Annotated in this window: 199 protein-coding genes, 2 tRNA genes and 1 pseudogene (1 of these 202 cut by a window edge); 106 read left to right on the top strand and 96 right to left on the bottom strand. The window is 69.4% G+C overall.

Going from position 1 to position 211,024, the window contains the following annotated elements:
• Positions 1 to 909, top strand: a 909-nt coding sequence (locus tag ACIA03_RS15390; protein ID WP_396983866.1) for a DUF222 domain-containing protein, incomplete at its 5' end; no start/stop codon positions are given.
• A 312-nt stretch (positions 910 to 1,221) separates the two neighbouring features.
• Here the strand turns inward: ACIA03_RS15390 and ACIA03_RS15385 are convergent.
• On the bottom strand, positions 1,222 to 4,632 hold the full coding sequence (locus tag ACIA03_RS15385) for a M36 family metallopeptidase (protein ID WP_396983864.1): 3,411 nt from the start codon (positions 4,630 to 4,632) through the stop codon (positions 1,222 to 1,224).
• Positions 4,633 to 4,744: 112 nt separating this feature from the next.
• Here ACIA03_RS15385 and ACIA03_RS15380 point away from each other — a divergent pair, with 112 nt between their 5' ends.
• The 6 genes from ACIA03_RS15380 (at position 4,745) to ACIA03_RS15355 (ending at position 10,199) form a co-directional block, all read left to right on the top strand.
• Entirely contained in the window at positions 4,745 to 5,536 is a 792-nt protein-coding gene (locus ACIA03_RS15380; protein ID WP_396983862.1) for an enoyl-CoA hydratase/isomerase family protein, read from the top strand.
• A gap of 5 nt (positions 5,537 to 5,541) precedes the next feature.
• Positions 5,542 to 5,877 carry a hypothetical protein gene (locus ACIA03_RS15375; RefSeq protein ID WP_045548927.1) on the top strand — a complete coding sequence of 112 codons (336 nt, stop codon included), beginning with the start codon at positions 5,542 to 5,544 and terminating at the stop codon, positions 5,875 to 5,877.
• Between the two features lie 111 nt (positions 5,878 to 5,988).
• Positions 5,989 to 6,789, top strand: coding sequence for an electron transfer flavoprotein subunit beta/FixA family protein (locus ACIA03_RS15370; RefSeq protein ID WP_396983860.1), 801 nt, complete (start codon positions 5,989 to 5,991; stop codon positions 6,787 to 6,789).
• Between the two features lie 21 nt (positions 6,790 to 6,810).
• A complete protein-coding gene (locus tag ACIA03_RS15365; protein ID WP_396983857.1) occupies positions 6,811 to 7,764 on the top strand; it encodes an electron transfer flavoprotein subunit alpha/FixB family protein in 954 nt (317 codons plus the stop codon).
• Between the two features lie 138 nt (positions 7,765 to 7,902).
• Entirely contained in the window at positions 7,903 to 9,189 is a 1,287-nt protein-coding gene (locus ACIA03_RS15360) for a phospholipase D-like domain-containing protein (protein ID WP_396983855.1), read from the top strand.
• Positions 9,190 to 9,296: 107 nt separating this feature from the next.
• Positions 9,297 to 10,199 (top strand): phosphotransferase family protein, encoded by a 903-nt coding sequence (locus ACIA03_RS15355; protein ID WP_396983853.1) that lies wholly within the window; start codon positions 9,297 to 9,299, stop codon positions 10,197 to 10,199.
• 202 nt (positions 10,200 to 10,401) lie between these two features.
• Here the strand turns inward: ACIA03_RS15355 and ACIA03_RS15350 are convergent, their stop codons facing one another.
• Positions 10,402 to 10,704 (bottom strand): hypothetical protein, encoded by a 303-nt coding sequence (locus tag ACIA03_RS15350; protein ID WP_396983851.1) that lies wholly within the window; start codon positions 10,702 to 10,704, stop codon positions 10,402 to 10,404.
• Positions 10,705 to 10,752: 48 nt separating this feature from the next.
• Between ACIA03_RS15350 and ACIA03_RS15345 the strand changes: the two genes are divergently transcribed.
• From ACIA03_RS15345 to ACIA03_RS15320, 6 genes are all read left to right on the top strand, one after another.
• Positions 10,753 to 12,003, top strand: a complete 1,251-nt coding sequence (locus ACIA03_RS15345) for a glutamate-5-semialdehyde dehydrogenase (protein ID WP_396983849.1) — start codon at positions 10,753 to 10,755, stop codon at positions 12,001 to 12,003.
• Positions 12,004 to 12,033: 30 nt separating this feature from the next.
• A complete protein-coding gene (locus ACIA03_RS15340) occupies positions 12,034 to 12,195 on the top strand; it encodes a hypothetical protein (protein ID WP_160146671.1) in 162 nt (53 codons plus the stop codon).
• Between the two features lie 11 nt (positions 12,196 to 12,206).
• Positions 12,207 to 12,881 carry a nicotinate-nucleotide adenylyltransferase gene (gene nadD, locus ACIA03_RS15335; protein ID WP_396983846.1) on the top strand — a complete coding sequence of 225 codons (675 nt, stop codon included), beginning with the start codon at positions 12,207 to 12,209 and terminating at the stop codon, positions 12,879 to 12,881.
• On the top strand, positions 12,878 to 13,252 hold the full coding sequence (gene rsfS / locus ACIA03_RS15330; RefSeq protein ID WP_396983844.1) for a ribosome silencing factor: 375 nt from the start codon (positions 12,878 to 12,880) through the stop codon (positions 13,250 to 13,252). Before nadD ends, rsfS begins: the two co-directional genes overlap by 4 nt.
• Before the next feature lie 8 nt (positions 13,253 to 13,260).
• Positions 13,261 to 13,881, top strand: coding sequence for a histidine phosphatase family protein (locus tag ACIA03_RS15325; protein WP_396983841.1), 621 nt, complete (start codon positions 13,261 to 13,263; stop codon positions 13,879 to 13,881).
• 63 nt (positions 13,882 to 13,944) lie between these two features.
• A tRNA-Ala gene (locus ACIA03_RS15320) sits at positions 13,945 to 14,017 on the top strand.
• Between the two features lie 155 nt (positions 14,018 to 14,172).
• Here the strand turns inward: ACIA03_RS15320 and ACIA03_RS15315 are convergent.
• Complete coding sequence (locus ACIA03_RS15315) at positions 14,173 to 14,400, bottom strand: helix-turn-helix domain-containing protein (RefSeq protein WP_396983839.1); 228 nt, start codon at positions 14,398 to 14,400, stop codon at positions 14,173 to 14,175.
• A 210-nt stretch (positions 14,401 to 14,610) separates the two neighbouring features.
• On the opposite strand from ACIA03_RS15315, the gene ACIA03_RS15310 reads away from it, so the two are divergent.
• The gene (locus ACIA03_RS15310; RefSeq protein ID WP_396983837.1) at positions 14,611 to 14,805 is read left to right on the top strand and encodes a hypothetical protein; all 195 of its coding nucleotides are present in this window, start codon (positions 14,611 to 14,613) and stop codon (positions 14,803 to 14,805) included.
• A 121-nt stretch (positions 14,806 to 14,926) separates the two neighbouring features.
• Here ACIA03_RS15310 and ACIA03_RS15305 read toward each other — a convergent pair whose 3' ends face one another.
• Both ACIA03_RS15305 and ACIA03_RS15300 read right to left on the bottom strand, forming a co-directional pair.
• Positions 14,927 to 15,271 carry an indolepyruvate ferredoxin oxidoreductase subunit alpha gene (locus ACIA03_RS15305; RefSeq protein WP_396983835.1) on the bottom strand — a complete coding sequence of 115 codons (345 nt, stop codon included), beginning with the start codon at positions 15,269 to 15,271 and terminating at the stop codon, positions 14,927 to 14,929.
• A 24-nt stretch (positions 15,272 to 15,295) separates the two neighbouring features.
• Positions 15,296 to 16,294: an NAD(P)/FAD-dependent oxidoreductase gene (locus ACIA03_RS15300; RefSeq protein ID WP_396983833.1), complete on the bottom strand. Its 999-nt coding sequence runs from the start codon at positions 16,292 to 16,294 to the stop codon at positions 15,296 to 15,298.
• Between the two features lie 299 nt (positions 16,295 to 16,593).
• Here ACIA03_RS15300 and ACIA03_RS15295 point away from each other — a divergent pair, with 299 nt between their 5' ends.
• Genes ACIA03_RS15295 through ACIA03_RS15255 form a run of 9 tightly spaced genes read left to right on the top strand, consistent with a single transcriptional unit; the run spans position 16,594 to position 24,793 of the window.
• Positions 16,594 to 17,895: a Rieske 2Fe-2S domain-containing protein gene (locus tag ACIA03_RS15295; protein WP_396983831.1), complete on the top strand. Its 1,302-nt coding sequence runs from the start codon at positions 16,594 to 16,596 to the stop codon at positions 17,893 to 17,895.
• Between the two features lie 13 nt (positions 17,896 to 17,908).
• Positions 17,909 to 18,871, top strand: a complete 963-nt coding sequence (locus ACIA03_RS15290) for a hypothetical protein (RefSeq protein WP_396983829.1) — start codon at positions 17,909 to 17,911, stop codon at positions 18,869 to 18,871.
• Complete coding sequence (locus tag ACIA03_RS15285; protein WP_396983827.1) at positions 18,868 to 19,761, top strand: alpha/beta fold hydrolase; 894 nt, start codon at positions 18,868 to 18,870, stop codon at positions 19,759 to 19,761. The genes ACIA03_RS15290 and ACIA03_RS15285 overlap by 4 nt, the downstream gene beginning before the upstream one ends.
• Before the next feature lie 36 nt (positions 19,762 to 19,797).
• A complete protein-coding gene (locus ACIA03_RS15280; protein WP_396983825.1) occupies positions 19,798 to 19,944 on the top strand; it encodes a hypothetical protein in 147 nt (48 codons plus the stop codon).
• A 38-nt stretch (positions 19,945 to 19,982) separates the two neighbouring features.
• The gene (locus ACIA03_RS15275) at positions 19,983 to 20,855 is read left to right on the top strand and encodes an alpha/beta fold hydrolase (RefSeq protein WP_396983823.1); all 873 of its coding nucleotides are present in this window, start codon (positions 19,983 to 19,985) and stop codon (positions 20,853 to 20,855) included.
• Positions 20,852 to 21,853 (top strand): zinc-binding alcohol dehydrogenase family protein, encoded by a 1,002-nt coding sequence (locus ACIA03_RS15270; protein ID WP_396983821.1) that lies wholly within the window; start codon positions 20,852 to 20,854, stop codon positions 21,851 to 21,853. The genes ACIA03_RS15275 and ACIA03_RS15270 overlap by 4 nt, the downstream gene beginning before the upstream one ends.
• Complete coding sequence (locus ACIA03_RS15265; protein WP_396983819.1) at positions 21,850 to 22,692, top strand: 2-keto-4-pentenoate hydratase; 843 nt, start codon at positions 21,850 to 21,852, stop codon at positions 22,690 to 22,692. Before ACIA03_RS15270 ends, ACIA03_RS15265 begins: the two co-directional genes overlap by 4 nt.
• Positions 22,689 to 24,014, top strand: a complete 1,326-nt coding sequence (locus tag ACIA03_RS15260) for a hypothetical protein (protein ID WP_396983817.1) — start codon at positions 22,689 to 22,691, stop codon at positions 24,012 to 24,014. Before ACIA03_RS15265 ends, ACIA03_RS15260 begins: the two co-directional genes overlap by 4 nt.
• Positions 24,015 to 24,016: 2 nt before the next feature.
• Entirely contained in the window at positions 24,017 to 24,793 is a 777-nt protein-coding gene (locus ACIA03_RS15255) for an IclR family transcriptional regulator (protein WP_396983815.1), read from the top strand.
• 18 nt (positions 24,794 to 24,811) lie between these two features.
• Here ACIA03_RS15255 and ACIA03_RS15250 read toward each other — a convergent pair whose 3' ends face one another.
• From ACIA03_RS15250 to ACIA03_RS15235, 4 genes are all read right to left on the bottom strand, one after another.
• Positions 24,812 to 25,621, bottom strand: a complete 810-nt coding sequence (locus ACIA03_RS15250) for an enoyl-CoA hydratase/isomerase family protein (protein WP_396983813.1) — start codon at positions 25,619 to 25,621, stop codon at positions 24,812 to 24,814.
• Positions 25,618 to 27,903 (bottom strand): CoA transferase, encoded by a 2,286-nt coding sequence (locus ACIA03_RS15245; protein WP_396983811.1) that lies wholly within the window; start codon positions 27,901 to 27,903, stop codon positions 25,618 to 25,620. Before ACIA03_RS15245 ends, ACIA03_RS15250 begins: the two co-directional genes overlap by 4 nt.
• Positions 27,900 to 29,450, bottom strand: a complete 1,551-nt coding sequence (locus ACIA03_RS15240; protein ID WP_396983809.1) for an AMP-binding protein — start codon at positions 29,448 to 29,450, stop codon at positions 27,900 to 27,902. The genes ACIA03_RS15245 and ACIA03_RS15240 overlap by 4 nt, the downstream gene beginning before the upstream one ends.
• Before the next feature lie 226 nt (positions 29,451 to 29,676).
• Positions 29,677 to 30,909: a M20 family metallopeptidase gene (locus ACIA03_RS15235; protein WP_396983807.1), complete on the bottom strand. Its 1,233-nt coding sequence runs from the start codon at positions 30,907 to 30,909 to the stop codon at positions 29,677 to 29,679.
• A 256-nt stretch (positions 30,910 to 31,165) separates the two neighbouring features.
• Here ACIA03_RS15235 and ACIA03_RS15230 point away from each other — a divergent pair, with 256 nt between their 5' ends.
• The 6 genes from ACIA03_RS15230 to ACIA03_RS15205 all read left to right on the top strand — a co-directional run bounded on the left by ACIA03_RS15230 (position 31,166) and on the right by ACIA03_RS15205 (position 38,706).
• Positions 31,166 to 32,122, top strand: coding sequence for an ABC transporter permease (locus ACIA03_RS15230; RefSeq protein WP_396983805.1), 957 nt, complete (start codon positions 31,166 to 31,168; stop codon positions 32,120 to 32,122).
• On the top strand, positions 32,119 to 32,988 hold the full coding sequence (locus tag ACIA03_RS15225) for an ABC transporter permease (RefSeq protein WP_396983803.1): 870 nt from the start codon (positions 32,119 to 32,121) through the stop codon (positions 32,986 to 32,988). Before ACIA03_RS15230 ends, ACIA03_RS15225 begins: the two co-directional genes overlap by 4 nt.
• A 65-nt stretch (positions 32,989 to 33,053) precedes the next feature.
• Positions 33,054 to 34,610, top strand: a complete 1,557-nt coding sequence (locus tag ACIA03_RS15220) for an ABC transporter substrate-binding protein (protein WP_396983801.1) — start codon at positions 33,054 to 33,056, stop codon at positions 34,608 to 34,610.
• Between the two features lie 83 nt (positions 34,611 to 34,693).
• Positions 34,694 to 36,475 (top strand): dipeptide ABC transporter ATP-binding protein, encoded by a 1,782-nt coding sequence (locus ACIA03_RS15215; protein WP_396983799.1) that lies wholly within the window; start codon positions 34,694 to 34,696, stop codon positions 36,473 to 36,475.
• Positions 36,472 to 37,896: an amidase gene (locus ACIA03_RS15210; protein ID WP_396983797.1), complete on the top strand. Its 1,425-nt coding sequence runs from the start codon at positions 36,472 to 36,474 to the stop codon at positions 37,894 to 37,896. The genes ACIA03_RS15215 and ACIA03_RS15210 overlap by 4 nt, the downstream gene beginning before the upstream one ends.
• A 21-nt stretch (positions 37,897 to 37,917) precedes the next feature.
• A complete protein-coding gene (locus tag ACIA03_RS15205; protein WP_396983795.1) occupies positions 37,918 to 38,706 on the top strand; it encodes an alpha/beta fold hydrolase in 789 nt (262 codons plus the stop codon).
• Positions 38,707 to 38,748: 42 nt separating this feature from the next.
• Here the strand turns inward: ACIA03_RS15205 and ACIA03_RS15200 are convergent, their stop codons facing one another.
• Positions 38,749 to 39,786, bottom strand: coding sequence for an LLM class flavin-dependent oxidoreductase (locus ACIA03_RS15200; protein WP_396983793.1), 1,038 nt, complete (start codon positions 39,784 to 39,786; stop codon positions 38,749 to 38,751).
• A gap of 201 nt (positions 39,787 to 39,987) precedes the next feature.
• On the opposite strand from ACIA03_RS15200, the gene ACIA03_RS15195 reads away from it, so the two are divergent.
• Positions 39,988 to 40,764, top strand: coding sequence for an IclR family transcriptional regulator (locus ACIA03_RS15195; protein WP_396983791.1), 777 nt, complete (start codon positions 39,988 to 39,990; stop codon positions 40,762 to 40,764).
• A gap of 14 nt (positions 40,765 to 40,778) precedes the next feature.
• Here ACIA03_RS15195 and mftR read toward each other — a convergent pair whose 3' ends face one another.
• A complete protein-coding gene (gene mftR, locus ACIA03_RS15190) occupies positions 40,779 to 41,390 on the bottom strand; it encodes a mycofactocin system transcriptional regulator (protein WP_396983789.1) in 612 nt (203 codons plus the stop codon).
• A gap of 125 nt (positions 41,391 to 41,515) precedes the next feature.
• Between mftR and mftA the strand changes: the two genes are divergently transcribed.
• From mftA to ACIA03_RS15130, 12 genes are all read left to right on the top strand, one after another.
• A complete protein-coding gene (gene mftA / locus ACIA03_RS15185) occupies positions 41,516 to 41,614 on the top strand; it encodes a mycofactocin precursor MftA (RefSeq protein ID WP_396983787.1) in 99 nt (32 codons plus the stop codon).
• 8 nt (positions 41,615 to 41,622) lie between these two features.
• Entirely contained in the window at positions 41,623 to 41,895 is a 273-nt protein-coding gene (gene mftB / locus ACIA03_RS15180) for a mycofactocin biosynthesis chaperone MftB (protein ID WP_396983785.1), read from the top strand.
• A gap of 12 nt (positions 41,896 to 41,907) precedes the next feature.
• Positions 41,908 to 43,119: a mycofactocin radical SAM maturase gene (gene mftC, locus ACIA03_RS15175; protein ID WP_396983783.1), complete on the top strand. Its 1,212-nt coding sequence runs from the start codon at positions 41,908 to 41,910 to the stop codon at positions 43,117 to 43,119.
• A gap of 28 nt (positions 43,120 to 43,147) precedes the next feature.
• Positions 43,148 to 44,398, top strand: a complete 1,251-nt coding sequence (mftD, locus tag ACIA03_RS15170) for a pre-mycofactocin synthase MftD (RefSeq protein ID WP_396983781.1) — start codon at positions 43,148 to 43,150, stop codon at positions 44,396 to 44,398.
• Positions 44,395 to 45,066, top strand: a complete 672-nt coding sequence (mftE, locus tag ACIA03_RS15165; protein WP_396983778.1) for a mycofactocin biosynthesis peptidyl-dipeptidase MftE — start codon at positions 44,395 to 44,397, stop codon at positions 45,064 to 45,066. The genes mftD and mftE overlap by 4 nt, the downstream gene beginning before the upstream one ends.
• Positions 45,063 to 45,857 (top strand): mycofactocin-coupled SDR family oxidoreductase, encoded by a 795-nt coding sequence (locus ACIA03_RS15160; RefSeq protein WP_396983776.1) that lies wholly within the window; start codon positions 45,063 to 45,065, stop codon positions 45,855 to 45,857. The genes mftE and ACIA03_RS15160 overlap by 4 nt, the downstream gene beginning before the upstream one ends.
• The gene (gene mftF, locus ACIA03_RS15155; RefSeq protein ID WP_396983774.1) at positions 45,854 to 47,263 is read left to right on the top strand and encodes a mycofactocin biosynthesis glycosyltransferase MftF; all 1,410 of its coding nucleotides are present in this window, start codon (positions 45,854 to 45,856) and stop codon (positions 47,261 to 47,263) included. The genes ACIA03_RS15160 and mftF overlap by 4 nt, the downstream gene beginning before the upstream one ends.
• 106 nt (positions 47,264 to 47,369) lie before the next feature.
• Positions 47,370 to 48,272 (top strand): formyltetrahydrofolate deformylase, encoded by a 903-nt coding sequence (purU, locus tag ACIA03_RS15150; protein ID WP_396983772.1) that lies wholly within the window; start codon positions 47,370 to 47,372, stop codon positions 48,270 to 48,272.
• 40 nt (positions 48,273 to 48,312) lie between these two features.
• Positions 48,313 to 50,802, top strand: a complete 2,490-nt coding sequence (locus ACIA03_RS15145; RefSeq protein WP_396983770.1) for an FAD-dependent oxidoreductase — start codon at positions 48,313 to 48,315, stop codon at positions 50,800 to 50,802.
• A gap of 165 nt (positions 50,803 to 50,967) precedes the next feature.
• Positions 50,968 to 51,639 (top strand): type IV toxin-antitoxin system AbiEi family antitoxin domain-containing protein, encoded by a 672-nt coding sequence (locus tag ACIA03_RS15140; RefSeq protein ID WP_396983768.1) that lies wholly within the window; start codon positions 50,968 to 50,970, stop codon positions 51,637 to 51,639.
• Positions 51,636 to 52,748, top strand: a complete 1,113-nt coding sequence (locus ACIA03_RS15135; RefSeq protein ID WP_396983766.1) for a nucleotidyl transferase AbiEii/AbiGii toxin family protein — start codon at positions 51,636 to 51,638, stop codon at positions 52,746 to 52,748. The genes ACIA03_RS15140 and ACIA03_RS15135 overlap by 4 nt, the downstream gene beginning before the upstream one ends.
• Positions 52,749 to 53,003: 255 nt before the next feature.
• A complete protein-coding gene (locus tag ACIA03_RS15130; RefSeq protein WP_396983764.1) occupies positions 53,004 to 53,615 on the top strand; it encodes a hypothetical protein in 612 nt (203 codons plus the stop codon).
• A 329-nt stretch (positions 53,616 to 53,944) separates the two neighbouring features.
• Here the strand turns inward: ACIA03_RS15130 and ACIA03_RS15125 are convergent, their stop codons facing one another.
• Positions 53,945 to 54,622 carry a GntR family transcriptional regulator gene (locus tag ACIA03_RS15125; protein WP_396983762.1) on the bottom strand — a complete coding sequence of 226 codons (678 nt, stop codon included), beginning with the start codon at positions 54,620 to 54,622 and terminating at the stop codon, positions 53,945 to 53,947.
• A 111-nt stretch (positions 54,623 to 54,733) separates the two neighbouring features.
• On the opposite strand from ACIA03_RS15125, the gene glyA reads away from it, so the two are divergent.
• Genes glyA through ACIA03_RS15075 form a run of 10 tightly spaced genes read left to right on the top strand, consistent with a single transcriptional unit; the run spans position 54,734 to position 66,396 of the window.
• The gene (glyA, locus tag ACIA03_RS15120; RefSeq protein WP_396983760.1) at positions 54,734 to 56,029 is read left to right on the top strand and encodes a serine hydroxymethyltransferase; all 1,296 of its coding nucleotides are present in this window, start codon (positions 54,734 to 54,736) and stop codon (positions 56,027 to 56,029) included.
• Positions 56,029 to 57,246 carry a sarcosine oxidase subunit beta family protein gene (locus ACIA03_RS15115; RefSeq protein WP_141795560.1) on the top strand — a complete coding sequence of 406 codons (1,218 nt, stop codon included), beginning with the start codon at positions 56,029 to 56,031 and terminating at the stop codon, positions 57,244 to 57,246. The genes glyA and ACIA03_RS15115 overlap by 1 nt, the downstream gene beginning before the upstream one ends.
• Before the next feature lie 12 nt (positions 57,247 to 57,258).
• Positions 57,259 to 57,549, top strand: a complete 291-nt coding sequence (locus ACIA03_RS15110) for a sarcosine oxidase subunit delta (protein WP_396983757.1) — start codon at positions 57,259 to 57,261, stop codon at positions 57,547 to 57,549.
• Positions 57,546 to 60,455 carry a sarcosine oxidase subunit alpha family protein gene (locus ACIA03_RS15105; protein ID WP_396983755.1) on the top strand — a complete coding sequence of 970 codons (2,910 nt, stop codon included), beginning with the start codon at positions 57,546 to 57,548 and terminating at the stop codon, positions 60,453 to 60,455. The genes ACIA03_RS15110 and ACIA03_RS15105 overlap by 4 nt, the downstream gene beginning before the upstream one ends.
• Entirely contained in the window at positions 60,448 to 61,080 is a 633-nt protein-coding gene (locus ACIA03_RS15100; protein ID WP_396983753.1) for a sarcosine oxidase subunit gamma, read from the top strand. Before ACIA03_RS15105 ends, ACIA03_RS15100 begins: the two co-directional genes overlap by 8 nt.
• Positions 61,080 to 62,453 (top strand): L-serine ammonia-lyase, encoded by a 1,374-nt coding sequence (locus ACIA03_RS15095; RefSeq protein WP_396983751.1) that lies wholly within the window; start codon positions 61,080 to 61,082, stop codon positions 62,451 to 62,453. Before ACIA03_RS15100 ends, ACIA03_RS15095 begins: the two co-directional genes overlap by 1 nt.
• Before the next feature lie 25 nt (positions 62,454 to 62,478).
• On the top strand, positions 62,479 to 63,366 hold the full coding sequence (locus tag ACIA03_RS15090; RefSeq protein ID WP_396983749.1) for a bifunctional methylenetetrahydrofolate dehydrogenase/methenyltetrahydrofolate cyclohydrolase: 888 nt from the start codon (positions 62,479 to 62,481) through the stop codon (positions 63,364 to 63,366).
• A complete protein-coding gene (gene folP / locus ACIA03_RS15085) occupies positions 63,363 to 64,223 on the top strand; it encodes a dihydropteroate synthase (protein ID WP_396983746.1) in 861 nt (286 codons plus the stop codon). The genes ACIA03_RS15090 and folP overlap by 4 nt, the downstream gene beginning before the upstream one ends.
• On the top strand, positions 64,220 to 65,074 hold the full coding sequence (locus ACIA03_RS15080) for a methylenetetrahydrofolate reductase (RefSeq protein ID WP_396983744.1): 855 nt from the start codon (positions 64,220 to 64,222) through the stop codon (positions 65,072 to 65,074). The genes folP and ACIA03_RS15080 overlap by 4 nt, the downstream gene beginning before the upstream one ends.
• Positions 65,071 to 66,396 carry a bifunctional folylpolyglutamate synthase/dihydrofolate synthase gene (locus ACIA03_RS15075; protein ID WP_396983742.1) on the top strand — a complete coding sequence of 442 codons (1,326 nt, stop codon included), beginning with the start codon at positions 65,071 to 65,073 and terminating at the stop codon, positions 66,394 to 66,396. Before ACIA03_RS15080 ends, ACIA03_RS15075 begins: the two co-directional genes overlap by 4 nt.
• Positions 66,397 to 66,485: 89 nt before the next feature.
• On the opposite strand, the gene fdhA is transcribed toward ACIA03_RS15075, so the two are convergent.
• Positions 66,486 to 67,697: a formaldehyde dehydrogenase, glutathione-independent gene (gene fdhA / locus ACIA03_RS15070; RefSeq protein ID WP_396983740.1), complete on the bottom strand. Its 1,212-nt coding sequence runs from the start codon at positions 67,695 to 67,697 to the stop codon at positions 66,486 to 66,488.
• Positions 67,698 to 67,936: 239 nt separating this feature from the next.
• Here fdhA and ACIA03_RS15065 point away from each other — a divergent pair, with 239 nt between their 5' ends.
• The 3 genes from ACIA03_RS15065 to ACIA03_RS15055 all read left to right on the top strand — a co-directional run bounded on the left by ACIA03_RS15065 (position 67,937) and on the right by ACIA03_RS15055 (position 71,417).
• Positions 67,937 to 68,719, top strand: a complete 783-nt coding sequence (locus ACIA03_RS15065) for an IclR family transcriptional regulator (protein ID WP_396983738.1) — start codon at positions 67,937 to 67,939, stop codon at positions 68,717 to 68,719.
• A gap of 264 nt (positions 68,720 to 68,983) precedes the next feature.
• Positions 68,984 to 70,231, top strand: a complete 1,248-nt coding sequence (locus ACIA03_RS15060) for an SRPBCC family protein (protein WP_396983736.1) — start codon at positions 68,984 to 68,986, stop codon at positions 70,229 to 70,231.
• 19 nt (positions 70,232 to 70,250) lie between these two features.
• Positions 70,251 to 71,417, top strand: coding sequence for an FAD-binding oxidoreductase (locus ACIA03_RS15055; RefSeq protein ID WP_396983734.1), 1,167 nt, complete (start codon positions 70,251 to 70,253; stop codon positions 71,415 to 71,417).
• 60 nt (positions 71,418 to 71,477) lie between these two features.
• Here the strand turns inward: ACIA03_RS15055 and ACIA03_RS15050 are convergent, their stop codons facing one another.
• The 3 genes from ACIA03_RS15050 to ACIA03_RS15040 all read right to left on the bottom strand — a co-directional run bounded on the left by ACIA03_RS15050 (position 71,478) and on the right by ACIA03_RS15040 (position 74,051).
• Positions 71,478 to 72,152 carry a GntR family transcriptional regulator gene (locus ACIA03_RS15050; RefSeq protein ID WP_396983731.1) on the bottom strand — a complete coding sequence of 225 codons (675 nt, stop codon included), beginning with the start codon at positions 72,150 to 72,152 and terminating at the stop codon, positions 71,478 to 71,480.
• 61 nt (positions 72,153 to 72,213) lie between these two features.
• Positions 72,214 to 73,461 carry an anthranilate synthase component I family protein gene (locus tag ACIA03_RS15045; protein WP_396983729.1) on the bottom strand — a complete coding sequence of 416 codons (1,248 nt, stop codon included), beginning with the start codon at positions 73,459 to 73,461 and terminating at the stop codon, positions 72,214 to 72,216.
• Positions 73,458 to 74,051, bottom strand: coding sequence for an anthranilate synthase component II (locus ACIA03_RS15040; protein ID WP_396983727.1), 594 nt, complete (start codon positions 74,049 to 74,051; stop codon positions 73,458 to 73,460). The genes ACIA03_RS15045 and ACIA03_RS15040 overlap by 4 nt, the downstream gene beginning before the upstream one ends.
• A gap of 58 nt (positions 74,052 to 74,109) precedes the next feature.
• On the opposite strand from ACIA03_RS15040, the gene ACIA03_RS15035 reads away from it, so the two are divergent.
• The 4 genes from ACIA03_RS15035 (at position 74,110) to ACIA03_RS15020 (ending at position 80,297) form a co-directional block, all read left to right on the top strand.
• A complete protein-coding gene (locus tag ACIA03_RS15035) occupies positions 74,110 to 74,637 on the top strand; it encodes a RidA family protein (protein ID WP_396983725.1) in 528 nt (175 codons plus the stop codon).
• A 146-nt stretch (positions 74,638 to 74,783) separates the two neighbouring features.
• Positions 74,784 to 76,562 carry a BCCT family transporter gene (locus ACIA03_RS15030; protein WP_396983723.1) on the top strand — a complete coding sequence of 593 codons (1,779 nt, stop codon included), beginning with the start codon at positions 74,784 to 74,786 and terminating at the stop codon, positions 76,560 to 76,562.
• A 43-nt stretch (positions 76,563 to 76,605) separates the two neighbouring features.
• Positions 76,606 to 78,915: an FdhF/YdeP family oxidoreductase gene (locus ACIA03_RS15025; protein WP_396983721.1), complete on the top strand. Its 2,310-nt coding sequence runs from the start codon at positions 76,606 to 76,608 to the stop codon at positions 78,913 to 78,915.
• A gap of 89 nt (positions 78,916 to 79,004) precedes the next feature.
• The gene (locus ACIA03_RS15020; protein ID WP_396983719.1) at positions 79,005 to 80,297 is read left to right on the top strand and encodes a hemolysin family protein; all 1,293 of its coding nucleotides are present in this window, start codon (positions 79,005 to 79,007) and stop codon (positions 80,295 to 80,297) included.
• Here the strand turns inward: ACIA03_RS15020 and ACIA03_RS15015 are convergent.
• Together ACIA03_RS15015 and kdgD are read right to left on the bottom strand one after the other, a co-directional pair.
• Complete coding sequence (locus ACIA03_RS15015; protein WP_396983717.1) at positions 80,248 to 81,222, bottom strand: 2-hydroxyacid dehydrogenase; 975 nt, start codon at positions 81,220 to 81,222, stop codon at positions 80,248 to 80,250. The two genes, ACIA03_RS15020 and ACIA03_RS15015, sit on opposite strands and share 50 nt — an antisense overlap.
• A gap of 26 nt (positions 81,223 to 81,248) precedes the next feature.
• A complete protein-coding gene (kdgD, locus tag ACIA03_RS15010) occupies positions 81,249 to 82,163 on the bottom strand; it encodes a 5-dehydro-4-deoxyglucarate dehydratase (RefSeq protein WP_396983715.1) in 915 nt (304 codons plus the stop codon).
• Between the two features lie 211 nt (positions 82,164 to 82,374).
• Between kdgD and ACIA03_RS15005 the strand changes: the two genes are divergently transcribed.
• From ACIA03_RS15005 to ACIA03_RS14980, 6 genes are read left to right on the top strand one after another with little or no spacing between them, the layout of a single operon-like run.
• Positions 82,375 to 83,928, top strand: a complete 1,554-nt coding sequence (locus ACIA03_RS15005; RefSeq protein WP_396983713.1) for an ABC transporter substrate-binding protein — start codon at positions 82,375 to 82,377, stop codon at positions 83,926 to 83,928.
• Positions 83,929 to 83,959: 31 nt separating this feature from the next.
• Positions 83,960 to 84,889, top strand: coding sequence for an ABC transporter permease (locus ACIA03_RS15000; protein WP_396983711.1), 930 nt, complete (start codon positions 83,960 to 83,962; stop codon positions 84,887 to 84,889).
• Between the two features lie 13 nt (positions 84,890 to 84,902).
• Positions 84,903 to 85,856, top strand: coding sequence for an ABC transporter permease (locus ACIA03_RS14995; RefSeq protein WP_396983709.1), 954 nt, complete (start codon positions 84,903 to 84,905; stop codon positions 85,854 to 85,856).
• Between the two features lie 44 nt (positions 85,857 to 85,900).
• Positions 85,901 to 86,866 (top strand): ABC transporter ATP-binding protein, encoded by a 966-nt coding sequence (locus tag ACIA03_RS14990; protein WP_396983882.1) that lies wholly within the window; start codon positions 85,901 to 85,903, stop codon positions 86,864 to 86,866.
• Entirely contained in the window at positions 86,863 to 87,876 is a 1,014-nt protein-coding gene (locus ACIA03_RS14985; RefSeq protein ID WP_396983706.1) for an ABC transporter ATP-binding protein, read from the top strand. The genes ACIA03_RS14990 and ACIA03_RS14985 overlap by 4 nt, the downstream gene beginning before the upstream one ends.
• Entirely contained in the window at positions 87,876 to 88,601 is a 726-nt protein-coding gene (locus ACIA03_RS14980) for a sulfite exporter TauE/SafE family protein (protein WP_396983704.1), read from the top strand. The genes ACIA03_RS14985 and ACIA03_RS14980 overlap by 1 nt, the downstream gene beginning before the upstream one ends.
• On the opposite strand, the gene ACIA03_RS14975 is transcribed toward ACIA03_RS14980, so the two are convergent.
• The 4 genes from ACIA03_RS14975 to ACIA03_RS14960 all read right to left on the bottom strand — a co-directional run bounded on the left by ACIA03_RS14975 (position 88,598) and on the right by ACIA03_RS14960 (position 93,366).
• On the bottom strand, positions 88,598 to 89,635 hold the full coding sequence (locus ACIA03_RS14975; RefSeq protein ID WP_396983702.1) for a 2-hydroxyacid dehydrogenase: 1,038 nt from the start codon (positions 89,633 to 89,635) through the stop codon (positions 88,598 to 88,600). The genes ACIA03_RS14980 and ACIA03_RS14975 overlap by 4 nt on opposite strands.
• A gap of 53 nt (positions 89,636 to 89,688) precedes the next feature.
• Positions 89,689 to 90,525 carry an IclR family transcriptional regulator gene (locus ACIA03_RS14970; protein ID WP_396983700.1) on the bottom strand — a complete coding sequence of 279 codons (837 nt, stop codon included), beginning with the start codon at positions 90,523 to 90,525 and terminating at the stop codon, positions 89,689 to 89,691.
• Between the two features lie 64 nt (positions 90,526 to 90,589).
• Entirely contained in the window at positions 90,590 to 91,534 is a 945-nt protein-coding gene (locus ACIA03_RS14965) for an alpha/beta fold hydrolase (RefSeq protein ID WP_396983698.1), read from the bottom strand.
• 113 nt (positions 91,535 to 91,647) lie between these two features.
• Complete coding sequence (locus tag ACIA03_RS14960; protein WP_396983696.1) at positions 91,648 to 93,366, bottom strand: collagen binding domain-containing protein; 1,719 nt, start codon at positions 93,364 to 93,366, stop codon at positions 91,648 to 91,650.
• A 385-nt stretch (positions 93,367 to 93,751) separates the two neighbouring features.
• Between ACIA03_RS14960 and ACIA03_RS14955 the strand changes: the two genes are divergently transcribed.
• From ACIA03_RS14955 to ACIA03_RS14945, 3 genes are all read left to right on the top strand, one after another.
• Entirely contained in the window at positions 93,752 to 94,162 is a 411-nt protein-coding gene (locus ACIA03_RS14955; protein WP_396983694.1) for a hypothetical protein, read from the top strand.
• A 138-nt stretch (positions 94,163 to 94,300) separates the two neighbouring features.
• Entirely contained in the window at positions 94,301 to 95,449 is a 1,149-nt protein-coding gene (locus ACIA03_RS14950) for an acyl-CoA dehydrogenase family protein (RefSeq protein WP_396983692.1), read from the top strand.
• Complete coding sequence (locus tag ACIA03_RS14945; protein ID WP_396983690.1) at positions 95,446 to 96,762, top strand: TIGR01777 family oxidoreductase; 1,317 nt, start codon at positions 95,446 to 95,448, stop codon at positions 96,760 to 96,762. Before ACIA03_RS14950 ends, ACIA03_RS14945 begins: the two co-directional genes overlap by 4 nt.
• 297 nt (positions 96,763 to 97,059) lie before the next feature.
• Here ACIA03_RS14945 and ACIA03_RS14940 read toward each other — a convergent pair whose 3' ends face one another.
• Together ACIA03_RS14940 and ACIA03_RS14935 are read right to left on the bottom strand one after the other, a co-directional pair.
• Positions 97,060 to 98,037 carry an alpha/beta fold hydrolase gene (locus ACIA03_RS14940; RefSeq protein ID WP_396983688.1) on the bottom strand — a complete coding sequence of 326 codons (978 nt, stop codon included), beginning with the start codon at positions 98,035 to 98,037 and terminating at the stop codon, positions 97,060 to 97,062.
• A gap of 256 nt (positions 98,038 to 98,293) precedes the next feature.
• Positions 98,294 to 99,169 (bottom strand): alpha/beta fold hydrolase, encoded by an 876-nt coding sequence (locus tag ACIA03_RS14935; protein ID WP_396983686.1) that lies wholly within the window; start codon positions 99,167 to 99,169, stop codon positions 98,294 to 98,296.
• Positions 99,170 to 99,748: 579 nt separating this feature from the next.
• Here ACIA03_RS14935 and ACIA03_RS14930 point away from each other — a divergent pair.
• The 3 genes from ACIA03_RS14930 to ACIA03_RS14920 are packed head-to-tail and all read left to right on the top strand — an operon-like array spanning position 99,749 to position 102,443.
• A complete protein-coding gene (locus tag ACIA03_RS14930) occupies positions 99,749 to 101,047 on the top strand; it encodes an SNG1 family protein (protein ID WP_396983684.1) in 1,299 nt (432 codons plus the stop codon).
• Between the two features lie 51 nt (positions 101,048 to 101,098).
• The gene (locus ACIA03_RS14925; RefSeq protein WP_396983682.1) at positions 101,099 to 101,383 is read left to right on the top strand and encodes a hypothetical protein; all 285 of its coding nucleotides are present in this window, start codon (positions 101,099 to 101,101) and stop codon (positions 101,381 to 101,383) included.
• A gap of 43 nt (positions 101,384 to 101,426) precedes the next feature.
• Entirely contained in the window at positions 101,427 to 102,443 is a 1,017-nt protein-coding gene (locus ACIA03_RS14920; RefSeq protein ID WP_396983680.1) for a LacI family DNA-binding transcriptional regulator, read from the top strand.
• A gap of 254 nt (positions 102,444 to 102,697) precedes the next feature.
• On the opposite strand, the gene rarD is transcribed toward ACIA03_RS14920, so the two are convergent.
• From rarD to ACIA03_RS14810, 22 genes are all read right to left on the bottom strand, one after another.
• Positions 102,698 to 103,615, bottom strand: a complete 918-nt coding sequence (gene rarD, locus ACIA03_RS14915) for an EamA family transporter RarD (RefSeq protein ID WP_396983678.1) — start codon at positions 103,613 to 103,615, stop codon at positions 102,698 to 102,700.
• Positions 103,616 to 103,788: 173 nt separating this feature from the next.
• The gene (locus tag ACIA03_RS14910; protein ID WP_396983676.1) at positions 103,789 to 104,802 is read right to left on the bottom strand and encodes a polyprenyl synthetase family protein; all 1,014 of its coding nucleotides are present in this window, start codon (positions 104,800 to 104,802) and stop codon (positions 103,789 to 103,791) included.
• The gene (gene nuoN / locus ACIA03_RS14905; protein WP_396983674.1) at positions 104,799 to 106,343 is read right to left on the bottom strand and encodes an NADH-quinone oxidoreductase subunit NuoN; all 1,545 of its coding nucleotides are present in this window, start codon (positions 106,341 to 106,343) and stop codon (positions 104,799 to 104,801) included. Before nuoN ends, ACIA03_RS14910 begins: the two co-directional genes overlap by 4 nt.
• A 4-nt stretch (positions 106,344 to 106,347) precedes the next feature.
• The gene (locus ACIA03_RS14900) at positions 106,348 to 107,772 is read right to left on the bottom strand and encodes a NuoM family protein (protein ID WP_396983671.1); all 1,425 of its coding nucleotides are present in this window, start codon (positions 107,770 to 107,772) and stop codon (positions 106,348 to 106,350) included.
• On the bottom strand, positions 107,772 to 109,637 hold the full coding sequence (gene nuoL / locus ACIA03_RS14895) for an NADH-quinone oxidoreductase subunit L (RefSeq protein ID WP_396983669.1): 1,866 nt from the start codon (positions 109,635 to 109,637) through the stop codon (positions 107,772 to 107,774). The genes ACIA03_RS14900 and nuoL overlap by 1 nt, the downstream gene beginning before the upstream one ends.
• Entirely contained in the window at positions 109,631 to 109,936 is a 306-nt protein-coding gene (nuoK, locus tag ACIA03_RS14890) for an NADH-quinone oxidoreductase subunit NuoK (protein ID WP_008356449.1), read from the bottom strand. The genes nuoL and nuoK overlap by 7 nt, the downstream gene beginning before the upstream one ends.
• A 79-nt stretch (positions 109,937 to 110,015) precedes the next feature.
• Positions 110,016 to 110,732: an NADH-quinone oxidoreductase subunit J gene (locus ACIA03_RS14885; protein ID WP_396983667.1), complete on the bottom strand. Its 717-nt coding sequence runs from the start codon at positions 110,730 to 110,732 to the stop codon at positions 110,016 to 110,018.
• Positions 110,729 to 111,268, bottom strand: coding sequence for an NADH-quinone oxidoreductase subunit NuoI (nuoI, locus tag ACIA03_RS14880; RefSeq protein ID WP_141791471.1), 540 nt, complete (start codon positions 111,266 to 111,268; stop codon positions 110,729 to 110,731). The genes ACIA03_RS14885 and nuoI overlap by 4 nt, the downstream gene beginning before the upstream one ends.
• On the bottom strand, positions 111,265 to 112,551 hold the full coding sequence (gene nuoH / locus ACIA03_RS14875) for an NADH-quinone oxidoreductase subunit NuoH (RefSeq protein WP_396983665.1): 1,287 nt from the start codon (positions 112,549 to 112,551) through the stop codon (positions 111,265 to 111,267). The genes nuoI and nuoH overlap by 4 nt, the downstream gene beginning before the upstream one ends.
• A complete protein-coding gene (locus ACIA03_RS14870; RefSeq protein ID WP_396983663.1) occupies positions 112,548 to 114,794 on the bottom strand; it encodes an NADH-quinone oxidoreductase subunit G in 2,247 nt (748 codons plus the stop codon). The genes nuoH and ACIA03_RS14870 overlap by 4 nt, the downstream gene beginning before the upstream one ends.
• 124 nt (positions 114,795 to 114,918) lie before the next feature.
• Positions 114,919 to 116,232: an NADH-quinone oxidoreductase subunit NuoF gene (nuoF, locus tag ACIA03_RS14865; protein WP_396983661.1), complete on the bottom strand. Its 1,314-nt coding sequence runs from the start codon at positions 116,230 to 116,232 to the stop codon at positions 114,919 to 114,921.
• Positions 116,229 to 116,870 carry an NADH-quinone oxidoreductase subunit NuoE gene (gene nuoE, locus ACIA03_RS14860; protein WP_396983659.1) on the bottom strand — a complete coding sequence of 214 codons (642 nt, stop codon included), beginning with the start codon at positions 116,868 to 116,870 and terminating at the stop codon, positions 116,229 to 116,231. The genes nuoF and nuoE overlap by 4 nt, the downstream gene beginning before the upstream one ends.
• Positions 116,867 to 118,180, bottom strand: coding sequence for an NADH-quinone oxidoreductase subunit D (locus ACIA03_RS14855; RefSeq protein ID WP_396983657.1), 1,314 nt, complete (start codon positions 118,178 to 118,180; stop codon positions 116,867 to 116,869). The genes nuoE and ACIA03_RS14855 overlap by 4 nt, the downstream gene beginning before the upstream one ends.
• On the bottom strand, positions 118,177 to 118,782 hold the full coding sequence (locus ACIA03_RS14850) for an NADH-quinone oxidoreductase subunit C (protein WP_396983880.1): 606 nt from the start codon (positions 118,780 to 118,782) through the stop codon (positions 118,177 to 118,179). Before ACIA03_RS14850 ends, ACIA03_RS14855 begins: the two co-directional genes overlap by 4 nt.
• Before the next feature lie 20 nt (positions 118,783 to 118,802).
• Positions 118,803 to 119,357: an NADH-quinone oxidoreductase subunit B family protein gene (locus tag ACIA03_RS14845; RefSeq protein WP_141791464.1), complete on the bottom strand. Its 555-nt coding sequence runs from the start codon at positions 119,355 to 119,357 to the stop codon at positions 118,803 to 118,805.
• A 1-nt stretch (position 119,358) separates the two neighbouring features.
• Positions 119,359 to 119,715 (bottom strand): NADH-quinone oxidoreductase subunit A, encoded by a 357-nt coding sequence (locus ACIA03_RS14840; protein WP_396983655.1) that lies wholly within the window; start codon positions 119,713 to 119,715, stop codon positions 119,359 to 119,361.
• 210 nt (positions 119,716 to 119,925) lie between these two features.
• Positions 119,926 to 120,999, bottom strand: a complete 1,074-nt coding sequence (locus ACIA03_RS14835; protein WP_396983653.1) for a hypothetical protein — start codon at positions 120,997 to 120,999, stop codon at positions 119,926 to 119,928.
• Between the two features lie 105 nt (positions 121,000 to 121,104).
• Positions 121,105 to 121,755 carry an HD family hydrolase gene (locus ACIA03_RS14830; RefSeq protein ID WP_396983651.1) on the bottom strand — a complete coding sequence of 217 codons (651 nt, stop codon included), beginning with the start codon at positions 121,753 to 121,755 and terminating at the stop codon, positions 121,105 to 121,107.
• A gap of 52 nt (positions 121,756 to 121,807) precedes the next feature.
• On the bottom strand, positions 121,808 to 122,809 hold the full coding sequence (locus ACIA03_RS14825; RefSeq protein ID WP_396983649.1) for a hypothetical protein: 1,002 nt from the start codon (positions 122,807 to 122,809) through the stop codon (positions 121,808 to 121,810).
• Positions 122,810 to 122,998: 189 nt separating this feature from the next.
• Complete coding sequence (locus ACIA03_RS14820; RefSeq protein WP_141791460.1) at positions 122,999 to 123,670, bottom strand: ankyrin repeat domain-containing protein; 672 nt, start codon at positions 123,668 to 123,670, stop codon at positions 122,999 to 123,001.
• Positions 123,671 to 123,689: 19 nt separating this feature from the next.
• Positions 123,690 to 124,379, bottom strand: a complete 690-nt coding sequence (locus tag ACIA03_RS14815; protein ID WP_396983646.1) for a demethylmenaquinone methyltransferase — start codon at positions 124,377 to 124,379, stop codon at positions 123,690 to 123,692.
• A gap of 37 nt (positions 124,380 to 124,416) precedes the next feature.
• On the bottom strand, positions 124,417 to 124,998 hold the full coding sequence (locus tag ACIA03_RS14810) for a hypothetical protein (protein ID WP_396983644.1): 582 nt from the start codon (positions 124,996 to 124,998) through the stop codon (positions 124,417 to 124,419).
• Between the two features lie 188 nt (positions 124,999 to 125,186).
• On the opposite strand from ACIA03_RS14810, the gene ACIA03_RS14805 reads away from it, so the two are divergent.
• From ACIA03_RS14805 to ACIA03_RS14795, 3 genes are read left to right on the top strand one after another with little or no spacing between them, the layout of a single operon-like run.
• Positions 125,187 to 126,410, top strand: coding sequence for an isochorismate synthase MenF (locus tag ACIA03_RS14805; protein ID WP_396983642.1), 1,224 nt, complete (start codon positions 125,187 to 125,189; stop codon positions 126,408 to 126,410).
• 44 nt (positions 126,411 to 126,454) lie between these two features.
• Positions 126,455 to 127,087, top strand: coding sequence for an MBL fold metallo-hydrolase (locus ACIA03_RS14800; protein ID WP_396983640.1), 633 nt, complete (start codon positions 126,455 to 126,457; stop codon positions 127,085 to 127,087).
• The gene (locus ACIA03_RS14795; protein ID WP_396983638.1) at positions 127,087 to 127,365 is read left to right on the top strand and encodes a YciI family protein; all 279 of its coding nucleotides are present in this window, start codon (positions 127,087 to 127,089) and stop codon (positions 127,363 to 127,365) included. The genes ACIA03_RS14800 and ACIA03_RS14795 overlap by 1 nt, the downstream gene beginning before the upstream one ends.
• 124 nt (positions 127,366 to 127,489) lie before the next feature.
• Here the strand turns inward: ACIA03_RS14795 and ACIA03_RS14790 are convergent, their stop codons facing one another.
• The gene (locus ACIA03_RS14790; protein ID WP_396983636.1) at positions 127,490 to 128,326 is read right to left on the bottom strand and encodes a GH25 family lysozyme; all 837 of its coding nucleotides are present in this window, start codon (positions 128,324 to 128,326) and stop codon (positions 127,490 to 127,492) included.
• A gap of 204 nt (positions 128,327 to 128,530) precedes the next feature.
• Here ACIA03_RS14790 and ACIA03_RS14785 point away from each other — a divergent pair, with 204 nt between their 5' ends.
• From ACIA03_RS14785 to ACIA03_RS14775, 3 genes are read left to right on the top strand one after another with little or no spacing between them, the layout of a single operon-like run.
• A complete protein-coding gene (locus tag ACIA03_RS14785; protein WP_396983634.1) occupies positions 128,531 to 128,890 on the top strand; it encodes an ArsR/SmtB family transcription factor in 360 nt (119 codons plus the stop codon).
• On the top strand, positions 128,887 to 129,375 hold the full coding sequence (locus ACIA03_RS14780) for an SRPBCC family protein (protein ID WP_396983632.1): 489 nt from the start codon (positions 128,887 to 128,889) through the stop codon (positions 129,373 to 129,375). The genes ACIA03_RS14785 and ACIA03_RS14780 overlap by 4 nt, the downstream gene beginning before the upstream one ends.
• Entirely contained in the window at positions 129,372 to 129,926 is a 555-nt protein-coding gene (locus ACIA03_RS14775) for a TIGR03086 family metal-binding protein (RefSeq protein ID WP_396983630.1), read from the top strand. The genes ACIA03_RS14780 and ACIA03_RS14775 overlap by 4 nt, the downstream gene beginning before the upstream one ends.
• Before the next feature lies 1 nt (position 129,927).
• Here the strand turns inward: ACIA03_RS14775 and ACIA03_RS14770 are convergent, their stop codons facing one another.
• The 10 genes from ACIA03_RS14770 to ACIA03_RS14725 form a co-directional block, all read right to left on the bottom strand.
• Positions 129,928 to 130,284, bottom strand: coding sequence for a hypothetical protein (locus tag ACIA03_RS14770; RefSeq protein ID WP_396983628.1), 357 nt, complete (start codon positions 130,282 to 130,284; stop codon positions 129,928 to 129,930).
• 35 nt (positions 130,285 to 130,319) lie between these two features.
• The gene (gene menD, locus ACIA03_RS14765; RefSeq protein ID WP_396983626.1) at positions 130,320 to 131,924 is read right to left on the bottom strand and encodes a 2-succinyl-5-enolpyruvyl-6-hydroxy-3-cyclohexene-1-carboxylic-acid synthase; all 1,605 of its coding nucleotides are present in this window, start codon (positions 131,922 to 131,924) and stop codon (positions 130,320 to 130,322) included.
• Positions 131,908 to 132,897 carry an o-succinylbenzoate synthase gene (locus tag ACIA03_RS14760; RefSeq protein ID WP_396983624.1) on the bottom strand — a complete coding sequence of 330 codons (990 nt, stop codon included), beginning with the start codon at positions 132,895 to 132,897 and terminating at the stop codon, positions 131,908 to 131,910. Before ACIA03_RS14760 ends, menD begins: the two co-directional genes overlap by 17 nt.
• On the bottom strand, positions 132,894 to 133,937 hold the full coding sequence (locus ACIA03_RS14755; RefSeq protein ID WP_396983622.1) for an AMP-binding protein: 1,044 nt from the start codon (positions 133,935 to 133,937) through the stop codon (positions 132,894 to 132,896). Before ACIA03_RS14755 ends, ACIA03_RS14760 begins: the two co-directional genes overlap by 4 nt.
• A gap of 248 nt (positions 133,938 to 134,185) precedes the next feature.
• Entirely contained in the window at positions 134,186 to 136,129 is a 1,944-nt protein-coding gene (locus ACIA03_RS14750) for a peptidoglycan DD-metalloendopeptidase family protein (RefSeq protein ID WP_396983620.1), read from the bottom strand.
• A 3-nt stretch (positions 136,130 to 136,132) separates the two neighbouring features.
• Positions 136,133 to 136,600 (bottom strand): hypothetical protein, encoded by a 468-nt coding sequence (locus ACIA03_RS14745; RefSeq protein WP_396983618.1) that lies wholly within the window; start codon positions 136,598 to 136,600, stop codon positions 136,133 to 136,135.
• A gap of 62 nt (positions 136,601 to 136,662) precedes the next feature.
• Positions 136,663 to 138,771: a hypothetical protein gene (locus ACIA03_RS14740; RefSeq protein ID WP_396983616.1), complete on the bottom strand. Its 2,109-nt coding sequence runs from the start codon at positions 138,769 to 138,771 to the stop codon at positions 136,663 to 136,665.
• Entirely contained in the window at positions 138,771 to 141,494 is a 2,724-nt protein-coding gene (locus ACIA03_RS14735) for an ATP-binding protein (RefSeq protein ID WP_396983614.1), read from the bottom strand. The genes ACIA03_RS14740 and ACIA03_RS14735 overlap by 1 nt, the downstream gene beginning before the upstream one ends.
• Complete coding sequence (locus ACIA03_RS14730) at positions 141,491 to 142,681, bottom strand: hypothetical protein (protein WP_396983612.1); 1,191 nt, start codon at positions 142,679 to 142,681, stop codon at positions 141,491 to 141,493. The genes ACIA03_RS14735 and ACIA03_RS14730 overlap by 4 nt, the downstream gene beginning before the upstream one ends.
• A 39-nt stretch (positions 142,682 to 142,720) precedes the next feature.
• On the bottom strand, positions 142,721 to 142,987 hold the full coding sequence (locus tag ACIA03_RS14725; protein ID WP_091043078.1) for a hypothetical protein: 267 nt from the start codon (positions 142,985 to 142,987) through the stop codon (positions 142,721 to 142,723).
• Between the two features lie 470 nt (positions 142,988 to 143,457).
• Between ACIA03_RS14725 and ACIA03_RS14720 the strand changes: the two genes are divergently transcribed.
• From ACIA03_RS14720 to ACIA03_RS14710, 3 genes are all read left to right on the top strand, one after another.
• Complete coding sequence (locus ACIA03_RS14720) at positions 143,458 to 143,631, top strand: hypothetical protein (protein WP_160146497.1); 174 nt, start codon at positions 143,458 to 143,460, stop codon at positions 143,629 to 143,631.
• A gap of 161 nt (positions 143,632 to 143,792) precedes the next feature.
• Complete coding sequence (locus ACIA03_RS14715; RefSeq protein WP_396983608.1) at positions 143,793 to 145,058, top strand: MFS transporter; 1,266 nt, start codon at positions 143,793 to 143,795, stop codon at positions 145,056 to 145,058.
• Between the two features lie 228 nt (positions 145,059 to 145,286).
• Entirely contained in the window at positions 145,287 to 146,297 is a 1,011-nt protein-coding gene (locus ACIA03_RS14710; RefSeq protein WP_396983606.1) for a type IV toxin-antitoxin system AbiEi family antitoxin domain-containing protein, read from the top strand.
• 103 nt (positions 146,298 to 146,400) lie between these two features.
• Here ACIA03_RS14710 and ACIA03_RS14705 read toward each other — a convergent pair whose 3' ends face one another.
• The 12 genes from ACIA03_RS14705 to hemL all read right to left on the bottom strand — a co-directional run bounded on the left by ACIA03_RS14705 (position 146,401) and on the right by hemL (position 158,620).
• Positions 146,401 to 147,276 carry a 1,4-dihydroxy-2-naphthoate polyprenyltransferase gene (locus tag ACIA03_RS14705; RefSeq protein WP_396983604.1) on the bottom strand — a complete coding sequence of 292 codons (876 nt, stop codon included), beginning with the start codon at positions 147,274 to 147,276 and terminating at the stop codon, positions 146,401 to 146,403.
• Positions 147,277 to 147,461: 185 nt separating this feature from the next.
• Complete coding sequence (gene mmsB, locus ACIA03_RS14700) at positions 147,462 to 148,748, bottom strand: multiple monosaccharide ABC transporter permease (RefSeq protein WP_396983602.1); 1,287 nt, start codon at positions 148,746 to 148,748, stop codon at positions 147,462 to 147,464.
• 6 nt (positions 148,749 to 148,754) lie between these two features.
• Positions 148,755 to 150,287: a multiple monosaccharide ABC transporter ATP-binding protein gene (gene mmsA / locus ACIA03_RS14695; RefSeq protein ID WP_396983600.1), complete on the bottom strand. Its 1,533-nt coding sequence runs from the start codon at positions 150,285 to 150,287 to the stop codon at positions 148,755 to 148,757.
• A gap of 76 nt (positions 150,288 to 150,363) precedes the next feature.
• Positions 150,364 to 151,431, bottom strand: a complete 1,068-nt coding sequence (gene chvE / locus ACIA03_RS14690; RefSeq protein ID WP_396983598.1) for a multiple monosaccharide ABC transporter substrate-binding protein — start codon at positions 151,429 to 151,431, stop codon at positions 150,364 to 150,366.
• A 287-nt stretch (positions 151,432 to 151,718) separates the two neighbouring features.
• Positions 151,719 to 152,339, bottom strand: a complete 621-nt coding sequence (locus ACIA03_RS14685; RefSeq protein ID WP_396983596.1) for a hypothetical protein — start codon at positions 152,337 to 152,339, stop codon at positions 151,719 to 151,721.
• Between the two features lie 17 nt (positions 152,340 to 152,356).
• A complete protein-coding gene (locus tag ACIA03_RS14680) occupies positions 152,357 to 152,665 on the bottom strand; it encodes a DUF4229 domain-containing protein (RefSeq protein WP_396983594.1) in 309 nt (102 codons plus the stop codon).
• A gap of 9 nt (positions 152,666 to 152,674) precedes the next feature.
• Positions 152,675 to 153,673, bottom strand: coding sequence for a c-type cytochrome biogenesis protein CcsB (ccsB, locus tag ACIA03_RS14675; RefSeq protein WP_396983592.1), 999 nt, complete (start codon positions 153,671 to 153,673; stop codon positions 152,675 to 152,677).
• On the bottom strand, positions 153,666 to 155,255 hold the full coding sequence (locus ACIA03_RS14670; RefSeq protein WP_396983590.1) for a cytochrome c biogenesis protein ResB: 1,590 nt from the start codon (positions 155,253 to 155,255) through the stop codon (positions 153,666 to 153,668). Before ACIA03_RS14670 ends, ccsB begins: the two co-directional genes overlap by 8 nt.
• A complete protein-coding gene (locus ACIA03_RS14665; RefSeq protein ID WP_396983588.1) occupies positions 155,252 to 156,010 on the bottom strand; it encodes a cytochrome c biogenesis CcdA family protein in 759 nt (252 codons plus the stop codon). The genes ACIA03_RS14670 and ACIA03_RS14665 overlap by 4 nt, the downstream gene beginning before the upstream one ends.
• A complete protein-coding gene (locus ACIA03_RS14660; protein ID WP_396983586.1) occupies positions 156,007 to 156,573 on the bottom strand; it encodes a TlpA family protein disulfide reductase in 567 nt (188 codons plus the stop codon). The genes ACIA03_RS14665 and ACIA03_RS14660 overlap by 4 nt, the downstream gene beginning before the upstream one ends.
• Positions 156,574 to 156,608: 35 nt before the next feature.
• On the bottom strand, positions 156,609 to 157,268 hold the full coding sequence (locus ACIA03_RS14655) for a histidine phosphatase family protein (RefSeq protein WP_396983584.1): 660 nt from the start codon (positions 157,266 to 157,268) through the stop codon (positions 156,609 to 156,611).
• On the bottom strand, positions 157,265 to 158,620 hold the full coding sequence (hemL, locus tag ACIA03_RS14650; RefSeq protein ID WP_396983582.1) for a glutamate-1-semialdehyde 2,1-aminomutase: 1,356 nt from the start codon (positions 158,618 to 158,620) through the stop codon (positions 157,265 to 157,267). The genes ACIA03_RS14655 and hemL overlap by 4 nt, the downstream gene beginning before the upstream one ends.
• A gap of 258 nt (positions 158,621 to 158,878) precedes the next feature.
• Here hemL and ACIA03_RS14645 point away from each other — a divergent pair, with 258 nt between their 5' ends.
• A complete protein-coding gene (locus ACIA03_RS14645) occupies positions 158,879 to 160,153 on the top strand; it encodes a lytic transglycosylase domain-containing protein (protein WP_396983580.1) in 1,275 nt (424 codons plus the stop codon).
• Between the two features lie 188 nt (positions 160,154 to 160,341).
• On the opposite strand, the gene ACIA03_RS14640 is transcribed toward ACIA03_RS14645, so the two are convergent.
• The 7 genes from ACIA03_RS14640 to ACIA03_RS14610 all read right to left on the bottom strand — a co-directional run bounded on the left by ACIA03_RS14640 (position 160,342) and on the right by ACIA03_RS14610 (position 167,332).
• Positions 160,342 to 161,061, bottom strand: a complete 720-nt coding sequence (locus ACIA03_RS14640; protein WP_396983578.1) for a TetR/AcrR family transcriptional regulator — start codon at positions 161,059 to 161,061, stop codon at positions 160,342 to 160,344.
• Between the two features lie 66 nt (positions 161,062 to 161,127).
• Positions 161,128 to 162,111 (bottom strand): porphobilinogen synthase, encoded by a 984-nt coding sequence (gene hemB / locus ACIA03_RS14635; protein ID WP_396983576.1) that lies wholly within the window; start codon positions 162,109 to 162,111, stop codon positions 161,128 to 161,130.
• A gap of 96 nt (positions 162,112 to 162,207) precedes the next feature.
• Positions 162,208 to 163,893 (bottom strand): uroporphyrinogen-III synthase, encoded by a 1,686-nt coding sequence (locus tag ACIA03_RS14630; RefSeq protein ID WP_396983574.1) that lies wholly within the window; start codon positions 163,891 to 163,893, stop codon positions 162,208 to 162,210.
• Positions 163,890 to 164,900 (bottom strand): hydroxymethylbilane synthase, encoded by a 1,011-nt coding sequence (gene hemC, locus ACIA03_RS14625; RefSeq protein WP_396983572.1) that lies wholly within the window; start codon positions 164,898 to 164,900, stop codon positions 163,890 to 163,892. Before hemC ends, ACIA03_RS14630 begins: the two co-directional genes overlap by 4 nt.
• Positions 164,897 to 166,192, bottom strand: a complete 1,296-nt coding sequence (locus ACIA03_RS14620) for a glutamyl-tRNA reductase (RefSeq protein WP_396983570.1) — start codon at positions 166,190 to 166,192, stop codon at positions 164,897 to 164,899. Before ACIA03_RS14620 ends, hemC begins: the two co-directional genes overlap by 4 nt.
• Positions 166,189 to 166,914, bottom strand: coding sequence for a redox-sensing transcriptional repressor Rex (locus tag ACIA03_RS14615; protein ID WP_396983568.1), 726 nt, complete (start codon positions 166,912 to 166,914; stop codon positions 166,189 to 166,191). Before ACIA03_RS14615 ends, ACIA03_RS14620 begins: the two co-directional genes overlap by 4 nt.
• Before the next feature lie 178 nt (positions 166,915 to 167,092).
• Complete coding sequence (locus ACIA03_RS14610) at positions 167,093 to 167,332, bottom strand: glutaredoxin family protein (protein WP_396983565.1); 240 nt, start codon at positions 167,330 to 167,332, stop codon at positions 167,093 to 167,095.
• Between the two features lie 81 nt (positions 167,333 to 167,413).
• On the opposite strand from ACIA03_RS14610, the gene ACIA03_RS14605 reads away from it, so the two are divergent.
• The 3 genes from ACIA03_RS14605 (at position 167,414) to ACIA03_RS14595 (ending at position 170,590) form a co-directional block, all read left to right on the top strand.
• Entirely contained in the window at positions 167,414 to 168,313 is a 900-nt protein-coding gene (locus ACIA03_RS14605; RefSeq protein WP_396983563.1) for an HAD family hydrolase, read from the top strand.
• A 158-nt stretch (positions 168,314 to 168,471) separates the two neighbouring features.
• Entirely contained in the window at positions 168,472 to 169,257 is a 786-nt protein-coding gene (locus ACIA03_RS14600) for a sigma-70 family RNA polymerase sigma factor (RefSeq protein WP_396983561.1), read from the top strand.
• Positions 169,258 to 169,399: 142 nt separating this feature from the next.
• Positions 169,400 to 170,590, top strand: coding sequence for a DUF5667 domain-containing protein (locus tag ACIA03_RS14595; RefSeq protein WP_396983559.1), 1,191 nt, complete (start codon positions 169,400 to 169,402; stop codon positions 170,588 to 170,590).
• Between the two features lie 108 nt (positions 170,591 to 170,698).
• Here ACIA03_RS14595 and ACIA03_RS14590 read toward each other — a convergent pair whose 3' ends face one another.
• The 5 genes from ACIA03_RS14590 to ACIA03_RS14570 form a co-directional block, all read right to left on the bottom strand.
• Entirely contained in the window at positions 170,699 to 171,655 is a 957-nt protein-coding gene (locus ACIA03_RS14590; RefSeq protein ID WP_396983557.1) for a lysophospholipid acyltransferase family protein, read from the bottom strand.
• Complete coding sequence (locus tag ACIA03_RS14585; protein WP_396983555.1) at positions 171,648 to 172,697, bottom strand: NAD-dependent epimerase/dehydratase family protein; 1,050 nt, start codon at positions 172,695 to 172,697, stop codon at positions 171,648 to 171,650. The genes ACIA03_RS14590 and ACIA03_RS14585 overlap by 8 nt, the downstream gene beginning before the upstream one ends.
• A gap of 14 nt (positions 172,698 to 172,711) precedes the next feature.
• Positions 172,712 to 172,813 carry a 30S ribosomal protein bS22 gene (locus ACIA03_RS14580; protein ID WP_008356322.1) on the bottom strand — a complete coding sequence of 34 codons (102 nt, stop codon included), beginning with the start codon at positions 172,811 to 172,813 and terminating at the stop codon, positions 172,712 to 172,714.
• 186 nt (positions 172,814 to 172,999) lie between these two features.
• Positions 173,000 to 173,203 (bottom strand): helix-turn-helix domain-containing protein, encoded by a 204-nt coding sequence (locus ACIA03_RS14575; RefSeq protein WP_008356311.1) that lies wholly within the window; start codon positions 173,201 to 173,203, stop codon positions 173,000 to 173,002.
• A gap of 210 nt (positions 173,204 to 173,413) precedes the next feature.
• The gene (locus ACIA03_RS14570; RefSeq protein WP_396983552.1) at positions 173,414 to 174,613 is read right to left on the bottom strand and encodes an acetoin utilization protein AcuC; all 1,200 of its coding nucleotides are present in this window, start codon (positions 174,611 to 174,613) and stop codon (positions 173,414 to 173,416) included.
• A gap of 182 nt (positions 174,614 to 174,795) precedes the next feature.
• Between ACIA03_RS14570 and trpS the strand changes: the two genes are divergently transcribed.
• Positions 174,796 to 175,773 (top strand): tryptophan--tRNA ligase, encoded by a 978-nt coding sequence (gene trpS / locus ACIA03_RS14565; protein WP_396983550.1) that lies wholly within the window; start codon positions 174,796 to 174,798, stop codon positions 175,771 to 175,773.
• Between the two features lie 127 nt (positions 175,774 to 175,900).
• On the opposite strand, the gene ACIA03_RS14560 is transcribed toward trpS, so the two are convergent.
• From ACIA03_RS14560 to ACIA03_RS14550, 3 genes are all read right to left on the bottom strand, one after another.
• A complete protein-coding gene (locus ACIA03_RS14560; protein ID WP_396983548.1) occupies positions 175,901 to 177,352 on the bottom strand; it encodes an MFS transporter in 1,452 nt (483 codons plus the stop codon).
• 154 nt (positions 177,353 to 177,506) lie between these two features.
• Positions 177,507 to 178,964, bottom strand: a complete 1,458-nt coding sequence (locus ACIA03_RS14555) for an alkaline phosphatase PhoX (protein ID WP_396983546.1) — start codon at positions 178,962 to 178,964, stop codon at positions 177,507 to 177,509.
• 427 nt (positions 178,965 to 179,391) lie between these two features.
• Positions 179,392 to 180,342 carry a 5'-nucleotidase gene (locus ACIA03_RS14550; protein ID WP_396983544.1) on the bottom strand — a complete coding sequence of 317 codons (951 nt, stop codon included), beginning with the start codon at positions 180,340 to 180,342 and terminating at the stop codon, positions 179,392 to 179,394.
• A gap of 81 nt (positions 180,343 to 180,423) precedes the next feature.
• Here ACIA03_RS14550 and ACIA03_RS14545 point away from each other — a divergent pair, with 81 nt between their 5' ends.
• The gene (locus tag ACIA03_RS14545) at positions 180,424 to 180,879 is read left to right on the top strand and encodes a low affinity iron permease family protein (protein ID WP_396983542.1); all 456 of its coding nucleotides are present in this window, start codon (positions 180,424 to 180,426) and stop codon (positions 180,877 to 180,879) included.
• A gap of 194 nt (positions 180,880 to 181,073) precedes the next feature.
• A tRNA-Pro gene (locus tag ACIA03_RS14540) sits at positions 181,074 to 181,146 on the top strand.
• Between the two features lie 3 nt (positions 181,147 to 181,149).
• Here ACIA03_RS14540 and ACIA03_RS14535 read toward each other — a convergent pair.
• Complete coding sequence (locus ACIA03_RS14535) at positions 181,150 to 181,623, bottom strand: hypothetical protein (RefSeq protein WP_396983540.1); 474 nt, start codon at positions 181,621 to 181,623, stop codon at positions 181,150 to 181,152.
• A gap of 104 nt (positions 181,624 to 181,727) precedes the next feature.
• On the opposite strand from ACIA03_RS14535, the gene ACIA03_RS14530 reads away from it, so the two are divergent.
• The 9 genes from ACIA03_RS14530 to acs all read left to right on the top strand — a co-directional run bounded on the left by ACIA03_RS14530 (position 181,728) and on the right by acs (position 192,583).
• A complete protein-coding gene (locus ACIA03_RS14530) occupies positions 181,728 to 182,843 on the top strand; it encodes a sensor histidine kinase (protein ID WP_396983538.1) in 1,116 nt (371 codons plus the stop codon).
• Positions 182,840 to 183,613: a LytR/AlgR family response regulator transcription factor gene (locus ACIA03_RS14525; RefSeq protein WP_396983536.1), complete on the top strand. Its 774-nt coding sequence runs from the start codon at positions 182,840 to 182,842 to the stop codon at positions 183,611 to 183,613. Before ACIA03_RS14530 ends, ACIA03_RS14525 begins: the two co-directional genes overlap by 4 nt.
• A 10-nt stretch (positions 183,614 to 183,623) precedes the next feature.
• Positions 183,624 to 184,007 carry a hypothetical protein gene (locus tag ACIA03_RS14520; RefSeq protein ID WP_396983534.1) on the top strand — a complete coding sequence of 128 codons (384 nt, stop codon included), beginning with the start codon at positions 183,624 to 183,626 and terminating at the stop codon, positions 184,005 to 184,007.
• Positions 184,004 to 185,593, top strand: coding sequence for a cation acetate symporter (locus ACIA03_RS14515; protein ID WP_396983532.1), 1,590 nt, complete (start codon positions 184,004 to 184,006; stop codon positions 185,591 to 185,593). The genes ACIA03_RS14520 and ACIA03_RS14515 overlap by 4 nt, the downstream gene beginning before the upstream one ends.
• A gap of 4 nt (positions 185,594 to 185,597) precedes the next feature.
• Positions 185,598 to 186,440 carry a class I SAM-dependent methyltransferase gene (locus tag ACIA03_RS14510; RefSeq protein ID WP_396983530.1) on the top strand — a complete coding sequence of 281 codons (843 nt, stop codon included), beginning with the start codon at positions 185,598 to 185,600 and terminating at the stop codon, positions 186,438 to 186,440.
• A 117-nt stretch (positions 186,441 to 186,557) separates the two neighbouring features.
• Positions 186,558 to 188,345, top strand: coding sequence for a hypothetical protein (locus ACIA03_RS14505; RefSeq protein ID WP_396983528.1), 1,788 nt, complete (start codon positions 186,558 to 186,560; stop codon positions 188,343 to 188,345).
• 173 nt (positions 188,346 to 188,518) lie between these two features.
• On the top strand, positions 188,519 to 188,869 hold the full coding sequence (locus ACIA03_RS14500; protein WP_396983526.1) for a DUF485 domain-containing protein: 351 nt from the start codon (positions 188,519 to 188,521) through the stop codon (positions 188,867 to 188,869).
• Position 188,870: 1 nt separating this feature from the next.
• The gene (locus tag ACIA03_RS14495) at positions 188,871 to 190,502 is read left to right on the top strand and encodes a cation acetate symporter (RefSeq protein WP_396983524.1); all 1,632 of its coding nucleotides are present in this window, start codon (positions 188,871 to 188,873) and stop codon (positions 190,500 to 190,502) included.
• A 113-nt stretch (positions 190,503 to 190,615) separates the two neighbouring features.
• A complete protein-coding gene (gene acs, locus ACIA03_RS14490) occupies positions 190,616 to 192,583 on the top strand; it encodes an acetate--CoA ligase (protein WP_396983523.1) in 1,968 nt (655 codons plus the stop codon).
• 170 nt (positions 192,584 to 192,753) lie between these two features.
• Here the strand turns inward: acs and ACIA03_RS14485 are convergent, their stop codons facing one another.
• Complete coding sequence (locus ACIA03_RS14485; RefSeq protein WP_396983522.1) at positions 192,754 to 193,332, bottom strand: C40 family peptidase; 579 nt, start codon at positions 193,330 to 193,332, stop codon at positions 192,754 to 192,756.
• Positions 193,333 to 193,806: 474 nt separating this feature from the next.
• On the opposite strand from ACIA03_RS14485, the gene nhaA reads away from it, so the two are divergent.
• The 3 genes from nhaA to ACIA03_RS14470 all read left to right on the top strand — a co-directional run bounded on the left by nhaA (position 193,807) and on the right by ACIA03_RS14470 (position 196,656).
• The gene (nhaA, locus tag ACIA03_RS14480) at positions 193,807 to 195,105 is read left to right on the top strand and encodes a Na+/H+ antiporter NhaA (protein WP_396983520.1); all 1,299 of its coding nucleotides are present in this window, start codon (positions 193,807 to 193,809) and stop codon (positions 195,103 to 195,105) included.
• 42 nt (positions 195,106 to 195,147) lie between these two features.
• Positions 195,148 to 195,555, top strand: a complete 408-nt coding sequence (locus tag ACIA03_RS14475) for a phage holin family protein (RefSeq protein ID WP_396983518.1) — start codon at positions 195,148 to 195,150, stop codon at positions 195,553 to 195,555.
• 168 nt (positions 195,556 to 195,723) lie between these two features.
• Positions 195,724 to 196,656, top strand: coding sequence for a DUF559 domain-containing protein (locus tag ACIA03_RS14470; RefSeq protein WP_396983516.1), 933 nt, complete (start codon positions 195,724 to 195,726; stop codon positions 196,654 to 196,656).
• A gap of 161 nt (positions 196,657 to 196,817) precedes the next feature.
• Here the strand turns inward: ACIA03_RS14470 and ACIA03_RS14465 are convergent, their stop codons facing one another.
• From ACIA03_RS14465 to nth, 4 genes are read right to left on the bottom strand one after another with little or no spacing between them, the layout of a single operon-like run.
• Positions 196,818 to 197,996: a MarP family serine protease gene (locus tag ACIA03_RS14465; protein ID WP_396983514.1), complete on the bottom strand. Its 1,179-nt coding sequence runs from the start codon at positions 197,994 to 197,996 to the stop codon at positions 196,818 to 196,820.
• A complete protein-coding gene (locus tag ACIA03_RS14460; protein ID WP_396983512.1) occupies positions 197,993 to 198,676 on the bottom strand; it encodes an NUDIX hydrolase in 684 nt (227 codons plus the stop codon). The genes ACIA03_RS14465 and ACIA03_RS14460 overlap by 4 nt, the downstream gene beginning before the upstream one ends.
• Positions 198,673 to 199,281, bottom strand: a complete 609-nt coding sequence (locus tag ACIA03_RS14455) for a TlpA family protein disulfide reductase (protein ID WP_396983510.1) — start codon at positions 199,279 to 199,281, stop codon at positions 198,673 to 198,675. The genes ACIA03_RS14460 and ACIA03_RS14455 overlap by 4 nt, the downstream gene beginning before the upstream one ends.
• 38 nt (positions 199,282 to 199,319) lie before the next feature.
• Positions 199,320 to 200,036, bottom strand: a complete 717-nt coding sequence (nth, locus tag ACIA03_RS14450; protein WP_350831292.1) for an endonuclease III — start codon at positions 200,034 to 200,036, stop codon at positions 199,320 to 199,322.
• Positions 200,037 to 200,234: 198 nt separating this feature from the next.
• On the opposite strand from nth, the gene ACIA03_RS14445 reads away from it, so the two are divergent.
• From ACIA03_RS14445 to ACIA03_RS14435, 3 genes and pseudogenes are all read left to right on the top strand, one after another.
• Positions 200,235 to 200,912, top strand: coding sequence for a Crp/Fnr family transcriptional regulator (locus tag ACIA03_RS14445; protein ID WP_008356269.1), 678 nt, complete (start codon positions 200,235 to 200,237; stop codon positions 200,910 to 200,912).
• Positions 200,913 to 200,980: 68 nt separating this feature from the next.
• A pseudogene (locus tag ACIA03_RS14440) lies at positions 200,981 to 201,370 on the top strand (sigma factor); the annotation flags it as partial.
• Positions 201,371 to 201,500: 130 nt separating this feature from the next.
• On the top strand, positions 201,501 to 201,749 hold the full coding sequence (locus ACIA03_RS14435; RefSeq protein ID WP_396983886.1) for a hypothetical protein: 249 nt from the start codon (positions 201,501 to 201,503) through the stop codon (positions 201,747 to 201,749).
• Positions 201,750 to 201,923: 174 nt separating this feature from the next.
• Here the strand turns inward: ACIA03_RS14435 and ACIA03_RS14430 are convergent, their stop codons facing one another.
• The 5 genes from ACIA03_RS14430 to ACIA03_RS14410 form a co-directional block, all read right to left on the bottom strand.
• On the bottom strand, positions 201,924 to 202,520 hold the full coding sequence (locus ACIA03_RS14430) for a YdeI family protein (RefSeq protein WP_396983507.1): 597 nt from the start codon (positions 202,518 to 202,520) through the stop codon (positions 201,924 to 201,926).
• A 17-nt stretch (positions 202,521 to 202,537) separates the two neighbouring features.
• Positions 202,538 to 203,332 carry an MBL fold metallo-hydrolase gene (locus ACIA03_RS14425; protein ID WP_396983505.1) on the bottom strand — a complete coding sequence of 265 codons (795 nt, stop codon included), beginning with the start codon at positions 203,330 to 203,332 and terminating at the stop codon, positions 202,538 to 202,540.
• Complete coding sequence (locus ACIA03_RS14420) at positions 203,329 to 204,204, bottom strand: NUDIX hydrolase (protein WP_396983503.1); 876 nt, start codon at positions 204,202 to 204,204, stop codon at positions 203,329 to 203,331. The genes ACIA03_RS14425 and ACIA03_RS14420 overlap by 4 nt, the downstream gene beginning before the upstream one ends.
• 72 nt (positions 204,205 to 204,276) lie before the next feature.
• A complete protein-coding gene (locus ACIA03_RS14415; protein WP_396983501.1) occupies positions 204,277 to 204,735 on the bottom strand; it encodes a RidA family protein in 459 nt (152 codons plus the stop codon).
• Positions 204,736 to 204,814: 79 nt separating this feature from the next.
• Positions 204,815 to 204,970: a DUF4177 domain-containing protein gene (locus ACIA03_RS14410; protein ID WP_141791386.1), complete on the bottom strand. Its 156-nt coding sequence runs from the start codon at positions 204,968 to 204,970 to the stop codon at positions 204,815 to 204,817.
• 93 nt (positions 204,971 to 205,063) lie between these two features.
• Between ACIA03_RS14410 and ACIA03_RS14405 the strand changes: the two genes are divergently transcribed.
• Genes ACIA03_RS14405 through ACIA03_RS14395 form a run of 3 tightly spaced genes read left to right on the top strand, consistent with a single transcriptional unit; the run spans position 205,064 to position 208,086 of the window.
• Positions 205,064 to 205,879, top strand: coding sequence for a maleylpyruvate isomerase family mycothiol-dependent enzyme (locus ACIA03_RS14405; RefSeq protein ID WP_396983498.1), 816 nt, complete (start codon positions 205,064 to 205,066; stop codon positions 205,877 to 205,879).
• Between the two features lie 27 nt (positions 205,880 to 205,906).
• Positions 205,907 to 206,923: an ArsA-related P-loop ATPase gene (locus tag ACIA03_RS14400; protein WP_396983497.1), complete on the top strand. Its 1,017-nt coding sequence runs from the start codon at positions 205,907 to 205,909 to the stop codon at positions 206,921 to 206,923.
• A complete protein-coding gene (locus ACIA03_RS14395) occupies positions 206,920 to 208,086 on the top strand; it encodes an ArsA family ATPase (RefSeq protein WP_396983495.1) in 1,167 nt (388 codons plus the stop codon). The genes ACIA03_RS14400 and ACIA03_RS14395 overlap by 4 nt, the downstream gene beginning before the upstream one ends.
• A 93-nt stretch (positions 208,087 to 208,179) precedes the next feature.
• On the opposite strand, the gene ACIA03_RS14390 is transcribed toward ACIA03_RS14395, so the two are convergent.
• Positions 208,180 to 208,455, bottom strand: a complete 276-nt coding sequence (locus ACIA03_RS14390; protein ID WP_045548985.1) for a WhiB family transcriptional regulator — start codon at positions 208,453 to 208,455, stop codon at positions 208,180 to 208,182.
• Positions 208,456 to 208,681: 226 nt separating this feature from the next.
• Between ACIA03_RS14390 and ACIA03_RS14385 the strand changes: the two genes are divergently transcribed.
• Positions 208,682 to 211,024, top strand: the 5' portion of a protein-coding gene (locus ACIA03_RS14385; protein ID WP_396983491.1) for a transglycosylase domain-containing protein. 33 nt of this gene lie beyond the right edge of the window; the window shows 2,343 of its 2,376 coding nt (coding positions 1-2,343); it begins with the start codon at positions 208,682 to 208,684; its stop codon lies off the right edge, out of view.

Genomic DNA, 211,024 nt, shown 5'->3' with positions numbered 1-211,024 from the left:
GTGTCGCAGGACAAGGCCCGGGTGATCACCCAGGCCCTCGACGCGATCGAGACCGACCCCGCCGCCAGCGGCGAAGACCTGGTCCTGGCCGAGAAGCTGCTGGTCGAGTACGCGACCCGGTTGACCGCGAACGAGCTGAAGATCATCGGCAAACGGATCCTGGCCGAGATCGACCCCGACCGATTCGAGCAGGCTGAGGCCAAGGCGCTGCAGCGTGAGGAAGAACGGGCGCAGCGGCGCACCTTCTTCTCCTCCCGCGACAACGGCGACGGCACCATCGACATCCACGCCCGGGTCTCTCGCGCGGTCGGGGTCCGGTTGCGGACGCTCTTGGACTCCCTGGCCCAACCCAGGAAATGGTCGGCCGAGGACAAGGGCGTCAAAGCACCCTTTGACCGGCTGCTGGGCCAGGCGTTCGCCCGGGTGATCGAGACCTATGACGTTGACCAGTTGCCCCGGCATGGTGGGCACGGGACCACGGTGTTCATCACGATGAGTGTGGAGGACCTCCGCAAGGACCTCGGCACCGCAGCCCTGGGTTTCGACGGAGAGAAGATCACCGCCGCCGAAGCCCGCCGGATGGCCTGCAACGCCGACCTGATCCCGGTCGTGCTCGGCACCGATTCCGAGATCCTCGACTTCGGCCGCACCGCCCGGCTGGCGTATCCGATCCAACACCGAGCACTCCGGCTGAGAGACAAGTGTTGTCAGGCCGAAGACTGCGACGCCCCAGCAGCGTGGACCGAGGCCCACCACCTGAAACCCTGGTCCCAAGGCGGCCGAACCGATCTGGCCAACATGGTCTTGCTGTGTCCTGGCGATCATCGCCGCATCCACGACCCCAACCACACCTACGAGCGGCTCCCGGACGGACGGATCCGGTTCACCAGGGCTGCCCGAACGGGCTGACTCAGAGCGGTCCGCTGCTCCGGTCACTAGTCGATCAGGCGACGTACGTCGGCCGAGGCGTCACCCGCGTCGGCCGAGACGTCAGGTACGTCGGCCGAGTTGGCAATCAAGTGCCCACTCGGCCGACGCGAGTGACGTCTCGGCAGGCCCGAGATCCCAAGCACGTGCGCGACCCAAGGATTCCGGGCCAGACCGAGAACACCCTGCGTAACGGGTCGGCGGCCACCAGCCCAAGAGTCAAGAGCAGACCGAACCGAATCAAGAACGAGGGCGTCTCGGTGTCCTGCCCGGCAGGACACCGAGACGCCAGGGTCACTGACCGAAGATCTGCAGCTCGGCGGCGTGGACGATCGTCCCGCGGTCCGAGCCGGTCTTGCAGTCGGTGGTGGTGAGCGGGTCGCCGTCCTGCTCACCGGCGTAGCCGTCGTAGCCCGTGCACTGGTTCTCCAGCGCCACCAGACGTACCGCCGCGGCGGAGGTGTCGGGGACGTCGAAGGTGCGCATGTTGAGGTTGGGCGCGACCGGCCTCGGGCGCTTTCCGGGGAAGGCGTCGTCGGCCGAGGTGTAGAAGCGCTTCCAGGTCGCCCCGGCGGTGTCGCACGCGGAGACGCACGCCTCCAGCGCGAACTTCCGCAGTGCGGTGAAACGCGACCCGGAGTCGGCGTCGGTGTCGGTCGCCGGCGACAGGTAGGCGCTGACGTTGACCGTCTTCACCGTGCGGGTCCCACCGGCCAGGTCGACGGCGATCGAGGGCGTAGTGGCGTCCACGTTGCCCTCGGTCACCCCGCCCCAGTTGGTGCTCTCGGTGCCGTCGATCAGCGCGGCCGGGTTGCGGGAGCCCGCGGTCGAGGTGATCACCTCGGCCCCGTTCGCCGCAGCCGCGAGGTTCGTGGCGGAGGCGAAGGAGATCGTCTTGGTGATCTCCGTCGGTGAGATCGTGACGGTCTTGCGCTGGGCGCCGCCGGTCTTGGAGACGAAGACCAGCTCGTACGTCCCGGGGACGAAATGCGCGACCGACCCGAGCGCGGTGGCGGTGTCCGTGTCGGCGATCGGGGTCGCCCGCGCCTCGAAACGACCGACGTAGACCTTCCCCGACGCGGGCGCACTGAAGGTGACCTTGACGTTGCGCGAGGCCGGTGAGGCGAAGCTCGGGGTCGGCTCGTCACCGTCGGCGGTGGTGGTGGCGTACTGACCCATGCCGCGCCGTGCGAACGCGTCCGCGATCACCTGGCGGTTGGCACCGCCGAAGCGCATCTGGTCGGCGGCCAGGAACGCATCGCGGGCGTCCAGCATCGAGGTCGCTCCCTGCTGGAGCAGGAACGAGTCGAAGACCAGCTGGATCCAGCGGCGGTTGCCGGGGCACTTGTCGGCGGGCAACGGCGAAGCCGTCGTGGTCCCGTCCGAGCAGCGCAACTGCAGGGCCTTGTCGGCGTAGGGGTAGGTCGCGTCGTACTTGTCGACCAGCGCCTTCCGCACCGACCACATCGTGCCGTTCCAGATCTCACCGTCGGCGTGAACCTCCGGGCCGGTGCTGTCGAAACCGTAGTCGGAGAAGTTGAGCGGGTTCCTGTCGATCGCGAAGTCGCGGATCGCGACGTCGGTGTTGCCGGTGGCGTAGGAGCCGACGGCCCACGGGCTGCCGCCGTTGTAGAGGTCGTGGGCGAACATGTGCTCGGCCGCGGCCAGGTCGCTCCAGGACTCGCCCATCGCGCCCCCCTGCTCCGAGGTCAGCCCGTCGTCGGGGCCGCCGACCATCCGGTTGGAGATGGCGTGGGTGTACTCATGGCCCACGATCCCGAAGTCCAGCGACCCGTCGGTGCAGGGCGCGTAGAAGGCGCCGGGGACCGGCTGGAACAGGTATTGGTTCGTGACGCCCGGCACGCCGTCCATCAGGGTGAGCTGGTTGGCGTTGTTACGACCGGTCAGCAGGCCGCTCTGCTCGATGACCTGCGAGTCGAGCGCCGCAGCCTGCGCGTTGCCGACCTCGGCGTCGAGCCCGCGACCGCCACGACCGAGGTTGTCGGTCTGCAGGTTGTAGTTCTCCTCGGTGAAGCCGAGGAAGTAGGACCAGTCGTGCATCCGGTTGTGGCTGGCGAACAGGTTGCCGACCACGTAGTTGACGTCGTTGCCACCCGGCACGAGGGTCGTGGGGTCGCACTTGGAGTTGTTCCAGGTGTCGGTGAACGTGCCGGAGTAGTCGCGCAGCGGCGAGATCGGCGCCTGCTCGAGCCCACCGGCGGCCAGCGGCGAGAGCCAGCCCTCGTGGGTGTTGGCGTTGTTGCCGATCGTGGTCAGGCTCGGCACCCCGACGGTCGTGCTGAGCAGCGTGTCCCACGGGCCGGCGTTGGCCAGGCTCTTCAGCTGCGGCCCGGTGCAGTCGGCCACCTTGGTCCAGCAGGCGATCACGTCGTTGGCGGGAACCGCCTCACCGCCGGTCGAGGCGGCGTCGGGCGTGCCCGGGAAGTAGGACCAGCGCGGGTTGCTGCCCGGCAGGTCACCGGACTCCGCCCCGGCATCGGAGGAGGCGACGGTGACCGTGTAGCTGCCGACGAGGAGCGAGTCGTCGAAGGGACAGACCTGGACCGCGTACGTCCCCGGGTCGATCTTGTCGGCGGTGTAGGTCGCCGTCTCAGGGCTGGTGAGCAGGTCACCTTCCACGAGCAGTTTTCCGTCGGGGGCGAAGAGCTTCACGGTGAAGTCGTCGGTGGGCAGCCCGACCGCGACGGCGGCCAGCGTGCGGGTCTTGTCGTCGGAGATCTCGAAGGTGTGCTTCGGACCGCAGGCACCGAGCGCGGTGCCGGTGAACGGCCCCTCGACCTCGTTCTCGTGGTCGACGTTGTCGTGGCGCCACAGCACCTCACCGGTGACCGCGTCGACCAGCACCGTCTGCCCCAGCAGGGTGGCGGCGGCGGAGTCGACGACGGTGGCCTGGAAGACGGGGCGTACGCCCTCGCCGGGCACCGGGAACGCCCGTAGCCGCACCAGCTGGTCGGTCGCCAGGCCGGGCACGGTCAGCTTCGTCCAGTCGGTCAGCTTCGCCGCCGCGTCGGTGACGATCTCGCCGACCTTCGAGCCGGAGATCGGGCGGCCGGCCGAGGCGGCGGCCTTCAGCCACGCCTCGGTCGGGCTCAACGTCGGCTCGGCGACGTCGCCGCTCACCTTGGACAACGAGGAGGAGACGTAGGCGATGTCGCCGTCGGCCACGCCCACGGTGACCAGCCCCTCGGTGGCTGCGGACAGACCGTCGTAGGTCTGCCGGAAGAGCACCGCATGGCCGCCCCCGCCGGCCAGCTTCTGGTCACTGACCAGCTCGAGGTCGTCCATCTGGGCCGCGGTGAGCCCGAAGACCGCGGCGTTGTCGTCGAGGAAGTTCCGGGCGGCGACGACCGGGTCCGAGGAGCCGGCCGCGGCCAGTACGCCGTCGGCCGTGATCAGCGAGGTCGGCGTCCCGTGGGCGTTCCAGCGGATGTCGACGGCGTCCAGCGCCTGGGCCGCGGACTCCTGGGTCGAGGTGGGCAGCACGCGGTCGCGTACGTCCAGGCCGGTATCGGCCTCGTGACCGAGAAGCCCGCCGGAGCGGGCGGCCTCGGCCTTGTCGGTGGTGTTGTCAGTGGTGGAGAGCGCGGCACCCGAGACCGGCGTCGCCAGCACGAACGCGCCGAGGGCGAGGCTCAGCAGGGCACCCAGACTCACCCTGGCGCGACTGGAACGAATATCGGTCATGTTATTGAAACGTCCCTTTACCCGGTGGGGTTACGCGCCACTAACCTCGTCGCGTAACGATCCAATAGGCGTTTCAGCGAGATGGCGTGCCGACCCACTAAGGTGCCGTGACATGAGTGACATCTCCTCCGAGTTCGTCAAGCTGACCGTCGAGGACGGCATCGGCACGATCCGGCTCGACCGGCCCAAGATGAACGCGATCAGCTTCCAGGTGCAGGCCGAGCTGCTCGCGGTCGCGACCGAGGCGGCGGCCAACGACGACGTACGCGCGGTGGTCGTCTATGGCGGCGAGAAGCTGTTCGCCGCCGGCAACGACGTCAAGGAGATGGCCGGCCTCTCCTACTCCGAGATGGCGAAGCGGGTCGCGGGCGTGCAGGCCGCGGTCACCGCGGTCGCGGAGATCCCGAAGCCGGTGGTGGCCGCGGTGACCGGCTATGCGCTGGGCGGCGGCTGCGAGCTGGCGCTCGCGGCCGACTACCGGATCGCCGCCGACGACGCGACCTTCGGACAGCCGGAGGTGCTGCTCGGCATCATCCCCGGCGCTGGTGGGACCCAGCGGCTGGCACGACTGGTCGGGCCGTCCACGGCCAAGGACCTGATCTTCTCGGGCCGCTTCGTCAAGGCAGACGAGGCGCTTGCAATCGGCTTGGTCGACCGGCTCGTGCCGGCGGCCTCGGTCTATGAGGAGGCGATCGCGTGGGCGAGCCAGTTCAAGAAGGCGGCCCCGTACGCGCTGGCGGCGGCGAAGACGGCGATCGACAAGGGCCTGGGAGTGGACCTCGCCACCGGGCTAGCCATCGAGCAGCAGCAGTTCGCCGGCGTGTTCGCGACGCAGGATTCCCAGACCGGGATGACATCGTTCCTGGAGAACGGCCCCGGCAAAGCCAACTTCGAAGGGAAGTGAGTCTCGTGTCCGACACCAAGACGGCGGACGGTCCGGGCGTGGTCAAGACCGTCCGGTCCTACGCCTCCCGAGTGGTCTGGGTGATCGCACTGATCGCCGCGCTGGCGCTGGCGATCGGAGCTCTGCTGATCGCGCTCAAGGCCAACCAGGGCAACTCCCTGGTCGACTTCGTGCTCAACGCCGCAGACACCGCCGACCTCGGTCTGTTCTCGCGTGAGAACGGCATCAAACAGTTCGGCGGCGAGGACGCGGAGATCAAGAACGCGCTCTTCAACTGGGGCCTCGGCGCCCTTGCGTGGCTGATCGTCGGCCGGATCGTGGCTGGTTTCATCAGACCCTGAGGCCATGTGACATTCTCAACGCGTAGGCACCTGTCATCCCTATGTGACTGACGGGTAACATCGCTGGCGAACTACGACCATTCCAGGAGGGGCCGGCAAGGCCGCACCACCATGAACATTGTTGTGCTTGTGAAGTACGTGCCGGACGCGACCGCGGACCGGCAGTTCGAGGACGACTTCACCGTCGACCGCGTGAACGTCGACGGTCTGCTCTCCGAGCTCGATGAGTACGCGGTTGAGCAGTCGTTGCAGATCAAGGAGAAGCGTGACGGCGAGGAGATCACCGTCACCGCGCTGACCGTTGGTCCCGAGGCGGCCGAGGCTGCGGTGCGCAAGGCGCTGCAGATGGGCGCCGACAAGGCCGTCCACGTCGTCGACGACGCGATCGCCGGCTCCGACGCCATCGCCACCTCGCTGGTGCTCGCCAAGGCGATCGAGAAGATCGGCGCCGAGACCAAGGTCGACCTCGTGGTCGGCGGTCTGGCCTCGACCGACGCCGGCATGAGCGTCGTACCGGCGATGCTGGCCGAGCGTCTCGGCCTGCCGCAGGTCACCCTCGCCTCGGTCGTGGAGACCCAGGGCGACCAGGTCCGTATCAAGCGTGACGGCGACGTCGCGACCGAGGTCATCGGCGGCACGCTGCCGCTGGTCCTCTCGGTCACCGACCAGTCGGGCGAGGCCCGCTACCCGTCCTTCAAGGGCATCATGGCGGCCAAGAAGAAGCCGCTGGACACGTGGTCGCTGGCCGACCTCGGTGTCGACGCCTCCCAGGTCGGTCTGGCCGCTGCGTACACCGCGGTCGAGGAGACGGCGGCCCGTCCTCCGCGTACCGCCGGTGAGATCGTCACCGACGAGGACGGCTCGGGCGCCAAGGCGCTGGCCGAGTTCCTCGCGTCCAAGAAGTTCATCTGAGGCCGGGAAGGATTCTGAATCATGGCTGAAGTTCTCGTTCTCATCGACCACGTGGCTGGTCAGGTCAAGAAGCCGACCTACGAGCTGCTCACCCTGGCCGCCAAGCTCGGCGAGCCCTCCGCGGTCTACATCGGTGGCGCCGACGGCGCCGCGGGTGCCGCGGAGGCCGTCAAGGGCTACGGCGCCGAGAAGGTCTACGTCATCGACGACGCCCAGATCAAGGGCTACCTGGTGGCCCCGAAGGCCGAGGCGCTCGCGCAGCTGGCCGGCACCGCCTCCCCGGCCGCGATCCTGCTGCCCTCCTCCGCGGAGAACAAGGAGGTCGCCGCCCGCCTGGCGATCAAGCTCGACTCCGGTCTGATCACCGACGCCGTCGACCTCGACGAGTCCGGTGTGGCGACCCAGTCCGTCTTCGCCGGCAACTTCACGGTCAAGGGCAAGGTCACCAAGGGCACCCCGATCATCACGGTCAAGCCCAACTCGGCCGCTCCGGTCGAGAAGGCCGGCGCCGCCGCGGTCACCCCGTTCGAGGTGACCATCTCGGATGCCGCCAAGACCGCCCAGATCGTGGCCTCCCAGCCGCGTAAGGCCTCGGGTCGCCCCGAGCTCACCGAGGCCGCCATCGTGGTCTCCGGTGGTCGTGGCACCGGCGGTGACTTCTCCGCCGTCGAGGGTCTCGCCGACGCGCTCGGTGCCGCCGTCGGTGCCTCGCGTGCCGCGGTCGACTCCGGCTGGATGCCGCACACCTTCCAGGTCGGCCAGACCGGTAAGACCGTCTCCCCGCAGCTCTACGTGGCCAACGGGATCTCCGGTGCGATCCAGCACCGTGCCGGTATGCAGACCTCGAAGACCATCGTCGCGGTCAACAAGGACGAGGAGGCGCCGATCTTCGAGCTCGTCGACTTCGGCGTCGTGGGCGACCTGCACACCGTCCTGCCCGCCGTCACCGAGGCCGTGAAGGCCGCCAAGGGCTGACGATCGAGTAGATTCCCGGGCCGTACGTCCCGAAAACCCGCCTCCGAGCACAGCTCGGAGGCGGGTTTCTTTCTGTTTGGCATCGGGTTCTCGGAATTGTCGTTGCGGCACATACGTCGCTGGGTATAGTCCGGCCGCATGTGGGGGAATGTGCTGAGGTCGGGGACGACCCGGAAGATCTCGATTGCGTCGGCTGTGGCCGGCTGCGTGGCGGCACTCGTCGTGGCGACGATGTCCGTGGTCTCGACACCGGCGAGCGCGGCGACCTGGTCCCCGCCGGCGGGGCCGTTCTTCAACAACCCGACCGGTGACGCGACCCAGCGCAACTTCATCGTCCACCGGATCAACAACAGCGTCATCAACGCGCCCGCGGGCTCCTACATCCGGTTCGTCACCTACAACCTGGACCGCGCCGACACCGTCAAGCATCTGATCGCCGCGCACAAGCGTGGTGTGCACGTGCAGATCCTGGTCAACCGGAAGATGTGGAGCAGCGGGGAGCGGAACCTCGCCGGAGAACTTGGCACGAGGCGCTCCCGGGCGAGCTTCATCTATGGCTGCGCCGGCGCCTGCCGTGGATACGACACGGGCAACCTGCACATCAAGATCCACTCGTTCACCCAGATCGGCTCCAAGCGCAACGTCATCATCAACAGCTCCGGCAACCTCGGTGGCGGTGCGGCCGGTTCGCAGTGGAACGACGCCCAGACGATCTATGCCAGCGACAGCCTGTGGAAGACCTGGCTGCGGATGTTCAACGAGCTCAAGGCCGACCAGAAGGCCTCGCCGCGCTACGTGACCTGGACCGGTGGCGGCACGTCCGTCGGCTTCCAGCGTCAGCGCACGGGCACGACCAGTGACGAGGTATACGCCCGCAGCAGCGGCGACCGGGTGATCGACCGGTTGCGTCTGATCGGCTGCAGCGCGCCCAGCGGCTACGGCACCAGGGGCAAGACGATCCTGCGGATCCACATGTATGCCTGGTACGGCCGCCGTGGTGAGCGCATCGCCGACGAGGTCGTCCGGCTGAAGAAGCGCGGCTGCGTGGTCCGGGTGATCGGGTCGGTCACCGACGACGCGGTCTACCGCAAGCTGCGGGCCGTCGGCATCCCGGCGCGCGACGCCGCCTGGGACTGGGGCCAGAAGAAGTCGACCAGCGGCGACAACATCGTCTACGGCTCGCGCTGCTACTCCCACTACAAGTGGATGAGCGTCAACGGCCGCTTCAACGACAGGGGCACCCTCAGCGTCTGGACCGGTTCGGAGAACTGGTCGCCGCCGTCCTTCAGCAACGACGAGGTCACCTTCCGGTTCACCTCGAAGACCTACTACCAGGCCTACACCGCCCGGTTCAACAAGATGTGGGACAGCTCGCGGGCGACCCACCGGATCTACCTGCAGCCGAAGACCCGTCCCTGCGCCTGACCGTCGGGCCGCTAACCTCGCCGGGTGAGCGAGCGTCAGCGAGTGAACCATCCAAACGGCACGCGACCACGTTCGTATCCTGGCGCTTGCGCTACGGACGTGGTCGCGTGAGCTTCGGTGAACTCGGTGGGGGCCTCCAGCCGCTCGACGGCTGGTCGGGTGAGACGTTCCTGGCAGAGGCCGGTGGGGAGAGGTCGGTCGTGCGGGTCTTCGCCGACCCCCGCCACCATCCGCAGGCCGCGGAGATCCAGGAGGCCCTGCACCGCCTGGTGCGCGGCCTCGTCCCGGTTCCCGACGTCTTGGAGGTACGCCGCGCCGACCCGGCCACCGGCATGCCCGCGCTGCTGGTGACCGAGTTCGTCGAGGGCGTACGCGGCGACCTGCTGCTCCCGGACCTGGACGAGGCACAACGGCGCAGGCTCGGGCGTGGCCTCGGAGAGGTCGCGGCCACCTTGGCCGGGATGCCGTTCCTGACAGCCGGGACCTTCGCCGACAGGGATCTGCGCGTCGACGCGTTCGCCGTGGACCTGACCGAGTGGGTCGGGTCGCACGCGGAGCGTCTGGCCTGGTCACCGGCCGACATGGCGGGGCTGCGGGAGGTGGCCGCCGACGCCCAGTACCTGCTCGACCCGGTCGTCCGGGTGAGCCTGGTGCACAGCGACCTCAACCCCAAGAACATCGTCATCGACCCGGAGACGCTGAGTGTGCGTGCAGTGCTCGACTGGGAGTTCGCCCACGCCGGCTCGCCGTTCACCGATCTCGGCAACCTGCTGCGGTTCGACCGCGACGCGGCGTACGTCTCGGGGGTGCTGGAGGGCTACGTCGCGGTGCGTGGTGGCAGCGCCACGGATGCCCTCGATCTTGCCCGCTCCGCGGACCTGGTCGCGCTGGTCGAGCTGGGGGCGCGGCGTACGGACAATCCGGTGGCCGCCCAGGCGCACGACCTCCTGCTCGAGATCGCCCGATCCGGGGACGTCCACTCCGCCCCGGAGGGCTCCGTTCGCCGCTAGGATTCGGGACGTGCCGGATGGGTGCCGGCGCAACATGGGGGATGGTTGTGGGAGTGAGCGATCTCGACGGGGCTCGGGGCCCTGCCGGAGCTTGGTGGCGTGGCTGGACGCCCTGGATCACGGCGCTTGTGCTGGCCGCACTCTTCGCGGGTGCGACCTCCGGGATCACGTTCGTGAGGCGGTCCTACGAGCCGCCGGTGGACTATCCGGCGATGAACGAGTCGGAGTTGGAGGAGAGCGCCGTGCGCTCGTCGCCCGCGAAGCCGGCCCGGAAGAAGGACCGGCTCGAGTCGTCGCCGTCGACGCGAGCGACGGGGGCGCCGAAGCCGACGAAGGAACCGCGGAAGGCCAGGCCCTCGGGCTCGGCAAGTGCGGAGCCGCAGGAGTCGGAGGAGCCGTCCGAGAGCGTCGGCCCGTTCGGCGGCCTGGGCGCGCTGCTCGGCCTGGGCGGCGGGCGCTGACCGTCGCCGATCGGTCCGCACGGCGGTCGCACGGCGGTCCGCACGGCGAAAGGGTGCTGGCTGCGCACGCCTGACGGCATAGGCTTCTGGTCATGAGTGCAGAGGCAGTGATCCGTGAGGTGGCGGCGAAGGCGCGCGAGGCGAGCTACGAGCTCGCGGTCGCGCCGCGCGGCGTGAAGGACGCGGCGCTGCACGCGATGGCCGACGCGCTCCTCGAGCGGGCCGACGAGGTGCTGGAGGCCAACGCGACCGACGTCGCCCGTGCCGAGGCCTCGGGCAGCCCGGCCAACATCATCGACCGCCTCACCCTGACCCCGGAGCGCCTCGACGGCATCGCCGCCGCGCTCCGCGAGCTGGCCGCCCTCCCGGACCCCGTCGGAGACGTCGTACGCGGCAGCACCCTCGCCAACGGCCTCGAGCTGCGTCAGGTGCGGGTGCCTTTCGGTGTCGTCGGGATGATCTACGAGGCGCGCCCCAACGTGACGGTGGACGCCGCCGGGATCTGCCTGAAGTCCGGCAACGCGGCACTGCTGCGAGGCTCCTCCAACATCGCCTCCAGCAACGTCGCGATCGCCGCGGTGCTCCGTGACGCCGTCGCCTCCGTCGGCCTGCCCGCCGACGTGATCCAGGTCGTCCCGGGCGAGGGCCACGACTCGGTCAAGGCGCTGATGCGTGCCCGTGGGCTGGTCGACGTGCTCATCCCGCGCGGTGGCGCCGGCCTGATCCGCAGCGTCGTCGAGGAGTCGACGGTGCCGGTCATCGAGACGGGGGTGGGCAACGTACACGTCTATGTCGACAAGGCCGCCGACCTCGACAAGGCGGTCTCGATCGTCATCAACTCCAAGACCCAGCGCACCAGCGTGTGCAACTCCGCCGAGTCGCTGCTCGTGCACGCCGACATCGCCAAGGAGTTCCTGCCCAAGATCGTCCCCGCGCTGCAGGAGCGTGGCGTGCAGATCCTCGGCGACGAGGCCTTCCAGGGCTTCGACCTGGTCGAGCCGGTCACCGACGAGGACTACGCGGCCGAGTTCCTGGCCCTGAAGATCAGCGCCGCCGTCGTCCCGTCTCTGGAGGCCGCCGTCGCCCACATCCGGCGCTGGTCGAGCGGTCACACCGAGGCGATCGTGACCGAGGACCTGGGCGCGGCCCGGCGGTTCACCGCCGCCGTCGACTCCGCGGCCGTCATGGTCAACGCCTCGACGCGGTTCACCGACGGCGGCGAGTTCGGCTTCGGCGCGGAGATCGGGATCTCGACCCAGAAGCTGCACGCCCGTGGTCCGATGGGCCTGCCCGAGATGACCTCGACGAAGTACGTGGTCACCGGGGACGGGCACGTGCGCTGACCTGGCGACGGGCAAGGTAATCTGTGCGCCATGTCGAACTCTGTTGTGTCGAGCATCATCACCTCCGCTGAGCACGGGGCCGAGCACGGCACCTCGGGCATCGAGTGGGTCATCGGTGGCAGTGCCCTGACGATCCTCGTCTTCGCCCTCCTGGTCCTGGTCTGGTTCGCCGGCGGCCGTGAGCACTCCTGAGCGCTGATCGGATGGGCATCGGGGGAACGCCCGAGCCAGGTCTGGAGGGCCTGACCGGCAAGCGCCGTGTCGGGGTGATGGGTGGCACCTTCGACCCCATCCACCACGGCCACCTGGTGGCCGCCTCCGAGGTGCAGTCGTTCTTCGACCTCGACGAGGTCGTCTTCGTGCCCACCGGAGACCCGTGGCAGAAGGCCGACCGAGACGTCTCGCCGGCCGAGCACCGCTACCTGATGACGGTCATCGCGACCGCCGCCAACCCGCGCTTCACGGTCAGCAGGGTCGACATCGACCGTGCCGGCCGGACCTACACTCGCGACACGCTTCGCGATCTCGCCAAGGCGCTGCCGGACGCCGAACTCTACTTCATCACCGGGGCCGACGCGCTCGCCGAGATCTTCACCTGGCGCGACACCGACGAGCTCTTCGAGCTCGCCCAGTTCGTCGGGTGCACGCGTCCGGGATACTCCATGGACCCCGAGGTCATCGCGAAGATTCCCTCCGACCGCATCACCATGCTCGAGATCCCGGCCCTGGCGATCTCGTCCTCCGACTGCCGCGAGCGGCGTCACCGTGGTGAGCCGGTCTGGTATCTCGTCCCCGACGGCGTGGTGCAGTACATCGGCAAGCACGACCTCTACCGGGCCAAGGAATCCACGGCCCCCCGATCCAAGGACAGCGAATGACCGCGACCGAGCACGCCATCGAGCTCACCATCACCGCCGCGCGTGCGGCCTCGGAGAAGAAGGCCGGGCACATCATGGCCTTCGACGTCAGCGACCAGCTGGCGATCACCGACGCCTTCGTGCTGGCCTCGGCCCCCAACGAGCGGCAGGTGCAGTCGATCGTCGACGAGGTCGAGCTGAAGCTGCGTGACCTCGGCTCCAAGCCGCTGCGCCGTGAGGGCCACAAGGAGGGGCGCTGGGTGCTCCTCGACTACGGCGAGATCGTCGTGCACGTCCAGCACGAGGAGGAGCGCCAGTTCTACGCCCTCGAGCGGCTCTGGCGTGACTGCCCCTCGATCTCGCTGCCCGCCGACGTCGTCTCCGAGAGCTGATCGCTGTCGTGACTCGTCGCATCGTCCTGCTCCGCCATGGCGTCACGCCCTGGAACGCCGACGGCCGCTACCAGGGGCAGACCGACATCGAGCTGGCCGAGACCGGCCACCAGCAGGCCAAGGCCGCCGCTCGTGCGCTCGGGACGACCTACGCCGTCACCCGCCTCGTCTCCTCGGACCTGGCGCGGGCACGGCAGACCGCTGCCCACGTCGCCGAGGAGACCGGCCGGGAGGCTGCGTACGACCCTCGGCTGCGGGAGGTCTGCGCCGGGGAGGCCGAGGGGATGAACCGCGCGCAGATCCTCGAGCGCTTCGGTGAGATGCCGGCCAGCTGGGAGCCCTACGGCGGCGAGTCCTGGCACACCGTCGCGGCGCGCTTCGCGGCTGCGCTGAACGACGTCGCCGAGACCGTTGCCTCCGGCGAGACCGTCGTGGTCGTCGCTCACGGCGGCGCCATCCGCCAGGGTCTGGCCGCCTTCCTCGGCTGGGACCCGTCCGTCGTGACCACCCTCGCCCCGCTCTCGAACTGCGCCTGGATCGAGCTCGTCGCCCGCGAGTCCGCCCCCGGACTCATCCCGTCGGCGCCCTGGCGGCTCGCGACGTACGGAATGGGGGCCCCGATTTCGTGATCGTGCGAGCATTCCGCTACTGTTCTTCTCGTTGCCCGGGGTGATCAACCGGGACAACGCCACGGGGGTGTGGCGCAGCTGGTAGCGCATCTGCATGGCATGCAGAGGGTCAGGGGTTCGAGTCCCCTCACCTCCACGGTGTGTTGAGTCGCGACATAGGTGACACCTGAGTCGCGACTCATGCGACAGGAAGCCCGGGCCGTCGGCCCGGGCTTCTTTGCGTGTTTCGCCAGTAGCTCGTGGCGGGGTTGATGTGGTGGGTGCCCGGGCCGGCGTCGAGGCCGTCTTTGGTCAGGCGTAGGTGTAGGTCGATGATCTCTTCCCGCACCGTGGTGCTGGTGGCGCGGGGTTGGAGCGTGGCCGCCGGGACTGCGGGTCGACGGCGTCGAGGCCACTGTCGCGGTAGCGGGCCAGGAGTCGGTGCAGGTGTTGACGGGAGTAGCCGTACTGGGCAGCAGCTCCGGTGACGGTGAGTTCGTTGGTGATCACGTTCAAGACGGCGACACGGGCCTTGGACATGGCCGCACGCTCGTATCGCTCAGCGGCCGGATGCGGGAGGTCTGAGGGTGTCGCTGATGTCTCGACTCAGGTGTCACCTATCACCTGTCGCCTATGTCGTGAACCTAGACATCCTCACCTCCACCGAAACACCTGATCAGAACAAGGCTCTATCTCATTTGTGTCTCACGTCCGAGGCCGACCTCGGTCACAGGTGCGCAACGCTGGTGCATGAGCGCCACACAAGACGCCTCCTCGACGACTGCTGACCACGACGACAACGTCATCCACGGCGCCTTCGAGACGTCCTACTCGGTCAGGGACCTGGCCGACGAGTTGCACGTGAGCGTGCAGGCGAACCATGACCTGCGTACCCAAGGCGCGGCCCGGTGGGGTTGCGGGTCGGTCGAGACCGTACGCACCTAGCCCGTCGACCGCCTCTTCCACGAGCCGGAAGAGGACGCCAGCGTCGTTGATCGGCACCGAGGCCAGGGCAGGAACACCTTCGCCGTGGACGGCGTCGAGGTTGGGTGAGCCTGAGCTTCGCTCACGGTGCGACGTAGCTGGCGACGAACGTCGTGTCGACCCCGAGGTCACCGAGAGGGGTGGCCCCACCGGGTCCCCCCAGGGGCTCGTTCCTCCCAGGAAGCGTGGCCCCGAAGAAGTCGACCGAGTCCTGCATGAACTCGGCGAGGAGCGGGTTCTTCTTCGCGACACGGTCGACGACGATCGCCGACACGGGGCACTCGACCTCGCAGGCACCGCAGTCGATGCACTCTGCGGAGTTGATGTAGCTCTTGCGGTCGCCGACGTAGATGCAGTCGACGGGACACACCTCGATGCACGAGCGGTCCAGCTCGTCGATGCAGTCGGGGCCGATGATGTAGGTCATCTCTGTTTCCTCCTGTTCGTAGGGTCAGGCTTCGTCGGTCGAGTGACCGGGGAAAAGGGTGAGGTCGGGATCCAGCTCCACAGCGACGTGGTTCATCGCGAGCGCAACCTCGCCGAAGCCGACCGACATGAGCTTGACCTTGCCGTCGTAGTCGGCCACGTCACCAGCGGCGTAGACGCGCGGGAGGTTGGTACGCATCGCGCGGTCGACCGCGATCGAACGGCCACGCAGCTCCAGGCCCCAGCTGCGCAGCGGCCCGATCTCGGAGATGAAACCGAGCGCAGCGATCACGTGGTCTGCGGCCACGACCTGCTCGGTGCCGTCGTTGTGCTTGAGCATGACCTTTTCCAGGCGACCGGCGGCGAGGTCACCGTCGCACGCCAGAACCTCGCTGTCGGTGACGATCGTGGTGTTGGGGCTCGCCTGCACCCGGGCCAGCGTCGCGGCGTGGCCGCGGAAGGCCGTACGACGGTGCACCAACGTGATGGACCGGGCGATCGGGGCCAGGGCGTCGGCCCAGTCCAGCGCGGAGTCGCCGCCGCCGACCACGACGACGTCCTGGTCCCGATGGGCCTCGGGGTCACTCACGAAGTACGACAGCGCCGTTCCGATCCATTCCGAGCCGGCCGCCAGCGGCCGCGGCTTGGGGGTGCCGATGCCGGCGGTCACCACCACCGCGCGGGCTCGCACAGCGGTGTTGTCGTCGAGCGTGACGACGACACCGTCCCCAGCGCGTTCGAGCGAGATCGCCTGGCGGCCCAGCAGGTAGGTGGGGTCGAACGCGGCCGCCTGCGCGGCGAGTCCTGCGACGAAGTCCCGGCCGCGGATGCTGGGCAGCGCCGCGACGTCGCGGATCTGCTTCTCGGGGTAGAGGGCCATGACCTGCCCGCCGACCTGCGGCAGCACGTCGATGACCACGGTGTCGAGGCCTCGGAAACCTGCGTAGTACGCGCCGTACAGGCCCGTGGGGCCGGCGCCGACGACGAGGACATCGGTCTCGATGATCGAGGGAACGGTGGTCACCTGGACCTCCTAGGAAGAGCGGATCGGTCACCCGGCAGACTTGCCGCGCGCAATGTTCCGGCGACTGTAAGGACGGCGCCGGCTGCCGGCGTCACGTCGTGGATCGCTCACCGAACCGTTGCCGCATCTCGTGCCTTCACGTGGCTCGGAAGGTGCCGATGTGGCGAGGATTCCGGTGGGCGAACCACAGTCCTTGGTGGTGCATGGGTCCCGGTGGTGTGCTCCCGGCGACCGGATGACCTACCGTGCCGGGCCCCGCGGAACCCGCGGCAGCCGCGATCCTGACCATCGGAGCCACCATGACGCACACCGCGAACTCATTGCCGACGCCCGAAGCATCCTCTGGCCTCGCCGTCCCGACGAAGAAGCCTGTCGGCAAGGCCGCGAACAAGCGTGGGACCAAGCACCGCGCCGGTCACCTGCCCGGTCGCCAGGACTGGCGGAGCTGGCCGCACTACAACGCAGCCGATGCCGGGTTCCGCGGCTACTGGTATCCCGTGTGTTTCGCGAACCAGGTGACCAGCAAGCCGAAGCAGGTCGCGCTGCTGGGCGAGAAGATAGTGATCCTCCGCGACCAGGGCAAGGTCTTCGCCCTCAACGACCGGTGCCCCCACCGTGGCGTGCCGCTCAGCCATGGCAATCAGCAGTTCAAGGGCACGTTGTCGTGCGTCTACCACGGCTGGACCTTCGACCTGGAGTCCGGCGAGCTCGTCGCGGCGATCACCGACGGTCCTCAGTCCCCGATCTGCGGCAAGGTGGTTCAGCGGACGTACGACGTCGAGGAGCGCCTCGGCATGGTGTGGATCTTCGTGGGCGACGGGGAGAAGCCGCACCCGATCGACGAGCAGCTGCCCGAGGAGCTGGTGTCGAACCCTGCCGTCATCGGCGCCCGGATCCAACCCCGCGAAGGAAACTGGCGCTTCGCCTGCGAGAACGGGTACGACGAGGGGCACGCCAAGTATCTCCACCGCACGGCGCTGTGGCGGCTGTTCAAGCCGATGCCGGTGTGGAACATCACCAAGATCGTGCAGCGGGGCCGCTGGATCTACCGCCAGCAGACCGAGCAGCACTACGACGCGGAGTACCCGGGCCTCGGCGCCTGGTCGAGCCGTGCCTGGTATAAGTCCAAGCCGCCCACGGACCCCAAGCAGGTGTCGAACATCGGCAACACCGGTCCGGGCAAGGCGCCGCACCCGGTGATCGCTGCCCAGGAGTTCCCCGGCTTCGCCTCGGTGAGCATGCCCGGCGTCCTCCGGATCGCGTACCCGACGTTCATCCACTATGAGTTCTACGTCCCCGTGGACGAAAAGGACCATCTGTACGTCGGCGTGCTCGCCGAGTTCCACCAGGGCTGGAAGGTGCTGCCGTTCTATGCCAAGTACCTCGGCTGGGTGCGGTGGCTGTTCCACGGACAGTTCTCCGGCCAGGACAAGTGGATGGTCGAGGTCACCGATGCCCCGCCGGAGAAGCTCTACCGTCCCGACGAGTCGCTGCTGAAGTGGCGCAAGCTCGCTGAGGACGTCACGGAGGAGCGGCTCGAGAGCCTCGCTGCCCAGGCCCTCGAACCCGTCAGTCCTCGCCCCATCGATCCCCAGGCCTGAGGAGTACCGCGACGTGAGCTCTATCGTGCTCGGGGTGGGTGCCTCCCACTCCACGCTGATGAACACCCACTGGGACAGTGTCGTGCACACGGATCGTGCCGCGGCGTTCCGCGACTCGCTCGGTGCCGTACGGCAGCGCCTCGTCGACGCGCAGGTCGACGTCGCCGTGATCATCGGGTCCAACCACTTCCGCGGGTTCTTCCTCGACATGATCCCGGCCTTCACGATGGGCGTCGGCGAGGTGATCGCCGCCGGCGAGGCAGGGACGCCCAAGGGCCCGCAGAAGACCGACCCGGTCTTCGCGCAGCAGCTCGCGACAGGCCTGGTCGAGGCAGGTGTCGAGGTCGCGATCTCCGCGCGCCTGCAGATCGACCACGGTCAGTCGCACGCCATCCAGTACCTGCTCGACGGTGTCGATGTGCCCGTCGTACCGCTCGTGATCAACGTCTTCGCCCAGCCGCTGCCGACCCTGGTGCGGTGCGCCGAGCTCGGTCGGTGCCTCGCTGAGGCCATCAGAGCCGTGGGCGATGAACGTCGGGTCGCGGTCATCGCCTCCGGGGGGCTGTCCCACCAGCTTCCCTGGCCGAGCGACTGGGCGGCCCCGAAGAACGAGGACGAGGAGTTCCTCGTCGATGCGTGGTTGAACGGGCGCGGTGAGTGGGAGCGCTACGACAAGCGGCGACGCGAGATCATCGTCGCCGCCCAACCCTGTCTTTTCGAGGACTTCGACCACGAATTCCTCGCCGATCTCGAGGCCGGTGGCCTCGAGAAGTACGTCGAGCTCACCACCGCCGACATCGAGAAGGTCGCCGGCAACGGAGGCCAGGAGCTTCGGACCTGGCTCACGATGGCCGCCGCGCTCGGGTTCGCGCCCGGCGAGGCCCTCTGCTACTCGCCGATGCCTGAATGGCTGACCGGCATGGGTACGGCCGTCGTCGACCCTGCCCGCCCCCGTACGACAGGAGTATCTACATGAGCACCGTGAAGGCCGAGCGCCTCACCTCCCCGCCCGCCGGGCCGGCCCCAGAGAGCCGCTATGTGGACGCCGACGGCGTGACCTACCACTACCACGACCTCGGCGAGGGCCCCGCGACGATCTTCCTGCACGGCGGAGGTCCCGGTTGCACCGGTTGGAGCGACTTCGGCCCGGTGGCGCCGCTCTTCGCGCAGGACCGCCGCTGTCTCCTGGTCGACATCCTTCAGTACGGCAAGTCGGAGAAGTGCCAGATCTCCGGGCCGATGTGGGACTTCCACGCCGCCAAGACGGTCGCCTTCATGGACGCCCTGGGCATCGACCGCGCCGACTTCATCTGCAACTCCTGGGGTGGCACCATCGCCCTCGCCGTAGCGGCCTATTACCCCGGCCGCGTGCGGTCGCTCGTTGTCACCGGTTCGATGCCGGTGTTCCACGGGCCGCTCGCCCCGCTGCCGGAGGGTGGCCACCGCGGGCGCGCCGCCCGCGACGTGTACTACGGCGGCGAAGGACCGACCAAGGACAAGATGCGGCAGCTGATCACCCGGCTGGAGTGGTACGACGCCGACCGGCTCCCGGAGGAGACCGTTGAGCTGCGCTACCAGCAGAGCCAGGATCCCGAGGAGCGGTCGCTGGCCGCGATGTCGGACTCGCCGCGCGGGGACTGGCAGGACCTCACCGAGCAGCTTGGCCGGATCGAGGCGCCGGTTCTGTTCATGTGGGGTCGTGAGGACGCCTTCCTGACGCCCGACTACCCGCTGATGCTCTCCCGCATGGTCCCGCGCGGACACCTTCACGTGATGGACCACGCGTCCCACCACCTACAGGAGGAGCGGCCCGCGGCGTACCACGCCGTTGTCGATGGCTTCCTCCGGTCGGTGGACCATCCCTGACCTCGACCACGCTCCCAACAGATGGAGGACCTCCTGATGAGGCCACTGATCGTCGTCGCTTCGGTGCTCGCCGTGGGCGCCGGACTCCGTTACGCATCCCAGCGGCTGGCCACGCACCAGCCGGTGATCCCCGGTGTGACCAACCGGATCAACACCCAAGTCCATCGCATCAACCAGCCCTGACCGCGGTAGGTCCGCGTCCTCTCGACCTGGAGAAAACCATGCCATCTGCACCCCGCACGATCTGGAACGAGCTCGCCGGGCTCGACTTCCAGGTGACCACCGTCGACGCCGGCGGTGTCCCCACCCGCTCCCTGCAGGCCGGCGAGGGCGAGCCGTTGATCTTCCTCCACGGCACGTCGGGCCACCTCGAGGCGTTCATGCGTAACGTCCAGGCGCACGCGAAGCAATACGCTGTCCACGCCATCGACATGCTGGGCCACGGTTTCACGGGCAAGCCGAACTTCGGCTACGAGATCCCGCGCTACCGCGACCACCTGCTCGCTTACCTGGACGCTCAGGGCATCGAGCGCGCGCACATCGCCGGCGAGTCCCTCGGTGGCTGGGTTGGTGCCCGTGCCGCGATCGACGTGCCCGACCGGATCGCCTCCCTCCAGCTGCTCTGCGCCGGAGGTACGGTGGCCAACCCGGAGGTGATGGAGCGGATCCGCACCAGCACCCGCAAGGCCGTCGAGACCGACGACATCGAGCTGACCCGCGCACGCATGCGCCTGCTGATGCACGACTCGGCGGACGCGACCGAAGAGCTCGTGGCCGTGCGTCACGAGATCTATCACCGGCCCGACTTCGTCGCGAACATCGACAACCTGCTGTCGCTGCAGGACATGGAGACCCGGATCCGCAACATCCTCCGTCCCGAGGACATGGCCCAGATCACGGTGCCGACCCTGATCGTGTGGGGCCGCAACAACCCGTTCGGTGAGATCCCCGAGGCGAGCGCGATGCACGACAACATCTCCGGTTCCGAGCTGGTTCTCTTCGACGACTGCGGGCACTGGCCCCAGCACGAGAAGGCCGCCGAGTACAACGACCTGAGCCTCGGGTTCCTCGCCAAGCACGCGATCGCCCGATGACCGGTCCGATGATGCGGGCAGCCCGTATCCACCGTTGGGGCGAGGCCCCGGTCCTTGACGTCGTCGAGCGGCCGCAGCGGGCCGAAGGCGAGTCGTTGGTCAAGGTCGAGGCGGCCGCGGTGTCCCACCTCGATCTCACCGTGGCAGGCGGCGACTTCGACCTCAAGCCATCGCTGCCCTATGTCGGAGGCACCGGCGGCTGCGGCGTTGTCGTCGAGTCCGACACCCACCCCGCCGGGCAACGGGTGATGCTGCGTGGTGGCGGCCTCGGGCTGAAGCGCGACGGCACATGGGCGGAGTACGTCGTGGCGGCCGATCGGCACCTGAACGCGCTCCCCGAGGGCCTCCCGCCCGGCGTGGGGGCGACCTTCTTCACCCCGCTCACCACTGCCGCGTCGGCTCTGCGGCACACCGCGCGACTCGGCGAATGGAACCTTGACGGGATCGACTCCGCATCCGACGAGCTGGTCGTCGTCGGTGGTGCGGCCGGCGGCGTGGGGTCGATGGTCGTCCAGCTCGCGATGCGCGAGGGGGCCAACGTGATCGGTGTCGTTGCCGACGACGACCAGGCGGCAAGCCTGCCCGCCGGTGTCGAGGCCGTGGTCGCCACCGATGACGCACGAGCGGCCGAGCTGACGCGCGACCGGCCCGCGTCGCTGCTCGTCGACACCCTGGGTGGCGCCGGCCTGGGTGCCCGCTCCGGATGGGTGCGGTCCGGCGGGCGCGCCGTGTCCATCGGGTACGTCGCCGGCACCGATCTGACGCTTGACCTGCCCAACTGGCTGCTCCAGGACGTCGCCCTGCTGCCGGTCAACATGATCCGTCGCGACCGACAGGCCCGTGCTCTGGCGGCCGAGCTCGCTCCGCGGCTGGTCGATGGGGAGCTGAAGGTCGACGTCGAGCAGTTCGGGTTCGCCGACGCCGGTCGCGCTCTCGAGCTGCTCGCCTCCGGCAGGCTGCGTGGCCGCGCGGTCCTGGTGCCGCAGGAGGCGTGGTGAGTGCTGTGGAGGATCCGGGACGCGACCCGGGCGTCGTGCAGGCCGCGGAACGGCTGCGCCACGCGCAGACCACCGGCCGGCCCTGTCCGCCGATCCGGCATCTCATCGGGTCGGATGCTCGCGAGGCTGCGTACGCCGTCCAGCATCACGTCGCTGCCCTCCAGCAGATCAGTGGCGCCCTGCTGGTCGGCCGCAAGCTCGGGATGATGTCACCGGCGGTCCAGGCCCAGCTCGGGGTCGCCGAGCCGACGATCGGCACCCTCATGGACACCATGCAGGTGCGGCATGGCGGCACGGTCCCGGTCCGCCGCCTCCTCCAGCCCCTGGTTGAGGCTGAGATCGCGTTCCGGTTGGTGGCCGACCTGGACGGGCCGGACATCGAGTCCGAGCAGGTGCGAGCCGCGGTCGGTGAGGTGTACGCCGCGCTCGAGGTGGTCGACAGCCGCATCGCAGGCTGGGACATCTCGGCAGTGGACACGATCGCCGACAATGCCTCCGGGGGCCTCTTCGTGCTCGCCCCGGAAGGCCGCGCGCTCGACGACTCGGACCTGCGGCTGCTGCGGATGGAGCTGCGCTGTTGGGACCGCGTCGTCTCCACGGGCAGCGGCGCAGACAACTGCATGGGCGATCCGCTGCAGGGCCTGGTCTGGTTGGCGCGCGAGGCGCACCGGCAGGGGATCCCACTCCGCTCGGGGATGCTTGTGCTTGCCGGTGCCCTCGGACCGATGGTTCCGATCCACGAGGGTGACTCCTTCGTGGCGCGCATCGGTGATCTCCCCGAAGTCGCCGTCCACTTCCGTAGCAGCGTCGCCACGCGCGCCGCGGAGGCATCGAAGTGACCAGCGAGCCGGACTTCGAGGAGGTCGTCGGGGCGGCGATGGCCGAAGTGACCCGCGACCGGCTCCTCGAGGCGGTCTGCGGCCTGGTCGACATCCCGAGCCCCACCGGTGCCGAGCGTCCGGCCGCGGAGTGGATCACCGCCCAGCTCGACGCCACCGGGCTCGAGACGTCCCTGCAGATCATCGATGACCACCAGGCCAACGCCGTGGCGGTCCTGCGCGGGCCGGAGGATGGACCGACGGTCCTTCTCTACGCACCGCTCGACACGTTCACCGCCGGCATACCCGAGGTCGACCTGCCCTGGGCCGGACCTGCGTTGCGGGAGGACATGGTGCCGCGGGCCACAGTGCACGGAGACATCGTCACCGGTCTCGCTGCTGGCAACCCCAAAGGCCACGCGGCCGCCGTGATGGTCGCCGTCTCGGCGCTGGCAGCGTCCGGGGCGCCGGTATCCGGCGACGTGGTAGCCGGTTTCGGTGCGGGCGGGATGCCCAGCTTCGCCGTCCCAGGCGTCGGCACCCCGGGCCGCCAGAACACCGGCCACGGGGTGGGCGCAACCTTCCTGCTGGAGCGCGGGTACACCACCGACCACGCCGTGATCGCCAAGCCCGGCTGGGCCGTCTCCCACGAGGAGGTGGGCCTCGTGTGGATCGACGTCGAGGTGCCGGGCGAGCACACCTACGTCGGCAGCCGGCATCGGCTGCCCTACCGCAACGCCGCAGCGCTTGCGGCGCCGGTCATCACGCGGCTCGAGGCGTGGTTCGACGAATACGCCGCGGCCCACGAGGTCGGCACCATGCGGCCACAGGGCATCGTCTCGTCGGTGGTCGGCGGGTTCGATCGGCTCGCGGCCTCGACCTCTGCGCTCGTCAGGCTGCGGCTCGACGTACGCATGACCGCTGAGCAGACCGCTCCGGAGGTGCTGCGCGAGGTGCGGGGGCAGCTGCGCGGGCTCAGCGAGGAACTCGGCGTCCCGCTCGTCGCCCGGCAGGTCGCCGCGGTGCCCGGCACCCGCACCGAGCCCGACACCGCGATCGTTCGCGCAACCGTCGCCGCCTGGGAACAGGTTGCGGGACGTACGCACGAACCGATCGCCGCCAACAGCGGTGCCACCGACGCCAATATCCTCCGCCTGCGCGGCGTTCCGACGGCGCGGGTCGGGATGCCGAAGGTGGCGGCGTCGCCCGACGGCGGGCCGGTCGACTTCACGCTCGGAATGAACATCGTGGATCTGGACGCGACGCGTGGGCTGGTAGAGGTTCTCATCAGAACGGTGCTCGCGATCGGGAGCGCGTCTTCCACGTCGAGAGAGGTCGACTGACCATGGAGAGTCACGCCCAATCGTACGGCGAGGGTCTCGGGCACGGTGCCAACAGCGTCCTGGGCAAGGCGCGGCTGATCCTGGAGGCCTTCGAGATGGAGGACATGGACCTGTCGCTGTCGGAGCTCTCACGACGCACCGGTATCTCCAAGGCCTCGGTGCACCGTCTTGGGCAGGAGCTCGTCGAGTGGGGCATGCTCGAGCGATCCGGGCAGGAGTACCGGCTCGGCATGCGGGCCTTCGAGCTCGGCTCGCGGGTGCCACGGTTCCGCGTCCTCCGAGACGCGGCTCGCCCCTTCATGGAAAGCCTTCACTTCGCGACGAAGGAAGCGGTGCACCTCGCCGTCCGCGACGGACGGGAGGTGCTCTATCTGGAGAAGATCGCCAGCGGCCCGGAAGCCGCCAAGCCGTCGCGGATCGCCGGCCGCATGCCACTGCACTGTACGTCCACTGGCAAGGTGCTGCTGGCCTACGCTCCGCCATCTGTGGTCGAGGACGTCCTGGGCGGCGAGCTGACGCGGCTCACCCGGTCGACCACCATCGGCGCCGGTCTGCTCCTCGAGCAGCTGAAGAAGGTCCGTTCCAACGGGTATGCCCTTGAGCAGGAAGAGGTGGTCCAGGGTTACTGCTCGGTTGCGGTTCCGATCCACAGCTCCGGTGGCATCCTGCTCGGCGCTTTGGCGATCGCCGCCCCGATCTTCCGTGCCGACGTACCGAAGCTGGCGCGGGCCCTCATCACAACGGCCAACCGGCTGTCCCGGTCCACGCTCCTGAACTGACCCCGGACCTCCCGCGAGTCAGCGGCCGGTGAAGCGCGGCTCCCTCTTGTCGAGGAATGCCTGCAGGCCTTCGGCCGCGTCGTCGAGCTCGAGGTTGGCCATCACATAGCGGTCCTCCACCTCGTCGATGGCCTGCGGGAGCGGGAGGTCCAAGCCCTCGAGGACCGCCCGCTTGACGAGGCCAATCGTGGCGGTGGGAAGCGCCGCGAGGCGCGCGGCCTCCGTGGCCACGACGGCGTCGAAGTCGTCATCGGCGACGAGGTCGACCAGCCCGTGGGCGAGCGCCTCGTCTGCGGACAGCCTGGTGCCGTCGAAGATGAGGCGCTTGGCGTGGTGCGGGCCGATCAGGCGGGGCAGTCGCTGGGAGCCGCCGGCGCCGGGGAAGATGCCGAGCCGTGCTTCGGGGAAGCCGAAGGTGGCCCGGGCGTGGAGGATCCGTAGATCGCAGGCGAGCGCGAGCTCGGCTCCGCCACCGAGCGCGTGCCCGTTCATCGCGGCGACGACCGGCTTGGGAGCAGACTCCAGGATCCGCTGCACCACCGTCCATCGCCGCATCGCGAGGTAGATGTCGGGGTCCAGCTGCCGCATCACGCGGATGTCGGCGCCCCCGATGAAGATCCGTCCTACGCCGCGGACGACGATGCACCGTACGTCGGGGTCCTCGGTGATCGTGGGGAGACCGGTGACGAGCCGGTCGATCAGGCCCGGGTCGATGGTGTTGGCGAGACCGTTGGCGAGGACGAGCGTGGCGACTGCGCCGTCGCGTTCGATCCGGAAGCCCGGGTCGTCAGGGGTAGCCGGGGTGGTGGTCGTGTCGGGCTGGGTCACTCGAGGACTCCTTGCTCGTGCAGCTGGCGGATACGGTCATGGTCGAGCCCGAGGATCTCCTCGAGCAGCTGGTCGGTGTGTTGCCCGAGCAACGGCGCCGGCCTCCGGAGCCGGCCGGGCGTACCGGTCAGATGGGCTACCGGGCCTTCGACCTGGAAGGCGCCGACGAGCGGGTGCTGCTGGGTGGGGTAGAAGCCGCGGGCGGCCAGCTGTGGGTCCGCGGTGACCAGGTCGCGCCCGTCCCGGACCGCGTACGCCGCCAGGCCGGCCTTCTGCAGCTGAACCGCGACCTCGTCGGCATCCCGCTCTCCGACCACCTTCGTGAGCGCGGCCACGGCGTCGTCGCTGGACTCGGCGACGACGCTGGTCACGGCGGCGTGGAACCGGTCCGGCGCGGTGGCACCGACTGCGAGCCAGCGGTCCTCGCCGGCAGCGTGGAGCATCAGCGGGCCCACGGCGGCCGGCTTTCCGGTGTGGGCGGGCAGCACTGTGTCGACCAGAGCCGTGCCGAGGTGCGCCGACATCGCCTCCAGCTGGGAGAGGTCGACGTGACCGCCCTTGCCACGCCAGAGGTGCTCGAGCGTCGCCAGGGTGGCGGCGTTGGCGGCGACCATGTCGCCGAGGCCGAAGGTCAGCCCCTGCGGGGGTTGTCCCGCGCGGCCGGTCTCGTGGGTCAGGCCCGACATCGCCGCGAGCGTGTCGGCGAAGGTCACGGCGTTGCGCCACGGCCCGCTCGAGCCGACGCCGGCCATCGATACGAGCACCGCGCGCGGGTTGGCCTTGTGCAGCTGCTCCCAGTCGAGCCCCCATCTGGCGAGGGTGCCGGGGGAGAAGTTCTCGACGACCACGTCAGCCTCGGCGGCGAGCTTCCGGAGCAGGTCCGGCCCCTTCTCGCTGCGGAGGTTGAGTGCGAGGCTCCGCTTGTCGTGGTTGAAGTTGAGGAAGTAGCCGGAGTCGTCGGGCCCAGCTCCCGGCCGCAGCCGCATCGACGGCGCGAACCGGGTCGGGTCCTGCCTGTGGTGCGACTCCACCTTGACGATGTCGGCGCCGTGGACGCCGAGTGTGCGCGTGACGTAGGGACCGGCGAGCACCCAGGTCAGGTCGAGGACCCGCACGCCTGCGAGCGCGCCACCGTCGCGCCCCGCATCCCTCGCTGCCGGTTGTGCGACCGGATGGGTGCGAGCTGGCTCCCGCGGGGGGTCTGTCCACGTGACGTCGGCGCCGAGGGTCCGCGGAGCGGACAGGCGCACCGGGCGTCGTAGGGCGGGGGACTCGTAGGGGAATCCGACGTCGGGCACGGTGCCGTCGGCTGTCTCTATCTCGATGAGGAACTGGCGGTGTGCGAGCTGGGGGTTGCTGATGAGGTCGGTCGGGGTGGCGACGGCGGCCCAGGGCAAGGCGCGGGCACGGCCCTCGCGGGCGACCTCCTCAGTGGTACGGCGCCGTGTGAACGCCGTGACGACGGCGTCGACGTGCTCGCGGTGCTGCCAGCGGTGCACCGGGTCCTGCCACGCCGGGTCGGTGAGGTCCTCGGCCTCGCTCGCCTCGACCATCCAGGCGAGCAGGTCGTCCCACATCCGGTTCGGGCCGGAGTAGCCGCCTGCGACGTAGCCGTCGGAGGTGGGAAAGACACGGTGGGCGACGTGCGAGTAGACCCCGCTGGTACGTCCCGGCACGACGCCGGCGTGGATCCAGGCGATCGCACCGGTCTCCAACGTGGCTGCGACGGCCTCCTGGACCGAGACCTCGGCAAGCTGGCCGGCTCCGGTGCGGTGGCGGGCGACGACCGCGAGCAGCGCTGCGATGGCGGCGTGTGCTCCGGCGAGCTGGGTGGCCTGCCCCCGCGGCGGCGGTGTCGGTTCCTCGCCCGGATCGCCGCCCAGCCAGGTCATTCCGCCGGCCGCAGCCGCGACGGTGTCATCGGCCAACCAGCCGGCGCGCGGCCCGGTCAGACCGAACGGTGTGACCACGACGTGTGCGACCTGCGCCCACGCGTCCGGGTCGGCCTCGCGGAGTGCGATGGTGCGTAGGGCGGCGATCGGGCCGGACTCGACGACGACGTCGGCGTCGCGCACCAGGCGGCCGATCACGTCGTCGACCTGAGCCGGTTCCACCCGAGCGACCCTCTTTCCGGCGTGCCAGTGCATGTAGGCGGCCGTCGGCGCGGGCGGGCGGCCGGTTGCCTCGACGCGGATCACATCCGCGCCGGTGCCGACGAGCAGACGGCCTGCCATCAGGGCGAGGTCGTCGGTCAGGTCGAGGACGCGGAGCTGGGCGGTCATGGGGTCTCCAGTCGGAAGGTGGGTCGGGCGCCGGCGTCCCAGGTGCCGGCAGGGAGGCCGCGGCTCCGGAGGACGGCGCGGTCCAGCTTGGCGTTGCTGTTGTGGGGAAGCACGTCTTCGACGGAGACGTAGCGCGGGACGGCATGGCGGGGGAGGCGTGAGCGGCAGTGCTCCCACAGCGCGCCGGGGTCGACCGGAGCGTCGCTCGCAGGCACCACGATGGCGAGGATCTCGTCCTCGGTGAGGTCAGAGGGCACGGCGACCGCCGCGACCTCGAGGATTCCGCCGAAGGAGAAGAGAGCTTGCTCGACCTGCTGTGGGTCGATGTTCACGCCACGGCGGCGAATCACGTCGCCGAGGCGGCCTTCGACGTACAGCCAGCTGTCGCTGAGGCGGACCCGGTCGCGCGTGCGGAACCAGCCGTCTCGCCACGCGTCCCGGGTCGCCTGCTCGTCGGTGTAGCCGAGGAACGCGTGACCGTCGTGCCGGGGGCGGACGAGGAGCTCGCCGACCTCCCCGTCGGGCAGCACGTCGCCGTCCTCGTCGACGACGCGGAGATCGTAGTCCTCCAGCGGGCGACCTGCCGCGCCCGGTCGAACCTCGTCAGTACCCGTGATCGAGACGTCGCCGAGCTCGGTGCATGCATAGGCCTGCCGCAGAGTGACACCGAACCGGTCTTTGAAGGCGGCGACCAGCTCGGCCGGCGCCGGCCCGCCATATGCAGTGCGGAGCCGGTGCTCTCGGTCGAACGGCGTGGGTGGCTGCGCGAGCAGCATCGTGCAGACGGCACCCATGAAGTTGAACGCCGTCACCCCCTCGGCCCGTACGACGTCGAGGAACCCCGACGCGGAGAACCGCGGTGCGACGACCATCCGAGCGCCGGAGAGGAGGGCGGGGAGAAAGGAGGCGTGGCGGGCGTTGATGTGGTGCCATGCGAAGTAGTTGAGGAGTACGTCACCGGGGCGGTAGCCCATCGCGGCCGCGACCCGGTGGGCCTGGCGCAGCGGTGCACCGGCCGGCAGCACGGCGGCCTTCGTACGCCCCGTGGTGCCCGAGGTGGTCATCACCAGCACTGGGTCGGTGGGCGCCACCACGCGAGGCCGGAGCCTCTGGGCGGCGGGGTGGTCGCCGGCCAGGTCGACATCGACCCGCAGGAGTGGCAGGCCGGCGGCCGCAGCGAGGTCGGTCAGCAGCGGCTGCCGACCGACCCGGTCCGCGGTAGTGAGAACGGCACTGGCACGGGTGTCCGCGACGAGGTGGTGTGCCCACTCGACGGGTACGTCGGGGGCGACCGGCATCTCGACGGCACCGCGCGCGGACACGGCGGCGGTCAGCGCGGTGGCCGCGGGCCCGGTGTCTGTGGCGGTCACGACCACGTCGCCCGGCGAGACCAGGTCCTCGAGCTGACACGCCCAGGAGGCCGCCCGCCGCCAGAGCTGCCTGGCCGTCCAAGCGGGGCCACCGACGAGGCGGACCACTTCGCCGTCCGGATCCGTCGCGGCACGGTCGGCCAACGCCTGGGCGACCGTCGGGTTGCTGGGCGTCACGCTGGGCGTCGCACGACGAAGGAGGGGAGGGCAGGCACCGCGTCGTCATCGGGCGGAAGGCCCGGATCGACGGTGTCGGCAGATGACATCTGTGCTGAGGTCATGCCGTCAGTGTCACGGCCGGTTCCGTTCGGAGCGAAGGAGATTGGTCTGTTCACCGGACCGGATGCCACGAAGGCCGCTCAGCGCCACCTCGCCGGAGGCCGGCCTCGTCCTTCGTGGTCCCTCAGCCGACTCGAATGCCTTCGGTGAAGGTCGCCTGGACCTGCTCGACCGCCTGCGGGTGGCGGAACAGCGTCGACGCCGTCATCGCGAGCATGAGGGCGCCGTCCAGCACTGCTGCGTCGCCGTGCTTGCCGCCGACGAGTTCGGTTGCCTCGCGACTGTGCATGCCCAGACCGGGGACGATCTCGATATTGGGGTGGATGGCGGGCACGACCTGGCTGACGTTTCCCATGTCCGTCGAACCCGGGTACACCTCGTTGCGGTGTGGTTCGGTCTTACGGCCGATCCGGCCGTAGCTCTCCTCCACGATCTGCTCGAGAACCGGGTTGGGCTGGATGGAGAGATAGACCGGACCGTCGTTCCTGATCTCGACGTCGGCCCCTGTGGCCAGCGCGGCGCCGCGGGCACAGTTCTCCAGTCGCGGCTTGAGGTCGTCGAGAAGGGTCTGCGGGTCTTCGGCTCGAACCTGGGCTTGGATCACCGCGCGTTCCGGGATGATGTTCGTGGCATTCCCGCCCTCGGTGATGATGGTGTGGATACGTACGTCGTCCGTCACCTGTTGGCGGAGCAGGCCGACGGCGTTCAGGGTGAGCACGGCCGCGTCGAGTGCGTTGATGCCGAGGTGGGGGCTGACGCCGGCGTGGGCGGCACGCCCGGTGAAGGTGAACTGCAAGGCGGCTCGGCTCAGGGTCCGCATGGCCGACAGGTTCTCGCCGGACGGGTGGAGCATGATGGCGGCGTCGACCCCGTCCAGGGACCCGCTGTCGATGATCGGGAGCTTGCCCCCGCCGCCCTCTTCAGCCGGGCTGCCGATGACCACGAGGGTGCCGCCGGGCCCGCCGTCGGAGCTCAGCATCGCGCGGGTCAGGAGCGCAGCGCCGAGGCCGGCCGAGGCGATGATGTTGTGCCCGCACCCATGGCCGATGTCGGGGAGAGCATCGTACTCGAGGAAGATCGCCAGCCTCGGGCCTGGGCGGCCGCTGTCGTAGGTGGCGCAGAAGGCGGTCGCGAGACCGGCGAACGGCTTCTCGACGACGAAGCCGTGCGCCCCCAGCGTGTCGGTCAGAAGGGTGCTGGCGAAGACCTCCTCGAACCTGATCTCGGGGCGGGCATGGATCTGGTGACTCGTCTCGAGAAGCAGGTCGCCCAGGTCGGCCAAGCACTTGCGAAGAAGGTCTTCGTCCTCCGGCGACAGACTCGGGATCGATGTGGTGCTGGCTGTGACCTGCGACATTGGACTTCCTCCGCGGTTCGCTCGATAGGGGCGCCGCCGATCTTCCCCCGGTTCCGACGACGCCGCCCGCCTCGCGGTCTGTTCACCGGAAACCTGAAGTTAACCGTGGCAGTCCGCTCAGCGAACCGGAGTCGTAGTCGCCGCGAATGACCCGGGTAACGCTGAGCCCGCCGTCGAAAGGGCAGGTATGAATCAGTCTCAATCAGGAACGACCGCACCGGGACCATCCGTCCAGCTGCGTTCCAAGCTCCCATCGATGCATCCGATGGTGGGCCTCGTGGGCGGGCGACTGCTGCGTGGTCTGGTGGTGTTGTGGTTGCTGTCCGTCATGGCGTTCGTCATGGTCCAGGCCCTTCCCGGGACTCCCGTCGACGTCCTGGCCGGACCTTACAGTGACGCCGAGACGCGGGCTCGCCTCACCGAGGAGCTCGGTCTGAACGACTCGCCGGTCATCCAGTACTTCCGGTGGCTGGCCGAGGTGTTCCAGGGAAGCCTGGGAACCTCGCTGTACAACGGGCTACCGGTCAGCTCGCTCATCGCCGAGCGCCTGGTCAACACCGTCGAGCTTGCGGTGGTGGCAACTCTGGTCTCGGTGCTGTGGGGAGTGCCGTTCGGGGCCTTCGCGGCCCTGCACCGCGGTGGCATCGTCGACCGGATCGCGAGGAGCGGCACCTTCCTCGGCCTCGCGACCCCGGTGTTCGTCCTAGGCGTCATCCTGGTGCTGGCTGCGACCACCTGGTTCCCCGCGTGGCCGACACTGCAGTACGTCCCGTTCGCGGACGACCCCGCCAGCAACATCAAGAGCCTTCTGTTGCCCGCGCTGGCTCTGGGCCTCCCGCTGGGTTCGACGATCTGTCGCTACATGCGCACGTCGATGCTCGACGTCTTCGAGCAGGACTACATGCGCACCGCCCTCGCGACCGGCGCCTCGAGGCGCCACGCGATGGTGAACCACGGCATGCGTAACGCGTCGGCGCCGGTGGTCACGATCGCTGGGCTGCAGATGGCCGGCCTCATCGGCGAGGCCGTGCTCGTCGAGAACGTCTTCGCCATCCCCGGGGTAGGGCAGCTGACCGTCAACTCCCTGCAGAACCAGGACTACGCCGTCGCGCAGGCCTGCCTGCTGCTGCTTGGCGCGGTCTACGTCCTCATGAACTTCGTCGTCGACCTGACCTACCCGCTGGTCGATCCCAAGGTAGGTGCTCTGCGATGACCCCCCAGACCACGCCCGACCTCCCGGCGACAGCGCTCGCTCCTGCCGCCGGACGCCGCCGTCACCGCAAGGTCCGCGCCGAGGTTGCCGTCGGGCTCGGCATCCTGATCCTGATGTTCGTGCTGTCGTGGTGTGTCGGCCTGATTCGGCCGTTCTCCGCGACGGAGGTGGCGGACATCCCGTTCCAGGCGCCCAACGGCACGCACTGGCTCGGGACGGACGACGTCGGGCGGGACTACTTCGTCCGTGTGTGCACGGCTGGACGCGTATCACTGACCATCGCTCTCGTCAGCGCGCTGCTGTCGATGGTCATCGGGTCGTCGGTCGGCCTCATCGCCGGCCTCGTCGGCGGGTGGGTCGACTCCATCATGATGTCGCTCATCGATCTGTTGCTCTCCTTCCCGTCGATGCTTCTTGCCCTCGGTGTGGTGGCCGTCCTGTCGCCGTCGCGGCCCACTCTCATCCTGGTCATGGCGCTCGTGACGGTCCCGCACTTCGCCCGAGTCGTGCGCGCCAGATGTCTCGAGCTGCGCGAGCGGGAGTTCATCCAGTCCGCCCGGGTCTCGGGGGTGCCGGTGCCGGTCATCGCGGTCAAGCACCTGCTCCCCAACGTTCTGCCACTGATGACGATCCAGCTTGCCAATACCGCCGCGATCGTGATCCTCCTGGAGTCCTCGCTGAGCTATCTCGGGCTCGGCGTCCAGCCGCCGACACCGAGCTGGGGCCGGATGGTCTTCGAGGCACAGAGCTACATGACGGGCTCTCCGTGGCTGGTCATCGGATCTGCCGCTGCCCTCGTCCTCTCCTCGGTCGGATGGGGTCTGATCGGAGAGGGGTTCGCTGTCTCGCGCAAGTCGATCGTCTGACCGCAGTTCCCACGGCTGCGCGTCCGAAGGGACGACGCGGCCAGCTACCGAAAGAAGAGCTCATCGTGAAGTTGAAGAGTGCAGTGAAGAAGCTGTTCGTCGTCGCGAGCGTCGCCCCGTTGCTGCTGATCGGCGCCTGCGGCGGGTCTGGCAGCGGGCCGGCACACGCAGTGAAGGCGGGCGAGACCCTCGTCATCGCCGACGAGACCCAGCCGCTCAGCGGCCTTGATCCGATCATGGCGCAGGCGTTCGACGCCAAGCGCATGGTGTCGCAGTTCTACGAGGGCCTGCTCCGGCTGAGCGCTGATGGGCGCACCATCGAGCCGGCGCTCGCGGAGAACTGGGAGCAGAAGTCACCGACCCGCTACGAGTTCGAGCTGCGGAAGGGCGTCACCTTCCACGACGGCGCCGAGCTGACCGCCGACGATGTCGTGTTCAGCATGGAGCGTCTCCTCGACCCCGAGCAGAACTCGCCGTACCGCACCCTCTATCGCATCGACGCGGTCGAGGCGATGGACGAGAGCCATGTCGCGATCACCCTGAAACGTCCTCAGTCCTCCCTTCTGCGCCTCCTCGCCCAGCCCTGGAGCGCCGGCATCGTGGACGAGGGCTGGGCGACGAAGGTCACCGACGACCAGATCAAGACACAGGAGAACGGCACCGGCCCGTACCGGCTGGACTCGTTCAAGGAGGGCAGCACGATCATGACCTCCGCGTTCGCGGACTATTGGGGCGGTGAACCCTCGATCACCTCGGTCGAGTACCGGGTCATGCCCGACGAGTCGACGCGGGTCCAGGCGCTCAGGTCGGGTGCGGTCGACATGACTCAGGTCCGGTTGCCGAAAAACTACGAGCAGCTGGACAAGCAGGGCTTCAGCGTGGGCGATCCCTACCGTGTCGGCGCGTACTGGCTGGCCATGGACATGACCGACGGTCCGCTGGCCGACGAGCGGGTCCGCCAGGCCCTGAACCTGGGGATCGACCGGAAGCAGCTGATCGAGATCGGCTCGCAGGGTGCGGGTGTGCTCTCCGGTGCCGTGCCTCCTGGCGATCCGTACGGTACCGAGGCGGACGAGTCGACCCCCTACTACAAGCATGACGTGAAGAGGGCCAAGGAGCTGCTCGCCGAGGCCGGTGCCGAAAACCTGACTCTGACTCTCGCCATCCGTTCCGACTCCCCGGAGAAGATCGCCACCGCCCAGCTCGTCAAGGAGCAGCTGGCCCAGATCGGCGTCACCCTCGAGATCAAGCAGTCGGACTGGAGCCGGCTGGTCAGCGAGATCACCTCGGGTCAGTGGAAGGCCGATCTCGTTCAGCTCACGTCCGCGCTCAACGCCGATCCGAGCCAGTACCTCGACCTCTGGTTCGCGAAGGGCGGCGCGGCGACCAAGGTCAAGGACGAGACCCTCTGGAAGATGATGGACTCCGCCGTCGAGGGCGATCTCTCCGACGACGAGCGGACCTCGGCGTACGCCGAGATCGACACCTACATCGCGGAGCATGCCTACCTCCTGGTGCCGTACGCAAGCGTGCAGGTCTACGAGGTCTGGGCCCCCGGCCTCGACTACCAGCCCGAGCCCTCAGGCACGCGGCTGATGCTGCACGACGCGACCGTGTCGTGACCCGGAACCACCCGCTGCAAAGGGAGTCAGCTATGTCGTCATCGGTCGCACCGGCACCGGTGCTAGAGATTCAGGGTCTCCATGTGCGCTACGGGGACGGTGCCCCGTCCGTGCGCGAGGTCGACCTGACCCTGGCCGAGGGCGAGATCCTCGGTCTGATCGGAGAGAGCGGCAGCGGCAAGAGCACGGTCGCCATGGCCTGCATGGGTCTGCTGCCGAAGGTCGCGCAGGTCGAGGCGGGGCGCTTCGCCGTGTGCGGGAAGGACGTACGTGGCATTGACCAGCACGCGTGGCGCGGGGTCCGTGGAGGCCAGGTAGGCATGATCTTCCAGGACGCCATGGGCGCGCTCGACCCTTCGATGCGGGTGGGCAACCAGATCGCCGAGGTGATCACGCGGCACCGCGGCCTGAAGGGGCGCGAACGCGACCGCGCGGTCGTCGACCTGTTGCGGCGGGTGGGTGTGCCGGAGCCGGACAAGCGGGCGGGGCAGTACTCGTTCCAGCTCTCCGGCGGCCTGCGCCAGCGGGTCGCCATCGCGCTGGCCCTCGCCGGAGACCCACGGCTGCTGCTGGCAGACGAGCCGACCACCGCGCTGGACGTGACCGTCCAAGCCGGGATCCTCAAGCTCTTCCGCCAGGTGCGCGACGAGTTCGGCGTGGGCGTCCTCCTGATCTCCCACGACATGGGCGTCATCGCACAGACCGCCGACCGGGTCGCGGTCATGCTCGACGGCGAGATCGTCGAGCAGGGTGAGGTGAACCGAGTACTGGTGCGTCCCGAGGCGGACTACACCCGGCGCCTGCTGGCCGCGATGCCGCGGTTGGGCGGCGCCGTCCCCGCCCCGGAAGCCGTGGGGCCTGACGCCCCGGTGTTCGAGGTGCGCGACCTGCACAAGTCCTTCCGCTCCCGCGGCCGGACGATCGCGGCCGTGCGCGGCGTCTCCCTCGACGTACGACGTGGCGAGGTGCTGAGCATCGTTGGCGAGTCCGGCTCGGGCAAGTCGACGCTGGCGAGGATGCTGGCGGGCCTGGAGACGCCGACCTCCGGGGAGATCCGGATCGACGGCCGGCCGGTCGAGAAGCGCCGGCGCCGAGACCTGCGGGGAAGATTGCAGATGGTTTTCCAGCACCCGCTCGGCTCCCTGAACCCGCGTCTGCGGTTGGGCACCTCGGTCGCCGAGCCGCTCGGCAGCACGTCGGTGTCGGCGAAGGAGGCGCGGGACCGGGTCGAGCGGGCGATCGCCGACGTCGACCTGCCGGTGGACGCCGCCCGGCGGTTCCCGCACGAGCTGTCCGGCGGCCAGGCCCAGCGCGTGGCGATCGCCCGAGCGCTCGTGGCCGACCCCGAGGTCGTCATCCTCGACGAGCCGACGTCTGCGCTCGACGTCTCGGTGCAGGCACAGGTCCTGGAGCTGCTGAAAGACCTGAGGCGCGAGCGCGACCTCACCTATGTGTTCATCTCTCACGACCTCGCCGTGGTGCGCCAGATCAGCGACCGGGTCGCGGTGATGTACGCCGGCGAGGTGGTCGAGCTGGGGGAGACCGAGCAGGTGTTCGGCGATCCCGCGCACTGGTACACCAGCGCCCTGCTGGCAGCAGTTCCCTCGCCCGACCCCGGGAGCCGTGACGAGGCCGAGTCGGGCGAAGAGGGCGCGGGTGGCGCGACGCTGCCGCCCGGCGGGTCTGCGGGTACGCCGAACGGTGAGCGGTCCTGCGCCTTCGCAGTCCGCTGCCCCGGCGCCGACGAGGACTGCCGGACCACCGCCCCTCCCGTCGTGGAGCAAGGCTCAGGGCATCTCGTCGCCTGCCACCACCCCCGCCACCTGGGAGCAGGACGACTCGGAGCAGAAGGAGCGCTGACATGAGTGAGCTCGTAGAGCTGGGCGCCCTGGAACAGGCGGCCCTGGTACGCCGGGGCGAGGTGAGCCCGGTCGAGCTGGTCGAGGCAGCGATCGAACGGATCGAGCGGACCGACCCACTGATCAACAGCGTGGTGCACCGCCGCTACGAGCAGGCGCTCGCGGAGGCCCGGCAGGTCCGGCGAGACCTGCCCTTCGCCGGCGTGCCCACGCTGTCGAAGGCCCTCAACGAATCCGTCGGCGACCCGGCCAACCTGGGGAGCGCCTGGGTAGCGCGGTCGGGCCGAACCGGAGTCCGCGACGCGGGGATCATCCGCCGCATGCGCGAGGCAGGGTTCATCGTGCTCGGCCAGACCTCGACGCCGGAGTTCGGCGTGCTCTCCGTGAGCGAGAATCGGGTGCACGGCGTGACCCGCAACCCGTGGAGCCTCGAGCTCACCTCGGGCGGCTCCAGCGGCGGTGCCTCGGCGGCGGTCGCGGCCGGCCTGGTGCCGGTCGCGCAGGGCGGTGACGGCGGCGGCTCGATCCGGATGCCGGCAGCGTTCTGCCACCTGGTGGGCCTCAAACCGACGGTGGGCCGGATCAGCGACGGCCCCGGGACGCCCAATCGGTGGGGACACAGTGTGCCTGCAGTCGTGAGCCGCACCGTCCGCGACACCGCGGCCGTCCTCGACGCGGTTAGCGGCCCGGCGCCAGGCGACGCGACCCATCCCCGCCCCTACCCGGAGGGCGGATTGCTCGGCGTTCTGGACGCCACGCCCCCGCGGCTGCGGATCGGCGTCCTCGACCACGCGCCGGCGTACGCCCCGCAGGTCACCGACGAGGTGCGTGCCGCGGTGCGCGACGTTGCGGAGACCCTGGCGGAGCTGGGCCACGAGGTCGTTGACGCCTACCCCGAGGCGCTGATGGACCAGGGCGGCACGGCGACCTTCTTCGATGCCCTCAGCGTCACAGTGGTGCAGGGCGTCGACGCGCTCTCCCAGGAGATCGGGCCGCCAGGACCGGGCGATCTGGACCCGGTCACGGAGCACTGGCTGCGCCGGGGCCGGGAGATCACGGGCGTCGAGCTCGCCGATGCCTTCGGGTGGCAGGGGCGCTACCGCGAGCGGATGGCGCAATGGTGGGGCGGCGGCTTCGACCTGCTGCTGACGCCGGTGATCGCGTCTCGTCCGAAGCCGGTGGGCTGGCCGTGGGCGGAGCCGGATGGCATCCAGCGCTCGGTCGACATCCTCTCCTTCACCGCGCCCTTCAACACCACCGGCCAGCCGGCGATCTCGGTGCCAGCGACACTGACCGAGGACGGCGTGCCGCTGGGCGCGCACCTCGTCGCTGACCACGGCCGCGAGGACCTGCTCGTCGCGGTGGCCGGCCAGCTCGAGTCCGCGCGCCCCTGGCGCGACCTGCGTCCCCCCGTATTCGCCGCCTGACGGCCCCCGAGAATGGACATCATGCGCAAGAGCTACGCCGACACCCGTCACGGCCAGATCCACTACGTCGAGGAGGGCGCCGGCCCCGCCGTCCTGCTGCTGCACCAGACGCCGCGCTCGTGGGACGAGTACCGCGACGTCATCCCGCTGCTGTCCGATCGGTATCGGGTGATCGCGCCTGACACCCTCGGCTTCGGATCCTCCGACGTCCCGGCCGCCCGCTGGTCGATCGAGCTGTTCGCCGACGGGGTCGAAGACCTCGTCGACGCGCTCGGGCTCGACGACTACGCCGTCGTCGGACATCACACCGGTGGCGTGGTCGGGATGGAGGTTGCCGCCCGGCATCCACGCCAGGTGCGGGCACTGGTGCTGTCCGGTGTCCCCTTCGTCGATGGTCCGCGCCGGGAGCGGGTCTTGCAGCGCCCTGCCATCGACGGGGTGCCGATCTCCGACGACGGCAGCCACTACGCCCTGCTCTGGGCCAAGCGCGCGCCGTTCTACCCGGCCGACCGGCCCGATCTGCGCCATCGCCTGATGGCTGACGCCGTACGAGTGGGGGAGCGGGTCGAGGAGGGGCACGAGGCGGTCAACGCCTATCGGATGGAGGACCGCATCGGGTCCGTGGAGGCCCCAACCCTCGTCGTGTGCGGAGAGCTCGACGACTTCTCACTGCCCGACGTGCCGCGCCACCTCGATCTGCTCGCCAGCGCCGAGTCAGCCACCCTGCCGGGCGTAGGGGTGCCGTCGGTCGACCACGACCCGTCGGGCTTCGCCGCGGTCGTGGGCGAGTTCCTCGACAAGACGCGCTGAACCAGGAGGTCCCGCGTACGGCCGGCGGCGCCCCTGCTCGGGTCACGTAAGCGTCTCGGCCAGCAGGGGAATCACCCCGGCACCGGCAGCGGTGACCAAGTCCTCGGGCAGGTTCCAGGAGCCGACGTGCTGGAAGAAGATCCCGGTGACGCCCAGCTCCTGGGTGCTGCGGATGCGGTCGACGATCTCGGCCGGCGTCCCGAACAGCCCGAACGCCTGCGCGAACGCGACCGCGTCCTGGTCACTGATCCAGCGCGAGCACACTTCGACCGCGTGGTCCCAGTCCTCGGCGTGGACCAGGTCTGGCACCACCTCGGGGACGTGGGCCGGGACCGAGAGCTCGAGCCCGGCGGCAGCGAGAGCCCGGGCGCCTCCCCGTTGCGCGATCGCGGCCGCGATCGGCTTGATGATCCGGGCGTCGCGCTCGATGTCATCGGTCACCATGGTGTGGGCCGAGACGGTGATGTCGAGGTCTTCGAACCGCCGCCCGGCCGTTTCCGCGCCCTCCCTGATGGCTGCGACAGCGTGGGCGAGGGGCTCGGGGGCGACACCGGAGAGCATGATGATGCCGTCGGCGATCTCGCCCGCGAGCCGCAGGTTGCGCGGACCGGTCGCTGCGACGTGGATCGGTACGCCGCCCGGCCGCGGATCGCGCATCAGGGCAACGGCGTCGCCGTAACGGACCTCCTCGCCACGCACGAGGCGCCGGATCTGGTCGACACCCGCACGCAGCTCGGCTCCCGTGCTCGGCGCAAGCCCGATCGGCTCCACCGAGCTGTGTCCTACCCCCAGGCCCAGTACGAAGCGGCCCGGAGCCACCTCGTCGATGCTGCGCGCGAGACCGGCCACCACGCTGGGGTGCCGGGTCGCCACGTTCGACACCGCCGTCGCGAGCTGCAGCCGGGAGGTGCGCAGCGCCGCAGCGAAGAGGGAGATGAAGGAGTCGCGCCACAGCGTCTGGGAGTCCGGCACGTACATCGTGTCGAAGCCGGCCTTCTCGACCTCGGCGGCGAACTCACCGAGCTCGTGGGCGGGACGGCAGGGAGGCACTCGGACGCCGATCCGAAGCCGATTCTCCATGAGGACGCTCCTTCGTGCGGACACCCGAGACCGGGACGTACAGTGCGGACCGTAGGTGCGAGGACGGCCGCGTGGCGCGTCCGTTGGATCGCTCACCGGAACATCGTCGACCTGATCGCCATGCGTACACTGGTCGAGGTTCCGGTGAGGACCGTACTGAGCGTGCGAGTGGGCGCGCCAGTCAAGAGGGGACGGCTCAGGATGGCGACCCAGCCCCGGCGGTATGGCGACGGACTCGGTCAAGGCGCCAACAGCGTCCTCGGGAAGACCCGCCTCATCCTCGAGGCCTTCGCTCTGGACGACGTTCATCTCTCCTTGACCGAGCTGTCCAGGCGTACCGGTATCTCCAAGGCGTCCGTGCACCGGCTCGCCCAAGAGCTGCTCGACTGGGGCATGCTCGAGCGATCCGGGCAGGAGTACCGCCTCGGGATGCGCGCCTTCGAGCTCGGCTCTCGGGTGCCACGGTTCCGGGTGCTCCGCGACGCCGCCCGGCCGTTCATGGAGAGTCTGCACTTCACCACCAAGGAGGTGGTGCTGCTGTACGTCCCTGACGGTCTTGACCTGCTCTGTCTGGAGAAGATCGCCAGCGGACCCGAGGCGGCGAAGCCCTCGCGAATCGCACGGCGGGTGCCGCTGTACTGCACGTCGGGAGGCAGGGCCATCTTGGCCTACTCGCCGGCGTCCTTCGTAGAAGAGGTGCTCACCAGCGAGCTCGTCCGGTTGACGCCGTCGACCATCGTCGCTCCCGGCCTGCTCGTCGAGCAGCTGAAGCGAGTCCGGGTCAACCACTACGCGACGGAGACAGAGGAGGTCGTCCAGGGCTACTGCTCGGTGAGCGTGCCGATCTTCAGCAACAGCGAGTTCCTGGTTGGTGCGCTCTCCATCGTCGTGCCGACGTTCCGTGCCGACGTTCCGAAGCTGGCCCGGGCGCTGCTGGCGACCTCGGGACGGTTGTCTCGCTCGACGCTGCTCAACTGATCAGCTCGTGGGCGTCAGGCTGCGAGGTAGGAGCGCAGGTGGGCCATCGTGGCGTCGAGCAGGTCGTGGAGCGAGGCGTGCTCGTCGGCGAGCCAGGCCTGGTAGGAGGTCAGCGCGAGGGCGAGGGCGACCTGGCCGACGGTCTGGGGGAGGAGGTCGCCCGGGCGCGTGCCGGTGCGCTCGGCGACGTACTCCGCGATGACCTCGCGCCAGCTCGCGTAGCGGAGCACGGAGTGGGCCTGGAGTGCCGGGGTGGTCAGGATCAGGCGCATCCGGTCGCGGTGGCTGGGGCTGGCGTCGGTGGGGAAGTCGTTGAAGGCGAGTACGCCGCGGTGGACCGCCTCGTGGAGCGGGAGGTCGGCGGGCATGGCGCGCAGGATCTCGCGGAAGCCGTCGAGGGTGCGGTCGAACTGTCCCCAGGGGATGTCGTTTTTGGAGGGGTAGTAGCGGGTGATGGTGCGCCTGCCGACCCCGATCGCCTCGCCGATGTCGTCGAGGGTGGTCGCCTCGAAGCCCCTGGTCACGAAGAGCCGGAAGGCGGCCTGCTCGATCTCCGCGTGCGACGTCGCCGCCGGGCGGCCGCGGAGCGAGCTGCGCGGCTTCGCGTGGGCGGGAGTGGTCGGCATCCGTCGCAATCTACCAGCAGCGCTTCGGCAAAAGAGTGGTTCGTTCCGGCGTCCCTCTATCTTTTTGACCCCGAGTGTCATTAATGTGTTGTGGGTCACTTCGGATCGGAATGAAGGAGAATGTCATGAACCCTGAGGAGACCACCCAGGTCGTGGACGAGGCCCTGACCGAGGAGTCGTTGATCGAGGAGGTCTCGATCGACGGCATGTGCGGCGTCTACTGAGCCCGACCATGACTGCGGTGAGCCTGGACAGCGCGTGGGTGCTGTCGCCGTCGGTCGCGCTGCGTCCCGAGCCGTTCGGGGCGCTGGCCTACCACTTCGGGAACCGGAAGCTGACCTTCCTCAAGCGTCCCGAGATGGTGGCGGTCGTGCGCGCCCTGGGGTCGCACCCGGACGTGCGCGGTGCGCTCGTGGCGTCCGGGGTGCCGGAGGGCCAGCACGCTGCGTACGTCGCTGCGCTCTCCGGCCTGGCCCGGACCGACATGATCCGACCTGCTGAGTAGAGGAGCGAGACGATGAAGCTGGTGGAGCACTTCGAGCTCGGCCTGGATGCGCCGATCTGCCTGACCTGGGAGCTGACCTACGCGTGCAACCTGGAGTGTGCGCACTGCCTGTCGAGCAGCGGCCGGCGCGACCCGCGTGAGCTGAGCACCGAGCAGTGTGAGGCGGTGATCGACGAGCTGCAGCGGATGCAGGTGTTCTACGTGAACATCGGCGGCGGGGAGCCGACCGTACGTCCCGACTTCTGGCACCTGGTCGAATATGCCGTCGCCCACGACGTCGGGGTGAAGTTCTCGACCAACGGCGTCCGGCTCACCCCCGAACGGGCGCGGTGGCTGGCCGCGAGCGACTACGTGGATGTCCAGATCTCGCTGGACGGCGCCACGGCCGAGGTCAACGACCGGGTGCGGGGGACGGGGTCGTACGACACCGCGATCACCGCGCTGCGCAACCTGCACGAGGCGGGGTTCCGGGACGCCAAGCTGAGCGTGGTCTGCACCCGGGAGAACATCGGTCAGCTCGACGAGTTCAAGGCGATCGCCGACCGGTTCGGCGCGACGCTGCGGCTGACCCGGCTGCGTCCGTCCGGTCGCGGTGCGGATGTCTGGGACGAGCTCCATCCGCTTCCTGAGCAGCAGCGGGAGCTCTACGAGTGGCTTGTCGCCAACGGCGACAACGTGCTGACCGGGGACTCCTTCTTCCACCTGGCCGCCTTCGGCCCGGAGGACGGCAGCGGCGCGTTGCCGGGTCTGAACCTGTGCGGCGCCGGGCGGGTGGTGTGCCTGATCGACCCCGTGGGCGACGTCTATGCCTGTCCGTTCGCGATCCACGACCAGTTCCTGGCCGGCAACGTGCTGACCGACGGTGGCTTCGACAACATCTGGAAGCGGTCGAGCCTCTTCGCCGAGCTGCGTGAGCCGCAGACCGGTGGCGCCTGCTCGGGCTGCGCCCACTACGACTCCTGCCGCGGTGGCTGCATGGCCGCGAAGTTCTTCACCGGCCTGCCGCTGGACGGGCCCGACCCCGAGTGCGTCCAGGGATACGGCGAGTCCGCCCTCGCCGGTGCGCGGACGATCCCGGCGGTCAGCCAGGACCACTCCCGCAGCGCTCCCAGCCGTAACGCGCCGGTGCTGCTCACGCTCTCCCGACGCCGCCCCGACGCCGAGCTGGTTCCGCCGGTGAGCGCGTGCGCCGAGTCGCCCCTGGCCGGCTTCGCCCCCAACTGACCCCGACGAGCAGAAGCGAGAAACAGAGATGCCCTGGAAGAACCCCTGGAAGCAGAACCCGTGGTTCGAGTCCGTCGCGGTGGCGCAGGAGCGTGCCCGCAAGCGGCTGCCGAAGCCGGTCTACGCGGCGTTGCTGGCCGGCTCGGAGCGAGGCCAGACGATCGCGGACAACCAGCAGGCCTTCGCCGACCTCGGGCTCGCGCCGCACGTGGCCGGCCATCACGACAAGCGTGAGCTGTCGACGTCGGTGCTGGGCCAGGAGATCGGGTTCCCGGTGATCATCTCGCCCACCGGCGTACAGGCCGTCCATCCCGACGGCGAGGTCGCGGTCGCGCGGGCGGCGGCGGCCCGGGGGACCGTGATGGGGCTGTCGAACTTCGCCTCCAAGGCGGTCGAGGAGGTCGTCGAGGCCAACCCGGCGACGTTCTTCCAGATGTACTGGACCGGTGACCGCGAGGTGATGATCCGCCGGATGCGCCGGGCCCACGCCGCCGGCGCGAAGGCGCTGATCGCCACCCTGGACTGGTCCTTCTCCATGGGACGTGACTGGGGCAGCCCGGAGATCCCGGAGAAGGTCGATCTGTCCGCGATGCTCCGGTTCGCACCGCAGGTGATGAGCCGGGGGAAGTGGCTGGCGGCGTACGCCCGCAGCGGCGGCATCCCGGACCTGACCGCGCCCAACCTGGCGCCGATCGCCGACGACGGCAGCCTGGGGGAGCCGCCCACGTTCTTCGGTGCCTACTACGAGTGGATGACCACGCCGCCGCCGTCCTGGGACGACGTGGCCTGGATGGCGGCGACCTGGAAGGAGATCACGCGTGGAAAGCCCTTCATGCTGAAGGGTGTCTGCCGGGTCGACGACGCGCTGCGTGCGGTCGACGCGGGCGTGGACGCGATCTCGGTCTCCAACCACGGCGGCAACAACCTCGACGGCACCCCGGCCACCATCCGGGTGCTGCCCCCGATCGCCGCCGCGGTGGGCGACCAGATCGAGGTGCTCCTCGACGGCGGCGTACGCCGCGGCTCCGACGTCGCCAAGGCGCTCGCTCTCGGCGCGCGTGCGGTGATGATCGGGCGGGCCTACCTGTGGGGCCTGGGCGCCAACGGCCAGGCCGGCGTCGAGAACGTCCTCGACATCCTCAAGGGCGGCCTCGACTCCGCGGTCCTCGGCATGGGCAAGGCCTCCGTCCACGACCTCAGCCCGGAGGACCTGGTGATCCCCGACGGCTTCGAGCTCGCCCTCGGCCAACGATCGGGTCAACCATCGGACCGGCCGTGAGCCTCGTCGACCGTCCCTGGTCCGAGATCGTGCCGGGCGGCACGGTCCTGGTTCCGATGGGCTCCACCGAGCAGCACGGCCCCCACCTGCCTCTCGATGTCGACACGGTGATCGCGACCGCGGTGGCCGACGAGCTCGCTCCGCTCGTCGGCGCCTCCGTCGCCCCGGCGATACCGGTCGGCGCCAGCGGGGAACACCAGTCGTTTCCCGGGACCATCTCGATCGGGACCGACGCCTTGACGACCGTGATCGTCGAGCTCGGCCGCTCGCTGACCACCTGGGCCTCCCGGGTCGTCCTGGTCAACGGTCACGGCGGCAACCTGGACGCGGTCGGGGCCGCCGTCACGCTCCTTCGCGCCGAGGGGCGAGAAGTGTCGTGGGTGCCCTGTCAGGTCACTGATGCGGATCCGCACGCCGGCCGCACCGAGACCTCACTCATGCTGCATCTGGCCCCCGAACGGGTACGTCTGCGGCAGGCCGTCCCGGGCAACACCCGCCCGATCGCCGAGCTGCTGCCGGCCATGCGGGCAGGCGGGGTCGAGGCCGTCTCGGCCAACGGCGTTCTCGGTGACCCGACCGGCGCGAGCGCCGAGCAGGGCAAACGCATCCTCGAGGCGATGGTCAGCGGCGCCTACGACCGCCTCCGGATCGGTGCCGTGGCGCGATGAGCACCCAGGCGGCGGCCCGGGTCGCGCTGGTGACCGGCGCGGCCCGCGGGATCGGCGCGGCCACCGTGCGGGGCCTGGTGGCCGAGGGCGTACGCGTCGTCGCGCTCGACTGGTGTGCGGGTGAGGACTCACCGGCCGGCTACCCCCAGGCCACGAAGGCCGACCTGGACACCCTCGTCGCCTCGCTCCCGGCCGGGTGGGTGGAACCGGTCGTGGGTGACGTACGTGACCCGGCGGCGCTCACCGCTGCGGTCGGTGCCGCGACCGAAAGGTGGGGACGGCTCGACATCGCCGTCGCGGCCGCCGCGGTGATCGCCGGAGGACGCCCGCTGTGGGAGGACGACTCGCTCGACCTGCAATGGCAGATCGACGTCGCCGGGGTCTGGAACACCGCCGCCGCGGCCGTTCCTGCGATGCTCGCCGGACCCGACCCCGGCGGGTGCCGGTTCGTCGCGCTCGCCTCTGCGGCAGGCTCGCGCGGCCTGTTCCATCTCGCCGCCTACAACGCCGCGAAGCATGCCGTGGTCGGTCTGGTGAAGGGCCTGGCCGCCGACCTCGCCGGGACCGGCGTCACCGCCTGCGCCGTCTCACCCGGCTCCACCGACACCGCGATGCTGGCCGCGACCGCGGACCTCTATTCGGTCACTCCGGGCGACCTCGCCGACCACCAGCTCCTGCGCCGGCCGCTCACCCCCGAGGAGGTCGCCGCCACCGTCGTCCACGCCTGCTCCCGTGCCGGGGCGGTGCTCAACGGCTCGGACGTCGCCGCCGACGGAGGCTTCGGCGGATGACGCTGCTGTCCGACGGATTCACGGTGCGGGTACGCGATGACGTACGCCTCCTCCCGATGCCCGACGGAGGGTTGTCGCTGGTCGGCGGCTCCCCGCTTCGATCCATGCGCCTCACGCCGGCCGCCTCCGCCCATGTGAACGGAAGGCAGGTGCGGGTCGGCGACACCGCCACCGACCTCATCGCCCGTCGTCTGCTCGACGGCAACCTCGCCGACCCCGAGGACCTGACGCCCGTCGACCCGGCCGAGCTCACCGTCATCGTCCCGGCCCACGACCGACCCGAGCACCTCGACCGCTGCCTGGCCGCCCTCGATGGTCTGAGCGTCATCGTCGTCGACGACGCCTCCCGCGACCCGGCCGCTGTCGCGGAGGTCGTACGCCGCCGCAGCGCCACCCTCCTCGCGCTGGCCGACAACCGCGGACCCGCCGGCGCCCGCAACGCCGGCCTCGCCCGGGTCACCACCCCTTACGTCGCCTTCGTCGACTCCGACGTCGCCGCCGACCCGAAGATGCTCACGCAGCTCGCCGGCCACCTCGCCGACCCCCGGGTCGCGCTGGCGGGACCGCTGGTCCGGGGGTACACCGACAAGGCTCGGCCGTCCTGGTTCGAACGCCACGACGTGGCCGCCTCCTCGCTGTCGCTCGGCACGAGGGCCTGCTCGGTGCGTCCCGGCGCGGCCGTCGGCTGGCTGCCGTCGGCCTGCCTGGTCGCCCGGACGACCACGCTCAGGGAGGTCGGTGGCTTCGCCCGCGACCTGCGCGTCGGCGAGGACGTCGACCTGGTCTGGCGACTGGTCGAGGCCGGTTACGTCGTCCGCTATCAGCCCGATCTCGAAGCGCTGCACGAGGTCCGCGGCACCGTCCGCGGCTGGCTCGGCCGCAAGCTCGTCTACGGCACCGGCGGCGCCGAGCTCGGCCGCCGCCACGGGGACGCGATCGCCCCGGCCATCCTCTCCCCGGCCATGGCCGCGGCCGGGGCCGCGATCCTCGCCGGCCGCTGGTGGTCGGCACCCGCGGCACTCGCCTCGCTGGTCTGGGGGAGTCGTGCCGTCGACGCGGCGCTCCCGGACGTACCCGGCCGCACCGGCCTCGCGATCCGGCTCGCCGCTCGAGGACTCGGCTGGTCGCTGCGCCAGGAGTCGGCCCTCCTGCTGCGCCACTGGTGGCCGCTCACGCTGGTCGCCTGCCTGCCCAGCCGCACCGCACGCCGCATGGTGCTGGCTGCGCTCGTCGTCGACACCGCCGTCGCGTTCCGGGAGACCGACGTCCGACCGGCGACCCTGCTCGGCCGCCGCCTGGACGACCTCGCGTACGGGACCGGCCTCTGGGTCGGCGCCGCGCGCGCCGGATCCGTGCGGTGCCTCACCCCGCGCATCGTGCGCCGGGCATCCTCGGCGCGGACGTAGCCGCCTGTTCCGGACGTACCGAAACCCTTGACGGCGCTCTGAGGGCCGTTCTACGATCATTCTGATATATGAGTTGTGTATCATTACCGGCATTCAGGAGCCCAGCATGACCATCAGTCCGCCAAGCTCGACCGCTGTTGCGTCCGTGGCGACCGTTCCGACAGCGACGACCAACGTGCTCACGCTCTCCTGTCAGGAGCGCCCGGGGATCATGCAGGCGGTCACGAGCTTCCTGTACGACCGCGGCTTCGACATCCTCGAGCACCAGCAGCACGACGACCGGATGGGGCAGCTGTTCTTCCTCCGCACCGAGTTCGCTGCTGCCGACGGGGCGGACGTCGATGAGCTCACGGCCGCGTTCGGGCCGATCGCGGACCGGTTCGACATGTCGTTCACCTTCCACGACGAGCGCAAGCCGCGGCTGCTGGTGATGGTCTCCAAGTTCGGCCACTGCCTCAACGACCTCATCTTCCGGTGGCGCGGCGGGACCCTGGGCGCCGAGATCGCCGTCGTCGCCTCCAACCACGAGGACCTCCGGCCGATGGCGGAGGCGGCGGGGCTGGAGTTCATCCACATCCCGATCGCGCCGGAGACGAAGCCGCAGGCCGAGCAGCGCATGCTCGACCTGGTCGAGGAGTACGACATCGACCTGGTCGTGCTCGCCCGCTACATGCAGATCCTGTCCGACGACCTCTGCCGCCAGCTCGAGGGACGCGCGATCAACATCCACCACTCGTTCCTGCCCGGCTTCAAGGGTGCCAAGCCCTACCACCAGGCGCACGCCCGCGGCGTGAAGCTCGTCGGTGCCACCGCTCACTACGTCACCGCCGATCTCGATGAGGGCCCGATCATCGAGCAGGAGGTCAACCGGGTCGACCACACCTACACCCCGCAGGCCCTGGCCCATGTCGGGCAGGACGCCGAGTGCCTCGCGCTCTCGCGTGCCGTTCGCTGGCACTGCGAGCACCGCGTCCTCATGCACGGTTCCAGCACCGTCGTGTTCCGCTGACCACCCACCCCGAACCACCCGAAAAGCTCAGGAGTTGCTCATGACGTCCTCGCCCCGCACGGTCATCATCGGCGCCGGCATCGTCGGCACGAACCTCGCGGACGAACTCGTGTCCCGCGGGTGGTCCGACATCACGGTCATCGAACAGGGTCCGCTCAGCCTGCCCGGCGGCTCGACCTCGCACGCCCCCGGTCTCGTCTTCCAGATCAACCCCTCGAAGACGATGACTCTGTTCGCCAAGTACACCGTGGAGAAGTTCATGGGCCTGGAGAAGGACGGCCTGAACTGCTTCAACCAGGTCGGTGGCCTCGAGGTCGCGACAACCGAGGCCCGGGTCGCCGAGCTCTACCGCAAGCTCGGCTACGCGAAGTCCTGGGGCATCGATGCCCGGGTGATCGGCCCCGCCGAGTGCAAGGACCTCTACCCGCACATCGACGAGTCGCAGGTCCTCGCGGGCCTGCACATCCCCACCGATGGGCTGGCCCGGGCGGCGCGTGCCGTCGACCTGCTCATCGAGCGTACGCAGGCGGCCGGTGTCACCTACCTCGGGCACACGGCGGTGACCGGGGTCCTCCAGGAGGGCGGCCACGTCACCGGCGTGGAGACCACGAACGGTGTCGTCGAGGCCGACATCGTCGTCTCCTGCGCCGGCTTCTGGGGTGTCGAGGTGGGGAAGATGGCGGGCACCGACGTGCCGCTCCTCCCGCTGGCCCACCAGTTCGTCAAGACCACGCCCGTCCCGGTCCTGGCCGGCAAGCACGAAGCGCCCGACGGCGCGACCCTGCCGATCCTGCGCCACCAGGACCAGGACCTCTACTTCCGCGAGTGGGGCGAGGGCTACGGGATCGGCTCCTACGCCCACAAGCCGATGCCGTACGTCGCCTCCGATCTCGGCCCGACCCCGGAGCACGTCGACCACGACAACATGCCCTCCAGGCTCGACTTCACGCCCGAGGACTTCGCAGGCCCGTGGGACGAGTGCCGCAAGCTGCTCCCGTGCCTGCAGGAGGCGGAGATCGCGGAGTCGTCGTTCAACGGCATCTTCTCGTTCACGCCCGACGGCGGCTCGCTCGTCGGTGAGTCCCGTGACCTCGACGGCTTCTGGGTGGCCGAGGCCGTCTGGGTCACCCACTCCGCCGGCGTCGCCCGGGCGGTGGCCGAGGTGCTGACCACCGGACGGTCCGAGTACGACCTCGCCGACCTCGAGCTCAATCGGTTCGAGGAGACGCAGCTGGCCCCGGCGTACGTCAGCGAGACCTCGCAGCAGAACTTCGTCGAGATCTACGACATCCTGCACCCGCTGCAGCCCAAGGAGTCGCCGCGCGACATCCGGGTCAGCCCGTTCCACGCCCGCCAGGTCGAGCTCGGCGCCTTCTTCCTCGAGGCCGGCACCTGGGAGCGGCCGCACTGGTACGAGGCCAACGCCGCCCTGCTGGACCAGCTGCCCGAGGAGTGGAAGTCGCCGACCCGTGACGACTGGTCGGCCCGCTACTACTCGCCGATCGCGGCCGTCGAGGCGTGGAAGACTCGCACCGCGGTCGCCATGTACGACATGACGCCGCTGCGCCGCCTCGAGGTCTCCGGTCCTGGCGCCGAGACGCTGCTGCAGCGGCTCACCACCGGTGACGTGAGCAAGAAGCCCGGTGCGGTGACCTACACCCTGTTCCTCGACGAGCAGGGCGGGATCAAGAGCGACATCACCGTCGCCCGTCTCGAGGACGAGGTCTACCAGGTCGGTGCCAACGGCACCGTCGACCTGGCGTACCTGCGGAGGGAGGCCCGCAAGCTGCGCGCCGAGAACCCCGCGCTCGCCGCCCACGTCCGCGACATCACCGGTGGCACCTGCTGCATCGGCCTGTGGGGTCCGCTGGCCCGGGACCTGATCGGCAAGGTCAGCGACGACGACTTCACCAACGACGGTCTGAAGTACTTCCGCGGCAAGCGGGCCACCATCGGCGGGATCCCCGTCACGGCCCTGCGCCTGTCCTACGTCGGCGAGCTCGGCTGGGAGATCTACGCCTCCGCCGAGAACGGCCAGAAGCTGTGGGACGTCCTGTGGGAGGCCGGCCAGGAGCACGGTGTCGTCGCCGCCGGCCGGGCCGCGTTCGGCGCGCTCCGCCTGGAGAAGGGCTACCGGTCCTGGGGCGCCGACATGACCACCGAGCACGACCCGTACGAGGCGGGCGTCGGGTTCGCGGTGAAGTCCGCCAAGGAGGACTTCGTCGGCAAGGCGGCCCTCGAGGGTCGCTCGGTGGAGACCTCGGCCCGCCGGCTGCGCTGCCTCACCATCGACGACGGCAAGTCCATGGTGCTCGGCAAGGAGCCCGTGCTGTCGGGCGAGACCGCGGTCGGATACGTCACCAGTGCGGCGTACGGGTTCACGATCGGCAAGCCGATCGCCTACGCCTACCTGCCGGCGGAGATCGGCGAGGGCGACCAGGTCGAGATCGAGTACTTCGGCCAGCGGATCGCGGCGACGGTCACCCCGGAGCCGCTCTTCGACCCGAGCATGAGCCGCCTGCGCGGCTGAGCTGTGGGGTCGAGATCGGGCGCCGGCCAGATGGCCGGCGCCCGATCTCGCATCGGCCGCAACGAGGGCAACATTTGTCTCTGTCCTCATGACAAATGCTGTCGCGCTAGCCGCACTCGAATCTCTCGTACAACATTTGTCGCCTGTTGGATTACAATTGTTGTCATGACTAATGCGACGCTGGTGGCCCTGGGTGCCATTGCCGAGCGGCAGTGGGGTCTGCTCACGACAGCTCAGGCCACCGCGGCTGGCATTTCCCGCCAGCAGCTGGCGCGCATGGCCGACGCCGGCGCGATCGAGCGGGTCGCCCAAGGCGTCTATCGCATGGCCGGCGCACCGTCTCAGGAGCATGAGGCGATCTACGCGACCTGGCTCGCGCTCGGCGGCGCCACGACGCCACGCACCGAGGCCGGTGTCGCCGCACTGGTGACCGCCGGCGTCACCGCGACCGTCGTACACGGCCTCGGGGACTTCTTCCTCGAGAGCTTCGACTTCATGGTCCCGGCCCGCAAGGGCACCCGGCTGCCCGAGGTACGGCTGCGGGTCCGGCAGCTGACCCGCGAGGAGGTCATGCCCGTCAACGGCCTGCCCGTGCTCACCATCGAGCGGACCATCGCCGACCTGGTCGAGCAGTGGACCGATCTCTCCCTGGTCGCCGCCGTCGTACGCGACGCCGTCTTCTCCGGGCGGCTGGTCGCTCCCGATCGACTCGTCGACTACCTCGATCCTGTTGCCCGTGCCCAGCAGCGCCGCGGCGTCGGCGACGGCGATGGTCGGTCCCTGGCCCAGGTGCTGTTCGAGCTCGCCGGAGACGCACCCGAGGGATGGGCCGCATGAGCAAGGACGCCAGCGAGGGATACCGCGACTGGCGATCCCTCGAGCTCGCCATGAAGGAAGCCGCCAAGAAGGCGGCCCGAGAGGCCGGGCCGAAGGTCGGCGCGGCGACGGTGGCCTCCCAGATCCGACAGGCTCGCTTCGACCGGTTCCTCTCCCGGGTCTTCGTCGACGGGGAGCAGTCGGAGTGGATGCTCAAGGGCGGGATGAGCATGCTCGCCCGGGTGCCGCAGTCTCGATCCACCAAGGACATGGACCTGGCCTCCGAGCGCGCCAGCGATCTCGCCGAGGCCGAAGCCGCCCTGTCTCGTGCCGTCGCGGTCGACCTCGATGACCACCTCACCTTCCGACTGATCCGCAGCACCTCGACGGGCCTGGGGGAGAACCAGCCCGGCGTAGCCACCAGGCGCTACGTCTTCGCCTGCATTGACACCGGCGACGAATACACTCCAGAGACCCAGATCGACACCGTGCAGGTCGACCTGGTCGTCGGCCCGGCCCCAGTCGGCGAGCCCGAGATCGTCGAGCCGGCGAACCGACTGCACCTGCGCCGGACGCTGATCACCCACCCCTACCGGCTCTACCCGGTCGCCGACCAGATCGCTGACAAGGTCTGCGCGACCATGGACACCAACTACCCCGGCGGCCGCCGCTCGAGCCGGGTCAAGGACCTGGTCGACCTGGTCGTGCTCGCACGCACCCAGAAGGTCGACCTCGACGAGCTGCGCGCAGCGATCGCGACCAAGCGGACCATGAGCCAGATCGACCCGTTCGACAAGTTCGAGATCCCCACCGAGTGGGCCACCACCTTCCCCAAGCTCGCCGCTGAGGTCCCCGAAGCTCGCGGCGTCGACCTGGCCGAGGCAGAGGCGTACGTCGGCCAGCTCGTCGACCCGGCTCTGACCAGCACGACCGACGCGACGGCCGCGGTGTGGGTGCCCGGCGCCGGATGGACCCCGCCCGACGAGGTCTCAGCGACCGAGGCAGCCGTCGCCGAGGACATCGCAGGTGGGGGAGACGTCTACGTACGCCACCACACCCGAGCCGGCTGGCCGGTACGGAAACACTGGCGAGCTGCACGCGGCGCCGGCGGCCGGCCGGACGAGATCTAGACGCCGGGCCGGCTCGGTGCCAGCCGGTTCTTGACCCCCAGCTCGGGCCCGGATTGAATCGGCTTTACTTACATGAGTGCTTGTGAAGGGGTCAATCGGGTGACCGAGTTCAGGTTCTGGCGTGTAGCGACGATCGTCGCGCTCTCCTTGTTTGCGACGGCATGCCAAGGGGGCGAGGGTGCCTCGGTCGGTAAGGCTGAACCGACGAGCAGCCCGTCGAGTAGTCCGTCCGAGGAGGGATGCCTCTCCTGGTCGGTGCCCTGTTCTCGGGCGCCGTCGGGGTCGCCCACGCCCGACGTCTGGCCGGCGCTGACCTCGTTGTCCTACAAGTCAGCCGCGGTCAGGCTGCCGGGCAAGGGGTGGACTGCGGTGCCGGAGGGCGAGGACATGGCGGTGATGCCGGCAGGAGCCTTGGACGAAAGGATTTCCAAGAGTGCGGCCCTTGTCTATGACGACAGTGATCCCGACCGTCGTAAGAGCAAGGCGACCGTCAGTCTGGAGATCCACAGCTACGACCCGCACGCCGAGGGCAATGACCTTGACGTCGACTACATGCGTCGTGAGGTCGCCAAGATCGCCTTGGAGATCCAGGAGGGTTGGGGCCCGTTGTCTCAGGAGCCGTCGATCACGAAAGACGGTGTGGTCTACGACGTCATCGTCTCGGGCCACAAGTCCGGGCTGAAGAAGAACCCCAACAAGATCCTCACCTGGCGGTGGGAGTACATCGGAGTTGTCATGCGCAAGGGCGGGAACGAGGCCGCGGGCATCAAGACGGTCATCGAGTGTCGGGGCGAGTTCTACTCAGAGCAGAAGTGCGCGAAGTTGGCGAACGACGTGTTCGCCACGCTGCAGGTGAAGAAGCGGTGACGGCCTAGACACCCACCCGGCAGGTGTCTCAATCCACAGCGGTCACCTATCTCTGGGACACCACTCTCGACCGGAAGCCGGCGCGCAGGGCGGGCGACCAGCTCTCCGGGTCGAGGAGAGGTAGCGGCAGCGCGGCGTACGCCGATCGCACTGGTCGACGTTCGATGCACGTTCGTCTCGGTCGAGCGGGTGCTTGATCCGCGGCTGGCCCGCGAGCCGGTGATCGTGTTGTCGAACCAACGACGAGTGCGGTCTCGCGCTTGGATGAGGCCAAGGCGCTCGGGTGCGGATGGGCGATCCGTGGTTCGAGCCCTGCGAGAATCCTGCGGTCAGAGGACGCGGCGGATCTCCATGGCGAAGCTGTCGATGTGCTCGCGGGTCAGGCGCTCGGCGCGCTCGGCGTCGCCGTCGGCGATCGCCTCCAGGAGCGGGGCGTGCTCGGCGATGTGGGAGGCCAGGTCGGGGAGCTTGTCGACGACCAGGCACCAGATCCGGGTGGCCAGGTTGTCGTACCTGATCAGCACGTCCTCGAGGTGCTTGTTGCCGGTCGCGCGGTAGATCAGCCGGTGCACCGACATGTCGAGGCGCATCAGCGTGGGCCGGTCGTCGCCCGACCCGTCGAGCGCGCGAACCCTCGCGGCCATGGCGCGCAGCTCGGCCCGCATGCTGTCGGTCGCGGCTGTCGCCGCGCGGCCGGCGGCGAACGGCTCGAGCTGCTGGCGCAGGTCGGAGATCGCGCCCAGCTCGGTGACGTCGACGGCCGTCGCGAACGTGCCCCGGCGCGGGTAGGAGACGACCAGATGATCGGTCTCCAGGCGCTTGAGGGCCTCGCGCACGGGGGTGCGGCCGAAGCCGAGGGACTCCGCGAGCCTGCCGTCGTTGATCGGCTCGCCCGGCCTGATGTCGAGCATGATCAGCCGGTCCCGGATGCGCTCGTAGGCGGCGTACGCCAGTGAGGTCGGCGGCGCGCCGACCGTCGGCCGGGCGGGCGTCTGAAGGTCGGTCATTCGATGTCACCGCTTTCTGGTCTGGACCGTTGACAGGTGTCTTCGCCACCAAGCATACTGGTGATCCGGAACTGATATATCAATCGTACTTCAAGAGTTTGGGAGTTCATCGTGGTTGACGTCTTGACCGCCTCGCTCGCGGACCTCGATCCCGAGGTCCGCGAGCAGATCGACGCCGAGCTGAGCCGCCAGCAGACGACGCTGGAGATGATCGCCTCGGAGAACTTCGCTCCCGCTGCCGTCATGGAGGCTCAGGGATCGGTCCTGACCAACAAGTACGCGGAGGGCTATCCCGGCCGTCGCTACTACGGCGGCTGCGAGCACGTCGACGTCATCGAGCAGCTCGCCATCGACCGTCTCAAGGCGCTCTTCTCCGCGGAGTACGCCAACGTGCAGCCGCACTCGGGTGCCCAGGCCAACGCCGCCGCGATGTTCGCCCTGCTCGAGCCCGGCGACACGATCCTCGGCCTCTCGCTGGCCCACGGCGGCCACCTCACCCACGGCATGAAGATCAACTTCTCCGGCCGCCTCTACCAGGTCGTGCCGTACGAGGTCTCCCGCGAGGACTTCCTGATCGACATGGCCGAGGTCGAGCGCCTGGCCCTCGAGCACCGGCCCAAGCTGATCGTCGCCGGCTGGTCCGCCTACCCCCGCCAGCTCGACTTCGCCGAGTTCCGCCGGATCGCCGACCTGGTCGGCGCCCGCCTCATGGTCGACATGGCCCACTTCGCCGGCCTGGTCGCGACCGGCCTCCACCCGAACCCGGTGCCCTTCGCCGACGTCGTCACCTCGACGACCCACAAGACCCTCGGCGGCCCGCGCGGCGGCGTCATCCTCACCAACGACCCCGCCATCGCCAAGAAGATCAACTCCTCGGTCTTCCCCGGCCAGCAGGGCGGGCCGCTCGAGCACGTCATCGCCGGCAAGGCGGTCGCTTTCAAGGTCGCCGCTGAGCCCGAGTTCCGCGAGCGCCAGGAGCGTACGCTGCGGGGTGCCCGCATCATCGCCGAGCGGCTGCTCGCCGCCGACGTCGCGGCCGCCGGTGTCTCCGTGGTCAGCGGCGGCACGGACGTCCACCTGGTGCTGGTCGACCTGCGCGACTCCGAGCTCAACGGCCAGGACGGCGAGGACCGGCTCCACCGCATCGGCATCACGGTCAACCGCAACGCGGTCCCGTTCGACCCGCGTCCGCCGATGGTCTCCTCCGGCCTGCGGATCGGCACGCCGGCCCTCGCCACCCGCGGCTTCGGCGACACCGACTTCAGCGAGGTGGCCGACATCATCGCGGCCGCTCTGAAGGACGACTTCACCGAGGAGACGGCCGACGCGCTGCGTGCGCGGGTCACGAACCTCGCCGAGAAGCACCCGCTCTACCCCCACCTCCTCGAGTCGAACGGAGCCGAGTGATGGCAGACCTGCTGCCCGAGCACCCCGACTTCCTCTGGCGCAACCCGGAGCCCAAGTCGTCCTACGACGTCGTCATCATCGGCGGCGGCGGGCACGGCCTGGCGACGGCCTACTACCTGGCGAAGAACCACGGCATCACGAACGTCGCGGTTCTCGAGCGCGGCTGGCTCGCCGGCGGCAATATGGCGCGGAACACGACGATCATCCGGTCCAACTACCTCTGGGACGAGTCGGCGGCGATCTACGAGCACTCCCTCAAGCAGTGGGAGGTGCTCCCCGACGAGCTCGACTACGACTTCCTCTTCAGCCAGCGCGGCGTGCTCAACCTGGCCCACACGCTCCAGGACGTACGCGACTCGGTGCGGCGCTGCGAGGCCAACCGTCTCAACGGGATCGATGCCGAGTGGCTCGACGCGGACCAGGTGAAGGAGGTCTGCCCGATCATCAACACCAGCGACAACATCCGCTACCCGGTCCTCGGCGCGACCTACCAGCCCCGAGCGGGCATCGCCAAGCACGACCACGTCGCCTGGGCGTTCGCCCGCAAGGCCGACGAGCTCGGTGTCGACCTGATCCAGGACTGCGAGGTCACCGGCATCGTCAAGGACGGCAACCGGGTGGTCGGTGTGCAGACCAGCCGCGGCACGATCGCGGCCGGGAAGGTCGCGCTGTGTGCGGCCGGGCACTCCAGCGTCCTCGCCGAGATGGCCGGCTTCGACCTGCCGATCCAGTCGCACCCGCTCCAGGCGCTCGTCTCCGAGCTCCACCAGCCCGTCCACCCGACCGTGGTGATGTCGAACCACGTCCACGTCTACGTCTCCCAGGCCCACAAGGGCGAGCTGGTCATGGGCGCGGGTGTCGATGCGTACAACGGCTACGGGCAGCGCGGCGGGTTCCACGTGATCGAGGAGCAGATGGCGGCCGCCGTCGAGCTGTTCCCGATCTTCGCCCGCGCGCACCTGCTCCGGACCTGGGGCGGCATCGTCGACGTCACCCCGGACGCCTCCCCGGTCGTGAGCAAGACGCCGATCGACCAGCTCTACGTGAACTGCGGCTGGGGCACCGGCGGCTTCAAGGGCACCCCGGGCGCAGGCTGGACGATGGCGCACACGATCGCCCACGACGAGCCCCACGAGTACAACGCACCGTTCGCGCTGGAGCGATTCAGCACCGGTGCCCTCATCGACGAGCACGGCGCAGCCGCCGTGGCCCACTGAAAGGAGCCGACGATGATCCTCATCAGCTGCCCCGACTGCGGGCCCCGCGACGAGACCGAGTTCCACTACGGCGGTCAGGCCCACGTCCCCTACCCGGAGGACCCGAACGCCCTCAGCGACGAGGAGTGGGGTCGCTACCTGTTCTACCGCGAGAACACCAAGGGCATCTTCGCCGAGCGCTGGGTCCACAGCTCCGGCTGCCGCAAGTGGTTCAACGTCCTTCGCGACACCGTCACCTACCGCATCGCCGCCGTCTACCGGAACGGCGAACCGCGCCCCACCCTGGAAGGAGGCCCGCAGTGAGCACGACGTCGCACCGCCTCACCGACGGCGGCCGCATCGACCGATCGACCCGTCTCGCGTTCAGCGTCGACGGCCAGGCGTACGCCGGCCACGCCGGTGACACCCTCGCCTCCGCGCTGATCGCCAACGGCGTGCTCGAGTGCGGACCCTCGCTCTACCGGCAGCGCCCCCGTGGCGTACTCGCCGCCGGGCTCGAGGAGCCCAACGCGCTGGTCAAGCTGAGGCGCCCCGGCGACTCGGTCACCGAGTCGATGCTCCCGGCCACGACGGTCGAGCTCGTCGACGGCCTCGAGGCCGACTACCTCAGCGGCCTCGGCGAGCTCGACCCAGCCGACGACACCGCGGTCTACGACAAGAAGTACGTCCACACCGACCTGCTCGTCATCGGTGCCGGCCCGACCGGGCTGGCCGCGGCGCGCACCGCCGCCGCCTCCGGCGCCCGCGTGATCCTGATCGACGACCAGCCCGAGCTCGGTGGGTCGCTGCTCTCCGCCCGCGACCTGAGCGTCGACGGCGTGGACAGCGACACCTGGCTGCGCGACGTCGCCGGGGAGCTCGCGGCCGCCCCGGAGGTCACGGTCCTCACCCGGACCAACGCCTTCGGCAGCTATGACGCCAACTACGTGATCGCGCTCGAGAGCCGGCTGGACCACCTCGACGCGTCCGCCAAGAAGGCGCTCACCGGCCTGTCGCGACAGCGCCTGTGGCACATCCGCGCCCAGCAGGTCGTCGTCGCCACCGGTGCGCACGAGCGCCCCCTCGTCTTCGCCAACAACGACCGCCCGGGCGTGATGCTCGCCTCCGCGGTCCGCACCTACCTGAACCGCTACGGCGTGGCCGCCGGCTCCAACGTGCTGCTCGCGACGACCAACGACAGCGCCTACGAGGTCGCCGCCGACCTGGCCGCTGCCGGAATCGCCGTGGCGGCCGTCGTCGACGCTCGCGCCGAGCGGTCCGAGACCGCCCGCCGCGCCGAGGAGTCCGGCATCGAGGTCGTCCTCGGCTCCGCCGTCCTCGACACCGACGGTGACCCGCGGGTCACCTCGGCGACCGTGTCGGCCATCGACGCCGACGGCGCCGCGGTCGGCGAGCGGCGAGAGATCGCCTGCGACGTCGTCGCCGTCGCCGGAGGCTGGAGCCCCGTGGTCCACCTGCACAGCCAGCGGCAGGGCAAGGTCCGCTGGAACGAGGACCTGGCCGGGTTCGTCCCCGACGGGGAGGTGGCCGGCCAGCAGATCGTGGGGTCGGCCCGCGGCAGCTACACCCTCGACGCGTGCCTCGCCGAGGGCCGGTACGCAGCAGCGACGGCGCTCCTCGCCACCGGCCTCATCAGCGAGGCCGAGGCGCCGGCCGAGCCGCTCCCCGCGGCCACCGGCAACGGTACGACCCGCAGCCTGTGGCTCGCCGCCGAGGGCGGCGTCCCGCTGGACGATCTGGTCGACCACTTCGTCGACTTCCAGCGCGACCAGACGGTGCATGACGTACTGCGGGCGACCGGAGCCGGCATGCGCAGCGTCGAGCACATCAAGCGCTACACCTCGATCAGCACCGCCAACGACCAGGGCAAGACCTCCGGCGTCAACGCCATCGGGGTCATCGCGGCCGCCCTCAACGACGGTCGCAGCCCCGGAGAGATCGGCACGACGACGTACCGGGCGCCGTACGCTCCGATCCCGTTCGTCGCGCTCGCCGGCCGCGAACGGGGCGACCTGTTCGACCCGGCCAGGCTGACCTCGATCCACCCCTGGCACGTCGCGCAGGGCGCCGAGATGGAGATCGTGGGGCAGTGGCTGCGGCCCTGGTACTACCCGCAGGACGGCGAGTCGCTCGACGAGGCCGTGCTCCGCGAGTGTGCCGCGGTCCGCGAGTCCGTCGGCATGATGGACGCGACCACCCTGGGCAAGATCGAGGTGTGGGGGAGCGATGCCGGTGAGTTCCTCAACCGGATCTACACCAACGCCTTCAAGAAGCTCGCCCCCGGATCCGCCCGCTACGGCGTGATGTGCACCCCTGACGGGATGATGTTCGACGACGGCGTCACCCTCCGCATCGACGAGGGCCGCTACTTCATGACGACGACCACCGGCGGCGCCGCCAAGGTCCTCGACTGGCTCGAGGAGTGGCACCAGACCGAGTGGCCGACCCTGGACGTCAGCTTCACCTCGGTCACCGAGCAGTGGGCCACCGTCGCCGTCGTCGGCCCGAGGTCTCGCGAGGTGATCGCCAAGATCGCCCCGGAGCTCGACGTCAGCAACGACGCGTTCCCGTTCATGACCTTCCGGGAGACGACGCTCGCCTCGGGCATCCCGGCGCGGGTGTGCCGGATCTCGTTCTCCGGAGAGCTCGCCTTCGAGGTCAACGTCGAGACCTGGTTCGGCCAAAGGGTGTGGGAGGAGATCCACGCCGCCGGCCAGGAATGGGACATCACCCCCTACGGCACCGAGACCATGCACGTGCTCCGCGCCGAGAAGGGCTACCCGATCGTCGGTCAGGACACCGACGGCACGGTCACGCCCCAGGACGCCGGCATGGAGTGGATCATCTCCAAGGCGAAGGACTTCGTCGGCAAGCGGTCCTACCAGCGGGCCGACACCTCCCGCACCGACCGCAAGCACCTCGTCTCGGTGCTGCCCGTCGACAAGTCCTTCAGGCTGCCCGAGGGCACCCAGCTGGTCGAGGCCGGTACGCCGATCACCCCTGCCGAGGGGCCGGTGCCGATGCTCGGGCACGTGACCTCGAGCTACCACAGCGCCGCGCTCGGACGTTCGTTCGCGCTGGCACTCATCAAGGATGGCCGCAACCGCATCGGCCAGACCCTCGTCGCGCCGGTCGGGGACCGACTGGTCGACGTCGTCGTCGCTGAAACCGTCCTCTACGACCCGGAAGGAAGCCGCCGCGATGGTTGAGACCACGATCGAGCCGCTCGACAAGAAGATCTCGGATCTGCGCGTCAGCCCGGCCCACCACCTCCACGGCGCCTTCGTCGACGCCGGCGTCACCGGAGCCTTCGGGGTGCGGGTGCGCGAGGAGCAGTTCCTGACCATGGTGGGCCTGCGGGTGCCGGCCGGCTCGCCCGACCGGGCCCGCCTGGCCAAGATCCTCGGCGCCGAGCTCCCCGGCCGGTGCGGTGAGGTCGCCACGGGCCACGACGTGGTCGTCCTGTGGCTCTCGCCCGACGAATACCTGGTCATCTCGCAGCGCGTGGCCGGCTCCACCCTGGTGTCCTACCTGCGCGCGGGCGTCTCCGAAGGGGGTGCCGCGGTCGTCGACCTGTCGGCCAACCGCACCACCCTTCGGCTCGAAGGTCCCTCGGCGCAGGCGGTCCTCGAGAAGGGCTGCCCGCTCGACCTCCACCCGAGGGCCTTCGCCACCGGCACCGCGGTCGCCACCAACATCGGGCGTGTCCCGGTGCTGCTCTGGAAGGTCGACACCGACTCCTTCCGGGTCCTTCCGCGGGCCTCGTTCGCCGACTACCTGGGCCGCTGGCTGATCGACGCCATGGCCGAGTTCAAGGTGTTGGGATCCGGCTGATGGCGCTGAGCGTGTTCGACATGTTCTCGGTCGGCATCGGACCGTCGTCCTCCCACACGGTCGGTCCGATGCGGGCGGCGGTGCAGTTCACCGACGCCCTGAAGGCCGGCTCCCTGCTGGACGCCGTCGCCCGCGTCGAGGTGGAGCTGTTCGGCTCGCTCGGCGCCACCGGCCACGGCCACGGCTCCGACAAGGCGGTCGTCCTCGGCCTCGAGGGCAACCGTCCCGAGACGGTCGACACGGACAACGCCGACGCCCGGGTGGCCGAGGTCCGGGCCACCCGGCGGCTCAGGCTCGCCGCTGCCCGCGACATCGAGTTCGACGCCGACGACGTGGTCATGCATCGAACGAAGACCCTCCCCGCGCACCCGAACGGGATGACCTTCCGGGCCTTCGGCGCGTCCGCCGAGGTGCTCCAGGAGAGCACCTACTACTCGGTCGGCGGTGGCTTCGTCGTGGACGAGGACGCGGCCGGTGCCGACCGGATCGTCGAGGACGCGACCCCCATCCCGTACCCCTTCACCACCGGCGCGGAGCTGCTCGCGGTCTGCGCCGAGTCGGGCAAGCGGATCAGCGACGTCATGATGGCCAACGAGCTGGCGTGGCGTACGGAGGAGGAGGTGCGCGCCGAGCTGCTGCACATCTGGTCGGTCATGCAGGAGTGCGTGCACAACGGCTGCACCCGCGTCGAGCCCACGCTCCCCGGCGGGCTGAAGGTGCCCCGTCGCGCCCCTGGCCTGTACGCCCACCTCCACTCGGTCACCGACGAGACCGACCCGCTCCGGGCGATGGACTGGGTCAACCTCTTCGCGCTGGCCGTCAACGAGGAGAACGCCTCGGGCGGGCGGATCGTCACCGCCCCGACCAACGGCGCCGCGGGCATCGTCCCGGCCGTGCTCCACTACTACGAGAAGTTCGTGCCCAGCGCCGACGAGGACGGGATCGTGAGGTTCCTCCTCGCCGCCGCCGCGGTCGGGATCCTGTTCAAGATCAACGCGTCGATCTCCGGTGCCGAGGTCGGCTGCCAGGGAGAGGTCGGCTCGGCCTGCGCGATGGCCGCCGGCGCGCTGTGCGAGGTGCTCGGAGGCACCCCGGAGCAGGTGGAGAACGCAGCCGAGATCGGCATCGAGCACAACCTCGGGCTCACCTGCGACCCCGTCGGTGGCCTGGTGCAGATCCCGTGCATCGAGCGCAACGCCATCGCCAGCAACAAGGCCATCAACGCCGCCCGCATCGCCGCCCGCGGCGACGGCAGCCACCGGGTCTCCCTCGACGCCGCGATCAAGACCATGCGCGAGACCGGGGCCGACATGAAGATCAAGTACAAGGAGACCTCCCGCGGAGGCCTTGCTGTCAACGTCATCGAATGCTGACGTCACGGGCGAGAAGGAGAAGTGCATGACCACCACCGCAGCAAGGATCGACGGCAAGCGCGTCGCCGCTGATCTCAAGGCCGGGCTCGCCGTGCGGGTGAAGGCACTGAACGAGGCCGGGATCGAGCCGGGTCTCGGCACCATCCTCGTCGGCGACGACCCCGGGTCCCACTCCTACGTCGCGGGCAAGCACCGCGACTGCGCCGAGGTGGGCATCGCCTCGATCCGGATCGAGCTGCCTGCCAGCGCCTCGCAGGCCGAGATCGAGGCCGCGGTGCAGCAGCTCAACGAGGACCCGACGTGCACCGGTTTCATCGTCCAGCTGCCCCTGCCGCCGCACGTCGACACCCACCGGGTCCTGGAGCTCATCGACCCGGACAAGGATGCCGACGGTCTCCACCCCACCAACCTCGGCAAGCTGGTGCTCGGCACCCCGGCCCCGCTGCCGTGCACGCCGCGCGGGATCATCGAGCTGCTGCGGCAGCACGACGTGCCGATCACCGGTCAGCGCTTCTGCGTCATCGGCTGCGGTCTGACCGTCGGCAGGCCGCTCGGGCTCATGCTCACCCGGCCGACCGAGCACGCCACCGTCACCCTGTGCAACATCGAGACCCGCGACGTCGCCGCCCATGCCCGGGCCTCGGACGTCATCGTCGCCGCCGCGGGCGTCGCCCACCTGGTCAAGCCCGACTGGGTCAGCCCCGGCGCCACGGTCCTGTCCGTCGGGATCACCCGCACCATCGAGGGCATCCTGGGCGACGTCGACCCGAACGTGGACGTCGTCGCCGGCAAGATGACCGGCGCCACCGGTGGCGTCGGTCCGATGACCCGCGCGATGCTGCTGACCAACATCGTCGAGATCGCCGAACAGCAGCTGGCCGTCAGGGAGGCGATCACAGGGGCGCTGACATGACCGCCGAGCGCTGTCAGGTGATGGGCATCATCAACGTCACCCCCGACTCGTTCTCCGACGGCGGCAGGTTCCTCGAGGTCGACGCCGCCGTACGCAGGGGCCTCGAGCTCGTCCGCGACGGTGCCGACATCCTCGACGTCGGCGGCGAGTCCACCCGGCCCGGTGCCCGGCGGGTCAGCGAGGCCGACGAGCTCGCACGGGTGACCCCGGTCGTCGAGGCCCTGGCCCGGGGAGGCGTCCCGGTCTCGGTCGACACCATGCGCGCCTCGGTCGCCCGGCGAGCGGTCGAGGCCGGTGCGGTCATCGTCAACGACGTCTCCGGCGGGCTCGCCGACCCCGAGATGCTGCCCTTCCTCGCCGAGGCGGACGTCACCTGCGTACTCATGCACTGGCGGGCGCACTCCACGCGGATGGACGACTTCTGCTTCTACGACTCGGTCGTCGACGACGTCCGGGCCGAGCTCCGCGGCCGGGTCGAGGCCGCACTCGACGCCGGCGTACGTCCCGAGCGCATCATCCTCGACCCCGGCCTGGGGTTCGCCAAGACCGCCGCCCAGTCCTGGGAGCTGCTCTCGGCCCTCCCGGCGCTGCGAGATCTCGGCTTCCCCCTCCTCGTCGGAGCCTCCCGCAAGCGCTTCCTCGCCGAGGCGGCGGCGTACGGACGACGGCAACCGGACGTACCGGCCGACCGGGACGAGGCGTCGGACGCCGTCGCGGCCATCGCCGCGGCGGAAGGCGCCTGGGGAGTGCGCGTGCACTCGGTCTCCGGTGCCGCTGCCGCCTCCCGGGTGGCCGCGCGGCTGCGCGGGGCCACGGTCGCAGCCGAGCTGGTCGGCGCCGGGGCAGGGCGGCGATGAGTCGCCGCTCGGCCGCCGCGACCGTACGCAGGCTGCTGCTCGACGCCCGCTACGAGGTCCTGCCCACCGCGTCGATCGAGGAGGTCGTCACCACTGCCCTTCCCGCCGGCCGAACCGTCACGGTGACCGCTTCCCCGGCCAAAGGCCTGGAGCGAACCGTGGACCTGTCCGTCCGGCTTGCCGGCCACGGCTACGACGTCGTGCCCCACCTCGCCGCGCGCATGGTCTCGAGCCGGGCCGAGCTCGCCGAGATCACCGGCCGGCTGAGGGCCGCCGGCATCGAGAAGGTCTTCGTGCCCGCCGGCGACGCGGAGCGGCCGGGTGAGTTCCCCGGCGCGCTGGAGCTCCTCGAGGCTCTCGTCGATCTCGGCGACCCGTTCAGCCACGTCGGCGTCGCCGGATATCCGGAGGAGCATCCGACGATCATCCACGACCGCCTGGTCCAGGCCATGTGGGACAAGCGCCACCACGCCACCGAGATCGTCAGCAACCTCACCTTCGATCCCGCCGCTCTCACCGACTGGGTACGCCGCGTGCGTGCCCGCGGTGTCACGACCCCGATCATCGTCGGACTGCCGGGTCCGGTCGAGCGCGCCAAGCTCCTCGCCATGGCGACCAAGATCGGGGTGGGGGAGTCGACGAGGTTCCTCGCCAAGAACACGGGGATGTTCGCCCGCATCGCCGCCCCGGGCGGCTACTCGCCGGAGCGGTTCCTCATGCGCGCCGCCGCGGGCCTGGAAGGGGCCGAGGCCGCGGTCTCAGGCCTGCATCTGTTCACGTTCAACCAGGTCGCCGAGACGGAGAGCTGGCGCCGCGACCTGCTGGCACGCCTGGATGGTGACTCGCTGTGACGGAAACAGCCATCGACCTCGACGTCACCGAGGTGGAGCGCCGGCTCCTCGCCCGTTGGCCGGAGACCAGGATCGCCCCCTCCCTGGAACGCATCCGGGCGGTGATGGAAGTGCTCGGCCAGCCGCAACGCGGCTACCGGTCGATCCACATCACCGGCACCAACGGCAAGACGAGCACCGCGCGGATGGTGGAGGCGATCCTGCTCGAGCTGGGCTCGAGCGTCGGCAGGTTCACCAGCCCCCACCTCGCCGACATCCGGGAGCGGATCAGCATCGGCGGGCGGCTGATCTCGCCCGAGGCGTTCGTCCGCGCCTACCGCGACGTCCTGCCCGCGGCCGAGGCCGTGGACCGGGCAGGTCCCACTCCGCTGTCGTTCTTCGAGATGACGGTCGCCATGGCCTACCAGGCGTTCTCGGCCGCCGGCATCGACGTGGCGACGGTCGAGGTCGGCATGGGTGGCATGTGGGACGCGACCAACGTCATCGACGCCCCGGTCGCCGCGATCCTCCCGATCGGCCTCGACCACGTCGACCAGCTGGGTCCGACCAGGCTCGACATCGCCGCCGAGAAGGCCGGGATCATCAAGCCCGGAGCGCTGGCCGTGACGGCCCGCCAGACCCCCGAGGTCGAGCAGCTCCTCCGGACCCACGCCGACGCGCATCTGGCGAGGCTCGTGGTCGAGGGCCGCGACTTCGGTCTGAGCGGCCGCCGGGCCTCGGACGAAGGCCAGATCATCTCGGTCGACGGCCTCGCGAGTCATTACCCCGAGGTCCCGCTCTCCCTGCACGGGCGCCATCAGGCGCACAACGCGGCCGTCGCGATCGCGAGCGTCGAGGCCCTCCTGGAGGGGGCGATCCCGCTGGACGTACTCCGACGGGCGCTGGGGTCGGCCAGATCGCCCGGGCGGCTGGAGGTGCTGCCGGGAACCCCGGCCGTGGTCCTCGACGCCGCCCACAACCCCGACGGTGCTCGGGCCCTGGCGGCCGGCCTCGCCGACCTGGGCCGGCGACCGACCGTCGCCGTGGTCGCCGCGATGGGCGACAAGGACCTGGCCGGCATGCTCGCCGAGCTCGAGCCCGTCGTGACCACGATGATCTGCACCCGGAACAGCAGCCCGCGGTCGCTGTCGGCCGGGGACACCGCCGCCGCGGCGCGAGGCGTCCTGGGCGAGGATCGGGTCGTGGAGGTCGGGCATCTCGGCCATGCTCTCCTCGAGGCGATCCGGACGGCCTCGGCGCTGTCCGGGGACAGTGGCGCCCAGGTGCTGGTCACCGGCTCCGTGGTCACGGTGGGAGAGGCACGCGGCCTGTTGGGCCCGTGAAATCAGTTCTGTGAAATCGGTGCTGTGAAATCGGTTCTGCCCCTGGCCCGTCGTGGCCAGGGGCAGAACCGTCGTGCAGTCCGGTGGCGTCAGCGCACCATGCCGTGCGGGTCGATGACGTACTTGGTGGCCGCACCCTGGTCGAACGCGGCGTAGCTCTCCGGAGCCTCGTCGAGGCTGATCGCCTTCGCGTTGACGGCGTCGGCGATGTGAGCCTTGTCCGCGAGGATCAGGTTCATCAGCTGGCGGTTGTACTGCTTGACCGGGCACTGGCCGGTCACGAAGGTGTGCGACTTGGCCCAGCCGAGGCCGAGACGTACGCCGATCTGCCCCTGCTTGGCGGCGTCGTCGACGGCGCCCGGGTCGCCGGTCACGTACAGGCCGGGGATGCCGAGCGAGCCGCCCGCCCGGGCGACGTTCATGATGTCGTTGAGGACGGTCGCGGGCTGCTCGGCGGCGTCACGGCCGTGGCCGCGGGCCTCGAAACCGACGGCGTCGATCGCCGCATCCACCTCCGGCTCGCCGACGATGTCCGCGATGATGTCCGCCAGCGCGTCACCGGTGGACAGGTCGGCGGTCGCGCAGCCGAAGCTGGCGGCCTGCTTGAGCCGGTCCGCGTTCATGTCGCCGACGATGACGGTCGCGGCGCCGAGCAGTTGAGCCGAGTACGCCGCGGCGAGCCCGACCGGGCCGGCACCTGCCACGTACACGGTCGAACCGGTGGTGACGCCCGCGGTGTAGGCACCGTGGTAGCCGGTCGGGAAGATGTCGGAGAGCATCGTCAGGTCGAGGATCTTCTCCAGCGCCTGGTCCCGGTCGGGGAACTTCAGCAGGTTGAAGTCGGCGAACGGCACCATGACGTATTCCGCCTGGCCACCGATCCAGCCGCCCATGTCGACGTAGCCGTACGCCGCGCCGGCCCGTGCCGGGTTCACGTTGAGGCAGATGCCGGTCTTGCCCTCGTTGCACATCCGACAACGGCCGCAGGCGATGTTGAACGGGACCGAGCAGATGTCTCCCACCTCGTGGAAGAGGACGTCGTCGCCGATCTCGACGATCTCGCCGGTGATCTCGTGGCCGAGCGTCTGACCGATGGCTGCGGTCGTCCGGCCGCGGACCATGTGCTGGTCGCTGCCGCAGATGTTGCTGGTCACGAGCTTGAGGATCACCGCGTGCGGCGCGGCGCGCTTGATGCCCAGGCCGCTGGCGACCTCCTGGGGGAGCTCCAGCTTCGGGTACTCGATGGACTCGACGGCCACCTCGCCCGGCCCCTTGTAGACGACGACTCTGTTGTCTGCCATGGCGTCTCTTCTTCCTGCCCCCGGATGGGGGCGTCCGGCGTACTCGGGTTTGCAGGGTGTTTCTCATAGCGAAACAAAAGCGCTATATGAAACAAACTAGACCGTTGGCGGCATCGGCATCAAGACCCTTGTCCGATCGATTTCCGGGGCTCCAGAGGCGGTGCCCGGGCCGCGCGCGGCGCCTGCGCGGCGATGGGTGGCTGAAAGCAAAATCTGCAAGGGAGGCATACTGTTTCAGCATGAGCAACACGAGCGAAACACGGAGCACGACCGTTCACTCAGTTGACCGAGCCATCTCCATCCTCCAGGTGCTCGCCCGTCGGGGGGCCATCGGCGTCACGCCGATCGCCGAGGAGCTGGGGGTGCACAAGTCCACGGTCTTCCGGTTGCTGGCGACGCTCGAGGCCCGTGGGCTGGTGGAGCAGAACTCGACTCGCGGGCACTATCAGCTCGGCTACGGCGTCATCCAGCTGGCTGCCGGCGCGACCCGCAAGCACGACATCTCCGTCACCAGTCGGCCGATCTGCATGGCGCTTGCCGATGCGGTCGGCGAGACCGTCAACATCGTCATCAACGACGGTGCGGAGGCGATCACGATCGACCAGGTGATCGGGAGCGCCGAGATCACGTCGGTGAACTGGGTCGGACAGCGGAGCCCCTTGCACACGACCGCGTCCGGCAAGGTCTTCCTGGCGACCATGCCGGCCGAGGAGCGTCGGAAGATCCTCGAGGGTGGCCTCGAGCGCTACACCGAGAAGACCGTCGTCGACCCGGAGAGGCTCGAGGAGCAGCTCGCCGAGGTCAGGGAGCTGGGATACGCCTTCTCGGTCGACGAGCACGAGATCGGCCTGACCGGGGTGGCGGCGCCGATCCGTTCGCTGGGCGGCGGGGTGATCGCTGCCGTGGTGGCCTCCGGTCCGTCCTTCCGCATCACCGCCGAGAAGGCGCCCGAGCTGGCCGAGCACGTGCTCGCGGCCGCCGCGGCGATCTCCGAACGGAACGGCTTCCCCAAGGCCGAGTGACCGCCTCTGTCGTGCCGTGGATCGGCACGCCGAATGGGCCCGCATGCCTGGTGCATGCGGGCCCTTCGCGTACGTCGTGACGCGCATGTAAATCCTGCGAGCGAATCCAGATGAATTCGTTGACAGCGTCTGGAATCGCGCGGCAGAATCGTTTCGCGCTACGCAGTAGTTGTGCAGAGTGAAACAACCCGCCGTCTGGCGGACCGCCGTATCTGAACCCGGAACCTGCCCGGTTTGAGCGTGGGAGACATCAACGTGACGCGAATGAGCACCGAACCGACGCCTGATCTGGCGTCCCTGGCGGACGGGCGAGCTTCCGGCTACGGCCTGGAGGCGCCTTTCTACACGAGCTCGGAGATCTACGAGCAGGACCTCGACGTCATCTTCGGCCGACACTGGATCTTCGCTGTCGCCGAGGCCGAGATCCCGGACCCCGGTGACTACGTCACCGTCGATCTGGGACCCCACTCCGTGATCGTGGTCCGTGACGACGACGAGAACGTCCGCGCCTTCCGGAACGTGTGCCGTCACCGCGGGTCTCGACTGCTCGGGTCGGGCTGCGGCTCGATCGGTAACATCGTGTGTCCCTACCACCAGTGGACCTACCGGGTCGACGGCAGCCTGATCTTCGCCGAGTCCCAGCCGGACACCTTCGAGTACGACAAGTTCGGGCTCAAGCCGGTCAACGTGCGCGCGGTCGGCGGGCTGGTCTTCCTCTGCCTGGCCGACGAGCCGCCGGCCGACTTCGACGAGGTCAGCCAGCTCATCGAGCCCTACCTGAAGCCCTACGACCTGGCCTCGGCGAAGATCGCCCACCAGACCGACATCGTCGAGGAGGGCAACTGGAAGCTGGTGATGGAGAACAACCGCGAGTGCCACCACTGCGACGCCTCCCACCCCGAGCTGCTCACGGCGTACTTCCCGATCAGCCGCTACGAGGCCGAGGACGTGCCGCCGCGTCTGCAGCAGGTCTTCGAGCGCTACCAGGAGGCGCAGGCCGAGCTGGAGAAGGCCCGCGAGGTGATCGGCTTCCCGAACGGGGATCTGTGCCAGCTGCAAGGCAAGGCGACGGGGTTCCAGATCTCCCACCTTCCGCTCGACGGCGCGGGTGCCTCCTTCGGCCCCGACGGGCAGCAGCTGTGCGCGAAGCTGATGGGTTCCATCGAGGACCCGCGGTTCGGTGACCTCTCGCTGCACATGCAGCCCAACTCGTGGTTCCACTTCCTCGGCGACCACGCTGTCGTCTTCTCGGTGATCCCGCTCGCGGTCGACCGGACGCTGGTCCGCACGACCTGGCTGGTCAACCCGGAGGCCGTCGAAGGGGTCGACTACTCGGTCGAGTCGCTCACCTCCGTCTGGCGTGCCACCAACGACCAGGACCGGGTCCTGGTCGAGGGCACCCAGCGAGGCGTGACGGACCCGGGCTACGTACCTGGTCCGTACTCAGAGGTCGAGGGTGAGGTCGATGCATTCATCACCTGGTATGTCCAACGCGTCCAAGCCAACGCCTAGCCGGAGCTCGGGAGGAGACATGACCATCATGGAGACCGACATCCCCGAGGTGTCGGAGCCCAACTCGTTCGGTCTGCAGAACGGCCGCCCGGCGGCCGTCCGCAGCCGGCGGTCGCTCGAGCCCTGCTGGGCCGAGAGCGACGTGATGGACCTGGTGTGCAGCCAGGTGCTCGCGGTCACCCATGACGTGAAGACCTTCGTCTTCACGACCCCCGACCGGCGTCCCTTCGACTTCGAGGCGGGCCAGTTCATCACCATCCGCGTCGAGATCGACGGCGAGCTGATGACCCGCTGCTACACGATCGCCTCGCCGCCGACCAGGCCCGACCGACTGGCCATCACGGTCAAGCGGGTCCCCGACGGCATCGTGTCGAACTGGCTCCACGACAACCTCGAGCCCGGGGCCTGGATCTCGATGCACGCGCCGGCCGGTGCGTTCGTCCTGCCCGAGGAGGACGCGCCGAAGTATCTGTTCCTCTCCGCGGGCAGCGGGATCACCCCGGTGCTCTCGATGACGCGCACGCTGTACGACCTCGGGTCGGAGGCGGACATCCTCTTCGTCCACAGTGCGCGTACGCCGGCCGACATCATCTACCGCGGCGAGCTGGAGGCGATGGCACGCCTGATGCCCAACCTCCGGGTGGTGGAGATCTGTGAGGGCGATGCCCCCACCGAGCGCTGGATGGGGTTGCAGGGACGCATCTCCAAGCCGGTCCTCGAGATCCTGGCGCCCGACCTCAACGAGCGGGAGACGTTCATCTGCGGTCCCGCGGGCTACATGGCCGCGGCGAAGTCGCTGCTCGAAGAGCTCGACTACGACATGGACAAGTACCACGAGGAGAGCTTCGACTTCGGCGCTCCCGAGGTGCCTTCTCCGACGGCCGCGCCGCCGGTCGAGCAGGACGCCGACGGCGAGGCCGCGGCCGGGTTCTCGATCGAGTTCGCGCGCAGCGGGAAGATGATCACCTGTGGTCCGGACGAGACCATCCTGGAGGCAGCGATCGCCGCCGGCATGCGGCCGATGTCCGCCTGCGGCCAGGGCATGTGCGGCACCTGCAAGGTGTCGATGCTCTCCGGTGAGGTCGACATGAAGCACAACGGCGGCATCCGGCCCAAGGAGGTCGCCAACCAGAAGGTGCTGATCTGCTGCTCCAAGCCGCTGGGTGACATCCAGCTGGACTGCTGAGTTCAAGCCGTACGCGGCACCGGTGGCTGTCAGGTCGCAGACCTGGCAGCCACCCGGGTGTCAAAGGACCTGACGGATCTCGCGCTCGAAGCTGCCGATGTGTTCGAGGGTGAGCTTCTCGGCGCGGTCGGCGTCGCCGTCCGCCACGACGGTGAGGAGCTGGGCCTGCTCGACGACGTGGTGGGCCAGGTCGGGGAGCCGGTCGATCACCATCCACCAGATCCTGATGGCCAGGTTGTCGTACCTGATCAAGATGTCCTCGAGGTGGGCGTTGCCGCTCGACCGGTAGATCAGGCCGTGAGCGGCCTTGTCGACCTGCATCAGCGAGGTGCGGTCCCCGTCGCCGAGCTTGCCCTCGCCGATCTGGGCCGCGAGGGTGCGCATCTGCTCGCGCTGTTCGGCCGTTGCGCGCTCCGCGGCCATGCGTGAGGCGTACGGCGCGAGCTGGCGCCGGATCTCGGCGATCGCGGTGAGCTCGGTGGCGTCGATCGTCGTCGCGAAGGTGCCGCGGCGCGGGAAGGAGTGGACCAGGTGGTCGGCCTCGAGGCGCTTGATCGCCTCGCGGACAGGGGTTCGGCCCATGCCGATGGCCGCGGCGATCTGGCCGTCGTTGATCGGCGCTCCCGGCCGGATGTCGAGCATCACCAGGCGCTCGCGGATGTACTGGTAGGCCTGCTCGGCGAGCGAGCCGGCGGGGGGAGTCGCCGTCGTTGCCAGGATCTCGTCAACCGTCATTGCGTCGTGCCCCACTTGTCCGTTCCGGCCGGTGTGCTTTTTACCATCCTAGACTGATACATCAGTCGCCGGGTAATGGTGTGCCGAACACCTGCAGCAACCGCTCGGCCTTCCAGCCCGCCTCGGCGTACTCGTCCTGCGCGGTCGAGTGCACGGTGATCCCGCCTCCGGTGCCGAGCTCCCAGGTGCCGTCGCCCGTCGTGGTGAGGCTCCTGATCACGACACCGAGATCCGCCCGGCCGTCGGGCGCGATCCATCCGAAGGCACCGGAGTAGACCCCGCGCGGGGTGGTCTCGACGCTTCGGATGATCTCCATGGTCCGGAGCTTCGGTGCGCCGGTCATCGAGCCGGCGGGGAAGAGGGCGCGCAGGGCCTCGATGCCGGTGACGCCGTCGCGCAACCGGCCGCGCACGGTCGTCACGAGCTGGTGGACCGAGGCGTAGGACTCGACCGCCATCAGCGACGGGACCGTCACCGAGCCGGGGTCGCACACTATCGCCAGGTCATTGCGGAGGAGGTCGACGATCATCAGGTTCTCGGCGCGGAACCGGGGGTTCGACGCCAGCTCCCGGCGCAGCTCCTCGTCCTCGTCCGGGCACGTCCCGCGCGGGGTGGTGCCCTTGATCGGCCGGGTCTCGATCACGCGATCCCGGTCGATCGTGGCGTACCGCTCGGGCGAGGAGCTCAGCAGCCGCATGCCGTGATGCTGGACGAAGCCGGCGTAGGGGGCGGGGTTGAGCTCGCGCAGGCGCAGGTACGCGACGGCCGGGTCGACCTCGTCCCGCACCTGGATCCGGTGCGTCAGGTTCACCTCGTAGGTGTTGCCGGCCCGCAGCTCTCGCTGCACCTGGTCGAAGGCTCGTGCATAGGCGGCCGGGGCGTCACCGGCGGCCACCGGCCGGTGTCGGATGCTGCTGCCCGCTGGTGCGGGCGATCGGTCGAAGGTGGTCGTGTGCCGGGTCCGCATCCAGACCGCGTCGGGCATCGCGGGATCGCCGGCGTCGCTCGTCCTGGCCGGGAGGTCCGGGCGGCACCCGTAGCCGAACCAGCCGACCCAGATCTCGTCCGGCGGCGTACGGGCCAGCTCGTCCTCGAGGACGCTGAAGATGTCGGTGCCGACCGGGCTGACGTCGGCGCTGCGATGTCGGAGGACCTCGCCGCGGGTGGCGTCGTAGGTGAGGGAGACGTCGTCGTCGCGCAGCGCTCCCATGATCGAGCGCGGCGCGGGCCCGGGTCCTGGGCCGGCGTCCAGCCAGAAGCAGCGTGGGTGGGTGCTCGCCATCTCGGCGAACCGCTCCTCGGGAGTCATGTCGTCGCCGAGAGGAAGTTCGCGACCAGAGCTGCCCCGTGCTCGCTCAGGATCGACTCGGGATGGAACTGCACGCCGACCTGAGGCAGTGATCGGTGGCGTACGGCCATCACCACCGGCTCGCCGCCATCTCCGTCCGTCTCGGCGATGACCTGGAGCTCGGACGGGATGCTCGTCGCGGCGAGCGAGTGATAGCGCACGGCCGAGAACGAGGACGGTACGCCGGTGAACAGCGTGTCGCCGCGGTGCCGGACCCGCGCCACGTCGCCGTGCGCGGGTGGGATCCGGTCGACCCGCCCTCCGTAGGTGGTCACGACGCCCTGCATGCCGAGACACACGCCGAGCACCGGGACCGTCCCGGCCCGCAGCACCTCGCCGCCGACGGCGAAGTCGGCGGGATCCGCCGGATGTCCGGGGCCGGGGGAGAGGACGACGTGGTCGAACCCGAGGACATGGGCCGCCGTCGTCGCGTCGTGCTGGACCACGGTCGGGAGCGCCCCGGTGACGCCGGCGATCAGATGCACGAGGTTCCAGGTGTAGGAGTCGTGGTGGTCGACGACGACGACCCGAGGGCGAACGGTGTGTGTCACTGGCCACCTCCCTGACGAGCACTGTCGACAACTAGTATATCAGTGATAGGGTCCCGGCATGACCGAGCGTGCGAACCGGGTGGTGCGGCTGCTGAGTCCGCGCAGATCGAGCACTGCGGTGCCGGCCCCGGACGCCGTGGCCGTCGTGCTGGCCGAGCTCGGCCTGCCCGTGCGTGAGGTCGTGCCGCCGGCTGCGGCCCACGTTCCTGCGGTTCGGTCGGGGGCGTTCGTCTTCACCTCGGGGCAGTTGCCGATCCGGCAGGGCGAGCTTCTCGCCACGGGCAGGGTGGGCGACACGCTCGGTGTCGCCGACGGTCAGGCCTGCGCGCAATGGTGCGTGCTCAACGCACTGGCTGCGATCAGGTCCGAGATCGGTGACCTCGGACAGGTGAAGCGGGTCATCAAGGTCGTGGTCTATGTCGCCTCGGGGGCGCTCTTCACCGACCAGGCCCTCGTCGCCAACGGCGCCTCGGAGCTTCTCGGCAGGGTGTTCGGCGACGCGGGGCGGCACGCGCGCTCCGCGGTCGGCGTCTCGGCCCTGCCTCTGGATGCACCGGTCGAGCTCGAGCTCGTCGTTGAGATCTGACCCTTGTCAGTGTGATGCATCACATATAAGGTAACTAATATATCAGCGTCTGGACGGGTAGCGCCCCACCGAAGTGCCGCCGCCCGGAGCCCCATGTGGCACCGACAGATGCTGCTCATCCCAAGAGCCCTCGATCGGAGTGCGTCATGAGATCATCTGCAGGTAGCGGAGAGCTTTCACCAGTAGCGTCGCCGCGCCACAGGTCCGCCAGCGAGAACGGCAGCCCGACCCATCCAGCCCTCGACTGTCCGCCGGCGGAGACGGCCAAGGACGCCGGGGGTCTTGACCGCGTCGTCTTCGGGGTCACTGCGGTCATCGCGATCGGCTTCCTGGTATGGGGATTCGTCAGCACGGACTCGCTGGCGTCGGTCTCGGGGACGTCGCTGTCCTGGGTGATGACCAACCTGGGCTGGCTCTTCGTCACCGCGGCGTCGACCTTCGTCGGCTTCGTGCTGTGGCTCGCCTTCGGCAAGTTCGGGAACATCCCGCTCGGCAGGGACGGCGAGGAGCCCGAGTTCCGTACGGTCTCGTGGATCACCATGATGTTCAGCGCCGGCATGGGGATCGGACTGATCTTCTACGGCGTCAGCGAGCCGATCAGCCACTACATCACACCTCCGCCGGGCGCCGTCGGCGATGGTGATGCCGAGAAGATCCAGACGGCCATGGCCACGACCCTCTTCCACTGGGGCATCCACCCGTGGGCGATCTACGCCCTGGTCGGTCTCGCGATCGCCTACAGCGTCTTCCGCAAGGGCCGCGGCCTGCTCATCAGCTCGGTCTTCGAGCCCCTCCTCGGGCGTCACGCGCACGGCGCCGGCGGCAAGGTCATCGACATGCTGGCGATCTTCGCGACGCTCTTCGGCTCGGCCGCTTCGCTCGGCCTGGGCGCACTTCAGATCCGCAGCGGCCTCGAGATCGTCGGCGGGATCGGCAAGATGGGCAACGGCATCCTGGTCGTCATCATCGCCGTGCTCACGGTCGCGTTCGTCTTCTCGGCGGTCTCGGGTGTGGCCAAGGGGATCCAGTGGCTCTCGAACATCAACATGGTGCTCGCCGTCGGACTCGCCCTGTTCGTCTTCCTGGTCGGTCCGACCGTGTTCATCCTCAGCCTGGTCCCGACAACCGTCGGAAGCTACTTCCAGGAGGTTGCGATGATGTCGGCGCGTACGTCGGCCGAGGGATCCGAGACCGCCGCCTGGCTGTCCGGCTGGACGGTCTTCTACTGGGCGTGGTGGCTCTCCTGGACGCCGTTCGTCGGCATGTTCATCGCGCGGATCTCGCGCGGTCGCACCATTCGCCAGTTCGTGACCGGTGTGCTCCTCGTACCGTCGCTGGTGAGCCTCGTCTGGTTCGCCGTCTTCGGTGGCGCGGCCATCGACCTGCAGCAGAAGGGCGTGGACATCGCCGGCGCGGGTGGTGTGGAGACCCAGCTGTTCACCACGCTGGAGTCCTTCCCGCTCGCCACGGTGGCGAGTGTCGTGGTGATGATCCTGGTTGCCCTCTTCTTCGTCTCGGGCGCGGACGCGGCCTCGATCGTCATGGCCACGCTCTCCGAGCGAGGCTCCATCGAACCGGGCAAGCCGACGGTGATCTTCTGGGGTGTCGCAACCGGTGCGGTCGCCGCCGTGATGCTCCTGGTCGGGGGCTCCGACGCGTTGAGCGGCCTGCAGACCATCACCATCATCGCGGCGGTTCCGTTCGTCGTGGTCATGATCGCGTTGTGCGTATCCCTGGTGAAGGACCTCCGGGAGGACCCGCTGGTGGTGCGTGCCCAGTACGCCTCCAGGGCCGTCGAGCAGGCCGTCGTCTACGGTGTCTCCGAGCACGGTGACGACTTCGTCATCAAGGTGTCTCGTGATCCCGATGCGCCCGCCGACGAACCGGCCGGCGACGAATTGGTCGAGGACGAGGAAGCCAGCTAGTCCAGCTCGGTCAGCAGGCACGAGTCGCGAAGGAAGCGGTGTGGTGAAGCGAGACGCGGAGGGCGCGTACTCCGTGGAAGATCCGGTGGACGCGCTCGGCGTCACCGAGCCCAAGACCTGGGCCGCCGGTGTGCCGGCGGTGCGGAAGGCGCTCGAGTATTCGTTGACGCAGACTTCGGTGCGGCGTACGGCGTTGACCTTGTTGAACCTCAACCAGGCCGGCGGGATCGACTGCCCGGGGTGCGCGTGGCCGGAGCCGGGCCACCGGCACCGGAACGAGTACTGCGAGAACGGCGCCAAGCACATCGCCGACGAGGCGACGTCGCGCCGGGTGACGCGTGAGTTCTTCGCGCGTCACCCGGTCGCGGAGCTGGACGGGAAGTCGGACTACTGGCTCAACCAGCAGGGCCGGCTGACCGAGCCGATGGTCAAGCGACCCGGGGCGACGCACTACGAGCCGATCAGCTGGGAGGACGCGTTCGCGACCATCGCCGAGGAGCTCAACGGACTGGACTCTCCCGACGAGGCGATGTTCTACGTCTCGGGCAGGCTCAACAACGAGGCCGCGTTCCTGCTCCAGCTCTTCGCCCGCGCGTTCGGCACCAACAACCTCCCCGACTGCTCGAACATGTGTCACGAGTCCAGTGGCACGGCGCTCAACGAGACCCTGGGGATCGGCAAGGGCAGCGTCCAGCTCGAGGACATCTACAACGCGGACCTGGTGTTCGTGGTCGGCCAGAACCCGGGCACGAACCACCCGCGGATGCTGTCCGCGCTGGAGGAGACCAAGCAGCGCGGTGGCAAGGTGATCGCGGTGAACACGCTGCCCGAGGCGGGTCTGATGCGGTTCAAGAACCCGCAGAAGGCCCGTGGAGTGGTGGGCCGGGGCACCCAGATCGCGGATCGGTTCCTGCAGATCCGCCCCGGCGGTGATCTCGCGCTGTTCCAGATGCTCAACCGGCTTCTGCTCGACGCCGACCGGTCCGCCGGCGGCGGTGTGCTCGACTGGGAGTACATCGCCGAGTACACGACCGGGTTCTACGCCTTCGCCGAGCAGGCCCGCACGATCACCTGGGAGACGGTGCTCGAGGCCACAGGGCTGACCCGCGAGGAGATCGAGGCGGTCCACGAGCAGGTGCTGGCCAGCCGCTCGGTCATCGTCTGCTGGGCGATGGGGCTGACCCAGCACAAGCACGGGGTGCCGACGATCCGGGAGGTGGTCAACTTCCTCATGCTCCGGGGCAACATCGGCAAGCCCGGGGCGGGAGTGTGCCCGGTCCGGGGCCACTCCAACGTGCAGGGCGACCGGACGATGGGCATCTGGGAGAAGATGCCCGACTCCTTCCTCGACGCGCTCGGCGCCGAGTTCGGGTTCGACCCGCCGCGCAAGCACGGGTACGACTCGGTCGACGGCGTCCGGGCGATGCGGGACGGGAGGGCGAAGGTCTTCATGGGGGTCGCCGGCAACTTCGTCCGGGCGATCTCGGACAGCGACGTCGCCGAGGCCGCGCTGCGGAGCTGCAGGTTGACGGTGCAGGTCTCCACCAAGCTCAACCGCTCCCACACGGTGGTCGGCGAGACGGCGCTGATCCTCCCCACCCTGGGCCGCAGCGACGTCGACGTCCAGGCCACCGGCGAGCAGTTCGTGACCGTCGAGGACTCGATGAGCTCGGTGCACGCCACCCGTGGCAAGCTCGCGCCCGCCTCGGAGAGCCTGCTCAGCGAGGTCGCGATCGTCTCCCGTCTGGCGAAGGCCACGATCGGTGACCGCTACGGCATCCGCTGGGCGGACTTCGAGGCCGACTATGGCCGCGTCCGCGACCGGATCGCCCGGGTGGTGCCGGGGTTCGAGGAGTTCAACCGGCGGATCAAGGATCCTAACGGGTTCGTCCTCCCCAACCCGGTCAACTCCGGCGTCTACCGCACGCCGAGCGGCAAGGCGGTCTTCACGCGCAACGACCTGACCTGGCTGGAGTCCCCGCCGGGCCATCTGATCCTGCAGACCCTGCGCTCCCACGACCAGTGGAACACCATCCCGTACGCCATGGACGACCGCTACCGCGGCATCCACCATGCCCGTCGCGTGGTGATGGTCAACCCGGCCGACATCGACGAGCTGGGGCTCGCCGACGGCGATCGTGTCGACATCGTCGGGGTCTGGGAGGACGGCGTCGAACGGCGGGCGCCCGGGTTCACCCTGGTCGCCTATCCGGCGAGCCGGGGCTCGGCCGCTGCGTACTATCCGGAGACCAACGTCCTGGTGCCGCTCGACAGCGTCGCCGAGGGCAGCAACACCCCGACCTCGAAGGGGGTCGTGGTCCGTCTGGAGCTCGCCGGAGCGGAGTCGGACTGACGCGCTACCGGTTGTAGATTCGTACCTGTGAAGAGGCCACGAAGTTCCAACCGCTCATCCCGGATCGTCACGAGGGGTGAGCGGGCCTGATGGACAGCCAGACATTCCTCAGTCTCGGGCTGGTGCTGGTCTTCGTGCTGGTCGGCGGTGTCTTCGCCGCGACCGAGCTGGCGTTGGTGTCGCTGCGTGAGAGCCAGCTGACCGCTCTGGAGCGCAAGGGTCCACGCGGGGCGCGGGTGGCGGAGGTCGCCCGCGACCCCAACCGCTTTCTGGCCGCGGTGCAGATCGGCGTGACCGTCGCCGGGTTCCTCTCCGCGGCCTACGGCGGGTCGGCGATCGCGCCCGACGTCGCGCCCTACCTGGAGCGCCTCGGCCTGGGCGAGGCGCTCGCCGCGACCACGGCGCTGATCGTGCTGACCCTGTTCATCGCCTACCTCTCCCTGGTCCTGGGCGAGCTCGTGCCCAAGCGGCTGGCGCTGCAGAAGGCCGCCGGGATCTCGCTGGCGGTCGCTCCCGTGCTGGACGGGTTCGCCAGCGTCATGCGGCCGGTGATCTGGCTGCTCTCGGTCTCCACCGATGCCGTGGTGAGGTTGCTCGGTGGTGACCCGAAGGCCTCGGCCGAGCAGGTCTCGGAGGAGGAGCTGCGCGAGATGGTCTCCACCAACCAGGACCTCGAGGAGGAGGAGCGCCGGATCCTCCATGACGTGTTCGCCACCACCGAGACGACGCTGAAGGAGGTGATGCGCCCGCGCGGCGACGTCACCTTCATGCCCGCCTCGATGCCGCTTCCGGTCGCCGCCGAGACCGTGCGCGACCTCCCCTACTCCCGCTACCCGGTCACCGGGGAGGGCTTCGACGACATCCTCGGCTTCCTGCACGTACGCGACCTGCTCGGTGTCGTCGCGACCGATCAGCGCACGATCCGCGACGTCTGCCGTCCGGTGCTCACGCTGCCCGGGAGCAAGCGGGTGATCCCGTCGGTCGCCACGATGCGCGAGGGCGGCACCCACCTGGCGATGGTGGTCGACGAGTACGGCGGCACCGACGGCATCGTGACCCTCGAGGACCTCGTCGAGGAGATGATCGGCGACATCCGTGACGAGTACGACCACGGTGAGGCCCGCATCCGCGACCACGGTGACCCGTCCCGGATCGACGGCGCGATGACCATCGAGGACTTCGCGGACGCCACCGGCATCGAGCTCGAGGACGGCGTGTACGAGACCGTCGCCGGCTATCTCATCTCCCGGCTGGGGCACATCCCGCAGGTCGGGGAGGCGCTGGCCGTTCCGGGCGGCACCTTGGAGGTCGCTGCTCGGAACGGCAACCGGGTCACCGAGATCGCGCTGCGCCCCGAGGCGACACCTCCGGCACCGGAGTGAGGACGGTGCCGTCGGCCAGCCAGCGGTCGAGGTTGTCGAGGGTCAGCTGCTCCATGGCGGCACGGGTCTCGACGGTGCCGCTGGCCAGGTGCGGGAGGAGCACCACGTTGTCGAGGGCAATCAGCTCGTCGGGGACCTTGGGCTCATCGGTGTAGACGTCGAGGCCGGCGCCGGCGATGCCGCCCTCGACCAGCAGCTCGACCAGCGCGTCCTGATCGACCACCGAGCCCCGCGCGATGTTGACGAGATAGCCGTCGGGACCCAGCGCCTCGAGCACCTTGCGATCGACGAGATGCTGCGTACCGCTGCCGCCGGAGGTGGCGAGCACCAGGATGTCGACGTCGGCGGCGAGCTCGGCGGGGGAGGCGGCGTAGGCGTAGGGGGCGCCGGGGACCTCGCGGCGGGAGTGGTAGGTGATCGGGCAGCCGAACGCCTCGAAGCGGGTCGCGATCGCCTGGCCGATCCGGCCCAGACCCAGGATGCCCACCCGCTTGCCCGAGAGCTTGCGGGTCAGCGGGAAGTTGCCGGCCTGCGGCCAGTCGCCGCGGCGTACGAACCGGTCGGCGGCGCTGAGGCGGCGCAAGGTGTCGAGGGCCAGGCCGAGCGCGGTGTCGGCCACGCAGTCGGTCAGCACGTCGGGGGTGTTGGAGACCAGTACGCCTCGCTCGGCGGCGGTGTCGACGTCGGTGGTGTCGTAGCCGACACCGAAGTTGATGACGGCGCCGAGCGCGGGCAGCTGTGCCATCAGCTCGCCCGGTACGCCGGTGCGGCCGGTGGTCACCACGGCACCGATCGAAGGGCCGTGCTCGGCGAGGAACGCGGCGCGGGTGTCGTCGTCGGGCAGCACCAGGGCGTCGTAGCGGTCGGTGAGGGTGGCGGCCAGCGACGGCTTGAGCGGTCCTACCTGGAGGATGCGGCGGGTCACGGGTTCTCCTGTCGTTGGGTTGGCCGTCAGACGACGGTCTTGACGAGGGCGGTCAGCTCCGCCAGCTCCGGCTCGGTGAGGTCGGTCAGCGGGGGACGTACCGGACCGGCCGGGCGGCCGGCCGCGGTCAGCCCGGCCTTGACGATGGAGACGCCGTAGCCGGCGCCCTGGTCGCGGATCGCGATGTAGGGGACGACGAAGTCACGGATCCGGGCGAGCACCTCGTCACGGTCGCGGTTGCGCACGGCGTCGTAGAACTCGACCGCCCACTGCGGCGCGAAGTTGAAGATCGCCGAGGAGTAGGTGCTGACGCCGAGCTCGAGGTAGGGGAGGGCGTACGTCTCGGCCGTCGGCAGTCCGCCGACGTAGACCAGCCGGTCACCGAGGCGGGCGTTGAGCGTGGCCAGCAGGTCGATGTCGCAGACGCCGTCCTTGAAGCCGATGAGGTTCGGGAACTCCTCTGCGAGACGGACGATCGTGTCGGCGTCGTAGCGGGCGTTGGCGCGGTGGTAGACGATCACGCCGAGCGAGGTGGCGGAGCAGACCCGGGCGACGTGCTCGTACAGGCCGCGACCGGGGAGCTCGGTGAGGTAGGGCGGCAGCAGCAGGATGCCGTCGGCGCCGTCCGTCTCGGCGCGCTGCGTCATCGCGACGGCCTGGGAGGTGCCGTAGCCCGCCGCGCCCATCACGGGGGTGCGGTCGCCGCTCTCCTCGACGGTGGCCCGCAGGACCCGGGACACCTCGTCGTGGGTCAGCGAGAAGAACTCGCCGGTGCCGCCGGCCGCGAAGAGACCGGCGACGTCGAAGGCTCCCAGGTGCTGGAGGTGAGCGCGGTAGCCGTCCTCGTCGAAGGCGTAGTCGGCAGTCGCGTGCGTCACCGGGAACGACAGCAGGCCGGTGCCGAGGGCGTCCCGGAGCTCGGTGGGGGTGTAGCGGCCCATGGGGTCTCCTCAGGGGTTCGACGGCGTCGGGGATCCCGAGGCTAGGCAGCGATGGTGATACGCGTCCAACATCGTCAGGGCATCGCTCGATGCCCCATGGGCATCGGGTGACGTGCTTGACGTCACACAAATTCCGCTCGTACGGTTCATCCACGAATGACAACGACGTCCACATATGTAGATGTCGCCGATCGACTGGAGGAACAGTCGCATGAACTTTCGTCCCTCGATGCGCTCCCGCTGCGGCCTCGCAAGCGCCGCGCTCCTGGCTGTCTCGCTCACCCTCTCGGCGTGCGGTGTCGCCAACTCCGACAGCGCCGGCGCCGCCGGTGACACGGTCCGGATCGTGCTCCCGCAGGAGCCGCCGACCCTCGAACCCTGCGACGCGAACCTGACCTCGACGGGCGTCGTCGTGCGCTCCAACATCACCGAGCCGCTGGTCGAGCGCGACCCCGCCTCCGGTGAGCTCCAGCCGCTGCTCGCCACCGAGTGGGAGCAGACCGCGCCGACCACCTGGACCTTCACCCTCCGCGAGGGGGTGAAGTTCTCCGACGGCTCCGCCTTCGACGCCGAGGCCGCCGCGCACTCCATCGACCGCGCGGTCAACGGCACGTTCGGCTGCAACGTCGAGGGCTACGTCTTCGGTGACGAAGCCGTCGAGGCCAAGGCCGTCGACGCCACCCACCTCGAGGTGACCACCGCCGAGGCCGACCCGATCCTTCCGCTGCGCCTCTCCTTCATCGAGGTCGTGCCCGCGTCGACGAGCGACACCGCCAAGGTGCGCGAGCCGATCGGCACCGGCCCCTACAAGATCGAGGACTGGCAGAACGGCACCAAGCTGACCCTCGCGGTCAACGACACCTACTGGGGCGAGGCTCCCGCCTTCAAGAAGGCGGAGTACCAGTGGCGTGAGGAGGGCAGCGTACGCGCCGCGATGATCACCAACGACGAGGCCGACATCGCCACGGGCCTCGCGCCCGAGGACATCTCCGGCGACGCCGCGGTCCGCTACCCGAACAACGAGACGACCGCGCTGCGCTCGACAGGGACGTACGCCCCGCTCGACGACATCCGGGTGCGGCAGGCGATCAACTACGCGATCGACCGCGAGTCCATCGTCGACAGCCTCTTCGACGGCTACGCCGAGGTCGCCTCCCAGCTGGTGCCGGAGGGCGTCGTCGGGCACAACTCCGACCTCGAGGCATGGCCCTATGACCCGGAGAAGGCCAAGTCCCTCATCGCCGAGGCGAAGGCCGACGGAGTGCCGACCGACACCAAGATCCGGCTGATCTCCCGCAACGGCCTCTTCCCCAAGGTCGGCGAGACCGTCGAGGTCGTGCAGAAGGCGCTCGAGGACATCGGCCTCAACGTCTCCATCGAGATGATGGACACCGCCGCGTCGATCGAGTACCAGTCGCGCCCGTTCCCGAAGAACACCGGGCCGTACATCATCCTCGTCCAGCACGGCAACCAGGCCGGTGACGCGCAGTTCTCCGTCGACCAGTACATGCTCAGCGACGGCGCCCAGTCGACGTTCGGTACGCCGGAGTTCGACGCCCAGATCGCGGCCGCCGACAAGGCCGAGGGCGAGGACCGCCAGGGCGCGTTCGCGGGCATCTTCGCCGACGAGCCGGAGAAGGTCTCGCAGTTCGCCTACATCGCGCACATGACCGGGATCATCGGCGAGTCGGACAGGGTCGAGTACAAGCCGAACTCGGCCACCGGCGACGAGATGCGCGTGACCGAGATGAAGCCGGCCAAGTGACTCCGGCCGCGACTCACCCGGGAGGTCACGGATGCTGACGTTCCTGCGCAAGCGAGCCCTCACCTCGCTGCTGCCGCTCGTCGTGGTGCTGCTCGGGGTGTTCTTCCTGGCCCGCCTCACCGGCGACCCGGCCAGTCTCTACCTGCCGGAGAACGCCACCGAGGCCCAGAAGGAGACCTTCCGCACCGCCAACGGCCTCGACCTGCCGGTCTGGCGGCAGCTGGTCGACTACCTCCAGGGCATCCTGCACCTCGACTTCGGCACCTCGCTGAGCACGGGTGAGTCCGCGGCCGCGATGGCGTTGCGGGCCTTCCCGGCAACGCTTCAGCTGGCGATCACGACCATGGTGATCGCGGTTCTCCTCGCCGTCGTGATCGGCTCGTGGGCGGCGTACCGTCCGAACTCGCTGGCCGACCGGTTCGCGTCGTTCCTCTCGATGACCGCCGCGAGCGTGCCCGACTTCTGGCTGGCCATCATGGGTGTCTGGGTCTTCGCCGTGATGCTCGGCGTGCTGCCGACCTCGGGCGTCGACGCCGGGCTGCTGTCCTGGGTGCTGCCGATCGCGACGCTGCTGCTGCGCCCCGTCGGCGTGCTCACCCAGGTGGTGCGGGGCGCGATGGTGGCGGCCCTGTCGGCGCCGTACGTCCGGCTGGCGCGCAGCAAGGGTGCCGACAGCCGCCGGGTCGTCGCGCACCACGCCCTGCGCAACGCCGCCGCCCCGGCGCTGACCGTGGCCGGCGACCTGGCGGTCGGTCTGGTCAACGGCGCCGTGGTGGTGGAGTCGATCTTCGGCTGGCCCGGCATCGGCAAGCTGATGATCGACTCGATCACCGGCCGCGACTTCGCCATCCTGCAGGCGGCCGTGCTGCTCACCGCGGTGACGATCTTCCTGCTCAACATCGCCATCGACATCTGCTACGCCCTGCTCGACGCCCGTGTGCGCGACAAGGCGATGGTGTGAGAGAGGAGAACCGATGAGCTCCACCACCACCGACTCCGTCGAAGCCCCGAGCCGCTCCGGCACGGTGAGCTACTGGCGGATGCTGCTGCGCGACAAGGTCGCGACCGTGGCCGCCTTGATCCTCTGCGTCATCCTGCTGGTCGCGGTCTTCGGGCCGGCCCTGATCGGCAGCGAGGCCAACGCCCAGGACCTCACCCGAGGCAACCGGGCACCGCTCGAGCTCGACGGCTGGCTCTACGTGCTGGGCACCGACTCGCTCGGCCGCAGCATCCTGGCCCGGATCATCGTCGCGACCCGCACGACCCTCGGCGTCGCCATCCCTGCGGTGCTGATCTCGCTGGTCGTCGGCTCGGTGATCGGCATGTGGGCGGGTTACCACCGTGGCTGGCGCGAGACCGTGGTCATGCGGATCGCCGACGTGATCCTGAGCTTCCCGTCGCTGCTGATGGCGGTCGTCGTGCTCTACGTCTACTCGCCGAGCCCGACCAACATCGTCATCGTGCTGGCGATCACCCGCATCCCGATCTACCTGCGCACCGCGCGGGCGGAGTCGGCCGAGCTGCAGAGCCGGGTCTTCGTCGACGCGGCCCGTACGTTCGGGGCGGGGAGCTTCGCCATCATCCGCCGGCACGTCTTCCCGATCGTGCTGCCGACGCTGCTGACGGTCGCGACGCTCGACTTCTGCTACGTCATGCTGGCCGAGTCGTCGCTGAGCTTCCTCGGCATCGGCATCCAGGCTCCCGACGTCAGCTGGGGCCTCATGGTCGCCCAGGGCCAGAACTACCTGCAGACCGCCTGGTGGCTCTCCTTCTTCCCGGGCCTGGCCATCGTGATCGCGACGGTGTCCGCCGCGGTGCTCGCCGCCTGGGTGCGGCTGGCCACCGACCCCGCGCAGCGGTGGCGGCTGACCGTCCCGCGCCGGCAGCGCCGACGCGCCACCCCGACCGTTACGGAGGACGCCCAGTGACCAGCACTCTGACCGATGAGGCCGTCGCCCTCGACGTCGACGGCATGAGCGTCGACATCCGCACGCCGTACGGCGTCGTCCGGGCCGTCGACAAGGTGTCCTTCCAGGCGCGGCGTGGCGAGACTCTCGCCCTGCTCGGGGAGTCGGGCTGTGGGAAGTCGATGACCGCCACCGCGGTCGTCGGGCTCCTGGAGCCGGTCGCTGACGTGACCGAGGGTGCGGTCCGCATCACCGGCGCGGACGGCACGGCCACCGACCTGCGGACAGCCTCGGCGAAGCGGCGGCGCGACCTCGCCGGCAAGGAGCTGGCGATCGTCTTCCAGGACGCCCTCACCGCGCTCAACCCCGTCTACACCGTGGGTACGCAGCTGGCCGAGCCGTTCCGGATCCACCGCGGTCTGTCCAGGAAGGCGGCGCGGAAGGAGGCCATCGAGCTGATGCGCCGGGTCGGCATCCCCGAGCCCGAGACCCGGGTCGACTCCTACCCGCACCAGTTCTCGGGCGGGATGCGGCAGCGGCTGCTGATCGCGATCGGCGTCGCGCTGTCGCCGGCCGTGCTGCTCGCCGACGAGCCGACCACCGCGCTCGACGTCACGGTCCAGGCGCAGATCATGAGCCTGCTCAAGGACCTGCGCGAGGAGCGCGACATGGCAGTCGTGCTGATCACCCACGACCTCGCCCTGGTCTTCGAGCAGGCCGACCGGGTCGTGGTGATGTACGCCGGCAACGTGGTCGAGCAGGGCCTGGTCGAGGAGGTCTTCGGTGCGCCGAAGCACCCCTACACCGCGGGTCTGCTGGAGTCCGTGCCCGTCCACGCCGAGCGTGGTGCGGAGCTCAAGTCGATCGGTGGTTCGCCGCCCGAGCTGGCCGCGATCCCGGCCGGCTGCGTCTACCAGGACCGCTGCCCGATCGTCCGCGACCGCTGCCGCGAGGAGCGCCCCGCGGCTCGCGAGGTCGCCCCCGGCCACCTGTCCGCCTGCCACTTCCCCGACGAGGTGAAGAACCGATGACTGAGGCACCGCTCCTGGAGGTCCGCGACCTCACCAAGATCTTCCCGGTACGTCACGCCGGCAAGCGCAAGGAGCTGCGCGCGCTCGACGGCGTGAACCTCGACCTGCACCGGGGCGAGACCCTCGGGCTGGTGGGGGAGTCCGGCTGCGGCAAGTCGACCCTGGCCCGGACGCTGCTGATGCTGGAGACCCCCGACAGCGGTTCCGTACGCTTCGACGGGGTCGACCCGACGACGACCAGGGGTGCCGACCTGCTGGCGTTCCGGCGGCGGGTGCAGATGGTGTTCCAGGATCCGTTCGCCTCGCTCAACGCCCGGATGTCGGCCGGGGACATCGTGAGCGAGCCGTGGCGCACCCACACCGGTCTCCACAAGACCTCGCGGGACCGCGCGGCGCGGGTGCGTGAGCTGCTGGACCTCGTCGGGCTGCGGCCGAGCGACGCCGGGAAGTACCCGCAGGAGTTCTCCGGCGGTCAGCGCCAGCGGCTCGGCATCGCCCGCGCGCTCGCGCTCAACCCCGACGTGATCGTCTGCGACGAGCCGGTCTCCGCGCTCGACCTGTCGGTGCAGGCACAGGTGCTGAACCTGCTCAACGACCTGCAGCAGGAGCTCGGGGTGGCGTACCTGTTCATCTCGCACGATCTGTCGGTGGTGCGTCACGTCGCCGACCGGGTCGTGGTGATGTATCTGGGCCGGATCGTCGAGCAGGGGGAGACCGAGTCGACGTTCGAGCGGCCGCAGCATCCCTACACCGGGGCGCTGCTCTCCGCGGCGCCCTCCCTCGACCATGCGCGTCGGCGCGAGCAGATCATCCTGTCCGGCGAGATCCCCTCACCGCTCGACCCGCCGTCGGGGTGCCGGTTCCGGACCCGCTGCTGGAAGGCGACCGAGGAGTGCGCCACCGCCCTGCCGCCGCTGGCCGTCGACCCGGTCGACGGCGGTCACACGGCCGAGTGCTTCCACCCGCTGGGGGCCGAGGAGCAGGAACTGGCCGCGGCACAGGCGGGCTGATGGGGATCTCGGTCGCGTCCTTCGCGCTCGTCGCCGTCGCGGTCGTCCTCGCCTCGGCCCTGCAGGCGTCGATCGGCTTCGGCATGGGGATGCTGGCCGCGCCCGTGGTCGCGCTGGTCGACCCGGCGCTGCTGCCCGGCATCCTGGTCATGCTCGCCTTCGTGGTGACGATCATGGTCGTCGTCACCGAGCGGCAGCACATCGACCTGGGTGGCACCGGCTGGGCGCTGTTCGGGCGGGTGCCCGGGACGATCGCGGGGGCGCTGCTCGTCGCGGCGCTGCCCGACCGTGGGCTCGCCCTGATGCTGGCCGGGGTGGTGCTGACCGGCGTCGCGCTCAACTCGCTGGGGTGGCAGCCGCGGCCGGTGCGCCGCAACCTGGTGGCGGCGGGTGCGGCCTCGGGGCTGCTCGGCACCGCCACCTCGATCGGCGGGCCGCCGATGGCGCTGGTGTGGCAGCAGAAGGAGGGCGCGGGACTGCGCAGCTCGATGAGCTCCTTCTTCCTGGTCGGCTCGGCCCTCTCGTTCCTCGCCCTGGCCGCCACCGGGTCCGTCGATCAGCGCACCCTGCTGGTCACCGCCGCGCTCGTGCCGGCACCGTTCGCCGGGTGGGGGCTCTCGCTGCTGCTCAACCGGGTGCTGTCGCCGGTGCGGCTGCGGCGTACGGCGATCGCGGTGTCGATCTTCGGCGCCGTCGTGCTGGTGATCGACCAGCTTCTCGGCTAGCGAGTCCGGGCCACCGGGTTGCGCAGCGGCCGGCCGTTGGCGACCGCGTCGACGTTGTCGGTGATGTCCTGCGCACGCCTGGCGAACACCTCGGCCGTGTGACCCGACTGGTGCGGGGTCAGCACGACGTTGGGGAGCTTCGTGAAGTCGAGGTGGGACGGCGGCGGCGCGTCGGGGTCGCGGGGGTTGCGCCACCACACGTCGATGCCCGCACCGGCGATCGTGCCGTCGGTGAGCGCGTCGTGGAGCGCCTGCTCGTCGACCACCGGCCCCCGGGCGACGTTGATCAGCACGGCGCTCGGCCGCATCGCGGCCAGCGCCGCGGCGTCGACGAGCCCACGGGTCTCCTCGCTCAGCGGGACGGTCACGACGACCACGTCGGAGGCGGCCAGCAGCTCGTGGAGGGCGGAGTCGGGGCCGACCCAGTCCAGCTCGACGCCCTCGGGCAGCGGGGCGTCGGGATTGCGACGTACGGATCGGACCGGCATCCCCATCGCGGTGCCGAGGCGGGCCACGCTGGACCCGATCTCGCCGACGCCGACGATGCCGAGCGTACGGCCGGCCAGCACGCCCCCGAAGGGGTAGTCGTCGGAGACCATCGCGTTGCTCCACACCCCACGGCGCAGGTCGCTCTCCGAGCGCAGGACGCCGCGCAGCAGCATCATCGACACCATCATCACGTGCTCCGCGATGGCGCGGCCGTGGTGGTAGGTGTTGGCCAGCCGTACGTCGTCGGCCAGCGCCTCGAGCGGGATCCTGTCCACACCGGCGCCGGTGACGTGGAGCAGTTTGAGCCGGGGCATCGAGCCCAGCAGCTCCGGCGTCGCCGGGGTCGCCGAGGAGCAGACCAGGACGTCGGCGGCCGGAGCGGCCTCGGCGAGCCGGGGGTCATCACCCCACGCGAACGTCCACTCGTGGGGCGAGGCGCCGTTCCGCGTCAGGACGTCGGCGAACCGGGCCATGATCGGCTCGGTGACCAGCACGTGCAGCGGCGCACCGCTGTCGAGAGGGGCAGGTGGGGGAGCGCTCGCCATGTCCACGATTCTGTCATGCGTCTACATCTGTGGACAAGGTTCTCGATGGAGAATCAGGACCAGGCGAGCGAGCCGCGGATCGGTCCGACCACCCGGACGATCCGGTCCGCAGCCTGACGGAGCGCCGCGATGACCTCGGCCTCCCGCTCGGGGGTGAGCCGGGCGATCGGGATGGAGGCGCTGATCGCGTCGGAGACCGGCTCGTCGTAGTCCAGCGCGACCGCGATGCAGCGCAGTCCGAGGGTGTTCTCCTCGTTGTCGACGGCGTAGCCGCGCTGTCGGGTGGCCTCGAGCTCGGCGGTCAGGGCGCCGCGGTCGGTGATGGTGTTCGGCGTGAGCGGCGCGAGCTCGGCCGGCAGGTGGTCGGCCGCCTCCGCGTCAGGCAGCGTGGCCAGGACCGCCTTGCCCAGCGAGGTGGAGTAGGCCGGGAGCCGACGGCCGACGCGGCTGTAGGGGCGCAGGTACTGCGAGGACTCGCGGGTGGCGAGGTAGACCACGTCGGTGCCGTCGAGGCGCCCGAAGTGGAACGTCTCGTCGAGCTGCTCGCGGAGCTCGACGAGGAACGGCGTCACCTGCGGGAGGTAGGGGTCGGTGTCGAGGTAGCTGGTGCCGGCCAGCAGGGCTCGGATGCCGATGCCGTAGAGCGTGCCGGTCGCGTCGCTGCGTACCCAGCCGTGCTTGGCGAGCGTGCGGAGCAGAGCGTGCAGGCTGCTGCGCGGGACGCCCAGCGCCTCGCTCAGCTCGCGCAGCCGCACCGGGCGGTTCTGGCGCGCGGCCAGGAACTCGAGGATCTCCACCGTGCGGGCGGCGGACTTCACCTCGCGAACCCCGCCGGTGGAGGCCGTGGATGTGGTGGCGGCGCCCGTATCGGGCGCGGCGGCGTCGGTCATGTGCGCAGGGTAATGCGCTGGCAGACGCCCGTCCACGTATGAAGACGGCAGCGCGCGTCCGGCCCTAGTCGTTCCCGACCGGTGTGGAGGGGGCCTCGTGGCCCCGCTCGGGGCCGGTGCGCAGCCGCTTCTGCCACGCCTCCTGGTCCCACGTGGCGGGTGCGGTGCTGCGTACGAACTGCTCGACAGTCATCACGAAGCGTCCGGGGTCGGACCGGAACGGGAAGTGGCCGGCGCCGTGGAACACGTCGAGGGATGCGTACGGCATCGCCATCCGCGCCTTCCCGGCGTGGCGGAAGGGAACGACTCCATCGCGGTCACCCCAGATCATGAGCGTCGGGATGTTCTCGACCAGGTAGCTGCGGTCGAGCATCGTGACGACCTGGCCGTGCCAGTCGACGACAGCCCGCAGGGTCCGGGCGAACGCCTGGCGGGCCTGGGCGTCCGGGAGCGCGTCGACGATCCTGGTCAGGTCTCCCGCGTCGACGCCCAGATCGTGGTCGATGCGGCGCAGCAGGCCGAAGGCGGTCGACACCCCGGTCCGCGAGACCGGCAGCCGCAACAGCTTGAGCAGCTCCGGCGCCAGCGGCAGGGTCGCCAGTCGGAGCCAGGTCGAGACACCGCGCCCGGAGCCGCCGTTGGAGACCAGCACGATCCGCTCGACCAGGTGTGGGTACTGGTAGGCGAGCTGCATCGCGACGCCTCCGCCCAGTGAGTGGCCGACCAGGGTCACGCGCTCCACGCCCAGCACCGCCAGCAGGTCGCGCATGCCGTTGGCGAACCCGCCGATCGAGTAGTCGGCGCGCGGCTTGTCGGAGTCACCGTGACCCAGGAGATCGGGGGCGATGACGAGATGGTTCTCCGCGAACAGGGGCAGCACGTCGTCCCACGTCCGCGAGCTGTCACCGATCCCGTGGATGAACATGATCGCGGAGCCGTCCCCGCCGATGCGGTACGCACGCCGGTAGCCGTGGATCACCCGCGACTGCTGCACGATCGCCCGTGTCATGGCTGCACGGTAATCGCCATGGATTTCGAGCATGTTGCGGAGGTGCCGCCGACGACGCTCGGAGGGGCCGCCCGGTGTGAACCGGACGGCCCCTCGGTGGGGTGGGTGGGGGATCAGGGGTCGATCACGATGGTGCAGGTGATCGTCCTCGGTGACGGGTCGATCGCGATGCCCTCATGGGTCACCGTGTCGTCCCATCCGGTGGCGGTGCCGGTGTCCGCCGTGGTGCCGGTGTTCTCGCAGGTCATCGACGTCAGGCTGGTCTCGCCCGAGCCGCCGTCACGGAAGTTGACCTGGATGTCGGCGAGCGGCGCGTTGGTGAACGTCGCGACCGCCGCACCGGTCGGCTGGTTGTCGGTGCAGTTGGTCCCGCTGACCACGGTGACGGTCTGTGCGCCACCAGGGGCGTCGGCGTAGCCGGGAGGCGGCGACGTCTCCGTCACGTCGTAGTCCCCGAGCGAGAGGCCCGACACGCAGACCTCGCCGACGTCGGAATCCTCGTCACCGGTGCCGTTGTCGGTGACGCTGGTGCCGTCGTAGGAGAAGACCGCTCCGGCGTTGGTGACCGCTCCGCCCTTGGTGCTGTTCTTCAGGATCCTCAGTGCCCCGCGCTGCAGCTCGTTGGTGTAGGTGCAGTCGAGTACGTCGGTGTCCTCGTTGATCGCGAACGTCACCGTCGCGCCGTTGATGCTCGGCGTGACTCCCGTGCTGGCATCGCAGTTCAGGCTGACGAAGGCCCAGTCGGACGGGATCACGTCCTCGACGACGGTGTAGCCGCTGCCGAAGAGCACGGTCTTGCCGTAGTCCTTGACGCCGTCATCCTTGAGCGTGAACGTGTTCGCCGAGGTGGGATCCGTGCCGAACGACTTCGTGTAGCCGAAGTCGGTGGAGTTCGGGTCCTCGTCCGGAAGCGTCTGCTTGCGGATGATCACCTGACCACAGTTCTGCAGGTTGATCCCGACGGGTGCCACGAAGTCCTTCAGCTGAGAGGTGAAGGAGTCCGAGGAACGGCTCTTCAGCATCGCGCTGCCGAACGACGTGCACTTGTTGGGCTGGAACAGGAGCCGCAGGTCGATCTGCGCCTCACCGAAGGTCCGCGCCTGCTTCTCCCCGGAGGCGATCAGCCCGTCGGACTCCGCGGCCGGGATCGGCGAGGAGTTGATGGTGCCGGCCGCGCACGGAGCGCCGCCGCACGTGGCAGAGGGGACGTCCAGGTCGGCGCTCGGACCCCAGGCGGAGCCGGTCCAGCGGCGTGCGCTGATGTCCGCACGGGAGCCGCCCTGGTCGATGGCGTACTCGATGAGCAGGTCGCCGGCGGTGCGGACGACGTTGGGTCCGGAGGCGCACTTGGTGCTGGACTGGTTGAACTCGAAGTCCATCAGCGTGGTGCCACTCGGTTCGCTCACCCGGCTCCAGGCCAGGTCGAGGAATCCGGGGTGGGAGCCTGTGCCGGCCTCACGGTAGACGTGGAAGCTCAGCAGGTCGCTCTTGTTCGGCGGGATCGAGTCGGTCACCGCGGCGGGACAGGAGGTGTCCTCCTTGACGCCGCCGGCGTAGGAGTCGTCGCCGGTGCCGTTGACCTTGTCGGTGGCCCGGATCTCGGAGACGTTCGCCCAGTCGAGCGAGGGAGGGGCGGGGTCGTCGACCTTGAGGTTGGCGTCGACGTCGATCTCGAAGTTGCTGCCCGCGAGGCTGGCTTCGGGATGGGACGCAGCGGCGCCGGAGGCGACGAGGGCGGTGGCGACGAGGGCAGTGGCGCTCAGCGCCGCCAGCCTCTTGAAGAACCTTGGTTTGGTGGCGCGAGGCATGAGCAGGCTCGGTATCGAGCGCATGGCGTGTCCCCTTTCAGAGACCTCGCGGTCGCTGTCTACATGAGAGGGCGGGCCCGCTCCCCAGATACGGGCTCCGTCGGCGCGTGCGGCTGCGGCCTTGACGGATGTTGTTTTCCGCGGTGAAGGAGCATCGGCTGGGTTCGTTCGGTGCTTCGTCCGCGTTATCTGATCGTTACGCCGTCCGTGGTGCCCGCGCATGCCGCAGATCGGGTAAGTGCCGATATCGCGAGAGTGGAACAACGCACGCTCCGAGGCGAATACGACGAGGCTGCTCAAGCGCTTACCTGTCCGTTACCGGCACTCAACGGCCTGGTCATCACGGCCGCGCATCCTGGATACCGAGGATCTTCCCCCACCTTTGCCCGACCACGTGAAGGAGCCGGAGATGGCAGCTGAGGCGACACGTCTCGCAGATGGTGACGTCCCGACCCGCGCCCACCACGGGAGCCGGATCGCTCGGTTCATCCGATGGGCCGACGACTACACGCTGTGGGCGTTCAACCCGCCCGAGGTGCTGGCGCCGGGAGGATCCCCGACACGCCGTTCCGGGGAGAGCCGACAGGTCGACCCGGTCGGCCCGGTCCAGCCGGAGGACCCGGCCGCGACGCTGCGTGACCTCGAGATCCAGCGGTGCCGGGTCGACAAGCGCCTCGAGGTCCTGCAGGAGGAGAGTGCTCAGGCCGTACGGATGCTGCGCCGCCAGGGCTGGTCGTTCGGCCGGATCGCGGCGGAGACCGGCATCAGCAACCAGCGCGTCGCCCAGTTGGCGCGCAGCTCGCTCGGCACCGGCAGGTGACCGGTCGGCGATGACCCGCTCGACGGGGTGTGCCTGAATCGGGGCCTCCGTCGAGCGGACAGTCGTCGCCGGACGTCTGGTTCGTCGAACCATGGGGAAGAATCCGCCGGAAGACCCCGGCGCGAAGGAGCAGCCCCCATGGAGCCCGACGAGTTCACCTCGATCATCGACGCCGTCCGCGCGTTCATCCGCAAGGAGGTCGTCACGGCCGAGGACGAGATCGAGGAGACCGACCAGATCCCCGACCGCCTCCGGCAGCAGGCCGCCGCCATGGGGCTGTTCGGCTACGCCATCCCCGAGGAGTACGGCGGTCTGGGCTTCACCATGTCCGAGGAGGTCCGGCTGGCGATGGAGCTCGGCTGGACCACGCCGTCGTTCCGCTCCATGTTCGGCACCAACAACGGGATCGCCGGCCAGGTGCTGGTCAACTGCGGCACCGAGCGGCAGAAGCAGAAGTACCTGCCCGGGCTGGCCAGCGGCGGGCTGGTGGCCTCGTTCGCGCTGACCGAGCCGGAGGCCGGCTCCGACCCGAGCGGACTGCGCACCCGCGCGGTGCGTGATGGCGATGCGTACGTCATCAACGGGCAGAAGCGCTTCATCACCAACGCGATCTGGGCCGACCTGCTCATGGTCTTCGCCCGCACCGGCGACCTCGCCGAGGGCGCGAGGAACATCTCGGTGTTCGTGGTGCCGACCGACACTCCGGGCGTCACCATCGGTCCGAAGGACCACAAGATGGGCCAGCGCGGCGCGGTGACCTCCGAGATCTTCTTCGACGGCGTCCGGGTGCCCGCCGAGAACCTGGTCGGCGAGGTCGAGGGCGAGGGCTTCTCCGCGGCGATGCGGTCGCTGGCCAAGGGCAGGCTGCACATCGCGGCGCTGACCGTCGGGCTCGCGGACCGGCTGATCGAGGAGAGCCTGCGTCATGCCACGACCAACGGCCAGGGCGGCCAGAAGCTGGCGGAGTTCCAGCTGATCCAGGCGATGCTCGCGGAGAGCCGGACCGAGGCGTACGCCGGTCGCGCGATGGTGCTCGAGGCCGCCCGCAGCTGGGACGACGGCAGCGACCGGCGTACGGCTCCCTCGATGTGCAAGCTGTTCTGCACCGAGGCGGTCGACCGGATCGCCGACCGGGCGGTCCAGATCCACGGCGGCCTCGGCTACATGCGCGAGGTGCCGGTCGAGCGGTTCTACCGCGACGCGCGGCTGTTCCGGCTCTACGAGGGCACCAGCGAGATCCAGAAGCTGATCATCGCCAAGCAGATGGTGAAGGAGTTCCGAGGATGAGGTCGCCGCTGGTCCGGGTCCACTCGCTGACGACACGCGTCGAGGCGCCGCTCGAGGAGGTCTTCGAGTGGCATCGGCGCCCTGGGGCGATCTATCGGCTGATGCCGCCGTGGATGCCGGGGGAGGTGCGGGTGGAGGCGACCGATCTGGCCGAGGGCACCGCGGTGATCTCGCTCGGCCGCGGCGTGGACTGGGTGGCGCGCCACGACCCCGACGCCTACGACCCGCCGCTCCTGTTCACCGACCGGCTCGCCTCGCTGCGCCCGCTGTCGTGGACCCACCGGCACGAGTTCGCCTCGTCCGGCGACGCCACGCTGGTCACCGACCGGATCGAGACGAACGTGCTCGGGCGGATGGTCGACCGGATGCTCAGCTACCGCCATGCCCAGCTGACCGCCGATCTGGCCGCCCACCGCAGGACGTACGCAGCGGGCAAGAGCCTCACCATCGCGGTCACCGGCTCTCACGGGACCGTCGGGCGTGCCCTGGTCCCGTTCCTCACCACCGGCGGACATCGGGTGATCAGGCTGGTCCGGCACGCGCCGGCGGGTGAGGACGAGCGCCGCTGGGACCCGTCGGCGCCCGCTGCGGACCTCCTCGACGGCGTCGACGCGGTCGTCCACCTGGCAGGGGCGTCCATCGCCGGCCGGTTCACCGAGGCGCACAAGGCGGCCATCCGCGACTCGCGGATCGAGCCGACGCGACGGCTCGCCGAGGCGGCGGCACGCAGCGGCGTACCCACCTTCGTCAGCGCCTCCGCGATCGGGATCTACGGCGCCGACCGGGGCGACGAGGTCCTCACCGAGGCCTCGACGCGTGGCGCCGGGTTCCTCGCCGACGTGGTCGCCGAATGGGAGGAGGCGAGCCGGGTGGAGGGGCCGCGCGTGGTCCAGGTGCGTACCGGGATCGTGCAGACGCCCGCCGGGGGAGCGCTGCGGCTCCAGCGACCGCTCTTCGCGGCCGGCCTGGGCGGACGGCTCGGGAGCGGTCGGCAGTGGGTGAGCTGGATCGGCATCGACGACCTCGTCGACATCTACCACCGCGCGGTCCTCGACGAGACGTTCGCGGGCCCGGTCAACGCGGTCGCTCCCGAACCGGTCACCGGCCGGGCCTACGCGCAGACCCTCGCGCACGTGCTCCGCCGCCCCGCGCTCCTGCCCACGCCGGCCCTCGGCCCCCGGCTCCTGCTCGGCAAGGAGGGCGCCGAGGAGATGGCGCTGGCGAGCCAGCGCGTCGAACCGGTCGCGCTCGCCGGCCACGAGTTCCGCCACCCCACGTTGGCGGCGGCACTGCGGCACGTACTCGGTCGTTGAGAGTCGGGCCGCCGGCGAGCAGCAGCTCCGCGGCCACGGCCGCTCCGTCGACCCGGGCTGGCGGCTATCGGTGATGGTGCCCGCGCCATCGTCGTGGACGACGGGCAGCGACCTGGCCGAGAATGCCGGTCATCCCGGAAGAGGGGCAGGCCGCCAACAGCGTCCGGGACGATCCGGACTTGGCCGACCTGCATCCGCTGTGGGAGAACGGGACGGCGTCCTATATCTGGCAGATGTTCGACGGCTCCGATATGAGTGACCCCGACAACGTTTCGCTCGACGACGTACTGGCGGTGCTCAAGCCTTGGAACCCGCGTCGCTACGAGTCGGAGGCCGTTGGAGGATGTTCAGAAAGCCCAGTATGTGGTCGGCGACCGTCTTGGGCTGCTCGAGGTGCAGGAAGTGCCCTGCACCGGGTACGACGATGCGTTCGAGGCCGTTCGTGAACACGTCGTCCATGCCGTCGCTTAACTCCACGGACATGCAGTTGTCGTCGGCCCCATGGAGGTAGAGCGATGGGACGGTGATGGCACGTCTCGACCGGGCTTGCAGGGCTAGGGCCGCCTCGTCCGCGGGGGGCGTGAACAACTGGCGGTAGTAGCCCAGGATCTCGGTCAGGACTCCTGGAGCACGGAGGGTTTCCTTGAGCGCGGCCCGCTCCGCATCCGGCAGCTCGTAGCCGGGTGACCATTCCTGCCAGAGCCGGTCGATGAAGGCGAAGTCGTCGAGCGCGACGGCCGCCTCCGCCATGGCTGTCTGAAAGAAGAACATGTACCAGCTTCGTCGCTGCTGGTCACCGTTGGTGACGAATGCGGTTCGCAACTGAGGGCCATAGGGAACCGCCATACCCACAAGCTTGCGGACACGTGTCGGGTCGAGGCTCGCTGCCGCGTACGCCGCCACAGCACCGAAGTCGTGACCGATGAGATCCGCCTGCTCGCGCCCGAGCGCTTCGATCAGGGTCAGGGTGTCCTGGCCGGTCGAGAACGCGCGATAGGAGCCGTCGGGCGCCGCGCCACCGGGCCAGTATCCGCGCTGTGCGGGCGCGACCGCCCAATACCCTTCCTGTGCAAGGCGGTCGAGAAGCCCTGTCCAGCTGACGGCATGGTCGGGAAAACCGTGGAGGCATAGGACCAGCGGCCCGCTGCCGGCCTCGAGGATCGGAACCTCCAGTCCGCCTGCCTGGACCGTCCGATGGCGGACACGGTCAGCTGCCCGGGATCCCGGGTGCGGGGAATTCTCGCCGAACGGCGGTCGCTGGGTCATCTGTGTCATGAATTCAACCTCCAAGGCGCCTTCGCGCCGTCGCGGTCCTGCGAGCCCGGACCAAGTAGCAAGTATGGCTGTCTGATTCCGGGGGCAGTGACAGGAACACGACCTGGCCCCCGAGACTAGCCTGCTGAAGCGCATGATCGCCCAGGCCCGCGGCCACGACCGCGCCACCCGGCCGCGCGGGGCATACCCGTTGTTCTCCTCGTGCTTCCACGGCTCCTGCACACCCTTCGGAGGTGTCCACGGCGGTCTTATGAGCCTACGCCACCGCGTTCAACAGGTTGGCCAGTACGTCGGGCCGTTCCAGGGCGATGAAGTGGCCGGCCTTCGGCACCTGGACGAAGTCGGCGGCGGGCAGCAGTTTCTTGTTGGCCTGCCGGTCCGAGGGTCGCGACCAGTCCTTCTCGCCGTAGACGAGGTGGACGGGGGCCTTGACCTCGGGGTAGCGCGACCGGGCGGCGATGAGACTGGGCAGGGCCTGGTAGACGCCCCGGGCGACCCTCGGGTAGCCGGAGCGCTGGCCCACCTGGAGAAGCTCGTCCACGTAGTCCTCACGCAGAGCGCTCTTGTCGCCGAGGCCGCCCTGCAGGATCTTGCTGAGGGCTGGCTTGGGCTCCACCCCGGCGATCACCGGGCCCACCCCAGGCGTGAGGACACCGCTGACCACGACACGGGCGAGAAGGCTGGAGCGGGCGATCCCGCCGCGGAAGTCGTAGGTGTTGACAGCGACGACGCGTCGGACGCGCTCAGGGAGATCGGCCGCGGTGGTGAGGGCGAGCACCGCCCCCATGGACTCTCCGAGCAACGTCACATCGTGGAGGTCGAGCTCGGTGAGAAGGCGCTCGACGCCCTCGCGCATGGCCGGCTCGTCGTACGACGCGCCGGGCACGATCTCGGAGTAGCCCATCCCCGGCAGATCGAGGGCATACACGGTGTACCGGTCCGCGATCAACGGGATGAGGAGCCGGAAGTGCTCGGCCTGGGTGCGCACGGTGTGCAGCAGGACCAGAGGCGCCCCGTTGCCCGCCTTGAGGTAGCGCAGCGTTCCCTCGCGGCTGTGTCCTGCGCGCGGGGCGATGGTGTGGCTGGTGGTTCCCGGGATGTGGATCGTGGAACGTGGTTCTCGACTGGACATCTGTCTGTGTCTCCCGGGCCTCTAACCTGATGTGGAAACCGATCGGTTTCTATCACGGTAGACCGAGTGGTCTCCACATGCAAGCTCGGGAGGGGGTGGTCGCGCCTGGTCTCGCGGGCCGGCCGACTCGGACTTGCATATGGGAAACCGGTCGGTTTACGGTGATGAGACTGATCGGTGTCTCGCGATGCACGTGGGCGAACTCAGGACCTGAGTCAGGAGGAGTACGGATGACTGCCGCGCGCGACGCTGAGGGGCAACCGTCGAGCCCCACGGTTCCGGCGAAGCTGACCGCCCACCCGTCGGCACAGGCCGTACTCGCGCGGCGCGGAGCCCGTGAGGCGGTGCGCCCGCCGGCGACGATGTCCTCGGCCCGCACCTGGACGACCGCAAGTCGTTCACGGACACCGTGCTGCGACCAATCCAGGACAAGAAGGAAACGCTCCTCGTGCTGCCGGGCTCCCGGGCGCAGGATTACGACCAACGCCGTTTCCCCCACAAGCCCGTCAAGGAAGTCGCCGGCGGCTGGCAGCCCTCGGCGGAGCGTCCCCCATCCACCGAGCGAGAGCAACCTACGACATGAGTGACATTCACCCCTTCCGCGTCCTGCGCGCCAAACCTCTGTGGGTGGCCAACGGGCTCATCACCGGCGTACTCGCGCTCCTGTTTGCCGTGTTCTACGTCGGCGCCAACATCGATCCGGTCGATCACATGACCAAGCTGCCCGTCGGCCTGGTCAACGCCGACAAGGGAGCGGCCGTCGGCGGCAAGCAGGTCGACCTGGGCGCCCAGATCACTGAGTCGATCAAGAGGTCCACCGCGAGCGGGGACAAGATCGACTGGCAGGTGATGAGCGAGAAGGAGATGAAGGAGAAGCTTGGTAAAGGCAAGCTGTACGGCGCGCTCGTCGTCCCCGCCGACTTCACCTCCTCCGTCACCGCGCTGACCGACGCGACGATCAGCGGGACCCCGGCCCGCCCTGCCCTGACGGTGCTCACCAATCAGTCCGCCGGGAGCCTCGGCTCCGGCCTGGCCCGGACGGCGACGATGCAGGCGGCCGAGAACGCCTCGCTCCAGGTGGGCAAGGAACTGACCGCGCAGACGGGCGCCCAGCAGGAGAAGCTGCCCGCCGCGGCACGCGTCCTGCTTGCCGACCCGGCCGCCGTCACGGTCGAGGACGGCCATCCGCTCGACTCGCACAGCGGCCTGGGCCTGACGGCGTTCTACTACGCGCTCACCCTGGTGGTCGTCGGCATGCTCTCCGCCAACGTCATCAGCGGCCAGGTCGACCACGCCCTCGGCTACACCCACAACGACATGGGCCCGCGGCGTCTGCACCGCCCGCTGATCCGGGCGACCCGGGTGCAGACCTTCGCCATCAGCAGCACCTTCATGGTGGGACTGTCCCTGCTGATGGGCACCCTGGTCATGGCGGGCGCGGTCGGCATCATGGGCATGGACGCCGCTCACCTGTCGCTGCTGTGGCTTTACTCGGTGTGCGCCATCGCGGTCTCCGGGATCGGTGCGCTCGCCCTTCTCGCTGTCCTCGGCACACCCGGCATGCTGGTGGTCACGCTGGTCTTCATCGGGGTGGCGGTGCCGACGTCCGGGGCCACCACCCCCATCGAGGCGTTGCCCGGCTTCTACCGCTTCCTCGCGGAGTTCGAGCCGCTGCGGCAGATCACCAGTGGTATTCGCTCGATCCTCTACTACGACGCCCAGGGCGACGCGGGGCTGACCCGGGGATGGGTCATGATGGCAGCCGGGCTCGTGGCAGCAGCACTGTTCGGCTTCGGGGTACTGGGGTGGTACGACCGCAAGGGGCTGCACCGCATCCCGGTGGAGACGACGCCCGAGAAGACGGCGGTTCCGGCCTAGCGTGGGCCACCAGCACAGCCGTCGCCGCCCTATCGCCTGCTCGTCCCGGCGATGCTCTCCTCGGCCCGGATCTCGGCCGACATCGCGGTCGCGGCGGCCAGGGAGCTGTCCGCCGCCGGCTGGCGTACGCCGCAACGGCTGCTCGAGTCGACCAGGCGGCAGCGCGTGGATGCTCTCGGTCGGGCGCACTACCGCCGCTACGAGCAGGCGCGTGACCTCGGCCTTCCCGGCGACCCTGACGAGCTCGCCGCGCTGGTCCCCGGCGGGCGGTGCGCCCCGCTCGCGGCAGCGCTCACCCGGGCTCGCCATGGGCTTCCCGGACTCGAGGAGAGGTGAGGCACTCCCGCCTGGCCGGGGTGTTCCCGCTTAGGATCACCGCATGGTTCGCGGGGAGTCGAAGAATGCGCCGAGCATGGCGGACGTGGCAGCCAGGGCAGGGGTGTCGCACCAGACCGTGTCCCGGGTGGTGAACGGCTCCGACGCCGTGCGCGGTGAGACCCGCGACAGGGTGCTGGCGGCGATCGACGAGCTGGGCTATCGGCGCAACAAGTCCGCGCGGGCGCTGGTGACGCGGCGGTCCGGACGACTGGGGCTGCTCTACACCCAGCCGCACCTCTACGGGCCGGGCACGCTGGCCGCATCGGTCCACCAGGCCGGCCAGAAGGCCGGCTACGACGTCATCCTGAGCCCGGTGCCGCACCTGGAGGCGGCCTCGGCGGAGCGGGCGATCGAAGCGCTCCTCGACGACGCGGTCGAGGCCGTCCTCATCGGCGTCTCGCACCAGTCGTTCGAGGACCTGGTCGCCCAGCTCGCATCCACGGTCGAGGTCGTGATGATCCACAGCGACCCGCTGCCGGGGGTGCGTTCGGTGGGGATCGACCAGCATGCCGGGGCCGTGCTGGCCACGCAGTACCTGCTGGACCTCGGCCACCGCACCATCGCCCACGTGGCCGGTCCGGTCGGCTGGATCGACGCCCGCCAGCGTCGGGAGGGGTGGCTGGCCGCGCTCCGGGACAGCGACGTGCCACCGGGACCCGAGATCCTGGGCGACTGGTCGAGCCGGAGTGGCTACGAGGCCGGTGCCGTGATCGCCCGGGACCCGTCGGTCACCGCGGTCTTCGCTGCCAACGACTCGATGGCGCTCGGTGTGATCCGGGCGCTCCACGAGGCCGGTCGCCGGGTACCTCAGGACGTGAGCGTCATCGGCTTCGACGACGTCCCCGACGCTGCGTACCTCTGGCCGCCGCTGACCACGGTCCGGCAGGACTTCGCCTCGCTCGGTGAGCTCGCCGTCGAGGTGGCCACCAAGGCCATCGCCGACGGGGCCGTCGAGACGCCCGCGCTGCTGGCGCCGGAGCTCGTGGTGCGGGCCTCCGCTGCCCACAGGCCCAACTGACGGCCGAGGCGTCACCCAGGTCGGTGGGGGGGGGGGGGGCCCCCCGGGGGGGGGGGGGGGGGGGGGGGGGGGGGGGGGCGCCGGGCGGGGGGGGGGGGGGGGGGGGGGGGGGCCGGCGGCGGGGGGGGGGGGGGGCGCGGGGGGGCCCCCCCCCCCGGGCGCCGGCGGGCCGCCGCCCCCCCCCCCGCCCCGGCCCCCCCCCCCCCCCCCCCCCCCCCCCCCCGCCCCCCCCCCCCCCCCCCCGGCGGGGCTCGCTAGACGGTCGTCGGGCTCGTCGGCGTCACGAGGGTCCGCAGAACCTTGCGCCGGTGGTGGACCGCCTCGGCGCTGAAGATGACCAGGGCGACCCACACGATCGCGAAGCCGGCCCAGCGGCCGGGCGGCATCGCCTCATGGGCGATGAAGACGCCGACGGCGAACTGCAGGATGGGCGCGAGGTACTGCAGCAGCCCGATCGTCACCATCGGCACCCGGATCGCGGCCGCCCCGAAGCAGGCCAACGGCACCACCGTGATGATGCCGAGGCTGATCAGCAGCAGTACGTGGAGGGCACCGTGCCCGACGAGCGTGCCGCTTCCGTTGGCCTGGAGAGCGATGATGAGGGCCAGCGCGAACGGCGCCGTCACGGCGGTCTCGACGGCCAGCGACTCGAACGGACCGACCCCGGCGCTCTTCTTCAGCAGTCCGTAGGTGCCGAACGAGAACGCCAGCACCAGCGCGACCCAGGGCAGCCGCCCGTAGTCGATCGTGAGCACGATGACCGCCACGAACGCGATACCCAGCGCCACCCACTGCAGCTTCCGCATCCGCTCGCGCAGGATGATCACGCCCATCAACATCGTGACCAGCGGGTTGGTGAAGTAGCCCAGGCTCGTCTCCACGATCCGGCCGTTGTTGACCCCCCAGATGTACGTCACCCAGTTGGTCGAGATCACCGCGGCAGCCGCCGCCAGCAGCAGGAGCTTGCGCCGGTCGCGCAGGATCGCCGCCACCTGCGTGCGACGCCCGACGATCAGCACCAGCGCTCCGGCCACGACCAGCGACCACACGACCCGGTGTCCCAGGATCTCCCAGGCACCGGCCGGCTCCAAGAGCGGGAAGTAGAGCGGGAACGCGCCCCACATGACGTACGCCGCGGCGCCGAACATCACTCCACGCCGTTGCTCATTCACGTCGCCACGGTACTGCCATGACGCCGAGTCCCTTTATCGAATATCGCGCCCCGAACCTCCCCACCACCCGCCGAGACGTCAGGTAGGTCGGCCGAGTGGGCACACGCGTGCCCACTCGGCCGACCGCAGTGACTTCTCGGCCGACCTAGCCGACGCTTCGGCAGGGTCGAGGATCAGACGGAGCGGACGGCGACGATGTCGGCGAAGGCCTCGAGGGCCTTGCGGACGGGGCCCTCGGGGAGCGGGGCGAGGGCGGCCTTGGCCTCCTCGGCGCGGGCCTGGACGTAGGCACGGGCCTCGGCCAGGGCCGGGTGAGCGCGGAGCAGGGCGACGCACTCGGCCAGGGCCGCGTCGTCGGTGAGATCGCTGTCGAGCAGCTCCAGCAGGCGGGCGTCGCCGGGCTCGTTGGAGCGGCGGGCGAACAGCACCGGGAGGGTCGGGACACCTTCACGCAGGTCGGTGCCCGGGGTCTTGCCGGACTCGTCCGAGGCGATGTCGAGGATGTCGTCGGAGAGCTGGAAGGCGACGCCGACGATGTCGCCGTAGGCGATCAGCGCCTCCTGGATCGACTTGTCGGCACCGGCGAAGAGCGCGCCGTAGAGCGCCGAGGTGGCGATCAGGACGCCGGTCTTCCCGGCCAGCACCTCGAGGTGGTGGTCGACGGGGTCGACACCCTCGGGAGGCGCGACGCCCTCGAGGATCTGGCCCTCGACGAGCTTGGCGAAGGTGGCCGCCTGGATGCGTACGGCCTCGGGGCCGAGCTGGGCGGTCAGCTCCGAGGAGCGGGCGAAGAGGAAGTCGCCGGTCAGGATCGCGACGTGGTTGTCGAAGCGGGCGTTGGCGGAGTCCTCACCACGGCGTACGAGCGCCTCGTCCATGACGTCGTCGTGGTAGAGCGAGGCCAGGTGGGTCAGCTCGACGACGCAGGCGGCGGTGATGACATCGTCGGAGAGCGTGTCGGGGCCACACTCGGCGGCCAGCAGCACCAGCAACGGCCGGAACCGTTTCCCGCCGGCCTGCATCAGGTGGGTGGCCGCCTCCGTGACGAACGGGGACCGGCTCCGGGTGTAGCCGGCCAGCCGTTCCTCCACATCGACCAACCGAGCACGCAGCCGCTGCTCGAGCTCGGGATCGGTGATCGGGAGGGCGAGTTCAGGGGCTCGGTCGGTGGGTGCGCTTGTGCTCACCCGATGAATCCTCCCGCATCCATCAACAGGCTGAGCACAGGGCCCGGAATTACACCCAACAAGACGGTGGCGAGAGCGCTCAGCGAGATCACCACGGTGGTGGCGTACGACGGCGTGGAGACCGTCGCGACGTCGTCTCGTGCGTCGGTGAAGAACATCAGCATGATCACGCGTACGTAGAAGAAGACCGCGATGATGCTGGAGCCGATCGCGACCGCGACCACGGGCCACTGACCGGCGCCCAGCGCGGCAGCGAAGACGCCCCACTTGCCGATGAACCCGGCGGTCAGCGGCAGCCCGGCCATCGAGAGCAGGAAGACGGCGAAGGTCGCCGCGACCCACGGGTTGCTCCGGCCCAGGCCGGCCCAGCGGTCGAGCGAGCCGACCTCGCCGTTGGGCCCTCGGACCAGGGAGACGATCGCGAAGGCGCCGAGCGTGGCGAAGCCGTAGGCGGTCAGGTAGAAGAGCACCGCCTGGGTCGAGCCGAAGGCGTCGGTCTGCACCCCGAGGAGACCGGTCAGCAGGAAACCGGTGTGGGCGACCGCGGAGTAGCCGAGCATCCGCTTCACGTCGGTCTGGACGATGGCGAAGGAGGCCCCGAGGAGCATGGTGAGGACAGCCACGACGCCGATGGCCGGGCGCCAGATGTCGCCCTCGGCGCCGAAGGCGACGTAGAAGAGCCGGAGCATCGCGGCGAACGCGGCGATCTTGGTGGCCGCGCTCATCCACGCGGTGACCGGCGTCGGGGCGCCCTGGTAGACGTCGGGGATCCAGGAGTGGAACGGCACCGCGCCGGTCTTGAAGAGCAGCCCGACGGCCATCAGGCCGATGCCGAGCAGCAGCAGCGGGCTGGAGCCGTCCTCGGCCGCCACCTCGCCGATGTCCGCCAGGGACATCGACCCGGCGAAGCCGTAGACCAGCGCGAGGCCGTAGAGGAAGATCCCGGAGGAGAACGCGCCGAGCAGGAAGTACTTGAGCGCGGCCTCCTGGGAGAGGAGGCGGCGACGCCGCGCGAGCCCGGTCAGCAGGTAGAGCGGCAGCGAGAGCACCTCGAGGGCCACGAAGAGCATCAGCAGGTCGCCGGAGATGCAGAAGAGCATCATCCCGCCGACCGCGAACATCATCAGCGGGTAGACCTCGGTGTGCTCCAGACCGCGCTGGGAGGCGGCGCGCTCGGCCGAGGTGCCGGGCAGGGCCGCGGCCTGGCCGGCGAAGGCGCTCACGCCGTTGTCGAGGCGGCGCTCGGCGAAGAGCGCGACGCCGCCGAGCGAGACCAGCAGCACCAGTCCCTGGGAGAAGACCCCGGGACCGTCGATGATGAGGGCGCCCTCACCCGTCGACGCACCCAGCGCCGATCCGGCGCCGACGGCGACCGTCCCGCCCAGCGCGGCGACCAGTCCGGCCAGCGCCAGCGACACCTGGGCGTTGAACCGCGCGGCGCGGGGCGCGAACGCCTCCACGACGACACCGGCACACGCGACGCCCAGCACCAGCAGGACGGGCCAGAGGGTGGCGTACGAAATTCCGGGAGACTCGAACATCGCCTCACTCACCTGCCTGGATGACGTCAACAAGAGGAGCCACGACCGGCGACGCCGCCGAGATCAGCGGACCCGGGACGAAGCCGAAGAAGAGGAGTCCGACCAGCAACGGCACGAGTACGCCGACCTCCCGCCGATCGAGGTCGGAGACGGGTCTCCGGGAGAGCTGCGCGGGCCCGGTGAAGATCCGCTGGTAGGCCCACAGGACATAGATCGCGGCCAGCACGATCGCGGTCACCGCGATGACGCCGACCAGCCAGTGGTAGTCGAACGCGCTGATCAGGACCATGATCTCGGAGACGAACTGGGACAGCCCCGGGAGACCGGCGGTGGCCAGACCGGCGACCAGGAACGTGCCGGCGAGCACCGGGGTCGCCTTCTCCAACCCCCGCATCGACGAGATCGAGGCGGTGCCCTTGCGGGTGATCAGGAACCCGGCGATCAGGAACATCGCCGCGGTCGCGACCCCGTGGTTGACCATGTAGAGGATCGCGCCGACCAGGCCTTCGCGGGTCGCCGCGAAGATGCCGAGCGTGATCAGCCCGAAGTGCGAGAGCGAGGTCAGACCGATCAGGCGGAGCAGGTCGTCCTGCCCGATCGCGAGCACCGCGCCGTAGACGATCGAGATCAGCGCCAGCACCACGACGACGGGTGTCGCCCACGCGGAGGCCTCCGGCACCAGACCCAGGCAGAGCCGGATCATCCCGAAGGTGCCGATCTTGTCGAGGATGCACACCAGGAGCACCGACGTCGGCGGGGTGGCCTGCTCGGTCGTGTCCGCCAGCCAGGTGTGCACCGGGAACAGCGGCGCCTTGACCGCGAACGCGATGAACATCGCCACGAAGATCCAGCGCTCGGCGGTGGTGCCGATGTCGAGCTGGGCGAGGTCGCTGATCAGGTAGGACGGCGAGCCGGCCTCCGAGGAGACCACGAAGAAGCCGATCAGCGCACCGAGCAGCACCAGGCCGCCGCCGAGCTGGAACATCAGGAACTTGAGCGCAGCCCTGGCCCGCTGGGGACCACCGTGCTGGCCGATCATGAAGTACGCCGGGATCAGCGTCGCCTCGAAGGCGATGTAGAAGAGGAAGAGATCGCCGGCAGTGAAGGTGAGCAGCGCGAAGGCCTCCAGGGCCAGCGCCCAGGCGTACCACCGCTTGTCGTGGTCCTTGACCGCCGCCACCATCACCAGCGGGACCAGGACGACGGTCAGCATCACCATCAGCTTGCCGAAGCCGTCCATCTCCAGCGCCCAGTGGACGCCGAGCGGCTCGATCCAGACGAGATCGGTGTCGGGGGCCGTGAACATCGTGACGAGGCCGGCGATCAGGGTGGCGAGCGCAAAGCCGAAGGCCCACGCCTTGGGCCGAGCCGGCATCACCGCGGTGATCAGCGCACCCGCGAACGGGATGAGGACGAGGATTGTCAGCATCAGTTGACCACCAGGATCGCGAGGGTCACCAGCACCGTGCCGCCGAGGACGGAGAGGGCGTAGGAACGTACGTAGCCGGTCTGTGCCTTGCGGAGCTCACCGGCGATCGCCGCCAGGGCGATCGGGCCACCGCTCATCAGGCCGTCGACGGCGTACTTGTCGGTCGCGAGGGCACCGCGGGTGATCGCCATCCCGGGCGGCACCACGACGTCCTCGATGTGCGGGACGTGCAGGTAGGGAGTCGGCTCGGTCGTGGCCGGGCGGCGGCCGAAGACGAACCCGGCGGCCGCGACCCCGATCGCGACGACGAGCACCGCGAGCACGGAGGTCGCCCAGACCGGGAGCGGACCGTGGTGCTCGGCGTGGCCGATCGCAACCACCGGCTCGAGCCAGTGCTCGATCCAGCCGCCGAGGGTGAAGACGCCACCGAGGACCGACAGCGCGGCGAGGACGACGAGCGGGCCGGTCATGATCCGCGGCGACTCGTGCGGATGTACGCCCTCGGGCCAGCGCTTGCGGCCGAAGAAGGCGAGCATCATCAGGCGGGTCATGTAGAACGCGGTCACGCCGGCGGCCAGGAGGGCGATGATGCCGACCAGCCAGCTCTCGGCGAAGGCGACCTCGAGGATCTTGTCCTTGGACCAGAAGCCGGCGAAGCCGGGGAACCCGATGATCGCCAGGTAGCCCATCGCGAAGGTGAGGAACGTGACCGGGAGCGCCCGGCTCAGGGCGCCGTAGTGCTTGAGGTTCACGTCGTCGTTCATGCCGTGCATCAGGGACCCGGCGCCGAGGAACATGTTGGCCTTGAAGAAGCCGTGGGTGAGCAGGTGGAAGATCGCGAACGCGTAGCCCGGCCCGCCCAGCCCGGCGGCCAGCATCATGTAGCCGATCTGGCTCATCGTCGAACCGGCCAGGACCTTCTTGATGTCGTCCTTCACGCAGCTGATCGCGGCACCCCAGATGATGGTGACCAGGGCGACGACCACGACGGCGGTCGAGGCGGCCTCGGCGGCGTCGAAGATCGCGCTGCTGCGGACGATGAGGTAGACGCCCGCGGTCACCATCGTCGCCGCGTGGATCAGCGCCGAGACCGGGGTCGGGCCCTCCATCGCGTCCAGCAGCCAGCCCTGCAGCGGCACCTGGGCGGACTTTCCGCAGGCGCCGATCAGCAGCAGGATGCCGAGCCAGTTGAGGGTGGTCGTGGTCGTGTCGCCGATGTGGATCGCCGAGAACGACGTCGACCCGAAGGTGACGAAGCTCAGCGCGATGGCGAGGGAGAGACCCATGTCGCCGACCCGGTTCATCACGAACGCCTTCTTGGCGGCCGCGGCGGCCGACGGCTTGTGCTGCCAGAAGCCGATCAGCAGGTAGGACGCCAGACCGACACCCTCCCAGCCCAGGAAGAGACCGACGTAGTTCTCCGCCAGCACCAGCATCAGCATCGCGGCGAGGAACAGGTTGAGGTAGCCGAAGAACCGGGTGCGGCGCTCGTCGTGGGCCATGTAGCCCACGGAGTAGACGTGGATCAGCGTGCCGACGCCGGTGATGAGCAGCAGGAACAGGCCGGAGAGCTGGTCGTAGAGCAGGTCGAACCCGACCGAGAGGTCGCCGGTGTCGAACCAGGTGTAGAGGTGCTGGACGACCTGCCTGCTCTCCTCGTCGCGACCGAGGGCGGCGATGAAGAGGGCGAGCGACAGCGCGAAGGACGCACCGGCGAGCACGACGGCGAGCCAGTGCCCGACCCGGTCGAAGAGTGCCGGCGCCAGCGGCCGCCCGATCAGGATCAGGGCGGCGCCGGCCAGAGGCAGCGCGATGACCAGCCAGATCAGCGAGAAGACGCCGCTGGCCTCAACAGGATTCACCACTTGAGCATCCTTGGCTCGTCGACCGAAGCCGTGTTTCTGGTGCGGAAGATGGTCATGATGATCGCCAGCCCGACGACCACTTCAGCGGCCGCGACGACCATCACGAAGAACGCGGTCACCTGCCCGTCGAGGTTGCCGTGCATCCGGCTGAACGCCACCAGGGCCAGGTTGGCCGCGTTGAGCATGAGCTCGACGCACATGAAGACGACGATCGCGTTTCGCCTGGTCAGCACCCCGATCGTGCCGATCGTGAAGAGGATGGCGGACAAGATGACGTACGCCGTGGTGTTGTCTGTCATGCCACCGCCTCCGTAGCGCAAGCGCCATCGTACGAACGCGGCGGCATGTTGAACCTTTGACTCGCTCGCTGACGCTCGCTCATTCGCCCTGCCCCTCGTCACCCGTTCCGTTGGAGCCCCCGCCGGCGAGGATCGCCGGGACCGACCTCGTGCTCTGCGACCCGTCCGGCAGCAGGGCCGGGGTGTCGTTGCTGTTGTGCCGCGCGAAGGTGCCCGGTGGGGGCAGCGGACCGAGGTGCTTGCCGCTCTTGGCGTAGTCGACAACCCGCTTCTGGGCCAGATCGGTCTGGCTCTGCTTCGGGTCGATCCGCTCGCGGTGGGCCAGCACCATCGCGCCGATCGCGGCGGTGATCAGCAGCGCGCTGGTCGCCTCGAAGGCGATCACGTAGCGCGAGAAGAGCAGGTCGGCGAGGCGTTGTACGTTGCCGCCCTCGTTCGCGCTGGCCAGCCCGCGCATCGTGGCGATGCTCGCCTGGCCGACGCCCGCGATCAGGATCGCGCCCAGCCCGACCCCGAGGATGACGGCGAGCACCTTCTGCCCCGCGATCGTCTCCTTGAGCCTGTCGGAGGTGTCGACACCGACCAGCATGATCACGAACAGGAACAGCATCAGGATCGCGCCGGTGTAGACCACGATCTGCACCGCGAACAGGAACGGCGCCTCCAGCGTCGCGTAGATCATCGCGAGCCCGACCATGACGACCGCCAGCGACAGCGCGGCGTGCACCGGCTTGCGCGCGAACAGCAGCCCCAGCGCCGCGACCACCATGATCGAGGCGAGGATCACGAAGCTCATCGGGCCGACTCCTTCGGCTCCGGTGCGTAGTAGGAGGTGTCGTCGTTGCCGAGGAACATCGGGTGGGGAGGCGCCTCCATCCCGTCCTCGAGCGGCGCGAGCAGATCCTGCTTCTCGTAGATCAGGCTCTCGCGCGAGGTGTCGGCGAGCTCGTACTCGTTGGTCATCGTCAGCGCCCGCGTCGGGCAGGCCTCGATGCACAGCCCGCACAGGATGCAGCGCAGGTAGTTGATCTGGTAGACGCGACCGTAGCGCTCCCCGGGGGAGTAGCGCTCCTCCTCGGTGTTCTCCGCGCCCTCGACGTAGATGGCATCGGCCGGGCAGGCCCAGGCGCACAGCTCGCACCCGACGCACTTCTCCAGGCCGTCGGGGTGCCGGTTGAGCTGGTGGCGGCCGTGGAACCGCTCCTCGGTCGGCTCCTTCTGCTGCGGGTACTGCTCGGTGACCGGCTTCTTGAACTGCGTCCCGAACGTCACCGCGAACCCGCTGACCGGGTCCCAGAAACGCTCCTTGAACGTGCGGTCGTCCTTGCTCACTTTGCCTCCTCAGGAGAGGGAAGAATGCGTACGCCGTTGGCGCCCGGCGGCGGGCCGAAGACCAGCGGCTGTGCGGCGCCTCGCACGGCGCCGCCCTGCGGCAGCGCCGGCGTCGGGAAGCCGCCGGTCGGGGTGCTGACCTGAGCCTCCTTCTCCGGGAGCCGGTTGAGGAAGCCGAGCACGACGATCGCCGTGACGGCCAGGCCGAAGCCGAAGAGGATCCAGTTGGGACTGAAGCCGCCCTCGATCGCGGCCATCTTGATCACCGCGACGACGACGATCCAGGCGAGGCTCGCCGGCAGCAGGACCTTCCAGCCGAGCGACATGAACTGGTCGTAGCGCAGCCGCGGCAGCGTGCCGCGCAGCCAGATGAAGACCCAGATGAAGAAGAACATCTTCAGGAAGAACCAGAGCACCGGCCAGTAGCCCTCGTTGGCGCCGGCCCAGAGCGTGCCGAGTCCGAGAGGGGCTCGCCAGCCACCGAGGAAGAGCGTCGTGGCGAGCGCGCTGACGGTGGCCATGTTGATGTATTCGGCCAGGAAGAAGAGCGCGAACTTCAGGCTGGAGTATTCGGTGTGGAAACCACCGACCAGCTCACCCTCGGCCTCGGGAAGGTCGAACGGGGCGCGGTTGGTCTCGCCGACCATCGAGATGCAGTAGATCAGGAAGGACGGCAGCAGCAGGGCGCCGAACCACCAGTCCTCCTGGGCCGCGACGATCTGGCTCGTGGACAGGCTGCCGGCCATCAGGAAGACGGTGACGAGCGCCAGCCCCATCGAGACCTCGTAGGAGATCATCTGGGCGCTGCTCCGCAGTCCCCCGAGGAGGCTGTAGGTCGACCCCGAGGCCCAGCCGCCCAACACGATCCCGTAGATGCCGATGCTGGCGATCGCCATCACGAACAGCACCGCGACCGGCATGTCGGTCAGCTGCAGCGGCGTCTGCACGCCGAAGAGGTTGACCTCCGGGCCGAACGGGATCACCGAGAACGTCACGAACGCCGGCACCGTGGCCAGGATCGGCGCGGTGATGAAGACGATCTTGTCGGCCTTCTCCGGGGTCAGGTCCTCCTTGAGCGCCAGCTTCACGCCGTCGGCCAGGGACTGGAGCAGACCGAACGGTCCGTGCCGGTTGGGCCCGATGCGGTGCTGCATCCGGGCCACGACCTTGCGCTCCCACCAGATGTTGAACAGCGTCAGCACGACGCAGACGACGAAGACCAGCAGGACCTTGATCGCGATGATCCACCAGGGGTCCTGGCCGAACTGCTCCAGCCCGTTCACTGCTGTGCCCCCTCTATCGTCACCGTCGAACCCGGCGAGGCCAGGTCCGCCCAGACGCCGCGTCCGAAGCTGTTCGTCGGCACCCACACGGTGTTGTCAGCCAGCTCCGCCGGGAGCGCCGGGAGCGCCGGGAGCGTCCAGCTCCCTCGGTCCCCGGTGATCGTCACGACGTCACCGACCTTCTCGTGGAGCTCGGCAGGAATGCGTACGAACGCCGGCCGCGCCGTCGCCGCCAACGCCTTATCGCCACCCTGCAGCGTCCCGAGGTCAAGCATGAGCCGCCAGGTCGAGACCCTGTACGCCGAGGAGTCAGAATCTGCGCCCGAGAGGTCAGTTCTCGACGCCGAGAGGTCGATTTTCGACGCCGAAGGGTCGGTTTCTGATGCGTCAGAAACCGACTCCTCGCGGTCAGAAACTGACTCCTCGGCGTCAGATTCTGACTCCTCGGCGAGGAGCTTCAGGAGGTGGGCGTCAGAGTAGGCCGCAGGCTTGTCGAAGACCTTCACGAAGGGGCGGCGGCGGCCTTCCCAGGTCACGAAGGTGCCAGACTTCTCCGACGCAGTGGCGACGGGGAGGACGACGTCGGCTCGCTCGGTGACGGCGGTCGTACGCTGCTCGAGGCTGACCACGAACGGCGCAGCGTCCAGTGCGGCGATGAAGGCGTCCGGGTCGGCGGTGTCGTCCGGGTCGACGCCGGCGATGAGGAGAGCGTCCAGCCCTCCCGCGATGCTCTGCCGAATCATGGCATCGGCGTCGAGGCCGCCTTCGCCGGGCAGCAGGTCGGCCTCGACCGCGCCCCGGTCGCCGGCGCGGCGCGGCACCCAGGCGAGCCTGGCGCCGGTGCGGTCGGCGAGCTCGGCGGCGGCGGAGTAGGCGCCGGGGCTGGTCGCCAGTCGCTCGCCGACCAGGATCACCGAAGCCTCCGTGACCCCGCTGACCTGCGACAACGCGTCCTTCTCGGCGCCGGGAGCGGTCAGGACGACCTCGGCGCCGAGCTTGCGGGAGCCCTCCGAGGCGTACGGGCTGAGGGTGGTGATCCGCAAACCGCTGCGGTTGGCCTTGCGCAGCCGCAGGAAGAGGGTGCCGGCCTCGTCCTCGGGCTCGAGACCGGCCAGGACGACATGGTCGGCGGCGTCGAGGTCGGCGTAGGTGACGCTCGTCCCCGCGACGCGCGAGCGCAGGAAGCCGGTCTCCTCCGCCGACAGCGGACGTGAGCGGAAGTCGATGTGGGGCGTGCGAAGGGTGTCGCGGGCGAAGGTGGCGTACGCCTTCGCATCCTCCAGCGTCAGGCGGCCACCCGGCAGCACACCCACCGAGCCGGCCGCGGCCAGTCCCTGGGCGGCGAGGGCGACGGCCTCGAGCCACGACGCCGGCCGGAGCTCGCCGTCCTCACGGATCATCGGCGAGGTGAGCCGGTCGCGGACGGCGTAGCGGAAGCCGAAGCGGTCCTTGTCGGAGATCCACTCCTCGTTGACCTCCGGGTCGTTGCCCGCGAGGCGGCGCATGACCTTGCCGCGACGGTGGTCGATCCGGATCGCGGCGCCGCAGGCGTCGTGCTCGGCGACGCCCGGGGTCGAGACCAGATCGAACGGGCGGGCCCGGAACCGGTAGTCGTCGCTGGTCAGCGCGCCGACGGGGCAGATCTGGATGACGTTGCCGGAGAAGTAGGACGAGAACGGCTTGTCCTCGGCGATGCCGATCTGCTGCTGCGCGCCACGCTGGACCAGCGCGATCCCCGGGTCGCCCGGGATCTCGGCGGCGAAGCGGGTGCAGCGCTGACAGACGATGCACCGCTCACGGTCGAGCAGGACGTTGGGCGAGAGGTTGATGGGCTTCGGGAACGTACGCTTCGTCCCCTCGAACCGGGTCTCACCCTGCCCGTGGGACATCGCCTGGTTCTGCAGCGGGCACTCGCCGCCCTTGTCGCACACCGGGCAGTCCAACGGGTGGTTGACCAGCAGGAACTCCATGATCCCCTGCTGCGCCTTCACGGCCGTGGAGTTCTGCGTCTCCACCACCATGCCCTCGGCGACCGGGATCGTGCAGGAGGCCTGCGGCTTCGGGAAACCGCGGCCGTTGCCGGCGTCGGGGATGTCGACCAGGCACTGACGGCAGGCGCCGACCGGGGCCAGCAGCGGGTGGTCGCAGAACCGCGGGATCTCGATCCCGGCCTCCTCGGCGGCCCGGATCACCAGCGTGCCCTCGGGCACAGTCACATCGGCGCCGTCGATCTTGAGCGTCACATCCGTCACTGCACTGCCTCCGCTCGGTGGCCGGTCCGCCCGTGTAACACGTCGTTCGTGGGACTATCCGGTCGTTCTGATAGGGCGAGTAGTCCTACGAACAGCGTGTTACAGCTCGAGCCGCTCATCGCGAGGCCTCCGCCCATGCAGTCGACCTGGCCGGATCGAACGGGCAGCCGCCCTGCTCGAGGTGGGCCAGGTATTCGTCTCGGAAGTACTGGATCGAGCTCGTGATCGGGCTCGTCGCACCATCACCCAGCGCGCAGAACGAGCGGCCGAGGATGTTGTCGCACTGATCGAGCAGCAGGTCGAGGTCCTCGGGCGAACCCTGGCCCTTCTCCAACCGCTCCAGCACCTGCACGAGCCACCAGGTGCCTTCGCGGCACGGGGTGCACTTCCCGCAGGACTCGTGCTTGTAGAACTCCGTCCACCGCAGCACCGCCCGCACCACGCACACGGAGTCGTCGAAGATCTGCAGCGCGCGGGTGCCGAGCATCGAACCGGCCGCCGCCACGCCTTCGAAGTCGAGCGTCACGTCCAGGTGCTCCTGGGTGAACAGCGGGGTCGAGGAGCCGCCCGGGGTCCAGAACTTCAGCTCGTGCCCCTCACGAATCCCACCGGCCAGCTCAATCAGCTTGCGCAGCGTGATGCCGAGCGGCGCCTCGTACTGCCCCGGCTTCTTGACGTGGCCGGAGAGCGAGAAGATGCCGACGCCGGCCGACTTCTCGGTGCCCATCCCGGCGAACCAGTCGGCACCGTTCTTCACGATCGCCGGCACCGAGGCGATCGACTCGGCGTTGTTGATCACGGTCGGGCTGGCGTAGAGACCGGCGACGGCCGGGAACGGCGGGCGCAGGCGGGGCTGTCCGCGGCGGCCCTCGAGCGAGTCGAGGAGCGCGGTCTCCTCACCACAGATGTAGGCCCCGGCGCCCGCGTGCACGACCAGCTCGAGGTCGTAGCCGGAGCCGTGGATGTTCGTGCCGAGGTGACCGGCCTCGTAGGCCTCCCGCACCGCGGCGCGCAGCCGGCGGATCACGTGCAGCACCTCGCCGCGTACGTAGATGAAGGCCCGCTCCGCGCGGATCGCGTAGGAGGAGATGATCACGCCCTCGACGAGGGTGTGCGGGCTCGCCATCATCAAGGGGATGTCCTTGCAGGTGCCCGGCTCGGACTCGTCCGCGTTGACCACCAGGTAGCGCGGCTTGGGGTTCGCGGGGTCGGGCGGAGGCAGGAAGCCCCACTTGACCCCGGTCGGGAAGCCTGCCCCACCGCGGCCGCGAAGCCCGGAGTCCTTGACCATCGTCTGTACGTCCTCGGGCGCCATTCCGAGAGCGACGTCGAGCGCGTCGTAGCCGCCGGTGGCGGAGTAGGCCGGCAGTGTCCAGGCCCGCTCGTCTCCCCAGTTGGCGGTCAGCACCGGGGTCAGGGTGTCGGTCATGCCTCCGGCGCCTTCCAGTCGTTGTCCTTGGCCAGCTTCAACCCGGCCTGAGATGCCTCGCCGGAGGTCGGGCCCTCGTCCACCAGCCCGTCCTCGAAGCCGGCGAGAACCCGCTCGGCCTCGCGCCAGGTCGTGATCCGCGCGCCGCGGGAGGCCACGACCTCGCGGCCCTCGCGCAGGTCCTCGACCAGTTTGGAAGCCGACTCGGGAGTCTGGTTGTCGAAGAACTCCCAGTTGACCATCACCACGGGCGCGTAGTCGCAGGCCGCGTTGCACTCGATGTGCTCGAGCGTGATGCTGCCGTCGGCCGTGGTCTCGTCGTTGCCGACCTCGAGCTTCTCGCGCAGGCAGGCGAAGATCTCGTCGCCGCCCATCACCGCGCACAGCGTGTTGGTGCAGACCCCGACATGATGACGACCGACGGGATGACGCTTGTACATCGTGTAGAACGTCGCCACCCCGCTCACCTCGGCGGGTGTCAGTCCCAGGACCGAGGCGCAGGCCTGGATCCCTTCGGGCGTGACCCGGCCCTCGACCGACTGCACCAGATGGAGCATCGGCAGCAGCCCCGAGCGGGCCTGGGGGTAGCGAGCCGCGATCTCGCGCAGCTCATCGAATGTCTCCGGAGCCAAGCTCATCGGTCGACGCCTCCCATCACCGGGTCGATGGACGCGATCGCCACGATCACGTCGGCCACCATGCCGCCCTCGGACATCACGCTGGTGGCCTGCAGGTTGGTGAACGACGGGTCCCGGAAGTGGACCCGGTAGGGCTTGGTGCCGCCGTCGCTGACCACGTGGGCGCCGAGCTCTCCGCGCGGCGACTCGATCGCGGCGTACGCCTGGCCTGCCGGCACCCGGAAACCCTCGGTGACCAGCTTGAAGTGGTGGATCAGCGCCTCCATCGACTCGCCCATGATGTGGCGGATGTGGTCGAGGGAGTTGCCCTGGCCGTCGGGGCCGACGGAGAGCTGCGAGGGCCAGGCGATCTTCTTGTCGGCCACCATGACCGGCGCACCCTCGAGGTCCGCGAGCCGCTTGAGCGCCTGCTCCATGATCCGCAGCGACTCCCACATCTCGGCCAGCCGCACCCGGAACCGCCCGTAGGAGTCGCAGGTGTCCCAGGTGATGACCTCGAAGTCGTAGTCCTCGTAGCCGCAGTAGGGCTGGGTCTTGCGCAGGTCCCACGGATAGCCCGTGCTCCGCAGGATCGGGCCGGTCAGCCCGAGCGCGAGGCAGCCCTCCAGGTCGAGGTAGCCGACCTGCTCCAGCCGACCCTTGAAGATCGGGTTGGCGTTGCAGAGCGCGGCGTACTCGTGCAGCCGCTTCTTCATCAGCTCGATGAACTCGGTGACTCGCGCCACGGTGCCCTCCGGCACGTCCTGCGCGACGCCGCCCGGACGGATGTAGGCGTGGTTCATCCGCAGCCCGGTGATGAACTCGAACAGGTCCAGGCACAGCTCGCGCTCGCGGAACCCGATCGTCATCACGGTCAGCGCGCCGATCTCCATGCCACCGGTGGCGATCGCCACCAGGTGGGAGGAGATCCGGTTGAGCTCCATCAGCATGACCCGGATGACGTCGGCCTTCTCCGGCACCTCGGCGCCGATGCCGAGCAGCTTCTCCACCCCGAGGACGTACGCCGTCTCGTTGAAGATCGGGGACAGGTAGTCCATCCGGGTCACGAAGGTCGTGCCCTGGGTCCAGGAGCGGAACTCCATGTTCTTCTCGATGCCCGTGTGGAGGTAGCCGATCCCGGCCCGCGCCTCGGTGACGGTCTCGCCCTCGAGCTCGAGGATCAGCCGGAGCACCCCGTGGGTCGAGGGGTGCTGCGGGCCCATGTTGACGACGATCCGCTCGTCCTTGACGTCCTTGAGGGCGTCGGTCAGCTCGTCCCAGTCCTGGCCGGTGACGGTGAACGTACGTCCCTCGTCTGCTGTCGCGGTCATGAGTAGCTCCTACGCGTGTCCGGCGGCGGGATCGTCGCGCCCTTGTATTCCACCGGGATCCCGCCCAGCGGGTAGTCCTTGCGCTGCGGGTGTCCGGGCCAGTCGTCGGGCATCAGGATCCGGGTCAGACCCGGGTGGCCGTCGAAGACGATCCCGAACATGTCGTAGGTCTCGCGCTCGTGCCAGTCGAGCGTCGGGTAGATCGCCACCCCGCTGGGCACGTGCGGGTCCTCGTCGGGCGCGGAGGTCTCGATCCGCACCCGGCGGTTGTACGTCATCGACAGCAGGTGGTAGACCGCGTGCAGCTCCTTGCCCTGGTCAGAGAGGTAGTGCACCCCGGAGACCCCCGAGCAGAGCTCGAAGCGCAGCTCGTCGCGGAGCACCTGCAGGGCCTCGAGCAGCCGCTCGCGGCGTACGTGGAAGGTCAGCTCTCCGCGGTGGATGACCGCCTCCGCCTCGGTGAAGGCGAGGGCGTCGGCGATCTCCTTGAACCAGCCGCCGTAGGGCTGCACCCCGACGTCGCTGGTGCGGCTCGGCATCGAGTGCCGGCGGGTGAGCCCGCCGTAGCCGCTGGTGTCGCCGGTGTCCGCCACCCCGAACATGCCACTCGGTTCGTTCTCGCTCACCGCAGCAGTCCCGTCTGGTCGATCAGCGGCAGCTGGCGCAGCGCCACTGTCTCGTTGTCGATGTCCTCACGCTCGGCGTTGACGCCCAGCGAGCCGTGCTGGATCTTGTCGTGGAGCTTGAGGATCGCGTCGATCAGCATCTCGGGCCGCGGCGGGCAGCCGGGGAGGTACATGTCGACGGGCACGATGTGGTCGACGCCCTGGACGATCGCGTAGTTGTTGAACATGCCGCCGCTGCTGGCGCAGACACCCATCGCGAGCACCCACTTCGGCTCGGGCATCTGGTCGTAGATCTGGCGCAGGACCGGCGCCATTTTCTGGCTCACCCGGCCCGCCACGATCATCAGATCGGCCTGCCGCGGGGAGGCCCGGAAGACCTCCATGCCATAACGGGCGAGGTCGTACTTCGGCCCACCGCTCGTCATCATCTCGATGGCGCAGCAGGCCAGCCCGAACGTCGCCGGCCACAGGCTCGCCTTGCGGAAGTAGCCCGCCAGGCCCTCGACGGTCGTGAGCAGAACCCCGCTCGGAAGCTTTTCTTCGAGACCCATGTCAGTCCCAGTCCAATCCACCGCGGCGCCACACATAGGCGTACGCGACAAAGACGGTCAGCAGGAACAGGCCCATCTCCGCGAGACCGAACCATCCCATCGAGTCGAACCTGACGGCCCACGGGTAGAGGAAGATGATCTCGATGTCGAAAACGATGAAGAGCATCGCGGTGATGTAGTACTTCACCGGGAAGCGACCGCCCAGCGCCTGCGGCGTGGCCTCGATCCCACACTCGTAGGGATCCGCCTTGGCCTGGTTGGCGCGACTCGGTCCCACGACCGAGCTCATCACCACCGACCCGACCGCGAAGAGCGTCGCCAGTCCCGCCAACGCGAGCACCGGCACGTAGAGCTCCATCTCGCCTCCTACCTTGAGCCGGCCCACCCCTGTTTGAGACTTTGTGAATAGAATCACAATGTGGGCCAACTCACATCCTGCCACTCCTGCGGCGGAATGCAAGTGGGTTGCTGAAATGGCGCGCGGGCACTTTCCCGCCCTGGCGGGAAACTGCCCGCGCATCCGGCGGCAAACGCTTGCACAACCACGCCATGGCGGGGTTGTGGCGGGTCAGACTTCGGTGCTGACCGCCGGCGTCGGAGTGTCGAGGAAGGCTCGGGGGATCACGACGATCCGCTTCTCGACATCGGTCAGCTGGGCGGGACTTCCGTCGGCGTTCGTCTGCATCACTTCGTACGTCACGGTGTGCTTGGTCATCCGGCGCTGTTTCAGCCACCCGTGGTGCCAGGCAACACTTCCCCACGGTCCCTGGATCTCGAGCCACTCACCGACGGCGCCGGTAACGGGCGCGCCGACCGGATACATCCCCGACATCCGGCCCTCGCCGGAAAGCAGCCAGATGAGTGGGTTGAACAGGATCACCACGACTAGGAAGGCCGCCATCCTGTAGGAGCCACCGGCCAGATGGATCGCGATGTTGAGGGCGATGGCAACCGGGACCACCCACGCCACGATGCCGAACGGTGCCGTGATGCCGAACTGCGTCCACAGCCATGCCCGGATGAGCCGCCACCTCAGGGCACGGTCGACGACGGTCGGCTCCCCGGCCAGCGGAACCTCCGCGGGCTCCCGGCCTGCTCTCTGTGCCAGTTCGTGTCTGATTTCCGGCCCGATGAGCTGGGCCGGGAAGTCGACCGACCGCGCCAGCTCATCCGGCCCGGTCGGTAGATACGCCGGTACGGCCAATGTCTTAAGGCCCTCCTGCCGACACTGCACAAGCACCGGCCCCGCCTCGACCTGCGTCAGCCGCGACCACGGGTAGAAGGTGAGTCGGCTAGGTGTGCGCACGCCCAATCCGCTCTCCGTCGTCCACGCGACGAGAGTGGCTCCGACAGGAAGTTCGCGCTTCACGCGGCGAGGGACTGTCCACAGCGGCAGCGGCAGCATGACCGCCGTGCAGGCGACTCCCAAGGTCAAGATCATCACCAGATCGACGGCATCGTTGAGCGGATCAAGCCCCAGATCACGCACCCCGAACCAGGCGGAGCCGGTCATCAACGCTGGCAGAACCAGCCCCAGGACCCAGTAGGACCAGCTTCGCAGCCGCAATCTCACCATGGCCCACTTGAGCCGACGCTGATCATCGAGCGTCACGGTCCAGACGGTCACCGAGCCCGGCACCACATCCGCATCCACGAGCGGCCCTCCTCAGCGTCCCCGCAGTCCGAAGTCGCCGCAGCGTACTGGATACCCCGGCCGGAATATGGGGAAACCGGGACCCGGTCATCGTCAGTCGGGATCGGGGCGGATCCAGCCCTTCGCGAGGCCGGCGCGGACGATGGCGTCGGTGGCTTCGCCGAGAGTGGTGCTCGCGGCGACGACGCCGGCCTCCCGGGCGCGGACGCGGGACTCGGTGGCCCCGGGCATGCTCCACGTGCCGCCGCGGTTGAGCCAGTTGAGCAGCATCGGCTCGAGGCGGTCCATGGCCTTGCAGAAGCGCGCCTCGGGCGTCTGAGCGGCCTCGAACTCGTCCCACAGCGCCCGGATCTCCCCCGCCTGATCCGGCGGCAGCATCGTGAAGAGCCGCTCGGCGGCAGCGATCTCGCGCTCGACCTGGTCGACGACCGCGGCAGGGTCGAAGACCGGGCTGTCGCCGGCGTAGATCTCGACCATGTCGTGGATGATCACGAGCTTGATGGCGTGCCCGACGTCGATCGGCTCGTCGGCGTACTCGGCGAGCAGCAGCACCATCAGCGCCAGGTGCCAGGAGTGCTCGGCGTCGTTCTCACGGCGGTCGGCCGCGGCCAGCGGCGAGGCGCGCAGGATCGTCTTGAGCCTGTCGGCCTCGGCGATGAACTCCAGCTGCTTCCGCAGCCTCCCGCCGATCTCGTCCGGGAGCGGGTTCAGGTCGGTGATCAGATCCTCGCGAGAGTCAGCCATGCCTCGACCCTCTCATCCGTCCGGACCCGAAGACAGGTCACCCCAGACGCGGTCACTGATCTGCAGACGCACCTTCCGCTGCCGCGAGCTGAGTGCCGGCCGGGCGGCACCCCAGGCGCCTCAAAACGTCGTCGGGAACCAACAGCGCCGGAATCGTCCCGCGAGCCATCGGCTCGACCTGGCCCGGATAGGTCAAGGCTGTTCGCCGGAGTCGGGAACCCTGCAGCGTTCGCCAGGGGAAGACCCTCTCGTCCCGCGCCGCCAGCACCCGGAGGCCTACGTCCTCGACCTGCAGCGTCGCATTGAAGCCGATAGGGAAGAGCGTGCGGACCTCGCGACGCGCCATCCACCAGGGCGCCCAGATGTTCAGGGCAAAGGCAACCGGGAGCAGAATGCTCGTCGGACGTACGCCATACCCGTCCAGGATCATCAAAGCGGTGATCACCGACTGCCCCGCCACCGCGGTGGCGAGGAGAACCTGGACGGCCAGCATCTTCGGCTCGAGGATCAGCGCCAACCAGGCGTCATGCGCGAGCCTGCGTTGAGAATCAGCCGTCACCACCCACGTGCGGGCCTGCGTGACTGCGGTGCCGCGCGGGAACCGATGCTGTGACCGCACCGGCGTCGTACCGGCAACCGGAAGCCCGAGGCGTACCAACACATCGTCTGCCATGAGGGCGCGGGGCACCCATACGCTCAGCTGCGGCATCAGCCCAGGGATGGAGTGATCAGCGCGCACGGCCAGCCGATCAGGAATGCCGAGCACACCGGCGTTGCTCCGAGCACCGTCGAGCTGGTCCCAGCGCCACGACGTCTCCCCGAGAGCGTTCGCGATTCGAAAGCCGCGGTCGTCCATCTCGGAGAAGACGACGAGGCCGACCGGATAGGCAGCGACGATCTGTTTGGCGATGATCGACCTGTGGGCGATCATCCACATGGCAGACACCAGGACAGCGATCACCCCGAGCGCCAGCAGCCCGATCCGGTCGAACCTGCCGATCGTTCCGGAATCGTCGCTCAGCACCCATGAGATGGCGAAGACCAGCCAGATCACGACGGCGATCAGCGCGTGACGTACGAGCGTTGCTCGTGTCCAGAGCGAGAGCCTTCTCGCCGCCTGGATGAGTTGCCGCTGCCCCTTTCGGGTCACGGTCCATGAATGCACCACGGACGGAGTGTGACCGAACCAGGGCCGGCGTACAGCGAAATCCGGAAACCCCGAGGGGTTTGTGGAGAAACTCGGTCAGCGAGCCGGGAGGGCCCGCTTGGAACGGCTCACGTACGCCGAGCCCTCCGGTCCCACGACGGCGTAGGAGTCACCCAGGCGGGAGTTGTACTCCAGGTGGGCGCGGCCCCAGAACATGCCGATCCGGATGCCGCCGTACATCCCGGGAGCGGTGAACCAGGCCTCGTCCGGGCCGCCCTCCTCGGAGATGAGCCGGACGTCGAAGGTACGCAGCTGGTAGTCGCCACGGAACTCGGCGGTCAGCTCGGCGAGGGTCGTGTTCACGTGATGGTTGACGCCCTCGAGGTTGTCACCGAGCGGGGTGCCGGGGCGGAAGTAGGGGTCGAGCATGTCGACCAGGTGCTCGTGACCGCGACGCTTGGCGAGCTGGTAGGGCGTCTCGCCGTGGGCGGTGGGCAGCGACCTGACCCCACCCAGCGAGAGCAGCTCCTGCACGGTCTCCCGCGGCGCACCGAGGTAGGCGGCGTGGTGGAGCGGCGTGAACATCGACTCGCCGCCGATCTTCCAGGTGTTGACGCCGACCGTGTAGTCGTTGCGCACCTGCGAGAGCGCGCGGCGCCAGTCGCCCTGTGCGGCCGCGTCGGTGAGCGAGTCCCTGGCCTTGACCGCGGCGGGGCCGTAGGCCTCGCGGGGCATCAAGATTCCGTCCCAAGGCAACGTGGAGGTCATGATTGAACTTTCGCAGAGATCAAGCCGTCGCGTGGTGGAGAGCGACGATTCCGCCGGACAGATTCGTCCAGGTCGGCGACTGCCAACCGGACGCGGAGAGCAGGTCTGCGAGACCTGCCTGGTCTGGCCAGGCCCGGATGGACTCGGCCAGGTAGACGTACGCATCGGGCGATGAGGAGACCGCGCGGGCGACCGGCGGCAGCGCCCTCATCAGGTATTCCACGTAGAGCGTCCGGAACGGCTTCCAGGTCGGGTGCGAGAACTCGCACACCACGATCCGGCCGCCAGGACGGGTGACCCGGCGCAGCTCACGCAGGCCGGCCGCCGGGTCGACGATGTTGCGCAGGCCGAACGAGATCGTCACCGCGTCGAAGGTCGAGTCGCGGTAGGGCAGCTTGGTGCCGTCACCGGCCGTGAACGGCAAGTGGGGCTTGGCCTGCTTGCCGACCTGGAGCATTCCGATCGAGAAGTCCGTCGGCACCACGGTGGCGCCCGCGTCCAAGAACGGCTGGGACGAGGTGCCGGTGCCGGCGGCGAGGTCGAGCACGAGCTCGCCTGGCAACGGGGCGACGGCCTTGATGACCTCGCGCCGCCAGCGCCGGTCCTGGCCGAGCGAGAGCACGTCGTTGGTGAGGTCGTAGCGCTTGGCCACGGCGTCGAACATCCGACGGACCTCGCCGGGCTGCTTGTCCAGATCTGCTCGGGTCACAGGCTGATTCTGTCTCGGGTCTCGGTCCGGACCGAACTCAGGCGAGCTTCTCGAAGATCTCGTCGGCGTACTTCGCCGCGTCCTTCTTCGTGGCCGCGGTCGCCTGGACGGTCAGGTCGTCGGACGCGTGCGAGCAGGTCGCCTGGGTCTGACCGGTCGACTGGTCGGCGCTGGAGTAGCAGACGTCGTCGCCGACCTTGGAGACCTCGCCACCGCCGTAGTAGGCGCTGCCGTCGCCGGCGAAGGCACGGATCATCACCGACTTCTTCATGTCCTTGGTGATGTAGGTGCGCGAGGTCATCGAGAACCCGAGCGCGTCGGACACGTTCCGGTCCTCGGTCTTAGCGCTGGTCGCGTTCTGCTTGATGAACGCGTCCAGCTGCTCCTCGGACGCGCCCTGCTTCTTGATCACGTCGAGGTCGTAGGAGGACTTCTTGTCCGCCGGCTTGTAGCCGCCGGACAGCGTCTCCGGGAGGGTGATCTTCACCCCCGAGTGGGACTCGGAGTCGCCAACCCACCGCGGCAGGCCCACGCCCAGCACGACGAAGAGGGCCAAGGCGATGATGCCGAGGGTGATGCCGTTCTCTGCGATGAACGACTGCTCTTTGTTGGTACTCACGCCAGGGCACGCTACAACCCATGGGGTCATGTATGGCAACCGGGGCGGATGCCATACATCACTTCGACTCGTCCTGGCCGACACCACGCCGATACCCTGAGGGTGTGAGTAACCGCCCCACGACGTCCTCGCTTCGCTCCGGGCGCCGTGGGGACCCCGAAAAGCATGACTCTGATCAGCGGTCCCTGGTGGCCACCACCGTGGCGCTCGACGCCGGTTCAGAGACGCTCGACGACCTGCTCGCGCTGTTGCCCGCCCGCCGGCGCGTTCTGTCCTGGGTCCGCCACGGCGAGGGCCTGGTCGGCTGGGGCACCGCCGCCGAGATCCGTACGTCCGGGCCGGAGCGGTTCGCGCACGCAGCCAAGTGGTTCGAGGAGCTGGCGGCCGTCTCGACGGTCTCCGACCCCGTGGGCGAGCCCGGCACCGGCCTGGTCGGCTTCGGCTCCTTCTCCTTCGCCGACCTGCCGGGATTCTCCGTCCTCAAGGTGCCCGCGGTCGTCGTCGGCAAGCGTGGCGACGTCGCCTGGGTGACCACCGTCGGCCCGGCCGCCACACCACCTCCCGTGCTGGCGCCGACGCCGCAGCCGGAGGCACCGCGCGATGTCGTCTTCGCCGATGCGTACGTCGACGGCGAGCACTGGATGCGGATCGTCGCCGACGCCGTCTCCCGGCTCCAGCACGGAGACCTCGACAAGGTCGTCCTCGCCCGCGACCTGCTGGCCGCGGCCAGCGCACCGATCGACATCCGGGCCGTGCTGCGTCGGTTGGCCGCTGCGTACCCGACGTGCTGGACGTTCCACGTCGACGACCTCTTCGGCGCGACCCCGGAGCTGCTCGTACGCCGCGAGCGCGGCCTGGTCACCTCCCGCGTGCTCGCGGGCACGATCTGGCCCACCGGCGAGGAGGACCTCGACCACGCGCTCGCCGCGTCGCTCGCGGAGTCGTCGAAGAACCTCGAGGAGCACGAGTACGCCGCGAGGTCGGTCGCCGACGCCCTGGAGCCGCACTGCTCCTCGATGAACGTGCCCGAGGCCCCCTTCGTGCTCAAGCTCCCCAACGTGATGCACCTGGCCACCGACATCACCGGCGTCGCCAGCGACGGGGTGAGCTCGCTCGACCTGGCCGCCGCGCTGCACCCGTCGGCCGCGGTCGGCGGCACCCCGCGCGAGGACGCCGTCGCGCTCATCGCCGAGATCGAGTCGATGGAACGGGCCCGCTACGCCGGTCCGGTCGGCTGGATGGACGCCACCGGCGACGGCGAGTGGGGCATCGCGCTGCGCTCGGCCGAGATGATCGACGATCGCACCGCCCGCCTCTTCGCCGGCTGCGGCATCGTGGCGGGCTCCGACCCGGAGACCGAGCTGGCCGAGACCCAGGCCAAGTTCGTCCCGATCCGCGACGCCCTGTCCTGAAACGCCCCACGGCGGACTGGATCCCGCGCGATAGATTCGGCGGCATGAGGATCACGAAGTTCGGCCATGCCTGTGTCCGGATCGAGCACGACGGGGCGGTGGTGGTCGTCGATCCGGGCGTGTTCACCCAGCCCGAGGCGCTGGACGGCGCGACGGCGGTGCTGATCACCCACGAGCACCCCGACCACTACAACCCGGCCCTCCTCGAGGGCAGCGACGCACCGGTCTACACCATCGGCGCGGTCGCGGCACAGATCCTGAAGGGCGCCCCCGCCGTCCACGAGCGGACCACGGTGGTGAAGCCGGGCGAGTCGTTCGACGCCGGGCTGCCGGTCACCGCGATCAACGAGAAGCACGCGGTCATCCACGCCGACCTGCCCCACTTCGACAACTCGGGCTACCTGATCCAGGCCGGGGACACGAAGATCTTCCACCCGGGCGACGCGCTCGACGGCCCAGGACAGGCCGTGGACGTACTCTTCCTGCCCGTCTCCGCGCCGTGGGCGCGGTCGAGCGAACTGATCGACTTCGCCCGCGAGGTCGGCGCCTCGCGGACGGTTGCGATCCACGACCGGGTCTACTCCGAGGCCGGCTCCGGCATCTTCGACAGCCAGGCGGCCGCCCTGATCCCTGCCGAACGCGGCTACGTACGTCTCGCGGACGGGGCTGACCTCTGATGGCCCTCGTCGCAGTCGTCTACGCCTACAACGACCTCCCTGACGTACGCGCCGAGCATCTCGACGCCCATCGTGGTTTCCTGGCGAGCCAGGACAACCTGGTCCTCTCCGGCCCCACCTCCGACGGCTCCGCCCTGCTCGTCTTCGAGGGCGAGATCGCGACGGTCGAGGTTGTCCTGGACGACGACCCGTTCCTCGCGGCCGGGCTGATCAAGGAGCGCCGGATCTTCGAGTGGACCCCGGTCCTCGGTTCCTGGAAGTCCCAGCTGGGTCTCTGAACCACGAGTCGGCGCGTCTGCCCCACGATCTGACGCCGAGTCGGCGCAACTGTCCCAAGAGCGTGGGACATTCGCGCCGACTCGGGGATCCTGGCTGGGACAGACGCGCCGGCTCGGCGGTTGGTCAGCCCAGCGCGAGCGCCTGCAGGCGGTCGTACGCACCGTTGAACGTGTCCTGGTCCAACGGTGAGGAGGTGTACTGCCAGAAGGTGTAGTAGCCCCAGCCGGCCGGCAGGGTGCCGGGCGAGCTGGCGTAGCGCGCGATCCAGAGCGGATGGGCGCTGGCGAACTGCGAGGTGTTGCCGGTGCAGGTCGTCCACCAGTCGGTGGTCGTGTAGATGACCGCGTCGCGGCCGGTGCGGTAGCGGTAGCGGCTCAGGAAGGCCGAGATCCACGAGCGCATCGACGACTGCGAGAGGCCGTAGCAGGTGCCACCGGAGTAGGGGTTGTACTCGATGTCGAGCACCCCGGGGAGGGTCTTCCCGTCGGCCGACCAGCCACCGCCGTTGTTGACGAAGTAGTCGGCCTGCGCCGCGCCACCGGAGTCGGACGGGTTGGCGAAGTGGTAGGCGCCGCGGATGAAGCCCTGGTTGTAGGAGCCGTTGTACTGCTGCGGGAAGTAGGTGCTGTTCTTGTAGTAGGTGCCCTCGGTCGCCTTGATGTAGGCGAACCGCTTCCCCTGGCCCCACCAGTAGGCCCAGTCGACGTTGCCCTGGTGGCCGGAGACGTCGATGCCGCTCACCGTCGCCTGCGCGGTGATCGGGGTCTCGTTGCGGGTGCCGCCCTCGGCGTTCGAGCCGGGCGTCGACCAGCCGACGTACGCCCCGTGCTCGAGGGTGACGCCATGGGACCTCGCGTTCCGGGTGAGATGGCGGTCGTCCTTCTCGGCGGCACCGGCGGACTGGGTCGGGGAGAGGGAGGTGGCGAGGAGGAGACCGGCGATGATCGCGGTCACTCTCATGGATCTGCAACGCGAAGGACTCATGGGGCTGCCTTTCCCGAGGTGGACGTGCACTGAGATGCATTCGTGGCTGGGAAACATCGTGCCGCAACCGATGTCCCCCGGGGAATGTTTTCTGGTAAGCAGGTTACTCAACCAAATGGTTGACAATTCCGCGCACGGCGGCCTAGCCTCGTTATCAACCAAATGGTTGAGGAGTAGCGGATGAGCGAGGACAGACTCTCCCGAGTCTTTGCGGCACTGGCCGACCCGACCCGACGCGACCTGGTCGCCCGGCTCGCGTCGGCCGACGCGACCGTCGGCGAGCTGGCGGCGCCGTACGACGTCAGTCTCCAGGCGGTCTCCAAGCACCTCAAGGTGCTCGAGGACGCCGGCCTGGTGAGCCGGGAGTCGCGCCGCGCACCCGTACGGCTCGAAGCGGAGGTGTTCGACCTCATGACCAGATGGATCGAGCGATACCAACAGCAGGCCGAGGAGCGCTACCAGCGCTTGGACGCGCTGCTCGCCGAGATGCAGGAAGACCGACCAGCCAGAGAACCAGCCCGAGAAGAGGACGCATCATGACCACCACGAAGCACGAGACCACGATCGAGGCCTCCAAGGAGACCCCGACGATCACCATCGTCCGCGAGTTCGACGCACCCTGCGAGCTCGTCTTCCGCGCCCACGCCGAGAAGGAGCTGTACGCCAAGTGGCTCGGGCCCCGCGACGTCGGCATGAGCATCACCGAGTGGGACTTTCGCACCGGCGGCTCGTGGGCCTACTCGGCCGAGCGTGACGGTGACGAGTTCACCCAGTTCTTCGGCAGCTTCCACGAGGTGCGCGAGAACGAGCGCATCGTGCAGACCTTCACCTGGCGCGGCGCGCCCGACGGGGCCTCGCTGGAGTTCCTCACCTTCGAGCCGCTCCCCGGCGGCCGCACCCGGCTGACCGGCCTCAGCGTCGTCGAGTCCTTCGAGACCCAGGCGGCGATCATGGCCAGCGGCATGGAGAAGGGCGTCGTCCAGGGCTACGAGCAGCTCGACGAGCTCTTGGCGGAGCTCGCATGACCCCGGGCGAGCAGCACGCGTACGACGCGGCCCGGTTCGCCGAGATCGTCGACTCCGCCACTCCCGAGGACTGGGAGCGTCCCTGCCCGGTCGAGGCGTGGACCGCGCTGGACGTGGTCGAGCACCTGGTCGGGTGGCCACGCGACTTCCTGCGCGCCTCGGCCGGCGTGGACCTGGCGCCGCTCGACGTCGCCGCGGACCCGGTCGCCGCCTGGAAGACCCACACCGCCGACATGCAGGGTCTCTTCGACGACCCCGCCGGCCGGACGGTCTCCAACCCCCACACCGGCGACATGCCGCTCGACGTCGCACTCTCGCAGATCTACACGCCCGACATCTGGATGCACTCCTGGGACCTCGCCCGCGCCCTCGGGCGCGACTTCGACCTGGGCGACGAGCGTGCGTCGGCGATGCTCGCCGGTGTGGCCGCCATGGAGGATGCGATGCGTGCCTCGGGCCAGTTCGGCCCCCGCATCGAGGTCCCGACTGATGCGACTCCGCAGGAGCAGCTCCTCGGCTTCATCGGCCGAGACCCCTTCTGGCGGGCCTGAGTCAGGACAGCGTCAGCGAACCGACGCCGGAGGTGAAGTGGGTCGCGTACGTCAGCTGCACCTGCTCAGCGCCGGGTGATAGCAGGATCGTGGCGGCCTGCTGGATGTAGTCGCCCTCGACGTGCACGCTGATGTGACACGCCCTCTCGGCCGGGATCTCGAAGGACACGGTGCCCCAGTAGACGACGTACTGCCGGCCGTCGATGCTCGCGATCGGGGGCAGCCTGCCGGGGTTGTTCGCCAGCATCTTGTTTCCGCTGGTCAGGTGGAGCACCAGGATGCGCTTCACGCCGGTGTAGAACTCGACATAGGGCACCACACCCGGCCACTGCGGCTGCGCTTGCGGCTGTTCGGTCACGGGCACACTGTGCCATGTCCGAGCAGGCCGGCGGCTCAGGGACGAGCGAGCGCGCGGATGGCCAGGTCGAGCTCCCGGCGGCCGTCGCGGGAGACGACGGCCTCGACGACCTCGATGCCGCCGTTCGGGGAGGCGAGGGCGGCCTCGAGCTCGGGCACCGAGGTGGCCACGAGGTGCGGGATGCGGTGGGCGGCGCAGAGCGCCTCCAGCGAGGTGCCGTGCGGGGTGCCGAAGAGCCGTTCGAAGCGGTCGGCGTAGTCGGCGGCCCCCTGCTCGAGCGAGGCGAAGATCGAGCCACCGTCGTCGTTGGCGACGACGACGGTGAGGTCGGGGCGGACCTCCTCGGGGCCGAGCAGGAGTCCGCCGGCGTCGTGCAGGAAGGTGACGTCACCCATCAGCGCGAGCGCGCGCGTCGACCACGGACGGCCGACGGCGGCACCGATCGCCGTGGAGACGACGCCGTCGATGCCGGCCAGGCCACGGTTGGCGATCACCTTCCGTCGCCCGCCGACGTTGTTGGGCCGCATCATCAGGTCCAGGTCGCGTACGGGATTGGAGGGGCCGAGCATCAGCAGCCCGCGGTCGGGCAGGGCGCGGGCGACACAGGCAGCGACGTCGTACGCCGTCATCTCCTGCTGCTCGTGGAGCAGCCGGTCCACCTGGCGGCTGAGCTCGCGATCGGCCGAGCGCCACTCCTCCAGCCACGCCGGATCGGGCTCGCCCTCGACGTGGAGCCGGGTGCGGATCGTGCGGTCGACCCGGAACGGGCGTGCCGGCCAGACACCGTCGACCGGGGCCGCGATGACCTCGATGTCGGCGCGCGCGAGCAGGTTGGTGACCGGCCGGGAGAGGGTGGGGTGGCCGTAGACGACGACTCGCTCGATCCGTTCGGCGAGCGGTGACTCCAGCAGCAGGCGGTAGGAGCGCAGGGCGTTGTCGCCGGTGCGTGCCCCCGAGGAGGGCTCGGCGAGCAGCGGCCAGCCGGCGTCCTGGGCGAGGATGCGGGAGGGCGGGCCGGCGTCGTCGCCGGCGATGACGACCGTGAGCGGTGTCCCGGCGCCGGTCGGGATCGACTCGTGGATCATCAGCTCCGGCCGCACCGGTTCCGGACGGACCGCGATCTCCCCCGGCTCCCACCGGTCGGGCGGGGTCAGCGGCTCGTCGAGCTGGATGTTCCAGTGGACGGGGCCGCGCGCGGCGTCGAGCGCATCGATGTCGTTCTCGTCCGGCGCTGCGGCCAGGTCGACGGTCTCCACCAGCCGGCCGAAGATGCCGACCTGGTCGGTCACCTGGTTGGCGCCGGTCTCCCGGAGGCGGGCCGGCCGGTCCGCCGTGACCACGGCCAGCGGTACGCCGGCGTGAGCGGCCTCGAGCACCGAGGGGTGCAGGTTGGCGACCGCGGTGCCGGAGGTGCACATCACCGCGGATCGGGCCCCCACCTTGGTGAGGCCGAGGGCGAAGAAGCCGGCCGAGCGTTCGTCGATCCGGGTGTGCAGCCGCACGAGCCCGGCCCGGGCCGCGTCGAAGACGGCGAACGACAGCGGTGCGTTGCGCGATCCCGGCGCGATGACGATGTCGGTGACCCGCGCCTCGAGGAGCGCGGTGACGACCGCCCGGGCGAGCTCAGTAGCGGTGGCCATGCGTGCCTCCTTCAGCGGAGCGTTCTCGGTAGGCGAGGACAGCGGCCAGACGCCGGTGCCAGAATTCCGTACGCTCCGGCGCGGCCCCCAGCGCCGGCTCGGCGAGCAGGCGCGCGGGCGCCGGCGAGGCGGGGAGCACCGACAGGACCCCGCCGGACGGGAGGAGCGGGGCGGCGGCGATGTCGTCGATGAACATCGAGACCGTGCCCAGCCCACAGGCGTAGGGCAGCTCGGGCAGCGCCGCCGCGAGCGCGATCCCGGCCGCCATCCCGACCGAGGTCTCCAGCGCCGAGGAGACCACGCACGGCAGCCCGATGTCCTCGGCGATCCGCAGGCAGGCGCGTACGCCGCCCAGCGGCTGCACCTTCAGCACCGCCACGTCGGCGGCCTCGAGATCGCGTACGCGATAGGGGTCCGCGGCCCGCCGGATCGACTCGTCCGCGGCGATCGGGACGTCCACCTTCCGACGTACGTCGGCGAGCTCCTCGACCGTGGGGCAGGGCTGCTCGACGTACTCGAGGCCACCGGCGGCCCGGTCCAGCACCTTGATCGAGGCCAGGGCCTCCTCGACCGTCCAGAGCCCGTTGACGTCGATCCGGAGGTTGCCCGACGGGCCGAGGGCGTCCCGGACGGCCTCGACACGGGCGATGTCGTCGGCCAGGCTCTGGCCCGGATCGGCGACCTTCACCTTGGCGGTCGCGCACCCGGAGCGGGTCACGATCTCGTGGGCGCGCTCAGCGCCTACAGCGGGGACGGTCGCGTTCACGGGGACCGTGTCACGGACCGGTGTCGGCCAGTCCCCCGCTGTCGCCTCCTCGGCGCAGCGCAGCCAGGGCTCGATCTCGGCGACGTCGTAGTCGAGGAACGGCGACCACTCGCCCCATCCACCGGAGCCCTCGAAGACGACGCCCTCGCGCTCGGTGATCCCGCGGAAACGGGTCGTCATCGGCAGCGAGAAGACCTGGAGGTTCATCGCGACTCCACCTCGTCGCTCGTGGCCAGGGCCAGCAGGGCCTGCCGGTCGGGCTTGCCGTTGCCGAGGAGCGGGATCGCATCGAGTGCGACGACCTGGCGCGGCGCCCAGGAACGGGGATGCTCCGCGGCGACCCACTCCCGGGCCGCAGCGGCGTCGATGTCGCCGACGACGAAGGCGACCAGCCGCTGGCCCCACTCCTCGTCGGGGATGCCGAGGGCCTCCGCGGCCGTGACGGACGGGTGCTCGCGGAGCCGCCTGGCGACGAGCGCGGCCGGCACCTTCACGCCGCCGGTGATCACCATGTCGTCGATCCGGCCGAGGATCCTGAGCCGGCCGTCCTCGTCCAGGGTGCCGGCGTCGGAGGTGAGAAACCAGCCGTTCACCAGGGAGTTCGCGGTCTGTTCGGGATCGTCCTGATAGCCGTCGAAGAGCGTCGGGCCGCTGATCCGGACCCGGCCGTCGGTGCCGATCGCGATCCCGACGCCGTCGAGCGGCATCGCGTCGTAGACGCACCCGCCGCAGGTCTCGGCAGAGCCGTAGGTGGCGACCACGTCGATCCCGGCCTGCTCGGCCCGCGTACGCAGCGACGGGTCGATCGGGCCGCCACCGAGCAAGACGGTGTGGAACTCGGTGAGGGCCGTGAGGTCCTCCCCGCCGGCCTCGATGATCCGGTGCAGCTGGGTCGGCACCAGCGAGACGAACCGCGGCCCTTCGTTCATCGCGGCGACCGCGTCGGCGAACGTCGCGAAACGCGGGGAGAAGATCACCGGCTCGAACCCCGCGAGCAGCGACCTGGCGATCACATTCGCACCAGCGACGTACGACTCGGGCAGCATCAGCAGCCACTGCCCACTCGCCCCGATGCGCCGGGCCGACGCCACTGCCGACGCCTTCACCGCCGACCGCGACAGCATGACCCGCTTGGGTGTGCCGGTGGATCCGGAGGTCTCGACGACCCAGTGCTCCGGCCCGTCCCCAGCGAGCCACTCACCCATCAAGACCACGGCCGCTTCCCTCCCTACGGCCGCCTCGTTCATGCCCCCACGCTATCTCCCGCCAACTTCCCCACCTCTCCCAGACCCTGCCGAGAGGTCAGCCCCGTCGGCCGAGACGTCACGTACGTCGGCCGAGTGGGCAGGTGGCTGCCCACTCGGCCGACGCGAGCGACGTCTCGGCTGTCGCGAGGTCGCCCGCCGGGTGTAACACGCTGTTCGTAGGTCTATCCGGTCGTTCACATAGGGCGAGTAGTCCTACGAACGACGTGTTACACGTGCCGCAAGCGCCGCTACTGGCCGCGGATGTCGAAGTCAGCCACCAGGCCGTGGTGGTCGGACTCGAGCTCGAACGTGGCCTGCCGGGTGGGGGTGGCGGTCGCGTTCGAACCGAGGAGCCAGTCGATGGTGCCGCCGCCGTCGTGGGTGGCCCAGCCCTGCGGAGGAGCGCCGAGGGCCTCGAAGGAGGAGGTCATCCCGGCCTTGGTCATCAGCGGCTTCGGTCCCCATGGGTCCCCGTCGCCGCCGTTGCGCGGGTAGGGCGAGTTGAGGTCGCCGGCGACGAGGACGGGGCCGTACTTCTGCAGCCCCTGCGCCAGCCCGGCGAGCTTCGCGAAGCCGCGCTGGGCCTCGTTCTTACGCGCCTGCGGGCTCTTGGCGGGCGAGGTCATCGTGTGGGTCGAGATCACCGAGATGCGCCCGGAGCCGTCGCTGCTCGCGAGGACCACCCAGGTGGCGTACCTGTTGTCGTTCTTGACCCCCGTGACCGGCTTGGTGAGCTGGACGGTGCCCTTGTCGACCGCCACCCAGCGGTCGGTGCGCCACATGACGACCGGGCTGAGGGCCTGGCTGCGGGTGCCGTACTCGTCCGCCGAGGCGCGGTAGGTGCCGTAGCCGCGCACCGAGATGTCGGAGACCGTACGTGACTGGGCCTCGTTCAGGGAGACGAAGTCGGGCCCGTGCTCCATGACCTCGGCCAGATCGGAGCGGTATCTCGAGCGGGACAGGGAGACCTTGATGTTGGCCTGCGCCAGGCGCACCTGCGGACCGGAGACCGCTGCCGGCGAGGCGCCGATCTGGCCCGCTCCGGGGAGTCCGGCGACCTGCTTGGTGGCTTCCAGGGTCTTGCCGATGTTCTTGTCCAGCCAGACCGCCGGGTCGACCTGGTCCTGCAGGTAGCCGCCGCCGTGCGGGTGCACCTCGAAGTGGAGGTGGCAGCCGGTCGAGTTGCCCTCGCTGCCGACCTGTCCGATGACCTGCCCGGCCTTCACCATCTGGCCCTCGCGGACCGAGAGCGCCCGCATGTGGGCATACCACGTGGTCAGGTTTCCGGGCGCCGTCTGCACCTTCACCAGCCAGCGTCCCGCCCAGCCCCAGCCGCCGCCGGACTCGATCACGATGGTGCCGCCGTGGGCCGCCTGCACCGGGGCGCCGCACGGCGCGGAGTAGTCGTTGCCGGTGTGCATGTTGGCCCAGTTGGAGCCGGAGTTGCCGTAGTTGCCCTGGTCGACCGCGAGGCCGGCCTGGACGGGACGTACGACGGTCGTGCTGATCCCGGCCATGCCGATGGTGCACGCCACGTCGGTCGCGGTGGCCGTCAGGTCGGCGGCCGAGACCCCGTCGGCGAGCGCGGCGACGAGCGCCCGCGCCTCGTCCTCGTGCTGGGCGTACGCCAGCGGGAACGCCGATCGCTGCACCGCCTGCGCCGCAGCGGTGACCTGCATCTTGCGCCACCCCGGGATGTCCAGGAGACCGGTGTTGCCGGTGTGGGCGGCCACGCCGTAGAACGCCTGGGCGGACTTGACCGGGTTCATGATGTCGGCGACGGTGCCCCACCCGGAGACCGGGCGCTGCTGGAAGAGACCGACCGAGTCGCGGTCCCCGTAGTCGAGGTTGCGCAGGCCGCTCTCCTGCATCGCGGTCGCGAGCGCGATCACCCAGCCGTAGGCAGGCACGCCGGACTGCTTGCCGACCGCCACGATCGTCCGGGCGTTCTGGATCTGCTCGGTGTCGAACCCGGCGATGCTGCCCTCGGGGACCTCACCGTCCGGCCCCAGGTTGCCGACCGGGACCGCGTTGGTCCCACCGACACAGCCCGACTCGGCCTGGTCCTGGTTGCTCTGCTCGGTGCTCGCCAGACCGCCGATCAGGATCACCAAGGCACCGGTGACCACCAGGACGAACGTGGCCGCACCAGCCACGATCCCCCAGATCAGACGCGCCTTGAAGATCCACATCGCCTAACCGCCCGGAAGGATGTTGGCGACGTACCAGACGTTGTCGACCAGCGTCAGGTAGACGATGACCTTGGGGCCGTCGGTGGTGACCTCGACGCGTGCCTCCCCATCGGTCTGATCGAGCACCTTCGGCGTGCCGACCACCTTGGTCGCGTCGATGTTGGCCGGGTCGGTGGTGCCCAGGGCCTGGGCCAGCGACTCGTCCGGGCGCGCGGCGTTGATCCCGGCCCACCACTCCTCGGTGGTCAGGTCGGGACGTGCCCAGGCGGCGACGAACTTGGTCGCCAGCGGTATCGGATCCGGGACGGGTGCGGGTGATCCGGTGGCGCTGGGGCTCTGCTCCGCCGACACCGAGCCCCGCTCGGGCTGCGAGGCCGGGTCGGCGTCGGGGGCATCGCTCCACTGGGCGATGAGCCAGATCACGAAGACGATGCCGACGACCACCGAGAAGAACCGGAACGGCGACCTCATGGGCCACCTCAGCACCGGCGCGATGACCTCCCACAGCACACCACGCGTCGTTGTCGACCGCACTACCGGGCTCCTCCTTCAGCTGACCCCCAGCTGGAACCGTTGTCGACGGGAACCGAGCGGTTCCCGTTCGGTGAGTAGATGACGAAGACCGGGTTGCCGTCGGCGTCGTAGTCCACATTGGCCTCCGCCACCGGCGAGTGCCGCGGCGGCTCCGGCTCGCGGTCGGCGTAGGCAGTGTGGTCGACGGGGCTCGGCGCCTCGGGGCGGTCGTTGGTGTAGACCTGCGCGGCGTGACCAGGCGTCGGCTCGTCGCGCTCGGCGGAGCGCGAGTCGAACCACTGTCCGGCCACGCGCTCACCGTCGTTGCCGCTCATCGAGGAGCCCAGGGCGTACGTCGGTGTGCTGCTCGCACCCGCTCCGGCACCCAGCGCTCCGGCGGCCGTCACCGGCGCCTGGTTGGGCACCTGCTCGGCGAACATCGTCGGCCGGCTGGCGGTCAGCTCGTGGCCGGGCATGTAGACCCCGCCGGGGCTCGAGACCGCTCCGGTGCCGGCGGGGACACCACCGGTGGCGGGGGGCCGGTCGGCGGTCGCGTCCCGGACCCCGGCCTCGGTGCCCGTCCGGGCACCGACGTACGAGGACAGCATCGAGGTGAGGCGCCCCATGCCCGGCAACGGGATCCCGTACGCCGCGGGGCGGGTGAGTCGCCAGGCCAGCACGGTCAGCACCGCGATCAGCCCCAGCTTGAGCACGAACCACATCGTCGAGGTCAGGATCGCCGAGTCCAACCGCAGCAGCAGCAGCGCGACCAGGAAGTAGATCGGGCCCATCACCAACGGCCCCACGACCCGCTTCAGCATCGCCACCGCCGCATCCCGGGTGTGGTCCAGCATGAACAACACCCCCGCGGCCGGCGCGAACGGCACGATCAACCGGATCAACGCGAACGACAACAGGATCGCCAGCCCGGCCACCAGCAGGAACCCGCACACCACCACGACCACGACGAGGTTCACCAGCGCCGTGGTCGCCCGCTGGGACCAGTGCTCACCCTTGAAGTACTCATACGCCACCGGGTCGGACTTCTTCACCGCCTCGGCATGCTTCTTGAACGCGTCCTGCTTGGCCTCCAGGACCTTCTTGCCCTCACCGTTGGGGTCCTTGCGATAGGCGTCGTACTCCTGCCAGGAGAAATGCGTCGCCCGGAACACCCGCGGCCCGTACGTCTTCGCCGTGGCCGAGTCCGGATCACCGAACGCACCCGCCAACCAGGTCCGGTACTGCGTCGAACGCACCACCTCATCCATCTGGCCGTCCACAGCCTTGACCGCATCGGTCTCGCCGAACTTGTCGTCACCGACGCCGGGGACCGTCCGGCCATCGTTGAACCCGGCCGCGATCAGGCCCGTCGCCGACCGCACCCCGTCATCGACCAGCTTCGTCGACTCCACCGGATACTGGATCAACCACGACGTCACCACCAGCACGCCCAGCGCCCAACCCGCCGCCGTGACCGCCCGCGCGAACCGGCCGTCCCGCGCCCGGATCATCACCGTCGCCGCCACCAGCAACAGCACCACACTCACCCACGGCGCCCACACCCCGTCGGTGACCGCCTTGGAGGCGGCCACGATCGGGTCATCGAGGGCCTTGAGGAACGAGTTCTCCCCGATCACCGCGTTCAGCAACGCATGCGACCAGTTCGGCAGGATCCCCGAGATCTCCAACATGATGTTGCCGATCGAGGTCCCCGCCCCCGCCACGAACTGCCCCGTGCACCCGTTGTCATAGGTCCACCACTGCGGAGAGGTGCCGTAGGCCGACTCCAACGAGACCTCGTCCTTGTTGCGGAACGGATCCAGCTCGTCGTCGACCTTCTCCGGATCGTTCAGCTCCGTGCCCGCCTTCGACGCCGCCCCCAACGCCGTCATCCGCACGATGAACGAGCCATCCCCGTACGGAGAAGCCGGCATCGGCGCATCCAGGTTGTTGCACGCATCGCTCACACCCGAGAGCCCACCCGTCGGATCGAACGGGATCGGGATGTCGATCCCCCTCGTCCCCGCAGCCGCCGGGCCGGCGACCGACAGCAGAGCAACCACGAGTACGACGAGGGCAGCCGCCCTACGGCGCAGGGGTGTCCTCCGGGGAGCGGGGCGCGGCAACATCAGCCGATCCCGTCCCCGGAAGGATCAGTCTCGGAAGGGTCGACCGGCTGTCCGCCGATGGCCCGGCTGACTCGGCGGGTGGGGTCGGCGGTGGTGTTGAGCGCCTCCTGCAGACCCGGGTGGTGGTTGAGGGTGACCTTGATGATCTCCATGCCGCCGTGGCCGGTGTCGCCGCCCAGGCCGTCGCGGTAGATGAACTCCCGGTAGCCCAGCTGCTCGTCGCCGCGGCGGGTGCGCGGCGAGAGCCGCGCCAGGATCGACTCGTAGCCCAGACCCTCCGGCTTGCCGAGCAGCTTGAGCGCGTCGCGCTGGGCGGTCTCGTCCTGCGTACGTCCCACGAAGGCCGCCCCGACGAAGTTGTTGATGTCGGAGCCCAGGATCGCGGAGGCGTTCTGGGTGGAGACCAGCGCGGCACAGTTGTTCTTGCGGGAGTCGCTGGAGAGCTTGTGGACCAGGGCACGCCCGGTGCCGCCGCTCGCCTGGGTGACCTCGTGGGCCTCGTCGAGCGCGAACAGCTTCCGCTCGTTGGGGTCGCTGCGGTAGATCAGGTGCAGCGCGGACCAGGCCGCGAGGGTCATGATCGGGCGCGCCATCTGCTCCTCGGCGCTCCACTCCTCCCGCGGCACGTGCTCGGGCGGGGTGTTGAGACCCTTGAGGTTGTAGAAGGTGAACGGCGTGCCCTTCAGCTCCGCGTCGGACTGGAGGAAGTCGTTGCCGAAGAAGAGGCGGCCGAGCTCACGCTCGCGGGCTGCGGCGAGCTCGCGGGCGATCTCCTGGTCGCCGCCGTCGCCCTCGAAGAGCATCTTCACGATCGTCGAGGTGTCGGCGCCGCGGTCGGCCTGCGCCTCCATGACGCGGGCACGGATGCGCTTGAGCACCTCCTCGTTGTTGGCCAGTCCGACCGGGAGGCAGGAGCGGAGCACGGAGACGGTCAGGTCGCGGCGCTGCTGCACGGCGGCTGACCGCTCCCGGTGGAGCCGCTCGGCGAACTCGTGGTCGGACATCGCCTCGGCCCGGATCAGCTCCGGGTTGGGGTCGGGCACGACCGCATAGGGCGACAGCGACCCCGGGCGACCGCCGAGCACGTCCACGCTGCGGGCCCGGGCCGGGACCCGCTGGCCGTTGAAGGCACCGCCACCGATCTCGGGAAGCGCCATCAGCCGCTGCAACCGGCCCGCCGGGTCCATGGCGACGCCGTGGATGCCGGAGAGGATCGACATGTAGATGACGACGCCCATCAGCGTCGACTTTCCGGAACCGGGCGTGCCGACGAGCGGGATCAGGCCGGCCTGCTCCATGACCTCGGTGAGATACCACGGGTCCATCAGGACGGCCCGCGACGCCATCGCCGAGGTCTCGCCGAGGTAGAAGCCGCGCTTGTCGCCGACCTCCGCGGTCACCGCCGGGAGGCCGGCGGCGACCTTGAGGACCGGGAACTTCCGCGCGTGCGCGGTCGACGCGAGCGGCTCGCCCGGGACGAACTCGCGAGCCAGGTGGTACTGCCCCAGCTGACGGGTGATCTTGATCTGCGGCCGGTAGAGGTCGACGACCTTCTGGGCCTTGTCGAGCGCCTCGGCCTCGGTGCGACCGGTGACGGCGATGCGGTACCAACCCCTGGTCCGGGTGGACAGGCCGGTGAACTCCGAGCGCATCTCGTCCTCGACGTCGGCAGCGCGGCCGGCCTGACGGGAGAGCTGCTTGGGAGGCCGCTTGCCGTGGTCCTCGGACCAGTGGCTGACCTGGCCGTCGATACGGCGGGTCAGCGACGCCATCTCGCGGGAGACGTCCTCCGGCGAGCGCGGCTCGACCCGGAAGGACCACTCCACCGGGAAACCGAGCGCGTCGGTCTTCGCCATCCACGGCGCGTGGGTCTCCGGGACCTCGATGTCGCCGATCCGCGAGACCGTCAGTACGCAGACGTGGCTGGTCTCCTGGCGGCCGCCGATGCTGCTGGTGACCTGCACGGTCGGCGCCAGCGGCTCGGCCGACCACGCGACCGACTCGAACCACTCGGCCATGTCGTCGGTGTCGAGGAAGTTCTGCTGGGCCTCGCCAGGCTCCGGCACCGGGATCTTCGCGCCCAGCGAGAGCGAACGGGCGATCATCCACTCCATGTCGTGGCCGACCGCGGGTCGTGCGGAGAAGCCGGGGCGCGACATCACCCGGTTGACCGTGTCGAGCCGCTCGCTGATCGCGGCCATCTCCCGCTCGGCGGCGCTGGCGGAGAACTTCGCCAGGGTCCGCACCGTCGCGTCGCGACGGCCGAGGTCAACGCCGTAGTAGACGAGCTTGTCGGCCTGGCTGTGCGCGGCCATGTGGGCCTGGTTGCGCGCCATCATCTCCTCGAACCCGGGCTGCGGGTCGGGGGCGTTGGCGAACGCGGCATGCGCCCAGTGACGTACGGGATAGGGGCGGGTGGTGACCCGGCCGTGGATCGTGTTGCCGACCAGGTCGGCCAGCTGGCTCGCCTGGTCGGTGATCAGGGCCTCGAGGTCGGAGTGGGCACGGAACGACCAGGTCTGTGGCTCGGCGAGGTACCAGGCGATGATGCGGTCGCCGGTGAAGGTCAGGTGACCGCGCACCTCCTCCAGCGCCCACTTGTCACCTCTGGGCTCATGGACGCCCTTCGAGTCGTCGCCGCCCCGGCCGAAGACGCTCTTGCGTCCCGGCTTGGGCTTCTCGAAGCCAGGCCCGTAGGCCCGCTCCGTTCGCGGCCGCCTCATGCGGTTCCTCCGTCGTTGGGTGCGTCGTCGCCGTTGAGGCGCTTGCGGTAGTCGTCCACGCTCTGCGGGCGCTCGTCGGTCGTCGCCCACTCGTCCTGATTGTCCCTGGGACGCGTACGTCCCGAGGGCGCATCGTCGAAGTCGTCGAAGTCGTCCTCGTCGAAGTCGTCGAGTCCCGGCTCCGGCGCGATCACCACGGCCGGCCTGACCGCATGCACGAGCGGCTGCCGCGCCGGCTTCGGTGCGGGCTCGGGCTCGGGTGTGGGCTCGGGTGCGGGCTTCTGCGCTGCGGGGGCCGACGAAGGCGGCGGCGGAGGCGGGGGTGGCGTCGTGGGTGCGGCGGGCCGGGTGACGGGCGGAGCGGGCGGAACAGGCGTCGCGGGCGGAGGCGGCGGCGCAGCAGGGGCAGTGGTCTCGGGGGCCGGCGCGGGCTGGTCCTGCTCCTGCCGGGCCTGCCACGGCGCACCGCCCTTCCACGGGACGTCACGGGGCTCACGCGGCGAGGAGGACGGCCGGCTCGACCAGCCACCCTTCGCCGGACGTACGCCACTGGCCTGCTGCTGCCTGGCAGGCCAGGCCTCGGGCTGGACCGTGAGCTCGGCCGGAAGCGGCTCCTCGACGACCTTGGCCTCGATCACGGGCCGAACGGGCGCGGCCTTGCCGCGCACCGGCATGGTTTGGGTTTCAGCGAAGCCGGAGGCTCTCTGTCTCGTCGAGGCGCTCGGCGTCGAGGCGACGACCGTCGCCTGCAGCATCCTCGGCGAGGGTGTGGCACCCGGCTGCTGCGCGAACCGCCGCCCGGGCCGTCGCATGGCCTTCGCCCAGCCGCCTCGCGGGCTGGTCGCGTGCCGGAACGCGGCGGCTGCGCCACCTGCGTACTGTGCGCCCGTCTCCACGCGCGGCGTGGTCAGCTCGTGCCAGAAGGTCATCAGCCAGGCGCCGGCCGAGCTCTCCGAGCTGATGTAGTCGGAGGCCTTCATCGAGAGGTAGGAGGCGCCGATCAGCCACAGCCCCATGCTGAGCAGCGTCACCGGCATGCCGAGCTTGCGCAGCAGCACAAGCGTCACCGGCGCGATCACCAAGAAGAGGAAGATGGTGCGGTAACGCATCTCCCCGATGTAGCGACGAGGGGGACCGAGATAGGTCTGGTCGACCTCGTACAGCTCGTCGTCGTCAGGCAGCCTCATCCCCGAGATCCCTCCCTGGGTTAGCTAACGGGACCGAGTTCACCCCTTGAAGAGACCAGCCATCCACTGACCGAGGTCCGTGGCGTTGTTGCCCACGGCGAGGCCGAGGACGCCGAGACCGATGATCAGGCCACCGACGATCGTGACGGCCTTGGAGATGTTGCCGCTGCGGGCAGCCCACAGGACCGTGACGCCGAGGATGAGGACGACAAGCGTGATGATGTTGTCGGTGATCCACTCGGCCAGGCCGCCGGTGCCATACTCGGCGGCTTGCGTCGTACTTTGAATCAACTGGTGCGGTGCCATTGTTCTGCTCCCTTTCCCGAGGTGAGGTCTGATTGCCGGACGCGTCCGGAAGTTATTCGGTTGTCCCGCCCGGCGCAGCCCCATGCGGCACCGGTGGGTGGAGGCGCCCGCCCCTCCCGCGCGCTGACGCAAACTCCCGGGCATCGGCATTCTGGACAAACGCCACCGCCATGTGAGACGAGGGTAGTCCCCAGACCGCCTCAGCGCACCTCGTTCCACCTGACGACACGTGTCTCACCGCGCGCGTACACGCCCTCAACCGACCCGCGCCACACAGTTGTCGTGCCATACACCGGACCGCTGGACGCGACACCGTCCCGCTCAGTGGTCTCCTTCGGCGAATTCTTGCGAGGGGAGGCTAACTTCGGGGAATCTATATCCCGGCGCATCCTCGCGAATTTCGCGCGCTTGCGTCTGGATTCGCGAATTTACATTCCATTCAATCGGATTTCTCGGGAGGACGAGCTCACATGGACAAGAAGAAGATCTTCATCGTCATCGGCGCCCTGTTCGTCGGGTTCTGGCTGTTCACCGATCCGCAAGGACTGACCAGCACGGTCTCGGCCATCGCCGGCGGCATCTGGGGCGTCACCACGGACGTCTTCGGCGGCGTGATCGGCACCATCGAGGGCTCGACCCGCTGACCCAGACCACGACCAACGCCGACGCACGGGCGTCGGCGCGATGGACTCCTGTTTCCTCGCTGCCCGGTTTGGGGACCGATCAGCCCGGATAACTGTTTGACGTCGAACTCCGCGAGGACAAGACTTCGCTTGTCTCGATGTCAAGATAGTTGGGAGTCGTCTTGTCCCCTCACTTCATCCGGTTGAGGGACAAGGTCCTCTCAGACGACCCGCTCATCCGGGCGATGTCGTACCAGTCGGTGCTGTCGGCCTTCGCCGAAGGCACCTTTCTCACCGGCTCGGCGGTCTTCTTCACCCAGATCGTCGGCCTCTCCGCCGCACAGGTCGGCCTCGGTCTCACGATCGCGGGCGTCGCAACCTTCTTGTTCGCCGTCCCCCTGGGCCGACTCGCGGATCGTCTCGGCACCCGGCTCAGCTGGATCGCCGGTGCCGTTCTCCAGGCGCTGCTGTTCGGTGCCTGGGTCCTCGTCGGCAACTTCGCCGCGTACGTCGCCGTCGAGGTGCTCCTCGCGCTCGCCTCGTCCTGGCAGAAGTCGGGGCGCGACGCGTACCGGATCTCGGTCTTCCCCGCGGCGACGCGGGTGCGGGGGTTCGCCTACATGCGCGCCGCCCGCAACGTCGGCTACACGATCGGCGCCCTCGCCAGCGGCCTCGCCCTGGCGGCCGACTCCAACACGCTGATCAAGGCCGTCCCGCTGATGACCGCCGTGGTGCTGCTGGTCAACGCCTACTGGATCTCGCGCCTCCCCCGCCTCTCCACCCCTGCTCCGTCCGGCGACACCACGAAGGACGTACGCGACCGCCTCGGTGCCCTGCGCAACCGCGCGTTCCTGGCGACGACGTTCTTCGACGGCGTGCTCGGCACCCATCAGGTCCTCCTCAACGTCGTCATCCCGCTCTGGCTCGTCCAGGAGACCGATGCGCCGCGCGTACTGCTGGCATGGCTGTTCGGCACCAACACCGTCATGGCCGTCGGGCTGCAGGTGATCGCCGCCCGCGGCGTCACGGACGTGACGACATCACTTCGCGCGCAGCGGCGCGGGGCGCTCTGCTTCCTCGCTTCCTGCGCCATCATCGCGGTCACCCACGACACCGTCGGACTTCTCACGATCGCGCTCGTCTGGCTCGGCCATGTGACCGTCACCGGCGCCGAGCTCTTCCAGTCGGCCGGCGAGTGGGGCCTGGTCGCCGACCTCTCCGACCCGGAGCACCGCGGCGACTACCAGGGCGCCGCCCAGGTCGGCTACACCCTCGGCACGGTGTGGGCCCCCGCGGCGTACACCTTCCTGGCCATGGAGCTCGGCCACCTCGGCTGGGCCCTCATCGCGGGCATCATCATCGTCGCCGCGATCGCCGTCCACCCCTCCGCCCGCGCCGCCGAGCGCTACCTCGCCCAGCGGACCCAGCCCGTCCCCGAGCCGGCGTAGCCGCCGCGGGAGGGCTGGCTGCGCGGGAGCCCGGCCGGTGTAACACGTCGTTCGTAGGACTACTCGCCCTATCAGAACGACCGGATAGTCCTACGAACAGCGTGTTACACCCCGCCCCAAGCCCGACCACGGGCCACCAACCATCCACAGACTCACGTCGTGTCGGGGTTATCCACAGCGCACTGCTCAGCGCTGGCAAGTGTCGATGTAGGGCCACAGGCTCGATCCATGAATCCACACATCCAGGCGATCATGGCGGCCAACCACGGCCTCATCACCCGCAACCAGGCGCTCGCGGCCGGCCTCGATCTCGACACGCTCTATCGGTACGTCAAGAACGGCTCGTGGACCGTCGTATGCCGCGGGGTCTACGCCGAACGCACCTACGTCGAGAGCATCACGCTGCCCACCGAAAGGCGGCGCCTTCGCGACCGGGCCGCCTGCGCGGCCATCACGGTTCCGTTCGTGCGAAGCCACGAGACAGCTGCCCTCGAGCTCGAGATGGGCATCCTCCTACCCACGAAACCTCAGACCCACGTCACTCGCCAGCCTGTGGTCGGCACTCACAACAAATGGGGCGTGAAGCATCACCTCGCTCCCTACTCCGAGGATCAGGTGGTGCAGGCGAACGGTTTCGACGTACTCGGTCTCGCCCGGACCGCGATCGACATCGCTCGGGAGCACGGCCGGCCGTACGGGGTTGTGGCGGTCGACTCCGCCAGGCGGATGGGGGCGTCCGTCAACGAGCTCTGGGCGGTCCTCGGCCAGATGAAGCACTGGCCCAACCGCCGTCTGGCGCGGGAGGCCATCGAGCTCTCCTACGCGGGGGCCGAGTCGGTCGGCGAGTCCCTCACTCGCGACGTACTCGAAGAGATCGGGCTGACCGGGATCGAGACCCAGTTCGAGATCACGGACGGCGTACGCACCGCAAGGTTCGATCTTCGCGTGGGCCGTCACATCTTCGAGTTCGACGGCCGGAGCAAGTACGTGCCGGTCGCAGATGGAGGTCTGGCACTCCGGTCAGTCGATGACATCCTCGCCGAGGAGAAGACTCGACAGGACTGGGCCCACGGCTTCCATCTCGGCATGTCCCGGATCGAATGGGACGACCTCTTCGGCCGCAACCGCATCTACCTCAAAGATCGCCTGGCGCGGGAGTACCTCGCCACCTGCCGAGCCTTCGGCACCGACATCTCAGACCTGGAACGGTTCCGCGTACGTCGCTCGAAGGCCGCCTGAAGCTGCCCCGCCCCTGCTGTAACACGTCGTTCGTAGGACTACTCGCCCTATCAGAACGACCGGAAAGACCTACGAACAGCGTGTTACACCCCGCGGCGAGACCTCAGATGAACAGCAGCGGTACGCCGACGAGCAGCCCCCACACCAACGTGGCCAGCCCCGTCTGCTGGAGAGCAGGGATCAGGCGAGGGCCGAGGTTGGCGCGGTCGAGGACCGTGCGGACACCCTGGGCGGCGACCGCGATGAACCCGAGTCCCAGCAGCGCCCACCAGGAGGTCGTCAGCGCCACGAGCACGACCGAGACGACGGCGACGGCCACGAGGGCGACGTAGAGCCAGCGGGTGCGGGCGTCGCCGAGGCGTACGGCGAGGGTGATCTTGCCCGACTCGGTGTCGCCGGGGATGTCGCGGAGGTTGTTGGCGACGAGGAGCGCGGAGGTGATGGCGCCGATGCCGACGCCCGCCCACAGCGCACCCCACTCCCAGCTCTGCGTCTGGACGAACGTGGTGCCGATGACCGCGACGAGCCCGAAGAAGACGAAGACCATGACCTCGCCGAGCCCGGCGTAGCCGTAGGGGTGCGAGCCGCCGGTGTAGTACCAGGCCGCGATCATGCAGACCAGGCCGACGAGGACCAGCCACCATGCCGACGTCACCGCCAGCACCAGGCCTGCGACCGCAGCGATCCCGAAGGCGATGAACGCAGCGCGCTTGACCGCGGACGGTGCCGCGAGCCCGGATCCGGTCAGGCGCAGCGGCCCCACGCGGTCGTCGTCGGTCCCCCGGATCCCGTCGGAGTAGTCGTTGGCGTAGTTGACCGCGACCTGCAGCGCCAGCGCCACGACGAGCGCGAGCAACGCCTTCCACCAGACCAACCCGCCGGCGTACGCAGCCACCCCTGTCCCGGCGATGACCGGCGCGAGCGCCGCGGGGAGTGTGCGAGGACGGGCTCCCTGGAGCCACTGAGCGGAATTTGCCACCCCGCTATTCAACACCGGTGGCTCGAGGCGGGTGCGGCTGGGCTGTAACACGTCGTTCGTACGACTATCCGGTCGTTCCGATAGGGCGAATAGTCCTACGAACAGCGTGTTACACGAGCCGCCAGCCCCGAAAACCCAACGACCCCTGCCCGGGGGGAGGCAGGGGTCGAGGGGTGGGGGATGAATCAGGTCTTCGGGGGATCGTTGGCGTCGACGCTCAGTTCCGCCTCCATGGCCTCGATCTCCTCGGCCAGCTTGTCGGGCAGCGGCGCGCTGGGCTCGGCGGACTCGGCACCGGCGCCACCGGACCCGGCGGTGCGGCGCTTGTTCCACACGTCGAAGGCGACGGCGAGCAGGAGCACGAGGCCCTTGATGGCCTGCTGCCAGTCGATGGAGACACCGAGCAGCGACATGCCGTTGTTGAGGACACCCATGACGAGACCACCGATGATCGCGCCGACGACGGTGCCGACACCGCCGGTGACGGCCGCGCCACCGATGAAGGCGGCGGCGATCGCGTCGAGCTCGAAGTTGACGCCGGCCTTCGGGTTGGCCGCCGTCAGACGGGCGGTCGTGACCAGGCCGGCGAGCCCCGACAGGAGCCCCATGTTCATCATGACCATGAAGTCGACGCGCTTGGTGTTGACGCCGGACATCGTGGCCGCGTCGACGTTGCCGCCGATCGCGTAGACGTGCCGGCCGAAGACGGTCCTGTTCATGATGAACGTGTAGACCACGATCAGGCCGCCCAGGATCAGGCCGACGATCGGCAGACCGCGCGCGTCGGCGAGCAGGTAGGCGAAGTACATGATCACGATCGTCAGCAGCGCCAGTTTCACCACGAACAGCGGGAAGGGCAGGACGTCGAAGTTGTACGCAGCCTGAGCGGCCCGACGCCGCACCTCGAGCACGATGAGCACCGCGACGGCGGCGACGGCGATGAGAAGCGTCAGGTTGTGCAACCCGGTGTCCGGCCCGATCTCGGGCAGGAAGCCGTTGCCGATGGCCTTGAACTGCTCGGGCAGACCACCGACGGTCGCACCCTTGAGCACGACCAGGGTCAGACCACGGAAGAGCAGCATCGAGGCCAGCGTGACGATGAACGCCGGGATCCCGACGTACGCCACCCAGAACCCGTGCCAGGCACCGATGGCAGTGCCGATCAAGAGCCCCAGGAAGACGGCCAGCCACCACGGGAAGTCGTACTGGGTCATCATGATCGCCGCGGCGGCGCCGACGAAGGCGGCCACGGAGCCGACCGAGAGGTCGATGTGGCGCGCCACGATCACGATCACCATGCCGATGGCCAGGATCAGGATCTGGGCATTCTGGACGACCAGGTTGGAGACGTTGAGCGGCTTGAGCAGCACGCCCTCGGTGGAGATCTGGAAGAGGATGACGATCGCCGCCAGAGCGATGATCATCCCGTACTGGCGGACGTTCCCGCGCAGCGTGTTGAGCAGGGCATTCATCGGGTCTTACTTCCTCGCGTCCGCGGTCATGTAGCGCATCAGGGACTCCTGGGTGGCCTCTGAGCGGTCGAACTCATGGGTGATCACGCCCTCGGCGAGCGTGTAGATGCGATCACACAGACCGAGCAGCTCGGGCAGCTCGGAGGAGATCACCAGTACGCCGCGACCGCTGCGGGCGAGCTCCTGGATGATCCCGTAGATCTCATACTTGGCACCGACGTCGATGCCTCGGGTCGGCTCGTCGAGGATCAGCAGCTTCGGGTCGGTGTACATCCACTTGGACAGCACCACCTTCTGCTGGTTGCCGCCGGAGAGCTTGCCGACGCCGGCCGTGATCGAGGGCGCCTTGATGTTGAGGTTCTTGCGGTAGCCCTCGGCGACCACGACCTCCTTGTGCTCGTCGACGACGAGCCCGGAGCGCAGCTTCTTCAGCGCCGCCGCGGTGACCGAGGTCTTGATGTCGTCGATGAGGTTGAGCCCGAGGCCCTTGCGGTCCTCAGAGACGTACGCGATGCCGGCATCGATCGCCTGGGTGACCGTGCTGAGGTGCAGCTCCTTGCCCTCCAGCACCAGCGACCCGGAGGTCCGGGAGCCGTAGGAGCGGCCGAAGATCGACCGCGCCAGCTCCGTACGTCCCGCGCCCATCATCCCCGCGATGCCGACGATCTCACCGGCTCGCACGGACAGGTTGGCCTGCCGGATGACCTCGCGGTGGCTGTCCTGCGGGTGCATGACGGTCCAGTCCCGCACCTCGAAGAGGACGTCCCCGATGGATGGGGTGTGGTCGGGGAAGCGGTTCTCGAGGTCGCGGCCGACCATCCCGCGGATGATCCGGTCCTCGTCGACGCCGCCACCGGCGACCGACAGGGTCTCGATGCTCTGGCCGTCGCGGATGATCGTGATCTCGTCGGCGATCTGCTCGATCTCGTTCAGCTTGTGGCTGATCATGATCGAGGTGATCCCCTTCTCCTGCAGCCCCTTGAGCAGGGCGAGCAGGTGCTGGGAGTCGTCGTCGTTGAGGGCGGCGGTCGGCTCGTCGAGGATGAGCAGCTTGACCTCCTTCGAGAGCGCCTTGGCGATCTCGACGAGCTGCTGCTTGCCGATACCGAGGTTCTTCACCGGGGTCAGCGGGTTCTCCCGCAGACCGACCCGTGCGAGCAGGTCGATCGCCTCGCGGTTGGCGCGGCCCCAGTCGATGATGCCGCGCTTGGCGGTCTCGTTGCCGAGGAAGATGTTCTCCGCGATCGAGAGCTCAGGGATGAGGGCGAGCTCCTGGTGGATGATCACGATGCCGGCGGCTTCGCTCTGCCGGATGTTGGCGAACTTGGCGGTCTCGCCCTCGAAGACGATGTCGCCGGTGTAGGTGCCGTGGGGGTAGACCCCGCTGAGCACCTTCATCAGGGTGCTCTTGCCGGCGCCGTTCTCACCGCAGATCGCGTGGATGTCACCGCGGTTGACGACGAGGTTGACGTCGGAGAGCGCCTTGACGCCGGGGAACTCCTTGGTGATGCCGCGCATCTCCAGGATCGGTGAGCTCATGTGGTTCCTGCTATCTGGCCAAGGGCCGGCGTGGGCCCGGTCCGGAGGGACCCGGGCCCACGCCGCGTACGGGGTGCTACTTGATCTCGTCGGCGGTGTAGTAGTCGGAGTCGACGAGCACCTTGGTGACGTCGTCCTTGGTGACCACGACCGGGTCGAGGAGGTAAGACGGAACGACCTTCTTGCCGTTGTCGTACGTCTCGGTGTCGTTGACCTCGGGCTCCTTGCCCTCACCGACGGCGACGATCATGTCGACGGTCACCTTCGCGAGCTCGCGGGTGTCCTTGAAGATCGTGGAGTACTGCTCACCGGCGTTGATCGACTTCACCGACTGCACCTCGGCGTCCTGACCGGTCACGACCGGGAGGTCGGCGGTGGTGTAGCCGTTGCCCTTGAGGGCGGCGATGATGCCGAGCGAGAGGCCGTCGTAGGGCGAGAGCACGCCCTGGACCTTCTTCGAGGCGTACGTCTTGGTGAGGATGTCCTCCATGCGCTTCTGCGCGGTGGCCGGGTCCCAGCGCAGGATCGCGGCCTGCTTGAAGTCCGTCTGACCGGAGGGGATGACGATCTCGCCGGACTTGATCAGCGGCTCGAGCACCGACATGGCGCCGTCCCAGAAGAAGGTGGCGTTGTTGTCGTCCGGCGAACCGCCGAAGAGCTCGACGTTGTAGGGGCCCTCGCCCTTGGCCTTCAGGCCCTCGACGAGCGAGGTGGCCTGCTGCACGCCGACCTGGAAGTTGTCGAAGGTCGAGTAGTAGTCGACGGCCTCGGTGTCGCGGATGAGGCGGTCGTAGCTGATCACCGGGATGTCCTGCGACTCAGCGGTCTCGAGGACCTCGCCGAGCGCGGTGCCGTCGATGGCCGCGACCACCAGGACGTCGACGCCCTTGGTGACCATGTTCTCGACCTGGGAGACCTGGGTGGGGATGTCGTCCTCGGCGTACTGGAGGTCGACCTTGTAGCCCTTGGCCTCGAGCTGCTTCTTGATGTTGTTGCCGTCTGCGATCCAACGCTCCGAGGACTTGGTCGGCATGGCCACACCGACGGTGCCCTTGTCGCCGCCATCGCCGCCGTCGCCGCCGCCGCATGCCGCCAGACCGAGCGCAAGCGCTGCCGCGGTGATCGTGGTGAGTACCTTGCGCACTTACCTGCTCCATTTCGTCTACGGTCGCGCCGGGTAGGCCGCGCGCCGCTGTGTGGGGGTTGCCACGGCCGCGAGCCTTGGCATCGGTGTCGGAAACCGGTGCACAGACCGGAGTCCCGGTGAGTCAGATCACAGATGTGAGCGCTCACATTGGGACAATGTGCCTCCTCACATCCAAATGCGTCAAGTACAGGACGAGGATGTTTCCGACTCGTGACATACGGGAGGCCCCGTTGATCACCTGTGCTCGCACAGGGAACTCACAGGAAAGTCCCGCGAGAGTCCGGTTACAGGTGACGTACGCCCACCAACGACCCGGCCCCGTCCGGCCAGGTGACCTCGATCGACTCCGCACCGTCAGCGTCGGAACCGTCGACGACCCGCTTCACCACGACCATGAAGCTGCCCGCCTCGACGCGTGAGTCGGCACCGTGGGAGCGGATGGTGACGCCGTCGAAGTGCGGCACCGCGTTGCGTGACCACGAGCCGGTGCCGGTCGCGGTCACGACCGCCTCGCGGCGCTCCACCAGGCGGCCCTGATCGTAGACGTCCATCGGTTCCTGGGTCGCGCCGGTGAGCGCGGCGGCCAGCAGGACCCGGACCGCCACCGGGTCGGCGCAGGCGTCGTAGACGTAGCGGGTGCCCAGCGTCGAGTGCTCGGTGGTCGCCATCAGGAACTCCTCGGCGCCGTCGAGCGGTGCCTCACGGTAGGAGACCGGGAGGTGGACGACGGACTCGCCGACCTCGAGGAGCACGCACTCGATCCCGACCCTGCCGGCCGGGTCGTCGAACCGGTAGGAGCCGATCGTGGCCGTCAGGTCACCCTCGCACCACGCCTGGGTGGCGAGCCAGGCGCCGAAGATCTCTTTCTTCGTCGGGGTGAGCGTGGCCTTGTGAACGATCGACATGACCGTTGTCTAACAGGTCAGGACACCTTGTGGCCATCGCCTTCGCCGTTCGACGCGGTGTCGGCCTCGGAGTCGATCTCGCCGTCCTCCTTGGCGCGGGCGGCCGCGACCGCCTTCGCGGCCCGGGCCTCGACCTTCTCGGCGAAGGCCCGCCGCTGCGGGTCGAGCACGAAGAAGGACAGCGCACCGCTGATCAGGAACGCCAGGATCACCGCGAAGAACAGGTTGACCTCGCCGGCGACGAGCGACCAGATGCCCGCCACGATGCCGAAGGTGGCGACCAGCGACAGCAGCCGCAGGCCGGTGTAGATCCAGAACTCTTTCATGGGACTTCCCTATCGGGTGGTCTCGACGAGCTCGGCCGACGGAGCGGCCGGCGCAGCGTACGAATGCTGCGAGGTCGAGGAGAAGTAGTTGATGCCGATGAAGTTGAACCACAGCGTGGCCAGCCCGATCAGCGCCACGATCGCGGCCTTCTTGCCCTTCCACCCGGCGGTCGCGCGAGCGTGCAGGTAACCGGCGTAGACGACCCAGGTGATGAACGCCCAGACCTCCTTGGGGTCCCAGTTCCAGTAGGAGCCCCAGGCGTCGTGCGCCCAGATCGGACCGGAGATCAGCACCCCGAAGGTCCACACCGGGAAGGCGAACGCGTGGATCCGGTAGGAGACCCGGTCGAGCGCCGGCAGGTCGGGCACCCGCGCCAGCAGGGCGGCGTCGGGGAAGCGCGTCTTGAGCAGGTACGCCGCCGAGGCGATGCCGCCCAGCGTGAACCCACCGGTGGCGATGATGGCAGCGACGACGTGGATGACGAGCCAGTAGGAGTTGAGCGCCTCGGTCAGCGGCGCGACCGGCTCGTAGAGCCCGACCACGGCCAGCATCAGCACCACGAGGGTGAACCCGAGCACCCACGGCGCCATCCAGCCCAGCTTCAGCCGCCGGTGGAGAGCGACGTACGCCGCGGCGACCACGAACGAGCCCGAGATCGTGAACTCGTACATGTTGCCCCACGGCACCCGGTTGGGATCCGCGGCCATCCCGCGACCGAGCAGCCCGACGAAGTGACACGCCACCGCGATCGCGGTCAGCAGCAGACTGAGGCGCCCGAAGAGGGCGGCCCGCTGCTCGCGCACGGCATCGGCGGGGTTAGCGGGAGCGTCGTCGGCCTCGTCTGCCGGGGCACCCGCGCCGACGAGCTCCTTCTCCGCGACCGCGGCCCTGGCGCGCGACTGCCAGGCCGACCACTCGACCAGCGCGCACAGCAGCGCCAGGAAGTAGACGACCCCGGCGGCCGTGATGGCCTGGTTGCTGAGAACGCCCCAGGTGTGGTCAGACATCCTTCTCCTCCTGTGTTCGCGCGCCTCGTAAGGTCTCGACAAGGCCGGTGACTACGGCTGCGGTGTCTCCACCGCCGGAGCGGTCGAGGGCGGCGATCTCGACCAGTGTGCCCCCATCGACTCGGCGGGCGCGAACCCACACCCGTCGCGAGCGGATGAAGAGCGACCCGAGCAGGCCCAGCAGAGCCAGCGAGACACCGAGGAGCGCCCACTCCTTGCCGGGCGACTTCGAGATCTGCACCCGGTTCCACTGCTGGACGTCGTCGAAGGAGACCGAGCCGAGCCCGTCGGGCAGCTCGACCGTGTCCCCCAGCCGCAGGTTGAACGCCTTCCCGGAATCGTCCGGGGACATCATGTTGGCCTTCGAGGTGTCGAGCGCGTAGACCGACTGCGGGCCGGCGTCGAGGTTGAGATCGCCTCGGAAGCCCTGCAGCGAGAGCATCGCGTGCGACCCGTCGCCGATGTCGCCCATCAGGTTGACCGGCTCACCGTCGACCGTGCCCTCGAACGGGTAGAACAGCCCCTGGAAGCCGATCTCCTCGGGCGAGGCGTACGGCGCCTTCACCACCCCGAAGGAGAGCAGGTTCCGGCTCTGCGGGAGGAAGATCGTCGGGCCGGAGTAGGCCACGTTGCCCTCACCGTCGCGCACCGTGATCACCGGCGCATAGCCGTGGGCGAGCAGGAAGATGTCGGTGCCGCCGATCGTCAGCGGGTGGTTGACCTTGAGGTCGTAGCGCTTCTCGTCGCTCGTCCCCGCGGTGTAGCGGAGCTTCGCGTTGAACCCGCGCGCGGTGCCGGCGCCCGCGCCGCTGGTCAGCCACTCGGCGTGGAAGTCGTCGATCTTGAAGCTGAAGTCGTCGAGGTCCTCGGGAGCGAAGAGCGAGCCGGGCTTGTAGTCGTCGTACTGCGAGAGCTCGTTGGCGAAGCCGTACTCCTCCCCCACCAGCACGATCACGCCGCCCTTGTAGCCGAAAAGGCTCCCGGTCGCGAACGCGACCAGCACGATGATCAGCGACATGTGGAAGATCAGATTGCCGGCCTCACGCAGGTAGCCCTTCTCCGCCGAGACCGACTCGCCGTCATCGTCTTTACGGAGACGATAGCCGCGCAGCTGCTTCCGCGCCGCGGCGAGCACCTCCTCGGGCTCCTGATCGGCGACGTACGACGCGGAGTCGGGCAGCCGGGTCAGCTTGGCCGGCGTCGCCGGCGGCTGAGCACGCATGGCCCGCGCGTAGACAAGGCACCGCGGGATGATGCAGCCGACCAGCGAGACCATCAGCAGCAGGTAGATCGCCGCGAACCACGGGGTCGAGTAGACGTTGAAGAGGCCGAGCTTCTCGTAGATCGGCGTCAGCGTCGTGTGCGCCTCGCGCCACTGGTCGGCCTTGAGCGAGTCGACACCGTCCTGCGGGATCAGCGACCCCGGGACGGCAGCCAGGGCCAGCAGCAGGAGCAGGATCAGCGCCGTACGCATCGAGGTCAGCTGACGCCAGCCCCAGCGTGCCAGCTCGCGGGCGTTCAGCTCACCCGGGCGGCGTACGGAATCTTTCCTCTCCTGGTCGGGAGCCGACGTCGTGCTCACAGTGCGATGCCCTCCCAACGCTGGACGAGCTGGACCTGCAGCCACTGGACGCCGTTGTCCCACCAGCCGGTGAGCATGGCGACGCCGATCAGGATCATCAGCACGCCGCCGACGATCGTGATCGCGCGGGTGTGCCGGCGGAACCAGCCGAGCGCGACGGTGGCTTTGCGCCACATCACCGCGACGAGCACGAACGGGATCCCGAGGCCGAGGGCATAGACCGCGAGCAGCAGACCGCCGCGCGCGGCGGTGCCCTGGTCCCAGGCGAGGCCGGCGATGACACCGAGCGTCGGCCCGGTGCACGGGGTCCAGGCCAGGCCGAAGAGGAAGCCGAGCAGCGGCGCCGCGGCCAGGCCGACCGCCGGCACCTTGTGGAACTTCAGGTCGCGCTGGAGCAGCGGGATGAAGCCCATGAACGCGATCCCCATGATGATCGAGAGCACGCCGAGAACCTTGGTGCCGGTCTGCTGGAACTCGAGCAGCTTGTAGGCGATCCCGCCCACGGTGATGCCCATCAGGACGAAGACCACCGAGAACCCGGCGACGAAGAGCAGGGCGCCCGCGAGCATGCGGCCGCGGCGTACGTCACCGGAGGCGAGGTCGGCGCCGGACAGGCCGGTGGCGTAGGAGAGGTAGCCCGGGAGCATCGGCAGCGTGCACGGCGAGACGAACGAGAGGAACCCGGCCAGCAGCGCGACCGGGATCGCCAGCATCAACGACCCGCTCCCGGCGGTGCTCGCGAACCAGTCGGTCACGATGACTCCCCTGCGGTGGAGATGAGCTCGTCGAGCGTACGTGCCGAGGGGATCTCGCCCCGGATCAGCGCCGCGACGCGGCCCTCGGTGTCGAGGATCGCGGTGGCCGGGATCGCACGCGGCGCCAGCGAGCCCTTCAGCGCGAGGACGGCGGAGCCGTCGGGCGAGTAGACCGACGGGTACTCGACGCCGTAGTGCCGCTCGAAGGCCAGCCCCTGGGCGGCCGAGGCGTCGCGGGTGTTGATCCCCACGAAGGCGACGTCGTCACCCAGCTCCTCGTAGGCGGCCTGCAGCATCGGCATCTCCTTGCGGCACGGCCCGCAGCCGGTCCACCACACGTTGAGCACCGTGACCTTGCCACGCGTGTCGGCGAGGTCGAACGGCTTGCCCTCGAGGGTCTCGCCGGTCAGCTCGACCGGCTCACCGCGGTCGGCGACCGGGATCTCCCGGGTGCGGCCGTCACCGGAGATGTAACCGGCTTCGTTCGTGCCGGTCTGCCCACACGCGGCTAGCAGCCCCACCATGACCACGGTGAGGAGAAGACCGCCGAACCTGTAACGCACGCGCAGGACTCTGCCTGACAAACCTGAGAGACCCGTTAATCCGCGTCGCCGGCCGAGAACGGCGCGTACTTGTCCTTCGCCGGGAGCATGTCCCCGGCCGGCTCGCTGTAGGAGATCGCGACGAACTCGTCGCCGACGAAGTGCAGCGAGGTCAGCGAGCAGAGCGCGCACTGCCGCTTGCGCGGGTCGTGCAGGAAGCTGCGGCCCTCGATGTGCAGCCGGGTGGTCCAGATCGGCAGCTGGTGGGAGACGATGACCGCCTCGTGGCCCTTCGCCAGGTCCCGGGCGTCCTCGATCGCAGCCATCATCCTGGCGACGATCTCCAGGTAGGGCTCACCCCATGACGGCTTGAACGGGTTGAGCAGCTTCGGCCAGACCTTGGGGTCCTTCAGCGGACCCATGCCGTCCTTGAAGCTCTTGCCGACGAACAGGTTCTCCGACTCGAGCACCCGCTCGTCGAGCGAGATGTCGACGCCGAGCGCCTTCGCCAGCGGCCCGGCGGTCTGCTGCGCGCGCTCGAGCGGGCTGGAGATCACGTGGGTGATGTCCTGCCCGCCGATCCGGTCGGCGACCCGCTCGGCCATCTTCAGCCCGAGCTCGGAGAGGTTGAACCCTGGCCGGCGGCCGTAGAGGATGCCCTCCGGGTTGTGCACCTCACCGTGACGGAGCAGGTGAACCGTGGTCTCGATACTCATGCCTTCACCTTCATACCAGCACCTTTTACAGCAGCCTCGGCGGCGTACGGAAGCGCCTCGGTGATCTGGGAGATCGCCCGCTCGTCGTGGGCGGAGGAGAGGAACCACGCCTCGTAGGCGCTCGGCGGCAGGTAGACACCCTGGTCGAGCATGGCGTGGAAGAAGGCCTTGTACGCCGCCTCGTCGGTGGTCTTGGCCTCGTCGAAGTTGCGCACCGGCTTGTCGGTGAAGAAGACCGAGAACATCGTGCCGGTGGACTGGATGACGTGCGGGAGGCCGACCTTGGTGAAGCTCTCCTCGATCGCCACCTTGACGGTCTCGGCGGCCCTGCCGATGTGGTCGTAGACCTCGTCGGTCGCCAGCCTGAGGGTCGTGAGGCCGGCGGTGGTCGCGACCGGGTTACCCGAGAGCGTGCCGGCCTGGTAGACCGGCCCGTCCGGGCTGAGCGAGCCCATCACATCGGCGCGGCCGCCGAAGGCCGCGGCCGGGAAGCCGCCGCCCATCACCTTGCCGAAGGTGACCAGGTCGGGCGTCCAGCCCTCGTTCTTGCCGTCCAGGCCCCACTGCCCCTGCTTGCTGGCCCGGAACCCGGTCATCACCTCGTCGGAGATGAACAGGGCGCCGTTGTCTCGGCAGGTGGTGGCGAGGAACTCGTTGAACCCGGGCTCGGGCGGCACGACGCCCATGTTGCCCGGCGAGGCCTCCGTGATCAGGCAGGCCACCCGGCCGGCGTATTCCTCGAACGCCGCCGTCACCGCGGCGCGGTCGTTGTAGGGCAGCACGACGGTGAGCTCGGTGCTGCTCTCCGGGACGCCCGGGGTGCCGGGGATCGCGTGGGTGACAAGCCCGGAGCCGGCGCTCGCGAGGAGCGAGTCCACGTGGCCGTGGTAGTTGCCGGCGAACTTGAGGATCACGTCGCGCCCGGTGAACCCTCGTGCCAGCCGAATGGCCGACATCGTCGCCTCGGTGCCGCTGCTGACGAACCGCACCTTCTCGACCGGCGCCCGCTCGACGATCGCCTCGGCGAGCTCGACCTCGGGCGTCGTGGGGGTCCCGTAGGACGTGCCGCGCGCGACGGCGTCCATGACGGCGGCCTGGACCTCGGGATGGGCGTGACCCAGCAGCATGGGGCCCCAGGAGCAGATCAGGTCGACGTACTCGTTCCCGTCGACGTCGGTCAGCCACGCCCCCTTCGCCTCCCGGATGAAGCGCGGCGTACCGCCCACGGCGTTGAAGGCGCGCACAGGTGAGTTCACGCCGCCCGGCGTCACGGCCTTCGCACGGGCGAAGAGCGCATCGGATGCCGTTGTGGACAGGGGTGAGATGTCGTGAGGCACCGGCTCATTCTTCATCAACCCCATCCGCAATCCCATTCCCGGCCACCTCCACATGCGCGCGACCACGGAATCGAGTTACCGATGCGTACGATTTTCGATGTTCGGCGTCACGAATCGCCATAGCCTGCGTCTCATCGGCGTCTCGTTAACTGGAACGCTATGTGCCAGTAAAACGTGACGTGCGTAACTTTGACGTGAGACGGTTCGTTGAGAACGTCGGGATTTGGGGAGCAAGACCCGGGGCTTTGACCCGGGGATTGAGAGGGAGATTCGATGTCCGCTACGCGCTACAACCGCCTTCAGAAGGCGACCGCGCTCGTTCCGCTCGCCCTGCTGAGTGCGGCCTGGACGGTCAACGTCACCGGCCTGACGCAGTCGAGCGCCACCGCATCAGGGGCCGGATACGACGACGCGTTCAGCCTGCCCGACGGGACCTCGGTCCCGTCCGAGGCGATCGAGGCGCCGGCCAGCGTGTCCGCCTCGACCAACCAGGGCGACGGCTCGTTCCCTGGGACGGCCAGCGCCGCCGGCATCCCGTCCGCCGCGCTCGCCGCCTATCAACGCGCGGCCACGGTCATCAACGCCGCGGACGCCGCCTGCAAGATCGACTGGCCGCTGATCGCCGCGATCGGGCGGGTCGAGTCCAACCACGGGCGCGCCAACGGCAACCGCCTCTCCGCCGAGGGCGTCTCCGCCCCCGGCATCTACGGAGTGCCGCTCAACGGCAAGGGCAACGTCTCCCAGATCGTCGACACCGACGGTGGGCAGTACGACGGCGACACCAGCTACGACCGTGCGGTCGGCCCGATGCAGTTCATCCCCTCCACCTGGGCGATGGTCGGTGTGGACGCCGACGGCGACGGCAAGCGCAACCCTCAAGACATCAACGACGCCGCCCTCGCCACCGCCGTCTACCTCTGCTCCGGCGACGACGACCTCTCCACCGACCAGGGCGCGCGGGCAGCGGTCTTCCGCTACAACCACAGCCAGACGTACGTCACGACGGTGCTCGGCATCGCCGAGGCCTACCGCTCCGGCGAGTTCACCTCGATCCCGAACAGCACGGTCCCGGTCGACTACGCGATCCCGCGGATGGAGGCTCCGAAGTCCTCGAAGCACAAGGACCGTGAGCTCCGGGCAGGCGGCCAGCAGTCCGGCCCGCGCGGCGGCTCCGCCCAGTCCCCGTCCGACCCCTCCAGCGAGGCCCCGTCCGGTGAGACCCCCGGCGGGAGCACCGGCGGCGGCGGCGGTGGCACCGGCGACGGCGGCGGCAGCACCGGCGGGTCCACCGAGACGGTGACCGAGCCGCTCCAGAACACGGTCGAGACGGTCGTCGCCACGCCCTCCCAGATCCTCGCCGCGTGCCAGAACGAGCTGGCGAAATACCCCCTCCTGAGCCCGACCCAGTCGGGCCAGGCGTTGACCCAGTGTGTGAACGCCATGGCCGGCAAGACGCTCGAGCAGGTCAACGCAACCGTCAGCAACGTCCTCACGCTGATCCTCAAGGGCATCCTCGGCAGCCTGTTCGGTGCGCTCACCGGCAACTGATCCGACATGCGAAGGGCCCCGCCGTGATGGCGGGGCCCTTCGCATGTCCGGAGCGGTGATCGCCGGCCGGCGGGCGTGTAACACGTCGTTCGTAGGACTACTCGCCCTATCAGAACGACCGGATAGTCCTACGAACGACGTGTTACAGCTGCGCGAGCCACGCAGTCACACCGAATCGCGACAAACGCTCAGGCGGCGGGCTCGTCGTCCTCGTACTCGGTGACGAAGTCGCGGCCGGCCTCGCGGACCGCGGCCAGGGAGGACGCGTCGGCCAGCAGGGAGCTGAGGTGGTAGTCGGCGACCGACTGGGCCAGGGCGTCCGAGCTCTCCGACGCCCTCTCCTCCTCACGCCGGCCGTGCCACAGCCGGTGCTGGGCGCCTTCGTTGAGGGAGAGCAGCATCAGGGCGGTGGCGGCGGGGTCGGTCTGGCGCAGCTCACCGCTGTCGACGCCCAGCTCGAGGAGCTGGGCGGCCGCAGCGCGCAGCTTCTCGCCGTCGTCCTCGAAGCCCGCGAAGACCTGGGGCTGCGCCAGGGCGGCGACCTCCAGCTCGTAGAAGTCGAGCGGGGCGGTGCACAGCTGGCGTACGTCGGTGTAGAGGAAGGCGTAGAGCCGCGGAGCGACCGGACCGTCCTCCTCGAGAAGCTTCTCCGCGAGCGTGAGCGACTCGCGGTTCTTCTCCATCAAGGCGGAGAGGATCTCCTCCTTGGACTTGTAGTAGTAGTACATCGAGGACTGACGCAGCCCGACGCACTCGGCGATCTGACTGATCGTCGTCGCCGCGACACCTTGAGCGGTGAACAGCCTGGATGCCTCTTTGAGGATCTCTTCTCGCGGATTCGCCGAATCACGTCCACTGTTGCGCGGCCGACCGGTGCGCTTGGGGCTGGCCAACTCTCCATTGGTCACGGGCTGCAGTCTACTCTCAGGATATGTTCCACGTCACAGAGCTGCTCGGCTGCTGAAGCGAGGACGTCAGCCTCGCAGCCAGCCGGCCGCTTCGGTGGCCCAGTAGGTCAGAATGACGTCCGCGCCCGCCCTCTTGAAGGCGGTGAGTGTCTCCAGGATCGCCGGTTCGCGGTCGATCCAGCCGTTCGCAGCGGCGGCTTCCAACATCGCGTACTCCCCCGAGATGTTGTAGGCAGCCACGGGAACATCGACAGACTCACGCACTCGCTGCAGAACGTCGAGATACGGGAGCCCGGGCTTGACCATCACGATATCGGCGCCCTCGGCCACGTCAAGGAGCGCCTCGCGGACACCCTCCAAGGCATTGGCCGGATCCTGCTGGTAGGTGCGCCGATCACCCGTGAGCGAGGAGTTGACCGCCTCCCGGAACGGACCGAAGAAGGCGGAGGCGTACTTCGCGGAGTAGGCGAGGATCGAGACGTCGGTGTGACCGGCGCCGTCGAGGGCATCGCGGGTCACCGCGACCTGGCCGTCCATCATCCCGGACGGACCGACCATGTGGACGCCGGCCTCGGCGTGGGCGATCGCCATCTGTGCGTAGATCTCGAGGGTGGCGTCGTTGTCGACGGAGCCGTCCTCGGCGAGCACACCGCAGTGACCGTGGTCGGTGAACTCGTCCAGGCACAGGTCGCTCATCACGGTGAGCGCGTCGCCGACCTCGGAGACCACGTCGGCGATGGCCAGGTTGAGGATGCCCTCGGGGTCCAGCGCGCCGGAGCCGACCGCGTCCTTCGTCTCCGGGACGCCGAAGAGCATGATGCCGCCGATCCCTGCCGCGGCCGCCTCAGCGGCCGCCTTGCGCAGCGACTCGCGGCTGTGCTGGACCACGCCGGGCATGGTCGACAGCGGGACGGGCTCGCTGATGCCCTCGCGCACGAACGCGGGCAGGACCAGGTTGGCGGGACGTACGGCCGTCTCCGCGACCATCCGGCGCAAAATCGGCGTGCGGCGCAGCCGGCGGGGACGGATCACGGGCTTCTCGATGCTCATCTGCACTCCATCGCAAAAGGGTACGTTCCACGGTAGTGCAACAGCCGCGTGCACCCACACTCGGGAGCACGCGGCTGTTGCCGTCGAACGGTCGGTTCAGGAGGTACGCGAGCGGCGTCGCGAGGCGGGGCGTCGGTCGGACGGCTTGGTGACCGGCAGGCCCTGCTCGACCAGCGAGGCCCGACGCGCGGCACCGAACGCGGCGAGCGCCTCGGTGAGCGCCTCGATCGACGGCTCGGGCGACATCACGTCGACCCGCAGGCCGTGCTCCTCGGCGGTCTTGGCGGTGGCCGGACCGATCGCCGCGATCACCGTGGAGGTGTGCGGCTTGCCCGCGATGCCGACCAGGTTGCGGACCGTGGACGAGGAGGTGAAGACCACCGCGTCGAACTTGCCCGTCTTGATCGCGTCGCGGGTCGGCGCGGGCGGCGGGGCCGCCCGGACGGTGCGGTAGGCGGTCACGTCGTCGCACTCCCAGCCGAGGTCGACCAGGCCGGCGATGAGGTTCTCGGTGGCGATGTCGGCGCGCGGGAGGAAGACCCGGTTGATCGGGTCGAGGTCCTCGTCGTACTCCGGCCACACCTCGAGCAGGCCGGCGGCCGACTGGTTGTCGGTGTTCGGCACCAGGTCGGGGCGCAGACCCCAGGCCTCGAGCGCCTGGCCGGTCTTCTCGCCGACGGCGGCGATCTTCAGACCGGAGAAGGCACGGCAGTCCAGGCCGTACTCGTCGAACTTCTCGCGCACGGCGCGCACCGCGTTGATCGAGGTGAAGGCGATCCAGTTGTAGCGGCCCTCGACCAGACCGCGTACGGCCTTGTCCATCTGCTGCGGGTTGCGCGGCGGCTCGACGGAGATCGTCGGCACCTCCTCGGGCACGGCACCGAAGCCCTTCAGCTTCAGCGACAGCGCCGGCGCCTGCTCCTTGGTGCGCGGCACCAGGACACGCCAGCCGAAGAGCGGCTTCGTCTCGAACCACGAGAGCGTCTCACGCAAGCTGACCACCTTGCCGATCACCACGATCGCCGGCGGCGCCATCCGTGCGGCGCGAGCGTCGACGGCGATGTTCTCCAGCGTCGACTCTACCGTCGACTGCTCGGTCGTGGTGCCGACGCGGGTGATCGCGACCGGGGTCCTGGCCGAGCGGCCCGCCGCGATGAGCTCCTTGGCGATGTCGCCGATCATGCCGACACCGGAGAGGAGGACGAGCGTGCGGTTGTCCGCGTACTGGCTCCAGTCGACCTTCTCGTTGCAGGTGACGACCGCGACCTCCTGGTGGTCCTTGGTCGTCAGCGGGATGCCGGCGTAGGCCGGAACCGCCGACACCGACGAGACGCCGGGGACGATCTCGAAGCCGATGCCCGCCTTGGCGCAGGACTGCGCCTCCTCGGGGCCGGAGGCGTAGAGGAAGGGGTCGCCGGTCATCAGGCGCACGACGCGCTTGCCCAGCTTCGCCTGCTTGACGACGGCCTTGGCACGAGCGGCGTTGGCCAGGGGCTGGCCGTCCACGCCGAACCCGCCGTCGATGAACTCGGGTCCGACCGGTTCCGGGGTCTCGTCACCCTCGGCCGGCTCGACCGGCTCGGGGATGCCGAGCACGCCGCGCACCAGTGATGCGTGCTCGGGGGCCTCGGTCACGACAACATCGGCCTGCTTCAACAGGTCGATCGCCCGTACCGTCAGCAGCTCAGGGTCACCGGGACCGCTGCCGACGAAGGACACCCAGCCCAGTGGGGTGGTCGAGCTGTGCTCGGCCGTCTGCTCGGTGGTCTTTGCTCGGGTCATGCGTTGTGCACCTTGTCCTGCTCGGGAGCGGTCTGGGGGGAACCGCCCGTGTCCATGACAGCCTGGCCTGGGTCCGCGGGATCGTCGGTCAGGTCTGCTGCACCCTCGGCGAGCATCTCCTCGGCGAGCCGGCGCCCGACGCCGGCGGCGTCGTCGAGCGGCCCGGATGCGGAGAGTCGAACCGAGAGCGAGCCGTCGAGTGAGAGCGCCACTGCCCGCACCCACAGCTCTGGTCCTTCCTCACCCTCCACCACGTCGGCGAGGGTCCCGATGGGCGCGGCACAGCCACCTTCGAGGGTGGCGAGCACTGCGCGTTCCGCCTCGACAGCCGCTCGGGTGGGCGCGTCGTCGAGGGAGGTCAGAATCTTGCGTACGTCGGCATCGGCGTCGCCCGCACGACACTCGACCGCCAGGGCCCCTTGACCGGGAGCGGGCAGCACCTGGATCGGGTCGAGGACCTCGGTGACCTCGTCGAGCCGGTCGATGCGGGCCAGGCCGGCACGCGCGAGCACGACCGCGTCGAACTCGCCCGAGCGGACCTTGCCGATGCGGGTGTCCACGTTGCCCCGGATGCCGGCCAGCTCCAGGCCGAGGCCGAGGGCCTTGATCTGGGCGACCCGTCGCGGCGAGCCGGTGCCGACCCGGGAGCCCTGCGGGAGCTCGCCGAGAGTCAGGCCGTCGCGAGCGACGATCACGTCGCGCGGGTCCTCGCGGGGCAGGATCGCGACCAGCTCGATGCCGTCCTCGGGGTAGGTCGGCAGGTCCTTGAGAGAGTGGACCGCGAGGTCGATCTCTTTGGCGTGGAGCGCGTCGCGCAGCGCGCTGACGAAGACGCCGGTCGAATTGGCGCTGGTCAGCGGGGTGTTCGCCGCCTGGCTGCGGTCGCCGTCGGAGACGATCTCGACCAGCTCGACGATGTGGCCCTGGGCACGGAGCATCTCCGCGACGAGGGTCGACTGGGTGACGGCGAGCTGGGATCGGCGGGTGCCGAGGCGAAGTGTTCTCATGAGGGGTCTCCTGGGACGTCGGCCCGGGTGACGGCCGAGACCGCGTTCTGGTCGAGCGCGAAGAGCTCGGCAAGAGCAGCCGCGTAGGACACCGCGCCGGTCTCGTTGGCGAGCTCCTTGACCCGGACGGTCGGCTCGTGGAGGAGCTTGTCGGCCACGCGGCGTACGGTCCGGAGGACCTCGGCACGAGTCGCCTCGTCGAGGTCGGGCAGCTTGTTGTCGAGGCGTTCCATCTCGGCGTCGACGACGCCGGTGGCCATGCTCCGCAGCGCGACGACCGTCGGGGTGACCGCGGACTGGCGACGAGCGCTCAGGAAGGCCGCGACCTCCTGGGTGACGATGTCGCGGACCGCGAGCACCTCCTTGCCGGCGGGCGAGGCGTGCAACTCGTCGGCGAGGGCGGCCAGGTCGATCAGGGTGGCTCCGGGGAGCGAGCCGGCGTCGGGGTCGATGTCATGGGGCAGGGCCAGGTCGATCAGCGCGATCGGGTGGTCGCTGCGGTCCCCGACCATGTCGGCCGGGACGAGCAGCCCGCTGGCGCCCGCACAGGTGATGACGATGTCGGCGGCCGCGACCTCCTCGGCCAGCTTGTCGAGCGAGGCCGAACGCGCGCCGTACTCGTTGGCGAGCCGCTCGGCGTTGGCCGTGGTGCGGTTGACCACGACGACGTCGGCGGCCTCCAGCCGGGAGACGGTCGCGGTGGCCAGCCCGGCCATCGCACCGGCGCCGACGACGGCGACCCGCTTGCCGCGTACGTCACCCACGGCCTGCTCGGCTCGGCTCAGCGACGCGGTGACCAGCGATGGGGCGGCCCGGTCGATGTCGGTCTCCGTGCGGGAGCGCTTACCGACCCGCAGCGCCTGCTGGAACAGGCTGTTGAGCGCTGGCCCGACCGTGCCCATCTCTTGGCCGAGCTGCAGGGCGGCACGCGCCTGTCCGAGGATCTGGCCCTCGCCGACGGCCATCGAGTCGAGCCCGGCGGCCACCTTGAACAGGTGGGAGACGGCACCGTCGTCGTAGTGGACGTAGAGGTGCGGCAGCATCGTCTCGAGCGTCTGACCGGCGCCCTCGATGATCCGGCGCGACAGCTCCTCGACGGAGCCGTGGAAGCGCTCGACCTCGGTGTAGATCTCGAGGCGGTTGCAGGTCGCGATGACCGCTGCCTCGCTGACATGTTCACAACCAGCCACGTCAGTGAGGAGCTTCTGCAGACCGTCCGCGTCCACCGCCGCCGCCTCGAGCAGCGAGACCGGCGCGGAGTTATGGGAGATGCCGACAACTAGGACGCTCATGCGGTGATCCCTTCCTCGGAACCATTATCTACCGCTCCGTCAGCCTCGGCAGCCTTGCGCGACTCGTGATACGCGAGGATCTGCAGCTCGATGGAGAGATCGACCTTGCGTACGTCGACGCCGGGCGGCACGTTCAGGACGGCGGGCGCGAAGTTGAGGATGCTGCTGATGCCGGCCGCGACCATCGCGTCGGCGACGTCCTGGGCCGCGGTCGCCGGCACCGAGATGACGCCGATCGAGACCTGCTCGGCTGCGACGATCTCGGCCAGGTCGGCGAACGGCCGGACCTCGAGCCCGGCGACCGTGCGGCCCTGCATCTGGGCGGCCGCGTCCAGGAGCGCGACGGTGCGGAAGCCGCGGCTGCTGAAACCGGAGAAGTTGGCGAGCGCCTGACCCAGGTTTCCGATACCGACGATGATGACCGGCCAGTCGTGGGTCACGCCGATCTCGCGGGCGATCTGGTAGCTCAGGTAGTCGACGTCGTAGCCGACGCCACGGGTGCCGTAGGAGCCCAGATAGGAGAGGTCCTTGCGCAGCTTGGCGGAGTTGACCCCGGCAGCCGTCGCGAGCTCCTCGGAGGAGCAGGAGGCGATGTTGCGCTCGGCGAGCGAGGTCAGGGCCCGGAGGTAGACCGGGAGCCGGGCGACCGTCGCCTCGGGGATGTCCCGGTGGGGGTCCTGGGCACTGCTGCCCTCGCCCGTATTGGTGCTCCGTGCCGTCACGCTCTGCTCTTTCAATGCCGGCGCCACAGACGGGGGCTTTTTAGCCCGGGATCGCCCTGCGGCTCAGCCACCATACGGAGTTTGTGACCGTGAGAACAAACTCGGAGACCGTCGGCTAGCACACGTGTTTGCGGAGTTGTCAGAGGGGGGTTGTTCGGGGTAATGGGCCGATCGACAGTTATTCTGGGGAGCGCGCCAGCGCTGACCTCAGCCGCTCCTCGGAGACACGCCAGAAGTCGTGCTGCTTCCCGTCGACGTACGTCACGGGCACCTCGTTCGTGAAGCGCTCGCGCAGCTCCTCGTCGGCGTCGATGTCGACCTCGGTGTAGTCGTCCCCGACCACCTTCTCGACGACCAGCCTCGCCTCGTCGCAGAGGTGGCAGCCCTGGCGGGAGTAGAAGGTCACACGCGGTTCCATCCGACCATCTTCGCACCTGGCCCGACACCCGGCGTGGAACCTGGGTCCCGCGACGGCGTCCGGACCACTACTGTTGGCGAAATGAGCAGCGCCAGCGACCGCCGCCGCGCCGAGCTGCGGCGAAAAGACCTCAAACGCCGTTCGGCCCTCGCCGGCGAGGCATCGGCCGCGGCCGCGGAGATCGAGGCCTGGCTGCATCCTGCCGGCGGCGACCCGACGGCTGCCGCCTTCTTCGACGTGGACAACACGATCATGCAGGGCGCGACGATCTTCCATCTGGCCCGTGGCCTGTATCGGCGCAAGTTCTTCCGCACCCGCGACATCGCCTCGGCTGCGTACAAGCAGGCCTACTTCCGCGTCGCCGGCGTCGAGGACCCGGCCCACATGGAGTCGGCGCGTTCGTCGGCGCTGTCGTTCATCCGCGGCCACCGCGCCGAGGAGGTCGAGAGCCTGATGGAGGAGATCTTCGAGGAGGGCATGGCCCACCGGATCTGGCCCGGCACCCGAGCTCTCGCGCAGACCCATATCGACCAGGGACAGCGCGTGTGGCTGGTGACCGCGGCGCCCGTCGAGGCCGCTCGGGTCATCGCCCGGCGGCTCGGGCTCACCGGTGCCCTCGGCACGGTGGCGGCCACCGAGGACGGCGTCTACACCGGCGAGCTGGTCGGCGAGATGCTCCACGGGCCCGCCAAGGCCGAGGCGGTCAAGGCGATCGCGGCCCGCGAGAATCTCGATCTGTCTCGCTGTGCGGCCTACTCGGACTCCTACAACGACCTGCCGATGCTCTCGCTGGTCGGACACCCGTGCGCGATCAACCCGGACGCGCGGCTGCGCGCCCATGCGCGCTCGAAGGGCTGGCCGATCCGCGACTATCGCACCGGGCGCAAGGCAGCCCGGGCAGGCGTGGTGACCGCGGCGCTCGGCGGCGCCGCCACGGGGGCGATCGCCGTGGCGATCGCACTGCGTGGTCGGCGGCAGTGATCGTGCCCGTGGCGACCCGTATGCACGGACGGGTATTCAGCGCCGTGTCAGGAAAATGCCAACACACGCCGACGCAACTTCGGCTCGGGACCTGACATCGGGATGCCCTTACCCGTAAGGTTGGGCTCGCTCAGGGGGAGTCTTCGGGAGGGACCCACATGTCGCGCCGCGCCAATGACGTCCATCGTCGCTTGGATGCGCTGCGTGCTGCGGTCGAGCTGCTCCTGATGAACGAGGGCTACGAGCCCGCCTACGCCGGCGTGGCCGGAGCCTCCGGTCCGTTCGCCGAGCCCGAGCGTCGCGGCTCGGGTGGCACCCACGAGACCCAGCCCCGCTCCGACAACGAGCCCGACGACGACACCGAGCTCGCCGCCTCCTCGGAGGAGAGCGAGGCCGATCGCACCCGGCTGATCGCGCTGGTCGAGCTCGCCCGCAAGGGCGACAAGGAGGCTTTCGGCCTCCTCTACGACCACTACCACGGCGCGGTCTACCGGTTCCTCTTCTACCGGACCCGCTCTGCCCAGGTCGCCGAGGACCTCACCTCGGAGACCTTCTTCCGGGCGCTGCGCTCGATGACCGGCTTCCGCTGGCAGGGCAAGGACTTCGGCGCCTGGCTGATGACCATCGCGCGCAACCTGGCCACGGACCACTTCAAGGCGGGACGTACGCGCCTGGAGATGACCACCGAGGACATGGGTCAGCACGACTCCTCGGCCGACGGGCCCGAGAAGATCGTGATGGCCGGGATCACCAACGAGATGCTGCTCGGCGCACTCTCCAAGCTGCCCGACGAGCAGCGCGACTGCATCATCATGCGTTTCCTCCAAGGGCTGTCAATCGCGGAGACAGCCGCTATCCTCGGGCGCAGCGACGGAGCCGTGAAACAGCTCCAGCTACGCGGGATCCGCAATCTCGCCAAGCAGATGCCTGACGGGATCCGCTGATGACTGTGTTCCGCACCACCTTGAATGCTCGACCGGTTGCCGTAACCCGCGGCCGGGGCGACTCGTTGTCCGACATGGCAGCGCCTTGTGCGCAGCTGTTTCGACGAATCCCTGACAGCCGACACCGAGTAGGAACCCCCCGATGAGCCCGGCATTCCCGGCGCGAAAGCGTGCCGACGAGTTCGACCGAATGGTCGCGGCTGCTGCCGCGACGGATCGGCGTGCCTCGCAGTCTGCCGACGAGCTTCGTGATCTGGCCGTCTTCGCTTCGTCGCTCTCCACTCTCAGCGACTCCGCCGTCCCCAGTCGCGACTTCTCCGTCTCCCTGCGCGAGCGCCTCATGGCGGCCGCCGACACCGAGCTCGTGCCCGCGCCGCGCACCGAGAGGACGGTCGAGCGCAAGCTCACCGTCGGCCCGGTCCGCAGGCCGCGCCGGCAGCGCAAGCTGGCCGTCGCCTTCGCCGCGATGGCGATCGTCGGTGGCACCGCAGGCGCCGCGGCCGCATCCCAGACCGCCCTTCCGGGTGACTCGCTCTACCCGGTCAAGCGTGCCGTGGAGAACGTCTCCGCAGGCTTCACCGTCAGCACGCAGGCCCGCGGCATCCGGATCCTCGAGGACGCCGGCACCCGCCTGCGCGAGGCCAAGTCGCTGGTCGCCGACGCCCCGATGACCGACGCCGAGCGGGTCACCACGACGCTGGAGACCTTCTCGCAACAGGCCGCCCGTGGCTCCGACCTGCTGATCAGCGACTTCGAGCAGTCCCAGGACAACGACTCGCTCGCCCAGCTGCGTACGTTCGCGGCCGATGGTGTCGAGGAGCTTGCCGAGCTGAGCCCGCAGGTCCCCGAGCGGGCCGAGCCCGCGGTCTCCGACGCCGCCCAGACACTCGTGCTGATCGACCAGGCCGCGGCCCAGCTCTGTCCCACCTGCGAGGGTGGCATCACCGAGCTTCCCGCGACGCTGGTCTCCAGCCTCACCTCCGACATCGACGGTCTGCTTCCGGCCGACACCGTCGTCGAGGCCGAGGCCCTGCCGCCGCTCACGCAGGACGACAACGCCCTCGACCTGCCGTCCATCGACCCTGACAAGATCGGTCCCGGCTCGGTGACCGACCCCAAGGACGACACCAAGGACGACGCCGAGCAGCCCTCCGAGGCTCCGGACGACGACGGCAGCGTCCTGCCCACTCCCACCCCGTCGGACGGCGACCCCTCCGAGGACCCCGACACCGACACCGGCACCGTGACGGACCCCGTCACCGGCCTGGTCACCGGTGTGACCGGCCTGGTCGGCGACGTGCTCGCCGGCGCCACCGGCCTGCTCAGCCCGTAACCGCCCGCCGAGGCGTCACCTGCGCTGGTCGAGTTGGCACGCGCGTGCCATCTCGACCGACGGGAGTGACGCCTCGGCCGACGGGGCTGACGCCTCGGCGGGAGGGGGTCAGCCGAAGACGGAGGCGCGCTCGCCCAGGAGGCGGTAGAGAGTCTGCTGGATCGTCTCGCGCACCTGGTCGGTGACGTTGAAGACCAGCATCGGGTCGTCGGCCTCGGAGGCGTCGTACGCATCGGTGCGAATGGGCTCGCCGAACTCGATCAGCCACTTCGACGGGAGCGGGATGAGACCCAGCGGCCCGAGGAGCGGGAAGAACGGGGTGATCGGCAGGTAGGGCACGCCGAGGACCTTGGCGAGGGCCGGGATGTTGCCGACCAGCGGGTAGATCTCCTCGGCACCGACGACGGAGAGCGGCACGATCGGGACGCCGGTGCGCAGCGCGGACGAGACGAAGCCGCCACGACCGAAGCGCTGGAGCTTGTAACGCTCGCTGTAGGGCTTGCCGATGCCCTTGAAGCCCTCGGGCCATACGCCGACGAGCTCGCCGTTGCGGAGCATCCGCTCGGCGTCCTCGCTGCAGGCCAGCGTCGCGCCGGCCTTGCGGGCGATGTTGCCGACGATCGGCATCCTGAAGACCAGGTCGGCGCCCAGCGGGCGCAGGTCACGTCCGAGCTCGTCGTGGATGGAGACCATCGTCATCAGGCCGTCCATCGGGATGGTGCCGGAGTGGTTGGAGACGATCAGGGCGCCGCCGTCGGTCGGGATGTTCTCGATGCCGCGCACCTCGACCCGGAACCACTTCTCCTTGATCGGCCGCAGCACGGCCAGCAGGAAGCGTTGGGTGAGCTCGCGGTCGAAGCCGTATTCGTCGACGGAGTATTCGCCCGAGATCCGGCGCCGCAGGAACACGATGAACCGAGCGAGCTGCTCCTCCCACTCGACGCCGAAGACCTCTTTGGCGGCGCTCTCCAGGGCCGCGGCCCAGTCGGCCGCCGGGATCGCCCGCAGCGGGTGGCGCTCGCGCGCCTGGGCGCCGCTGAAACTCTGGGCGGCGGACTCAGTCACCGGACGCTCCTGTCAGTCGGCTCTCCAAGGCCGCCAACGCACGGTCGGCACGATTCGGGGAGGGCATCACGCTGTCCGCAAAGTCTAGGACCGTGTCCTCGGTGGTGTATCGAGGTTCGAAGCCGAGAAGGGTGCGCATCCGCGTGGTGTCGACGCCGCGGCCGTAGGTCAGCAGCGCCCTCAGCTCGGCGGGATACTCGCCGCCGCCGAACCTCGCCAGGCCGAACAGCGGCTCGGGGATCGGCACGGTCATCCGCTGCAGCCGCCTGGCGACCTGGGAATGGGTCAGTACGCCGTCGCCGGCGACGTTGAAGGTGCCGGGGACGCCGGTGCGTACGGAATGCTCCAGGACGCCGTAGAGATCCTGCTCGTGGAGGAACTGCAGGCGCGGGTCGAAGCCGAGCACGTTGGGCACCACCGCGCGCCGGAAGTGGGCCGCGATCGGGCTGACCACGCTCGGGCCGAGGACGTTGGCACAGCGCAGCACCGTGACCACCACGTCCGGACGACGACGGGCGAAGCCGCGTACGTAGGACTCGATGTCGGCCACGTCGCGGGCATAGCCGGAGGACGGGGTGCGCCGCGGCTCCATGGACTCGGTGAACATCGCCGGGTCGCGGCTGCTCGCCCCGTAGACCTGGGTCGTCGACTTCACCACGACCTGGCGCAGGGACGGCGCGGTCTGGCACGCCGCCAGGAGCTGCATCGTCCCGATGACGTTGAGCTCCTTCATCGTCGAACGACCCCCGGTGGTGCCGGGGGTCGCGATGACGCTGAGATGGACGACGGTGTCGACCTCCTCCTTGGCGATCACCTTGGCGATCACCGGGTTGCGGATGTCGGCTCGGACGAATCCGACCTTGCCGATGTCACCGCGAGGCGGTGCGACATCGACGCCGATCACCCGCTCGACGTTCGGGTGGCAGGCGGCAGCGCGCGCGAAACGGCGCCCGAGGTCACGCGAGACCCCGGTGACCAGGAGGACCCGACCTTGCTGCCCGCCGCGGGCTTCGCTTCGGCCGGGCCCAGTGCGCTCCGCCACCTACGCCACGTACGTCACTTGCCGAGCTTGCGGCGCTGGACGCGAGTCTTCTTGAGCAGCTTGCGGTGCTTCTTCTTCGCCATGCGCTTGCGACGCTTCTTGATGACAGAACCCACGGGGAACCCTTCACGATCGTTGCAGAGAATGCCGGCCCGGTGCCGACGCGGCCACTCACCGCAGCGCGCGGCAAACAGACCTAGGGGGTAAGACTAACGAAGCCCGGGCACCCAGAGAGAATCGGTGACCCGCTTGGGACCGGTGTTGCCCCCGCGCCCATCCTGCCCGGGCGCGGGGTCCGACAACTAGCCCGCGTTGTAGAACGAGCTCTTGAGGTATTCGTTCGCGTCGTCCTCCCGAACCCGGAAGGAGCGACCGACGCGCACCGCAGGCAGCTCGCCCGAGTGAACCAACCGGTAGACCGTCATCTTGGAGACGCGCATCATCGACGCAACCTCGGCAACGGTCAGGAACTTGCTGTCAGAGATGTCTCCAGAAGGAGTAACCATCTGCTTCCACCGTTCTCTCTCGAGTGATCGCGACGCCAGCGGCTTCCCCACCGCTGGTCCAAAACGCGATCCCAAAGTGAGAATAGGGCCTGATGTGACTGATGGGGAAGGGGACACCCTTGAGAATCTCACATACGACCGGCGTGTCGGGTTGCTTTTGGGCGCGACGATCTGCGGTTTCTAGACCAGCTCGAAACTAGGTGCCGGGGACTACGGCATCGGGTCGAGTCCGTGCAGCGGGAACACCGCTGTGCGAGTCGCGTGGACCTGCCGGTCCAGCCACGTGCCGGGGTCATACCCACTCCCCCAGTCGCGGTAGGCCGGTTCACGTCCGTCCGTCATACGCAACGGTGCGACCCTCCCGAGGCGCGTCTGCACGTGCTCGCGCCAGCCACCTGGCACGTCGAGCGTCGGCTCCAAGGGATGACCCGAGACTAGCGCAAGAAGGTGCGTCCACGCGCGTGGCACGACGTCGACGACCGCATAACCACCGCCCCCGAACGCCACCCACTTGCCCGCGCACACCTCGTGAGCGAGCTCGTGGAGGGCGACGTACGCCGCCCGCTGGCCGTCCACGCTGAGTGCCAGGTCGGCGAGGGGGTCGTCGGTGTGCGAGTCGCAGCCCTGCTGGGTCACCAGGATCTCCGGCTGGAACTCGCGGATCAGCTCGGGTACGACGGCATGGAAGGCACGCAGCCAGCCGTGGTCGGCCGTGCCGGGCGGCAGCGCGACGTTGACCGCGCTCCCCTCGGCCTCGGGCCCGCCGACCTCCTCGGCGAAGCCCGTCCCGGGAAAGAGCAGCTGCCCGGTCTCGTGCAGCGAGATCGTCAGGACGCGGGGGTCGTTCCAGAAGGCGCGCTCGACGCCATCCCCGTGGTGCACGTCCACGTCGACGTAGGCGACCTTCTTCACCCCTTGGTCGAGCAGCCACTGGATGCCGGCGGCGACGTCGTTGTAGATGCAGAACCCGGACGCTCGGCCGCGCATCGCGTGGTGGAGGCCGCCCATGATGTTGGCGCTGTGCAGGCTCTCGCCGGAGTAGACCTGGCGGCAGGCCTCGATGCTCGCGCCGACGATGTGGGCGCTGGCGTCGTGGATGTGCGGGAAGACCGGGTCGTCCTCGGTGCCGAGGCCGTGGGCGAGGTCAGCGTCGCCGCTGCGGCCGGCCTTGATGACCGCCTCGATGTAGCTCTCGTCGTGGATGGTGAGCAGCTGCTCCGGCGTGCCCATCGGCGCCTCGACGACCTTCAGGTGGTCGAGCACGCCGAGCTCGCCTGCCAGCCGCATCGTCAGATCCACCCGGATCGGCGCCATCGGATGCGTCGGACCGAAGTCGTAGTCGGCCAGGCTGTCATCGAAGACGACCGTCGAGTGCCCCTGGCAGGTGGTCGGCTCTGTGATCGTCGTCATGGGCCACACGGTATCCGTGACGTGTGCGACACTGGTGGGGTGTTCAGCATTCGTTCCACCCAGTGGTGGCCCGCCTCCTAGGCGGTCCACCCGATTGTTGAGCACTCACACCAGGCCGCCCACGGGCGGCCTTTCTCGTTGATCGTCGCTGACCCGTGGGCCTCACACCCGAAAGGTCCACCATGACCAGGCGACTCTCTCTCATCACTCCCTCCGGCCGACTCACCCTCGGCAACCTGCTCGGCGCGCTCCGGCCGATGCGATGTATCGAGCCTGTCGAGATGGCCGCCACGGCCGACTCCACGGCCTTCTACGGGCTCTCCGACCTGCACGCGCTGACGCTGCCCCATGAACCGTCGGTGCTGCGTACGCGGACGGAGGAGATGGCCCTCCTCCTGATGGCCTCCGGACTCGAACCGGCCACGTTGTTCATCCAGTCTCACGTCCCCGCGCACCGGTCGCTCGGCTATCTGCTCGAATGCGTCGCGCACACCGGCGAGCTGGGCCGGATGATCCAGTTCAAGGAGAAGTCGCGCCGCGTCGGGGCGTCGGTGCGCGCCTCGCTGTTCACCTATCCGGTGCTGATGGCGGCCGACATCCTGCTCTACGGGGCCACAGAGGTGCCCGTCGGCGACGACCAGCGCCAGCACGTCGAGCTCGCTCGCGACATCGCGATCCGGTTCAACACGACGTACGGCCGGGTCTTCTCGGTCCCGCAGGCGGTGCATCCTGCGGCTGGGGCACGGATCATGGACCTGGCCGACCCGACCCGCAAGATGTCGAAGTCGGCCGGCGACGAGCACCCCGGGTCGATCTTCCTGCTGGACGAGGCCGATGTCGTACGCCGCAAGGTCTCTCGTGCGGTCACCGACTCCGCCGGGGACGTCTCCCGCGATCCCGAGCGTCCCGGTGTCACCAACCTCATCGACATCCTCGAGGCCTGCGGCGGTTCTTCCGCGGGGCTGTCGGGATACGGGGCTCTCAAGGCGGCGGTCACCGACGCGGTCGTCGCCGAGCTCGAGCCGCTCCAGAAGCGCTACCGCGAGCTCGCCGCGGACCGGACGTACGTCACCGAGGTGTACGCCGCGGGAGCCGAGCGCTGCCGCGAGGTCACCGCCCCGGTCCTGGCGGCAGCGGAGGCGGCGATCGGGCTGGCCTGAGCTCGGCCGCGGCCCGTGTAACACGCTGTTCGTAGGTCTTCTCGCCCGTTCAGATAGGGCGAGTAGTCCTGCGAACGACGTGTTACACGGGCCGTGCCGGGTCAGATCCGTACGTCAGATCCGTACGTCAGATCCGTACGTCGGCCAGCTCGGTGACCCGCGAGCTCTGCGGGCGCAGGTAGACCGCGAAGGTGACCAGGGCGCAGATCGCGTAGAAGATCGTGAAGCCGACGAAGGCGGACTTGGTGGCGTCCAGCGGGTTGTCGACCCACGGGCTGTTGAAGGCGATCGGGATGAGGAACCCGCCGACCGCACCGACCGCACCGATGATGCCGACGGCGGCGGAGGACTTCTTGGTCGCGGCGGCCAGCGCGGCCTCGCGCTCGGCGGTGCCCGGGGTGGTGGCCATCTCGGCCTCACGGCGGAAGATCGACGGGATCATCTTGTACGTCGACCCGTTGCCGATGCCGGTCGAGGCGAAGACCAGCATGAAGAAGCCCAGGAAGACCGGGAACCACGACTGGTTCTCGGACGCGATGGCGGGCGAGGCGTTCGGGTTCGGGGTGAGCTGCATGAGGGTCCACAGCACCGCGAGGGTGAAGACGACCATCCCGACGAACGCACCGAGGGTGACCTTCGCACCGCCCAGGCGGTCGGCCAGCCAGCCACCGAAGGGCCGGGTGGCGGAGCCCACCAGCGCGCCGAGGAAGGCGAAGTAGGCGAAGTAGATGCCGGTGCCGAGCGGCGCGGGCTCGGGCACCCAGAAGTTCAGCTTGATCAGCAGCGGCATCGCGGCGGAGTAGCCGATGAAGGAGCCGAAGGTGCCGATGTAGAGGAACGACATGATCCAGGTCTGCTTCGACTTCACGATCGAGAGCTGCTCCCTCGGGGAGGACTTGGCATCGGTGATGTTGTCCATGAAGAAGAACGCCGCGATGACGCCCAGGATGGCCAGGCCGGCGTAGACCAGCGCGGCCCGCTCGAGGTGGATGCCACCCTCCGAAGCCTTCACCAGACCGAAGACTCCGGCGCCACCGACCAACACCGGCAGCAGGAACTGGATCAGCGCGACGCCGAGGTTTCCTCCGGCCGCGTTGAGGCCGAGCGCGGCGCCCTTCTTGTCCGAAGGGTAGAAGAAGTTGATGTTGGCCATCGAGGAGGCGAAGTTGCCACCGCCGAGACCGGCGGTCGCGGCGATGAGGCAGAAGGCCCAGTAGGGAGTGGACGGCTGGGTGACGGCGTACGAGAAGCCGAGGGTCGGCACGAGCAGCAGCGCGGCCGAGATCATCGTCCAGTTGCGGCCACCGAACACCGGCACCACGAGGGTGTAGGGCACCCGCAGCAGCGAACCGACCAGGTTCGGGATCGCGATCAGGAAGAAGAGCTGGCTCGGGGTGAACTCGAAGCCTTGGGCGACCAGGAAGGCCGAGGAGACCGACCAGATCAGCCAGACCGAGAATCCGAGATGCTCGGAGAAGATCGACCAGATCAAGTTGCGGCGGGCGGTCTTGGCCCCGGTTTCCTCCCAGAAGGTGGCGTCCTCCGGACGCCAGTCGTCAATCCAGTGGCGGCGGCTCATGTGGGCTCCTCAGGTGCGGGCAGTCGGCGAGATATCACCCACGATCACCAGCCCAGGTTTCAACAGCAGCCAACCCTCGCATGCGAGACCGTCAACTTCCTCTCACGACCTCACAGTTCTCACAACCTCACTTCGAGCCGCCGCCCCGTGATCCTCAGCCGAGGTAGCGCTCCCACGGGCCGGCGATCGCCAGGGTGTAGCCGGGGTCCTGCATGTTGACGAAGAGCACCTTGCCGTCGGGCGAGAAGCACGGCCCGCAGAACTCGGAGTCGTTCAGGTCGTTGCGGGCGATGGCGTACGCCGGGCCACCAGGGAACGCGCCGAGCACGTGCGAGGCGCCGGTGCCGTCCTCGGCGAGCACCAGCGAGCCCCACGGGGTGACGGTGACGTTGTCGGGGCCGTCGAAGGTGAGGTCGGTGTACTTCGGCGCCGGGGCATCGTCCTCGGACTGCGTCTGGTGCGGGAAGTACGTCACCAGCTGGATGGTCTCGGCCTCGTAGTCGTAGAACCAGACCATGCCGTCGTGAGGCGATGCGTCGGCCGGAAGATCGGTGTCCTCCCAGGCGTAGGAGTTGACCACGTAGACACCCTCGTCGGTGCCCCACACACCCTCGAACTTGCGCCCGCGGGTGACCTCGCCGTCGGCGAACTGCTCGCGGCACTGCGTCTCCTGGGCGTCGCGCTCGGGGACGGTCTTCCACGTCACCGGGAAGGGCTGACCCATCTGCGCGGAGGTCAGGTAGGCCACGTCGGGCAGCACCGAGCCGTCGGGGAGGATGATCTGCATCGCGGCGAGCGTGCCGGCGTCGTCGGCCAGCTCGGTGAGCACGCCCGGGCCGAGCTTCACCCCGGCCGGGGCGGTCCAGCGGTAGAAGAGGCCGTTGGGCTCGTCGGCGTCCTCGGAGAGGAAGACCTTGGTGCGCGTCTTGTCGATCGCCAACGCCTCGTGCTTGTAGCGGCCGAAGGCCTTGATCGGGCGCGGGTCGGCCGAGCCGTCGGCCCAGACCTCGAAGACGTAGCCGTGGTCCTTCTCGTAGACGCCCTTGCTGCCGTCCTCGCCCTCCCACTCCTCGCCGGCGTCGTCGACGGTCTCCTCGCAGGTCAGCCAGGTCCCCCACGGCGTCGGGCCGCCGGCGCAGTTGGTGGAGGTGCCGGAGATCGCGACGTACTCACCGAAGTTGGCGCCGCCCGCGTCTGTGGTGATCACGGTGCAGCCGCCCGAGGGCGCGCCCGGGTCGTAGACGGTGCCCTCGACGAGCGGAACCGGTACGCCCTCGCCGGGCTCGATCTCGTGGTTCTGGATCAGCGTGTAGCGCCCGCGCCTGCCACCGAGCACCATCATCCCGTCGTGGTTGGACGGCGTCTTCTGCCCGGAGTCGAGGGTCGTCTCGCCGGCGGAGGTGACGATGGCGTACGTGAAGCCCTCGGCGAGCGCGAGGATCCCCTTGGGGTCGTCCACGAGCGGCGGGAAAGGCTCGCGGGCGCGCCTGCGGCCAGGGGTGCCCGGCCGAGCGGGCTTCGCCTCGGCGAGCGCGGGAACGGCGCCGGCGACGGCCAGGCCGACCCCGGCCGCGGCGCCTCCGGTGAGCAGGGAGCGACGAGTTGCGGACATGGGTTGGAACTCCTCGGAGCTTCGTAGGGGAACCCGTGACAGGTCTCGGCCCTCTACCCAAGCCACTCCGCGGCACCTGCGCGCCCGCCTGAGGTGAACCTCAGGCGACGGCACCGTGAAACGTACGCCGGTGGCGTCTCAGGCCGCTCCGAACAGTCCGGTCAGACCAGTTCTCCGGGCGGGGCCGGAGCGCCCGCTCTCCCACGCGTATCCACACCTGCAGCACATCAGCCGCCGGCGGCCCCCCGCCGAACGCGAGAGAACCCGGATCTCCTCGTCTTCGGTGCACTTGGCACACATAGCCGAAGTCATCGAGTGAACTCCTCGCACTTCTCAAGTGAACAGAACCTGTACAACTCCGCCCAGGGTGTCATATTCAAGGACCTATCCACCAGATGAGCACGTCCTGTGGATGAACTGTAAAGCGCTATTGACCAGCGGGAACGTCGTCGGAGTTGGCGACGCCGTAGGGGATGTGGACCCCGGCGATCGACTCGACCGCCTCGTCCAGGTGGGTCGTCTGGTCGTCGAAGAAGATCAGCGGCCGGAGCACCTCGAGCACCCGCACCTTCTCCACGCCGCCCAGGAAGAAGGCCTCGTTGACGTAGACGTCCCACGACTGCAGCGATCGGATGGCCCGCTCGTGGGCCGGGGCACCGCGGGCGGTGACCAGCGCGATCCGCAGCCGTGGCTCGTAGTCGGGGTCCTCCAGGCGGCGCTGCTCCTCGATCTGCTGGATCCGGTTGAGGTCGCGCAGCAGCGGCTGCAGCGGCCCGGGCTCGAGCGGTTCGGTCTTCCGGCTCGCCTCGTAGGCCCGATACCTCTCGATCCCCTCCTCGCGGAAGACCCGCTCGGAGCCGTCGTCGGCGAGCACGCCGTCGAAGTCGAAGGCGACGACGACGGAGCGATCGGTCTCGTCGTACGTCGCCGCCGAGGGCAGCACGTGACCGGCCGGGAAGCCCTCGTGGTTGGCCGCGATGACGTCGTCGCGGTTGCCGCTGAGGAACAGCGACATCCCGAGCGCGCCGATGTAGCGGTGGGGCGAGCGACCCTGGGTGAAGACGGCGCGGGTCATCGGCAGGCCGTGGTGCTCGATCGAGCGCATCACCCGCAGCCCGGTGTTGGGGTCGTTGCGCGAGACCACGATCACCTCGACGAGACCGTCGTCGACATCGTCGGCCAGGTCGTTGAGGCTCAGTAGCCGCTTGATGAACGGGAACGCGACACCCGGTCGGAGCGGGTCGTCGATGCGCTCGTCCTGGTAGCGGCGGTAGGCCTCCTCGCCGTGCTCGCGGAAGTAGGCGTCGGACTCGGTCAGGTCGAAGAGCGCGCTCGACGCGATCCCGACCACCAACCGGTCCCTCAGCTCGTATCCCACGCTCCGCAACCTACCGCGCACCAGTTCGGGGCATGACGAGAAGCGGATCGGGTACCTGGACAGTCGGCAGAGGAGGTAGTGATGTCGACGAGCGAGCGGGGACGGCACTCCGGGCGGGAGCGGGCCGGCGGCGATCAGCAGGACCAGAAGACGATGCCGTCGGAGGTCTCCGGCCGGCTGGGGTTCTTCGACCGCTTCGCCAGCCATGCCAGCGCGTTCGTGTCGCGGGCGTGGTTCTTCGTGCTCTGCGTGCTGCTGGTGGTGATCTGGGCACCGTCGATCCTCGTGCTGCCCGATGTGGACACCTGGCAGCTGATCATCAACACGGCCACGACGATCGTCACGTTCCTGCTGGTGGCCCTCTTGCAGAACACCCAGAAGCGATCCGACGACGCCGTTCAGCAGAAGCTGAACGCGATCGCCGAAGGGCTCTCCGCGATGATGGAGCGGCTGGCCCGCGACCATCCTGAGCTCAGGGACGACCGCGACGAGCTGCGACAGGCCGTCGGTCTGGAGCAACGGGAGAGCGCGGAGTAGCCCGGAGCAGCGCGCGAAAAATGGTGTGCGCCCGGGGCTTCGGCCTGGTTAGCGTGGTCGGCATGCAGCGACCGCGTCCGAGCCACCGCTACCCGTCCGGGGAGCGGCCGCCGACCTGAGCCTGCAGCCAGGCGCACCGAGGGCCGCTCCGAGGACGAGCTCCTCGTGGCGGCCCTCGTCGTCTGTGTGGACAACGGGTTGTAGGGAAGCGGCCATCCCCCCTGGTTTGGGTCCAGGCGAACGCGGGTTCGAGTCCCGCCAACCCGACGGTCAGTCCGCGTTGGTGACGCGGAGGAACTCCTGGACGTCGAAGACGGCGCGGAAGACGCCGGCTGCCTTGGGGAGCAGGGGTGCGACCTCGGCGTAGGAGACGATCCGCGGGTCGGTGACGCGGTGGTCGACGCCGTCGTAGACGATCGTGGCCGACTTGGCGGCCATGACGTTCTGGGCCCAGTCGACCTTCGAGGTGTAGGGCAGGTTGATGACGAAGCCGTCGGGGGTGGGGAACGGCGTGACCGGGGTGGCGTACTCCCGTCCGCTCGTGCGGCCGACGTGGAGGACGACGCCGTTGGTGGCGCCTTCGGTGCCGGCGGTCTTCAGCGCCTCGGAGGCGAACCGCTTCGAGAAGGCACGGATGCGGTCCTGCAGCCACGGCGACTTGTTGCGCATGCCGATCACGAAGGCGGCGCCCGCACCCACCGCGCCGGCGGCCAGCAGACCCGGGATCACTCGACTCAATCGCATGCCGCAAACCTACCTCGCACCCCGGCCGTGGCTCGGGTGACAGATAGCGTGGGCGCCGTCACACTGGAGGCCTCGGCCGAACCACTGGCGAGGAAGGAGCACGGATGCGGCGCTGGTTACGCACCTCGTCTGGCACCCACCTGGGCACGGAGGCCGACCGGGCGACCTTCCGTACGCTCCACAACGCCTCGCTGGCGAGCCCCGCGCTGCGTGGCGGCCTGACCGTCGACAGCGCCGAGCGGGCCGCCCCTCATCTGCAGGCGCTCCTGGCCGCACCGGCGCTCGCGATCACCGACACCGACGGGCTGCTCGCCTGGGAGGGCATCGGCACCCATCACCAGGAGCACGTGAGCAAGCTGGCCGAGGCGACGCTGGAGCGCGGCGCGACCAAGTTCTACGACCGGGTCGACCTCGAGTGCGGCCAGGCGGGCTGCCCGCTGCACTCGGCCGTGGTCAGCCCGCTGGTCGTCGACGACCACCTGGTCGGCACGCTGCAGGCGTACGCCCCGGACACCTCGGCGATGATGGTTCGTGCCACCGACGAGGTCGCTACCTGGGTCTCCGGCCAGCTCGAGCTCGCCGAGCTCGATGCGTCGCGGCGGCGCCTGATGGAGGCCGAGGTCCGCGCACTGCGGGCGCAGATCAGCCCCCACTTCATCTACAACTCGCTGGGGGCGATCGCCAGCTTCGTACGGACCGATCCGGAGCGTGCCCGCGAGCTCCTCCTGGAGTTCGCGGACTTCACCCGCTACTCCTTCCGGACCCATGGCGAATACACCACCCTGTCCGAGGAGCTCCGCTCCGTGGAGCGCTACCTGCTCCTGGAGCAGGCCCGGTTCGGCGAACGGCTCTCGGTGAGGCTCTCGGTGGCACCCGAGGTGCTGCCGATCGCGGTGCCGTTCCTGTGTCTGCAGCCACTGGTCGAGAACGCCGTACGCCACGGGCTGGCCGACGCGCAGACCGGCCACATCTCCATCCGGGCCGCCGACAGCGGCACCGAGTGCGTGATCGAGGTCGAGGACGACGGCGCCGGCGAGGACCCGGAGAAGGTGCGCAACGCGCTGGCCGGCGGCGCCGACTCCGTCGGGCTCGGCAACGTCGACGCCCGGCTCCGCAACGCCTACGGCGACGACTACGGTCTGGTCGTCGAGACCGCCCCCGGCGCCGGCACGAAGGTCATCCTCAGAATCCCGAAGTTCGCCCCAGGAGTGCACACATGAACGGCCGTACGACGCAGGCCTTTGCCGCGCGCCAGGGAGCGCCGGGAGGCCGGCTCCGCATCCTGGTCGTCGACGACGAGCCGCCGGCGGCCGACGAGCTCTCCTACCTGCTCACCCAGGACGCCCGGGTGGCGGAGGTGCGCACCTGCCTCAACGCGACCGACGGGCTGCAGCAGCTGCAGGGGTCGGGCGTCGACGCGGTGTTCCTCGACATCCAGATGCCGGGCCTGAACGGGCTCGAGCTGGCCCGGCTGCTGGCCCGGTTCAAGACCCCGCCGGCGGTCGTGTTCGTGACCGCTCACGAGGAGCATGCCCTGGAGGCGTTCGACCTGCGCGCGGTCGACTACGTGCTCAAGCCGGTGCGTGCCGAGCGGCTGGCGGAGACCGTCACCAGGCTGATGGGCAGCATGCCGGAGGAGGAGCCGAGCGGCGACGTACAGATCCCGGTCGAGCTCGGCGGTGTCACCCGCTTCGTGTGGCGCTCCCAGATCACCCACGTCGAGGCGCAGGGCGACTACGCCCGCCTGCACACCGCGGACGCCTCCCACCTGGTGCGGGTCCCGCTGACCCAGCTGGAGCAGGAGTGGGCCTCCGCCCGGTTCGTACGCATCCACCGCTCCCTCCTCGTCAACCTCGCCCACGTGACCGAGGTGAGGTCGGAGGCCGGGCGCTGCTCGGTCGTCGTCGGCGGCGCCGCCCGCGGGACCGAGCTGCAGGTCAGCCGCCGCCACACGCGCCAGCTCAAGGACCTGCTCGCACGACGCTCATGACCCGATCGACATGACCGAACCCCAACGCGTACGCGTCACCGGACCGCCCCGGCGACGCCCGGCGGTCCGCCGGGTCGACGTCGACGAGGACACCCGCCTCGGCGAGGTCTACCTCGGCTCGCTGATGCGCGCCCAGCTCTCGATCGCCGTACGCACCCTGGCGGTTCTCCTCCTCGGCGTCGGCTCGCTCCCGCTGCTGTTCTGGTTGGCTCCGGGGCTGGCGCACACGGCACCGTTCGGCGTGCCGCTCCCCTGGCTGCTCCTCGGGGTGCTGGTCTACCCCTTCCTGTTCCTCCTCGGCCGCTGGTACCTGCGCGGCGCGGAACGCAACGAGGCCAGCTATGCGGACCTGCTCCGTACCGATTCTTCGGGCTCCGAGGACGAGGCGCCATGACCTTCGACTCCGCCCCGGCGATCGTCGCGGTCACCCTGGTCACCCTGGCGACGCTGACGATCGGCACCTGGGGGCTGCGGTTCAGCCGCACCACGAGCGACTTCTACGTCGCCTCGCGATCGGTGCGGCCCGGCCTCAACGCGAGCGCCATCGGCGGGGAGTATCTCTCCGCCGCCTCCTTCCTCGGCGTCGCCGGGCTGGTGTTCACCTCCGGTGCCGAGATGCTCTGGTATCCGATCGGCTGGACCGCCGGCTATCTCGTGCTGCTGACCCTGGTCGCAGCACCTCTACGCAGGTCAGGGGCGTATACGCTGCCCGACTTCGCCGAGGAGCGGCTGGCGTCGACGGGGGTGAGGCGGCTCTGCTCGCTGCTGGTCGTGACCATCGGCTGGCTCTATCTGCTGCCTCAGCTGCAGGGCGCCGGGCTGACCCTGGAGCTGGTCGCGGACGCCCCTCGCTGGGTGGGGCCCGTGCTGGTCGGGACGGTCGTGCTGGTCAGCGTCTTCTCCGGCGGGATGCGCTCGATCACGTTCGTGCAGGCCTTCCAGTACTGGCTCAAGCTGACCGCCCTGCTCATCCCCGCAGGAGTGCTGGTCGCGGTCTGGGGCAGCGACGGCGCGCCCCGCGCCACCGACCTCAGCCAGGCCTGGTCGCTGCCGATGGGCACCGACGGCTCGGCCGGCCTCTACGCCACCTACTCGCTGATCGCGGCGACCTTCCTCGGCACCATGGGCCTGCCGCACGTCGGCGTCCGCTTCTACACCAACCCCGACGGCCGCGCCGCCCGCCGCACCACCCTGGTCGTGCTGGCCCTCCTCGGCGTCTTCTACCTGCTGCCGCCGATCTTCGGCCTCCTGGGAAGGGTGTACGCAGCCACCCCCGCCTCCGCGGACACCCTGGTGCTCGAGCTGCCCCGCCTGATGGTTCCCGGCTGGGCGGGTGACGCCCTGACGGGGCTGGTCTGCGCGGGCGCGTTCGCGGCCTTCCTGTCGACCTCGTCCGGCCTCGCGATCGCCGTCTCCGGCGTGCTCTCCCAGGACGTGGTCGTGCCGCTGCTGCGCCACCGGGGCAGCAGGTTCGGCGGCGTCGCCGCCTTCCGGATCGCCTCCCTGGTCGCCGTCTTCGTCCCGGTCACCGGCGCCCTGCTGACCCCGAGCGTCGGCGTCGCCCGCGGTGTCGCGCTCGCCTTCGCGCTCGCCGCAGCCACCTTCTGCCCGCTGCTCCTGCTCGGCATCTGGTGGCGCCGGCTGACCGCCTACGGCGCCGCGACCGGGCTGGTCACCGGCCTGATCACCACGGGCACGGCCGTGATCGTCACGATCAGTGGGTGGCGTACGGACACCTGGGCCGACGTCGCCCTCACCCAGCCGGCGCTCTGGGCCGTGCCGCTCTCCTTCGCGGTCATGATCGTCGTCAGCCTCGCCTCCGCGGCCCACATTCCCGCCCACACCACCCGACTGCTGGTGCGCTTGCACTCTCCCGAGCCGACGATCGAACCGGCCGCGCAACGCGGTCCGACCAGACCCGGTTCCACCGAACCCGATCCCGTGGGCACGCACCGGAGTAGCGTGAGAGCCGAGGGGTGATCCCATGACAGGCACGACGACGGACGCGCTGCGAAAGACCTGGGACGCCGCGGCGCCGGGCTGGGCCAGGTGGGAGCCGCACTGGGGACGGGCTCTCCAGGGCCCCACGGACGTCCTGCTCGACCATGCCGCGGTGGGGAGCGGCATGCGGGTGCTGGATCTGGCCTGCGGCGCCGGCAGCCAGACGCTGCGCGCCGCCCAGCGGGTCGGGGGGTCAGGTGAGGTCATCGCCGCGGACATCTCCGCGACCATGCTGGACTACGTCGCCGAGGCGGCCCGCGCGGCCGGCCTCGAGAACGTCCGCACGGTCGCATCTCCGGCGGAGGAGCTGGGGCTGCCGACGGAGAGCATCGACGCGGGGATCTGCCGGCTCGGGTTGATGCTGTTCGCCGACCCCGGGAGCGCTCTGGAAGCCGTCCATCGACTGCTCAGGCCCGGCGCCCGGTTCGCCGCGCTGGTGTTCTCCGCGCCCGCCGCCAACGCCTTCATGGCCGCGCCGATGGCGACCCTGCTGCGCCATGCCGGGTCCCCCGCACCGGCCCCGGGAACTCCTGGGCTGTTCCGGTTCGGCGCCGACGGAGCTCTGGCGGGCGTCCTCGCGGCCGCGGGGCTGACGGACGTCAGGTCCGACGTGATCGCGGCGACGCTGCGGTTCGAGAGCGTGGACGACGCCATGGGGATGTTCCAGCAGGCCGCGGGTGCCTACCGTGCGGCCATCGCGCAGCTGGACGACGACGCGAAGGCGGCGGCATGGGCCGACGTCCGCGACGAGGTCGCCGGCTACGCGACCCCGGAGGGCGGAGTCGAGGCGAGCCTCGAGGTCGTCGTGGCCTCCGGCGCGCGCTGATAGCCAACCGACCGACCCTGCGAACAACCTGCGAACCTCGAGCCTCCTCGCTAGTCTGACCGAGCGTTCCGGGCTTCTCCGTGCCCGTGTCCGCCACCTGGATCCGGGAGTCGACGAGTGGATGAGAGCGCGGACGTCGGCGCCGATCTGGGCCTCTGGGCGACGGCTGCCGGTGGCCTGCTGGGCGCGTGGCACGCGGCCGGCGGACGCGAGATCGACGGCTTCGGGGACGTCGCCCTGACGGTGCTCGCGGCCGTGGCCGGCGCCTTTGCCGGGCTTCTCCTCGGCCTCGTGGTCGGCGTGGTGATCCTGGCCATCCACACGATCGCGGTCGCGCCTGCCTTCGCGTGGTGGCGCGAGCGGAGGGTCGGCCGCGTCGCCGCACTCGTCGTCCTGCTGTGGACACCGGCCATCGCCGCCCTGCTCTGGTGGTGGCCCGACCGCTTCCTCCCGGCCGCCCTGATCGCCGGCTTCGGGGGCTGGGCCGTGTTCCTGGCCCACCGGCGGTTGGGCGAGTCGGAGCATCTCGTCGGGGCTGCGGTCCCGCACCTCGGCGGGGTCGCGGTCGCCACCCTCGTCGGCGAGCAGGTCTTCTTCGGCAACCTGCTCTCGACGACGTACGCCGCGCCGGTGCTGTTCGGGATCGCCGGGTGGCTCTCCTGGTGCGGCTGGCGGGCGATGCGCGCGGCCCGGCGGCTCACGGTGCGGGCGGCGGCCGACATCGTCTGGTCGATCCAGCTCGGCCTGCTGCTGACCCTGATGCTGGTGTGGCTGTCCACGGTGCTCACCCTCGGCCCGGCCCAGGTCACCGCGATCCGGGCCGTGCTGGAGAGGATGCAGACGCTGTCGGGGGTGCACTGGGCGTACTGGCTGGCGGCGTATGTCGCCCTCGCCGCGAGCAGCTTCCTCGTCCTGCGGTGGCCGCAGCGCTTCGGCGAGACCCGGCTGCCCCTGTTCGGCATGCTCACCATCGGGAAGCGGACGCTGGCCGGGATCAACATCGGCCTGATGGTCTCGCTGGTCTTCACCATCACCGCGGTACCCGTCTCCGAGGGGGCGTGGAAGGGGCAGGTCGAGGACCGCTACGCCCTCGAGACGCGACACGTCCGGCACGCGGAGGGCGAGGAGGCGGCGTACGAGCAGATCCACCAGTACGTCACCGCGAACCGCCACGCCGCGGACCGGCTCACGCCGGTCGTCGAGGCGGTCCACGAGGCCGCGCCCGCCGAGCCGGGCGAGCCGGTCTCGGAGAGCGCCCTGGGCATCGCCCGGCAGCTCGGCCGATTCCAGGCAGCGGCCCTCGGCCCGGCGGACCCGGCTCCGGACGAGGTCGCGGACGAGGTCGCGGACCTGCCCGGCGGTCCGGACGTGAGCGAGGCGTTCGAGGAGCTCGCCGGGGTTCAGCAGGCCAAGACGCAGCAGGAGGCCCGGGCCGGCCGGTTCGCGGACGCCGCCGCGGCCGCGGTCGCCGGCACCCTCGACATCCCCGACGTCGGACGCAACGAGGTCGTCCACATCCTCAGGGCCTACCTGGGCGGGCTGGTCGAGGAAGGTCGGGTGCGGGACCTCTTCTACCGCTGGGCGCGTGACGGCGGGACCGCGCCGCCCGCGGTGGGCCGCCTGGTCTCCGTCGACCTGCCCGCCCTCTACGCCGCCGCCTACGACCTGACCCGGAGGGCGGCGGTCCGCGCGGGTGTGGACGTGTGGGCGTTCAACGCGACGTACGGCCTCGGGCTCACCATGCCGGGCGAGTCCCCGCAGCCGGCCGAGATCGTGATCCTGGCTCGCCAGAACCACCACCTCAGCCACAGCAGCAGCCCGTGCCCGGGGTGCATCCACCCGCACGAGGGCGGAGGCGCCCGGACCGGCGGCGGCAGGTCCGGTGGCGGCGGGCGGCGCGGGTAGACCCGCCACTCGACGCACGATTTCGACCGCTCATCGCGCGACGGCGCCGTCCACCGAAGGACTGCTTGCTACCCCACGACGAGCAGGGCGAACCACCCCTAATGTGACTGCGATCACACGTCGTCCGTCCTTCACCCCCACGATGGACGGCCTCGTCAACGAAAGGGTTACCCGTGAGCGCTGAAGCACACGACCAAGCCCACCGGCACGACCCGGTCTACGACAGCCTGCACGCCACGGCGGAGTTTCGCGCTCTGCGGTCGGCGTACCGGAAGTTCGTCTTCCCGGCCACGGTGGCATTTCTGGCTTGGTATCTCCTCTACGTCTTCTGCTCCAACTGGGCCGACGGCTTCATGGACACCAAGCTGGTCGGCAACATCAACGTCGCGCTGGTCTTCGGGCTCCTGCAGTTCGTGACCACGTTCGGCATCGCGTACCTCTACGCCAACTACTCCAACAAGCACCTCGACCCGCTGGCTCGGAAGCTCGACGAGGAATACGAGAACGAGAAGCGGGGGGCCTGACATGGACGGCAGCCAAATCCTCACCACGGTCCTCTTCCTGGCCGTCGTCGCGATCACGATCGGCATCACCTTCTGGGCGAGCCGGCAGACGAAGACGGCGGCCGACTACTACGCCGGTGGCCGCGGCTTCTCCGGTTTCCAGAACGGTCTCGCGATCGGTGGCGACTACATGTCGGCGGCGTCGTTCCTCGGCATCTCCGGCGCCATCGCGCTCTCGGGCTACGACGGTTTCCTCTACTCGATCGGCTTCCTCGTCGCCTGGCTGGTGGCGCTGCTGCTGGTCGCGGAGGTGCTGCGCAACTCCGGTCGCTACACGATGGCCGACCAGCTGGCGTACCGGATGAAGCAGCGGCCGGTCCGGATGGCGGCCGCGACCTCGACGGTCGTCGTCTCAATCTTCTACCTGCTGGCCCAGATGGTCGGTGCGGGCGCCCTGGTGGCCCTGCTGCTCGGCGTCGAGGACCAGGCGGTCAAGAACATCGTGATCCTCTTCGTCGGCGCGCTGATGATCTTCTACGTCACCGTCGGCGGGATGAAGGGCACCACCTGGGTCCAGATCGTCAAGGCCGTCCTGCTGATGACCGGCTCGGCGCTGATCGTGATCCTGGTGCTCGCGCACTTCGGCTTCAACCTGTCCTCGCTGCTCGGCTCCGCGGCCGAGGCCTCGGGCAAGGGCGACGCGTTCCTCGAGCCCGGCCTGAAGTACGGCCTGACCTTCACCAGCGAGCTGGACTTCGTCTCGCTCGGCCTCGCCCTGGTGCTCGGCACCGCCGGCCTGCCGCACATCCTGATCCGCTTCTACACCGTCCCGACCTCCGCGGATGCTCGCAAGTCGGTGCTGTGGGCGATCGGCCTGATCGGCGTCTTCTACCTGTTCACCCTGGTCCTGGGCTTCGGTGCGGCCGCGCTGGTCGACCCGACCACCTTCGACAAGGCCGGCAACCTGGCGGCACCACTGCTCGCCCAGGAGGTCGGTGGCGGTGACGGCTCCATCGGTGGCGCCGTGCTGCTGGCCCTCATCTCCGCGGTCGCCTTCGCCACGATCCTCGCCGTCGTCGCGGGCCTGACGCTGACCTCGTCGGTCTCCGTCGCCCACGACATCTACAACTCGGTGATCAAGCGCGGCAAGGCCTCCGAGAAGGAGGAGCTGAAGGTCTCGCGCTGGGCCGCGGCGGGCATCGGCCTGGTCGCGATCCTGCTGGCCATCCCGGCACAGTCGCTGAACATCGCGTTCCTGGTGGCGCTGGCCTTCGCGGTCGCCGCCTCGGCTAACCTGCCGGCGATCATCTACAACATGTTCTGGGCGCGGTTCAACACCCGCGGCGCGGTCTGGTCGATCTACGGCGGCCTGATCTCCTGCGTCGGCCTGGTCTTCTTCTCGCCGGTCGTCTCCGGCAAGACGGCCGTCGACGCGGTCACGGGCGACACGATCTCCGCCTCGCTCTTCCCGCTCGGCGTGGACTTCTCCTGGTTCCCACTGGAGAACCCCGGCATCATCTCCATCCCGCTCGGATTCTTCCTGGGCTGGCTGGGCACGGTGACGTCGAAGGAGCCGGAGACCGCAGAGCGGTACGTCGAGCTCGAGGTGCGCGCCCTCACCGGCGCCGGCTCGGAGAAGGCGATCACGCACTGATCCCCCAACGGCGGGCCGTCGTACATCTGCTGTTGTACGACGGCCCGCCATCATTCTTTCCCCCGCACTACCCTGTGGCTTGAGCCACACATTTTTCGTACGTAGGAGTCACTGTGACCGACGAGACCCTGTCCAACCTGCTGCACGAAGAGCGCCGGTTCGAGCCGCCCGCCGAGTTCGCCGCCGCTGCCAACGTCAAGGCCGACGCCTACTCCGCCGCCGAGGAGGACCGGGACGCCTTCTGGGCCGCCGCCGCGGAACGGCTCACCTGGGCCAAGCCGTTCGATCGTGTCCTGAACTGGGACAACCCGCCGTTCGCGAAGTGGTTCGAGGGCGGCGAGATCAACGTGGCGTACAACGCCGTCGACCGGCACGTCGAGGCCGGGCTCGGTGACCGGGTCGCGATCCACTGGGTCGGCGAGCCCGCCGACGACAAGCGCACCATCACCTATGCCGAGCTCAAGGACGAGGTCTCCCGGGCGGCGAACGCCTTCGAGGCCCTCGGCGTCGGCAAGGGCGACCGGGTCGCGATCTACATGCCGATGATCCCCGAGGCCGTCGTCGCGATGCTTGCCTGCGCGCGGATCGGCGCGATCCACACCGTCATCTTCGGTGGCTTCTCCGCCGACGCCCTCGCGACTCGCGTCGTCGACTGCGGCGCGAAGCTGATCGTCACCTCCGACGGCGGCTACCGCCGCGGGGCGCCCTCGGCGCTCAAGCCGGCCGTCGACGAGGCGGTCACGAAGGTCGAGGAGGCCCAGCCGGGCCTGGTCGAGAACGTCGTCGTCGTCCGCCGAACCGGGCAGGACGTCGGCTGGAACGACTCGGTCGACAAGTGGTGGTCGGATGTCGTGTCGTCGGCGTCGACCGAACACACTCCGGTCGCGCACGACGCCGAGCACCCGCTCTTCGTCATGTACACGAGCGGGACCACCGGGAAGCCGAAGGGCATCCTGCACACCACCGGCGGCTACCTCACCCAGGCGGCGTTCACCCACTGGGAGGTCTTCGACCTCAAGCCCGAGACCGACGTCTACTGGTGCACCGCCGACATCGGCTGGATCACCGGCCACTCCTACATCGTCTACGGACCGCTGGCGAACGGCGCGACCCAGGTGCTCTACGAGGGCACCCCGGACTTCCCGGAGAAGGGCCGCTGGTGGCAGATCATCGAGGAGTACGGCGTCACCCTCTTCTACACGGCGCCGACCGCGATCCGGACCTTCATGAAGCAGGGGCGCGCCATCCCGGACGCCCGCGACCTCTCCTCGGTCCGGCTGCTCGGGTCCGTCGGTGAGCCGATCAACCCCGAGGCCTACATCTGGTACCGCGACGTCATCGGCGGGTCCGCGGTCCCTGTGGTGGACACCTGGTGGCAGACCGAGACCGGCGCGATCATGATCTCGCCGCTCCCCGGCGTGACGGCCGGGAAGCCGGGTTCGGCGATGAAGGCCCTGCCCGGTGTGGGCGCCGACGTGGTCGACGACAACGGCGTCTCCGTGCCGAACGGCTCCGGGGGCTACCTCGTGCTCACCCAGCCGTGGCCGTCGATGCTGCGTACGATCTGGGGGGACGACGAGCGCTACGTGGACACCTACTGGGCGCGGTTCAAGGACCAGGGGTTCTACTTCGCCGGCGACGGCGCGAAGAAGGACGAGGACGGTGACGTCTGGGTCCTGGGCCGGGTCGACGACGTGATGAACGTGTCCGGGCACCGGCTCTCCACGACCGAGATCGAGTCGGCGCTGGTCTCGCACTCCTACGTCGCCGAGGCCGCGGTCGTCGGCGCGACCGACCCCGACACGGGGCAGGCCGTGGTGGCGTACGTCATCCTGCGCGACGGGTCGCCCGAGGACTGCGAGAAGGAGCTCTCCGACCACGTCCGCAAGGAGATCGGCCCGATCGCCAAACCGCGGCAGATCATGATCGTGCCCGAGCTGCCCAAGACCCGCTCGGGGAAGATCATGCGGCGCCTGCTGCGTGACCTCGCCGAGGGCCGCGGCGTGGGTGACACCACGACGCTCGCCGATCAGACGATCATGGACCTCATCGCCGCCGGACAGGCGACCTCGACGGAGTGAGCCTCTGCCGAGTCGGCGCATCTGACCCCGTGTCTCGCGAAGCGAAGCGAGACGACCGGAGCGAGGCCGAGCGGCGAGCTTGCTCGTCCGCTCGTGCCGAGCGAGGGAGTAACCGCGCGCAGCGCGGAGCGGGAGGGGTCGGATGCGCCGACTCGGCGTTTCCGTACGGCCTAACGATGCTTCGTGTACTTCACCCGGCGGATGAAGTAGCTGTCGGTCCAGATCGGGTCCTTCTTGACCGTCTCGCCGGACCGGGGTGCATGCCAGATCCAGCGGCGGCCGTCGTGCTTCCCGGCATAGATGCCGACGTGGTAGACGCCGCCGCTGCCATAGAAGAAGACCAGGTCGCCATTGCGAGGCTTCTTGACCTTGAAGGTGTGGCCGACCTGCGCCGACGAGCTGTGCGGGAGCTTGTGACCGAGCTCCTTGTAGACCCACTGGGTCAGGCCCGAGCAGTCGTAGGCGTGCGGGCCGTTGGCACCGTAGGAGTAGGGGTCGCCGGCCTGGCTCTTGACGCGCCGCAACGCTTGCAGCCCGCGCGACTTCTTCTTCTTTTTCTTGGCGGTGTGCGTGCTCGTCGGGGCGCCGGTGGTCGCGCCGGCTTGGGCACTTGCGCCCGGCGGGGAAGCAGCCGTGGCGGACTGGTGAGGAGCAGCGACGAGCGCGAGGCCGACCACAAGGGCGGTCGCGACGCCGACGGTCATCGTTCTGTGGGCGCGCGCAAGCGCACCGAAACACGATCCGGTCATTCGAGGTTCCCCTGTTGCAGCGACGCCTGCGAAGGTCGACCTGTCGGATTCGGGCTGCTGTTGCCCGGGCGCTGGTGGTGTTCCGTCTACGCCTTCACCCCAAGCCGGTCGGCCTTGTCTCTGGCCCCCGGCGTGCTGCTTGGCTCCCCCGTGCCCGTCACCGTGGTCGGATCGACTCTCCTCCGGCTGTGACGGGCCTCGGCGCGTCCGGAGCGGCCCCACCGTGCGGAGGGACTGACTCGACTATGCAACGGAACCTCGTGCCGACGGGGGTATTTGTGCAGCAAGTCACACGTCTTGTGACGTATTGGCGTTTGTTTGATTATGTTTGCGTCGTTCTACGAAACGGATCCGGTCCCCGGACCGATCGCTCTTCGGACTCCGACCGGGACGCTTGCTAGGGTCGGTATCAGGTGTGCCGGGAAGTCTGGTCGGCGTGAGTTCGACGACCCCTGAGCCTCTGGAGGCCCACTCGTGACCGACAACCGCAACCGCCTGTTCCCCCGTGGCTCGTGGCTGGAGACGTCGCGTACGGCCGACATCCTCCGCGCCGAGACGACCGGCGGCATCCTCCTCATCATCGGAGCGGTGATCGCCGTCGTCCTCGCCAACAGCCCCTGGCGGGACGCGTACGAGGCGGTGCGCGACTTCCGGATCGGGCCGGCCGCGCTCCACCTCGATCTGAGCATCGGGGCGTGGGCGGCGGACGGCCTGCTGGCGATCTTCTTCTTCGTCGCCGGCCTGGAGCTCAAGCGGGAGTTCGTCGCCGGTGACCTGCGCGACCCGCGACGGGCGGCGCTCCCGATCGCGGCCGCCGTCGGCGGCATGGTCGTGCCTGCCGCCTTCTACGTCGCGGTGAACCTCCTCGACGACGGCTCGCTGTCGGGCTGGGCCGTGCCCGTCGCCACCGACATCGCCTTCGCGGTCGCCATCCTGGCCGTCATCTCCACCCACCTGCCTGCCGGGCTGCGTACGTTCCTCCTCACCCTCGCCGTGGTCGACGACCTCCTCGGGATCATCATCATCGCGGTCTTCTTCACCTCCGAGCTCCACATCGGGACCCTGCTGCTGGCGCTGGTGCCGATCGCGCTCTTCGGGGTGCTGGTGCAGCGCCGCGTGCGCAGCCCGTGGCTGCTGATCCCGCTCGCCCTGATCGCCTGGGCGCTCGTGCACGCGAGCGGTGTCCACGCCACCGTGGCCGGGGTGCTGCTCGGCTTCACCGTGCCGGTGCGCCGCAAGAACCCGGAGTCCAAGCGCGGCTACGCCGAGCACCTGGAGCACCTGACCCGGCCCATCTCGGCCGGAGTTGCGGTGCCCATCTTCGCGTTCTTCGCCGCAGGTGTCTCGCTCGGCGGCTGGAAGGGCGTCGCGGGCGCCGTCACCGACCCGGTCGCGCTCGGCATCATCGCCGGCCTGGTCCTCGGCAAGCCCATCGGCATCGCCGGATCGACCTGGCTCCTGTCCACGTTCACGAAGGCTTCCCTCGACGACGACCTGGCGTGGTCAGACGTGATCGGGATGGCGATGCTGGCCGGGATCGGGTTCACCGTCTCGCTGCTGATCGGCGAGCTCGCCTTCCACAACGAACCGGACGTGCACGACCACATGAAGGTCGGTGTCCTCTTCGGTTCGGTGCTCGCCGCGCTGTTGGCGACGGTGGTGCTGCGCACGCGGAACCGGGTCTACAAGCGCATCGAGGAGCTGGAGACTCTCGACGTCAACAAGGACGGCGTGCCGGACGTGTTCGAGGATGATCCGGGTCGGGACCGGTAAGGTCGTGGGCGCTCCACAACACACGTTCAGCGAAGGGTTCCCATGGCAGTCGACATCGTGAAGTCCCCGGGCGGCGAGGACCCGACGATCGGGAAGCTCGTCGTCGACGCCACTCGCGACATCTCCGAGCTCGTCAACAAGGAGATCACGCTCGCCAAGCAGGAGCTCAAGGTCTCGGTGACCAACGCCGGCGTCGGCATCGGCCTCTTCGCCGCCGCCGCGTTCCTGCTGGTCCTCGCCGTGATCATGCTTTCGGTCTCGGTGGCCTACTTCATCCACTGGGCCGGCCTCGGCCTGCACTGGTCGTTCCTCATCGTCTTCGGCTTCTACGTACTCCTCGCCGCCCTCCTCGGTTTCGTCGGCGTACTCAAGGTCAAGAAGGTCAAGGCCCCCGAGAAGGCCATCGCCCAGGGCAAGGAGATCCCCCGGGCACTCAAGGGCCACCGCTGACCCCTCCCTGCCGAGGCGTCAGCCCCGTCGGCCGAGGCGTCACTCCGGTCGGCCGAGGCGTCACGGGGACGGGCCGATCTCCGTCCACAGGGCGCACTGAGTCCGAAGTTATCCACAGCCTCTGAAAAGGCGGATGATTTCGTACGCAACCTGGCGCACGCTGCGGCCATGAACCTCTCACTCGTCAAGACCGACAGCCCTCTGCCGGAGCGGCCCTTCACAACGTCCGACATCGAGTCGGTCGCGACCAACCGATACGCACTCGCCCAGGCGATCAGCCATGGCGACGTGCGCCGCCCGTTCCGGGGTGTCTATCTCGCCGCCCAAGCCGAGGACGACCCAGTGAAGCGCGCCGAGGCGCTCGTGCAGGTGGTGTCCGAACACCAGGTGATCAGTGACCGGACCGCCGCCTGGGTCCACGGCATCAACACCTTCACCCAGACGGAGATGGCGCAGCCTCCGGACGTGGAGACGTGCGCCGTCCGTGGTCACACCCGCACGCGGCGCCCGGGCACCGACGGTCGCTCGCGCGACCTCCTTCCCGAGGACATCACGGTCATCGGCGGCGTACGTGTGACGACGCCGTTGCGCACCGCCCTCGACCTCGGCTGCAACCTGAACCGACGGGAGGCGATGGCTGCGCTCAACGAGTTCGCCCGACACCACGGAATCACCCGGAGTGCTCTCGACCAGCAGCTGCCCCGCTTTCGGGGGCGCCGCGGCGTCGTCCAGCTCCGCGAGCTCGTCCCGCTCCTCAACCGCCGTCTCGAGTCCCAGCGCGAATCCTGGACCCTGCTCGCGATCAGCGACGCCGGGCTTCCTCTCCCCGAGGCACAGGTCTGGGTCGACGTCGAAGGCATCCCGACCTACCGCCTCGACTTCGCCTACCGCCTCGCCAAGGTCGCGATCGAATACGACGGCGAGGATCACGACGACCCCGACCAGCGCATCTACGACGAGGAACGACGAGGCTGGCTGATCGATCACGGCTGGACGATCGTCATCGTGCGGAAGGGCGACTTCACCGGCGACCGTCTCGACACCTGGCTCCGCGAGATCAAGGACGCCCTGACCCCGACCTACTCCGCCCGCCGCTTCTGACCGAAGCGTCACCCCCGTCGGCCGAAGCGTCACCCACGCAGGCCGAAACGTCACTCCCGTCGGCCGAGTTGGCATCGTGTTGCCAACTCGGCCGACGTACGTGACGTCTCGGCCGACCTAGCTGACGTCTCGGCCGACGCGGCTGACGTCTCGGCGAGGGGTCAGCCGGCGCAGGCCCCGGTGTCGACAGCGGCGGTCTGGGAGCGAGCTTCGCGAGCGATGTCGATGACCTGGTCGGTCGTGAGGGCGTAGCCGGTCTCGGAGTCGGTGACCGAGGCGGCGAAGACGACGCCGACGACGTCGCCCTCGGAGTCGACGATGGGGCCGCCGGAGTTGCCGGGGCGGATGAGGCCGCGTACGGAGTAGACGTCCCGGATGACGGTGCCGACACCGTAGATGTCGGGCGAGCGGAGGCGCTGCTCGGCACGGATACGACCGGGCTGTACGTCGAAGGGGCCGTCCTGCGGATAGCCCAGGACCGCGATCGGGTCCTCAGCGGCGGCGGTGCTGTCGAACTCGAGGCGCTTGAGGTTTCCGCCGCCCTCGAACTTCAGGACCGCGATGTCGATCTCGGGGTCGTAGTGGACGACCTTGGCGTCGTTGGCACCGTCACCGATGATCACGTTGGGATCGTCGACACCGGCCACCACGTGGGCGTTGGTCATCAGATAGCCGCGCCCGATCACGAACCCGGTGCCCTCGACGCCCTTGCCACACTCGTTGGCGCCACGGATCTTGAGGACCGACTCGCCGGCGCGTACGACGTCGGGGTCGGTGAGCATGCGCCGCGGACCGGGGCCGACCTCGACGATCCGCTCGCGGGCGAACGGCTCGAGGTAGCGCGGGAAGAACGAGGTGCCGACGACGTCGTTGAACGCGCGCAGTGCGCGGTCGGCAGGCGACGGCATGATCGAGTCGACCTTGGCCAGGATCGCGGAGCCGCGTACGGCCGGCGTGAGCCCGTTGATCTGGGCCCCGGAGACCGCGACCCCGAGCGCCCAGGCGACCACCAGCACGGCAGCCGCGCTGAGCAGCGCTCCGCCGAGCGCGTCGACGATCCGCGCCGGCTGCCAGGTGATCTCGTCCCGCACGCGTACGCCGCCGTATTGCAGCACCGCCTGGCCGATGGAGGCGCAGGCGATCACGATGAACAGGGCACCCAGCGAGACCCACAGCGACGGAGCCGCGCTGCCGAGCACCTTGGGTGCCAGCCAGATGCCGATGAAGCCGCCGAGCAGCAGTCCACCGGTCGCGAAGGCGCCGGTGATGAAGCCCTGCCAGTATCCCGACAGCGCATAGGCCCCGACGAGGATGATCAGGATCCAATCAAGAAAGTTCACGGCCGATTCCGTTCGCGTCCCTGCAGCATGTATTCGGGCAACTCCTTGATCGGGGCGTCCGGAATCTCCGAGATCCACCCGAGATAGGTGAAGAAGCGGTTGATGATTCCACCTGTGAAGCCCCAGAGAATGACATCCTTCTCCGGTCCGATCAAGAACGCGGGCATCAACCATCCGCCGCGCCCCGGCGAACCCACCTGGATCCGGTGGGCCGGATCCATGAGATCGGACAACGGCACCCGATAGACCGCGTGCACCTCCTCGACCGAGCGCGTCGTCACCGGCGACGGCTCCCGCCACCACGCGATGATCGGCACCACCGCATGGTTGGAGAACGGGATCCACAGGGCCGGAAGCCGACCGACCACGTCGACACCAGTCGGGTCGAGCCCGGTCTCCTCCCATGCCTCCCGGAGCGCCGCCTCCTCGGCGGTCTCGCCCGGATCGAGCCGGCCGCCCGGGAACGACACCTGGCCGGGGTGGGAGCGCATCGTGTGCGAACGCTCGGTCAGCAACAGATCGGGACCTTCGGGGCCCTCGCCGAAGAGCAAGAGCACGGCCGACTCCCGAGCACTCCCGTCCGCAGGCGGCAGGAACTGCGAGATGTCCTCGCCCTGGATCCGCTCGGCCGCGCCGACGATCTCGTCGAACCACTCCGGCCGCGTCCCGTTCGCAGTCACAGCGAGATCCCCAGCTTCTTCTCCACGAGCTCCTTCACCTGGGCCGCACTCTTCATGCCACCCATCTGCAGCAGCTCCACCTTGCCGGAGGAGGACAGGACGTACGTCGCCGGAACTGCTCGCGCCGTAAGCGGCCCGCCCTGCAGCTCACCGCCGGGATCGGCGTACATCGGAAAGGTCACCCCGCGTGAGATCGCCTCCTCGAGCGCGACCCCGGGAACGGTGTCCATGACGTCGATGCCGATGACCGGGACCTGGTCACCGTAGGTCTCGTAGAACGACTGGAGCGCGGGCATCTCCTCCTTGCAGGGCGCACAGAAGCCCTGGAAGAGGTTGATCACCAGCGGTCCCTCGAACGAGGCGAGGTCGGCGGCCTCACCGCCACCGAGGCATGGCAGCTCGATCGACGGCAGCCCGCCGTCGCTCGCGGACCCGGGCTGACACGCTTCCACCTTCGATGCCTTCTTGGCCGCGACCATCTCCGCCGTGGCGACGTTCACCTTGGACGAGGACGGCTTGTCGGCCAGCGGCGCGCCGGACTGCCCACCCCCGGCCGAGGACTCGGTGCCGCAGCCGGCCAGGACAGCCAGCAGGACAGCGGTCACCGCCGCACCGCGGGCTTGTCTCCCCAGGGCACGGACCATCAGTTGCGGCCCTCCGTGCGGACCAGCTTGGCCGCGGCGACCGGGTCGGTCGGCCCCTCCCCGTACGCAGGGCACAGCTGCGACACCGGGCAGGCACCGCAGGCCGGCTTCTGGGCGTGGCAGATCCGTCGTCCGTGCCAGATCACGTGGTGGGACAGCATCGTCCAGTCGCGCTTCTCGAACAGCGCGCCGACCTCGTGCTCGACCTTGACCGGGTCCTTCTCGGTCGTCCAGCCGAAGCGGCGCGAGAGCCGGCCGAAGTGGGTGTCGACGGTGATCCCCGGCTTGCCGAAGGCGTTGCCGAGCACCACGTTGGCGGTCTTGCGCCCGACACCGGGCAGCTTCACCAACTGCTCCAGGCGGGAGGGCACCTCCCCGTCGTACTCCTCCACCAGCACCGCGCTCAGCTTCAGCAGGGCATCGGTCTTGGCGCGGAAGAAACCGAGCGGCCCGACGAGCTGCTCCAGGTGCTCCCGGGGTGCCGCGGCCATCTCCTTCGCGGACGGATAGGCCGCGAACAGGGCGGGCGAGGCCAGGTTGACTCGCTTGTCGGTCGTCTGTGCGCTCAGCACCGTGACAACCAGGCACTCGAACGGGTTGGTGAAGTCGAGCTCGGCCTTGGCATCCGGGTAGGTCTCACCGAGGATGCGGTCGATCCGACGGGCGCGACGCACCAGACCCAGGCGCGTCTCAGTCGCAAACTTCTGGGCAGGCACGCAGCAAGGCTACGCGGCCGCACCGACAATGCCGATCCGGCCCAGCAGGCGGCTAGCACAAATACCGCCGCGCACATGCACTTTCTGGGGTTATCAGCGGCTTATCGGTGGGGGATGTGCACCTGTGAGACGTTCCACAGATAGGATTCCCGATGTAATACCCGCGGATGTGGGGAAAATCCAGGAGGAATGGCCGCAATGGACAACGACGTACTCCGTCAGGCACCGCTCTTCAGCGCACTCGACGACGAGTCGATGACGGCCCTGCACGCCTCGATGGCCGAGTCGAAGCTCCGCCGCGGAGAGGTTCTCTTTCACGAGGGTGACTCCGGCGACAAGCTGTACGTCGTGATCGACGGCAAGGTGAAGCTCGGCCGCACCTCGTCCGACGGCCGCGAGAACCTGCTCGCGATCATGGGCCCCGGCCAGATGTTCGGCGAGCTCTCGCTCTTCGACCCGGGCCCCCGCTCGGCCACCGTCACCGCGGTCACCGACTCCGCCTTCGCGAGCCTGTCGCACGAGGACCTCCTCAAGTGGCTCGAGGGCCGCCCGGTCGTCGCCCGCGGCCTGCTCGCCCAGCTGGCCGGTCGCCTCCGCAAGGCCAACGACGTCGTCGCCGACCTCGTCTTCTCCGACGTTCCCGGCCGCGTCGCGAAGGCCCTCCTCGACCTCGCCGACCGCTTCGGCCGCACCGCCGACGACGGCGTCCACGTCCACCACGACCTCACCCAGGAGGAGCTCGCCCAGCTCGTCGGCGCCTCCCGCGAGACGGTCAACAAGGCCCTGGCCGACTTCGCCAGCCGCGGCTGGCTCCGCCTCGAGCCGCGCAGCGTGGTCATCATGGACATCGAGCGCATGGCCCGCCGCGCCCGCTGATTCTTTACCTTCCAACAGGCATCCGGCCTCCTTCCACCTGGCGTAACAGCAGGTGAAAGGAGGCCGAGATGCTTTTCGGATCAGATTCGGGTGAGGCGGAGTCCGACGAGTTCGTACGCTCCCGCACCCATGCGCTCTCCCGCACGGCGTACCTGCTGACCGGTGACGCCCACCTCGCCGAGGACCTCCTCCAGCAGGCGCTCCTGTCCGCGGCCAAGGCCTGGCATCGCATCGAAGGCCACCCCGAGCCGTACGTCCGGCGGATCCTCTACACCCAGAACATCTCCTGGTGGCGCCGCCGTCGTTTCGCGGAGACCCCGCTGGATGCGCACGAGGCCACCACGTCAGCGCCCGAGACCGGCGACCGAGATCTCCGGCTCAGCCTGGAACAGGCCCTTGCACAGCTGACGCTGAAACAACGCACGATCCTGGTGCTGCGCTACTTCGAAGACCTCACCGAGGCCCAGACCGGTCGGAGCCCGAGAGCCGCCCGCTCACCCCGGTCGTCAGCGGGGATACACAGGCTTGGCCTTCCGAGGCACAGAGCTGTAGGTCATCAAGCAGCCTTTCGGAACCGAGGTGCTGCCGGTGGATGGGACCTCACCCGGTCTGAAGACCGATGCGACCGGGTATCCGCGGCTCGTCGGCTGGATCGGCGCGGACCCGATCCTATGGCAGGAGATCGACGACAACCTCACCTCCTTCGACCGGTACCGGCCCACCGACGACATACCGTCGAGCCTCGTCGTGATGCACCGGCCGATCGCGGAGGGCGCGACGATCGCCTACCGGCTGATCGAACCAATTGAGCCCAGGCCCGACCGTCACCCGACCTGACCCGACCTGACCCGACCTGACCCGACCTGGCCTGAGCGGTCGAGCGGGCTTGGCCTGCCGATGACCGGCCTCCTCATCGCGGGCCTATTCGCCCTGGTCCTCACCCCACTCGCACTACGCCGGCGTCAGCTCCGTCCGGCGAGGAAGGCCAGCTGAGCGCGCACGTGAGCGGCGCTATCGAGGCCGGCGCTTCTGTGGATGGATCGTCTCGTGACGGGCGAGCATGGCGACGTACTCCTCGACCCTGCGCGCCCGAGCGGCCTCGGTCTTCAGCGAGGTGATGCGGTGATAGAGGGCGTAGCGGTTCTGGGAGGTGAGGACGTCGTACATCGCCTGCGCCTCGGGCACCGCAGCGATCGCGGCCAGAAGGTCAGGCGGGGTCTCGGCGGTGGCCGGACCCGCGTACGCCGCCTCCCACCGCCCATCCGCCTTCGCCGCCTCCACAGCGGCCCGCCCGGCGGTGGTCATCCGGCCCTCGGTCTCGAGCCGGTCGATGTGCTCGACGTTCCGCAGCGACCAGCGGCTCTTCGGTCCGCGCGGGGTGAACCGCTGGAACGACGACTGCTCGTCGCGTCGCCGGGCCTGGCCGTCGATCCAGCCGAAGCAGAGCGCTTCATCAAGGGCGGTCTGCCAGGTCAACGTGGTCAGCGTGCCGCCCTTCTTGGTCAGCACGAGCCAGACCGCGGACGTGTCGGCATGGCGCTCCTCCAGCCAGGCCCGCCACGCGGGCGGGTCGGGAAGCAGGAGCTCGACTCCGGACAGGATCGCCATGAGCCGAACAGTAGGCCTCAGCGCTCGGCGAGGTAAGCCAATTGCGCTCGCACCGAGAGCTCGGCGGCACCCCAGAGGACCTGGTCGACGTCGGCGTACACGATCTCGACGACCGCCCGTGGGTCCGCGTCGGCCGGAGTGACGCCGAGCCCAGCCACGGCGTCCTCGACCTGCCCGAGGCGCTCACGCCGGTGGGCGATGTAGTAGTCGAGCGCGCCGAGAGCATTGCCGATGACTGGGCCGTGGCCGGGCCAGACGCTGCCGACGCCGTGCTCGGAGGCGAGCGCGTGGAGCCGGTCGAGCGAGTCGAGATAGGCACCCAGCTCGCCGTCGGGATGGGCGACCACGGTCGTCCCTCGCCCGAGGACGGTGTCGCCCGTCAGCACGGCCCCATCCCCCGGCAGCCAGAAGGACAGCGAGTCCGAGGTGTGCCCGGGGGTCCCGACGACACGGATCTCCAGACCGTCGACCTCGATGACGTCGCCGTCGCCGAGCCCCTCGGTCCCGAGCCGGTATTCAGGATCAAGAGCGCGTACGCCGGCCCCGACCCGCTCGGCAAAGGCCCGTGCCGCCTCGGAGTGGTCGTAGTGATGGTGGGTGAGCAGCACCGTCGCCACCTCGCCGGCCGCCTCGGCGACAGCGTCGAGATGCCCCTCGTCGAGAGGTCCGGGGTCGATCACGACCGACCGGCGCGCTCCGGGCTCGCGCAGGACCCAGGTGTTGGTGCCGTCGAGCGACATGATCCCGGGGTTGGGCGCGAGGATGCACTGTCCTCGTTCGCCGAAGACCCCGCCCGACCAGGACTCGGTCACGAGCGTCCCCTTCCCGCGACGAGCGAGGCGTGCAGCGGCATCATCGACAGCGCGTGGCCGCCGTCGACCTCGGTGACGGCTGGCGTGAACATGGTCAGCTCGCGCTCCGCAGCCGCGGCGACCACGTCGTCGACGGCCCCGATCGAGGCGACCTCCAGACAGTTGAGATAGGTCGGCGGCATCATCGCCAGCTCGCCGGCCTCGACCTGGTCGACCGCCTCGGCGGCGGCGAGCCAGTGCACCGAGGAGGACTCGCTCGACACGTCGCGGGTCACCTGCCCCTCGGGCAGCCGCGCGACGAAGAACCAGGTCGCGAAGCGCTTCGGCTCGAAGACCGGCGTCGTCCACGCGGCCCACGGCCCCAGCAGATCCGTACGCAGCACCAGCCCGCGCCGGGTCAGCAGCTCGGTCAACGACAGCGAGCGCGACTCCAGGGCGACCCGATCCGCCTCCCACTCCGAGCCCGAGACGTCGTCGACGACAGCATCGGCCGACACGCCCGCGAGCAGGACCCCGCACTCCTCGAACGTCTCCCGCACCGCCGCGGCGACCAGCGCCCGCGCCCGGGACTCGTCGACCCCGAGCCGGCGCGCCCACTCAGCGGGGGACGGCCCGGCCCAGCAGGCGTCGGGCAGCTCGGCGTCGCGTACGTCCACCCCACCGCCGGGGAAGACGGCCATCCCGGCGGCGAAGCCCATCGTCAGCTGCCGACGGAGCAGATACACCTCGGGGCCAGCACCCGAGCCTGGCCGCAGCAGCAGGACCGTCGCCGCGTCACGCGGCTCGACCGGGGTGCGTACGCCCTCGGCGTACTCCCCGGCCAAGGCCACGATGTCGTCACCAAGCCGAACAGGAGGGATCGGGATACGCACGCTCGTCACTGTAGCGACGCTCACGTCCGCGCCCTACCCCATCCGAGCCTCAGACCGAGGCTCAGCCGAGGCTCAGATCTCGACGACAATCTCCACCTCGACAGGAGCGTCGAGCGGCAGAACGGGCACGCCGACGGCCGAGCGCGCGTGCCGGCCGGCGTCGCCGAAGACCTTCCCGAGCAGCTCGGAGGCGCCGTTGGCGACACTCGGCTGGCCGGTGAAGTCGGGCGTGGAGGCGACGAAGCACAGCACCTTCACGACCCGCTTGACCTGCGAGAGGTCACCGATCTCGGCCTTGACCGCGGCCAGGGCGTTGAGCGCGCACTGCTGCGCGGCCGCGTAGCCGTCCTCGGCCGACACGTCGCCACCGACCTTGCCGACGGAGAGCAGGGCGCCCTCCTTCATCGGGAGCTGGCCCGAGGTGAACACATGGTTGCCCGAGCGCACCGCCGGAATGTAGGCCGCCACCGGCGGCACCACCTCCGGCACGCTCAGCCCGAGCTCGGCGAGGACCTCCTCGGGCGCGCTCACGCCGCCACCCCCGTAGCGCAAGCGCCAGAATACGGGCGCGACGGCGTGTTGCACTGATGGTTCACTCGCTGACGCTCGCTCACTCCGAGACCGCCCGCTTGAAGAAGCCGACGTAGTTGCCGGTGCCGTTGTCGAGGATGGAGACGAGCTCCCACCCGTCGGCACCGAAGTTGTTGAGGATCTGCGCCGCGGCGTGATTGAGGATCGGCGCTACCTGGTACTCCCACTTGGTCATAGCGGCACCCTACTTCGCGGACCCGCGGACCGGTTTCCCGACGACATGGTTTGACCTTCCAACCTTGGACTCCTGCCCGCTATCGTCAGGTCCGTGACTTCCGCAGAGCAGCTGAAGACGTACGTCGACACCTGGTGGTCTTCCGTCCAGGACCTCCTGACGCTCCTGGAGGAGCTGTCCGAGTCCGACTGGGACCTGGCCACCGACCTCCCCGGCTGGGACGTACGCGCGATCGCCTCCCACGTCGCTCACATGGAGGGCCTCACTGGCGGCGCACCCCGCGAGGACGCACCTCTCCCCGAGGCCACCCGAAGCAAGTCACCGATGGGCCAGTTCAACGAGGTCGGCGTGCTCACTCGCCGCGACGTCCCACCGGCGAGCATCATCGACGAGATCCGCCGCTACACCTCCGTACGCCACGACGAGCTGCTCGCCTCCCCACCCGAGGACCCCGCGGCGCCGACGCCCGGCCTCTTCGGTGCGATGGGGTGGGGCATCGACAAGCTGCTCCGCAACCGGCCGTTCGACATCTGGCTCCACGAGCAGGACATCCGTCGCGCGACCGGACGCCCCGGAAACCTCGACACCGCCGGCGCCGTCCACACCGCCGACTACCTCCTCGAAGGCGTCGGATTCGTGCTCGCCAAGAAGGCCGGCTGCGCTGCCGGCACCACGGTCGTCGTGGAGGTCGAGGGCCACGCCCCGTACGCCTTCACCGTCACCGAGGCGGGCCGGGGAGTCCTGCTCACCGACCCGGTCACCGATCCCACCGTCACCCTCACCACCGACCGGGAGACGTACGTCCTCCTCACCGGTGGCCGCGCCTCCGCCGACCCCGCCAAGGTGAGGATCAGCGGCGACACCACCCTCGGCACCAAGATCGTCGAGAACCTCAACATCACCCCCTGACGCCACGTCCCGGATAAGGTCACTCTCATGAGTTCCGACTGGCCCCACGTGCAGCTGCATGTGGTGACCGGCAAGGGCGGCACGGGTAAGTCGACGGTGGCTGCTGCCCTGGCGCTCGGGCTGGCGTCCCACGGGAAGAACGTCCTGCTCTGCGAGGTCGAGGGCCGGCAGGGAGTGGCGCGGATGTTCGACGTCGACCCGCTGCCGTACGCCGAGACGCGGATCGCGACCGGGCTGCGGATGCGGTCGCGCTCCGGTGCCGACGCCGAGCCGGGCAACGTCTACGCCCTGCACATCGCCCCCGAGGAAGCCCTCCTCGAATACCTGAAGATGTACTACAAGCTCGGCCCGGCCGGCCGCGCCCTCGACCGCTTCGGCGTGATCGAGTTCGCGACCACGATCGCGCCCGGGGTCAGGGACGTCCTGCTGACCGGCAAGCTCTTCGAGGCCGTCCAGCGCAACAGCCGCAACAAGGGCGCGCGGACCTACGACGCCGTCGTTCTCGACGCTCCCCCGACCGGCCGGATCACGACCTTCCTGAACGTGTCCGAGTCGGTCGCGGGCCTGGCCAAGGTCGGCCCGATCAAGAACCAGGCGGACACGATGATGACCTTGTTCCGCTCCCGGCGCACCGCGGTCCATCTGGTCACGCTGCTCGAGGAGATGCCCGTCCAGGAGACCGCCGACGGCATCAGCGAGCTGCGCTCCGCCGGGCTTCCGGTCGGCGGCGTCATCATCAACCAGGTCCGCCCACGTGACCTCCCCGACGAGTCCCTCGCCGCCGCCCTCAACGGCTCGCTCGACGACGAGACGATCGCCGAGGACCTCAAGCGCGCCGGCGTCGAACCCGACCCCGCGCTGATCGCGACCCTGACCGCCGAGGCGAAGGAGTACGCCGAGCGCCGATCGCTCGAGGACGCCCAGCGTGACCTCGTCGCCGGTCTCGGGGTTCCGACCTACGAGCTCAACCGGCTCGCCGGTGGCATCGACATCGGTGGGCTCTACGAGCTCGCCGCGGAGCTGAAGGACCAGGGGCTCGCATGACGTCACGTCCACGCGTCGGCCCGCTGGCCGCCCACGCCGACCGCACCCTGACCCTCGAGGTCGACCGGCTGCTGGATGACCTCGACACCCACATCATCGTCTGCTGCGGCAGCGGTGGGGTGGGCAAGACGACCACGGCGGCAGCGCTCGCGCTGCGCGCGGCCGAGCGGGGTCGCAAGGTGGTTGTGCTGACCATCGATCCCGCCCGACGGCTCGCCCAGTCGATGGGCATCGCCCAGCTCGACAACACACCTCGCCCCGTTCCCGGGGTCGGCCCGGGCCGGCTCGACGCGATGATGCTCGACATGAAGCGCACCTTCGACGAGGTGGTCGAGTCCCAGGCCAGCCCCGAGAAGGCGCAGCAGATCCTCAACAACCAGTTCTACATCGCGCTGAGCTCCAGCTTCGCGGGCACGCAGGAATACATGGCGATGGAGAAGCTCGGCCAGCTCTACCGCGACGCCTTCGCCCACAACGGCGGCAACGGCGACTACGACCTGATCGTCGTCGACACGCCCCCGAGCCGCAGCGCCCTCGACTTCCTGGACGCTCCCGAGCGGCTCTCCAGCTTCCTCGACGGCCGCTTCCTACGCCTGATGCTGGCACCCGCCAAGGGACCGGTCCGGCTGATGTCGGCCGGGATCAACATCGTGACCAACGCGCTCAAGAAGGTGCTCGGCGGGCAGATGCTCACCGACCTGCAGACCTTCGTCACCGCGCTCGACACCATCTTCGGTGGCTTCCGGCAGCGGGCTCAGGAGACGTACGCACTGCTCCAGGCCGACGAGACCGCCTTCCTCGTCATCGCGGCCCCCGAGCCCGATGCGCTTCGGGAGGCCGCCTACTTCGTCGAGCGCCTCTCCGGTGACCGGATGCCGCTCCAGGGGCTGGTCGTCAACCGGGCCACCCTTCCCGACGACGCCTCGCTCACCGCCGCCGCGGCCGGCGCCGCCTCGGAGCGTCTCCCCGACGCGCCGCTCACCGCCGGGCTGCTGCGGCTCCACGCCGACCGCGCGCTCCTGGTCGAGCGCCAGGACCAGCTGCGCGAGCGCTTCGCCGTCGCCCATCCCCAGGTTCCGACCGCCGTGGTGCCGGCGCTGCCCGGTGACGTACACGATCTCGACGGGCTCCGCGAGATCGGCCGGCTGCTGGCCCAGGGCTGAGCACCCGGAAATGGGTCGAGCCAGGACGTACGTCACGTACGTCCTGGCTCGCACAAGATCAGTCAGCGATCCACTCGAGTAGGGGACGAGTGGTCACTCCACCGAAGCACGGGTGCGCGCGGCCTCGAGCACCGCACGCCACGACGCGTTCGGGCTGCGGCGGAGCAGCGCGCGACGCTCACGCTCGGTCATCCCGCCCCAGACGCCCCACTCGATCTGGTTGTCGAGCGCCTCGGCCAGACACTCGGTCCGGACGACGCAGCCGGAGCAGACCATCTTGGCCTTGTTCTGCTCGGCTCCACGTACGAAGAGCTCGTCGGGCTCGTTCTCACGACAAGCGGCCTGCAGCGACCATTCATCAACCCACATTGTGTGCCATCCCTTCGTCGGAGCGCTTCGCCCTCCCCAGTTGACGGCGTGGGCGCCCGTGCGGACTAAAGGTTAAGGACCTGAACCTGTCGAGTGACACACCCTTCTGACCCAAAGTACGTAGTCCGAAATGACTAGGAGGGGTCCCAGGACGCCTTTTCGGCCTCCAGCCCGGCGCCGATTGCGAATCATGTGCTGTTGGTCGGGATCACCTACGATGACCAGCATGTCCTCGCCGTCGCTGCGCCCGCAGACCGTGCTCAAGCATCTTGCCGTCATGTGCGGAGTGGCAGCCGTCCTCGGGGTCGTCGCCGCAGGTCTGGCCATCCCCTTCGCCGGCGTGGCCGGGATCGCGGCCAAGGAGACGGCCGAGCAGATGGACTCGCTGCCGCAGGAGTTCGAGGTCGACGACATGTCCCAGACGACCAAGATCGTCGACCGCAAGGGCAACCTGATCACGACGCTCTACGACCAGAACCGGGTCTACCGCGCGCTCGACCAGATCTCGCCCAACATGTCGAAGGCGCTCCTGGCGATCGAGGACTACCGCTTCTACCAGCACGGCGCGATGGACCTCAAGGGCACGCTGCGCGCGCTGATCACCAACCAGGCCAGCGACTCGGTGCAGGGTGGTTCCTCGATCACCCAGCAGCTGGTGAAGACGACCCTGGTCTACTCCGCGAAGACCGAGGCCGAGCGCAAGGCGGCGATCGAGAAGTCGACGGCACGCAAGATCCGCGAGCTGCGCTACGCGATCGCGCTGGAGGAGAAGCACTCCAAGGACTGGATCCTGGAGCGCTACCTCAACGCGGCCTACTTCGGCGACGGCGCCTACGGCGTCCAGGCCGCCGCCAAGCACTACTTCAACGTCAACGCCTCCGAGCTCAACTGGCAGCAGTCGGCGATGCTGGCCGGGATGGTGAAGAACCCCACCGGCTACGACCCGACCAACTACCCCGACGCCACCATCGCCCGCCGCAACGTGGTCATCGACCGGATGGCCGCGCTCAAGGTCGTCTCCCGTCCCGAGGCGGAGAAGATGAAGGACGCCGGCCTCGGCCTGAACGTCCAGAAGCAGCGCAACGGTTGCCTCGGCTCGTCCGCGGAGTTCTTCTGCGACTACGTGCTCAACTGGCTGGTCAAGGACCCGGCCTTCGGTGAGACCGAGGCAGACCGGATGGCGCTGCTGCGGTCGGGTGGGCTGACCATCAAGACGACCCTCGACCAGCGTTTCCAGGACGCCGCGCAGGCGTCCGTCGAGGACCACGTGTACGCCACCGACGACGCGATCGGCGCGCTGGCGATGGTCGAGCCGGGCACCGGCCGGGTGCGCGGGCTCGCCCAGTCGCGCCCGATGGGTGACAAGCGGAAGAAGGGCCAGTCCTACCTGAACTACATGGTGCCGACGCAGTACGGCGACTCCGCCGGGTTCCAGGCCGGATCGACCTTCAAGCCGTTCGTGCTCACGGCAGCGATCGAGCAGGGCTTTCCGCTCAAGCAGAAGATCAACTCCCCGGAGAACATAGTCCTCCAGGAGTCGTCGTTCGCCGGATGCCCCGGAGACGGCAACCGCGTCGGCTCCTGGCCCGTCGGCAACTCGACGACGAGTGGTTCGAAGGACGCCTACACCGGCACTCGCGAATCGGTGAACACTTTCTACGCGCAGCTGGAGCAGATCACCGGCCTCTGTGCCCCCTACAAGATGGCCCAGAAGATGGGCATCCAGCTGACCGATCCCAAGGACGAGCGAGTGCCTTCCTTCACCCTCGGGGTCACCAGCGTGAGCCCGCTGGAGATGGCGGAGGCGTACGCCACCTTCGGCGCCCGCGGCAAGCACTGCGACTCGATCCCGGTGAACGAGATCCTCGACGCCAACGACAAGCTGATCAAGAGCTACAAGCCCAAGTGTCAGCAGGTGATGGCCAACGGCACCGCCGATGCGGTCAACGACATCCTGAGAGGGCTCCTGGAAGGTGGGTTCGCGAGCAACGAAGCGCTCTCCGTACCCGCCGCCGGCAAGACCGGAACGATCAACGGCAACCGGGCAGTCTGGTTCATGGGGTACACCCCGAAGCTCGCCACCGCCGCCATGATCGCCGGAGCGAACTACGACGGCACCTGGAAGAGCCTCAACGGTCAGGTCGTCGGAGGCTCCTACATCGGCTCCGCTTCTGGTTCCGGCCAGGCTGCCCCGATGTGGGGCGATGCGATGCAGGTCATCGACAAGTACCTCAAGTGGGTGGACTTCCACGAGGTCGATCCCAAGGTGATTGCCGGCAACACGGTCGACGTCCCCTGGGTCGGCGGCATGACCGTCGAGAAGGCGACGAAGGTGCTGCGAAGCGCAGGCTTCCAGGTCCAGGTCGGCCCGGAGGCCTACTCCGAGTACGACAAGGGGCTGGTGGCCTTCACCACCCCGTCCGGCGACGCCGCCGAGGGATCCCCGATCACGATCTACACCTCTCTCGGCCCGGAGCCGAAGCCCGAGCCGAAGAAGAACAAGCAGCCCGAGGAGTCGCCGCCGCCCTCCGACGGCGGGAACCAGAAGCCGAGGGCCTCTCCGGACCAG

The organism is Nocardioides sp. NPDC051685 (genome assembly GCF_044453405.1).
Taxonomy (GTDB): domain Bacteria; phylum Actinomycetota; class Actinomycetes; order Propionibacteriales; family Nocardioidaceae; genus Nocardioides.
The sequence above is the reverse complement of the archived record's forward strand: the minus strand, read 5'-3'. Positions and strand labels throughout refer to the sequence as shown.

Coding starts and splice junctions, on each gene's coding strand:
- mftF (WP_396983774.1), top strand. CDS start 45,854: ATGACGCTGCTGTCCGACGGATTCACGGTGCGGGTACGCGATGACGTA.
- ACIA03_RS15145 (WP_396983770.1), top strand. CDS start 48,313: ATGACGTCCTCGCCCCGCACGGTCATCATCGGCGCCGGCATCGTCGGC.
- ACIA03_RS14485 (WP_396983522.1), bottom strand. CDS start 193,332: ATGACCGGATCGTGTTTCGGTGCGCTTGCGCGCGCCCACAGAACGATG.
- purU (WP_396983772.1), top strand. CDS start 47,370: ATGACCATCAGTCCGCCAAGCTCGACCGCTGTTGCGTCCGTGGCGACC.
- ACIA03_RS14395 (WP_396983495.1), top strand. CDS start 206,920: ATGACGTCACGTCCACGCGTCGGCCCGCTGGCCGCCCACGCCGACCGC.
- ACIA03_RS14845 (WP_141791464.1), bottom strand. CDS start 119,357: ATGGGTCTCGAAGAAAAGCTTCCGAGCGGGGTTCTGCTCACGACCGTC.
- ACIA03_RS14685 (WP_396983596.1), bottom strand. CDS start 152,339: ATGTCGATCGTTCACAAGGCCACGCTCACCCCGACGAAGAAAGAGATC.
- ACIA03_RS14555 (WP_396983546.1), bottom strand. CDS start 178,964: ATGTCCGCAACTCGTCGCTCCCTGCTCACCGGAGGCGCCGCGGCCGGG.
- ACIA03_RS14840 (WP_396983655.1), bottom strand. CDS start 119,715: ATGGAGCTCTACGTGCCGGTGCTCGCGTTGGCGGGACTGGCGACGCTC.
- ACIA03_RS14785 (WP_396983634.1), top strand. CDS start 128,531: ATGAGCGAGGACAGACTCTCCCGAGTCTTTGCGGCACTGGCCGACCCG.
- ACIA03_RS14930 (WP_396983684.1), top strand. CDS start 99,749: ATGAGTGACATTCACCCCTTCCGCGTCCTGCGCGCCAAACCTCTGTGG.
- mftB (WP_396983785.1), top strand. CDS start 41,623: ATGACTGCGGTGAGCCTGGACAGCGCGTGGGTGCTGTCGCCGTCGGTC.
- ACIA03_RS15135 (WP_396983766.1), top strand. CDS start 51,636: ATGAGCAAGGACGCCAGCGAGGGATACCGCGACTGGCGATCCCTCGAG.
- ACIA03_RS14745 (WP_396983618.1), bottom strand. CDS start 136,600: ATGAGGTCGCCGTTCCGGTTCTTCTCGGTGGTCGTCGGCATCGTCTTC.
- ACIA03_RS15035 (WP_396983725.1), top strand. CDS start 74,110: ATGACCGAGCGTGCGAACCGGGTGGTGCGGCTGCTGAGTCCGCGCAGA.
- ACIA03_RS14980 (WP_396983704.1), top strand. CDS start 87,876: ATGGGGATCTCGGTCGCGTCCTTCGCGCTCGTCGCCGTCGCGGTCGTC.
- ACIA03_RS14530 (WP_396983538.1), top strand. CDS start 181,728: ATGCGGCGCTGGTTACGCACCTCGTCTGGCACCCACCTGGGCACGGAG.
- ACIA03_RS15365 (WP_396983857.1), top strand. CDS start 6,811: ATGGCTGAAGTTCTCGTTCTCATCGACCACGTGGCTGGTCAGGTCAAG.
- ACIA03_RS15315 (WP_396983839.1), bottom strand. CDS start 14,400: ATGTCCAAGGCCCGTGTCGCCGTCTTGAACGTGATCACCAACGAACTC.
- mftC (WP_396983783.1), top strand. CDS start 41,908: ATGAAGCTGGTGGAGCACTTCGAGCTCGGCCTGGATGCGCCGATCTGC.
- ACIA03_RS14595 (WP_396983559.1), top strand. CDS start 169,400: ATGAGCCCGGCATTCCCGGCGCGAAAGCGTGCCGACGAGTTCGACCGA.
- mmsA (WP_396983600.1), bottom strand. CDS start 150,287: ATGAGCTCACCGATCCTGGAGATGCGCGGCATCACCAAGGAGTTCCCC.
- ACIA03_RS14525 (WP_396983536.1), top strand. CDS start 182,840: ATGAACGGCCGTACGACGCAGGCCTTTGCCGCGCGCCAGGGAGCGCCG.
- ACIA03_RS15255 (WP_396983815.1), top strand. CDS start 24,017: ATGGAGAGTCACGCCCAATCGTACGGCGAGGGTCTCGGGCACGGTGCC.
- ACIA03_RS14495 (WP_396983524.1), top strand. CDS start 188,871: ATGGACGGCAGCCAAATCCTCACCACGGTCCTCTTCCTGGCCGTCGTC.
- ACIA03_RS15160 (WP_396983776.1), top strand. CDS start 45,063: ATGAGCACCCAGGCGGCGGCCCGGGTCGCGCTGGTGACCGGCGCGGCC.
- fdhA (WP_396983740.1), bottom strand. CDS start 67,697: ATGGCAGACAACAGAGTCGTCGTCTACAAGGGGCCGGGCGAGGTGGCC.
- ACIA03_RS15125 (WP_396983762.1), bottom strand. CDS start 54,622: ATGACCGACCTTCAGACGCCCGCCCGGCCGACGGTCGGCGCGCCGCCG.
- ACIA03_RS14945 (WP_396983690.1), top strand. CDS start 95,446: ATGAGGTCGCCGCTGGTCCGGGTCCACTCGCTGACGACACGCGTCGAG.
- ACIA03_RS15045 (WP_396983729.1), bottom strand. CDS start 73,461: ATGACTCCCGAGGAGCGGTTCGCCGAGATGGCGAGCACCCACCCACGC.
- ACIA03_RS14900 (WP_396983671.1), bottom strand. CDS start 107,772: ATGCTGACAATCCTCGTCCTCATCCCGTTCGCGGGTGCGCTGATCACC.
- ACIA03_RS15360 (WP_396983855.1), top strand. CDS start 7,903: ATGTGGGGGAATGTGCTGAGGTCGGGGACGACCCGGAAGATCTCGATT.
- ACIA03_RS14600 (WP_396983561.1), top strand. CDS start 168,472: ATGTCGCGCCGCGCCAATGACGTCCATCGTCGCTTGGATGCGCTGCGT.
- ACIA03_RS14985 (WP_396983706.1), top strand. CDS start 86,863: ATGACTGAGGCACCGCTCCTGGAGGTCCGCGACCTCACCAAGATCTTC.
- ACIA03_RS14975 (WP_396983702.1), bottom strand. CDS start 89,635: ATGGCGAGCGCTCCCCCACCTGCCCCTCTCGACAGCGGTGCGCCGCTG.
- ACIA03_RS14510 (WP_396983530.1), top strand. CDS start 185,598: ATGACAGGCACGACGACGGACGCGCTGCGAAAGACCTGGGACGCCGCG.
- ACIA03_RS14940 (WP_396983688.1), bottom strand. CDS start 98,037: ATGACACAGATGACCCAGCGACCGCCGTTCGGCGAGAATTCCCCGCAC.
- ACIA03_RS14620 (WP_396983570.1), bottom strand. CDS start 166,192: ATGAGCGTCCTAGTTGTCGGCATCTCCCATAACTCCGCGCCGGTCTCG.
- ACIA03_RS14645 (WP_396983580.1), top strand. CDS start 158,879: ATGTCCGCTACGCGCTACAACCGCCTTCAGAAGGCGACCGCGCTCGTT.
- ACIA03_RS14610 (WP_396983565.1), bottom strand. CDS start 167,332: ATGGAACCGCGTGTGACCTTCTACTCCCGCCAGGGCTGCCACCTCTGC.
- ACIA03_RS14720 (WP_160146497.1), top strand. CDS start 143,458: ATGGACAAGAAGAAGATCTTCATCGTCATCGGCGCCCTGTTCGTCGGG.
- ACIA03_RS15295 (WP_396983831.1), top strand. CDS start 16,594: ATGACGCACACCGCGAACTCATTGCCGACGCCCGAAGCATCCTCTGGC.
- ACIA03_RS14630 (WP_396983574.1), bottom strand. CDS start 163,893: ATGACCCGAGCAAAGACCACCGAGCAGACGGCCGAGCACAGCTCGACC.
- ACIA03_RS14725 (WP_091043078.1), bottom strand. CDS start 142,987: ATGGCACCGCACCAGTTGATTCAAAGTACGACGCAAGCCGCCGAGTAT.
- ACIA03_RS15140 (WP_396983768.1), top strand. CDS start 50,968: ATGACTAATGCGACGCTGGTGGCCCTGGGTGCCATTGCCGAGCGGCAG.
- ACIA03_RS14710 (WP_396983606.1), top strand. CDS start 145,287: ATGAATCCACACATCCAGGCGATCATGGCGGCCAACCACGGCCTCATC.
- ACIA03_RS14535 (WP_396983540.1), bottom strand. CDS start 181,623: ATGCGATTGAGTCGAGTGATCCCGGGTCTGCTGGCCGCCGGCGCGGTG.
- ACIA03_RS14920 (WP_396983680.1), top strand. CDS start 101,427: ATGGTTCGCGGGGAGTCGAAGAATGCGCCGAGCATGGCGGACGTGGCA.
- nuoK (WP_008356449.1), bottom strand. CDS start 109,936: ATGACAGACAACACCACGGCGTACGTCATCTTGTCCGCCATCCTCTTC.
- folP (WP_396983746.1), top strand. CDS start 63,363: ATGACCGCCGAGCGCTGTCAGGTGATGGGCATCATCAACGTCACCCCC.
- ACIA03_RS15050 (WP_396983731.1), bottom strand. CDS start 72,152: ATGACGGTTGACGAGATCCTGGCAACGACGGCGACTCCCCCCGCCGGC.
- ccsB (WP_396983592.1), bottom strand. CDS start 153,673: ATGTCTGACCACACCTGGGGCGTTCTCAGCAACCAGGCCATCACGGCC.
- ACIA03_RS14960 (WP_396983696.1), bottom strand. CDS start 93,366: ATGCGCTCGATACCGAGCCTGCTCATGCCTCGCGCCACCAAACCAAGG.
- nadD (WP_396983846.1), top strand. CDS start 12,207: ATGGGCATCGGGGGAACGCCCGAGCCAGGTCTGGAGGGCCTGACCGGC.
- ACIA03_RS15080 (WP_396983744.1), top strand. CDS start 64,220: ATGAGTCGCCGCTCGGCCGCCGCGACCGTACGCAGGCTGCTGCTCGAC.
- ACIA03_RS14950 (WP_396983692.1), top strand. CDS start 94,301: ATGGAGCCCGACGAGTTCACCTCGATCATCGACGCCGTCCGCGCGTTC.
- ACIA03_RS14570 (WP_396983552.1), bottom strand. CDS start 174,613: ATGACGACGATCACAGAGCCGACCACCTGCCAGGGGCACTCGACGGTC.
- ACIA03_RS14855 (WP_396983657.1), bottom strand. CDS start 118,180: ATGACCGCGACAGCAGACGAGGGACGTACGTTCACCGTCACCGGCCAG.
- hemL (WP_396983582.1), bottom strand. CDS start 158,620: ATGAAGAATGAGCCGGTGCCTCACGACATCTCACCCCTGTCCACAACG.
- ACIA03_RS15385 (WP_396983864.1), bottom strand. CDS start 4,632: ATGACCGATATTCGTTCCAGTCGCGCCAGGGTGAGTCTGGGTGCCCTG.
- ACIA03_RS14605 (WP_396983563.1), top strand. CDS start 167,414: ATGAGCAGCGCCAGCGACCGCCGCCGCGCCGAGCTGCGGCGAAAAGAC.
- ACIA03_RS14730 (WP_396983612.1), bottom strand. CDS start 142,681: ATGAGGCTGCCTGACGACGACGAGCTGTACGAGGTCGACCAGACCTAT.
- ACIA03_RS15235 (WP_396983807.1), bottom strand. CDS start 30,909: ATGTCGCAGGTCACAGCCAGCACCACATCGATCCCGAGTCTGTCGCCG.
- ACIA03_RS15305 (WP_396983835.1), bottom strand. CDS start 15,271: ATGACCTACATCATCGGCCCCGACTGCATCGACGAGCTGGACCGCTCG.
- ACIA03_RS15055 (WP_396983734.1), top strand. CDS start 70,251: ATGACCATCATGGAGACCGACATCCCCGAGGTGTCGGAGCCCAACTCG.
- hemC (WP_396983572.1), bottom strand. CDS start 164,900: ATGAGAACACTTCGCCTCGGCACCCGCCGATCCCAGCTCGCCGTCACC.
- nuoE (WP_396983659.1), bottom strand. CDS start 116,870: ATGAGCTTGGCTCCGGAGACATTCGATGAGCTGCGCGAGATCGCGGCT.
- ACIA03_RS15115 (WP_141795560.1), top strand. CDS start 56,029: ATGGCAGACCTGCTGCCCGAGCACCCCGACTTCCTCTGGCGCAACCCG.
- mftA (WP_396983787.1), top strand. CDS start 41,516: ATGAACCCTGAGGAGACCACCCAGGTCGTGGACGAGGCCCTGACCGAG.
- ACIA03_RS14515 (WP_396983532.1), top strand. CDS start 184,004: ATGACCTTCGACTCCGCCCCGGCGATCGTCGCGGTCACCCTGGTCACC.
- nuoN (WP_396983674.1), bottom strand. CDS start 106,343: ATGTTCGAGTCTCCCGGAATTTCGTACGCCACCCTCTGGCCCGTCCTG.
- ACIA03_RS14545 (WP_396983542.1), top strand. CDS start 180,424: ATGTCGACGAGCGAGCGGGGACGGCACTCCGGGCGGGAGCGGGCCGGC.
- ACIA03_RS14970 (WP_396983700.1), bottom strand. CDS start 90,525: ATGACCGACGCCGCCGCGCCCGATACGGGCGCCGCCACCACATCCACG.
- ACIA03_RS14820 (WP_141791460.1), bottom strand. CDS start 123,670: ATGACCTCCACGTTGCCTTGGGACGGAATCTTGATGCCCCGCGAGGCC.
- mftD (WP_396983781.1), top strand. CDS start 43,148: ATGCCCTGGAAGAACCCCTGGAAGCAGAACCCGTGGTTCGAGTCCGTC.
- ACIA03_RS15270 (WP_396983821.1), top strand. CDS start 20,852: ATGACCGGTCCGATGATGCGGGCAGCCCGTATCCACCGTTGGGGCGAG.
- ACIA03_RS14850 (WP_396983880.1), bottom strand. CDS start 118,782: ATGTTCGGGGTGGCGGACACCGGCGACACCAGCGGCTACGGCGGGCTC.
- ACIA03_RS15065 (WP_396983738.1), top strand. CDS start 67,937: ATGAGCAACACGAGCGAAACACGGAGCACGACCGTTCACTCAGTTGAC.
- ACIA03_RS14445 (WP_008356269.1), top strand. CDS start 200,235: ATGGACAACGACGTACTCCGTCAGGCACCGCTCTTCAGCGCACTCGAC.
- ACIA03_RS14740 (WP_396983616.1), bottom strand. CDS start 138,771: ATGTTGCCGCGCCCCGCTCCCCGGAGGACACCCCTGCGCCGTAGGGCG.
- ACIA03_RS14990 (WP_396983882.1), top strand. CDS start 85,901: ATGAGCGTCGACATCCGCACGCCGTACGGCGTCGTCCGGGCCGTCGAC.
- ACIA03_RS15285 (WP_396983827.1), top strand. CDS start 18,868: ATGAGCACCGTGAAGGCCGAGCGCCTCACCTCCCCGCCCGCCGGGCCG.
- ACIA03_RS15310 (WP_396983837.1), top strand. CDS start 14,611: ATGAGCGCCACACAAGACGCCTCCTCGACGACTGCTGACCACGACGAC.
- ACIA03_RS14995 (WP_396983709.1), top strand. CDS start 84,903: ATGAGCTCCACCACCACCGACTCCGTCGAAGCCCCGAGCCGCTCCGGC.
- ACIA03_RS15200 (WP_396983793.1), bottom strand. CDS start 39,786: ATGGAGAATCGGCTTCGGATCGGCGTCCGAGTGCCTCCCTGCCGTCCC.
- ACIA03_RS14925 (WP_396983682.1), top strand. CDS start 101,099: ATGCTCTCCTCGGCCCGGATCTCGGCCGACATCGCGGTCGCGGCGGCC.
- ACIA03_RS15225 (WP_396983803.1), top strand. CDS start 32,119: ATGACCCCCCAGACCACGCCCGACCTCCCGGCGACAGCGCTCGCTCCT.
- ACIA03_RS14755 (WP_396983622.1), bottom strand. CDS start 133,937: ATGAACGAGGCGGCCGTAGGGAGGGAAGCGGCCGTGGTCTTGATGGGT.
- ACIA03_RS14955 (WP_396983694.1), top strand. CDS start 93,752: ATGGCAGCTGAGGCGACACGTCTCGCAGATGGTGACGTCCCGACCCGC.
- ACIA03_RS15230 (WP_396983805.1), top strand. CDS start 31,166: ATGCATCCGATGGTGGGCCTCGTGGGCGGGCGACTGCTGCGTGGTCTG.
- mmsB (WP_396983602.1), bottom strand. CDS start 148,748: ATGAATGCCCTGCTCAACACGCTGCGCGGGAACGTCCGCCAGTACGGG.
- ACIA03_RS14390 (WP_045548985.1), bottom strand. CDS start 208,455: ATGTGGGTTGATGAATGGTCGCTGCAGGCCGCTTGTCGTGAGAACGAG.
- ACIA03_RS14830 (WP_396983651.1), bottom strand. CDS start 121,755: ATGGCTGACTCTCGCGAGGATCTGATCACCGACCTGAACCCGCTCCCG.
- ACIA03_RS15060 (WP_396983736.1), top strand. CDS start 68,984: ATGAGCACCGAACCGACGCCTGATCTGGCGTCCCTGGCGGACGGGCGA.
- ACIA03_RS15370 (WP_396983860.1), top strand. CDS start 5,989: ATGAACATTGTTGTGCTTGTGAAGTACGTGCCGGACGCGACCGCGGAC.
- ACIA03_RS15110 (WP_396983757.1), top strand. CDS start 57,259: ATGATCCTCATCAGCTGCCCCGACTGCGGGCCCCGCGACGAGACCGAG.
- ACIA03_RS15275 (WP_396983823.1), top strand. CDS start 19,983: ATGCCATCTGCACCCCGCACGATCTGGAACGAGCTCGCCGGGCTCGAC.
- ACIA03_RS15245 (WP_396983811.1), bottom strand. CDS start 27,903: ATGACCGCCCAGCTCCGCGTCCTCGACCTGACCGACGACCTCGCCCTG.
- ACIA03_RS14885 (WP_396983667.1), bottom strand. CDS start 110,732: ATGAGCTTCGTGATCCTCGCCTCGATCATGGTGGTCGCGGCGCTGGGG.
- ACIA03_RS14965 (WP_396983698.1), bottom strand. CDS start 91,534: ATGACACGGGCGATCGTGCAGCAGTCGCGGGTGATCCACGGCTACCGG.
- ACIA03_RS15090 (WP_396983749.1), top strand. CDS start 62,479: ATGACCACCACCGCAGCAAGGATCGACGGCAAGCGCGTCGCCGCTGAT.
- menD (WP_396983626.1), bottom strand. CDS start 131,924: ATGGCCACCGCTACTGAGCTCGCCCGGGCGGTCGTCACCGCGCTCCTC.
- ACIA03_RS14760 (WP_396983624.1), bottom strand. CDS start 132,897: ATGAACCTCCAGGTCTTCTCGCTGCCGATGACGACCCGTTTCCGCGGG.
- ACIA03_RS14410 (WP_141791386.1), bottom strand. CDS start 204,970: ATGACCAAGTGGGAGTACCAGGTAGCGCCGATCCTCAATCACGCCGCG.
- ACIA03_RS15280 (WP_396983825.1), top strand. CDS start 19,798: ATGAGGCCACTGATCGTCGTCGCTTCGGTGCTCGCCGTGGGCGCCGGA.
- ACIA03_RS14795 (WP_396983638.1), top strand. CDS start 127,087: ATGGCCCTCGTCGCAGTCGTCTACGCCTACAACGACCTCCCTGACGTA.
- ACIA03_RS15345 (WP_396983849.1), top strand. CDS start 10,753: ATGAGTGCAGAGGCAGTGATCCGTGAGGTGGCGGCGAAGGCGCGCGAG.
- ACIA03_RS14575 (WP_008356311.1), bottom strand. CDS start 173,203: ATGGTTACTCCTTCTGGAGACATCTCTGACAGCAAGTTCCTGACCGTT.
- ACIA03_RS15195 (WP_396983791.1), top strand. CDS start 39,988: ATGGCGACCCAGCCCCGGCGGTATGGCGACGGACTCGGTCAAGGCGCC.
- mftR (WP_396983789.1), bottom strand. CDS start 41,390: ATGCCGACCACTCCCGCCCACGCGAAGCCGCGCAGCTCGCTCCGCGGC.
- ACIA03_RS15340 (WP_160146671.1), top strand. CDS start 12,034: ATGTCGAACTCTGTTGTGTCGAGCATCATCACCTCCGCTGAGCACGGG.
- ACIA03_RS14470 (WP_396983516.1), top strand. CDS start 195,724: ATGAACCTCTCACTCGTCAAGACCGACAGCCCTCTGCCGGAGCGGCCC.
- ACIA03_RS14775 (WP_396983630.1), top strand. CDS start 129,372: ATGACCCCGGGCGAGCAGCACGCGTACGACGCGGCCCGGTTCGCCGAG.
- ACIA03_RS15100 (WP_396983753.1), top strand. CDS start 60,448: ATGGTTGAGACCACGATCGAGCCGCTCGACAAGAAGATCTCGGATCTG.
- ACIA03_RS15205 (WP_396983795.1), top strand. CDS start 37,918: ATGCGCAAGAGCTACGCCGACACCCGTCACGGCCAGATCCACTACGTC.
- trpS (WP_396983550.1), top strand. CDS start 174,796: ATGACCAGGCGACTCTCTCTCATCACTCCCTCCGGCCGACTCACCCTC.
- ACIA03_RS14400 (WP_396983497.1), top strand. CDS start 205,907: ATGAGTTCCGACTGGCCCCACGTGCAGCTGCATGTGGTGACCGGCAAG.
- ACIA03_RS14475 (WP_396983518.1), top strand. CDS start 195,148: ATGGCAGTCGACATCGTGAAGTCCCCGGGCGGCGAGGACCCGACGATC.
- ACIA03_RS14935 (WP_396983686.1), bottom strand. CDS start 99,169: ATGTCCAGTCGAGAACCACGTTCCACGATCCACATCCCGGGAACCACC.
- ACIA03_RS15030 (WP_396983723.1), top strand. CDS start 74,784: ATGAGATCATCTGCAGGTAGCGGAGAGCTTTCACCAGTAGCGTCGCCG.
- ACIA03_RS14655 (WP_396983584.1), bottom strand. CDS start 157,268: ATGAGTATCGAGACCACGGTTCACCTGCTCCGTCACGGTGAGGTGCAC.
- ACIA03_RS14520 (WP_396983534.1), top strand. CDS start 183,624: ATGACCGAACCCCAACGCGTACGCGTCACCGGACCGCCCCGGCGACGC.
- ACIA03_RS14780 (WP_396983632.1), top strand. CDS start 128,887: ATGACCACCACGAAGCACGAGACCACGATCGAGGCCTCCAAGGAGACC.
- ACIA03_RS14430 (WP_396983507.1), bottom strand. CDS start 202,520: ATGGCGATCCTGTCCGGAGTCGAGCTCCTGCTTCCCGACCCGCCCGCG.
- ACIA03_RS14560 (WP_396983548.1), bottom strand. CDS start 177,352: ATGAGCCGCCGCCACTGGATTGACGACTGGCGTCCGGAGGACGCCACC.
- rsfS (WP_396983844.1), top strand. CDS start 12,878: ATGACCGCGACCGAGCACGCCATCGAGCTCACCATCACCGCCGCGCGT.
- ACIA03_RS14735 (WP_396983614.1), bottom strand. CDS start 141,494: ATGAGGCGGCCGCGAACGGAGCGGGCCTACGGGCCTGGCTTCGAGAAG.
- hemB (WP_396983576.1), bottom strand. CDS start 162,111: ATGAGCATCGAGAAGCCCGTGATCCGTCCCCGCCGGCTGCGCCGCACG.
- ACIA03_RS15020 (WP_396983719.1), top strand. CDS start 79,005: ATGGACAGCCAGACATTCCTCAGTCTCGGGCTGGTGCTGGTCTTCGTG.
- ACIA03_RS14800 (WP_396983640.1), top strand. CDS start 126,455: ATGAGGATCACGAAGTTCGGCCATGCCTGTGTCCGGATCGAGCACGAC.
- nuoF (WP_396983661.1), bottom strand. CDS start 116,232: ATGACCGACACCCTGACCCCGGTGCTGACCGCCAACTGGGGAGACGAG.
- ACIA03_RS15095 (WP_396983751.1), top strand. CDS start 61,080: ATGGCGCTGAGCGTGTTCGACATGTTCTCGGTCGGCATCGGACCGTCG.
- ACIA03_RS15210 (WP_396983797.1), top strand. CDS start 36,472: ATGAGTGAGCTCGTAGAGCTGGGCGCCCTGGAACAGGCGGCCCTGGTA.
- ACIA03_RS15000 (WP_396983711.1), top strand. CDS start 83,960: ATGCTGACGTTCCTGCGCAAGCGAGCCCTCACCTCGCTGCTGCCGCTC.
- ACIA03_RS14790 (WP_396983636.1), bottom strand. CDS start 128,326: ATGAGAGTGACCGCGATCATCGCCGGTCTCCTCCTCGCCACCTCCCTC.
- ACIA03_RS15380 (WP_396983862.1), top strand. CDS start 4,745: ATGAGTGACATCTCCTCCGAGTTCGTCAAGCTGACCGTCGAGGACGGC.
- ACIA03_RS14750 (WP_396983620.1), bottom strand. CDS start 136,129: ATGTGGATCTTCAAGGCGCGTCTGATCTGGGGGATCGTGGCTGGTGCG.
- ACIA03_RS15005 (WP_396983713.1), top strand. CDS start 82,375: ATGAACTTTCGTCCCTCGATGCGCTCCCGCTGCGGCCTCGCAAGCGCC.
- kdgD (WP_396983715.1), bottom strand. CDS start 82,163: ATGGGCCGCTACACCCCCACCGAGCTCCGGGACGCCCTCGGCACCGGC.
- ACIA03_RS14680 (WP_396983594.1), bottom strand. CDS start 152,665: ATGAAAGAGTTCTGGATCTACACCGGCCTGCGGCTGCTGTCGCTGGTC.